This window comes from Nocardia sp. CWNU-33, from assembly GCF_046764895.1.
GTDB lineage: Bacteria > Actinomycetota > Actinomycetes > Mycobacteriales > Mycobacteriaceae > Nocardia.
This window is the reverse complement of record NZ_JBKOQN010000005.1, coordinates 1-229,415: the sequence shown is the minus strand read 5'-3', so window position 1 is coordinate 229,415 and position 229,415 is coordinate 1. Positions and strand designations below refer to the sequence as shown.

Annotated in this window: 214 protein-coding genes, 2 tRNA genes, 1 other RNA gene and 4 pseudogenes (1 of these 221 running past the window's edge); 104 read left to right on the top strand and 117 right to left on the bottom strand. The window is 66.1% G+C overall.

Translation table 11 applies throughout. From position 1 onward, the window contains the following. Together ACLMAL_RS08845 and ACLMAL_RS08840 are read left to right on the top strand one after the other, a co-directional pair. Window positions 1–647, top strand: the 3' portion of a protein-coding gene (locus ACLMAL_RS08845; protein ID WP_328411314.1) for a lysophospholipid acyltransferase family protein. Its footprint begins 76 nt before the window's first position; 647 of the gene's 723 nt are visible here — the last part of the coding sequence; its start codon lies off the left edge, out of view; its stop codon occupies window positions 645–647. Between the two features lie 58 nt (window positions 648–705). Beyond that, entirely contained in the window at window positions 706–1,374 is a 669-nt protein-coding gene (locus tag ACLMAL_RS08840) for a phosphoribosylanthranilate isomerase (protein WP_411998622.1), read from the top strand. A 7-nt stretch (window positions 1,375–1,381) separates the two neighbouring features. On the opposite strand, the gene ACLMAL_RS08835 is transcribed toward ACLMAL_RS08840, so the two are convergent. After that, complete coding sequence (locus ACLMAL_RS08835; protein WP_411998621.1) at window positions 1,382–1,885, bottom strand: DUF4189 domain-containing protein; 504 nt, start codon at window positions 1,883–1,885, stop codon at window positions 1,382–1,384. A gap of 2,555 nt (window positions 1,886–4,440) precedes the next feature. On the opposite strand from ACLMAL_RS08835, the gene ACLMAL_RS08830 reads away from it, so the two are divergent. The 3 genes from ACLMAL_RS08830 to ACLMAL_RS08820 all read left to right on the top strand — a co-directional run bounded on the left by ACLMAL_RS08830 (window position 4,441) and on the right by ACLMAL_RS08820 (window position 8,017). Continuing rightward, the gene (locus ACLMAL_RS08830) at window positions 4,441–6,015 is read left to right on the top strand and encodes an alkaline phosphatase D family protein (protein ID WP_411998620.1); all 1,575 of its coding nucleotides are present in this window, start codon (window positions 4,441–4,443) and stop codon (window positions 6,013–6,015) included. A gap of 52 nt (window positions 6,016–6,067) precedes the next feature. Beyond that, a complete protein-coding gene (locus ACLMAL_RS08825) occupies window positions 6,068–7,345 on the top strand; it encodes an FAD-binding oxidoreductase (RefSeq protein WP_411998619.1) in 1,278 nt (425 codons plus the stop codon). A gap of 195 nt (window positions 7,346–7,540) precedes the next feature. Continuing rightward, window positions 7,541–8,017 carry a hypothetical protein gene (locus tag ACLMAL_RS08820; RefSeq protein WP_411998618.1) on the top strand — a complete coding sequence of 159 codons (477 nt, stop codon included), beginning with the start codon at window positions 7,541–7,543 and terminating at the stop codon, window positions 8,015–8,017. Window positions 8,018–8,139: 122 nt separating this feature from the next. Here the strand turns inward: ACLMAL_RS08820 and ACLMAL_RS08815 are convergent, their stop codons facing one another. Next, window positions 8,140–8,556 (bottom strand): cytochrome c oxidase subunit 4, encoded by a 417-nt coding sequence (locus tag ACLMAL_RS08815; RefSeq protein ID WP_328411303.1) that lies wholly within the window; start codon window positions 8,554–8,556, stop codon window positions 8,140–8,142. Between the two features lie 13 nt (window positions 8,557–8,569). Beyond that, a complete protein-coding gene (locus ACLMAL_RS08810) occupies window positions 8,570–9,556 on the bottom strand; it encodes a cytochrome c oxidase subunit II (RefSeq protein ID WP_328412868.1) in 987 nt (328 codons plus the stop codon). Window positions 9,557–10,026: 470 nt separating this feature from the next. On the opposite strand from ACLMAL_RS08810, the gene asnB reads away from it, so the two are divergent. Both asnB and ACLMAL_RS08800 read left to right on the top strand, forming a co-directional pair. Then, complete coding sequence (gene asnB, locus ACLMAL_RS08805; RefSeq protein ID WP_411998712.1) at window positions 10,027–11,970, top strand: asparagine synthase (glutamine-hydrolyzing); 1,944 nt, start codon at window positions 10,027–10,029, stop codon at window positions 11,968–11,970. Between the two features lie 124 nt (window positions 11,971–12,094). Further along, window positions 12,095–12,511 carry a CBS domain-containing protein gene (locus ACLMAL_RS08800; protein ID WP_411998617.1) on the top strand — a complete coding sequence of 139 codons (417 nt, stop codon included), beginning with the start codon at window positions 12,095–12,097 and terminating at the stop codon, window positions 12,509–12,511. 21 nt (window positions 12,512–12,532) lie between these two features. On the opposite strand, the gene ACLMAL_RS08795 is transcribed toward ACLMAL_RS08800, so the two are convergent. Together ACLMAL_RS08795 and ACLMAL_RS08790 are read right to left on the bottom strand one after the other, a co-directional pair. Then, complete coding sequence (locus tag ACLMAL_RS08795) at window positions 12,533–13,501, bottom strand: carbohydrate kinase family protein (protein ID WP_328411300.1); 969 nt, start codon at window positions 13,499–13,501, stop codon at window positions 12,533–12,535. A gap of 252 nt (window positions 13,502–13,753) precedes the next feature. Then, complete coding sequence (locus ACLMAL_RS08790; RefSeq protein ID WP_328411298.1) at window positions 13,754–14,104, bottom strand: HesB/IscA family protein; 351 nt, start codon at window positions 14,102–14,104, stop codon at window positions 13,754–13,756. Between the two features lie 218 nt (window positions 14,105–14,322). Here ACLMAL_RS08790 and ACLMAL_RS08785 point away from each other — a divergent pair, with 218 nt between their 5' ends. Next, window positions 14,323–14,994 (top strand): DUF3043 domain-containing protein, encoded by a 672-nt coding sequence (locus ACLMAL_RS08785; protein WP_411998616.1) that lies wholly within the window; start codon window positions 14,323–14,325, stop codon window positions 14,992–14,994. 103 nt (window positions 14,995–15,097) lie between these two features. Here ACLMAL_RS08785 and ACLMAL_RS08780 read toward each other — a convergent pair whose 3' ends face one another. Continuing rightward, window positions 15,098–15,259 (bottom strand): hypothetical protein, encoded by a 162-nt coding sequence (locus ACLMAL_RS08780; RefSeq protein WP_406237764.1) that lies wholly within the window; start codon window positions 15,257–15,259, stop codon window positions 15,098–15,100. 86 nt (window positions 15,260–15,345) lie between these two features. On the opposite strand from ACLMAL_RS08780, the gene ACLMAL_RS08775 reads away from it, so the two are divergent. The 5 genes from ACLMAL_RS08775 (at window position 15,346) to ACLMAL_RS08755 (ending at window position 19,923) form a co-directional block, all read left to right on the top strand. Continuing rightward, a complete protein-coding gene (locus ACLMAL_RS08775; protein ID WP_411998615.1) occupies window positions 15,346–16,332 on the top strand; it encodes a helix-turn-helix domain-containing protein in 987 nt (328 codons plus the stop codon). Window positions 16,333–16,444: 112 nt separating this feature from the next. After that, entirely contained in the window at window positions 16,445–17,017 is a 573-nt protein-coding gene (locus ACLMAL_RS08770; protein ID WP_411998614.1) for a bifunctional adenosylcobinamide kinase/adenosylcobinamide-phosphate guanylyltransferase, read from the top strand. A 90-nt stretch (window positions 17,018–17,107) separates the two neighbouring features. Continuing rightward, window positions 17,108–18,319: a nicotinate-nucleotide--dimethylbenzimidazole phosphoribosyltransferase gene (gene cobT / locus ACLMAL_RS08765; RefSeq protein WP_411998613.1), complete on the top strand. Its 1,212-nt coding sequence runs from the start codon at window positions 17,108–17,110 to the stop codon at window positions 18,317–18,319. Window positions 18,320–18,350: 31 nt separating this feature from the next. After that, window positions 18,351–19,100, top strand: a complete 750-nt coding sequence (locus ACLMAL_RS08760; RefSeq protein ID WP_411998612.1) for an adenosylcobinamide-GDP ribazoletransferase — start codon at window positions 18,351–18,353, stop codon at window positions 19,098–19,100. A gap of 109 nt (window positions 19,101–19,209) precedes the next feature. Further along, on the top strand, window positions 19,210–19,923 hold the full coding sequence (locus ACLMAL_RS08755; RefSeq protein ID WP_411998611.1) for an MBL fold metallo-hydrolase: 714 nt from the start codon (window positions 19,210–19,212) through the stop codon (window positions 19,921–19,923). 397 nt (window positions 19,924–20,320) lie between these two features. Here ACLMAL_RS08755 and ACLMAL_RS08750 read toward each other — a convergent pair whose 3' ends face one another. From ACLMAL_RS08750 to ACLMAL_RS08740, 3 genes are all read right to left on the bottom strand, one after another. Then, entirely contained in the window at window positions 20,321–21,421 is a 1,101-nt protein-coding gene (locus tag ACLMAL_RS08750) for a branched-chain amino acid aminotransferase (RefSeq protein WP_328411283.1), read from the bottom strand. A gap of 355 nt (window positions 21,422–21,776) precedes the next feature. Then, the gene (gene gcvT, locus ACLMAL_RS08745; protein WP_411998610.1) at window positions 21,777–22,877 is read right to left on the bottom strand and encodes a glycine cleavage system aminomethyltransferase GcvT; all 1,101 of its coding nucleotides are present in this window, start codon (window positions 22,875–22,877) and stop codon (window positions 21,777–21,779) included. 66 nt (window positions 22,878–22,943) lie between these two features. Beyond that, window positions 22,944–23,555, bottom strand: a complete 612-nt coding sequence (locus tag ACLMAL_RS08740; RefSeq protein WP_411998609.1) for a GNAT family N-acetyltransferase — start codon at window positions 23,553–23,555, stop codon at window positions 22,944–22,946. A gap of 110 nt (window positions 23,556–23,665) precedes the next feature. Here ACLMAL_RS08740 and ACLMAL_RS08735 point away from each other — a divergent pair, with 110 nt between their 5' ends. Further along, window positions 23,666–24,475, top strand: a complete 810-nt coding sequence (locus ACLMAL_RS08735) for a TetR/AcrR family transcriptional regulator (RefSeq protein ID WP_411998608.1) — start codon at window positions 23,666–23,668, stop codon at window positions 24,473–24,475. A 9-nt stretch (window positions 24,476–24,484) separates the two neighbouring features. Beyond that, window positions 24,485–25,996, top strand: coding sequence for a leucyl aminopeptidase (locus tag ACLMAL_RS08730; RefSeq protein ID WP_328411278.1), 1,512 nt, complete (start codon window positions 24,485–24,487; stop codon window positions 25,994–25,996). A 108-nt stretch (window positions 25,997–26,104) separates the two neighbouring features. Here the strand turns inward: ACLMAL_RS08730 and ACLMAL_RS08725 are convergent, their stop codons facing one another. Further along, the gene (locus ACLMAL_RS08725) at window positions 26,105–26,467 is read right to left on the bottom strand and encodes an oxidoreductase (protein ID WP_411998607.1); all 363 of its coding nucleotides are present in this window, start codon (window positions 26,465–26,467) and stop codon (window positions 26,105–26,107) included. Between the two features lie 259 nt (window positions 26,468–26,726). Between ACLMAL_RS08725 and sucB the strand changes: the two genes are divergently transcribed. The 5 genes from sucB to lipA all read left to right on the top strand — a co-directional run bounded on the left by sucB (window position 26,727) and on the right by lipA (window position 31,925). Further along, on the top strand, window positions 26,727–28,502 hold the full coding sequence (sucB, locus tag ACLMAL_RS08720) for a 2-oxoglutarate dehydrogenase, E2 component, dihydrolipoamide succinyltransferase (RefSeq protein ID WP_411998606.1): 1,776 nt from the start codon (window positions 26,727–26,729) through the stop codon (window positions 28,500–28,502). Window positions 28,503–28,526: 24 nt separating this feature from the next. Beyond that, a complete protein-coding gene (locus ACLMAL_RS08715) occupies window positions 28,527–29,435 on the top strand; it encodes a TIGR01777 family oxidoreductase (protein WP_411998605.1) in 909 nt (302 codons plus the stop codon). Next, window positions 29,432–29,965 carry an N-acetyltransferase family protein gene (locus ACLMAL_RS08710; RefSeq protein ID WP_411998604.1) on the top strand — a complete coding sequence of 178 codons (534 nt, stop codon included), beginning with the start codon at window positions 29,432–29,434 and terminating at the stop codon, window positions 29,963–29,965. The genes ACLMAL_RS08715 and ACLMAL_RS08710 overlap by 4 nt, the downstream gene beginning before the upstream one ends. A 152-nt stretch (window positions 29,966–30,117) precedes the next feature. Beyond that, entirely contained in the window at window positions 30,118–30,852 is a 735-nt protein-coding gene (gene lipB / locus ACLMAL_RS08705) for a lipoyl(octanoyl) transferase LipB (protein ID WP_411998603.1), read from the top strand. A 56-nt stretch (window positions 30,853–30,908) separates the two neighbouring features. Next, on the top strand, window positions 30,909–31,925 hold the full coding sequence (lipA, locus tag ACLMAL_RS08700) for a lipoyl synthase (protein WP_406237735.1): 1,017 nt from the start codon (window positions 30,909–30,911) through the stop codon (window positions 31,923–31,925). A gap of 518 nt (window positions 31,926–32,443) precedes the next feature. On the opposite strand, the gene ACLMAL_RS08695 is transcribed toward lipA, so the two are convergent. Further along, window positions 32,444–32,878 carry an ester cyclase gene (locus ACLMAL_RS08695; RefSeq protein ID WP_411998602.1) on the bottom strand — a complete coding sequence of 145 codons (435 nt, stop codon included), beginning with the start codon at window positions 32,876–32,878 and terminating at the stop codon, window positions 32,444–32,446. Between the two features lie 455 nt (window positions 32,879–33,333). On the opposite strand from ACLMAL_RS08695, the gene ACLMAL_RS08690 reads away from it, so the two are divergent. Continuing rightward, window positions 33,334–35,538, top strand: coding sequence for an elongation factor G-like protein EF-G2 (locus ACLMAL_RS08690; protein ID WP_411998601.1), 2,205 nt, complete (start codon window positions 33,334–33,336; stop codon window positions 35,536–35,538). A gap of 163 nt (window positions 35,539–35,701) precedes the next feature. Here ACLMAL_RS08690 and ACLMAL_RS08685 read toward each other — a convergent pair whose 3' ends face one another. Then, window positions 35,702–37,492, bottom strand: coding sequence for a hypothetical protein (locus ACLMAL_RS08685; protein ID WP_411998600.1), 1,791 nt, complete (start codon window positions 37,490–37,492; stop codon window positions 35,702–35,704). Between the two features lie 570 nt (window positions 37,493–38,062). On the opposite strand from ACLMAL_RS08685, the gene ACLMAL_RS08680 reads away from it, so the two are divergent. Next, window positions 38,063–38,806, top strand: a complete 744-nt coding sequence (locus ACLMAL_RS08680; RefSeq protein WP_328411261.1) for a DUF4191 domain-containing protein — start codon at window positions 38,063–38,065, stop codon at window positions 38,804–38,806. 73 nt (window positions 38,807–38,879) lie between these two features. Here ACLMAL_RS08680 and ACLMAL_RS08675 read toward each other — a convergent pair whose 3' ends face one another. Continuing rightward, the gene (locus tag ACLMAL_RS08675; protein WP_411998599.1) at window positions 38,880–39,260 is read right to left on the bottom strand and encodes a YrdB family protein; all 381 of its coding nucleotides are present in this window, start codon (window positions 39,258–39,260) and stop codon (window positions 38,880–38,882) included. A gap of 132 nt (window positions 39,261–39,392) precedes the next feature. Further along, the gene (locus ACLMAL_RS08670) at window positions 39,393–39,848 is read right to left on the bottom strand and encodes an RDD family protein (RefSeq protein WP_411998598.1); all 456 of its coding nucleotides are present in this window, start codon (window positions 39,846–39,848) and stop codon (window positions 39,393–39,395) included. Window positions 39,849–40,099: 251 nt separating this feature from the next. Between ACLMAL_RS08670 and glnA (ACLMAL_RS08665) the strand changes: the two genes are divergently transcribed. Beyond that, a complete protein-coding gene (gene glnA, locus ACLMAL_RS08665) occupies window positions 40,100–41,536 on the top strand; it encodes a type I glutamate--ammonia ligase (RefSeq protein ID WP_328411257.1) in 1,437 nt (478 codons plus the stop codon). A gap of 255 nt (window positions 41,537–41,791) precedes the next feature. Here the strand turns inward: glnA (ACLMAL_RS08665) and ACLMAL_RS08660 are convergent, their stop codons facing one another. Then, window positions 41,792–42,187, bottom strand: a complete 396-nt coding sequence (locus tag ACLMAL_RS08660) for a hypothetical protein (protein WP_411998597.1) — start codon at window positions 42,185–42,187, stop codon at window positions 41,792–41,794. A gap of 276 nt (window positions 42,188–42,463) precedes the next feature. Between ACLMAL_RS08660 and ACLMAL_RS08655 the strand changes: the two genes are divergently transcribed. Beyond that, a complete protein-coding gene (locus ACLMAL_RS08655; RefSeq protein ID WP_411998596.1) occupies window positions 42,464–43,351 on the top strand; it encodes a tyrosine-protein phosphatase in 888 nt (295 codons plus the stop codon). Window positions 43,352–43,569: 218 nt separating this feature from the next. Here the strand turns inward: ACLMAL_RS08655 and ACLMAL_RS08650 are convergent, their stop codons facing one another. Both ACLMAL_RS08650 and ACLMAL_RS08645 read right to left on the bottom strand, forming a co-directional pair. Next, entirely contained in the window at window positions 43,570–44,031 is a 462-nt protein-coding gene (locus ACLMAL_RS08650; RefSeq protein ID WP_411998595.1) for a DoxX family protein, read from the bottom strand. Between the two features lie 110 nt (window positions 44,032–44,141). Then, window positions 44,142–44,984 carry a sigma-70 family RNA polymerase sigma factor gene (locus tag ACLMAL_RS08645; protein WP_411998594.1) on the bottom strand — a complete coding sequence of 281 codons (843 nt, stop codon included), beginning with the start codon at window positions 44,982–44,984 and terminating at the stop codon, window positions 44,142–44,144. An 89-nt stretch (window positions 44,985–45,073) separates the two neighbouring features. Between ACLMAL_RS08645 and ACLMAL_RS08640 the strand changes: the two genes are divergently transcribed. The 5 genes from ACLMAL_RS08640 (at window position 45,074) to ACLMAL_RS08620 (ending at window position 49,864) form a co-directional block, all read left to right on the top strand. After that, window positions 45,074–45,415, top strand: coding sequence for a VOC family protein (locus ACLMAL_RS08640; RefSeq protein WP_411998593.1), 342 nt, complete (start codon window positions 45,074–45,076; stop codon window positions 45,413–45,415). Window positions 45,416–45,480: 65 nt separating this feature from the next. Then, complete coding sequence (locus tag ACLMAL_RS08635; protein WP_411998592.1) at window positions 45,481–47,145, top strand: CocE/NonD family hydrolase; 1,665 nt, start codon at window positions 45,481–45,483, stop codon at window positions 47,143–47,145. Then, window positions 47,142–48,542, top strand: coding sequence for a M20/M25/M40 family metallo-hydrolase (locus ACLMAL_RS08630; protein ID WP_411998591.1), 1,401 nt, complete (start codon window positions 47,142–47,144; stop codon window positions 48,540–48,542). Before ACLMAL_RS08635 ends, ACLMAL_RS08630 begins: the two co-directional genes overlap by 4 nt. After that, window positions 48,539–49,390, top strand: a complete 852-nt coding sequence (locus ACLMAL_RS08625) for an alpha/beta hydrolase (protein WP_328411220.1) — start codon at window positions 48,539–48,541, stop codon at window positions 49,388–49,390. The genes ACLMAL_RS08630 and ACLMAL_RS08625 overlap by 4 nt, the downstream gene beginning before the upstream one ends. Before the next feature lie 9 nt (window positions 49,391–49,399). Beyond that, window positions 49,400–49,864 (top strand): 6,7-dimethyl-8-ribityllumazine synthase, encoded by a 465-nt coding sequence (locus tag ACLMAL_RS08620; protein WP_411998590.1) that lies wholly within the window; start codon window positions 49,400–49,402, stop codon window positions 49,862–49,864. A 14-nt stretch (window positions 49,865–49,878) separates the two neighbouring features. Here the strand turns inward: ACLMAL_RS08620 and ACLMAL_RS08615 are convergent, their stop codons facing one another. After that, complete coding sequence (locus tag ACLMAL_RS08615; protein ID WP_411998589.1) at window positions 49,879–50,433, bottom strand: hypothetical protein; 555 nt, start codon at window positions 50,431–50,433, stop codon at window positions 49,879–49,881. Between the two features lie 15 nt (window positions 50,434–50,448). On the opposite strand from ACLMAL_RS08615, the gene ACLMAL_RS08610 reads away from it, so the two are divergent. Beyond that, on the top strand, window positions 50,449–50,871 hold the full coding sequence (locus ACLMAL_RS08610) for a hypothetical protein (RefSeq protein ID WP_411998588.1): 423 nt from the start codon (window positions 50,449–50,451) through the stop codon (window positions 50,869–50,871). Window positions 50,872–50,925: 54 nt separating this feature from the next. Here the strand turns inward: ACLMAL_RS08610 and ACLMAL_RS08605 are convergent, their stop codons facing one another. After that, the gene (locus ACLMAL_RS08605) at window positions 50,926–51,870 is read right to left on the bottom strand and encodes an endonuclease/exonuclease/phosphatase family protein (protein ID WP_411998587.1); all 945 of its coding nucleotides are present in this window, start codon (window positions 51,868–51,870) and stop codon (window positions 50,926–50,928) included. 58 nt (window positions 51,871–51,928) lie between these two features. Between ACLMAL_RS08605 and ACLMAL_RS08600 the strand changes: the two genes are divergently transcribed. Then, window positions 51,929–52,234 (top strand): hypothetical protein, encoded by a 306-nt coding sequence (locus ACLMAL_RS08600; RefSeq protein ID WP_411998586.1) that lies wholly within the window; start codon window positions 51,929–51,931, stop codon window positions 52,232–52,234. A gap of 78 nt (window positions 52,235–52,312) precedes the next feature. Here ACLMAL_RS08600 and ACLMAL_RS08595 read toward each other — a convergent pair whose 3' ends face one another. Together ACLMAL_RS08595 and ACLMAL_RS08590 are read right to left on the bottom strand one after the other, a co-directional pair. Then, entirely contained in the window at window positions 52,313–52,960 is a 648-nt protein-coding gene (locus ACLMAL_RS08595) for a cysteine hydrolase (RefSeq protein ID WP_328411213.1), read from the bottom strand. A 7-nt stretch (window positions 52,961–52,967) separates the two neighbouring features. Then, window positions 52,968–53,294 carry a hypothetical protein gene (locus tag ACLMAL_RS08590; protein WP_328411211.1) on the bottom strand — a complete coding sequence of 109 codons (327 nt, stop codon included), beginning with the start codon at window positions 53,292–53,294 and terminating at the stop codon, window positions 52,968–52,970. Window positions 53,295–53,414: 120 nt separating this feature from the next. On the opposite strand from ACLMAL_RS08590, the gene ACLMAL_RS08585 reads away from it, so the two are divergent. Next, entirely contained in the window at window positions 53,415–53,753 is a 339-nt protein-coding gene (locus ACLMAL_RS08585) for a helix-turn-helix domain-containing protein (RefSeq protein WP_328411209.1), read from the top strand. 25 nt (window positions 53,754–53,778) lie between these two features. On the opposite strand, the gene ACLMAL_RS08580 is transcribed toward ACLMAL_RS08585, so the two are convergent. From ACLMAL_RS08580 to ACLMAL_RS08570, 3 genes are all read right to left on the bottom strand, one after another. Beyond that, complete coding sequence (locus ACLMAL_RS08580) at window positions 53,779–56,790, bottom strand: bifunctional [glutamine synthetase] adenylyltransferase/[glutamine synthetase]-adenylyl-L-tyrosine phosphorylase (protein ID WP_411998585.1); 3,012 nt, start codon at window positions 56,788–56,790, stop codon at window positions 53,779–53,781. 93 nt (window positions 56,791–56,883) lie between these two features. Beyond that, on the bottom strand, window positions 56,884–58,221 hold the full coding sequence (glnA, locus tag ACLMAL_RS08575) for a type I glutamate--ammonia ligase (RefSeq protein ID WP_328411205.1): 1,338 nt from the start codon (window positions 58,219–58,221) through the stop codon (window positions 56,884–56,886). 146 nt (window positions 58,222–58,367) lie between these two features. Continuing rightward, a complete protein-coding gene (locus tag ACLMAL_RS08570; protein ID WP_411998584.1) occupies window positions 58,368–59,894 on the bottom strand; it encodes an alpha/beta hydrolase in 1,527 nt (508 codons plus the stop codon). Window positions 59,895–60,087: 193 nt separating this feature from the next. Between ACLMAL_RS08570 and panB the strand changes: the two genes are divergently transcribed. The 5 genes from panB (at window position 60,088) to ACLMAL_RS08545 (ending at window position 64,298) form a co-directional block, all read left to right on the top strand. Then, window positions 60,088–60,945, top strand: a complete 858-nt coding sequence (panB, locus tag ACLMAL_RS08565) for a 3-methyl-2-oxobutanoate hydroxymethyltransferase (RefSeq protein ID WP_411998583.1) — start codon at window positions 60,088–60,090, stop codon at window positions 60,943–60,945. Between the two features lie 13 nt (window positions 60,946–60,958). Next, complete coding sequence (locus tag ACLMAL_RS08560; RefSeq protein ID WP_411998582.1) at window positions 60,959–61,819, top strand: phosphotransferase; 861 nt, start codon at window positions 60,959–60,961, stop codon at window positions 61,817–61,819. A 114-nt stretch (window positions 61,820–61,933) separates the two neighbouring features. After that, on the top strand, window positions 61,934–62,380 hold the full coding sequence (locus tag ACLMAL_RS08555; RefSeq protein WP_411998581.1) for a hypothetical protein: 447 nt from the start codon (window positions 61,934–61,936) through the stop codon (window positions 62,378–62,380). After that, window positions 62,380–63,342, top strand: a complete 963-nt coding sequence (gene pip / locus ACLMAL_RS08550; protein ID WP_411998580.1) for a prolyl aminopeptidase — start codon at window positions 62,380–62,382, stop codon at window positions 63,340–63,342. Before ACLMAL_RS08555 ends, pip begins: the two co-directional genes overlap by 1 nt. 2 nt (window positions 63,343–63,344) lie before the next feature. Beyond that, window positions 63,345–64,298 carry a CHAD domain-containing protein gene (locus tag ACLMAL_RS08545; RefSeq protein WP_411998579.1) on the top strand — a complete coding sequence of 318 codons (954 nt, stop codon included), beginning with the start codon at window positions 63,345–63,347 and terminating at the stop codon, window positions 64,296–64,298. Window positions 64,299–64,390: 92 nt separating this feature from the next. On the opposite strand, the gene ACLMAL_RS08540 is transcribed toward ACLMAL_RS08545, so the two are convergent. Further along, window positions 64,391–65,983: an RNB domain-containing ribonuclease gene (locus tag ACLMAL_RS08540; protein WP_411998578.1), complete on the bottom strand. Its 1,593-nt coding sequence runs from the start codon at window positions 65,981–65,983 to the stop codon at window positions 64,391–64,393. Between the two features lie 14 nt (window positions 65,984–65,997). Beyond that, entirely contained in the window at window positions 65,998–66,456 is a 459-nt protein-coding gene (locus ACLMAL_RS08535) for a hypothetical protein (RefSeq protein WP_411998577.1), read from the bottom strand. Between the two features lie 300 nt (window positions 66,457–66,756). Between ACLMAL_RS08535 and ACLMAL_RS08530 the strand changes: the two genes are divergently transcribed. After that, window positions 66,757–67,140, top strand: a complete 384-nt coding sequence (locus ACLMAL_RS08530; RefSeq protein ID WP_406237674.1) for a hypothetical protein — start codon at window positions 66,757–66,759, stop codon at window positions 67,138–67,140. Between the two features lie 189 nt (window positions 67,141–67,329). Here the strand turns inward: ACLMAL_RS08530 and ACLMAL_RS08525 are convergent, their stop codons facing one another. Then, complete coding sequence (locus ACLMAL_RS08525; protein WP_328411187.1) at window positions 67,330–68,148, bottom strand: slipin family protein; 819 nt, start codon at window positions 68,146–68,148, stop codon at window positions 67,330–67,332. Between the two features lie 78 nt (window positions 68,149–68,226). Continuing rightward, an RNA gene (rnpB, locus tag ACLMAL_RS08520) (RNase P RNA component class A) lies at window positions 68,227–68,635 on the bottom strand. Window positions 68,636–68,711: 76 nt separating this feature from the next. On the opposite strand from rnpB, the gene ACLMAL_RS08515 reads away from it, so the two are divergent. Together ACLMAL_RS08515 and ACLMAL_RS08510 are read left to right on the top strand one after the other, a co-directional pair. Beyond that, window positions 68,712–69,599, top strand: coding sequence for an alpha/beta hydrolase (locus ACLMAL_RS08515; protein ID WP_411998576.1), 888 nt, complete (start codon window positions 68,712–68,714; stop codon window positions 69,597–69,599). 174 nt (window positions 69,600–69,773) lie between these two features. After that, window positions 69,774–70,292: a TrmH family RNA methyltransferase gene (locus ACLMAL_RS08510; protein ID WP_411998575.1), complete on the top strand. Its 519-nt coding sequence runs from the start codon at window positions 69,774–69,776 to the stop codon at window positions 70,290–70,292. A 132-nt stretch (window positions 70,293–70,424) separates the two neighbouring features. Here the strand turns inward: ACLMAL_RS08510 and ACLMAL_RS08505 are convergent, their stop codons facing one another. Continuing rightward, on the bottom strand, window positions 70,425–71,564 hold the full coding sequence (locus ACLMAL_RS08505) for a helix-turn-helix domain-containing protein (protein WP_411998574.1): 1,140 nt from the start codon (window positions 71,562–71,564) through the stop codon (window positions 70,425–70,427). Window positions 71,565–72,052: 488 nt separating this feature from the next. On the opposite strand from ACLMAL_RS08505, the gene ACLMAL_RS08500 reads away from it, so the two are divergent. From ACLMAL_RS08500 to ACLMAL_RS08485, 4 genes are all read left to right on the top strand, one after another. Continuing rightward, complete coding sequence (locus tag ACLMAL_RS08500) at window positions 72,053–72,349, top strand: hypothetical protein (protein WP_411998573.1); 297 nt, start codon at window positions 72,053–72,055, stop codon at window positions 72,347–72,349. Window positions 72,350–72,354: 5 nt separating this feature from the next. Beyond that, window positions 72,355–72,621 carry a hypothetical protein gene (locus ACLMAL_RS08495; RefSeq protein ID WP_411998572.1) on the top strand — a complete coding sequence of 89 codons (267 nt, stop codon included), beginning with the start codon at window positions 72,355–72,357 and terminating at the stop codon, window positions 72,619–72,621. 665 nt (window positions 72,622–73,286) lie between these two features. Further along, window positions 73,287–73,586, top strand: coding sequence for a hypothetical protein (locus ACLMAL_RS08490; protein ID WP_411998571.1), 300 nt, complete (start codon window positions 73,287–73,289; stop codon window positions 73,584–73,586). 225 nt (window positions 73,587–73,811) lie between these two features. Next, window positions 73,812–74,408 (top strand): NUDIX hydrolase, encoded by a 597-nt coding sequence (locus ACLMAL_RS08485; protein ID WP_411998570.1) that lies wholly within the window; start codon window positions 73,812–73,814, stop codon window positions 74,406–74,408. Window positions 74,409–74,543: 135 nt separating this feature from the next. Here ACLMAL_RS08485 and ACLMAL_RS08480 read toward each other — a convergent pair whose 3' ends face one another. Next, window positions 74,544–75,320, bottom strand: coding sequence for an NAD(P)H-dependent oxidoreductase (locus ACLMAL_RS08480; protein ID WP_411998711.1), 777 nt, complete (start codon window positions 75,318–75,320; stop codon window positions 74,544–74,546). A gap of 129 nt (window positions 75,321–75,449) precedes the next feature. Here ACLMAL_RS08480 and ACLMAL_RS08475 point away from each other — a divergent pair, with 129 nt between their 5' ends. Then, on the top strand, window positions 75,450–76,310 hold the full coding sequence (locus ACLMAL_RS08475) for a helix-turn-helix transcriptional regulator (protein ID WP_411998569.1): 861 nt from the start codon (window positions 75,450–75,452) through the stop codon (window positions 76,308–76,310). 54 nt (window positions 76,311–76,364) lie between these two features. Here ACLMAL_RS08475 and ACLMAL_RS08470 read toward each other — a convergent pair whose 3' ends face one another. After that, window positions 76,365–76,793: a hypothetical protein gene (locus ACLMAL_RS08470; protein ID WP_411998568.1), complete on the bottom strand. Its 429-nt coding sequence runs from the start codon at window positions 76,791–76,793 to the stop codon at window positions 76,365–76,367. A 159-nt stretch (window positions 76,794–76,952) separates the two neighbouring features. On the opposite strand from ACLMAL_RS08470, the gene ACLMAL_RS08465 reads away from it, so the two are divergent. Beyond that, the gene (locus tag ACLMAL_RS08465) at window positions 76,953–77,858 is read left to right on the top strand and encodes a helix-turn-helix domain-containing protein (protein ID WP_411998567.1); all 906 of its coding nucleotides are present in this window, start codon (window positions 76,953–76,955) and stop codon (window positions 77,856–77,858) included. On the opposite strand, the gene ACLMAL_RS08460 is transcribed toward ACLMAL_RS08465, so the two are convergent. From ACLMAL_RS08460 to ACLMAL_RS08435, 6 genes are all read right to left on the bottom strand, one after another. After that, complete coding sequence (locus tag ACLMAL_RS08460) at window positions 77,772–78,470, bottom strand: trypsin-like serine protease (protein WP_411998566.1); 699 nt, start codon at window positions 78,468–78,470, stop codon at window positions 77,772–77,774. The genes ACLMAL_RS08465 and ACLMAL_RS08460 overlap by 87 nt on opposite strands. A gap of 368 nt (window positions 78,471–78,838) precedes the next feature. Further along, window positions 78,839–86,074, bottom strand: coding sequence for an amino acid adenylation domain-containing protein (locus tag ACLMAL_RS08455; protein WP_411998565.1), 7,236 nt, complete (start codon window positions 86,072–86,074; stop codon window positions 78,839–78,841). 148 nt (window positions 86,075–86,222) lie between these two features. Continuing rightward, the gene (locus tag ACLMAL_RS08450) at window positions 86,223–88,700 is read right to left on the bottom strand and encodes an FAD-dependent monooxygenase (protein WP_411998564.1); all 2,478 of its coding nucleotides are present in this window, start codon (window positions 88,698–88,700) and stop codon (window positions 86,223–86,225) included. A 314-nt stretch (window positions 88,701–89,014) separates the two neighbouring features. Continuing rightward, window positions 89,015–90,301 carry a bifunctional RNase H/acid phosphatase gene (locus ACLMAL_RS08445; protein ID WP_411998563.1) on the bottom strand — a complete coding sequence of 429 codons (1,287 nt, stop codon included), beginning with the start codon at window positions 90,299–90,301 and terminating at the stop codon, window positions 89,015–89,017. Between the two features lie 70 nt (window positions 90,302–90,371). Then, entirely contained in the window at window positions 90,372–91,109 is a 738-nt protein-coding gene (locus tag ACLMAL_RS08440; protein ID WP_411998562.1) for a zinc ribbon domain-containing protein, read from the bottom strand. 470 nt (window positions 91,110–91,579) lie between these two features. Next, window positions 91,580–92,224 carry a hypothetical protein gene (locus ACLMAL_RS08435; RefSeq protein WP_411998561.1) on the bottom strand — a complete coding sequence of 215 codons (645 nt, stop codon included), beginning with the start codon at window positions 92,222–92,224 and terminating at the stop codon, window positions 91,580–91,582. Window positions 92,225–92,553: 329 nt separating this feature from the next. Between ACLMAL_RS08435 and ACLMAL_RS08430 the strand changes: the two genes are divergently transcribed. Further along, window positions 92,554–93,129, top strand: a complete 576-nt coding sequence (locus tag ACLMAL_RS08430) for a hypothetical protein (RefSeq protein WP_411998560.1) — start codon at window positions 92,554–92,556, stop codon at window positions 93,127–93,129. Window positions 93,130–93,483: 354 nt separating this feature from the next. Here the strand turns inward: ACLMAL_RS08430 and ACLMAL_RS08425 are convergent, their stop codons facing one another. Together ACLMAL_RS08425 and cobC are read right to left on the bottom strand one after the other, a co-directional pair. Next, window positions 93,484–94,608, bottom strand: a complete 1,125-nt coding sequence (locus ACLMAL_RS08425; protein WP_411998559.1) for a Nif3-like dinuclear metal center hexameric protein — start codon at window positions 94,606–94,608, stop codon at window positions 93,484–93,486. Between the two features lie 421 nt (window positions 94,609–95,029). Beyond that, window positions 95,030–96,067 (bottom strand): Rv2231c family pyridoxal phosphate-dependent protein CobC, encoded by a 1,038-nt coding sequence (gene cobC, locus ACLMAL_RS08420; protein WP_411998558.1) that lies wholly within the window; start codon window positions 96,065–96,067, stop codon window positions 95,030–95,032. 44 nt (window positions 96,068–96,111) lie between these two features. On the opposite strand from cobC, the pseudogene ACLMAL_RS08415 reads away from it, so the two are divergent. Both ACLMAL_RS08415 and ACLMAL_RS08410 read left to right on the top strand, forming a co-directional pair. After that, a pseudogene (locus tag ACLMAL_RS08415) lies at window positions 96,112–96,573 on the top strand (low molecular weight protein-tyrosine-phosphatase); the annotation flags it as partial. Window positions 96,574–96,869: 296 nt separating this feature from the next. Next, window positions 96,870–97,727, top strand: coding sequence for an SURF1 family protein (locus ACLMAL_RS08410; RefSeq protein ID WP_411998557.1), 858 nt, complete (start codon window positions 96,870–96,872; stop codon window positions 97,725–97,727). A gap of 228 nt (window positions 97,728–97,955) precedes the next feature. Here ACLMAL_RS08410 and ACLMAL_RS08405 read toward each other — a convergent pair whose 3' ends face one another. Beyond that, complete coding sequence (locus tag ACLMAL_RS08405; RefSeq protein ID WP_411998556.1) at window positions 97,956–98,879, bottom strand: cobalamin biosynthesis protein; 924 nt, start codon at window positions 98,877–98,879, stop codon at window positions 97,956–97,958. A 467-nt stretch (window positions 98,880–99,346) separates the two neighbouring features. On the opposite strand from ACLMAL_RS08405, the gene sigJ reads away from it, so the two are divergent. Beyond that, a complete protein-coding gene (sigJ, locus tag ACLMAL_RS08400) occupies window positions 99,347–100,324 on the top strand; it encodes an RNA polymerase sigma factor SigJ (RefSeq protein WP_411998555.1) in 978 nt (325 codons plus the stop codon). Window positions 100,325–100,478: 154 nt separating this feature from the next. Here the strand turns inward: sigJ and ald are convergent, their stop codons facing one another. Next, window positions 100,479–101,594 (bottom strand): alanine dehydrogenase, encoded by a 1,116-nt coding sequence (gene ald, locus ACLMAL_RS08395; protein WP_411998554.1) that lies wholly within the window; start codon window positions 101,592–101,594, stop codon window positions 100,479–100,481. A gap of 378 nt (window positions 101,595–101,972) precedes the next feature. Then, window positions 101,973–102,740 (bottom strand): MBL fold metallo-hydrolase, encoded by a 768-nt coding sequence (locus tag ACLMAL_RS08390; protein WP_411998553.1) that lies wholly within the window; start codon window positions 102,738–102,740, stop codon window positions 101,973–101,975. 71 nt (window positions 102,741–102,811) lie between these two features. Between ACLMAL_RS08390 and ACLMAL_RS08385 the strand changes: the two genes are divergently transcribed. The 4 genes from ACLMAL_RS08385 (at window position 102,812) to ACLMAL_RS08370 (ending at window position 106,010) form a co-directional block, all read left to right on the top strand. After that, window positions 102,812–103,804 (top strand): GlxA family transcriptional regulator, encoded by a 993-nt coding sequence (locus ACLMAL_RS08385; protein ID WP_411998552.1) that lies wholly within the window; start codon window positions 102,812–102,814, stop codon window positions 103,802–103,804. Between the two features lie 244 nt (window positions 103,805–104,048). Then, window positions 104,049–104,564, top strand: a complete 516-nt coding sequence (locus tag ACLMAL_RS08380; RefSeq protein ID WP_328411138.1) for a gamma carbonic anhydrase family protein — start codon at window positions 104,049–104,051, stop codon at window positions 104,562–104,564. Between the two features lie 165 nt (window positions 104,565–104,729). Then, a complete protein-coding gene (locus ACLMAL_RS08375; RefSeq protein WP_411998551.1) occupies window positions 104,730–104,915 on the top strand; it encodes a hypothetical protein in 186 nt (61 codons plus the stop codon). Window positions 104,916–105,386: 471 nt separating this feature from the next. Beyond that, window positions 105,387–106,010 (top strand): TetR/AcrR family transcriptional regulator, encoded by a 624-nt coding sequence (locus ACLMAL_RS08370; protein WP_411998550.1) that lies wholly within the window; start codon window positions 105,387–105,389, stop codon window positions 106,008–106,010. A 1,314-nt stretch (window positions 106,011–107,324) separates the two neighbouring features. On the opposite strand, the pseudogene ACLMAL_RS08365 reads toward ACLMAL_RS08370, so the two are convergent. Then, a pseudogene (locus ACLMAL_RS08365) lies at window positions 107,325–107,942 on the bottom strand (Eco57I restriction-modification methylase domain-containing protein); the annotation flags it as partial. Window positions 107,943–108,089: 147 nt separating this feature from the next. Here ACLMAL_RS08365 and ACLMAL_RS08360 point away from each other — a divergent pair. Then, window positions 108,090–108,779, top strand: a complete 690-nt coding sequence (locus tag ACLMAL_RS08360) for a nitroreductase (RefSeq protein WP_411998549.1) — start codon at window positions 108,090–108,092, stop codon at window positions 108,777–108,779. A gap of 185 nt (window positions 108,780–108,964) precedes the next feature. Here ACLMAL_RS08360 and ACLMAL_RS08355 read toward each other — a convergent pair whose 3' ends face one another. The 7 genes from ACLMAL_RS08355 to aceE form a co-directional block, all read right to left on the bottom strand. Further along, window positions 108,965–109,450 (bottom strand): winged helix-turn-helix transcriptional regulator, encoded by a 486-nt coding sequence (locus ACLMAL_RS08355; RefSeq protein ID WP_411998548.1) that lies wholly within the window; start codon window positions 109,448–109,450, stop codon window positions 108,965–108,967. Between the two features lie 134 nt (window positions 109,451–109,584). Continuing rightward, a complete protein-coding gene (locus ACLMAL_RS08350) occupies window positions 109,585–111,018 on the bottom strand; it encodes an acyl-CoA carboxylase subunit beta (RefSeq protein ID WP_328411128.1) in 1,434 nt (477 codons plus the stop codon). Window positions 111,019–111,142: 124 nt separating this feature from the next. Beyond that, complete coding sequence (locus tag ACLMAL_RS08345) at window positions 111,143–112,393, bottom strand: KasA/KasB family beta-ketoacyl-ACP synthase (RefSeq protein ID WP_411998547.1); 1,251 nt, start codon at window positions 112,391–112,393, stop codon at window positions 111,143–111,145. Between the two features lie 10 nt (window positions 112,394–112,403). Beyond that, window positions 112,404–112,706 carry a meromycolate extension acyl carrier protein AcpM gene (gene acpM / locus ACLMAL_RS08340; RefSeq protein WP_327114205.1) on the bottom strand — a complete coding sequence of 101 codons (303 nt, stop codon included), beginning with the start codon at window positions 112,704–112,706 and terminating at the stop codon, window positions 112,404–112,406. A 123-nt stretch (window positions 112,707–112,829) separates the two neighbouring features. After that, window positions 112,830–113,744, bottom strand: a complete 915-nt coding sequence (locus ACLMAL_RS08335; RefSeq protein ID WP_411998546.1) for an ACP S-malonyltransferase — start codon at window positions 113,742–113,744, stop codon at window positions 112,830–112,832. A gap of 128 nt (window positions 113,745–113,872) precedes the next feature. Continuing rightward, a complete protein-coding gene (locus tag ACLMAL_RS08330; RefSeq protein ID WP_411998545.1) occupies window positions 113,873–115,207 on the bottom strand; it encodes a PucR family transcriptional regulator in 1,335 nt (444 codons plus the stop codon). A gap of 11 nt (window positions 115,208–115,218) precedes the next feature. Continuing rightward, complete coding sequence (aceE, locus tag ACLMAL_RS08325; protein ID WP_328412853.1) at window positions 115,219–118,017, bottom strand: pyruvate dehydrogenase (acetyl-transferring), homodimeric type; 2,799 nt, start codon at window positions 118,015–118,017, stop codon at window positions 115,219–115,221. Window positions 118,018–118,356: 339 nt separating this feature from the next. Between aceE and ACLMAL_RS08320 the strand changes: the two genes are divergently transcribed. The 4 genes from ACLMAL_RS08320 to ACLMAL_RS08305 all read left to right on the top strand — a co-directional run bounded on the left by ACLMAL_RS08320 (window position 118,357) and on the right by ACLMAL_RS08305 (window position 120,130). Further along, complete coding sequence (locus ACLMAL_RS08320) at window positions 118,357–118,914, top strand: hypothetical protein (protein ID WP_411998544.1); 558 nt, start codon at window positions 118,357–118,359, stop codon at window positions 118,912–118,914. 137 nt (window positions 118,915–119,051) lie between these two features. After that, the gene (locus tag ACLMAL_RS08315) at window positions 119,052–119,474 is read left to right on the top strand and encodes a DUF3052 domain-containing protein (RefSeq protein ID WP_328412851.1); all 423 of its coding nucleotides are present in this window, start codon (window positions 119,052–119,054) and stop codon (window positions 119,472–119,474) included. A gap of 75 nt (window positions 119,475–119,549) precedes the next feature. Next, the gene (locus ACLMAL_RS08310) at window positions 119,550–120,029 is read left to right on the top strand and encodes a peroxiredoxin (RefSeq protein ID WP_411998543.1); all 480 of its coding nucleotides are present in this window, start codon (window positions 119,550–119,552) and stop codon (window positions 120,027–120,029) included. A 29-nt stretch (window positions 120,030–120,058) separates the two neighbouring features. Next, window positions 120,059–120,130: transfer RNA gene (locus tag ACLMAL_RS08305), tRNA-Val, on the top strand. A gap of 445 nt (window positions 120,131–120,575) precedes the next feature. On the opposite strand, the gene ACLMAL_RS08300 is transcribed toward ACLMAL_RS08305, so the two are convergent. The 6 genes from ACLMAL_RS08300 to ACLMAL_RS08275 all read right to left on the bottom strand — a co-directional run bounded on the left by ACLMAL_RS08300 (window position 120,576) and on the right by ACLMAL_RS08275 (window position 127,433). Next, window positions 120,576–121,172, bottom strand: a complete 597-nt coding sequence (locus ACLMAL_RS08300; protein WP_328411118.1) for a cupin domain-containing protein — start codon at window positions 121,170–121,172, stop codon at window positions 120,576–120,578. After that, window positions 121,162–122,277 (bottom strand): 4Fe-4S binding protein, encoded by a 1,116-nt coding sequence (locus tag ACLMAL_RS08295; RefSeq protein ID WP_411998542.1) that lies wholly within the window; start codon window positions 122,275–122,277, stop codon window positions 121,162–121,164. Before ACLMAL_RS08295 ends, ACLMAL_RS08300 begins: the two co-directional genes overlap by 11 nt. Further along, entirely contained in the window at window positions 122,274–123,248 is a 975-nt protein-coding gene (locus tag ACLMAL_RS08290) for a 4Fe-4S binding protein (protein ID WP_411998541.1), read from the bottom strand. Before ACLMAL_RS08290 ends, ACLMAL_RS08295 begins: the two co-directional genes overlap by 4 nt. A gap of 406 nt (window positions 123,249–123,654) precedes the next feature. Further along, complete coding sequence (locus tag ACLMAL_RS08285) at window positions 123,655–125,457, bottom strand: serine/threonine-protein kinase PknD (protein WP_411998540.1); 1,803 nt, start codon at window positions 125,455–125,457, stop codon at window positions 123,655–123,657. Between the two features lie 260 nt (window positions 125,458–125,717). Further along, on the bottom strand, window positions 125,718–127,001 hold the full coding sequence (locus ACLMAL_RS08280) for an RNA polymerase sigma factor (protein WP_411998539.1): 1,284 nt from the start codon (window positions 126,999–127,001) through the stop codon (window positions 125,718–125,720). 12 nt (window positions 127,002–127,013) lie between these two features. Continuing rightward, a complete protein-coding gene (locus ACLMAL_RS08275; RefSeq protein WP_328412849.1) occupies window positions 127,014–127,433 on the bottom strand; it encodes a YciI family protein in 420 nt (139 codons plus the stop codon). 510 nt (window positions 127,434–127,943) lie between these two features. Between ACLMAL_RS08275 and ACLMAL_RS08270 the strand changes: the two genes are divergently transcribed. The 3 genes from ACLMAL_RS08270 to ACLMAL_RS08260 all read left to right on the top strand — a co-directional run bounded on the left by ACLMAL_RS08270 (window position 127,944) and on the right by ACLMAL_RS08260 (window position 131,225). After that, on the top strand, window positions 127,944–128,825 hold the full coding sequence (locus tag ACLMAL_RS08270; RefSeq protein WP_411998538.1) for an alpha/beta fold hydrolase: 882 nt from the start codon (window positions 127,944–127,946) through the stop codon (window positions 128,823–128,825). Between the two features lie 140 nt (window positions 128,826–128,965). Then, a complete protein-coding gene (locus ACLMAL_RS08265) occupies window positions 128,966–129,958 on the top strand; it encodes a GlxA family transcriptional regulator (RefSeq protein WP_411998537.1) in 993 nt (330 codons plus the stop codon). Between the two features lie 226 nt (window positions 129,959–130,184). Beyond that, window positions 130,185–131,225, top strand: a complete 1,041-nt coding sequence (locus ACLMAL_RS08260) for a LysR family transcriptional regulator (RefSeq protein WP_411998536.1) — start codon at window positions 130,185–130,187, stop codon at window positions 131,223–131,225. A 10-nt stretch (window positions 131,226–131,235) separates the two neighbouring features. Here ACLMAL_RS08260 and ACLMAL_RS08255 read toward each other — a convergent pair whose 3' ends face one another. The 8 genes from ACLMAL_RS08255 to ACLMAL_RS08220 form a co-directional block, all read right to left on the bottom strand. Further along, entirely contained in the window at window positions 131,236–132,357 is a 1,122-nt protein-coding gene (locus tag ACLMAL_RS08255) for a HoxN/HupN/NixA family nickel/cobalt transporter (protein WP_411998535.1), read from the bottom strand. A 16-nt stretch (window positions 132,358–132,373) separates the two neighbouring features. Further along, entirely contained in the window at window positions 132,374–133,156 is a 783-nt protein-coding gene (locus ACLMAL_RS08250; protein WP_406237601.1) for an alpha/beta fold hydrolase, read from the bottom strand. Window positions 133,157–133,208: 52 nt separating this feature from the next. Beyond that, a complete protein-coding gene (locus ACLMAL_RS08245; RefSeq protein ID WP_411998534.1) occupies window positions 133,209–134,150 on the bottom strand; it encodes an NADP-dependent oxidoreductase in 942 nt (313 codons plus the stop codon). 47 nt (window positions 134,151–134,197) lie between these two features. Next, window positions 134,198–134,647 carry a DUF2871 domain-containing protein gene (locus ACLMAL_RS08240; protein WP_406237598.1) on the bottom strand — a complete coding sequence of 150 codons (450 nt, stop codon included), beginning with the start codon at window positions 134,645–134,647 and terminating at the stop codon, window positions 134,198–134,200. A gap of 70 nt (window positions 134,648–134,717) precedes the next feature. Beyond that, window positions 134,718–135,212 carry a cupin domain-containing protein gene (locus ACLMAL_RS08235; RefSeq protein ID WP_411998533.1) on the bottom strand — a complete coding sequence of 165 codons (495 nt, stop codon included), beginning with the start codon at window positions 135,210–135,212 and terminating at the stop codon, window positions 134,718–134,720. A gap of 32 nt (window positions 135,213–135,244) precedes the next feature. Beyond that, window positions 135,245–135,754, bottom strand: a complete 510-nt coding sequence (locus tag ACLMAL_RS08230) for a DUF1772 domain-containing protein (protein WP_411998532.1) — start codon at window positions 135,752–135,754, stop codon at window positions 135,245–135,247. Further along, on the bottom strand, window positions 135,751–136,197 hold the full coding sequence (locus tag ACLMAL_RS08225; RefSeq protein WP_411998531.1) for a DUF4267 domain-containing protein: 447 nt from the start codon (window positions 136,195–136,197) through the stop codon (window positions 135,751–135,753). The genes ACLMAL_RS08230 and ACLMAL_RS08225 overlap by 4 nt, the downstream gene beginning before the upstream one ends. A gap of 63 nt (window positions 136,198–136,260) precedes the next feature. Next, entirely contained in the window at window positions 136,261–136,407 is a 147-nt protein-coding gene (locus tag ACLMAL_RS08220) for a hypothetical protein (RefSeq protein ID WP_411998530.1), read from the bottom strand. A gap of 240 nt (window positions 136,408–136,647) precedes the next feature. On the opposite strand from ACLMAL_RS08220, the gene ACLMAL_RS08215 reads away from it, so the two are divergent. Beyond that, window positions 136,648–137,625 carry a LysR family transcriptional regulator gene (locus ACLMAL_RS08215; protein ID WP_411998529.1) on the top strand — a complete coding sequence of 326 codons (978 nt, stop codon included), beginning with the start codon at window positions 136,648–136,650 and terminating at the stop codon, window positions 137,623–137,625. A gap of 240 nt (window positions 137,626–137,865) precedes the next feature. On the opposite strand, the gene ACLMAL_RS08210 is transcribed toward ACLMAL_RS08215, so the two are convergent. Beyond that, window positions 137,866–138,039 (bottom strand): hypothetical protein, encoded by a 174-nt coding sequence (locus ACLMAL_RS08210; protein WP_411998528.1) that lies wholly within the window; start codon window positions 138,037–138,039, stop codon window positions 137,866–137,868. A gap of 150 nt (window positions 138,040–138,189) precedes the next feature. Here ACLMAL_RS08210 and ACLMAL_RS08205 point away from each other — a divergent pair, with 150 nt between their 5' ends. From ACLMAL_RS08205 to ACLMAL_RS08195, 3 genes are all read left to right on the top strand, one after another. After that, window positions 138,190–139,389, top strand: coding sequence for an NAD(P)/FAD-dependent oxidoreductase (locus tag ACLMAL_RS08205; protein WP_411998527.1), 1,200 nt, complete (start codon window positions 138,190–138,192; stop codon window positions 139,387–139,389). Window positions 139,390–139,677: 288 nt separating this feature from the next. Then, entirely contained in the window at window positions 139,678–140,574 is an 897-nt protein-coding gene (locus ACLMAL_RS08200; RefSeq protein ID WP_411998526.1) for an RNA polymerase sigma-70 factor, read from the top strand. A gap of 90 nt (window positions 140,575–140,664) precedes the next feature. Next, the gene (locus tag ACLMAL_RS08195; protein ID WP_411998525.1) at window positions 140,665–141,588 is read left to right on the top strand and encodes a glycoside hydrolase; all 924 of its coding nucleotides are present in this window, start codon (window positions 140,665–140,667) and stop codon (window positions 141,586–141,588) included. Between the two features lie 64 nt (window positions 141,589–141,652). Here ACLMAL_RS08195 and ACLMAL_RS08190 read toward each other — a convergent pair whose 3' ends face one another. Both ACLMAL_RS08190 and ACLMAL_RS08185 read right to left on the bottom strand, forming a co-directional pair. Continuing rightward, the gene (locus ACLMAL_RS08190) at window positions 141,653–142,186 is read right to left on the bottom strand and encodes a DUF3145 domain-containing protein (RefSeq protein WP_328411077.1); all 534 of its coding nucleotides are present in this window, start codon (window positions 142,184–142,186) and stop codon (window positions 141,653–141,655) included. 122 nt (window positions 142,187–142,308) lie between these two features. After that, window positions 142,309–143,139 (bottom strand): serine hydrolase domain-containing protein, encoded by an 831-nt coding sequence (locus ACLMAL_RS08185; RefSeq protein WP_411998524.1) that lies wholly within the window; start codon window positions 143,137–143,139, stop codon window positions 142,309–142,311. A 138-nt stretch (window positions 143,140–143,277) separates the two neighbouring features. Between ACLMAL_RS08185 and ACLMAL_RS08180 the strand changes: the two genes are divergently transcribed. Together ACLMAL_RS08180 and ACLMAL_RS08175 are read left to right on the top strand one after the other, a co-directional pair. Next, window positions 143,278–144,471: a serine hydrolase domain-containing protein gene (locus ACLMAL_RS08180; protein WP_411998523.1), complete on the top strand. Its 1,194-nt coding sequence runs from the start codon at window positions 143,278–143,280 to the stop codon at window positions 144,469–144,471. A 33-nt stretch (window positions 144,472–144,504) separates the two neighbouring features. Continuing rightward, a complete protein-coding gene (locus ACLMAL_RS08175; RefSeq protein ID WP_411998522.1) occupies window positions 144,505–144,642 on the top strand; it encodes a hypothetical protein in 138 nt (45 codons plus the stop codon). A 12-nt stretch (window positions 144,643–144,654) separates the two neighbouring features. Here ACLMAL_RS08175 and ACLMAL_RS08170 read toward each other — a convergent pair whose 3' ends face one another. The 3 genes from ACLMAL_RS08170 to ACLMAL_RS08160 form a co-directional block, all read right to left on the bottom strand. Continuing rightward, complete coding sequence (locus tag ACLMAL_RS08170) at window positions 144,655–145,785, bottom strand: NDMA-dependent alcohol dehydrogenase (RefSeq protein ID WP_328411070.1); 1,131 nt, start codon at window positions 145,783–145,785, stop codon at window positions 144,655–144,657. Between the two features lie 174 nt (window positions 145,786–145,959). Next, the gene (locus ACLMAL_RS08165; protein WP_411998521.1) at window positions 145,960–146,544 is read right to left on the bottom strand and encodes a DinB family protein; all 585 of its coding nucleotides are present in this window, start codon (window positions 146,542–146,544) and stop codon (window positions 145,960–145,962) included. Window positions 146,545–146,690: 146 nt separating this feature from the next. Further along, window positions 146,691–147,755: a phosphotransferase family protein gene (locus ACLMAL_RS08160; RefSeq protein ID WP_411998520.1), complete on the bottom strand. Its 1,065-nt coding sequence runs from the start codon at window positions 147,753–147,755 to the stop codon at window positions 146,691–146,693. Between the two features lie 80 nt (window positions 147,756–147,835). On the opposite strand from ACLMAL_RS08160, the gene pabB reads away from it, so the two are divergent. Then, on the top strand, window positions 147,836–150,034 hold the full coding sequence (gene pabB / locus ACLMAL_RS08155; RefSeq protein ID WP_411998519.1) for an aminodeoxychorismate synthase component I: 2,199 nt from the start codon (window positions 147,836–147,838) through the stop codon (window positions 150,032–150,034). Window positions 150,035–150,201: 167 nt separating this feature from the next. Here pabB and ACLMAL_RS08150 read toward each other — a convergent pair whose 3' ends face one another. Continuing rightward, window positions 150,202–150,693 (bottom strand): hypothetical protein, encoded by a 492-nt coding sequence (locus ACLMAL_RS08150; RefSeq protein ID WP_411998518.1) that lies wholly within the window; start codon window positions 150,691–150,693, stop codon window positions 150,202–150,204. 242 nt (window positions 150,694–150,935) lie between these two features. On the opposite strand from ACLMAL_RS08150, the gene ACLMAL_RS08145 reads away from it, so the two are divergent. Continuing rightward, entirely contained in the window at window positions 150,936–152,864 is a 1,929-nt protein-coding gene (locus tag ACLMAL_RS08145) for a TerD family protein (protein WP_411998517.1), read from the top strand. A gap of 42 nt (window positions 152,865–152,906) precedes the next feature. Here the strand turns inward: ACLMAL_RS08145 and ACLMAL_RS08140 are convergent, their stop codons facing one another. Continuing rightward, on the bottom strand, window positions 152,907–153,626 hold the full coding sequence (locus tag ACLMAL_RS08140; RefSeq protein ID WP_411998516.1) for a TetR/AcrR family transcriptional regulator: 720 nt from the start codon (window positions 153,624–153,626) through the stop codon (window positions 152,907–152,909). 8 nt (window positions 153,627–153,634) lie between these two features. Then, window positions 153,635–154,864 carry a cytochrome P450 gene (locus tag ACLMAL_RS08135; RefSeq protein ID WP_328411056.1) on the bottom strand — a complete coding sequence of 410 codons (1,230 nt, stop codon included), beginning with the start codon at window positions 154,862–154,864 and terminating at the stop codon, window positions 153,635–153,637. Window positions 154,865–155,099: 235 nt separating this feature from the next. On the opposite strand from ACLMAL_RS08135, the gene ACLMAL_RS08130 reads away from it, so the two are divergent. Then, entirely contained in the window at window positions 155,100–155,543 is a 444-nt protein-coding gene (locus ACLMAL_RS08130) for a group II truncated hemoglobin (protein WP_411998515.1), read from the top strand. Between the two features lie 4 nt (window positions 155,544–155,547). Here the strand turns inward: ACLMAL_RS08130 and ACLMAL_RS08125 are convergent, their stop codons facing one another. The 4 genes from ACLMAL_RS08125 to ACLMAL_RS08110 all read right to left on the bottom strand — a co-directional run bounded on the left by ACLMAL_RS08125 (window position 155,548) and on the right by ACLMAL_RS08110 (window position 158,984). Then, on the bottom strand, window positions 155,548–156,390 hold the full coding sequence (locus ACLMAL_RS08125) for a hypothetical protein (RefSeq protein ID WP_411998514.1): 843 nt from the start codon (window positions 156,388–156,390) through the stop codon (window positions 155,548–155,550). A gap of 8 nt (window positions 156,391–156,398) precedes the next feature. Beyond that, window positions 156,399–157,826, bottom strand: a complete 1,428-nt coding sequence (locus ACLMAL_RS08120; protein ID WP_411998513.1) for a DUF1254 domain-containing protein — start codon at window positions 157,824–157,826, stop codon at window positions 156,399–156,401. Between the two features lie 87 nt (window positions 157,827–157,913). Continuing rightward, the gene (locus ACLMAL_RS08115) at window positions 157,914–158,648 is read right to left on the bottom strand and encodes a TetR/AcrR family transcriptional regulator (protein ID WP_411998512.1); all 735 of its coding nucleotides are present in this window, start codon (window positions 158,646–158,648) and stop codon (window positions 157,914–157,916) included. A 42-nt stretch (window positions 158,649–158,690) separates the two neighbouring features. Beyond that, window positions 158,691–158,984, bottom strand: coding sequence for a hypothetical protein (locus ACLMAL_RS08110; protein WP_411998511.1), 294 nt, complete (start codon window positions 158,982–158,984; stop codon window positions 158,691–158,693). 282 nt (window positions 158,985–159,266) lie between these two features. On the opposite strand from ACLMAL_RS08110, the gene ACLMAL_RS08105 reads away from it, so the two are divergent. After that, complete coding sequence (locus tag ACLMAL_RS08105; protein WP_328412847.1) at window positions 159,267–159,542, top strand: hypothetical protein; 276 nt, start codon at window positions 159,267–159,269, stop codon at window positions 159,540–159,542. Window positions 159,543–159,584: 42 nt separating this feature from the next. Here ACLMAL_RS08105 and ACLMAL_RS08100 read toward each other — a convergent pair whose 3' ends face one another. From ACLMAL_RS08100 to ACLMAL_RS08085, 4 genes are all read right to left on the bottom strand, one after another. After that, entirely contained in the window at window positions 159,585–160,967 is a 1,383-nt protein-coding gene (locus ACLMAL_RS08100) for a vWA domain-containing protein (protein ID WP_411998510.1), read from the bottom strand. Window positions 160,968–161,010: 43 nt separating this feature from the next. After that, the gene (locus tag ACLMAL_RS08095; protein WP_411998509.1) at window positions 161,011–161,925 is read right to left on the bottom strand and encodes an esterase/lipase family protein; all 915 of its coding nucleotides are present in this window, start codon (window positions 161,923–161,925) and stop codon (window positions 161,011–161,013) included. 236 nt (window positions 161,926–162,161) lie between these two features. Beyond that, the gene (locus ACLMAL_RS08090) at window positions 162,162–162,842 is read right to left on the bottom strand and encodes a hypothetical protein (RefSeq protein ID WP_411998508.1); all 681 of its coding nucleotides are present in this window, start codon (window positions 162,840–162,842) and stop codon (window positions 162,162–162,164) included. 93 nt (window positions 162,843–162,935) lie between these two features. Continuing rightward, window positions 162,936–163,298, bottom strand: a complete 363-nt coding sequence (locus tag ACLMAL_RS08085) for a DUF1304 domain-containing protein (RefSeq protein ID WP_328411040.1) — start codon at window positions 163,296–163,298, stop codon at window positions 162,936–162,938. A 509-nt stretch (window positions 163,299–163,807) separates the two neighbouring features. Between ACLMAL_RS08085 and ACLMAL_RS08080 the strand changes: the two genes are divergently transcribed. Further along, window positions 163,808–164,563, top strand: coding sequence for a Mut7-C RNAse domain-containing protein (locus ACLMAL_RS08080; protein ID WP_411998507.1), 756 nt, complete (start codon window positions 163,808–163,810; stop codon window positions 164,561–164,563). A 19-nt stretch (window positions 164,564–164,582) separates the two neighbouring features. Here ACLMAL_RS08080 and ACLMAL_RS08075 read toward each other — a convergent pair. The 3 genes and pseudogenes from ACLMAL_RS08075 to ACLMAL_RS08065 form a co-directional block, all read right to left on the bottom strand. Further along, window positions 164,583–164,686: pseudogene (locus tag ACLMAL_RS08075) on the bottom strand (IS5/IS1182 family transposase); the annotation flags it as partial. Window positions 164,687–164,723: 37 nt separating this feature from the next. After that, the gene (locus tag ACLMAL_RS08070; protein ID WP_411998506.1) at window positions 164,724–164,924 is read right to left on the bottom strand and encodes a DUF6186 family protein; all 201 of its coding nucleotides are present in this window, start codon (window positions 164,922–164,924) and stop codon (window positions 164,724–164,726) included. Next, window positions 164,921–165,334, bottom strand: a complete 414-nt coding sequence (locus ACLMAL_RS08065; RefSeq protein ID WP_411998505.1) for a hypothetical protein — start codon at window positions 165,332–165,334, stop codon at window positions 164,921–164,923. Before ACLMAL_RS08065 ends, ACLMAL_RS08070 begins: the two co-directional genes overlap by 4 nt. Window positions 165,335–165,628: 294 nt before the next feature. Here ACLMAL_RS08065 and ligD point away from each other — a divergent pair, with 294 nt between their 5' ends. Then, window positions 165,629–166,585: a non-homologous end-joining DNA ligase gene (gene ligD, locus ACLMAL_RS08060; RefSeq protein WP_411998504.1), complete on the top strand. Its 957-nt coding sequence runs from the start codon at window positions 165,629–165,631 to the stop codon at window positions 166,583–166,585. Window positions 166,586–166,773: 188 nt separating this feature from the next. On the opposite strand, the gene ACLMAL_RS08055 is transcribed toward ligD, so the two are convergent. The 4 genes from ACLMAL_RS08055 to ACLMAL_RS08040 all read right to left on the bottom strand — a co-directional run bounded on the left by ACLMAL_RS08055 (window position 166,774) and on the right by ACLMAL_RS08040 (window position 170,790). After that, window positions 166,774–167,967, bottom strand: a complete 1,194-nt coding sequence (locus tag ACLMAL_RS08055; protein ID WP_411998503.1) for an erythromycin esterase family protein — start codon at window positions 167,965–167,967, stop codon at window positions 166,774–166,776. Between the two features lie 425 nt (window positions 167,968–168,392). Next, complete coding sequence (locus ACLMAL_RS08050; protein WP_411998502.1) at window positions 168,393–168,740, bottom strand: hypothetical protein; 348 nt, start codon at window positions 168,738–168,740, stop codon at window positions 168,393–168,395. Window positions 168,741–168,963: 223 nt separating this feature from the next. After that, window positions 168,964–169,524 (bottom strand): hypothetical protein, encoded by a 561-nt coding sequence (locus tag ACLMAL_RS08045; RefSeq protein ID WP_411998501.1) that lies wholly within the window; start codon window positions 169,522–169,524, stop codon window positions 168,964–168,966. A gap of 3 nt (window positions 169,525–169,527) precedes the next feature. Then, window positions 169,528–170,790, bottom strand: a complete 1,263-nt coding sequence (locus ACLMAL_RS08040; RefSeq protein WP_411998500.1) for a hypothetical protein — start codon at window positions 170,788–170,790, stop codon at window positions 169,528–169,530. Between the two features lie 131 nt (window positions 170,791–170,921). Here ACLMAL_RS08040 and ACLMAL_RS08035 point away from each other — a divergent pair, with 131 nt between their 5' ends. Next, window positions 170,922–171,767 carry a YbaB/EbfC family nucleoid-associated protein gene (locus ACLMAL_RS08035; RefSeq protein WP_411998499.1) on the top strand — a complete coding sequence of 282 codons (846 nt, stop codon included), beginning with the start codon at window positions 170,922–170,924 and terminating at the stop codon, window positions 171,765–171,767. A 568-nt stretch (window positions 171,768–172,335) separates the two neighbouring features. Here ACLMAL_RS08035 and ACLMAL_RS08030 read toward each other — a convergent pair. Continuing rightward, complete coding sequence (locus ACLMAL_RS08030; protein ID WP_411998498.1) at window positions 172,336–172,866, bottom strand: hypothetical protein; 531 nt, start codon at window positions 172,864–172,866, stop codon at window positions 172,336–172,338. A gap of 210 nt (window positions 172,867–173,076) precedes the next feature. Here ACLMAL_RS08030 and ACLMAL_RS08025 point away from each other — a divergent pair, with 210 nt between their 5' ends. Beyond that, the gene (locus ACLMAL_RS08025) at window positions 173,077–173,274 is read left to right on the top strand and encodes a hypothetical protein (protein ID WP_411998497.1); all 198 of its coding nucleotides are present in this window, start codon (window positions 173,077–173,079) and stop codon (window positions 173,272–173,274) included. 3 nt (window positions 173,275–173,277) lie between these two features. Next, window positions 173,278–173,565 carry a BolA/IbaG family iron-sulfur metabolism protein gene (locus ACLMAL_RS08020; protein ID WP_411998496.1) on the top strand — a complete coding sequence of 96 codons (288 nt, stop codon included), beginning with the start codon at window positions 173,278–173,280 and terminating at the stop codon, window positions 173,563–173,565. A gap of 285 nt (window positions 173,566–173,850) precedes the next feature. Here the strand turns inward: ACLMAL_RS08020 and ACLMAL_RS08015 are convergent, their stop codons facing one another. Next, window positions 173,851–174,225: a hypothetical protein gene (locus ACLMAL_RS08015; RefSeq protein WP_411998495.1), complete on the bottom strand. Its 375-nt coding sequence runs from the start codon at window positions 174,223–174,225 to the stop codon at window positions 173,851–173,853. A gap of 1,105 nt (window positions 174,226–175,330) precedes the next feature. On the opposite strand from ACLMAL_RS08015, the gene ACLMAL_RS08010 reads away from it, so the two are divergent. Together ACLMAL_RS08010 and ACLMAL_RS08005 are read left to right on the top strand one after the other, a co-directional pair. Next, window positions 175,331–175,741 (top strand): hypothetical protein, encoded by a 411-nt coding sequence (locus tag ACLMAL_RS08010; RefSeq protein WP_411998494.1) that lies wholly within the window; start codon window positions 175,331–175,333, stop codon window positions 175,739–175,741. Beyond that, window positions 175,738–179,442 carry an AAA domain-containing protein gene (locus tag ACLMAL_RS08005; RefSeq protein WP_411998493.1) on the top strand — a complete coding sequence of 1,235 codons (3,705 nt, stop codon included), beginning with the start codon at window positions 175,738–175,740 and terminating at the stop codon, window positions 179,440–179,442. The genes ACLMAL_RS08010 and ACLMAL_RS08005 overlap by 4 nt, the downstream gene beginning before the upstream one ends. A 12-nt stretch (window positions 179,443–179,454) precedes the next feature. Here the strand turns inward: ACLMAL_RS08005 and ACLMAL_RS08000 are convergent, their stop codons facing one another. The 6 genes from ACLMAL_RS08000 to ACLMAL_RS07975 all read right to left on the bottom strand — a co-directional run bounded on the left by ACLMAL_RS08000 (window position 179,455) and on the right by ACLMAL_RS07975 (window position 185,917). Then, a complete protein-coding gene (locus tag ACLMAL_RS08000; protein ID WP_411998492.1) occupies window positions 179,455–181,314 on the bottom strand; it encodes a hypothetical protein in 1,860 nt (619 codons plus the stop codon). After that, window positions 181,311–182,027 carry a protein phosphatase 2C domain-containing protein gene (locus ACLMAL_RS07995; RefSeq protein ID WP_411998491.1) on the bottom strand — a complete coding sequence of 239 codons (717 nt, stop codon included), beginning with the start codon at window positions 182,025–182,027 and terminating at the stop codon, window positions 181,311–181,313. The genes ACLMAL_RS08000 and ACLMAL_RS07995 overlap by 4 nt, the downstream gene beginning before the upstream one ends. Continuing rightward, window positions 182,027–182,929, bottom strand: a complete 903-nt coding sequence (locus ACLMAL_RS07990) for a VWA domain-containing protein (protein WP_411998490.1) — start codon at window positions 182,927–182,929, stop codon at window positions 182,027–182,029. The genes ACLMAL_RS07995 and ACLMAL_RS07990 overlap by 1 nt, the downstream gene beginning before the upstream one ends. A gap of 962 nt (window positions 182,930–183,891) precedes the next feature. Next, on the bottom strand, window positions 183,892–185,238 hold the full coding sequence (locus tag ACLMAL_RS07985; protein ID WP_411998489.1) for a phosphomannomutase/phosphoglucomutase: 1,347 nt from the start codon (window positions 185,236–185,238) through the stop codon (window positions 183,892–183,894). Further along, on the bottom strand, window positions 185,238–185,519 hold the full coding sequence (locus ACLMAL_RS07980; protein ID WP_411998488.1) for a hypothetical protein: 282 nt from the start codon (window positions 185,517–185,519) through the stop codon (window positions 185,238–185,240). The genes ACLMAL_RS07985 and ACLMAL_RS07980 overlap by 1 nt, the downstream gene beginning before the upstream one ends. Next, complete coding sequence (locus tag ACLMAL_RS07975) at window positions 185,507–185,917, bottom strand: transposase (RefSeq protein ID WP_411998487.1); 411 nt, start codon at window positions 185,915–185,917, stop codon at window positions 185,507–185,509. The genes ACLMAL_RS07980 and ACLMAL_RS07975 overlap by 13 nt, the downstream gene beginning before the upstream one ends. A 41-nt stretch (window positions 185,918–185,958) precedes the next feature. Here ACLMAL_RS07975 and xerC point away from each other — a divergent pair, with 41 nt between their 5' ends. Continuing rightward, on the top strand, window positions 185,959–186,699 hold the full coding sequence (gene xerC, locus ACLMAL_RS07970; RefSeq protein WP_411998486.1) for a tyrosine recombinase XerC: 741 nt from the start codon (window positions 185,959–185,961) through the stop codon (window positions 186,697–186,699). 64 nt (window positions 186,700–186,763) lie between these two features. Here xerC and ACLMAL_RS07965 read toward each other — a convergent pair. Further along, window positions 186,764–186,837 (bottom strand) — tRNA-Ile (locus ACLMAL_RS07965). 120 nt (window positions 186,838–186,957) lie between these two features. Here ACLMAL_RS07965 and ACLMAL_RS07960 point away from each other — a divergent pair. Further along, on the top strand, window positions 186,958–187,389 hold the full coding sequence (locus tag ACLMAL_RS07960; RefSeq protein WP_411998485.1) for a nitroreductase family deazaflavin-dependent oxidoreductase: 432 nt from the start codon (window positions 186,958–186,960) through the stop codon (window positions 187,387–187,389). Between the two features lie 6 nt (window positions 187,390–187,395). On the opposite strand, the gene ACLMAL_RS07955 is transcribed toward ACLMAL_RS07960, so the two are convergent. Both ACLMAL_RS07955 and ACLMAL_RS07950 read right to left on the bottom strand, forming a co-directional pair. Beyond that, the gene (locus ACLMAL_RS07955) at window positions 187,396–187,545 is read right to left on the bottom strand and encodes a hypothetical protein (RefSeq protein ID WP_411998484.1); all 150 of its coding nucleotides are present in this window, start codon (window positions 187,543–187,545) and stop codon (window positions 187,396–187,398) included. Window positions 187,546–187,765: 220 nt separating this feature from the next. After that, window positions 187,766–188,806, bottom strand: coding sequence for a zinc-binding dehydrogenase (locus ACLMAL_RS07950; protein ID WP_411998483.1), 1,041 nt, complete (start codon window positions 188,804–188,806; stop codon window positions 187,766–187,768). A 696-nt stretch (window positions 188,807–189,502) separates the two neighbouring features. Between ACLMAL_RS07950 and ACLMAL_RS07945 the strand changes: the two genes are divergently transcribed. Then, window positions 189,503–190,030: a hypothetical protein gene (locus tag ACLMAL_RS07945; RefSeq protein ID WP_411998710.1), complete on the top strand. Its 528-nt coding sequence runs from the start codon at window positions 189,503–189,505 to the stop codon at window positions 190,028–190,030. 3 nt (window positions 190,031–190,033) lie between these two features. Here ACLMAL_RS07945 and ACLMAL_RS07940 read toward each other — a convergent pair whose 3' ends face one another. The 3 genes from ACLMAL_RS07940 to ACLMAL_RS07930 all read right to left on the bottom strand — a co-directional run bounded on the left by ACLMAL_RS07940 (window position 190,034) and on the right by ACLMAL_RS07930 (window position 193,980). Continuing rightward, on the bottom strand, window positions 190,034–191,809 hold the full coding sequence (locus ACLMAL_RS07940) for an SDR family oxidoreductase (protein WP_411998482.1): 1,776 nt from the start codon (window positions 191,807–191,809) through the stop codon (window positions 190,034–190,036). Between the two features lie 97 nt (window positions 191,810–191,906). Next, the gene (locus ACLMAL_RS07935; RefSeq protein ID WP_411998709.1) at window positions 191,907–193,004 is read right to left on the bottom strand and encodes a PDR/VanB family oxidoreductase; all 1,098 of its coding nucleotides are present in this window, start codon (window positions 193,002–193,004) and stop codon (window positions 191,907–191,909) included. A 73-nt stretch (window positions 193,005–193,077) separates the two neighbouring features. After that, a complete protein-coding gene (locus ACLMAL_RS07930) occupies window positions 193,078–193,980 on the bottom strand; it encodes a metal-dependent hydrolase (protein WP_411998481.1) in 903 nt (300 codons plus the stop codon). A gap of 224 nt (window positions 193,981–194,204) precedes the next feature. Here ACLMAL_RS07930 and ACLMAL_RS07925 point away from each other — a divergent pair, with 224 nt between their 5' ends. Then, window positions 194,205–195,602 carry a WS/DGAT/MGAT family O-acyltransferase gene (locus ACLMAL_RS07925; protein ID WP_411998480.1) on the top strand — a complete coding sequence of 466 codons (1,398 nt, stop codon included), beginning with the start codon at window positions 194,205–194,207 and terminating at the stop codon, window positions 195,600–195,602. A gap of 186 nt (window positions 195,603–195,788) precedes the next feature. Here ACLMAL_RS07925 and ACLMAL_RS07920 read toward each other — a convergent pair whose 3' ends face one another. Beyond that, window positions 195,789–196,724 carry an alpha/beta fold hydrolase gene (locus ACLMAL_RS07920; RefSeq protein WP_411998479.1) on the bottom strand — a complete coding sequence of 312 codons (936 nt, stop codon included), beginning with the start codon at window positions 196,722–196,724 and terminating at the stop codon, window positions 195,789–195,791. Between the two features lie 99 nt (window positions 196,725–196,823). Then, window positions 196,824–197,282, bottom strand: coding sequence for a MaoC family dehydratase (locus ACLMAL_RS07915; RefSeq protein ID WP_411998478.1), 459 nt, complete (start codon window positions 197,280–197,282; stop codon window positions 196,824–196,826). Window positions 197,283–197,437: 155 nt separating this feature from the next. Between ACLMAL_RS07915 and ACLMAL_RS07910 the strand changes: the two genes are divergently transcribed. From ACLMAL_RS07910 to ACLMAL_RS07890, 5 genes are all read left to right on the top strand, one after another. Continuing rightward, window positions 197,438–198,178, top strand: a complete 741-nt coding sequence (locus ACLMAL_RS07910; RefSeq protein WP_411998477.1) for a glucose 1-dehydrogenase — start codon at window positions 197,438–197,440, stop codon at window positions 198,176–198,178. A gap of 141 nt (window positions 198,179–198,319) precedes the next feature. Further along, window positions 198,320–198,724, top strand: coding sequence for a hypothetical protein (locus ACLMAL_RS07905; RefSeq protein WP_411998476.1), 405 nt, complete (start codon window positions 198,320–198,322; stop codon window positions 198,722–198,724). A gap of 15 nt (window positions 198,725–198,739) precedes the next feature. Continuing rightward, window positions 198,740–199,375: an MspA family porin gene (locus ACLMAL_RS07900; RefSeq protein ID WP_411998475.1), complete on the top strand. Its 636-nt coding sequence runs from the start codon at window positions 198,740–198,742 to the stop codon at window positions 199,373–199,375. Next, entirely contained in the window at window positions 199,366–199,695 is a 330-nt protein-coding gene (locus ACLMAL_RS07895) for a hypothetical protein (RefSeq protein WP_328410934.1), read from the top strand. The genes ACLMAL_RS07900 and ACLMAL_RS07895 overlap by 10 nt, the downstream gene beginning before the upstream one ends. A gap of 125 nt (window positions 199,696–199,820) precedes the next feature. Next, entirely contained in the window at window positions 199,821–201,179 is a 1,359-nt protein-coding gene (locus tag ACLMAL_RS07890; RefSeq protein WP_411998474.1) for a DUF2252 domain-containing protein, read from the top strand. Between the two features lie 8 nt (window positions 201,180–201,187). On the opposite strand, the gene ACLMAL_RS07885 is transcribed toward ACLMAL_RS07890, so the two are convergent. From ACLMAL_RS07885 to ACLMAL_RS07870, 4 genes are all read right to left on the bottom strand, one after another. Further along, the gene (locus ACLMAL_RS07885; protein WP_406237473.1) at window positions 201,188–201,868 is read right to left on the bottom strand and encodes a TetR/AcrR family transcriptional regulator; all 681 of its coding nucleotides are present in this window, start codon (window positions 201,866–201,868) and stop codon (window positions 201,188–201,190) included. Then, a complete protein-coding gene (locus tag ACLMAL_RS07880; RefSeq protein WP_411998473.1) occupies window positions 201,865–204,120 on the bottom strand; it encodes an MMPL family transporter in 2,256 nt (751 codons plus the stop codon). Before ACLMAL_RS07880 ends, ACLMAL_RS07885 begins: the two co-directional genes overlap by 4 nt. A gap of 149 nt (window positions 204,121–204,269) precedes the next feature. Next, a complete protein-coding gene (locus ACLMAL_RS07875; protein ID WP_411998472.1) occupies window positions 204,270–205,298 on the bottom strand; it encodes a hypothetical protein in 1,029 nt (342 codons plus the stop codon). Window positions 205,299–205,818: 520 nt separating this feature from the next. After that, entirely contained in the window at window positions 205,819–206,064 is a 246-nt protein-coding gene (locus tag ACLMAL_RS07870; protein WP_411998708.1) for a nuclear transport factor 2 family protein, read from the bottom strand. A gap of 90 nt (window positions 206,065–206,154) precedes the next feature. On the opposite strand from ACLMAL_RS07870, the gene ACLMAL_RS07865 reads away from it, so the two are divergent. Then, entirely contained in the window at window positions 206,155–207,705 is a 1,551-nt protein-coding gene (locus ACLMAL_RS07865) for an AMP-binding protein (protein WP_411998471.1), read from the top strand. An 85-nt stretch (window positions 207,706–207,790) separates the two neighbouring features. On the opposite strand, the gene ACLMAL_RS07860 is transcribed toward ACLMAL_RS07865, so the two are convergent. Continuing rightward, a complete protein-coding gene (locus ACLMAL_RS07860; protein WP_411998470.1) occupies window positions 207,791–208,414 on the bottom strand; it encodes a LysE/ArgO family amino acid transporter in 624 nt (207 codons plus the stop codon). Between the two features lie 71 nt (window positions 208,415–208,485). Between ACLMAL_RS07860 and ACLMAL_RS07855 the strand changes: the two genes are divergently transcribed. Continuing rightward, on the top strand, window positions 208,486–209,379 hold the full coding sequence (locus ACLMAL_RS07855) for a LysR family transcriptional regulator ArgP (RefSeq protein ID WP_411998469.1): 894 nt from the start codon (window positions 208,486–208,488) through the stop codon (window positions 209,377–209,379). A 29-nt stretch (window positions 209,380–209,408) separates the two neighbouring features. Here ACLMAL_RS07855 and ACLMAL_RS07850 read toward each other — a convergent pair whose 3' ends face one another. From ACLMAL_RS07850 to ACLMAL_RS07840, 3 genes are all read right to left on the bottom strand, one after another. Continuing rightward, on the bottom strand, window positions 209,409–210,167 hold the full coding sequence (locus ACLMAL_RS07850) for an N-acetylmuramoyl-L-alanine amidase (RefSeq protein WP_411998707.1): 759 nt from the start codon (window positions 210,165–210,167) through the stop codon (window positions 209,409–209,411). Window positions 210,168–210,518: 351 nt separating this feature from the next. After that, a complete protein-coding gene (locus ACLMAL_RS07845; protein WP_411998468.1) occupies window positions 210,519–211,394 on the bottom strand; it encodes a hypothetical protein in 876 nt (291 codons plus the stop codon). Next, window positions 211,391–211,747 carry a hypothetical protein gene (locus ACLMAL_RS07840; protein ID WP_411998467.1) on the bottom strand — a complete coding sequence of 119 codons (357 nt, stop codon included), beginning with the start codon at window positions 211,745–211,747 and terminating at the stop codon, window positions 211,391–211,393. Before ACLMAL_RS07840 ends, ACLMAL_RS07845 begins: the two co-directional genes overlap by 4 nt. Window positions 211,748–211,817: 70 nt before the next feature. On the opposite strand from ACLMAL_RS07840, the gene ACLMAL_RS07835 reads away from it, so the two are divergent. From ACLMAL_RS07835 to ACLMAL_RS07825, 3 genes are all read left to right on the top strand, one after another. Further along, window positions 211,818–215,348 (top strand): CHAT domain-containing protein, encoded by a 3,531-nt coding sequence (locus ACLMAL_RS07835; protein ID WP_411998466.1) that lies wholly within the window; start codon window positions 211,818–211,820, stop codon window positions 215,346–215,348. A 316-nt stretch (window positions 215,349–215,664) separates the two neighbouring features. Beyond that, on the top strand, window positions 215,665–216,468 hold the full coding sequence (locus ACLMAL_RS07830) for a HEAT repeat domain-containing protein (protein WP_411998465.1): 804 nt from the start codon (window positions 215,665–215,667) through the stop codon (window positions 216,466–216,468). 394 nt (window positions 216,469–216,862) lie between these two features. Beyond that, window positions 216,863–217,456 (top strand): HD domain-containing protein, encoded by a 594-nt coding sequence (locus ACLMAL_RS07825; RefSeq protein ID WP_411998464.1) that lies wholly within the window; start codon window positions 216,863–216,865, stop codon window positions 217,454–217,456. Window positions 217,457–218,418: 962 nt separating this feature from the next. On the opposite strand, the gene ACLMAL_RS07820 is transcribed toward ACLMAL_RS07825, so the two are convergent. Next, on the bottom strand, window positions 218,419–218,601 hold the full coding sequence (locus ACLMAL_RS07820; RefSeq protein ID WP_411998463.1) for a hypothetical protein: 183 nt from the start codon (window positions 218,599–218,601) through the stop codon (window positions 218,419–218,421). Window positions 218,602–219,015: 414 nt separating this feature from the next. Between ACLMAL_RS07820 and ACLMAL_RS07815 the strand changes: the two genes are divergently transcribed. Together ACLMAL_RS07815 and ACLMAL_RS07810 are read left to right on the top strand one after the other, a co-directional pair. Next, on the top strand, window positions 219,016–219,270 hold the full coding sequence (locus ACLMAL_RS07815; RefSeq protein ID WP_411998462.1) for a hypothetical protein: 255 nt from the start codon (window positions 219,016–219,018) through the stop codon (window positions 219,268–219,270). After that, window positions 219,267–219,545: a hypothetical protein gene (locus tag ACLMAL_RS07810; protein WP_411998461.1), complete on the top strand. Its 279-nt coding sequence runs from the start codon at window positions 219,267–219,269 to the stop codon at window positions 219,543–219,545. Before ACLMAL_RS07815 ends, ACLMAL_RS07810 begins: the two co-directional genes overlap by 4 nt. A gap of 210 nt (window positions 219,546–219,755) precedes the next feature. On the opposite strand, the gene ACLMAL_RS07805 is transcribed toward ACLMAL_RS07810, so the two are convergent. Next, window positions 219,756–220,337: a hypothetical protein gene (locus ACLMAL_RS07805; protein ID WP_411998718.1), complete on the bottom strand. Its 582-nt coding sequence runs from the start codon at window positions 220,335–220,337 to the stop codon at window positions 219,756–219,758. A gap of 162 nt (window positions 220,338–220,499) precedes the next feature. On the opposite strand from ACLMAL_RS07805, the pseudogene ACLMAL_RS07800 reads away from it, so the two are divergent. The 3 genes and pseudogenes from ACLMAL_RS07800 to ACLMAL_RS07790 all read left to right on the top strand — a co-directional run. Further along, window positions 220,500–220,783 (top strand): annotated as a pseudogene (locus ACLMAL_RS07800) (ATP-binding protein); the annotation flags it as partial. A gap of 138 nt (window positions 220,784–220,921) precedes the next feature. Next, entirely contained in the window at window positions 220,922–221,749 is an 828-nt protein-coding gene (locus ACLMAL_RS07795) for a PIG-L deacetylase family protein (RefSeq protein WP_411998460.1), read from the top strand. A 332-nt stretch (window positions 221,750–222,081) separates the two neighbouring features. Next, the gene (locus ACLMAL_RS07790; RefSeq protein WP_411998459.1) at window positions 222,082–222,798 is read left to right on the top strand and encodes a PP2C family protein-serine/threonine phosphatase; all 717 of its coding nucleotides are present in this window, start codon (window positions 222,082–222,084) and stop codon (window positions 222,796–222,798) included. 125 nt (window positions 222,799–222,923) lie between these two features. Here the strand turns inward: ACLMAL_RS07790 and ACLMAL_RS07785 are convergent, their stop codons facing one another. After that, window positions 222,924–223,301, bottom strand: a complete 378-nt coding sequence (locus ACLMAL_RS07785) for a PPOX class F420-dependent oxidoreductase (protein ID WP_411998706.1) — start codon at window positions 223,299–223,301, stop codon at window positions 222,924–222,926. Then, window positions 223,301–223,891 carry a dihydrofolate reductase family protein gene (locus ACLMAL_RS07780; protein WP_411998458.1) on the bottom strand — a complete coding sequence of 197 codons (591 nt, stop codon included), beginning with the start codon at window positions 223,889–223,891 and terminating at the stop codon, window positions 223,301–223,303. Before ACLMAL_RS07780 ends, ACLMAL_RS07785 begins: the two co-directional genes overlap by 1 nt. Window positions 223,892–223,981: 90 nt before the next feature. On the opposite strand from ACLMAL_RS07780, the gene ACLMAL_RS07775 reads away from it, so the two are divergent. From ACLMAL_RS07775 to ACLMAL_RS07760, 4 genes are all read left to right on the top strand, one after another. Further along, complete coding sequence (locus tag ACLMAL_RS07775; protein WP_411998457.1) at window positions 223,982–224,434, top strand: winged helix-turn-helix transcriptional regulator; 453 nt, start codon at window positions 223,982–223,984, stop codon at window positions 224,432–224,434. Window positions 224,435–224,634: 200 nt separating this feature from the next. Next, window positions 224,635–224,757 carry a hypothetical protein gene (locus tag ACLMAL_RS07770; protein ID WP_411998456.1) on the top strand — a complete coding sequence of 41 codons (123 nt, stop codon included), beginning with the start codon at window positions 224,635–224,637 and terminating at the stop codon, window positions 224,755–224,757. Next, entirely contained in the window at window positions 224,754–225,767 is a 1,014-nt protein-coding gene (locus tag ACLMAL_RS07765) for a BtrH N-terminal domain-containing protein (RefSeq protein ID WP_411998455.1), read from the top strand. The genes ACLMAL_RS07770 and ACLMAL_RS07765 overlap by 4 nt, the downstream gene beginning before the upstream one ends. A 327-nt stretch (window positions 225,768–226,094) precedes the next feature. Continuing rightward, window positions 226,095–227,126 (top strand): SDR family NAD(P)-dependent oxidoreductase, encoded by a 1,032-nt coding sequence (locus ACLMAL_RS07760; RefSeq protein WP_411998454.1) that lies wholly within the window; start codon window positions 226,095–226,097, stop codon window positions 227,124–227,126. On the opposite strand, the gene ACLMAL_RS07755 is transcribed toward ACLMAL_RS07760, so the two are convergent. Next, on the bottom strand, window positions 227,091–227,606 hold the full coding sequence (locus tag ACLMAL_RS07755) for a hypothetical protein (protein WP_411998453.1): 516 nt from the start codon (window positions 227,604–227,606) through the stop codon (window positions 227,091–227,093). The genes ACLMAL_RS07760 and ACLMAL_RS07755 overlap by 36 nt on opposite strands. A gap of 760 nt (window positions 227,607–228,366) precedes the next feature. On the opposite strand from ACLMAL_RS07755, the gene ACLMAL_RS07750 reads away from it, so the two are divergent. Together ACLMAL_RS07750 and ACLMAL_RS07745 are read left to right on the top strand one after the other, a co-directional pair. Continuing rightward, window positions 228,367–229,170, top strand: coding sequence for a class I SAM-dependent methyltransferase (locus tag ACLMAL_RS07750; protein WP_411998452.1), 804 nt, complete (start codon window positions 228,367–228,369; stop codon window positions 229,168–229,170). A gap of 50 nt (window positions 229,171–229,220) precedes the next feature. Beyond that, a partial coding sequence (locus tag ACLMAL_RS07745; RefSeq protein WP_411998451.1) for a hypothetical protein occupies window positions 229,221–229,415 on the top strand: 195 nt, incomplete at its 3' end.

Genomic DNA, 229,415 nt, shown 5'->3' with positions numbered 1-229,415 from the left:
TAGAGAACATTCCGACGGACGGTCCGGCAATCATGGCGGGTAATCACCTCTCCTTTGCGGACTGGCTGTTCGCGCCGCTGCTGAGTCCGCGGCGAATCAACTATCTGGCCAAGGCCGAGTACTTCAATACCCCGGGCATCAAGGGCGCCTTCCAGAAGTGGTTCTTCACCACCTCCGGTCAGTTCCCCATCGACCGCACCGGTGCCGACGCCGCCGAGGACGCCCTCAACGCGGCGCGCAAGCTGCTCGATCAGGGCCGCCTCGTCGGCCTGTACCCCGAAGGCACCCGCTCCCCCGACGGCCGCCTGTACAAGGGCAAGACCGGCCTGGCGCGGCTCGCCCTCGAGACCGGCGTCCCCGTCATCCCGGTTGCCGTCATCGGCACCGACGAGGTCAGCCCGCCCGGACCGTTCCGCTGGCGTCGCCGCAAGGTCACCGTCAAATTCGGTACCCCGATCGACTTCTCGCGCTACGAAGGCATGGGCGGCAACCGCTTCGTCGAACGCGCTGTCACCGACGAGGTCATGTACGAGCTCATGCAGCTCGGCGGCCAAGAGTACGTCGATGTGTACGCGGCCAGCCTCAAGAAGGGCGTGCCCTCCGGGCCGCGCGAAGCCGCCCGCATTCCGGAATCGGCCGCCAGCTGATCTATTTCGTCCGGCCGGGAGCGCACGAGTCTGCGCTCCCGGCCGTTATCGTCTATCCGTGACGGTGCGCGCGAAGATCTGCGGGATCAGGTCCGAAGCCGATCTGCGCATTGCGCTGGCGGCCGGGGCCGATGCCGTCGGATTCATCTCGGGTGTCACCCATATCAGCGAAGACGCGCTCGATGCCGAGCTGGCCGCCGAATTCTCCCGTGTGGTACCGCCCTTCGTCACTCGCGTGCTGGTGACCCATCTGGAAGCGGCGGACGCGATTCTGGAGCTGGCCGAGCGGGTCGGCGTCGACGCGATTCAAGTCCACGGCCTGGTATCGGATGACACCCTCCGTGCGGTGCGCGCGAACGCCCGCGGGCGCAAGATCATCAAGGCGATCCATGTGGTCGGGCCGGATGTGGTCGATGCCGCGCTGCGGGCGGCATCAAATTGTGATGCCGTACTGCTGGATTCGCGCACCGAAGACCGGCTCGGCGGCACCGGACGGACCCATGATTGGTCGGTGAGTACGGCCGTGGTGACGGCGCTGCGCGGTCTCGGCCGCCCGGTGATCCTCGCGGGCGGACTCGGACCGCACAATATTGTCGAGGCGATAGCGCGAGTCGATCCCTTCGCGGTGGACGTCAATAGTGGAGTCGAAACAGCCACGGGCGATAAGAATCCCGATGCCTGCGCGGCGTTCGTGACAGCGGCACACCGGACCGGTCACACCGGATAGCAGCCGGCTATTCCAGAGCGCATTTCGTCCAGAGGCTGAAAGGCCCGGAAATGCCGTAGACAGTTTCGGCGTTGCTGATCGCTTTGCTTTCGGCCTCGGCAATGGTGTCGCCCCGTTCGGAACCCCAGCCGTCGGTTTGGCCGATGACGAGGCTGATGCAGCCGTTGTGCGACCAGCGGGCGGGTGGGCAGCCGGTGCCGCACGCTGCCTCGGCCTCCTGCGCCGCGGCCTCGCCGCTGACCTGGCTGCGGACCCACGACACCTTGTCGGTCTGCGCGTTGTAGGTGGCGGCGATCCAGCGATCATCGGCGTTCGGGACGGGCGCGGTGGTAGCCGCCGCGGTCGCGGGAGCAACCGGTTTGTCCGAGGTGGGGACGGCCGGTGTGGTGCGCTGCGTGGTGGTCTGGTTCTCGCTGGTGCCCGTGGCCTTGATGTCGGCTTGCTCGTTGTACTCGCGCACCCCGATGATCGCGGTGATCGCGAGCACCCCGACCAGTATCGAACCGAACACCACTACAAACCCTGTGGCGCCATCGTTTTCGTCGAGCAGCTCATCCGGTTCGTCCAGTTGCTCCGCCCGCGCGGACCGCCGAACCGGAACCTGCTCGGACTCGTCCGGATACGGCTGCCGAGACGCCCGCTGCCCATCAGGAGGCGGCCGCCTCGGCGCGCGCACTGGTCCATTCGGATATGGCGCGGCCGGCGACTGCTCCGTAGGCGGGCGCAGCGCTCCCGGCCGGTACGGCCCTGCGTCCGGAGACGAAGGATCACTCGACGGCGGTCTAGGCGACCGCACGGACCCGGGCGGGTGCGGCTGCCGAAGAGCCGAGGGCCCGGCAAGAGCCTGCTCCCCGGGTCGACGCGGCGGAGAATTCGGGAACGACTCATCCAGCGAGTGCTCGCCACCCGGATGCTCGATCCCCATCGGGTGCTGCCCACGGGGCGGCGAGTACCCCATTGGAGGCTGCCGCCTGGATGGATGCACCCACTCATCCTCGAACTCATTCACCCGGGAGTACGAGTCATTCGACGAGTGCTCGCTGGACGGACGCGCTGTCCCCGCTGGCCGGGACCGCCCGGAAGGCAAGTAACCCGACGAAGGCTGCCGCCGGGCAGGACGCCCGGGCTCATTCGAGTACAACTCATCCGAAGCGTGCCCGCCGACGCGCCGCTCGACCTCTGGTAGGTGTGGCCCGGCAGGAGGCGAAGGCTCGACTGGAGGCCATTGCCTCGGTGGATGGGCAGGCCCCGGTAGGTGCGGACGTCCGGACGGCGACTGCGCGCCAGGTGGTTGTCCGGAACCGGAGGGGTAGGGCGGGCGGGACCGAGGCGACTGTTCGGCGTGCGGTTGTTCGCTCGGCGGACGGACGGATCCCGGTGGCGACGGCCGCCCGGTCGGAGATGAAGGATCAGTCGGACGCTGTGGTCTCGACGGGCGAACGGACTCGGGTGAGTTCGGCGCGGACTGCTCACGCGGCCGGTGCACGGGCTCGGAGTGGTAAGGCTGTCCTGGCCGGCCCGGCTCATCCCTGGACGGACCCGTCGGATACGACTGCCGCAATGCCTGCTGTCCGGGCGGGGACTGCCTCGGTCCGCGGACCGGCTCGGCGGGATGCGGCGGTTCGGCAGCCGGCCGGCGGGCCGGTGGATAGGCGGATCCTGGCGCGTACCGCTGCCCGGATGGGGGCGGATAGGGCTGCTCAGGGTTGCGCCCGTGCGGGGATGACATCCGTCCCCCCAATCGTTCTCGTCCGAATAATCCAGCGGCCCCACCCTATCCGTCGAGCGCTCGACCTGCGAGGGTCACAAACCACCACAGGCCATGTGAAGCGCGGATCCGACAACCGTGGTGCATGACTTGCAGTTCCGATGGCGGCTCGATGATCTCGGTCACAGGATTCGGTGGCGTCGGCTTGCCGAGCACCGGATGTGACAACCACTCGATATGCGGCGACTCCTCGGTGCACAATCGGCGACTATCCGGTGGCTGGGCAGGCGGGGACGGTGTTCGTGGTCCCGTCGCAACGCCACATCTACGCGTATCCGATGACGACCCTCGCGGTAATTCGCGCCACGACCGTGCTCGCCCAACTCGCCGTGCTCGGCTACACCCAACACCCGTGGCCGGTCAGCCGGGACGTGTACTGGTGGCGTCGCGACGGCATCGACCTCGCCGCCTCTGTCCAGCACGATGCCGATGAGCTGTGCATCTATCCGTCCGAGACTTCCTCACCGCACTGGACGAGCTCCCCGCCTGACCGCGCACCGGGCCGCCACGAGAATCCGAGCGGCAGTCCGAGATCGAGTGCGGGGAAACGCAAGCAGCTCGCTGTACTACAGCAGTATCCGGGCCGGATTGCAGGCGATGGCCGAAAGATATGCGCAATGATGTTCGGCTCGGACGCGCCCCCGCGCGCAACAACGCGAGGACTCCGGTCTACTCGTCGCGGCAGCGACAATGTGCAGGAGACTGCCGCCCGCACGGTACGACTCCCGCTCCGCGGCAACGGGATCCGGGCCGCGATCCGACAGCGCCGATGCGACGCCCCGACTTCCTCGTTCGGGGCGTCGCGTCGGCCGCAGACTTCGGGCAACCGCCCGACGCCGCGTAAGAGGTTACGCCGCAACCATTTCGGCGGCAGAGGAACCCGCCCAAATTGGGCTTTATGTGGCGGTCGCATGCGCGGATAGAAGCGGTTCGGAGTGCGATCGGACGCCGAGACTTCGGCCGCAGCGCGTTCGCCGCTACACCCCGCGCCGTCCCGGTAGCCCTGATGGAAGTCGGCGATTTCGGTTCCGGCCCAGTGGATTCCACGCACCGTTTGCCACCGGCGGAACCAGTCAAGATCCCAGAGCGTGTGGTTGCGGTGGGCCACCCGTTCCGATCCCATCAGGTGATGGCATCGAGGTGGGCGATGGCCGGATGGCACCAGCGCTCGCCGACGAACCCATATCGGGCAACCTGTCCATTCGTGGCCGCTTGCCGTGTGAACATTGTGCAAGGCCGGGTCAACCCGACAACAGCCGTTCACCCGCCGTTGAGCTCATTGCGCAAAGGTTGCTCCCATGATTCTCGGTGGTTCGGACTTCGGCGTCTCCCGACGCACCCTGCTGCGTGCCGCTGCTCTCGGTCTCATCGCGACCCCCGCGGTGGCCGCCTGTTCGTCGAACGACGGTCCCACGCTGATCCGCAACCGCCCGAATCTCACCCACGGCGTCGCGGTCGGCGATCCGCGCACCGACGGTGCGCTGATCTGGGCGCGTTCGGATCAGCCCGCGAAGCTGATCGTGGAGACCGCGGCCACCGAATCCTTCACCGACGCCAAGCGCTTCACCGGTCCGCTGCTGACGCCGGACTCCGACGGCACTGGCCGCGTGCGCGTCAACGGCCTGCCCGCGGGTCAGCAGGTGCACTACCGGGTGACCCTCGAAGGCGAGGACGGCGCGCGCTCCGAGCTGATCACCGGTGTCTTCCGCACAGTCCCCACCGGCGCTTCCGATATCAAGCTGCAGTGGTCGGGCGATGTCGTCGGCCAGGGCTACGGCATCAACCCCGACCTCGGCGGCATGCAGATCTTCTCCGTTATGGCCGCGCGTGACCCGCACCTGTTCATCCACTCCGGCGACTCCATCTACGCCGACGGCCCACTGCAGGAATCGGTGACGCTGCCCGATGGCCGGATCTGGCGCAATGTGGTGACGGAGGCGAAAAGCGCTGTCGCCCAAACCCTCGACCAGTTCCGCGGCAACTTCGCCTACAACCTGACCGACCAGAACTACCGTCGCTTCAACAGCTCGGTCGCCCAGGTGGTGCAGTGGGACGACCACGAAACGGTCAACAACTGGTACCCAGGCGGCCTGGTCGCGGCATCCAAGGGCTACGCCGAGCGCAGCATGGACACCCTTGCGACCCGCTCCTGGCAGGCCTTTCACGAGTGGATGCCGTTGGAGCCGAAGGATGCGGTGGACGGACGCCTCTACCGCAAGATCTCCTACGGCCCGCTGCTGGAGGTCTTCGTGCTGGACATGCGGACCTACAAGGACACCAACGACATCGACAACGGACCCAGCGGACGCATCTTCGGTCCCGCACAAACGACATGGCTGATCGAAGGGCTACGCGATTCCAAGGCCACCTGGAAGCTCATCGCCAACGATCTGCCGCTCGGCGTGATCGTCAAGGACGGCGAACAGAAGGACACCACCGCCTACGAAGGCCCGGCCAACGGCGATCCCGGCGCACCGTCGGGCCGCGAAACCGAGATCGCCCGAGTGCTCTCGGCGATCAAGGCGAACAAGGTGGGTGGTGTCGTCTGGCTGACCGCCGACGTGCACTACACCGCGGCCCACCGCTATTCCCCCGAACGCGCCACGTTCACCGACTTCGACGAGTTCTGGGAATTCGTCTCCGGACCGCTGAACGCCGGCGCATTCGGCCCGAATCCGCTGGACGCGACCTTCGGTCCGGAAGCGGTCTTCGTGCATGCCCCACCGGTCCAGAACGCCGCGCCGCTCGACGGCGCCTTCCAACATTTCGGTGAGGTCCTGATCGATGGCAAGTCAAGGGAACTGACGGTCAATTTGTGCGATGCGACCGGATCCGTGCTGTTCAGCCAGCGACTTTCCCCGCAGGATGGATAAGTGACGACTTCGGGCGAGCAAGGGAGGCCGCGCTGTGGTTAGCTTTCGTGCCATGAGCACGCCGCACACTGTCGCCGCCGAAGAATATCTACCCCGTGACACTGCGGATGTCGTTCGCACTGTACGAGATTCGCGCAGCCGCGCCGATCGGCTCATGGTGCGCGGCGGCGAGCCGTTCGACGACGGGCTCTCGCTGCCCGATCAGCGCACGGTGCTCTCGCTGCGGCAGATGAATGCGGTGCTCGATATCAATCTCGGCAGGCGCACGGTGCGGGTACAGGCCGGCGCCAAACTGTCCGATATCGACCGCAGACTCGGCGCGCACGGCCTCGGCCTGCCGATCGTCGGCGACCACCGCGACATCACCGCGGGCGGTTTCGCGTCGGTCGGCGGCGTGAGCACGGCCTCGCACAAGTACGGCATGTTCATCGACCAGATCGTCGATCTGGAGTACGTCGACACCGACGGTCGCATCGGCACCTGCGGACGCAACCATCACACCGAGCGCTTCCACCGGATCCTCGGCGCGGGCGGACGAGCGGGCATCATCACCGCGCTCACCCTCGACGCGATCGACATCGACAAGGACCACACCTGGCTGACCACCCATGCCGGCCGGTTCCTGGACTTCGACTCCTTCGTCGAACACGCCTATGCCGAAGTCGCTCGTCCCGGCAACGCGGCACTGCAAGTGGGTCGCTGGGTCGACACCGCGCCGCTGAAGGTGTCGCGGCCGGTCGGCACCGGGCATGTGCAGTTGGGTACGGTGCGCTTCGGCCAGTGGTCGAGCCTCTACCCCACCACGCCGACCCGATCGCTGCGGGCGCGGCGTGAGGTCGGCACCAAGACCAGAAAGTCATTGGGCGTCATCGCCTCTGCCGCGGGCGGGCGCGCAGGCGCCCCGGTGCGCAACGCCGCGGCGGGCGCGTTGATGTTCGCCCCGAAGGTGCTGACGCTGCGCGATGCGGAATACCTCGCCGATACAGTGATCAGCTCGTCCGAACGCGGACCCGCCTACCGAGTGGCCATTTTCGCGCCGCTGTCGAGCTACACCTCGGTGTTCTATCGGCTGCATGATCTGTTCGCGGGTCACCGGGAGCGGACCGGATGCTTCACCGTCATCTCCGCGATGACCTACGGCGTGCGCTCGAAGTACCTGCAATCGGAGGCTGCGGCGCACAATCTGCCCGCGGAGGACCACGGCCTCATCACCTTCACCTGCCGTTTGCGGCCCTCGGCGCTGCCCTCGGAACTGTTGCGCGACATCGTGTCCGGAATCGATGAGATCTGCCACTCCGAACAAGCCCTGCGCTACGACTCCACAGATTAGAGTCCTGTTGCGCCGCACATAGTGGCCGGCCGATAGCTTGTCGCTGCCGGCGGGCACGGGCGGTCGACTCCGACCTGTCGGCGGGGTGTCGATGCACTAGTTCAGCTCTCTCCTGTGAAGGTGCTGTTCGGATGCTCGAATTCGTCCGGCGGCGAACTATTTCGGCCCGCTACAGCTGACGTTGGCCTGCCCGCCATGCTTGACTCCGGCTCCGGGCAGGCGATCAATGTGGGTCCATGGAGCCCGAATACCGGCGCCGCACCGAACTTCGCGCCCTACGCCGGCTCACAGGCCGCGTGGACCACTTTCGGGCAATGTATGGAGGCCGAGCTGTCGCCGCGCGGCATCCAGGTCCCCTCGGTGCACTATCCCGCGCACCGCGCGGACAACGCCGTGACGATCGCGCACTGCAGCGAGGATCCCGCCCGCGAGCCTGCGGCGGCGGCCCGCTGGATCGACACCGCCATCCGCACCCACCCGGCCCGCCTCGAGCCCCGCTTCGCCAGCACCCTCCGCGGCCTCGCTCCACCCACCGCCTCATACACGCCTTCGGCATCTGAGATCCCCGCCCTGAGGGTCTGTCCGGCGATGAGGGACGGGCAGCCGAACGCAAAAGCGCCCCATCGGATCCGCCAATCCGATGGGGCGCTTCGTTCTGAACAAGGCAACTGATCTCGCGAGCACATGGGTACTCACCGGGCACCGACCAACTCACCAACCAGGTGACCGCCGGCCGCCGACGCCACTGTCGCGGCACCCAGATCCGGCCTGAATACGCGCCAGAGGCGGACCAGTCAGTGCTTCTCTGGGCCGAGGTAGTACTCGAACACCAGACCAGCGGCGGCGCCGAGGATGCACACCACGCCGATGGCGATCAGCCAGAGCTGGAAGAACGCGAAGCCCAGTGCGGTGATGGAGCCCGCGGCGGCCAGGGTGATGGGCCAGAAGCTGCCGGGCGAGAAGAAGCCCAGGTCGCCTGCACCGTCCACGATCTCGGCATCCTCGTAGTCCTCCGGACGCAGGTCGAGGCGACGCGCGACGAAGCGGAAGTAGGTGCCGATGATCAGCGACAGGCCGGCTGTCAGCACGGTGGCGGTGGTGCCCGCCCACTCGACGCCGGTACGCGACTGCCCGGTGAAGTAGCCGTACACGATTGCCACGATGACGAAGAACACCGTGAGCAGCTCGAAAATCCGCGCTTCGATCTTCATGTCAGATCAGTCCTCACTTGCTGTCGGCCGCGGCCGCGCTCTTGGTCGTGCGGTCGGTGTTGAACGGCCTCGTGGAGGTGGCGACCGGAGATTCACCGATGGACTCGAGCGCCTCGGCGTTGGTCTTGCCTGTCTTGCGCGACTCGATGTACTTGGCGAACTTCTCCGGCGACACGGCACGGACCTCGAAGTTCATCATCGAGTGGAAGGTGCCGCACATCTCGGCGCACCGGCCGACGAACGCGCCTTCCTTCTCGATCTTGGTGATCTGGAAGACGTTATCCGAATGGTTTTCCTTCGGGTTCGGCATCACGTCGCGCTTGAACAGGAACTCCGGCACCCAGAAGGCGTGCACCACGTCGGCGGCGGCCAGCTGGAATTCGATGATCTTGCCGGTCGGCAGCACCAGAATCGGAACCTCTGTGCTGGACCCGACGGTCTCGATCTTGTCGTAGTGCAGGTAGGACAGGATGTCGTTCTCCGGCTTGCCGTGCACAGGGCCCGGCTGCGGGTGACCGTCCTTGGTCCGCTCCTTGTACTCCTCGAGCTGCTCCTGGTTGGCGGCCTCACGCGTGGTGTCGATGCCGTCGAACGTGAAGCCGTTCTTGAGGTCGACATTGCGGTAACCGAACTTCCAGTTCCACTGGAACGCGGTCACGTCGACGGTGACGTCGGGGTTGTCGACCTTCTCGTGCACGTAGTTCTGCACGACGACGGTGAAGTAGAACAGCACCGCGATGATGACGAACGGGATCGCGGTGTAGGTCAACTCCAGCGGCACGTTGTAACCGGTCTGGCGCGGGAACTCCGGGGAGTCCTTCTTCTTGCGGTGGAAGGTGATGGTCCAGAAGGTCAGACCCCACACCAGCACGCCCATCACCAATGCGGCGATGACGGACCAGGTCCACAGCTCACGCATCCGAGTGGCCTGCGGCGTGATGCCCGAGGGCCAGCCGAACCGCAGCCAAACATTGTCGATCGAGCAGCCCGAGACGAGCATCGCGGTGATGCCCAACGACACCGCCAGCCCGGCCCGCCGAAGGATCCGGCCCTGCCGACCCCTCGCGGGTCGTGCCCCGATCTCTTCGCTCGCCTTGTGCGCCACGCTCACGCCTTCCTGGTCGCCACACATTCCGACATTGCACCGCCGAGGGTGCGATCGCCTCGGCGCTACGTTCTAAGCACGTTTCAGGCCGTTCGGACGCGGGCGTCGCTTGCACGCACGCACCACCTGAGAATGGCCTGAGTACTACGCAGCGTAGACCAAACCGGCGTCCGCTTTGTCGTCGGGTCGCATTCGACACTCCGCCGATACCAAATGACGTGGCCACGGGCGCACGACGCACGGATTCCGCGCGTGCGGCATACTCGGACACTGTATTTCGATCGCCGCGTCCTCCTCCCCTGGGCGCGGTGCCGTCATGGATCAGGGCACGCGCCCCGACCGCAGGAAATGAGGTTGCCGACCCCGTGTGTGGACTGCTCGGATTTCTGACATCTGACGTCGCAGCACCGGACACCGTGGAGCAGGTGTACAACGCCCTGCATTGCGTCCGCCACCGCGGCCCCGACGAGCGTGGCACCTGGCACGACGACCACCTGATCTTCGGTTTCAACCGCCTGTCGATCATCGACATCGAGCACTCGCACCAGCCGCTGCGCTGGGGTCCGCCGGAGAACAGGCAGCGCTATGCGCTGACCTTCAACGGCGAGATCTACAACTACCTGGAGCTGCGCGCGGAGCTGGCCGAGGCGCACGCGGCCGAGTTTCCCGACGGCAAGATCTTCGACACCGAGGGCGACAGCGAGGCGATCGTCGCGGCGTTCCACTACTGGGGCCCTGAATCGGTGCGGCGGCTGCGCGGCATGTTCGCCTTCGCGATCTGGGACACCGAGACCCAGGAGCTGTTCTTGGCGCGCGACCCGTTCGGCATCAAGCCGCTGTTCCTTGCCACCGGCCCCGGCGGCACCGCATTCGGCAGCGAGAAGAAGAGCCTGCTCGAACTGCTGCCCGCACTCGGCCTGACCGACGCGCTCGACCCGCGCGCGCTGGAGCACTACACGGTGCTGCAGTACGTGCCGGAGCCCGAGACGCTGCACGCCGACATCCGCAGGCTCGAATCCGGCAGCCACGCCACCCTGCGCCAGGGCGAGGCGCCGACGGTGACCCGGTACTTCACGCCGAAATTCCAGGTGCGTCCCTTCGCGCCCGGCTCGGCGGCTGCCCGCTACCGGGAGATCGCCGAGGCCATGGAGGACTCGGTCGCCAAGCACATGCGCGCGGATGTCACCGTCGGCTCGTTCCTGTCCGGCGGCATCGACTCCACCGCGGTCGCGGCGCTTGCCATGCGGCACAACCCGAAGCTGATCACCTTCACCAGCTGCTTCGAGCGCGAGGGCTACTCCGAGGCGGATGTGGCCGCGGAGACCGCCGAGGCGATCGGCGCGCGGCATGTCATCAAGACCGTCTCTCCCGCCGAGTTCGCGGCAGCGATCCCCGAAATCGTCTGGTACCTGGACGATCCGGTCGCCGATCCGGCGCTGGTTCCGCTGTACTTCGTGGCTAAAGAGGCCCGCAAGCACGTCAAGGTGGTGCTGTCCGGCGAGGGCGCCGACGAGCTGTTCGGCGGCTACACCATCTACCGGGAGCCGTTGTCGCTGAAGCCTTTCGAGCGGCTGCCCGGCGGGCTGCGCAAGCTCGCCGGCAAGCTGTCGGACCGAATCCCCGAGGGCACCAGGGGCAAGAGCCTGCTGCACCGCGGCTCGCTCACCCTCGAAGAGCGCTACTACGGCAATGCGCGCAGCTTCAGCGACGCGCAGCTGCGGTCGGTACTGCGCGATTTCCGGCCCGAATGGACCCATCAGGACGTCACGGCCCCGATCTACGCGCAGTCGCGCGGCTGGGACCCGGTGGCGCGCATGCAGCATCTGGACCTGTTCACGTGGCTGCGTGGCGACATCCTGGTCAAGGCCGACAAGATGACCATGGCCAACTCGCTGGAGTTGCGAGTGCCATTCCTGGACGTCGAGGTGCTGAAGGTCGCGGAGGGGGTGCCCTACGAGCAGAAGATCACCGACGAGACCACCAAATACGCGCTGCGCCGAGCACTCGAGGGCATCGTGCCCCCACATGTGCTGCACCGCGCCAAGCTCGGTTTCCCGGTCCCGCTGCGGCATTGGCTGCGCGGCGCGGAGCTCTACGACTGGGCACAGCAGACCATCGCGGAATCGCAGACCGATCACCTGCTCGACAAGGGCGCCATCAAAGGCATGCTCGACGACCACCGCACCGGCCGTATCGACCACAGTCGCAGGCTGTGGACGTTGCTGGTGTTCATGATCTGGCACGGCATCTTCGTCGAGAACCGCATCACGCCCGATATCCAGGAGCCTGTCTACCCGGTCTCGCTGTAACCCTTCGCACCTGACCGGCCGGAAGCCCGGCGTTCGCTCGAACGCCTATACAGCCTGCCCGAGCAGGGAGAGAATGAATTTGCTCAGGGTGAGCGGGCAGGCCGGGTAGTCAGGAGATGCCGTCGTGACCACTGCCAGAGACATCATGAAGTCAGGGGCTCAGTGGGTCTCCAAGGAGCAGACCGTGGAGAACGCCGCGCGCATTATGGCCAGGCGCGATGTCGATGCGCTGGTGGTCGGTGACGACAACGACCGCATGTGCGGCGTCATCGGCTACCGCGACATCGTCCTCAGGTGTGTCGCCGAGGGGCTGCCGGCGGCCAGGACCACAGTGGGCGATCTGTGTTCGGGCACCCCCCGCTGGGTTACCTCCGATGCGGACCTCACGAAGGTGCTCGACGAGATGAACAGTCACCACATCAAGCACCTCCCGGTGATCGAGGATCGGCGGTTGATCGGCACGATCGGCGAAACCGACCTGGTCGATCACTTGGACGTCGCCCAACTCGGCGAATTCACCCGGGCCCACGCCGGAACGTGACCCGGGTGAGCCGGGACCGGCCTACAGCAGGGGCTTGATTTCGTCGGCGGCTTCGAGGCCGTACGCCTTGGTGAGGCGCTCCAGGGCATCGTCCTTGTTCAGTGTCCACTCCTGGGTGCCCATGGTCTCCAGGACGAGGACGGCGATCAGCGAGCCGAGCTGGGCGCTGCGCTCCAGGCTCAGGCCCCCGGTGTGGCCGGTAAGGAAGCCGGCACGGAAGGCGTCACCGACGCCGGTCGGCTCGACCTTGTTCGTCTCCGGGACCACGGATACCCGCACCTCGGTGCCGTCGCGGTCGACGATCTGCACGCCGTTCGAGCCGAGCGTGGTGACGCGGATGCCGACATGGCGCGCGACCTCTTCCTCGCTGAGCCCGGTCTTCTGCAGCAGCAGCGCCCACTCGTACTTGTTGGTGAAAAGATAAGCGGCGCCGTCGATCAGCTGGATGGCCTGATCACCGTCGAGGCGGGCCAGCTGCTGGGACGGATCAGCGGCGAACGGGATGCCGAGCTCACGACACTGCTGGGTGTGCCGCAGCATGGCGTCGGGATCATTGGCGCCGATGAGCACCAGCTCCAGCTCGTGTTCCTCGGCGAGGTCGCCGATATTGATGTCGCGGGCCTCGCTCATCGCGCCCGGGTAGAAAGACGCGATCTGCGCCATATCGTCGTCGGTGGTGCAGACGAACCGCGCCGTGTGCGCCCGGTCGGAGATCTTCACGCCGCTGCAGTCGACACCGTTGGCTTCCAGCCAGGCGCGGTACTCGGCAAAATCGGCGCCGACGGCGCCGACCAGCAGCGGCGTCCGGTTCAGCAGGCCCATGGCGTAGGCGATATTGCCCGCGACCCCACCACGGCGGATCTGCAGATCATCGACGAGGAAGCTCAGCGACACATGGTCGAGTTGGTCGGCCAACAGCGCGTCGGCGAACCGTCCGGGGAAACGCATCAGGTGGTCGGTGGCAATCGATGCCGATACTGCGATAGTCACGAGGCTCGCGGTCCTTAGCTGTCGACAGGAAGACACGCCGAGGTAGAACACCCGGCGACAAATTCACCGTATCAACAACAACATCCGTCGAACATCAACAGCCGCCCGGGTGTCAAGGGGGATTGCTTCGACGGCGGTGGCTCAACTCCCCACAATCGACGGCGGGCCCGCCACGCGAGTCCGGCGGCACCGATGGTGCGCCGGGATGCGGGCGAGCCCAGCCGCGTCAGCGGGAGAAGCCGTTCTCCGTCCTCAGTTGAACGAATCGCCGCAGGCGCACGAGCCGGTGGCGTTCGGGTTGTCGATCGTGAAGCCCTGCTTCTCGATGGTGTCGACGAAATCGATCGAGGCACCCTGCACGTAGGGGGCGCTCATCCGGTCAACCGCCAGCGTGACGCCGCCGAAGTCCGCGACGAGGTCACCGTCGAGCGAGCGGTCGTCGAAGAAGAGCTGGTAGCGCAGGCCGGCACAACCACCGGGCTGCACCGCGATGCGCAGTGCCAGGTCGTCGCGACCCTCCTGGTCGAGCAGCGCCTTCGCCTTCAGGGCGGCTGCTTCGGTCAGCGTCGCACCGTGAGTTTCGGTCTCGTTCTGCACAGTCATGAACTCTCCTAGGGACAGCTGTGTTCAACCCGTGAACAGCACACGGCTCGTGGCTGTCAACACCGTTCCGCAGGCTGCTATTCCCTATCTTGCCATCATCGCCCGCGGACGGAGCACACGACTGTCGGGTGTGAGCGGCGGCACGCCGGCCACCCCTCGCACGCTCGCGGAACCGACCGCATTTCCTGCCGAGTACCGCATCGAATAGCCTGGTCGCTGTGAAATTGTTCCGTCGCGGCGAGTCCAGCACCACCGACGAGAGCGCCGCAGTGACGGCGGGCTCGAACGGCGGCTCGGCCGCGGGCTCCACCCGGACGGCGGCCCCGGCCACCGAGGGCAAGGGCCGTCCCACTCCGAAACGTCGTGACGCGCAAGGCAAGCGCCGCGGTCCGGTCGCTCCCGCACCACTCACCGCGAAGGAGGCCCGCGCCCGGCGCAAGGCCACTCGCGGCAGCAGGGAAGACCGCAAAGCGGCCTCCTCCGAGCGGCGTCTCGCCGCCCAGGAGCGGCGCGCCAGGATGCTCGCAGGCGAGGACAAATACCTCCTGCCACGCGATCAAGGCCCGGTGCGCGCGTTCGTCCGTGACATCGTCGACGGCAGGCGCAACCTCGTCGGCCTGTTCATGCCGATGGCGTTGGTGCTGATCCTGTCGATGTTCGTCGCGCCCGCGCTGCAGACCATCGTCACCCTGGCAATGCTGGTCATGATGGCATTCATGATCGCAGAGGGCTTCCTGCTCGGCCGGACCGTGAACAACCGGGTTCGCGAGCGGTTCCCCGACAGCACCGACACCGGCTACCGGCTCGGCTGGTATGCCTTCGTGCGCGCGTCCCAGATCCGCAAGATGCGGGCGCCGAAGCCGCGGGTCACCCCGGGCGATGCCGTATAGATCCAGACAGCACACAGCAGACCGGCCCGACGCCTACAGCGTCGGGCCGGTCTGCTTTCTACTGTCGGTAGCCCGGGCGCCGGCTTCGGGTTTTCGCCCGGTTTCATCGGTGGTGCGACATCCGACCGAACATCGCCGACAGTTCGGCCTGTTGACGCTGAACGTCACGGTCGACGATGTTCGACGATCCGAAGTGGCCGCAACCTTGCGCGATGACGACTGCGAAACCGACGATGAGGGCGAGGACAACGAGGAAAGTAATCATGGCAGTAATTTTGCGCTCGCCCACTTTCGGCCGAAAGTGGCTGTACTGACATTGTTCGTAAAGATTCAGCCAGTTACACTGAATCCATGTTGTCCAAGGTCGCCGTTGTCACCACCGGCCCCCTCGCCATGTTCGAATTCGGGGTCGTCTGTGAGGTTTTCGGCCTGGACCGAACCGCCGACGGACTGCCTGCCTTCGACTTCCGCGTGTGCGGCGCCGAACCGGGCAAGCCTTTGCACTCCACCACGCCCGGCGTCACCGTCACGCCGGAGTACGGATTGGCGGAACTGGGCGGAGCCGACCTCGTGGCGATTCCCGCATTCCACGCCTCCCTGCTCGGCCCCGGACTCGATCCGCGCATCGTCGAAAGCGTCCGGGCGGCCGCCGACTCGGGGGCGATCATTCTCACGGTCTGCTCGGGCGTGTTCCTCGCCGGTGCGGCCGGACTCCTCGACGGCCGCAAGTGCACCACGCACTGGCGCTATGTGGACCAACTCGCCGAAATGTTCCCCGAGACCACCGTCGACCCGGACGTCCTGTTCGTCGACGAGGGCAACCTGATCACCAGCGCGGGCACCGCCGCGGGCATCGACGCTTGCCTGCACCTGGTGCGCAGAGAGATCGGCAGCGCCGCCGCCAACGGCATCGCGCGGCGCATGGTGGTGCCGCCGCAACGCGACGGAGGGCAACGCCAGTTCATCGAGCGCCCCGTTGCCGCGTGCACTTCCGACAGCCTCAGCGCCACGCTGCAATGGATGAGCGAGAACCTCGAACTCCAGCACACCATCGACAATCTCGCCGGTCGCTCGGTGATGTCGACGAGAACCTTCGCCCGCCGCTTCGCCGCCGAGACCGGAACCACCCCGGTGAAATGGCTGACCAACCAGCGCGTCCTCTACGCCAAGCACCTCCTGGAAGACACCGACGACGGCCTGGAAAACATCGCCGCTCAAGCCGGCTTCGGCTCCGGCGCCCTCCTACGTCACCACTTCCAACGCATCGTCGGCATCGCCCCCACCGAGTACCGCCGCCGCTTCGGTGGACATCCGACTGGTGAAGCAGACAGCGCGTAATCGCCCTTCCACGCTCGGCGTCGGTCTGTTATCGGGCGCGCCGGTCGCAGCGCCCGGCCGATCAGCCGGGCAGACCAGGCCCGATGCGGTCGGCGTTGATACGGTTGCGCACGTGTCGGACAGCTCACCCACTCCCAGGCGCGTGCGCCGCACCCGCAGGACATTGGTCCTGGGCGGTGCCCGGTCCGGCAAATCCGCGTTCGCGGAAGGGCTGGCGGCCGACCCGGGGCCGGTGCGTTATCTCGCCACGGCGGTCCTCGATCCCGCCGATCTCGACTTCGCCGAACGCATCGCTCGGCATCGCGACCGCAGGCCGGCCGACTGGACGGTTGTCGAAAGTGCCGATCCCACAGCGGTTCTCACCGATTCGGTGAGCGCTGCCGCGGCCGGCGCGACCTTGATCGACGACGTCGGCACCTGGCTCACCGCACGCATCGACGCCCGTGCCGCCTGGGAATCCCCACGCGGCACCATCGCCCCCGACACCGACGCATTCGTCGGAGCGGTCGAGGCCTATGCGCACCGACTGGTGATCGTCAGCCCCGAGGTCGGGATGGGCGTCATCCCCGCCACCCGATCCGGCCGCCTGTTCCGCGACGAAATCGGCACCCTCAACCAGCGCCTCGCCGCCATCTGCGACGAAGTCTTCTTGGTCGTCGCGGGCCTGCCCATCCACCTCAAATAGTGGGAACCGGGCGATGTGCGCGGCGGTATCCGGGGCGGGCAGTATGAGGCGGCGTAGGAACGAACTGCTCTGACCCCGAAAGGCTCGACAGTGACACACGGATTCGAACCGGTTGCGGCGCCCGACGCGCAGATTCGGGCGGCAGCGCAGCAGCGGCAGGCGCAGCTGACCAAACCCGGTGGTGCGCTGGGACGGCTCGAGGAACTGGGCAACTGGGTGGCGGCATGTCAGGGCGTGTGCCCGCCGAAGCAGTTCGAGCGGGCCCGCGTTGTGGTGTTCGCGGGCGATCACGGTGTCGCGCGGCACGGAGTGTCGGCGTATCCGAGCGAGGTGACCGCGCAGATGGTCGCCAATTTCCGGAGCGGCGGCGCCGCGGTGAACGCGCTGGCCGCGGTGGCGGGCGCGACCGTCCGGGTGGCCGATATCTCCGTCGACACCGACACCGATCCGCAGATCGGCAAGCACAAGGTGCGCCGATCCAGCGGGGCCATCGACCGCGAGGACGCGCTCAGCACCGAGGAAGTACAGGCGGCCCTCTCGGCAGGCATCGCGATCGCCGACGAGGAAATCGACGCGGGCGCAGACCTGCTCATCGCCGGCGACATGGGAATCGGCAATACCACGCCCGCGACCGTGCTCATCGCGACCCTCACCGACACCGAACCGGTTGCCGCGGTCGGGCGCGGCACCGGCGTCGACGATGACGGCTGGGCGCGCAAGGTCGCCGCGATTCGTGATGCCATGCGCCGCGCCCGCCCCATCGCCAAAGATCCCGTCGAACTACTGCGCGTTGCCGCAGGCGCCGATTTCGCCGCCATGGCAGGCTTTCTGGCCCAGGCGGCCGCCCGCCGCACTCCCGTCCTCCTCGACGGCGTGGTCGTCACCGCCGCCGCACTGGTCGCCGAAGACCTGGCCGCGGGCGCCAGCGCCTGGTGGCTTGCAGGCCATCGCTCCACCGAACCCGCCCACACCCTGGCTCTCACCCGATTGCGCCTCGAACCACTACTCGACCTGAACATGCGCCTCGGCGAAGGCTCCGGTGCACTGACTGCCCTCCCCATCCTGCGCGCCGCCGTCGCCACCCTCGCCGACATGGCAACGTTCGCCGAAGCGGGCGTCAGCACGGCCGGACCGGCGGCGGAGGACAGCGTGTCCGGCGCGAATGCGGACGCGAACGCCGACGATGAGGGGGGATCCTCGGGCACAGCAGGGCCGTCCAGCACATCCGACAGCAGTACGGGCGTCTCCGCCGACGGCACGGTGCACGAATCACCGGACACGAAGCCGGATCTGACGAAATGAACGGCCGGCAACCGCGGCTGGGTCGGTGCGTATGAACGAGTTGCGGCTGGCGGTTTCCTGGCTGACGGTGGTGCCGGTCCGAGGGCCGGACACCGTGGACCGTGCGACGGCCGGGCAGGCAATTGCGTTGGCGCCGTTGGTCGGTGGCGTGCTCGGCGCCGCGGCCGCCGGGCTGTTGTGGGTGCTGATCTGGGCGGGGGTGGCCGCGCCGCTGGCCGGGCTGCTCGTGGTCGCGGCGTTGGCGCTGCTCACCCGTGGCATGCACCTGGACGGCCTCGCCGACACCATGGACGGACTGGGCAGTTACGGACCGCCCGAACGCGCAAGGCAGATCATGAAATCCGGCGGCGTCGGGCCCTTCGGAGTCGCGGCCGTCGTGTTTTCCATTGGCATCCAGGCATTTTCATTCGCTGCGCTGGCCCAGGCCGAGCGCTGGTTTGCGGTGATTCTCGCGGTGGTCGTCGGCCGGATCGTGGTGGTGCTCGCGTGCAGGCAGGGCATCGACGCCGCACCCGACGCCGGATTCGGGGCCCTCGTCGCGGGAACCCAATCCAAGCTCATCGTCGTAGTGTGGGCAGCAGCCGCGATCACCGCAGGTCTGTCGGTCGTCCCCCACCATCGGTGGCTCGGCCCACTCGTCGTCTTCCTCACACTGACCGTCTCGGCCCTGCTGGTCGGACACTGTGTCCGCCGATTCGGCGGCCTCTCCGGCGACATCCTCGGTGCCACCCTGGAGATCTCGGTCGCCCTGACCGCGGCAGCCCTCGCATTCCGCGCTTGACCGCTCGCGTTGGACCAAGGGCCGGGTGTCGGACAATACAGTCTGGGTCACTGGAATTTTTCCGGCCGCGCCGGAGGAATCGTCTGGGCCGGGCAATAAGGTGTGCGGTATGTCTTCCGAGCGCCTGTATTTTCGTCAGTTGTTGTCCGGGCGGGACTTCGCCGTCGGTGATCCGATCGCGACGCAGATGCGGAATTTCGCATATCTGATCGGCGATCGCGAGACCGGGGAATGCCTGGTGGTTGATCCGGCGTATGCGGCGGGCGACCTGGTCGACATCGTCGAAGGCGACGGGCTGCGAATGACCGGCGTGCTCGCCACCCACCACCACCCCGACCACGTGGGCGGCACCATGCTCGGATTCACCCTGCGCGGCGTGCGCGAGCTGCTCGAAAAGACGAGTGTCCCAGTGCATGTCAATGCCGAGGAACTGTCCTGGGTCGCCAACGTCACCGGCATTGCGCCCAGCGAGCTCACCGGCCACCAGCACGGCGACAAGGTCACCGTCGGCGCCTTCGACATCGAACTCTTGCACACCCCCGGCCACACTCCCGGCAGCCAGTGCTTCCTGTTCGACGACCGCCTCATCGCAGGCGACACCCTCTTCGTCGACGGCTGCGGCCGCACCGACTTCCCCGGCGGCGACTCGGACGAAATGTTCCGCAGCCTGCGCTACCTCGCCGACCTCCCCGGCAACCCCATCGTCTACCCGGGCCACTGGTACTCCCAAGAACCCTCGGCCCCCCTCGCGTCGGTCAAAGACACCAACTACGTCATGCGCCCCAAAACCCTCGACGAATGGCACATGTTCATGCCCAGCTGACCTCAGACCTCGAGCGGCACACGGTCGCGACGACGCGAGCACCATGGTGCGCCACCCACAGACCAGTGCTCGCGACCAACGGGACATGGCTGCGGTAGACAGCGGGAGACAGTTCCGTCATGTCCTTTTTCATCGGCAGAGGGCAGGAAGGAAGCCCGGTGAACGGTGAGGGGCGCATGGACGCGGCACACCGCGTGTGGCAACCGCCATGGTGTGCCACTCACCGACCTCACCACGGGAAGCGGGGACAATGCGGCCCGCAAGTGACCAGCGGACTCCGCTGTCGCCGAGACATGGCGCCGCTGATTTCCGCTGCGGCACGGAGGCCACAGAGGCGGAGATGGTGGGGCGCCGCGATGGGGCCGTCCTGGGTTGCGGACCCGGGTGGGTCCGCGGGTTACATGCCGCGCATCCAGCCGTGGATGTCGGCGAAGGTGCCGCGTTGGATGCCGGTGAGGGTGTCGCGCAGGGCCATGGTGACCTCGCCGGGTTCGCCTCCGCCGATGGCGAATTCGTCGTCGGCGGAGCGGACCCAGCCGACAGGGGTGATCACGGCGGCGGTGCCGCAGGCGAAAACCTCGGTGATCTCACCGGATTCGGCGCCCTTACGCCATTCCTCGACCGAGACCTTGCGCTCCTCGACCGGGTAGCCCGCGTCGGCGGCCAGGGTGAGCAGGGAGTCGCGAGTGATGCCCGGCAGCAGCGAACCGGACAGTTCCGGGGTCACCAGGCGCGCGTCCGAGCCGGAGCCGAAGACGAAGAACAGGTTGTTGGTGCCCATCTCCTCGACGTAGCGGCGTTCGCAGGCGTCCAGCCAGACCACCTGGTCGCAGCCCTTTTCGGAGGCCTGTGCCTGGGCGAGCAGCGAGGCTGCGTAGTTGCCCGCGACTTTGGCCTCACCGGTTCCGCCGGGCGCGGCGCGCACGTATTCGGTGGACAGCCACACCCGCACCGGCTTGACGCCGCGTGGGAAGTACGCGCCCGCAGGCGAACCGAGCAGCAGGTACTTGTAGGCCGTCGCGGGCTTCACACCGAGACCTGCCTCGGTGGCAAACATGAACGGGCGCAGGTAGAGCGACTCCTCGCCGCCCGCCGCGGGCACCCAGCCGCCGTCGAGCTCCAGCAGCTGCCGTACCGATTCGATGAACAGCTCCTCCGGCAACTCCGCCATCGCCATGCGGCGCGCGGACTTGCGGAACCGTGCGGCGTTCGCGTCGATGCGGAAACAGGAGATGCTGCCGTCGTTCTGACGGTAGGCCTTCAAACCCTCGAAGATGGCTTGGCCGTAGTGGAACACCATCGTCGCCGGGTCCAGGGGTAGTGGCCCGTACGGCTCGATGCGGGCGTTGCCCCAGCCTTCGGCCTCGGTGTAGTCGATCGACACCATGTGGTCGGTGAAGAAGCGCCCGAACCCGGGTGCCGCGAGGATCTCCTGTACCCGCTGCGCCGGGGTGAGCGCGGGATGCGGAACACGGGTGAACTGTGCGGCAACGGTCATGAGCCTGATCCTATCGGGCGCCGATTCCCCGGTGTACGCCTGCTCCGCAAGCCTGCACAGACATCCCGTTTTCGGCTCGATCACATAGCAACTTGTCACCCGACACGCCGTGCACCAGGTGTGCGAACGCCCGATCCTGCCGCAATGCGTCCCGGCAGCCCCACCCCGGACAACGCACATCCGAACCACCCGATCCGGCCCCGGCGCGCGTCGAGCAGGAGCCGGCGGGCCGATCATCCGGCCTGCGCTTGCGCAGTACGGACACAGGTGACGCGCTGGTTTCGACGATGGCTCGCGCGGACCTCGACATACCGGGCGCCGCGTATGCGACGACCCGATCGCCGCCCACGCGGACCTACTTGGTGTTGGTTTCGACGAAGGGCGGGCGGACGATTTCGCAGCGGAGCCGACGGCCGCGGACGTCGACCTCTACCTCGGTGCCGGGCTGCAGGTCGGCTTCGGTGTCGAGGAGCGCGAGGGCAATGCCGATCTTCAAGGTGGGTGAGAAGGTGCCCGAGGTGGTTTCGCCGACCGGTTCGCCGTCGCGCAGCACCGTCTGGCCCTGGCGCAGCACGCCGCGGTCGAGTGCCTTCAGGCCCAACAGGATTCGGCATGGGCCCGCCGACTTCTCCTGCTCCAGTGCGGTTTTGCCCCAGAACTCGGGCTTTTTCCAGCCGACGGCCCAGCCGGTGCGCGCCTGTACCGGCGAGATCTCCAGTGACAGTTCGTGTCCGTGCAGCGGATAACCCATTTCGGTGCGCAGGGTGTCGCGGGCGCCGAGACCGGCGGGCTGACCGTCGGCGGCACGCACCTGCTCGACGAGAGCACGGAACAGCGGCTCGGCATCGGGCCAGCGGGGCAGCAGTTCGAAGCCGTGCTCGCCGGTGTAGCCGGTGCGGCACACCCGAACCGGTCGACCATCCCACTCGGCGTCGGCGTAGGCCATGTACTCCATGTCGGTGGGCAACCCGAGCGCGGCGAGCACCTCGGTCGAACGCGGTCCCTGCACCGCGAACACCCCATATTCGCGATGCTCGTCGGTCACCGTGATGCCTTCGGGCGCCACCTTCTGCAGCTCGGCGACCACCGCGGCGGTGTTGGCGGCGTTGGGGACGAGGAAGATCTCGTCATCGCTGACGTAGTAGGCGATCAGATCGTCGATCACACCGCCGTCGGGCGCACAGCACAGGGTGTACTGCGCCTTGCCCGGACGGATCCGGCCGAGGTCGTTGGTGAGCGCCGAATTCACGAACTCGGCAGCGCCTGCACCGCGCACGGTCGCCTTGCCGAGGTGGCTGACATCGAACAATCCGACCGTCGTGCGGACGGCCTGATGCTCGGCAACCGTGCCCGCATACGACACCGGCATTTCCCACCCGCCGAACGGCGCGAAACTCGCCCCGAGCTCGACGTGAACACCATGGATCGGGCCTTGCAGCAGGTTCGTATCGGTCACCACGGGAGCTTAACCCCGGCGGATTCGCCCTCCGGCCCGTACCTGCTGTTGATCCGGGTTGCGTCGTCAGCCTCGAAACCACATCGGGATCAACGTCGGTCCACCCTCGGGCAGCGTGTGCGTCACGCTGTCACGCACGAAACCGCAGCGGGTGTACAGACGGGCCGAACGTTCGGTACTGGCTTCCAGGAATGCCGGGACGCCCGCATCGGAGGCGGCTTTCAACCGGTCGCCGAGGATCGCGGCGCCTGCGCCTTTGCCGCGGTGCTGTGGCACCGTGAGGATCACCTGGAGATAGCGGTGCGGGAACTCTCGGGGATGTTCGCTTGCGAGCAGTTCCATCACGGTGGCTGCGCGCTGCAGCGGGCGCAGGTCGGGCAGAGCGCCGGCGCGTTCCCTGGCTTCGGTGGCTTCGGACTCGAATCGTGACACCGACGTGACAGCCTGCCATACCGACACCGCCCATATCTCGTCGTCGAGCCCCGCGGTCCACACCTCGTCCTCGCGCAATGCGCTGTCGATCAGGGCAGGCACGTAGCCGGCCTGGAACTGCTCGACCGAATACCCTTCCAGCACCCATGCACTCACCGCCTCGTCCACGCTGCCCGCGGCGAAGGCCTCGATCAGCGCATCGCGCCGGGCGACATCGCCGCGCCGGACCGTCAACGTTGTTTCCATCTGTTGTCCTCACGCTCGGAACAGTGTGTGCTTTTGCCAAGGTATGGACAGCACATGGGTTTTGCTAGCATTTCGTCACACTGATTCGTGTGTCGAAATGGGGAAACGTGATGAGGTGTGCGACCTGCGGCGGGCAACTCCTGCAGCCGATGAAGGGTCGCCGCCGCCGCTATTGCTCGCGGTCGTGTCAGGCCCGCGCCTACCGGTCACGCCGCGATGCGGTGATCGCGCCGCGGCGCATCGTGCGGCCCGCCCGCCTCACCACCGTCGGCATCGTCCGCGCCGCCGTCGAGGTAGCCGACAATGACGGCATCGATGGGCTCTCGATGCGTCGTTTGGCAGGCGACCTCGGTATCGCGACAGCGAGCCTGTACCGCCACTTTCCCGACCGTGAGGCACTGCTTGCCGCGATGGCCGAACTTGTGCTCGCCGAAATCCCGCCACCCCCGGCACATTCGACGGACTGGCGGGCCCGGCTCACGCACGAGGCACGCGAAGAGTGGCGGCTCTACCGCAGGCACCCGTGGATGCTGACGGTCCTCGCGCGCACCCGCCCACCACTGGGGCCCGCCCTGTTCGACATCGTGGAACGCACCCTCTCGGCCCTGGATCACCCAGGTCTGCCGCCCGAGCAGATGCTCGCGATCTATCTGTCGGTCTCCGGTCTGGTCCAGGGCCTCGCACTGCTGTGGAGCTCCGAGCGGGCAGACCGGATCGGCGGTGTGGAACCACGCGCCTGGTCGGATGCACTGCGCGGCGAGCTCCCGGAACTCCTGGACCCCACCACCCGACCAGTGCTGCACCGACTCTTCACCAACGCTCCCACCGGCCTGGATCTCAATTTCGACGCCCTGCTGGAGACCGGACTCGAATTGCTGCTCGACGGCGTCGCGATGCGCCACCTGCCGCTCACCCAATAGCCTGGGCCCATGACCGCTGTTGCAGATCGTTCACTAGGACCGGAATTGGCTCGCACACAAACCGTCGGGCCCGACACCGATGTGCTCGTCATCGGATTGACCTCCTCGGAGAACGGCCCGGCGATCGCGCCCGATGACCTGTTCAGTGACGTGCTCGACGCCGACATCCGCGCGGAGTTGCTGGACCAGCTCGGGGCGGTCGGCGCGAAGGGCAAGGCCGAGGAATTGTCCAGGGTGCCCGCGCCCGCCGGGCTGGACGGGGTGACCAGCGTGCTCGCGGTCGGCCTCGGCGCGCCCGACAAGGTCGACGCCGAGCAGATCCGCCGCTCGGCCGGTGTCGCGGCGCGTGCGCTGTCGGGGACCGAGCTGGTGGCGACCACCCTGTCGGGCCTCGACCTCGGCGCCGCCGCCGAGGGCTTCTACCTCGGCGCGTACGCATTCACGCCGTTCAAGTCGGGCAAGTCCGCGCCGAAGCCCGACGAGCGCCCGGTGGCCAGGGTCGAACTGCTGGTGCCGGAGCCGGAATTCGGCGAGGCGGCGCTGATCAAGGCGCAACTGGTCGCCGAGGCCGTCGCCACCGCCCGGGATTTCGTCAACACCCCGCCGAGCCATCTCTTCCCCGCCGAATTCGCCGCGCGTGCGCAGGTATTGGCCGAGGCGGCCGGGCTCGAGGTCGAGGTGCTCGACGAACAGGCCTTGGAGGCAGGGGGTTTCGGTGGCGTGCTCGGCGTCGGCAAGGGTTCATCGCGCCCGCCGCGCCTGGTCCGGATCACCTACGCGGGCGGTCCCAAGAAGGTCGCGCTGATCGGTAAGGGCATTACCTTCGACACCGGCGGCATCTCCATCAAGCCCGCGCAGAACATGGAGAACATGACCTCGGACATGGCGGGCGCCGCCGCGGTCGTCGCCACCACACTCCTGGCCGCCCGCCTCGGTCTGCCGGTCACCGTCACCGCAACCGTCCCGATGGCCGAGAACATGCCGTCGGCGACCGCACAGCGCCCCGGCGATGTGCTCACCCAGTACGGCGGCACCACCGTCGAGGTGATCAATACCGATGCCGAGGGCCGTCTCATCCTCGCCGACGCGATCGTGCGGGCCGGCGAGGACGAACCCGACTACCTCATCGACGTGGCGACCCTGACCGGCGCCCAGATGGTCGCGCTCGGCACCAGGACCCCCGGCGTGATGGGTACCGACGAGTTCCGTGACCGGGTCGCGAAGATCTCCCGCGAGGTCGGCGAAAACGGCTGGGCCATGCCGCTTCCCACGGAACTGCGCGCGGACCTGAACTCCAAGATCGCCGACCTGGCCAATGTCGCGCCGCACCGCTGGGGCGGCATGCTTTCGGCAGCGCTGTTCCTCAAGGAGTTCGTGCCCGAGGGCGTGCAGTGGGCGCACCTGGATGTCGCGGGCCCGGCTTACAACACCGGCGGCCCGTTCGGCTACATCGGCAAGGGCGGCACCGGTGTCCCGGTTCGCACCCTCATCGCCGTGATCGAGGACATCGCCGCCGAGTAGTCATCCCGACGCCGTCCGAAGGTCGCCCGATCCGCCACAATCCGGCACCGGGCGACCTTCGACCGGGCCATGCGGGTGAACATATTGAACGAAACTGCGGGCCGGAACCTACAGATCGCGCAGATCCCGCTCCATCGCGCGCTGTCGCTCGAAGCGCTTCCTGGCGTCGTAATCGCGCATCCGTTGCGGATAGCCGGTTTTGCGCACGTCGTAGACCGGGATGTGCAAATCTCCGGCAAGCCGCTGCGCTCCGCGCTCGCCGACCACCCGACGGGTCCATTCCCCATCAACGGCAATAAGCACGACAGTGACGTCGGTCACTGTGGTTTTCGGTTCGATGTACCCCTCGACCCCGGTGTGGGTGCGCACCCACTGAGCCAGATAGCGGGCATCGTCACTGTGCGAGGAACCCGCACGTAGAACGCCGCTGCCCCGGGCTGCGGCACCACGAAAACGATTCAGCAAACCCACCGCAGTCGACCTCCTGTCCGACACCGGGAATCGTTCGTCACCGGTCTTCCCATCTTGCCAGCTCTGTGCAGTTCGCTGCCCTGTGCTACGTGCGAAGCGGACGGGTGCAAGGATGGAACGCGGTACAAGAACCACACGGATCTCCGGTGCCACGCACAATGATCGGTGGCTTTCGAACATTCATCGCAACCCGCGATGCGTGCTCGCAGAGAGATCAACTGTTGTAGAACCCGTCGAGCAGTCAGAGGAGTCAACGGACATGGCCTTCTCCGTCCAGATGCCGGCTCTTGGTGAGAGCGTCACCGAGGGAACGGTGACAAGGTGGCTGAAGCAGGAAGGAGACACGGTCGAGGTCGACGAGCCACTGCTCGAGGTCTCCACCGACAAGGTCGACACCGAGATCCCGTCGCCAACCGCGGGCGTGTTGTCGAAGATCGTCGCCCAAGAAGATGATGTGGTCGAGGTCGGCGGTGAACTCGGCGTGATCAGCGAAGCCGGTGAAGCCCCCGCGCCCGCCGCAGCTCCTGCCCCCGAAGCCGCGCAAGCACCCGCACCGGCACCAGCTCCCGCGCCCGAACCGGCTCCCACGCCGGTCGCCGCAGCGGCACCCGCACCTGCGGCACCTGCCGCGCCCGCGGCGGCCGCCGGATCGGGTACCCCGGTCAAGATGCCGGAACTCGGCGAATCGGTCACCGAGGGCACCGTCACCCGCTGGCTGAAGGCCGTCGGTGACCAGATCGCCGTCGACGAGCCGCTGCTCGAGGTCTCCACCGACAAGGTGGACACCGAGATCCCGTCGCCCGTCGCAGGCACCCTGCTGGAGATCACCGCGCAGGAAGACGACGTTGTCGCGGTCGGTGGACAGCTCGGCGTCGTCGGCACCGGGTCTCCGGCCGCCGCAGCCCCGGCTGCACCGGCACCTGCACCGGCTCCGGCACCTGCACCCGCCCCGGCACCGGCTCCTCCGGCTCCGGCACCCGCGCCTGCTCCCGCAGCCGCCGCTCCGGCACCCGCACCTGCGGCACCCAAGCCCGCTCCGGTTCCGGCCGCTGTGGCCGCAGCGCCGGCCGCGGACTCCTCCGGCAACGGCGCAACCCCGTATGTCACTCCCCTGGTCCGCAAGCTGGCCGAGGAGAACGCCGTCGACCTGACGGCACTGACCGGTTCCGGGGTCGGCGGACGCATCCGCAAGCAGGATGTGCTCGCCGCCGCAGAAGCCAAGAAGGCACCGGCCGCCGCACCGTCGGCGCCCGCACCGGCCGTCAAGGCGCCCGCACCCGCACCGGCCGCGGCGCAGTCACAGCTCGCGCACCTGCGTGGCACTGTGCAGAAGGCCAGCCGCATCCGGCAGATCACCGCGACCAAGACCAGGGAATCGCTGCAGACCACCGCGCAGCTGACCCAGGTGCACGAGGCGGACGTCACCAAGATCGCCGCGCTGCGCAGCCTCGCGAAGGCGTCGTTCAAGGAGCGTGAGGGCGTCAACCTGACGTTCCTGCCGTTCTTCGCCAAGGCGGTCGTCGAGGCGCTCGGCGTGCACCCGAACGTCAACGCCAGCTACGACGAGGGCACCAAGGAGATCACCTACCACGCTTCGGTGCACCTCGGCATTGCCGTCGACACCGAGCAGGGTCTGCTCTCCCCGGTGATCCACAACGCGAGCGACCTGTCGCTGGCCGGGCTGGCGCGTGCCATCGCGGACATCGCCAACCGCGCGCGCAACGGCGGCCTCAAGCCCGACGAGTTGGCCGGTGGCACCTTCACCATCACCAATATCGGCAGCCAGGGCGCACTGTTCGACACCCCGATCCTGGTGCCGCCGCAGGCGGGCATGCTCGGCACGGGTGCCATCGTCAAGCGCCCTGTGGTCGTCACCGACGAGACGGGCAACGAATCCATCGGCGTCCGTTCGATGTGCTATCTGCCGCTCACCTACGATCACCGCCTCATCGATGGCGCCGACGCGGGTCGGTTCCTGACCACGATCCGGCACCGGCTCGAGGAAGCGGCGTTCGAAGCTGATCTCGGCCTGTAATTCGGGAAGGTCGGACTGTCAGGCATGAAGGTGGTGATCGCCGGTTCGTCCGGACTGATCGGGACGGCGCTCGTCGTGGCACTTCGCCGCGACGGGCATGACGTCGCCCGCCTCGTCAGGCGTCCGGCCGCGGCCCCGGACGAGTACGTGTGGGATCCCGCTCGCGCCGAATTGGACGAGCGGGCCCTGCGCGGCGCGGACGCGGTGGTCAACCTGTGCGGCGCGAGCATCGGGCGCCGGCGCTGGAACGGCAGTTACAAGCAGGAACTGCGCGACAGCCGAATCACTCCGACTGATGTGCTCGCCAACGCTGTCGCCGCAGCAGGCGTTCCGGTGCTGGTCAACGGCAGCGGCGTGCACTACTACGGCGGCGAGACCGGCGACCGCGTCGTCGACGAAACCTCGCCCGTCGGTGCGGGTTTCCTCGCCACCCTGTGCCGCGATTGGGAGGCCGCGACCGAACCCGCCACCGCCGCAGGCGTGCGCACGGTGTTACTGCGTAGTGCCGTGGTGTTGTCGCACAGTGGCGGCATGCTCGGCATGCTGCAGCCGCTGTATTCGCTCGGCCTCGGCGGCCGACTCGGCAACGGCAGGCAGTACACGCCGTGGATCTCGTTGGACGACGAGATCGGCGCAATCATCTTCGCGCTCACCGACGACACGATCTCCGGTCCGATCAACGCGGTCGGACCGGCGCCGGTCACCAACGCCGAATTCAACCGCGCGCTCGGCCGGGCACTGCACCGTCCGACCCCCATGGTGGTGCCCTCGTTCGCGCTGCGCGCGCTGATCGGTGAGTTCGCGCAGGAGGCGATCCTGCACGGACCACGAGCCATCCCCACCGCACTCGAGGAAGCGGGCTATCCGTTCCAGCACCACACCATCGGCGCCGCGCTCGCGGCGACGTTGGGTCGCGAGGGAGATGAGCGATGACCGAACTGCAAGCGCGACCGGTGCTGGTTGTCCGCGACGCACACGAAGGCGATCTGCCGTCGGTGTTGGAGATCCACAACGCGAATATCGCCACCTCCACGGCCATTTGGGACGAGGAGCAGGTCGGCCTCGACGAGCGGCAAGCCTGGTTCCGGACCCGCACCGCCGCCGGAATGCCGATTCTCGTTGCCGACATCGACGGCGAAGTCGCCGGTTATGCCAGCTACGGCCCGTGGCGGCCCAAGTCCGGCTACCGGTTCTCGGTGGAGAACTCGGTGTACGTCGCAGACCGATTCCAGCGGCGCGGGGTCGCCACCGCACTGCTCACCGAGTTGGTCGCGCGGGCGCGGGCCAGCGGCACCGTGCACGCGATGATCGCCGCGATCGAATCGAGCAACACCGGGTCGATCTCATTGCACGAACGCTTCGACTTCCACACCGTCGGCAAACTCCCGCAGGTGGGCTGGAAGTTCGAGCGCTGGATGGACCTGACGCTGATGCAATTGACGTTGCCTATCGACCCGCACTAGCGGCCTGCCAACCCCGAGCTATCGACCCGAGCGGCGTCCAGCCGTCTCGGGCAGCTGCCGTGCGAGAGCCGGTGATCGAGCCGGTTACCGTGTGGCATCCCCCACACCACATCGGTAGAACCTGTGATCCAGCTGAGCGTACCGTCGAGGACGTGAACGACACGCGCACCACGTGGTCCGCCAGATTCGACACGACCCCGATCGTGGTCAAGGATCTCGGACTCATCGACTACCACAGTGCCTGGGACCTGCAGCGCAACATCGCCGCCGAGCGGGCCGACGGCGTCGGAAACGATCACCTGCTGCTGCTCGAGCACCCGTCGGTGTACACGGCGGGCCGGCGCACCGAGGCCGAGGATCTGCCGATCGACGGCAGCCCGGTGGTCGAGGTCGATCGCGGCGGCAAGATCACCTGGCACGGGCCGGGCCAGCTCGTCGGCTATCCGATCGTGCGGCTCGCGGAACCGGTGGACGTGGTGCAGTACGTGCGCAGGCTGGAAGAGGCGCTGATCACTGTGTGCACCCAACTCGGCCTGACCTGCGGCCGCATCGAGGGCCGATCGGGTGTATGGCTGCCCGCGACCGAGTTCTTCGCCGAACGCAAGATCGCCGCCATCGGTGTGCGTGTGCAGCGTGGCGTTGCCCTGCACGGCATTTCGCTGAACTGCAATTCCGCGCTCGACGGCTTCCAGGCGATCGTGCCGTGCGGCATCCGTGACGCGGGCGTCACCACGCTGACCCGCGAGCTCGGCCGCGAAGTGACGGTGGCCGAGGTCAAGCCCGCGGTCACCGACGCCATCATCCGCGCGCTCGACGGCGAACTTCCGGTGACCGCGCACGACATCGTGCGCGTCACACCGCAGCCCGCACCGGGCGTCGGCGCGTGACCGCGGTGACCGATGGCGCGGCGGCGGGGGAAAACACCGGGCGTAGCATCGGTTCGGTGACCTCAGCTTCAGCACCAGCAGGACGCAAACTGCTACGCATCGAGGCGCGCAACGCGGAGACCCCGATCGAGCGCAAACCTCAATGGATTCGCACCAAGGCCAAGATGGGCCCGGAATACACCGAACTCAAGGGACTGGTCAAACGCGAGGGCCTGCACACGGTGTGCGAGGAAGCGGGCTGTCCCAACATCTTCGAGTGCTGGGAAGATCGCGAAGCCACCTTCCTCATCGGCGGCGAGCAGTGCACGAGGCGCTGCGACTTCTGCCAGATCGACACCGGCAAGCCGGCCGCACTCGACCGCGACGAGCCCCGCCGGGTCGCCGAGAGCGTGCAGGCGATGGGTCTGCGCTATTCGACCATCACCGGCGTCGCCCGCGACGACCTGGAAGACGGCGGCGCGTGGCTCTACGCCGAAACCGTCCGCGCCATCAAGCAACTCAACCCGAACACCGGCGTCGAACTGCTCATCCCCGACTTCAACGCCGATCCCGATCAGCTGGCCGAGGTGTTCTCCTCGCGCCCCGAGGTGCTCGCGCACAACCTGGAAACCGTGCCGCGCATCTTCAAGCGGATCCGCCCCGCCTTCCGCTATGAGCGTTCGCTCTCGGTGCTGACCGCGGCGCGCGAAGCGGGCCTCGTCACCAAGTCCAACCTGATCCTCGGTATGGGCGAGACCCCGGAAGAGGTCACCCAGGCGATGCGCGATCTGCACGAGGCGGGCTGCGACATCCTCACCATCACCCAGTATCTGCGCCCGTCCCCCCGGCACCACCCGGTCGACCGCTGGGTGAAGCCCGAGGAATTCGTCGACCACTCGAAGATGGCCGAGGAAATCGGCTTCGCGGGTGTCATGGCGGGCCCCCTGGTGCGCTCCTCTTACCGCGCAGGGCGCCTCTACACCCAGGCGATGACCCACCACGGCCGTGAAATCCCCACCGCCATGGCCCATCTCGCCAAGGAAGGCACCGCCTCCCAGGAAGCTAGCGCGGTCCTCGCGCGCTTCGGCAGCTAACGTCAACAGCAACCCAGGTCCCCGCACACCTCGAGGTGTGCGGGGACCTGTGTGTGTGGCGCAACGAGCGATCTTGCCCCACACATCTCGCTCGACGGCCATCCTCGTCGACGGCCTGCAACGCACCGCCCGGATAGATCCCGAATCCGATCGACTCGAAATGATCACGCCGCCACTCGATCTCGGTCCTTACGCACATGCCGCCACACCTCCGCAGTGGGCTCCACTAACGCCCGGCCGCATGTCGCCTATATTCGGCGCCGACAAATTCCAGGCCCGCGTCGATGAAGCTCGGGCAGTATTCGATGCAGCCGTGCGCGAACACTCCGAGAAAGAAAGGTGTCGCGCCCCGTGCCACTGCACGACACCAGTGCTCGGTGAGTCGCAGTCTCGGTGATGCCCGGACATGGGCGGAGGACGCCCGCAGACCATCGACAGACTCGTTGAGGTCGCCTACGCGCGAATCGTCGATGTTCTCGCGGGCCTCACTGCGATACAGTGCGCATCCACGGTGCGAGTCAGGTTGTTGCAGAGTGCGCCGACTGGACGACGCCGAGCTGCTGCATCATCCCGAGCGTATCCCAGCATTCCCAGCCTTCGACGATCTTGCCGTCCTGGAAGCGATTGATTGTGATTCCCTGAACGACCGCTGATTTGCCTGTCGCGGGCATGCCCATCATCTCGCCGTCGTTGGTTCCTGTCCCCGTCCATCGGGTAGTGACGAAGTCGCCTTCGGCGATCTGTTCATTGACCAAGAACCGTTGATCCGAGAATGCGGCGAGATACATCTGCGCGAGCCGTTTGACGCCTTCGGGGCCATGGACATCGGCGAACGGGTTCTGTGGATCGTGGTCGATGTAGTCGGCCGCAATTACCTCGTCGAATACATCGAGGTCTCGCGTGTTCCATGCATCGAAGACCCGCTTGGCGGCGGCCTTGTTCTGCTCTGACATGGCGCTTCCTTTCGATTGATGATGCCGAACTGGCGGGGGCGGCCGTAGTCGCTACAGCCAAATCGCGGTGCCCGGCGCTGAGTGTGGTGTGGAGCGCGGCCGCGATGCCGACAGTGGGTCCAGGCGCCGCGACCCAGTATGTGGACGCTGTCATCACGGCGGATGCCCGTCCGAATGTGGTCGGCAGGCATCCAGCTACCCGCCAATCACAAACCCTGAAGCCGGCGTATCGCAATCATTGTGCGCCTCTTTCGTACGCGAGGTAAGGGGGCAACGGAGACCGCTGCGGGCCTGTCCCACACTGTCAGGCATACACGGGCCACCGTCGCGGTGCACCGGGCGACGCGAGTATCGAGCGCGCCGATCCGACCGGATCTCGCGAAGCGTGGACGCGGCGCGACCGGTGGTGGGAAGCTCGATGTACGGCAGGTGTCGGCGAGGAAGCGAGACACACAGTGGACAAGGCGAGTGCAGCTGCCGGGGGCAACGGCAGAGTGGTGAGCGCGGGGCGGCCGGAGGACATCCGGAATGTGGTGCTGGTCGGACACAGCGGGTCGGGGAAAACGACTCTGGTCGAGGCGTTGGCGCTGACGACCGGGGCGGTGAACCGGGCGGGGCGGGTCGAGGACGGCACCTCGCTGTCGGATTACGACGAGATCGAGCATCGTCAGCATCGGTCGGTGCAGTTGTCGGTGGTGCCGATCTCCTGGGCGGGGATCAAGATCAATCTGGTGGACACGCCCGGCTATGCCGATTTCGTCGGTGAGCTGCGTGCGGGCCTGCGGGCGGCGGACGCGGCGCTGTTCGTCGTTTCCGCGGCGGAGGGTGCCGAGGCGGTCAGTGGTGCGACCCGCGCGCTGTGGGAGGAATGCGCAGCGGTCGGGATGCCGCGCGCGATCGTGATCACCCACCTGGACACCGCACGCGCCGATTTCGACGAGATGACCGAGACCTGTCGCACCGTTCTCGGTGACGGTTCGTCGGAAAACATTCTGCCGCTGCATCTTCCGGTGTACGGGCCGAAAAGCCTCGACGGTCATCGACCGGTCACGGGGCTGGTCGAGCTGCTGCCGCACTGCGTGGTCGACTACTCCTCCGGTGAATGCACGCAGATCGAACCCTCCGTCGATCAGGTGACGGCGTTGGAGGAAGCGCGCAACCGCCTCATCGAGGGCATCATCGCCGAGAGCGAGGACGAATCGCTCATGGAGCGCTACCTCGGCGGCGAGGAGATCGATCTCGCCACGCTCGTCACCGACCTCGAACGCGCGGTCGCCCGCGGCAGCTTCCATCCCGTGCTGTTCGGCGCGCAAGCGCCGGAGGGCGCGAAACAAGGCCTCGGCACCGTCGAACTGCTCGACCTGATCACCGGCGGCTTCCCGACTCCTGCGGAGCACACCGTCTCCGCGATCACCACCACCAATGGCGCCGCGCGACAGCCGCTGCACTGCGACCCGGCGGGCGTGCTGGCCGCCGAGGTGATCCGGACGGCATCGGACCCCTACGTCGGCCGGGTGTCACTGGTCCGGGTCTTCTCCGGCACCCTGCACGCCGACGACACCGTGCACGTATGCGGTCACGGGCACGAGGACCGCGGCCACGAGAACCACGATGTGGACGAACGGATCGGCGGGGTCACCGCACCGTTCGGCAAACAACAGCGCCCGCTCGGGCAGGCGATCGCGGGCGACATCGCCTACGTCACCAAACTCACCAGCGCCGAGACCGGCGACACCCTGTCCGGCACTGCGGCGCCGCTGCTCATCGAACCGTGGCCGATGCCGGATCCGCTGCTCCCCATTGCCATTCGGGCCCGCAGCAAGGCCGATGAGGACAAGCTCTCCTCCGGCCTCGCGCGCTTGGTCGCCGAGGATCCCGCGGTGCGGTTGGAGCAGAACGGCGACACCCACCAGATCGTGCTGTGGTGCCTCGGCGAGGCGCACCGCGATGTCGCGCTGGAGCGGTTGCGCACCCGATTCGGGGTTCAGGTCGACGTTATCGATCACCAGGTCGCGCTGCGGGAGACGTTCGCGGGCAAGGCAACCGCGCGCGGCAGGCACGTCAAACAGTCCGGCGGCCACGGGCAATACGCCGTCTGCGAGATCGAGGTGGAGCCACTGCCCGGCGGGTCCGGCATCGAGTTCGTCGACAAGGTGGTCGGCGGCGTCGTTCCGCGCCAATTCATTCCGTCGGTGGAGAAGGGCATCCGTGCGCAGGCGCTGCGCGGTGTGGCGGCAGGTTATCCCCTTACCGATGTGCGGGTCACGCTCTTCGACGGCAAGGCGCACTCGGTCGATTCCTCCGATGCTGCCTTCCAAACCGCGGGTGCGCTCGCCCTGCGCGAGGCCGCGACCGCGGCGGGCATCGCGCTGCTCGAACCGCTCGACGAGGTCTGGGTCGTCGTCTCCGACGACTACGTCGGCCCGGTCCTCACCGATTTGTCCAGCCGCCGCGGTCGTGTCCTTGGCACCGAACCGCACGGCATCGGCCGCACCCGCATCCACGCCGAGGTCCCCGAACTCGAACTCAGCCGCTACGCCATCGACCTGCGTTCCCTCTCACACGGCACGGGTGACTTCAGCCGCACCTACACCCGGCACGAGCAAATGCCCCAGTCGATTGCCACCGCTGTCCGTGGGCAGGCCACGGTCCGGACCTAGCCGACACCGCTGCGACTTTCTCCCTGCGGCCATCCGTCGTGTGCTTCGGCCACGCGCTCAGGTTTGCAATCAGCCGATCTCCGTCGACGGGCCACCAACAGCAGACTCAACGGCCCCACCGAGTCCGACCACGATGCTCGCCTGCTCGACTCGGGTGGCAGCGTCAACATTCTGGTGGGTACGGAAAGCACAGCGGCGGCATGAGCATAGGTGCTGGTTCCGCCGTTTCAGCGACAGGTCCGGGCGGTACGGCGGCCTCGGTGGTCGGTGTGGGCTGGTGCGGCACTACTGCGTCCTGGTGCGACGACGAGCAAGCGGCGGCCAGCAACCACAGCGCGACAAAGGCGCCCACGATGACAGCCACCGCCGCCAGCTGCTGCGGAAGATGCCGGTTGACCTGCACAGGGCCGGTGGCCTGGGCTGGGAGAAGCTGACGGATGGACAGCGCAGGTCGAGTCGCCCGAGCTGGGAAAAGCTGACGAATGGACAGCGCGGGTCGAAGCGATGGCATGCGGAGCCGACGGTCGTTGACGACCGGCTTGGTTCGGCCCGGCAACAGTCTCGGTGCGGTTTGTGACGGTAACCAGCTCTCGGCGGGTGGCTGCGCGCTGACCGGGCGCGACAGCATGTCGTCATAGTCCTCGTCGTAGTCGTAGTCGTAGTCGTCGTAGCTATCGGCATCGGCATCGGCATCGATCCACGACGACCATTGGCCGGTGAAGGACGACTCCGGACCGTCGGACTCCGCAGGCTCCACATCACCCGCATCGTCTTCGGTCTCGTACTGCCGGCCCCGGTATGGTGCCGGGGTTCGGTACGACTGCGCCGGATCCACATCGAGATCGTGGATGGTCGACGACACCTGATGATCTGCATGGAAAGTGCTCGGCGACGGCGGCTCGACCTCGGAATCGGGCACGATCAACAGCGACTGACCATCCAGAAACGACGATCTCCCTGACGGCTCCATCTCGGTGTCAGGTGTGATCCATGGTGGCGGGACCACCGCGGGCGCCCCTCGTTGCTGCCCGCTCGAGTCCGGAGCACGTCGCCCCTCCACGGTCGACCACGCGCCGGGTGCGTCTGTGACGAGTTGCGTGTCCGTGCAGCTTGCGGCGGTAGCACTCGCACCGGAATGCGACATCGACGCCGCCCCGGCGGCGTCGGATACATCGTCGGTCCGGCGATGATCCACGCGGGCGGACAGGGAGCGGCGCGGGCTCTGATCATCCAGTGGTCGCACAGGAGGCCCGAACCGCGTTACCTGTTCCGACTCGTCCGGTTGCACCCGCAGGAGAGTCGCCGCCTGCGGCGACTCCGATTGGTCCGACGCAGGCATCGACTGATCTTCGTCCGGCGGGCAGTCGAGTTCGGCCGAACGCACCGAGCCGGATGGGGCCGCGGCCACTGCGGGCAGCGACGAGGTCGGCGAGTGATCCAGATCGGTCGGGCACGGCGGCCCGCTCGAACCCGCACGCGGGCGTGTCTGCGACGGAAAGCCCTCCGCGACCAGGTCTTCGCGGGTGACCAGATCGGACATGTGCAAGTCACCGAGCAACGCGTGCACGTCCTCGGCGGACCAGATCAGCCGTCGGTTCGCGGTGCGGATGAACCAAGCACGCAGCTGACCGGGAGTCGACCCCAACACCACCGGGAATTCGTCGTGCGGCGATTCGACATTCGACGTGATCCCTGCTTCCGCGGGCGGGACCACGACCATCAGCCCGTCGACATGGCGCCCACGAACCAGTTCTTTCAGCCTGGAGACAGCATTCGTCATCTGATCGAACAGGCTGCTGTCGTCAGGCACCTGGATCCGATCACCCTCGAACCTGGGCTGTCGCCCATCGGCCCACACCGGCAAGCCACCGGTGGCGGCTACCGGAACAGCCGCTTTCGCTCCGATCACGACCACTGCCTGCGGCGTGATCACCACCAGATCGGTTTCTGTCACATGGTCCGCGCGGCCAGGCCCTGGGATAGAACACCCAGGAATCGCCAGTCCCACAATGATGCGATGCCCGGTCCAGGTCCGCATCCAGTCGAGCACTCGCTGCTCGGATCCCGGTATCGCCGTTCGCTCGTTGATGACCCGCATCGATGGCCACCCTTCATCGCGTCCACGCTATCGACCGCTCAAAGATATTCGATGCGAGGGCCAGTTGGAAATCCGAAAGGCACTGCAAGAGCAGGGCATTGGCGGCACAAGGGCGGTCGTACGCCAGCGCGTCGGACGAATTCGATCACTGCCTGCCCGCCGCCGTTCAGGCGCGGATCTGAAACGACCTTCGTGTATCGATTCGAACCCGGTGGACTGTTCGCCCGATCCTCGCCTCGGTGGCCGCCGCGGCCACGGTAGCGAAGGCGCTACCGTGTGCGTCGCCGTATTGCACGAGCAAGGCCTGGTGGTCGAGCGTGTGTGATCGTGATCATCTCGTATCGGCGAGCAGGCCGCATCGCGATCACTCGAACCACGCCCGTCCCGCCGCCGACCGGGCTATACGCAGCCACTATCCTGAGAGACATGGCAGTAGGCAAGGGCGGCACCCCGTCGAAGGAAGCGAAGGCCGCGGCGAAAGCGGCGCGCAAGCAGCAGTCGAAAGAACGCCGCCAGCAGTTGTGGCAGGCGTTCCAGATGCAGCGCAAGGAAGACAAGCTGCTGCTGCCCTTGATGATCGGCGCCGTGGTCGGCATCACGGCCGTATTCGTGGTGGTCGGCCTGATCTTCGGATTGCAGTGGTTCCTGCTGCCGCTCGGCCTGCTGCTCGGTGTGCTCGTGGCGTTCATCATCTTCGGGCGGCGCGTACAGAAAAACGTCTACGCCAAGGCCGAGGGCCAGGCGGGCGCCGGGGCGTGGGTGCTGGAGAACCTGCAGGGCAAGTGGCGGGTCAGCAACGGCATCGCGGCGACCACCCAGCTGGACGCCGTGCACCGGGTGATCGGCCTGCCCGGGGTGATCCTGATCGGCGAGGGTTCCCCGCAGCGGTTGAAATCGCTGATTGCGCAGGAGAAGAAGCGCACCGCGCGACTTATCGGCGATACCCCGATCTACGACATCATCATCGGTAACGACGAGGGCCAGGTATCGCTGAAGGAGCTGCAGCGCCACCTCACCAAGCTGCCCCGCAATATCGACGTCAAGCGCATGGACCTCATCGAGGGCAGGCTCAGCGCCCTCAACGCGCGCAGCGGCCCGGCTCTGCCGAAGGGCCCGATGCCCGCGGGCGCCAAGATGCGCGGCGTGCAGCGCAGCATCCGCAGGCGCTGACCAAGCGCGGTAAGAATTTCGAAAGGCCCGCGTCCCGGGAATCCGGACGCGGGCCTTCGGTTGTCCGGTGCCGTTACGCCGACTTTCCCCTGGTGAGCAGCCAAGTGATCCGGTCGTAGGCGAGCAGGTGATAGACCACGAGCGCCGCCCCCGACACCAGTGCCCAGCGCGGCAGCCCCGCGGCCCACAGGAGGGCGGCTCCGCCGAACAGCACGGCAACCTCGACCGCGAGGCGGACCGGACCGGCCACCGCGACCGGCGCCGCACCGCTTCGGCTCGGGTCGCCGGGAACGGCGAACGTGCCCCACAGCGCGGCGGCCACGATCGGCAGCGCCACCACCAGGATGAACCGCCAGGGCGATTCGAAGACCCGCCAGCCATACACCCCGAAGGAAGCGATTGCGGTGAGTTCGAACAGTAAGCGAACGGCGAGCAACGCCGGATTCAATGACACCCGCGGAGCTTACCGACGCGGGGTCACCATTGCCCGGCCGTTTTCGGACATCTGCAGTCCACAGCGAATGATGCAGCCTCTCGATCGCCTCGCGGTCTCGAACCCGCGTTTGGGCCGTAACGTGACGCCGCGTCAGCGCGCGCGGGCGACTGCGGTCCCGGTGGCCCGGTCGTGCATGCCGCGACCGTCGGCGTCGGTGAACAGCGCGGGCACCACGAATACCAGCAGCGCCTGCCGAGCCAGCGCACGCACGAAACCGACACCTACCGGCGCATCGACCCGGATCACCCGCAGCCGAAGGAAGTACTGCCCTGGTGTGTAACCGAACAACGTGACCGCACCCACACCGATCACGAACCAGATCAACAGGGTGAGGCTCGAGGCCGAGCCGCCGCGCACGATCAACAGCGAGATCCCGAGCGCGATCATCCAGTCCACGAACAGGGCGGCGATACGGCGTCCCATGCCTGGCAACGACCCGGAACCCGACTGCGGCAGACCGAGGTATTGACCGGGGAACTCAGGGGTTGCCGGGTCATCCGGGTCCGTCGGGGGTCCCGAGAGCCACGATCCGGTGCTGCGTGCCATACCCCCACAATAAGCGCGCCCAACCGGCCGTCTGGCACCGCATAAGCAGAGTTCAGGTCGGTGGGTGTTGCCAGGGATGGGAGGATTACCATGCTGTTCGAGCCCGGGTGGTCAGCGCCACCTGGCCAGCCGCACGTGTAACACTGGCGAAACACAGCCTTGACTGCCGGGAAACACCGCATCCATAGCGTCTGGTCGCGACGAACCCATGCAATCGACACGGGCTGGGAACCGATCCGTAAGGAGTACAAGTGACGTTCAGCACGGCCGACGAGGTCATCAAATTCCTCGCTGACGAGGAAGTCGAGTATGTCGACATCCGCTTCAGCGATCTTCCTGGTGTACAACAGCACTTCTCGATCCCCGCGAAGGCGTTCACCACCGACCTCGCAGAGGAAGGGCTCGCGTTCGACGGCTCCTCCGTCCGTGGCTTCCAGTCGATCGACGAGTCGGACATGCTCCTACTCCCCGACTTCAGCACCGCGCGACTGGACCCGTTCCGCGCCGCGAAAACCCTGAACCTCAACTTCTTCGTGCACGACCCGTTCACCCGCGAGGCCTACAGCCGCGACCCGCGCAACATCGCGCGCAAGGCCGAGGAGTACCTGCGTTCGACCGGTATCGCCGACACCGCCTACTTCGGCGCCGAGGCGGAGTTCTACATCTTCGACTCGGTGCGCTACGAATCGGGGATGAACGGCGCGTTCTACGAGATCGACTCGATCTCGGGTTCGTGGAACACCGGCGCGGAGTTCAACCCGGACGGCACCCGCAACCGCGGTTACAAGGTTCGCAACAAGGGCGGTTACTTCCCGGTCGCTCCGTACGACCACTACGTCGACCTGCGCGACAAGATCTCGACCAACCTGCAGGAAGCGGGCTTCGAGCTGGAGCGCGGCCACCACGAGGTCGGCACCGCCGGTCAGGCCGAGATCAACTACAAGTTCGGCACCCTGCTTTCGGCCGCCGACGACCTGCAGCTGTTCAAGTACATCGTGAAGAACACCGCATGGCAGGAAGGCAAGACCGTCACCTTCATGCCGAAGCCGCTCTTCGGTGACAACGGCTCGGGCATGCACGTGCACCAGTCGCTGTGGAAGGACGGCAAGCCGCTGTTCCACGACGAGGCCGGTTACGCGGGTCTGTCGGATCTGGCGCGTCACTACATCGGGGGCATCCTGCACCATGCCCCGTCGCTGCTGGCGTTCACCAACCCGACCGTGAACTCCTACCACCGTCTGGTTCCCGGCTACGAGGCCCCCATCAACCTGGTGTACTCGCAGCGCAACCGCTCGGCTGCCGTGCGTATCCCGGTCACCGGCAACAACCCGAAGGCCAAGCGCATCGAGTTCCGCGCGCCGGACTCCTCGGGCAACCCGTACCTGGCCTTCGCCGCCATGATGATGGCGGGCCTGGACGGCATCAAGCGCAAGCTCGAGCCGATGGCCCCGGTCGACAAGGACCTCTACGAGCTCCCGCCGGAGGAGGCCAAGAACATCCCCCAGGCCCCCACCAGCCTGGCGTCGGTCATCGACAAGCTCGAGCAGGACCACGACTACCTCACCGAAGGCAACGTCTTCACCGAGGACCTGATCGAGACCTGGATCTCCATCAAGCGCGAGCAGGAAATCGCCCCGGTGAACCTCCGCCCGCACCCGTACGAGTTCGAGCTCTACTTCGACGTGTAAGCCTGACCAGGGCCTTTACGCCTGATTCGGGCTCTCGGTAGCAGCAGCAGAATTAGAGTCCACCCGTTGGGCGATCACTCCGGCGATCGCCTGGCGGGTGGATTTGTCTGTTTCCGGCCACAGATGGCCGTAGGTGTCGAGCGTGGTTTTCGCGTTCACGTGCCGTGTTCGCGCTTCACGACTTTGATGTTCGCGCCGCTCGCGATGAGCATCGACGCGAGGCAGTCAGAGACACCTGAGTCCTCAGATGCTCTTTCAGATCTGGTAGGGGTAGATAGCGACACTGTTCACTTCGACGCTGATCTCCACCCAGGCGCCGTCGGTGCTGGCGGAGATTGGTGATGCAAGATCGAACAGAATCAGTGAGTCGCCCATCTGAAGGTACGCAGCGCCGTCCTCGGTCAGCTGGAGCCGCCCGCGCATGACTACTCCGTCGCCTTCCTGCCGGAGTCCCGCCTCGGCAAGTGGGACTGACTGCGTGTTCTGCCCCCAGAAGATGTCGTCATCGATGGTCCACTCAATGAAGTGGTGGCCATCGGCTTCTTGCGGATCACCGCGCCAGAGCACCTCGGCGACTCCGACGGGCGTGTGAACCCGAACTTTCATCGGCCACTGTGGGGCCTGCGGCACCTTCTCCGTGCGCACCAGCATGCCCGCATCATCCAGGACGCCACCCACGCCGCTGAGGGCGGCCTCGCGTCACGAGATCTGCAGTGAGATCTTAGCTGTGGCCTGCAGCTGTCGGGTACGCAGAAATGAAGGAAATTCCGCGTTCATGCACTGAATCTTCCTGCGGCATGGTGAATCCCGTTGAATGGAACTGGAATCCTGTTGAACAGGAAGAGAATCCCGATGACCGGGGCAGTGGCGGCGAAAGCGGAGAGAACAGCTGCAGACACCTCGGCCTTGGTCCTACTGTCCCGCGCCATGAAGATTTCTGTTATTTCTTTCATTACCGCCGCCCTTGCGACATTCGCACTTACCGCGACCGGTTCGCCGCCTACCGCGATTGCCGATCCCACCGTCGAGGCGGCGGCGCGGATCGAGTTGCAGGGGGCGGTGAATGTTCGTGATATCGGCGGATATCGGACCTATGACGGGGCTAAGGTCAAGTCCGGCAAGGCTATTCGAGCCGATTCATTGGACAAGCTGACAGCTGCGGATGTACAGAAGCTGGGCAGTCTGAACCTGAAGGCAGCCATCGATCTGCGGACGCCCGCGGAGGTCCAGTTCTCGGGGCCCGACAAGCTGCCCGCAGGTGTGCAACAGATCTCGCGGCCGATCGATGACACCGGGCTGTTCCAGCAGATGCTGCAGGCGATTCAGTCTCGCGATCCGCAGCGGCAGGAGGAATTGCTCGGCAACGGACGGGCCGAGGAGATCATGGCGGGCGTGTATCGGAGCTTCTTCAATACCGATTCGCTGGCCAAATTCGGGCAGACGATCAAGGATCTCGCGGCAACCGACAAGGCCACGCTCTATCACTGCACCGCGGGCAAGGATCGAACCGGCTGGGTCACCTACGTGGTCCTGCGGGCGGTCGGCGTGCCGGAACAGACTGCGCGCCAGGACTATTTGCTGTCGAATCAGTTCCGGGCCGCGGCCGACGCGAAGCTGCGCGAGGATGTGAAACGAGCAGGTCTGATGCAGAACCCCGATCTGCTGATTCCGTTGCAAGAAGTCCGTGCCGCCTATCTGGAAACGGCAGTCGACAAACTGGAAGCGGATTATGGAGACTTCGGGAAGTTCCTGACCCAGGGCCTCGGCCTCGACGGCGGGACCATCCTGCAACTGCGCAAGAACCTCGTCGGCTGATATTCATGGAATTCGTTCGGGTCCATCTGTTTCGGCGGATGGGCCCGAACGGCTGTGTCAGCGTCTCGTTCGGACCGAGCGCGGTGAGATTGAGAGCACCCAGCGCCGCGGTCCACCCCATGGCGCGCAATTCCGCCGGCTGCCACCGACCGGGCACAAGAGAATGGCCCGCTGTTCTACTGAACGGCGGGCCGTTTTCGCGCGCGGACGCGGTCTTGTTACGCGACCGCGGGCATCCGTCCAGTCGCCACTGTCCGCGCGACCTTTGCCTGCGGCTCGGCAACCCGGCCGGATCCACGGAAGACCGGTACCGCGAGCTTGCGACTCGCGGGCCGCAGCCCCCACGACGCCACTGCGCACAACGCGAAGAAGCCGGTGTAGAACAGGTGGTTCGCGCCGGAGCCGTGCGCAATGTGCGAGGCGAACGCTCCGGTCAGATCGAAGAATGTGCCCGCGTACGCCCATTCCTTCACCAGCGGGAATCGCGGCGCGGCAATTGTCAAGGCACCGAGCACTTTCCACACACCCAGAATGGTCATGACGTAGGTCGGGTAACCCAGCTCGGTCATGCCGCTCGCGGTGTCGGCACGGTGCACCAGGTCGGCGACACCACCCGACGCCAGAATGAAGACCGTCACCGCGGTCGTGGTCCGGTATCCGATCGATCGTGCATTGCTCATGACGGCTCTCCTGGCCTCGCTCCTCCGGCGCGAGTGGGTGCTGCGCCGTCACACCCCTGACCGTTCGCACAGCCCAGATGTGACAGCGCAGGTCACAGCCGAGTCCAGCCCTACTGGACTTCGAGTTCCATCAGTCCGAGCGTCTCCGCATCGGCCAGCAGGTCGATCGCGACGATCCGGCCATCGGACACGGTGAAGTCGAAGACCACCCGCGGTGTCCCGCCCACGGCCCACACCGCGCCCGCGCGGCCGTCGATGAGCGCCAGACGCGCCGCCTTGGCCCGGCCGGAGAAGGTTTCGGCCACCGCGCCCGCACCGAGCGCCCCCACCGCACCCGTCGCTATGGCGGCGGCATCCACGCGCAGCACCACATCCGGGTCGAGCAGCGTCAGCAACCTCTCGAACTCGCCGCTGCGCGACGCCGCCAGAAACGCGTCGACAACCTCACGCTGCCGATCGCGGTCGACAGTCGCCCGCGCACCCTGGACCCGCCGCCGCGCCCGGCTCGCCAATTGTCGTGCCGCCGCCGGACTCTTGCCGACGATCGGGGCGATCTCATCGAACGGCACCGCGAACATGTCGTGCAGGACAAAGGACAACCGCTCCGAGGGCGCCAGCGTGTCGAGCACCACCAGCAACGCCAGTCCGATCGAATCACCGAGCACCGCTTGCTGTTCCGGACCGTCGGCGGACGGCAGCGGCTCGAGGTCGTCGAGTGGGTCCTCGCGCCGCGTCTTGCGGGACTGGAGCATGTTCAGGCAGACCCGCGCCACCACAGTGGTCAGCCAGCCACCCAGATTATCGATCTCGTCGGCGTCCGAACGACTCAGCCGCAGCCACGCTTCCTGGAGCGCATCGTCGGCTTCGCTTCCGGAGCCGAGCATCCGGTACGCCACCGCGAGCAGGTGCGTCCGATGCTCTTCGAAGCGCTCGGCAAGAAAACTCTCGTCCATGTCACATTCTCCCGATTCGGTCGGTCAAGTAGACGAGCCGGAGCGAACACCGGGGAAATCCGCTGGCAAGCGAACACAAGGAGTCGATCATGACCGCAGGACTGCAGACCATCGTGTACCCCGTCACCGACCTCGTCAAGGCGAAGAGCTTGTTCAATGCGCTGTTCGGCGCGGAGCCGATCGCCGACACTGCGTACTACGTCGGCTACCGCGTGGCAGGCCAGGACATCGGCCTCGACCCGAACGGCGCGCAGAAGGGCATGACGGGACCGATCGGCTACTGGCACGTCGAGGACATCCACAAGCACCTCGCGGCCCTGGTCGAGGCGGGTGCCGAGGCGGGGCAGGAGCCCACGGATGTAGGGAGCGGGAAGCTGATCGCCACGGTCACCGATGCCGACGGCAATGTCCTCGGCCTGCTGCAGCCGTGATCGGGTGACCGACACCCCGCTTCCGGGGGCTGGACAGCCGCCCCGGAGCGGTCGATAGTGCTCAGGTGAATGTGGGTGCTGCGTTGTCGCGGGTGTTGGTCGGGGTGCTGCTGCTACTCGGGGTGGTGGCGCCGGTGTCGGCCGCCGATCCGGCCGCGTTGCCGTTCACGTGGTCGCAGAGCTATATCACCGCGCCGGACGGCACCCGGTTGCACGCGGACATCATGCGCCCCCGCGGGATCTCGCAGGACACGCGAACTCCGGTGGTGCTCACCGTGAGCCCGTATCGTTCGCACCTGGCCTATCTGAGCATCCCGCACCTGGCGGACGGTCCTTCGATCGACTTCCTCCCTGTCGACATGTTCCTGCGGGCCGGTTACACCTACGTGATCGTCGATCTGCGCGGGTTCGGCGGGTCGTCGGGATGCCCGGATTACGGTGGGCCGGGGGAACGTTCGGATGTCACCAGCGCGGTGGAGTGGGCGGCGAGCCAGCCGTGGTCGACCGGCAAGGTCGGCATGGTCGGCGTCTCCTATGAGGGGTGGACCGCGATGATGGGTCTCGCCGGCAAGCCGAAGGGCCTTGCGGCGGTGGGCTCGTTCGCGTCTGCGGTCGATCCGTACACCTACCTGTACATGCAGGGCGTGTCGTGGAAGTTCAGCGGTAAGCCGGTCATCGACAGAGGTATCCGCCCGGCCGACCAGGTGGGCCTGGAACACCTGCTCATCGCCTCCACTCCGGGTCGGTGGGACGACTCCCCCGAATATCAAGCCAACGCCGTGCAGATGTCGCCGCAGTGCTACGCGCAGTACGCCGCGAACACCGCCGACCACAATGTGAACTCCGAGTTCTGGCGCGACCGCAATCTGGTCGACAAGTTGCGCGGTAACACGATTCCGCTATTTCTCGCCCAAGGGTTCCTCGACTACAACACCAGGGCCTACCGCGTGTTCGATGTGTGGGATGCGCTCGGCCCCGGCGAGCACCGGGCCTGGTTCGGCCAGTGGAGTCACAGCGATTGCCACGAGAAGTGCGGCACCCCGAATTTCGACGCCGAACTGCTCGCGTTCTTCGACAGGCATGTCGCGGGCCGCGACGTAGAGGTACCGGGTCCGCGCGTCAGGGTCGGTCAGTACGACGGGGGTTGGCGCTCGGAATCCGCGTGGCCGCCGAAGGACATGCGACGGATCTCGGTCGATCTGCGGCCCGGCGTCTACACCGACCGCGGCATTGTTCCCGGGCCCGATCGAGAGATCTGGTCGGTCTCCGAACCGCTCGCCCAGGACCAGCACCTGGCCGGCGCGCCAACGGCGTCGTTGCGGCTGGTCGGTCCGCCGACGGCCACTGTCACGGTCGAGCTGTACGACATTGCCCCGGACGGGCGCGCCACCATCATCACCCGCGGCATCGCGCCGGTGTCGGAGACCGCCGAGGTCAGGATGTTGGCCCAGGATTGGCCGCTGTCCGCGGGCCACCGAATCGGGGCGATGATCACCGATGTCATCGACGATGTGTGGTCGCACACCCCGGCGAACACCGCGGTCACCGTGACGGCGGCCCGGCTCGATCTGCCACTGCTCGGTGCGCCTCGCCAACCCGACCTGACGGGCGGGGTCAGCGAGGCCCTGGTCAAATGGCGCGCCGAGAAGACGATCACGCTCGGCCCCGGTCTGTTGAACAATGCAACGGTGCCCATGAATCTGCCGCCGTACGAGACCGGTGATCGATGACCGAAGATGCCGCGTCTATCAACCCGACCGCGGTCGATGCGCTGGTCGCCGAGCGATTGGCGCAAGCACTGCGTTGCGTGACGGTGTCCGCTGAAGAACCCGCTGCCGACGACCCGGAGTTCACCCGACTGGGCAAGCATCTGGAGCGGTCCTTCCCGCTCGTGCACGACGAGCTCGAGCTGGAGCGGTTCGGCCACAGCAGGCTCTACCGGTGGGCGGGTACGGCACCGGACACCGTGGCGGCGATCCTGCTCGCCCATCAGGACGTGGTGCCCGTCGACGACCCGGCGCGCTGGACTCATCCACCGTTCGCGGGCGTTGTCGACGACGAGTTCATCTGGGGCCGCGGCGCCATCGACGACAAGAGCCGCCTGATGGCCATCTTGGAGGCCGTCGAAGCCGCGCTCGCGGCGGGCATCCGGCCCGAACACACCGTATATCTGGCCTTCGGGCACGACGAGGAGGTGTTCGGCGACCAGGGCGCGGTGCGGATGGCGCAGCGGCTGCGTGACGCGGGTGTGCGCGCGGACCTGCTGCTCGACGAGGGCGGCGTGATCACCGATGGCGTTGCCGACGGCGTGGATCGTCCGGTCGCCTCGATCATGTTGGGCGAGAAGGGCTATGCCACCATCCGGTTGTCGGTGTCGGAGGTAGGCGGGCATTCGTCCATGCCGGGCCGCCAGACCGCGGTCGGCCGCATCGCCCGCGCGGTGAGCCGCGTCCAGGACCATCCGATGCCGTTGCGCCTGATTCCGTTGGTGTCCGACATGCTGGCCAGGCTGCGGCATGTCATGCCCGATTCCCGACGCCGCCTGCTCGGCCTCGCCGGGTTGGCCACGCCGTTGATCACCCGGGTGATGGCGGCGACGCCGCAGACCGAGGCGCTGGTGCGCACCACCACCGCGCCCACGGTGATCAGCGGCGGCGTGAAGGCCAATGTGCTGCCGCAACAGGCCGAGGCCCTGGTGAATTTCCGTATCCTGCCCGGTGATTCGGTCGCGTCGGTGCTCGAACACTGCCGGAAGGTGGTGCGTGACGCGGGGGTCCGCATCGATCTGGTCGGCATGACCTCGGAGCCGACCAGGCCTGCCCGACCCGGCGCGGGGTTCGAACTGATTGCCCGACTGGCCGAGGACGTGGTGCCCGGCATCGCGGTGACCACCGGCATCGTCCCCGGCGCCACCGACGCCAGGCACTACAACGATCTCGCCACCGCGCGCTGTAATTTCGCACCCATTGTGCTGACCAGGGCCGACCTCGCGACGATCCATGGAACCGACGAACGCATCTCGCTGGTGAACTACGCTCGGCTCATCGAGTTCAATCGGCGGCTGATCGACCATTTCGCACACGTGTCGACCACCGCGCCGCCGCAGACGTCAGGAGCCGACGTATGACATCCGACAGCCTCGAGTCCGCCACCGGTGAATTCGAAGGACGCGGCAGCCGGGTCGCGTGGCGAGCCTGGTTGCCCGACACCGTCACGCAGGCCGTGATCGTGCTCGTGCACGGGGTCGCCGAACACTCCGGCCGCTACGCGCATGTCGGAAAGCGGCTCGCGGCCTCCGGTTTCGCCGTCTACGCGCTCGACCACATCGGGCACGGCAAGTCCGCGGGCAGCAATGCGAACATCGGCTCGATGGACGGCTCCGCCGACAATGTCGCCTTCATGCTCGACCTCGCCGGGCGCGAACATCCCGACCTACCGCGCTTCCTGATCGGCCATTCGATGGGCAGCCTTATCGTGCTGCACCTGGCCACCCGCGCACCGATCGATGTCGCGGGCATCGTGCTGTCGGCACCACCACTGGACATCCCGATCGGCAATCCGCTGCAGCGTCTGCTCGCACCGGTGTTGTCCCGGCTGACGCCGAATCTCGGTGTGCTGAAGCTGGATTCGTCGATGATCAGCCGTGACCCCGAGGTGATCCGGGCCTATGACAATGATCCGCTGGTGTTCCGAGGCAAACTCCCCGCCCGCACCGGCACCGAGATCCTGACCACGACGACCCTGGTCAAGGGGCGGTTGGACAAGCTCACCGTGCCGCTGCTGGTGCTGCACGGCACTGCGGACGCCATCGCCGCGCCGTCCAGCTCCACCCTCATCGAGGACGGCGCGGGTTCGAAGGATCTCACGGTGATCCGCTATGACGGGCTGTATCACGAAATCTTCAACGAGCCCGAGCAGGACAAGGTGCTCGGCGATGTCGTGGACTGGCTGGAAGCGCACGTTACCGGGAAGTAGGATCCGACTATGGGCACTAGCACCGGATCCGTCGCGTTCATTCGCGCCATGTGGCACAGCTCGATCGTCGGCAAGGCGTACGAGGGCTTCGCCGCCGAGTACGCCGACCTCGGCTTCGATCCCGCCACCATCGACGTCTTCGAGGTCCCCGGCGCGTTCGAGATCCCGCTGCACGCCAAGCGCTTGGCACAGAGCGGCAAGTACGCGGCGATCGTGGCGGCGGCGCTGGTCGTCGACGGCGGCATCTACCGGCACGATTTCGTTGCCTCCGCGGTAATCGACGGGCTGATGCGGGTGCAGCTCGACACCGACGTGCCGGTCTTCTCGGTGGTGCTCACCCCACACCACTTCCACGAGCACAGCGAGCACGTCACCTACTTCACCGAGCATTTCGTGACGAAGGGAGCCGAGGCCGCTCGCGCGATGGCGAACACCCTCAGCTCCCTGCGTGCGCTGCCTGCCGCTGCACAGTGACCTCTCGATAGGACCTACCTGTAGTGCGTCAGGCAGGCGGACTCACCATCGAGGACGCCCATCCGGAACGCTTCCAGCCGCTGGAAGCCGCCTGCCACCACCTTGCCGTCCACGTCGGCGGCGACCAAGCCGTCGGCCAGCAGACCGGAGACCGCCTCGTCGAGGTCGTTGGCCGACAGGTGCGGATCGCTGCTCGGTTCGCTCAGCTTGGTTGTCACCACGCCGGTCAGGCATGCGGTGCGCAGTCCGGCCGTGCTGGCGCCGGTCAGCGTGAGCTTGCGATCCTGTTGCACCGCAAGGACATAGCGAGAGATGAACATCGCGAAGGCGTTGTAGTCGCCGTCCACGACCGCCGAGAGCGGTTCGCCTGCCCCCGTCATCGGCCCGCCGCGCGCGGCGAGAGCGGACACATCGGTGCCGATCTTCCCGGAGCTCGGGCAATAGGACACCGGTTCGGTGGTGGTGACCTTCGAGCAGGTGCGCACCACGCCCGCGTAGTCGAATTGGGGCGGCTTCGGCAGCAGGAAGATCTTGCCGAGCGCCTGACCGAGGCTGGTCAGCGAATCCACGTCGACCGGAAGCTGATGGTTCTCTTCGTCCTGCTCGAAGGACTTCGGCAGATTCCCGCGACGCTTGTTGATCTCACCCTTATTGATCTTTCGGCGATGGTGTTGAGAGCAAGCTTGTCGATGGCTCCTCCGTCGCCGTTCACCGCGGTCAGTGGCGCGTCCGGCACACCGACGCGCGGTCCGTTCGGTCCCGAGGAAGAGGCCGACCCGGCCAGCTCCCATGGGTTGTCGGCGCTGCTCGCCGCAATATCCGGGCCGCCTACCGTGTCGCTCCCGCATCCGGTCAGCGCGACGCCGACCACCATCAGCACGGCGACCGCCCCGAAACGCAGCCGTGTTGTCTTCATCAGGTTCCTCCCCGAATCCCGGGGACTCGTCTCCGAGCCCGCCCTCCGGCCGGTGTCGCAGACGCACGGCCATCGAGCGTTCATATGGTAATCGCCGCAGGCGCGCGGTGTGTATACCTCGCGCGGGCGAAAACGCAACGCACCGTTATCCGTTCAGCCGGATCGTGGCAATCATGGCCCGGTGGTCGGAGCCCGGCATGGTGAGTGTGTGCACCTCGTCGGCGGCCGCGTCGGCGACCAGGACGTGGTCGATGCCGATCACCGGGCCCCACTGGTAATCGGTCGGATAAGTGGGCAGCGGGCCCGCGCCTGCCTGCTCGGCGGCTGCGGCGAAGCGCCCGCGCAGTAGATCGCGAAAGGCCGAATGATCGCGCGTCGCATTGAGATCCGCGCCGACGATCGCCGGACCCTGCTGTGCGTCGAGGATGTCGCGGATGCTGTGCAGCTCCGAACTCCATGCGGGAAAGTCCACCGTCGGCGGAATCGGATGGAACGCGAACACCGCGACCGCTCCGGCCTGCGGATGATCCATCGTCGCCGACACCTGGTTGAGCACGAAACCGACGTATTTCTTGTTGTCGCGCAACGGGTATCGGCTGTAGATCCCGGTGCCGCCCGCAGCGGAGGTCGGCTCGAGGTACTGATACGGCAGTGCCTGCGCGAGTCCCGCCGCGGCGAGCCGCGCGACCATGTCCGCGGTCAACTCCTCGGCGGTCAGCACATCGACCCGATTGTCGCGCACCGCCCGCACCACGGTTGCGGCATCGGCCGCGCCGAGCATCAGATTCGACTGCATCACCACGACTTCCGGCCCACTGGCCGCTCGGCCGTCCGGCACGAAGATCGGCAGCTGGGTCCACGCCACCGTGGCAACGAGGACCCCCGCAACAGCGGCACTGCGCCAGCCGCGCGCGATCAAGAACAGCACCAGCCCGACGACGGCCCCGATCATCAGATACGACGCGCCGGAAGCGACGAGCACAACCGCCCGCCGCTGCCATGTTCCGAAATACAGAGCGACCCCGACGACCCCCGCCGCCACCGCGCACCACCCCACGCCGAGTAGCGCCCGATCCATCCATGTACGCATGCCTCGAACCCTACGCACGCTCGGTGCGGGCACGGTGTCGACCTTGTGGAGGTTTTGTGTGGAGAATGCAGCTGTGTACGTCGAAGAATTCGTCGCCTCCGGTGCCATGACGACCGAAACCGCCGAAGACCTCGCGGCGCTCGCGGGGCGCTACACCACGCGAATCACGGTGAGCAGCAATGGTCACACTGTCCAGACCCTCGTCCTGCCATACTGTTGGACCGACCTACGAATAGTGGCCGGCTCCATTATCTCGGTTACCGCCGACAGCGGTTACCGCCCGCCCGACTTCGAAGACCGCCGCGCCCTCCGCGATTTCGTCTCCCGCTTCCGGTCGCCGACCTCGGGCACAGCGCAGCGATAGCCCTCGTGCCACGACGCCGCCGTGCTGAGCGACCACAGATGGCCGATCCAGCACGGCGGCGTCTCGCCCTGCCCGGCGTCAATCGCGAGGTCGACTCAATGCCGCCGTGAGTGTGGCGGTGTCGGTGCTGAGCGAGCCTCCGGCGAATTCGAGTGTCGCGTGCGAACGTTCGGCGGCGTCGGGGTGTCCCGCACCGCAGGCGTCGGTGACGACGACCGGGAAGTAACCCAGGTCCAGGCTGTGCCGGACGGTAGGTTCGATGCCGACCTCCATGGCGATGCCGGCAATCGCGTAGGTGTCGATTCCACAGTCGCGCAACGCGATATCCAGCGGCGTCGCGGCGAAGGCGGACATGGTGATCTTGTCGAAGACCATCTCGTCGGGGCCGGGGGTGAGCTCCGGCACGAGCTGGAATTGGGGCGAGCCCTGCGGGAAGCTGGAACGCACTTCGGCCGGATCGTCCAGCCGCTGCCATGCCATCGCCATACGCAACTGGGATACGCCCGCCACCGCCGACGGCAGCGACATGTGCCGGGTATAGAACACCCGGAACCCGTTGGCCCGCGCCGCATCTCGCAGCTGCACGCAGGTCTGGACGATCTTGTCGCCGTCCGGAATCTGGCTGACGATGCCGACCTGCATGTCGTAGATGATCAACGCCATGCGACGGGGGTCGCAGGCATCGTCGAGGGTGTGCGGGATGTCGAGACCGAATGCGTGTCTCATGACGGACTCAGTTCGTCCGGTCGTAGGGCTCGGCGACGTCGACCTTCGGGTCCATCAGTGCCTCGAGCGGCAGCGGCGCCTGCACCGGAACGTAGGTCCATTCCAGGTAGCCCGCCTTGGTCAGCGGGAAGTCGGCGACGTACTTCTGTGCCTCCTCGACGCTGTCGACCTCGAACACGATGACCACGCCCGGCTCGTCGGCACGCGCGTAGTTCTCCCGCACGATGCCCGCCTTCCACAGCCGCCACACATTGGCGACTTCTTCGGGCAGGTACGGGTTGATGGTCTCCATCGTCACACCGGGCTTGAAACGGTCGAAAACGATGACCTTCATAGGATTTGGACTCCATGTCTGTAGTAGCTGATGCGGCGAGCCGCGGTGACGACATCCATGAAAGCCGGATGATTACAGTGTTACAAGAACGCACTTTTTAGTGAGTACCGGAGGCGAGAGATGGGTGTGCAGAAGCGCTACAACTGTGCGGTGGAGGTGACCGTCGACCTGATCGGCGGCAAATGGAAGCCGGTGATTCTCGCCCAGCTCAAGAAAGGTGTACACCGCTACGGCGAGCTGCGCCGATTGATGCCTTCCACCAGTGAGAAAATGCTGATCCAGCAGCTGCGGGAGCTCGAGGCCGACAATCTGGTCGAGCGCACCGTCTTCGACACCGTCCCGCCCCAGGTCGAGTACCGCTTGACCGAAGAAGGCTGGAGCCTGGTGCCCGTGTTGACGGCGCTGTACGAGTGGGGCCGCAAGCGCGCCGATCGCGTGCACATCGAACTGCCCGGCTGAGCGAACCGTTCCCGCCGCCGCGGAACTACCCGCCGAACACCCGCTCCGCGACGGCCTTGGCGCGGCGCGTGACCCGCATGTAATTGTCCAGGAATTCACTGCCATCATCGTTCGGCCAACCCGCGACCCGCGCGACGGCCGATAGTAGGCGGCCCGGGCCGGGCAGCTGATCGGCAGGCTTGCCGCGTACCAGGACAAGGGCGTTGCGCGCCTTCGTCGCGGTGAGCCAGGCATCGCGCAGCAGCGCCACATCCTCGGCGTCGAGCAGCTTGGTCTGCTCGATGACCTCGAGCGATTGCAGCGTAGAGGTGTTGTGCAGACCGAGCACATCATGGGCGTAGCGCAGCTGCATCAGCTGCACTGTCCATTCGATATCGGCCAGTCCACCGCGGCCGAGCTTGGTGTGGGTGGCCGGGTTGGCACCGCGCGGCAGCCGCTCGGAATCCACCCGCGCCTTGATCCGCCGGATCTCGCGCACCGACTCCGCGGACACCCCGCCATCGGGATAGCGCACCTTGTCGATGATGTGCAGGAACCGCACCCCGAGCGCCTCGTCACCCGCCACCTGGTGCGCGCGCAGCAGCGCCTGCACCTCCCACGGCTGCGCCCACTGCTCGTAGTAGGCGGCGTAGGCGGCCAAGGTGCGCACCAGCGCACCGTTGCGGCCCTCCGGCCGCAGCCCGGCATCCACCTGCAGCGGCGGATCGGTGCTCGGCGCGCCGAGCATCCGCTGCACCCGCTCTGCGATACCGATCGCCCACTTCACGGCCTTGGTCTCGTCCTGGCCCGGACGCGGATCGCAGACGAACAGCACATCGGCGTCGGAGCCGTAGCCCAGTTCCATACCGCCGAGCCTGCCCATACCGATCACCGCGAAATCGGCGGGTGCGGGCTCGCCGAGTTCGGCCTCGCTGGCCCGAATCACCGCGCGCAGCGCGGCTTCCAGCACCGCGACCCACACCGAGGACAGCGCGCGGCACACCTGCGGCACGTCGAGCATGCCGAGCAGGTCCGCCGATGCCACCCGGGCCAGTTCGTGCCGCCGCAGCGAACGCGCCGCGGCCACCGCCCGTTTCGGATCGTCGTAACGTGCTGCCGCCGTGAGGATTCCGCGTGCGACGTCTTCCGGTTGCGGACTGAGCAGCAGCGGACCACCAGGACCGTCGGCGTACATCCGAATCGTGTCCGGCGCATTGATCAGCAGATCGGGCAGATACTCCGACGAACCGAGCACGATCATCAGCCGTTGCGCGATCGCCCCTTCGTCGCGCAACTCGCGCAGGAACCAGATCTGATCGTCGAGACCCTCCGACACCCGCCGGTAGGCCAGCAGTCCGGAATCGGGATTCGGTGTGTCACCGAGCCATTCGAGCAGAGTCGGCAGCAGCAGCGCCTGGATGCGGCCCTTGCGCGAGACCCCGCCGGTCAGTGCCTTCAGGTGTCCGAGCGCATGTTCGGGCGCCACGTAACCCAGTGCGGCCAACTGTCGAATCGCCGCGTCCGGACTCAACCGCAGCGCATCGGGATCGAGTTTGACCACCGATTCGAGCAGCGGGCGGTAGAAGAGTTTGGCGTGTAATCGCCGCACCCGCACCGAATTACGCCGAATTTCGTTGCCGAGCACGCCGACCGCATCCTGCCTGCCGTCGGGCCGGATATGCGCGGCGCGCGCCAGCCAGCGCATGCCTTCCTCGTCATCGGCGGCGGGCAGGGTGTGCGTTCGCTTGAGTCGCTGCAGTTGCAGGCGATGCTCGAGCAACCGCAGGAATTCGTAGGAGGCGTTGAGATTGGCCGCGTCGTCGCGACCGACATAGCCGCCCGCGGCCAGTGCCGTCAACGCCTCGACGGTGCCCTGCACATGCAGCGTTTCATCCACTCGGCCGTGCACCAATTGCAGGAGCTGCACAGCGAATTCGACGTCGCGCAGACTGCCGCGCCCGAGCTTCAGCTCACGTTCGCGCAGATCGGCGGGCACCAGATCCTCCACCCGACGCCGCATTGCCTGCACGTCGGCCACGAAATCCGGCCGCTCCGACGCGGTCCAGACCATCGGCATCAGTGCGGCGCGATACTGCTCCCCCAGCTCCAGGTCGCCGGTCATCGGCCTGGCCTTGAGCAATGCCTGGAACTCCCAGGTCCGCGCCCACCGCTTGTAGTACGCGATATGCGACTCCAGCGTGCGCACCAAGGCACCGGCCTTGCCCTCCGGCCGCAACGCCGCATCGACCTCGAAGAAGGCCGCGCTGCCCACGCTCATCAGCTCGGCCGCCAGCCGGGTCGCGGTGGCGTCGGCGGGCTCGGCGACGAACACCACATCGACGTCACTGACGTAATTCAGTTCGCGCGCACCGCTTTTGCCCATGGCAATGACCGCGAGTCGCACCGGCACCGGTCCTTCTTTACACACCCGCGCCACCGCTACCGACAGCGCAGCGGTCAGCGCGGCGTCGGCCAGGTCGGTGAGATGGCGACCGACAACCTGATACGGCAAGACCGGTTCGTTCTCCACCGTCGCGGCGAGATCGAGCGCGGCGAGGACCATCAGCTGATCGCGATACCGCTTGCGCAGCAAGGCAATCGCCTCCGGACCGGAGATGGCGGCCCGGTACAGCGCGGCGGTGGCCTCAGGGCTTTCGACAGGCACAGCTTCGACCGAAGCAAGCAGATCCGCGATCAGTTCCTCGCGATGCGGCAACTTGTCGCGCCGCAGGATCCGCCATGACGCCGGATCGGCGACCAGGTGATCGGCGAACGCACTCGACGAACCGATCAACGCGAACAGCCTGCCGCGCAACGAAGTGTCGGCACGCAACTGCGAATCCAGTTCTACCCAGCCCGCACCCAGCGCCGCGCGCAACCGAATCAGTGTCAGCAACGCCAGATCGGCATCCGGCGATCGCGACAGGGCCCACAGCACCGGAATGCTGTCGACGTTATCCCACGCCAACTCTCGCAAGGACTGGGCGGCGGTCGGCTCGAGCAATCCGAGCCGACCGACACCGGGAACAGCTGAACGAGCAGTCGGCGGCCGTACCATATGTCCAACTTAGTTCGCCGCCCATGTCTTTCCACACGGGAGGGCGGAACGACATGCAAACGTAGCCGTTATCGGCCTATTCGCGACACCGGGTCACAAACCGAGGTATTCCTTCAGCTCGAACGGCGTCACCTGGCTGCGGTAGTCCGCCCATTCCCTGCGCTTGTTGCGCAGGAAGAAGTCGAACACGTGCTCGCCGAGCGTCTCGGCAACCAGTTCGGAGCGCTCCATCGCCCGCAGTGCCTCGTCCAGAGTGCCGGGCAGTTCACGGAAACCCATCGCGCGCCGCTCGGCGGCGGTGAGTGACCAGACGTCGTCCTCGGCCTCCGGAGGCAGCGTGTAGCCCTTCTCGATACCCCGCAGACCGGCGGCGAGCAGCACCGCGAAGGTCAGGTACGGGTTGCATGCCGAATCTGGGCTGCGGATCTCGACGCGACGCGAGGAGGACTTGTTCGGGGTATACATCGGGACGCGCACCAGCGCCGAGCGGTTGGACCGGCCCCACGAGGCGGCGGTCGGCGCCTCGCCGCCGTGGATGAGCCGCTTATAGGAGTTCACCCATTGGTTGGTGATCGCGCTGATCTCCGGTGCATGCTCGAGGATGCCCGCGATGAACGCCCGCGCGGTCTCCGACAGGTTGATCGGGTCGTCGGGATCGTGGAAGGCGTTCGCCTCGCCCTCGAACAGGCTCATATGCGTGTGCATCGCCGAGCCCGGGTACTGAGCGAAGGGCTTGGGCATGAACGTCGCGCGCACGCCCTCGTCGATGGCCACTTCCTTGATCAGGTAACGGAAGGTCATCACGTTGTCGGCCATGGACAGCGCGTCGGCGTAGCGCAGGTCGATCTCCTGCTGACCCGGCGCGCCCTCGTGGTGGCTGAACTCGACCGAGATGCCCATCGACTCGAGCGCATCGATCGCGTGCCTGCGGAAGTTCGGCGCCGAATCGTGCACGGCCTGGTCGAAGAAGCCGCCGGTGTCGGCGGGGCGGGGCTCTGCGCCCTGCGGTCCGTTCTCCAGCAGGAAGAACTCGATCTCCGGGTGCACGTAGCAGCTGAAGCCGACGTCACCGGCCTTGTTGAGCTGACGGCGCAGTACGTGGCGCGGGTCGGCCCAGGACGGCGAACCGTCCGGCATGGTGATGTCGCAGAACATCCGCGCCGAATGCTGGTGGCCCTTGCTGGTGGACCACGGTAGGACCTGGAAGGTGGACGGATCCGGGCGGGCGACCATGTCCGCTTCCGAGACCCGCGCGAAGCCTTCGATGGCAGAGCCGTCGAAGCCGATGCCCTCCTCGAAGGCGCCTTCCAGCTCGGCCGGCGCGATGGCGACGGACTTCAGATAACCCAGCACGTCGGTGAACCAGAGACGCACGAAGCGGATATCCCGCTCTTCGAGCGTCCGCAGCACGAATTCCTTCTGGCGATCCATGAACGCGAGCGTAAGCACCTGGCGTTAAATCCGTGTTACATACACGCTGAGGGATTGCAATTCGGCGAGTTGGAACAGATCGCACTATCGGTTCGCAGCACCTGTGAGCGCCCGGTGGCGGGCCGGATCCACCCGCCCGCACGAGGTCAGCAGGTGAGTCCTTGCTCCGGAACGGTCAGCTCGGTGAGGTAGGCGATGACCGCATCATCGAGGCAGGCGTCGCCTGCGACGAGGGCCGCGGTGTGCCTGGTGCCGCGGAAGGTGATCAGTGCTGAGCCCAGCTGCGCGGCGAGGTCGACACCGGCCTGGTAGGGCGTCGCCGGATCCTCCGTCGTCGACACCACGACCGTCTTCGGCAGTCCGGTCACCGAGATCTTGTGCGGTTCACTCGTGTTCGGCACCGGCCAGGCGTTGCACACCTCGAGCGGCGCAGCCCCGGTGCCGCGGCCGTCGTCGAGGAACGGTGCCGCCTTGCGGTACTCGGTGTCCTGCTTGCCCGTGATCGCGGGATCGGCGATGCGCGGATCATCGACACAGCGGATCGCGTTGAACGCGTCCTGGGTGTTGTTGTAGGTGCCGTCGTCGCGGCGGCCGTCGTAGATGTCGGCGAGCTGGAGCAACGTGTCGCCGCGGCCGTCGCGCAATTCCGAAAGGCCGAGGGTGAGCACACGCCAGAATTCATCGGTGTAGAGCGCCTGCTGCACGCCGGTGATCGCATCGCTGTAGCTGAGCCCACGCGGGTCGGTGGTCGCGGCGGGCTTGTCGCGCAACGGGTTCACCAGGGCCCGGAACCGTGCAACGGACTGCGCCGGGTCGGTGCCGAGCGGGCAGTCCGGCTCCTTGGCACAGTCGGCGCTGTAGCCGTCGAATGCCTTCTGGAAGCCGGCAGCCTGCCGCAACGACTCCTGCACGGGGTCTGCCGCGGAGTCGACCGCGCCGTCGAGCACCAGCGCCCGCACGTTGGCGGGGAACTTCTCGGCATAGGCCGAGCCGAGCTTGGTGCCGTAGGAGTAGCCGAGATAGGTGAGCTTGTGGTCGCCGAGCACGGCGCGGATCACATCCATGTCCTGCACCACCTCGCGGGTGCCGACGTGAGCGAGTAGCTCCGCCCCGGTGCGGTCGACGCAGTGGCCCGCGTATTGGCGGTTCTCGTCCTCCGAGTCGGCGATGCCTTCCGGGGTGTTGTCCGTCGGCCGCTCGGCGCGCTCGGAATCGGACTCCTGCGGGGTCAGGCAGGCGACGGCAGGCAACGAGGAACCGACCCCGCGTGGGTCGAAGCCGACCCGATCGAAGCGCTCGGCGAGCGGCGTCTTGCCCGCGATGCTCGCCATCGACAGGCCCGACACCCCCGGGCCACCCGGGTTCAGCAGCAGCGAACCGATGCGTTTGCCGCTCGCCTCCAGCCGTGACAGCGCTATCTGGGCGGTCGGGCCGTCCGGCTTCTCGTAATCGATCGGCACTGTGATGCGTGTGCACTGTGTCTTCGGTGCGAGGTTGTCCTCGGGGTCGCCGAAGCCCTCGCAACCACCCCACTGCGGCACCTGCGAATAGAACTTCTCCAACCCGGCGGGCGGCGCGGGTAATGGCGCCTTCGGCTCGTCCTTCTCGACGGTGCATCCTGCCGCCACCATCGCCAGCACCGCTCCAACGAGCACACCACGCCAACTCCGCATCCACGCCATAGTGAAATCCTGGCAGGGCCGCCGCCGCGCCGGTGCGGCGCACTGGAAACCGCCGCGTCGGTGGTGTGACCAATCGCACCGGTCACAGGCCTTAATACGATCGTTGCGTCGGTGCAGACTGGACTCGTCAGACAAACCCGGGGACCCGCATGGGCCTCGAGGAGACACGACGAAAGGGACGATGATGTCCGTGTCCGATTCGGAAACCCCCGCGTACGGCGCAGCACCGACCGCAACCAAGGCGGCGAAACGCAAGACGCGGGTGCATCACCTGCAGCAGATGAAGGCCGAGGGTGAGCGCTGGTCGATGCTCACCGCCTACGACTATTCCTCGGCGCGTTTGTTCGAAGAGGCCGGTATTCCGGTGCTGTTGGTCGGCGACTCCGCCGCGAACGTGGTGTACGGCTATGACACCACCGTGCCGATCACCGTCGACGAGCTGATCCCGCTGGTGCGTGGTGTCGTCCGCGGCGCACCGCACGCACTCGTCGTCGCCGATCTACCATTCGGCACCTACGAGTCCTCGCCGCAGCAGGCGCTGGCCACCGCGACCCGGTTCATGAAGGAGGGTCAGGCGCACGCAGTGAAGCTGGAGGGCGGCGAGCGAGTGGCCGAACAGATCGCACTGATCACCTCGGCGGGCATTCCGGTGATGGCGCACATCGGCTTCACGCCGCAGAGCGTCAACACCCTCGGCGGCTTCCGGGTGCAAGGGCGTGGCGACGCCGCCGAGCAGCTGGTCGCCGACGCCATCGCGGTCCAGGAGGCCGGCGCGTTCGCCGTGGTGATGGAGATGGTGCCGGCCGAACTCGCCGGTCAGGTCACCCGGAAGCTGACCATTCCGACCGTCGGCATCGGCGCAGGCGCCGAGTGCGACGCACAAGTGCTGGTGTGGCAGGACATGGCCGGCTACACCAGTGGCAAGACCGCAAGGTTCGTCAAGCGCTTCGGCAATGTCGGTGACGAACTGCGTACTGCCGCAGCCGCTTACGCCGACGAGGTGCGTCGCGGCACCTTCCCCGGCCCCGAGCACAGCTTCTGATAGGGGACCAACGATGAACGGCCGAGCAGTGCACGCCCCGGTGGCGCTGCTCGGCCAACCGCTGGAACCGATGCTGGAGTGGGCCGCCGAAATACTCGATGCACGCAACGTGGAAATCACCGGTCCACCCACGCAGACACGGCGACGCGCGTGGTCGTTGATCGCCAGTATCCCGACCGACGCGGGTCCGATGTGGCTGAAGGCCAACGCGCGCGCCTTCGCACACGAGGGTCCGCTGCTGCACCGACTGGCGGCGCTTCGTCCCGGCAGTGTGCTCGAACCCCTTGCCGTGCAACCCGATCACGGATGGCTGCTCAGTAGCCACGGCGGCGACATCGCCACCGACAGCGAGGCCGAATGGACCGGCCTCATCGAACGCTACGTAGATCTGCAGCAGTCGCTCACGACCCACATCGAGGACCTACGGGACACAGGAACGCCGTATCTGCCGCCTACGCAACTGATCACGATCTACCGGCACTACGAGCCACGGGTGCCAGGGCTCGGCGCCGCGATCGAGGAATCGGCCGCAGCGCTCGAAGAATTCGGCAGGCTCAGCATCGAGCACAACGACCTGCACCCCGGCAATGTGTTCGCCGCGGCCACCCCGGGAACCGGGATGCTCTTCGACTGGGGCGATGCGGTGATCACCCACCCTTTCCTGTCCGAGCGGATGCTGAACGGCCCACATCGCAAGCAATACTTCGAGTGTTGGCGCCGCGACAGCCCGATCTCCGATGCGGAAATCATCCTGGCCGAACGACTCGCCCCCCTGGTGTCGCTCAACCCGTGGCGCACCATCGACATCTCTCGACCGCGATTCGCCAGGGTGGTGCAGCAACTGCTGGACGGACTGCAGGCCGGTTTTCGTTAGCCCGAATCCGGTGCGATCCGGCGTGCCGCCGCAGTCCGATGGATTCGCACGGGCCCGAAGGCGCAAACAATGGCAGACTCGATGCGGACAATGTCGACACGAGCAGAGGTACCGATGCCGCAGCCCCGTTGGATTTCACGCAGCACACTCCTGGTGGCCGGAGTTTTCGCCGCTGCCGCGCTGACCGCCTGCGGAACGAGTACAGAACCGGCTCCGACCGGCAGCTCGGCATCGACCACCGGATCCGCGACCAGCGCGCCCAATGGCACGGCCGCTCCCAAGCCGACCACTCCGCCGGTCTCCGATGCGTCGGCGACCCAGCTGTGCGACATGCTCCGTCCGGAGCTGGTGAACTTCCGAATCCAGGGCGGGACACTCGGCCGCATCGGCCTCAACGCGCTGGTGCACGAGTGGGCGCTGCGCAACGGCGGCATCAATAGCCAGGTGCTCGCCGACAAAGCCATCATCGACCGGACCACCATCAAGGCCTGCCCCGACGTGCGCCAGCAGACGATCGAGGCGCTGGGGCTGTCCGATCTCGCGTCCGGACTCGCCTTCTGATGCGAACCCTGTACCCGCCGATCGAGCCGTACGAGACCGGCATGCTCGACGTCGGAGCAGGGCAGTCGGTGTATTGGGAGGTCAGCGGTAATCCGGACGGCAAACCGGCGGTGTTCCTGCACGGCGGACCGGGTGGCGGCACCGCCCCGTATCACCGTCAGTTCTTCGATCCGGCCGTCTATCGCATCGTGCTGTTGGACCAGCGCGGCTGCGGCCGCTCCACGCCGCATATCGCCGATGGCGCGAGCCTGGAGACCAACACCACGCCGCATCTGATCGCCGACATCGAAGCGCTGCGAACCCATCTCGGCATCGAGCGGTGGCAGGTGTTCGGCGGCTCGTGGGGTTCGACATTGGCGCTGGCCTACGCGCAACAGCACCCGGAACGGGTAACCGAACTGGTGCTGCGCGGGATCTTTCTGCTGCGCCGCAAGGAAATCGACTGGTACTACAACGGCTCCGCAGGCTACGTCTACCCGGACGAGTGGGAGAAGTTCCTCGCCCCGGTGCCGGCGGCCGAACGCGGCAACGACCTCGTCGAGGTCTATCACCGACTGCTGCACTCCCCCGACGAGCAGGTCGCCCTTGCCGCGGCAGTCGCCTGGTCGACCTGGGAGGGCGCAACGAGTTCGCTACGGCCCCAACCGGACCGGGTTGCCGAAACGGCCGAAGCGCGCTTCGCGCTCGCCTTCGCCCGGATCGAGAACCACTACTTCATGCACGGCGGGTTCCTCGAGGAGGGACAGCTGTTGCGCGATCTCGACAAGATCGCGCACATCCCGGCCGTCATCGTGCAGGGCCGCCACGACATCGTCTGCCCTGCCGTCAGCGCCTGGGATCTGCACCGCGCCTGGCCCGGCTCGCAGCTGCACATCGTGGACGATGCCGGACACGCCGCCAATGAGCCGGGCATCACCCATCATCTCGTCGAGGCAACCGACGGATTCGCGAAAGTGAGCTGAAGATGGTCAGCGCCGGAAACGCCCTCGTCGCGGCACTCAGCGACGACGTGGACCGGCTGTTGGCCGCTGAACCGGAAGTCCGTGCGGACACTCACGATTCGGTGCACCAGATGCGGGTCGCGACGCGACGACTGCGCAGCGTGCTGCGTTCCTATCGCAGCCTGTTCGAGCAGGCGCCCGCCGCTGCGATGGGTGACGAACTCAAGTGGCTGGCCGGGTTGCTGGGTGTCGCACGGGATGCCGAGGTGCGCGCCGAGCGGTTCACCGCTTTGTTGGCCGAGCACGCCGGGCCCGAATCCGGCACGGTCGCAAGCGATTCGGGTGCCGCTCCCGAATCGTCGGCGACGACAGCAGGGCAGCCCGACAGTGCCGAACCCACCGCCGCCGACATCGTTGCCGTCACCACCGAGTTGGTCGGCGCAGAGCAAGCGAAATATGCGCGCGCACATGCCGAGATCCTCGCGGAGCTCGACGACCACCGGTATCGCAAACTGCGCGATGAATTGTCCGCCTGGCGTACCGATCCCCCGCTCGACCCCACCGAGGCCGCCCGGCCCGCGGCCGACGCCTTCGAGCGGGTCCTGCGGCGGGACCGCAAACGACTGCGCCGGCTGGTATTCGCCGAACCTGCCGTACCGCCCGCCGAACGAGTTGAGCTGCTGCACGATATCCGCAAGAGCGCCAAGCGCTTACGGTATTCGTGCGAAGGCGCCGCGGAGACGCTCGGCGCTGCCGCAGCCGATCTGGGCAGCAGTGCGAAACGTCTGCAAACCGTCCTCGGTGACCACCGCGATGCCGTCGAGTCCCGCGAAGCCATCCTCGCCCGCGCCGCCGAATCCCCCGTTCGAGGTCGGGTCGCCGCGCTCTACGAAATCCTGGCCGACGCAGAGGAAATCGAGGCAGGCATGGCCCTCGCCCGCTACCCGATCGCCGCCGCGTTCGTCTCGGGCGGCTGACACCGGACCTGTCGGGTTCCCCGCACACCTGGCCCGGATCGACCGCGCTCGCTCGGTGCTCGGAGTCGTTCGGCGTACTTCGCGGTTCCGGTTCAGACCGGGAAGGCGAAGCTGATCTTGCGAGTGGCCGGGTCCGCGGAAACCAACCGAACGCGCACGGCCGCACCTTCCGGTGGTGAGCCGACACAGGGTCCCGCGACCGGCGGGTCGGCGATGAACACCTCGGCGGGACGGCTGCCGTTGGCTTCACGGATCACCACCGCGTCGAACTCCGCACCGCTGCGCTCGGCGAGCAGGGTCGCCTCGGTCAGGTCGATGCACGCACGTTCCACCTTGTTCGCGAGGGCGTCGCTGCGCCGCATCGACTCGGCGGTGGGTGACAGGCCGTCTCGAACCCATTGCGGTACTTCGGTTCCCGCACACAGGGCAAGACAGATCTCGGTGGCGAACCGGTCGGCGAGTCGACGCAGCGGCGCGGTCACATGCGCGTACGGTGCGCCGATCGCGCTGTGCTGCAGGTTATTCGGCTGGTCGGCCGACTGCCTGGTGTTCGCCCCGGAGTTGGACCGCCTGCTGTTCGACTGTTCGGCCCTCGGCCCCGCAGCGGGCTCGACCTCCCCTTGTGCTGGGCTCGGCGGCACGCCGTTCGAAGGTGCTGCGGCAGACCCGGCAGATCCGTCTGCGACGGCCCCGTCCAGCACGGTGTACGCGGCCCCGCGGAGCAGCCCGGTGGCCTCCGACATGAGCACAAGGGCAGCGGGCGTGTTCGGGTCGAGTCCGGCCAGCATGCGTCCGACCGACTCCTGGGCAGGCCAGGCGATCCCCAAGGCCGCGGCGGTCCTGCGTATCGATGTGATCGCCGAGTCGGGCGGCGGCGGCATAGTGCGCAGCAGTGCGATGCGTTCACCCGACGGAGTCGTCCTGTCGAGCATGATCCTGGCCGCACACATCCCGGTCAGCAGCGACACCTGCTCGTTCCAGTCGTCAGCGGCGGTGCGCGGCTCCAGCACCAGTCGCCAATGCCCGTCGGCCTTGTCGTCGCTGATCACGCTCTGTGCGGGCAAGCGCAGTCCGATCGCGCCGCGGGCGAGCCCCGCCTCGATGCGCCGCGTGCCGAATTCCGGCAGGGCCGCGATCGAGGGGTGCAGGCGACCTGCGTCGGCGTCGGCTTGCACACTCGCGTAGTCGAGCCTGGCTCGGGACCGAATGAGCGCGCGCACCACCGAGCACCGCTGTGGTTCGGCGTTCTCGTCCAGTTCGATGGTCCACAGCGCGGCGGGCCTGGTCTGCTCGGGCAGCAGGCTCGCGGCATTCTCGGAGAGCACCGGCGGATGCAGTGGCACGGTGCTGTCCGGCAGATAGAAGGTCTGGCCCCGAGCGACGGCCTCGGTGTCGAGCGCACCGCCCGGCACGATCACAGCGCCGACATCGGCGATGGCGTAGTGCAGTGTGAAGCCGGAATCGGTGCGGTCCAGGTGCAGTGCCTGGTCGAGATCCATCGCACCCGGCGGGTCGATCGTCACGAAGGGGATATCGGTGCGATCGATGCGGTTGCCCGCGAACGCGTCGACCGCGTCGCGGGCTTCCGTGGAGGCCTCGGCGGGATACGCCGAGGCCAATCCGAATTCGGAACGGATGGCGCCGAAATCAACCGGCGCCGACACGATCCGTTGGTGAAGTTCCACGCTGTCGGTGGGCTCTACTGCAGCGCCAGCATGGTGCCGTTCAATTCATTCAACGGGCCGTACATGGTGAAAGTCACCCGACCGTTGGGAACACTCGACGACACTCCGGCCGCCGCGTCGAGCGCCTGGCCGAACGACGCCGCCGACGGATGCGGCAGGCCGGCGATCGCCCTCCCGATATGACTCTGGTGCACCCAGGCCGTGTCGGCGGGGCTGAGGTCCACCTGGACCCCGCCCGCCAACGGGGTCACCGCGACCGCACTAGCGGACCCGGCGCCAAACACTGCGAAAACCGATGCAGCCCCGGCGATCAAAGCGCCGGCGACCAGTGAACGAACTACCCGCATAGAGTTGAGACCTGCTTCCGCGATCGAAGAATGTACGGCCCGCTGCTGCCCGGCAACGGGCCTTGCCAACGGCGACCACTCTATGACGTCGCTCACGTTATTAGCCAGTTCCGGACGAATCGCCATGCCGGACACGCCGAGCCGCCGCCCATCGCGGCCGACTGCTAGGGTTGCCGGGCGTAGCGGGGGTTCGATATTCCCGCACATTTCGAAGTATCCGTACGTCGACAATTGGGAGTTACGCACTCATGTCATCGCTGCTTTTCGACTACCTGATGCCACTGCTCGGCCCGGAACAGGCCGCGTACTGGGCTCAGGTCTTCACAATCTCGCCGGCCTGACCTCACCGTCTCCCGCACGGCTTCGTCGCCTCCCGTTAACCACATGGGAGGCGACGTTCGTCAAGTGCCGCTAGCATCCCGCTCCGTGCAAAGAACCTCCGCCGCTATCGCGGCCAGCGCCACCCTCTTCACCCTGCTTCTCGCAGGCTGCAACGACGACACAGCAGGCAGCGCCGCCTCTTCGACCACGGCGAGCGCCGGATCGTCCGCCGCGGCCGGCGACGCCCCCGACAACATCAAAGCGGGCACCTTTGTGGTGAGCTTCCGCACCGCCTTCCCCAAACTCGCCGACGGCAAAGACAACAACAAGATTCGCGACGTCCTCGTCGAAACCTGCAAAGACGTCAAGGACGGCAAGTCGGAGGACGCCGTTGTGCAGAACATCATCAAGCACACCAAGACCGGATCGGTCGAGGCGAGCAAGGAAGAGGCGCAGGCCATCTATCAGATGGCCAAACTGCTCTGCTGAACTATTTGTTCCAGGGCAGATAATTCGGCAGGTACTTCAATACGTAGCCCACCGTGATCATGACGATGATGGCGATCAAAGGGATAAGCACGGACATCGGTCCGGTCCTTTACGTTGTGCTACCGATGGAGGGATCGTGCCGCACACCATCGAGGCGCGCGGTACCTGTATCGGTATACGCCTCCGGTGTTACGTATGAGTTCCGTCCTGGCCCGCCGCGGGTGTGTCGTCCTGACGTTGCGCCGGTGGGCTACTGCGCTCGAGAAAGCGCAGCAGCTCCACCGGGAACGGCAGCACCAGCGTCGAGTTCTTCTCCGCCGCGACCTGGACAACAGTTTCCAGAAGCCGCAGTTGCAATGCCGCGGGATGTTCCGACATCTGGGCGCCCGCCTGGGCCAGCATCTGCGCCGCCTGCAACTCGCCCTCCGCCGAGATGACCCTGGCCCGGCGTTCCCGCTCCGCTTCCGCCTGCCGCGACATCGAGCGCTTCAGCGCATCCGGCAGCGCCACATCCTTGATTTCCACCCGGTCGATGTGCACGCCCCACGCCAGGGCCGGACTGTCGATCATGAGCTCGAGCCCCTTGTTCAGCTGCTCCCGATTCGAGAGCAGATCGTCGAGTTCGCTCTTGCCGATGATCGAGCGCAGCGAGGTCTGGGCTACCTGGCCGACCGCGAACAGATAGTTCTGCACCTCGATGACGGCGGCGACGGGGTCGATCACCCGGAAATACACCACCGCGTCCACCCGCACCGTCACGTTGTCGCGCGTGATGCCGTCCTGCGCGGGCACCGGCATGGTGATGATCTGGATGGAGACCTTGCGCATCCGATCGATGAACGGAATCAACATGCGCAGCCCGGGATCCCGCGTCCCCGCGACCCGACCGAACCGGAAAACCAGCCCCTTCTCGTACTGGGTGACGATCCGCGCACTCATGGCGGTCAGGACACCGCCGACGACCGCTCCTATACCGAAAATGCTGCCGATGAGGGTAAGAATGTCCATAACTGCACCGCCAAGGCGAATCGTCTGCCACGCCGGAACCCGGTCTCGCGGCTCACTTCCATCATGGCACCGTGCGGGCGGACGAGTTGGCCTGTAAGCCGGATCCTGTCCCCGGTTCACACCGGGTGACGACCATCCATCTGGACACACCGTTGCCGGGTGCCTCGAGCGGTCCACCCGCAGGCTCGGGCGAGCAGCCCTCGAACACCTGCGCAGCCGCACCGCACGCGATGCGACCTTCGACCTTGCTCCGGGCGGGGTTTACCGAGCCGCCCCGGTCACCCGGGGCGCTGGTGCGCTCTTACCGCACCGTTTCACCCTCACCGACGCTCGCGCATCGGCGGTCTGTTTTCTGTGGCACTGTCCCGCGGGTCACCCCGGGTTGCCGTTAGCAACCGCCCTGCTCTGTGGAGTCCGGACTTTCCTCGGCGATGGGCGGCGGCACAGCTGTGCCCGTTCCCATCGCCGCGGTCGCCCGGCCAACTCGTCCGCGGCGTCCAGGGTACGTTGTTCCCGGGCCTGACCTCGCAGCTGGTCGGAGCAGAACAGTACGGTGGGGTGCCATGGAACGTGTCGAGGTCAGTTTTCCTTCGGGTAGCGAGCATTGCGCCGCCTGGCTGTATCCACCCGACGGCGTCCCCAAGCCCCGCCCGCTGGTGATCATGGGGCACGGTCTGGGGGCCAATCGAGAAATGGGATTGGACAGGTACGCGCGCCGGTTCGCCGCCGCGGGAATGGCCGTGCTGGTGTTCGACTACCGGCATTTCGGCGCCAGCCAGGGTTCACCACGCCAGCTACTACACATCGCCCGCCAGCGCGAAGACTGGCGGGCGGCCATTGCCTATGCGCGCACGCTGCGCGGTATCGATGCGACCCGAATTGCCCTGTGGGGCACCTCTTTCGGCGGCGGCCATGTGCTGTCGGTGGCGCCCGACGACGACTACATCGCGGCCGTCGTGGCGCAGGTCCCCTTCACCAGCGGCCTGGCCTCGGCCTTGGCGAAGGGCCCGACCAGCCTGACCAAGGTAGCCACCATCGCCGCCACCGACCTGCTCGTCGGATCGCTGCGCCGCAAGCCGGTGCGCATCCGACTCGCGGGCCGCAAGCGCGCCGCCGCACTGATGAGTGCGCCGGATGTGCTGGAGGGTTTCGGCAGGCTCGCCGACGAAAGTGAAAGCTACGAACCGAAAGTCGCGGCCCGGGTCGCACTGTCGACGCTGTTCGACTCCCCCGGCCGCCGAGCCAAGTCGCTGAAGATGCCGGTCATGTACATCGTCGCCGACAACGACTCGATCGCCCCGATCAAACCGACGCTGCGCGCCGCGGAACGCACCAAGCACGCCGTCGTGAAGCGTTATCCGATAGGGCATTTCGACGTCTACTTCGACGACCACTTCGAGCTGGCGGTCTACGACCAGACGGAATTCCTGGTCTCGGTGCTGCGTCCGTGACCGAGCCCGGTGTCGGGGCTTTGCCGGTGGTCTCGACGTCGGTATGCTGGAGCGGTACGGTTCGGCCGGTTCGTCGGCCACCACCAACGATGGCCCAGATGCGCCGCGAAGCATCCTCACGATGAATCTCGTTGTCTCCCCCGCACTCCCAGGGAAGGACCTTCCCGTCCTTCATTGACCGCCGCGCGGGTCCGGACCCGCCCCGAACTCCGTCGCCAACGCAGGCGGCGGGCGCACGGCTGCTGGAACCACCTGCTCATCGCGCCGCTGTGGCCGATGCACGGCGTCAACCTCGGCACCCTGCTGCGCACCTGCGATGCGGTCGGCGCATGCCTGGCGGTGCCGCGGCGACCGTGGGTACCGGATGCGCTCGCCCAGGGCAACACCCTGCGCCACCGGCAGTGTGTGCACTGGATCGACGGTCGCGTGGAACGGTGGCTGGATCGCCAACGCACCGGCGGTTCCGCAATCGTCGGCGTCGAGCTCACCGACGAGTCCATCCGCCTGGCCGACCTCCCCGCCGCCCGCAAGCGCACCGTCATCGTGCTCGGTCACGAAAGCAGCGGTATACCGCCTGAGGGACTCGAACTTCTCGATGTCGCCGTCGAAATACCGATGGTCGGGACCGGCCACAGCCTCAATGTGGCGGTCGCGGGGTCACTGGTGCTCTACAAGTTGGCCGGACTGTGCTGATGACGATCAGACACTACGGGCGCGGCACCCGAACACCGCCGCGGCGGTGCTGTCCGCCTACTCGATTGTCGAGTTTTACATCCCACTCCAACAGTGAGTATTGCCACTGAAGGTGTGACCGAGACGCACTCCCTACCCGCGTGCGGAGGCCGTTGCGGGGTCAGCGATCTCGTCCATGAGCATTCGTAGCGTGAGCGAATGCTTCTCTGGCGGTAACGCATCCAGTGCGGCCCGTGCCAGCTTCACACCCTCAGTGCGGTCGCCGTCGCGAACCAGCATCAGCCCTTGGTGCATGTCCAGGTGCGTGCGGAACCGAGGCAGCGACTCCGGCAGATCCGCCCTCGCCGCGTCCTGGGCCGCCACCGCGACCCGTTCCTCGCCGAGGCGGGCAGCCAGCAGGGAAAGAAAGACGTTCACCCGCCACCAAGGGACCGCGTAGTCGCTCGCCTGATCGTCGGACCCTGAGCGGTCGAATTCCCTACGGCCCGTGTCGATCAGCCCACGTGCCGTCGCCGTGTCGCCCTGGAGTGCAGCGGCATGGGCCTTGCCCCAGAGCGCGTTCAATCGGCCCAAACCAGGGCGGTCACTGATAGCCAACGCCTGGTCGGCGAATCGGTGCGCTACCGGCAGTGCTGCACCCTCGTAGCCCAATGCGATCGCCGCACGTCCACGGACCCATACCCGGATATCCGCGTCTTCCGATCTGTCGGCCGCTGCTGCGGCCATCGAATACCAGTTGATCGCCTTGCGCCCGTCGCTGCCGGGAAAGGTCTTGGCGTACAACGTCATCAGACGCGCAGCGATGGACCACATCCGGGGCGAGTCCAACTGCTGTTGAAGCACGATCATGTCCGCCGCCAAACGTCGTTGTATCTCAGCACCCCCCGCGCTCATGTAGTCCCGGCCGTAGGTGACGAGTCGGTCTTCCCACTCCTCGATACCCGGCCGCGCCGGGTTCAAGCGAGCCGAGAACCCTTGCGCCAAGAGGTCGGACGCCACCACGGGCGCTACGGACGTGGCAGCTAGGTGACTGAGGAACTCGCGACGGTTCACGTTCGCCTCCAACAGCTCAGGGGGGCAATCCAGTACCGCCGCAAGATGACGCAGCCAAAACGCAGAGGGCTCGGTGGCGCTGGACTCCCAACGCCGGGAAATGTACTCACGGCTGATGTTGGCACCAGATGCCTTGCACAGTTCATCGGCCAGTCTTCCCTGCGACCAGCCCTTAGCCAAGCGAAGTTGGCGGATCAGGTCGCCGGTCCCGCTGCTCATACTTCGATCATTCCCCGCCCGCAGCCAGGACGAAAGCGATACGTCCTGGCGTGGCACGGATGCCACCCCTGATGCCACTACCCGGCGGTCGCTTCTGCTGACGAAATCGGAGCAGGACGTGATGCCACTGTCGTTGCCACTTCAACGCAGGTGGCGCTCCGCGACATGGTTGTAGTCGGTACCCGGCGCCAGGTTGAACCGACTGCCGTCGTAGTCCCTGACGTCGGTGCCCCAACATCCGCAGCAATTAGGGGACAGACCATGACTGCGAGAGAACTGCCGCACCGAAGCCCGACCGTCGGCCCTAACCAGCATGACGTACGAGGATGGCGATCACTGCCAATGGAAGTGACCGAGCGCTTTGCCGTTGCTGTTCAGGAGTGGGCCGATCAGACCGCGCCCACAGAATCGTCCCGGTGCTGGGGTGAAGAACCAACCCCCAGCATCGGGCACACGAACGGCGAGATGGCGTGCTGAACCGAGACCGGATGCGTACCACCGAATCACCAGACGGCCGGAAGGTCGCAACGTGGCGGCTCACGCGTCGCGACTGCCAGGTGATCAACATCCAGAACCGCGCGGATGCGTCACCCGCCTACCGATGGCCCAGTGGGGAGGAACTGCCCGCCGCTACGCCAGGACTGGTGATACTCGATGGCCCGCCGAACCTGTGGGAGGCCCGAGACGCTTTCCCCGGGCACGGCGATCTCTGGAACGCGCTGCGTTCGGATTTCTGGGCTGCCTTGCTGTGCATGACTGACCTGCCAAACCCGCTGGGGTCGTAGTCGTGATGTCCGAGGATGAGAAGCGTCGGCGCGGCAAACTCGAGCCGTGGCTACAGAAGCAGCTCACAGTCTTCCATCAGGAGACCGCCGCGAAACTCGAGCTAGCTCCCGACAACACAGCCCCCATCTATCGGCGTCTGTCGGACGGCGAGACGTGGAGGCTAGACGACTGGTGGGTCTCGAACACAGACGCTGAGTGGGACGAGTTCGACCTTCGAGGGAATTCGACCAGGGTCGAGCCGACCAGCGTTGTAGATACCGAGGAACCGTGAACAGGGCTCATCGGGCAAGGGCACCGCCCAGTCGAATTATCCACTGGAACAACGTTATTCGACACCGACTGGTCTGCTTATCAAGACCGGCGAGCACCTACCGGCATCCCTGGGCACCGACGCCACCCAGGTTTGTCCCAACCACGGACACCGTCCGATCGAAGCCTGAATTCATTGGGGGAATCATGCGAAAACCGTTCACATCCCTACTCATTAGCCTGCTGGCCTTCGGTGCTCTGGTGAGCGGCCACACCGCGCACGCCAGTCCAAGCCGACCATTGGTCGCCGAGGCGCGAAAGCCCCTTTGCGACAATGATTTCGTCTTCTCCAAGCCGACGATCGTGCGACCCGAGATCCACGGTGACGGATGGGCGAAGTGTGACCGTCCCGCCGATGGCGGCGACCCCGCCCTGACCCACACTTACTACCTGAGCTTGCAGCGGCGTAACACCTCAGGCGAATGGGAGTTCGTCGGGCAACACGTACAGACCAGCCTCGTGCCGTGGGCGCGGCAGACCTACACCGCCACCGCGCCGTGTGTGCCCGGATTCTGGCGGATGTTACTCCCAGGTGAAGGGTACGATCCAGGGCAGGGAATTCGGCCCCATCGAGACCATCTCCCAGGAACGGGTTGTCGCAGCTGACGAATGCGGATAGGGGACGACATGGGTTTACCGAACGGACGACGCTACGCCGACTACGACGGCCCGGTTAGCGTGCGCGATCAGGTCATCGGCATGGTGCGAGCACTCACACGCCCACGACCCCGGCGGCGGCTGCATCCGGACGACACAGGAGAAGGCTACGTATTGAACCGCGAAATGGGTTGGTGGACAGTGCGCCCTGTCACCGGCTCCGGCTCGCGCCGGTGGATCAGCAAACCGAAGTACGCCACTCACTCCATTCCCGGCAACGATCGTGAAGCGGCGCTTACGTGGATGGGCACGCTGCTCGGCCTGTACTGAGATGGTGAGCCACCACGAGAGCCTCCGGCACCAAGAAAGGTGCCGGAGGCTATTCAGCGCTCGAGGGCTGTTACATGTTCGATGACGGCTCGGCTGAACCAAGGCCTTCCGTTGCGAACCATCAGGAGTGCGTCAACCAGCAGGACTCCAGCGAGAAGGCCCGGCTGTACTCGTGACCAATGGACCGGCAGTCGGTGTCGGCACCCCGCACTACAGTTGCCTGCCATGAACCCCGCGACCGCCGTCGTCGCCGAGATCGTGCGTGCGATCACACCATTCGACACCCTCGAGCGACAGCACATCGCCGAGACGCTGGCCTGGCTCGAATCGACCGATGACGTATTCCGTCGGGTCAAACCCGATACGCCCCCGCGTCATCTGGTCTCCTATGTCGTCCTGGTGGATCCGGAGGCCCGCGCCGTCTTCCTCGGACGCCACCTCCTCGCGGACCTGTGGTTGCCCACCGGCGGCCACATCGCCCCGGGCGAACACCCACTCGACGCCGCGGGCCGCGAGGCCGCCGAAGAACTGGGCATCCCCGCCGAATTCACGGTCACCGGAACCGAACCGCTGTTCCTCACCGTGACCACCACCGTCGGAACCCACAGCGGACACCAGGACGTCAGCCTCTGGTATCTCATCCGAGGCGACCGCTCCCGCGAATATGCCCTGGACCCCAGAGAATTCAGCGAGGGCCGCTGGTGGGACATCGACACCTTCGCCATCCCCGACCCCGACCCGCACTTCCCGCGATTCCTCGCGAAACTCGAATCAGCACTGCACGCTTCGCCAACTCAGCGACTTGCGGGTGACGTGCCGTGATCGCCGTGGCGCACTGCCGAGGATGACTCCGAGCAGTCCACAGTGGTCGTGATAACCACGGACCAGCAGCGCGGCGATCAAGAGACGGGCTTCGGCGCCGGGCACTTGCTTATTTCGAGGAGTGGACCACGATCGTCATCCGCGGTCCGGGCCAGCGATGTGCAGAGCGAATCCGCTGGTGCCGGGAGATTCTCGACCCGGTATCAGCTCCGAACCGTCCTGGTATGTCAGGCCGGTGTAGTCGCCGCCGGACTCCGCGCGGTACGGGATCGGTTCGGCGGTGAAGGCGGTCGCGAGTCGTTGCCGGTAACGTTCGGCGATCTCGGTGTAGCGCTGGTCGTCCAGGTGGACGGCACTGTGCTCGACGAACGGCGGCAGCACATCGAACCCGGTGAAGGACAGCACACCGTGGTTGATCGGGAACAGCAGGTCGTCGATGGGACCATTGACTCCCCGCTCGGTGTAGTGCCCAATCCTGCCGCCTGCGGTGGTGGCGACCATGGCACGTTTACCGGCGAACGGGCCCGCACCATAACGCGGCACCTTCGCGCCGTACGCGAAGTCGTAGGTGAACACTCGGTCGATCCATCCCTTGAGGATCGCGGGCATGGTGAACCACCACAGCGGGAACTGCAGGATGACCAGGTCGGCGTCGAGCAACTTTTGTTGTTCGACGCGGATGTCCTCACTAAGCCGGCCGGATCGGTAGGCCTCGCCGGAGGCATGCATGAAATCCGGACCGGTGATGTCGTCGAAGTCTGTGTAGTCGGCCGCTGCCTGCCATTTCATGGCGTACAGGTCGGTGACCACGACATCGTGGCCGTCCGCGCGCAGGACGTTGACGGCGAGGTCCTTCAGGGAGCCGGTCAACGAGTTCGGGTCAGGGTGTGCGTAGACGATCAGTACGTTCATGCCACCGATCCTGCGTCCGATGTCGGGCATCGACCAGAGACTGCTTGTCCGCCGGACTAGGGTTCCTGGGACTGGCAGGACCACCATCGTCACGAGCGGCCCGAGTGGCCCATGCGCATACTGGGATGCATGGATGATCTCGGCGACCTCGGCACGTTCCTACAGTTGCGTCGAGCGAACGTGCCGCCGGAATCGGTCGGCGTCACCATCGGTGGCCGCCGGCGGGTGGCCGGTTTGCGACGCGAGGAGCTGGCGCAACTGGCCGGCGTGAGCGTCGATTACTACACCCGGCTCGAGCAGGGCCGAGCGACACAACCGTCGGAGCAGGTGTTGGATGCACTGTCGCGGGCGCTGCAACTCGACGACGTGGCCCGCGCGCACCTGCACAACCTCGCCAAACAGCGCAACCGTCGGCCGCAGCCGACCAGCTATCCGGCCACGATTCGGCCGCAACTGCGTCAACTCCTCGACACGATGTCGGAATATCCAGCGATGATCCTCAACCACCGCATCGACGTGCTGGCGTACAACCGGCTGGCCGGTCTGCTGTACTGGGATCTGGACCAGGTGCCGGTCGACGACCGCAATCTGGCCAGGATGATCTTTCTCGACGCCGACCGCTTCGACCTGTACGCCGATCGATCGTCGTGCACCGCCGCCACAGTGGCCCACCTGCGCCACGCTGCCGGTGAGTTTCCCGATGACCCGGAGCTGGCCGCGCTCATCGGTGAGCTGTCCATCGGCAGCCGCCGGTTCAGCGAACTGTGGGCCGCCGCCGATGTCAGCGTCCGCGGTCACGGATCGCAACGCTTTCGACATCCGATGATCGGTGTGATCACGTTGCATCAGGAGCGCTTCACGCTGCCGGACGGTTCCGGCCAGGAGCTGATCACTTTGGCTCCCGAATCGGACAGCATCGATGAGGACAATCTTCGATTGCTCGCCAACCTGGGCGTCGACGACATCGGCGCACCGCAATCGCGGCCCTGAGCCGATCGGCTCGATCCGATCGACCGGATTTCGGCGTGGCGTATCGGGCTCGCCTCATCGGCCCACCCGGCGCAGGCCGGCGTACTCGAGGCAGGCGAACACCGCGACAACGATTGCTCCGATCAGCATGAACGCGACACCGAGCCCGGTCAGGTCGATCAGACCCGAGAACGCCAGCGCCACCATGCCCACCGCGGACAGCGCGTTGACGGTCACGACAGCGGTGGCCTGTCGCGGCGAAATATCCGGATAGCCCGCGATCAACAGCAGCGCGAGCGCGCCACCGAGCATCGCGATGCCGAACGGGATCGACCACGTCGTCGGCAGCCCGAGCGGATCACGCAACGCGACTGCTGCGGCGAGCATGACCACCCCGAACCCCCCTGTACTCCAGCCGTCCACCCGCAGCGCGGAGCGCAGATAGTCGGCGCCTGCCCGTGTTCCGGAAAGGGCGGGCGTGACGGCGAGGCTTGGCGTGCTCATGTCCATCTCCTGTGATCGTTTCCCTGCGAGCCGGTCGGCTCCTGGAACCCACCATGCGGACCTGAGGTGAAGGTCTCAATAACCTCGGAGGTCATGGAATGCCGAAACGCCGGTGATTAGCCTGGTCACGTGGTTGGCACGCGGACGGCAGAAAATCTGATGGAGACCCCTTCACGGGTCGGTGGCCTGTTGCGGGACTGGAGGCAGCGGCGCAGACTCAGCCAGCTCGATCTGGCGCTGGCAGCCGACACCTCGTCCCGGCATCTGTCCTATGTGGAGACCGGCAGGTCCAAGCCGAGCCGGGCGATGGTGCTGCGGTTGTGCGAAGCCCTGGATGTGCCGCTGCGGGAACGCAACATCCTGTTGCTCGCCGCCGACTACGCACCCGCCTACCAGGAGAGCAGCCTCGACGACGCCGGGCTCGCCGCAGTGCGCTCGGCGCTGGACACGATGCTCGCCGCGCACGAGCCGTACCCGGCGGTGGTGGTGGATCGGCTGTGGAATGTGGTCACCGGCAACGCGGCCATGGGCGTCATGATGCATGGCATTCCGGAAGAGTTGCTGCTACCGCAGCCCAATGTCTATCGCCTGGTCCTGCATCCGGACGGGCTGTCGGCGCGGCTGGCCAACCTGACCCAGGTCCGCGAGCTGTTCCTGGATCGGCTGGCCCGGCAGGCAAGTGCGAGCGGTGACCCACAGTTGCGCGCGCTCTACGACGAGGTCGCCGCCTACCCGCGGCTGCCGGACCCACCGAGTGAACCGAACGATGATGTGGTGCAACCGAGTCCGTTCGAGGTGCCACTGCGCATCCGGACGCCGTTCGGCGAGATGCGCATGTTCAGCACCATGGCCACCTTCGGCGCACCCGCCGATGTCACGCTCTCGGAGCTCGCTATCGAATTGTTCTATCCCCTCGACGAATTCACCGCCGCGGCCCTGCGTGGGCTCGCGGCGGCGACGTCGCCCTCCGAATCCGGTTCAGAACGGCCGGAATCCGGCCCCCACGCCACCGGTGGCGTTCACGGCCTCCAGAATCTGATCGATCGGCGCGAAGAAAGCCGGTGAGTGCAAGGGGTTGCCCGCGCCGACGCACGGCACGTTGAAGCCGATGCCGCCGAGGCCGGTCAGTCGGCCCTGGTTCATGCCGACCAGTCGATCGCCGACGGTCACCGGACCACCGGAATCGCCAGGCTTCGAGCAGGATTGATTGATGGTGGAGCCCTCCAGCCCGCCCCACACCACACCACAGTCGGATCCGCTGGTGCGCCCGCTGGTGCAGACGGTGGTGCCTGGTCCGGGCGCCGCACCGAGCCCGGAAATAGTGGTCGGCCCAACTGTGCGCACCGGGGTAACCAGGGCCGGATCGAATTGCAAGACCGCGAAGTCCAGCCCCTCACCATTGTCCGAGTAGGCCACTACGCCGATCACACCGGCATCCAGCGTCTTCTCGGCGGCCAGGCGCGCGCCGGCCGAAGCGCAGTGACCGGCGGTCAGGCCGACCAACCGATTCGCGCTGTCATAACCGATGGCGGTCAGCGAGCACGCCGAATTGTTGTCGAACACCAGGCCGGAACTGCCGCCGAGCACCGCATTCCCGGCTGCCTGCGCGGTGCTCACACCGACGAGACCGACGCCCGCGATGACAACCGCAACGGCCGCCATCCACTTGAACTTCACGCTCAGTACTCTCCTTCTCGAAACCCACAGGCCGACATCGGAATCGGCCACACGACAGCCCACCCTGCACATGCTGGAGTACCGCCCCGACAGTTCTGCGGCCATCGCTGGCAGGGCGAGCACCGATGACCGGTTTGTCCTCTAGCTACCTCAACATCACGGGGCCGGACCCGATCCGCAGCAGGGTGTGCGCCGCGCCGCATCGTCAGGCCGCGGCGATCCTGCCACAGTGAACCCTAGTCGGATCGAAATGTCGTCCCCTACCGCACTTTTCATGAGAGAGAAGACACCCGATGCGGGACCCGGCCACCGACACCCGAGGTCATGCCTTGCGCGCATGACCCCTGGCCGGGCGGTCGGAACGGTGCTCACGCGTCGAGCATCTGCGCGCCGAGCTCCTGATCCAGGCGGGAATCAGCTGTCGACATCGCCGCGTCCAAGTGCATGGCGACCACACCGATGTGCGGCTCGGCCATCATCTGCAGGTGGTCACCCGGCACCGCCACCTGGGTGAAGCGGCGTCCTGCGTACCGCTTCCAGCCGTTGTCCGCGCTGTCGAACATGCTGCCGACTGTCCGATGTGCCACATCGACGCCGGGCGGCAGTCCCTCGCTGGCCCGCAACAGTGTGAAGTCGCGGTCGTAGGGCTCGAGCTTGTATCCCAGCAGCGCGGTGTAATTGGCGTGGAACACGTCGTAAAGCCTGCGAATGGCCTGCGGGGAGCTGTCGGCGGGCAGAATCCCCGATCTGATCGTCTCGGCGAGCACCGCGTCGAACAGTTCGTCGGTGCCGTGCACCTCGGGCTCGAAATCGACCAGTGCGACCTGGTTTCCGCGCGCGTACCAGAGCAGTTCGAGGAAGAACCAGCGGATCAGCTGCTCCTGCGCAACCGGCGCACGCCTGTCTTGCTGCCGCAATGCGAGCGTGTCGAGCAGCGTCACACTGGCGACCTCGTGTTCGGGCAGCCGCCGCGCCATCTCCAGCGCGACATTGCCGCCGAAGGACCAACCCGCAAGGTGATAAGGGCCTTCCGGATGGACCCGACGGATGGCCTCCAGATAGGACTGCGCCATCGCCGGGATGGACGTCTCGGGTGTGCTGCCCGAGTCGGCACCTGCCGCCTGCAATCCGTACACCGGACGGTCCGGGCCGAGGTAGCGGGCAAGTGCCAAATAGCACAGCACATTTCCGCCGATAGGGTGCACAAGGAACAGCGGCGTCTTGGCGCCGCCACTGATCGGCACCACCGGGTCGAAGGTGCGGTGGGTGTTCCCGGCTCGGATGAGTGCAGCCAGCTCGCCCGCGGTCGGTGCGCCGATGAACGTATCGAGGGGCACCTCCACGCCCCAGCGCCGCGACAATCCCATCACCACACGCATGGCCCCGATAGAGGTGCCGCCGGAGGCGAAGAAGTCGTCATCGAGCCCGATCGAGCGCAGCCCGGCGTATTCGGCGAGCAGCTCCACGGCCGACCGCTCGTATTCGTCGGCCGGTTCTCGCTGGGCGGCAGCCGAATCGGGGGCATTCTCGACGATCACGCGCAGGGCGTTGTCGTCGCGCTTGCCGCTCGGCGTACGGGGCAGTTCGTCGAGCCAGATGAACCGCGACGGCACCATGTGGGCGGGCAGCACCGCACGCAGATCGTGGCGCAGTGCGGCCATATCGGTCTGGTCGGCCGCACCGACCAGGAAGGCGATCAGCGCACCGTCGATACCGCCGAAGCCGCGGGCGACCACAGCCGCCTCGGTAATGGCGGGAAATTCCTCGAATCCGAGAATGCACAGCTCGACCTCGGCGGGTTCGACCCGGAAGCCGCGGATCTTCACCTGACTGTCGCTGCGGCCCAGATACACGATGTCCCCGGAGGACAACCGCACGCCGAGATCGCCGGTCCGGTACACGATCGCGCCGCCGTGGGTGGCCACGAACCGCTGCGCGGTCAGGCCCGGCCTACCGTGGTAGCCGCTGGCGATCGAACGACCGCCCAGATAGATTTCGCCGATCACCCCGTCGGGCACCGATCGCAGCGCACCATCGAGCAGTTCCGCGGTATCGCCGTCGACCGCTCGGCCGATCGCGGGCAGCGCGGGGAAATCATCGGCAGGCCCGAGCAGCGCGTACTTGGTGGCCACGTGGGATTCGGTGGGGCCGTATTGGTTTTCCAGCAGCAGGCCGGGCACCACCTTGCACAGGGCGCGGATCTCGTCGGTGATGCGCAGTTGCTCACCGGAGGACACGAGGGCCTTCAGGCTGGTCGGGAACGTGCGCTTAGCGACGACGGCCTCCGCGAACGCCTGCAGCGCGACATAGGGCAGAAACAGCCGCTCGATGCCCTCCTCGACAACAAGATTCAGCAGTTCCTCGACATTCGACCGCAGATCCACCGAGCTCACCCGCAGCGCCGAGCCCGCGGCGAGGGTGGTGAAGATTTCCTGGAACGAGACATCGAAACTCAACGGCGCCAATTGCAGGGTGCTGGCCAGACCCATCCCCGACGGTGTGCGGTTCTGCCATTCCACCAACGTGGTCAGGCCACGGTGCGGCATGGCGACGCCCTTGGGCTCCCCGGTGGAGCCGGAGGTGAACAGCACATAGGCCACCGCATCCGGCGACACGTAATCCGGTACCACCCGTGCCACACCGGTGACGTCGCCGGTGTCGAACAGCGCGGCAGTATCGAGCACCAGGGCGGTGTCGTCGACGATGCAGGCGTATTCCGCGTCGGCGATCACGCGATGCGGGCGGGCCCGGTCGATCATCAGGTTCAGCCGAGCCCCCGGATAGCTGACATCGAGCGGCACGCAAGTCGCCCCGATCCTGGTGAGGGCGAGCACGAGCACCACGAGCTCCGGGCGTCGGCCCATCATGATGCCGATCCGGTTGCCGGGCGCTATCCCGAAACCGCTGAGCCGCTGCACGAGTCGATCGCAGTGCTCGATCAGCTCGGCATAGGTCACCGTGTGGTCGTCGCCGATCAGCGCGATCGCGTCGGGGTTGAGCGCGGCGGCATCGGCGACGAGGGTGCCGACATCGCGGGCGGTGGCCGGGCCGGAGCCCCGATCGATCGCCGAATCCGGTTCACCGACAATGCCTGCCAGCATCCGCAGTTGGGTCAGCGCGACGGTTTCGCACTGGTCCTTGGTCAGGGTGTGATCGCCGTTGACCCGCACCCACATGCGGCCGTCGCGCGGATCGGTCGCCACCGTAACCAGTAGCTGGAAGTTGGTCTCCTCGCGAACATCGAAGTCGCGCAACCGGACGCCATCGATGCCTGCGATCGGCGCGAACACGTGGTAGTTGACGAAGTTGAACGCCGTCTCGAAAGCGGGCCCGCCGTCGGCCAGGATGGACCGCAGCGGGTAGTGCCGGTGCGGATAGGCCTCCCGCTCCCGGCGCGCGACCTGCTCGACCGCCTCCCACCAGGTGCCCGCGCACGCGTCCAGCCGTATCGGCAGCGTGTTGAGAAACAGTCCCGCAATGCGTTCGGCCCCGGCCCGATCCGGACGGCCGTGACTGACGACGCCCGTGGTGACATCGGAACGGCCGGTGACCGTGCGCAACGCAAGGCAGTGCGCGGCCAAATAGACCGCTTTTTCCGGCACCTGGTTCCGGATGGCGAACGCGGTCACCCGTTCGGCGAGCCTGCGCGGCACCAACGCCTGCGCCTGCGGTGGTGCCGTGACGGCGGCCTGGTGGACGCCCAGCGCCGTCAATGCGGTCGGCGACGCGTCTGCCAAAGCGGTGCGCCAGTACTCGCGCGCCGAATCATCGTGAATGGCAGCCTGTTCGGCCTGTGCGTACTCGGCGAGAACGGTCGAAGAGTGCGGGCGGTCGTCGAGGACGGACTCGACGAGCCCGAGGCGATGCAGATAGTCCAGCAGTAGTTCGAGCACCGAGGTCGCAACGCTCCAGCCGTCGAGGATCGCGTGGTGGAAGCTGAGTACCAGGTCGACGGTCTGCCCGGTGTCTGCGCCCGGCCGGAGGAAAACGCGCACGACATGCAGTGGGGCACGGGCGATGTCGTACTGCGCGTGCCTGCGCTCCTGCAAGTAGGACTCGACCCGCTCATCGGCGAGCGTGGAGTCGATGCCGGTGAGATCGACAATCTCCAGCTCGTAGTCGATGGCGGTGTGCACCACCTGCAGCGGGATCGAGTACCTGCTCAGGTCGAACGAGGACCGCAGCGCGGGCTGCCGCGCCACCAGCCGATCGAAGGCGACCCGGAATTCCGCCGCGTCCCACGGCAGCTCGAACCGGTAGCGGAACACGTCCTTGTAGCTGACCGAATCGGCGCGCTCGATACTGTGGAAGAGCATGCCGAGTTGTAATGCGGTGGCGGGGAATGCGTCCTCGGCCTGATACAGCGCGGCCCGGTCGATCAGCGGCACCGTCTCGAAGGCCGCGGCGATCCGAATCCGCGTGCCCTCCTGGCCGTCGGTGACGATCCCGGCCAGCTCGGCGATGGTCGGATTCTCGTAGAACCCGTCGACATCGAAGTACAGGCCGGCCCGCTCGGCGGCGGTGCGCACCGACAGCGCGAGGATGGAGTCACCGCCGTGAGTGAAGAAGTTATCGTGCACGCCGATCGAGTCGACGCCGAGCACAGAGCGCCAGACCTGCACCAGCTCGGCCTCGACGGCGGTGCGCGGCTCGGCGCGGTGTCCGACGCCCGTGAGCTCGGTGGCGGACTCCTCGAGCAGCGCGCGTCGATCCAGTTTTCCGTTGCGGGTCAGGGGAATCCGATCCACCCGCACCAGGCGCGTCGGAATCATGTAGCGCGGCAGTCGAGCGGCGAGCAGATCGGCGATCTCGTCGCCGGTGATCTCGTCGCCGACGAAGTATCCGACGAGCTGCACACCGTTGGTGTCGGACCGCTCGTCGACAACGGCGACCGCCCGCACACCAGTGCAGCCGAGGATCGCGTTCTCGACCTCGCCGAGGGTCACCCGGTTGCCGCGGACCTTCACCTGATCGTCGTAGCGGCCCAGGTATTCGAGGGTGCCGTCGGGCAGCCAGCGGGCCAGGTCGCCGGTGCGATAACGGCGACGGCCCGGCACCGTGCGGTCGTCGACGAAGGCCGCCGCGGTGAGTTCGGGGCGGCCCCGATAGCCGCGGGCCACACCGACGCCCGCGATATTCAGTTCGCCGGGCACCCCGACGGGCAGTCGTCGGCCCGCCTCGTCGAGCACCAGCAGATCGATATTGTCGATCGGGTGGCCGATGGGCACCACGGCGAGCGAATCATCGTCCGGGCAGTCGAAATACGAGACGTCGACGGTGGCCTCGGTCGGGCCGTACAAATTCACCAGTTGCGGCGGGGTCGTCCGCGCCGCCGCGTATAGCGCGTGAAAGCGGCGCAGCAGGGCCGGCGCCAGCGCCTCACCGCTGCAGAAGACCCGGCGCAGCGTCGCGAGGCGCGGCAGGATTGTGCGATCGGCCTCAAGTTCGTCGACGAAGGCGGCCAGCATGGACGGCACGAAGTGGATGACCGTCACCGAGTTCGTCTCGATGGCATCGACGATGCGGCGCGGGTCCCGTTCGCCGCCAGCCGCCAGCAGCGCGACGCGCGCGCCCGCGATGGCCCACCAGAACAACTCCCACACCGACACATCGAAGGTCACCGGAGTCTTCTGCAGGATGACGTCGCCTGCGGCCAACGGGTAACGACGCTGCATCCAGGTCAGCCGGTTGACCACCGAGCGATGTTCGATCATCACGCCCTTCGGCTCGCCGGTGGAGCCCGAGGTGTAGATGAGGTAGCTCAGATCGGCCGGGTGCGAGATGTTTTCGACGGCCTGACGTGCGGGCGGCGTGTTCGCCACCGATACCCGGGCGACACCGAGCCCGGCGTACACCGAGGCGTGCTCGGGGCCGGCGACCACGAACCTGGCGCCGCAGTCGGCGAGCACCGTTTCGATGCGCGCCGCCGGATAGTCCGGATCGAGCGGAACATAGGCGCAGCCCGCACGCAGAATGCCGAGCACCGAGATCAGCAGGTCCGTCGATCGTGGCAACACCACCGGGATGCACTCGTTGCCCGCGGCGCCCAGCTCGCGCAGCCTGGCGGCGAAACCATCCACGCGACGGGACAATTCGGCGTAGGTGAGCGGCTTGTCGCCGGAATCCGCGGCAGGCACCAGCGCAACGCGGTTCGGGTTGCCGACGGCCTGTTCGGTGAACAACCGGTCGAGAGTGGTGTACGGGAAATCGGTGCGCGGACCCGTTTCGAAGGCGGCTATTGCCGCGGCCTCCTGCACGGACAGCATCGGCAGCGCGCCCACCGGCATCTCCGGATGGTCCAGTGCCGCGGTGATCATTTCCCCCACACTGCGCAGCGCGGATTCGACCGGGAAGGTCTCGGTGAAAACGTCCGTGTCGTAGAACAACTGGAGATTGATCGATCCGTCTCTGCCGTCCTCGGCGACGACGATGGTGAGCGCGTCCGACACCGTGCCGGGATTGAGCACCGTCCACTTCGAGATGAGGTCGTGGACGTAATCCGCGTCGGGCAGCTTGGTGAAGGAGTACTGGACGTCATATAGCGGTGGCGCCGACGGATCGCTGTTCAACGCACGCGCCAGATCGCCGTAGGGAAACCGCTGATGCTTCTTCAGACCACGGATCTGCTGGGTGACCTCCGCCGCAACCTGCGCCAACGGCACGTTCCGGTCTACGCGTACCGGCAGCGGGACGACATTCGCGCGATGGCCCTGGGTACGGAAGGTCTCGGCCGAGTGCCGGTTGAGCATCGGGCAGCCGATGACCACCTGGTCGGTGCGGTGGATCGCCGTCAGATAGGCCGCCACCGCAGCGGTCGTATAGGCGAAGACGGTGAAGCCGGTCGCCCGGATGCGGTCGAGGAAGTCGCCGGGAATCATCGTGCTGTAGTGCCCGCGCACGACTTTCGGCCGCTCCGACCGGCCGGTGAAGAGGGCGGGTTCGATCCCGTCCAGCGCGGTGAGCAGCGCGTCGCGATCCCTTGTGTACTGCTCGGACTCGCGGTAGGCCCGGTCGTCCTCGGCGATCGCCCGATACGTGGTCACCGAGCGATCGGTGTGCTCGGTGGGCGACTCGGGCTTCGCCAGCTCCGCCAGCGGCACGCCGTCGGACTTGGTGTAGCTGTCGTTGAGCAGCGCGATCAGTGGATTCAGCCCGTAGCCATCGGCCAGCGCGTGATGCACCGAGATGAACATCCAGAACCGGTCCGGCCGGTCCACCACCGCGGCGAGCCGCGCGGGCCGACCGGGCAGCTCCGGGTCGGCGACCGCACGCCACAGCCACTCCTGTGCCGCGGCAACCGGATTCGGCGCATCGGTGAGATCGAACACCTCGACCTCGGGAATGTCGTCGCACACCCACTGGCGGAATTCGCCATCCTCGAAGGAGAACCGCAGCCGCAGCGCGTCGTCACTCATCAGCGCGCGCTCCCAGCACGCCTGCAGCCTGGCGATCTCCAGCGGTTCATCCATGCGGAAGCTGTAGGTCTGCTGCGCGACCGGATCCGGTGCCAGCCGGAAGGCCAAGCCGAGTACATCGCGCTGATACGCGCTGACCGGCCAGGCCTCGTCGGGTCTCTCGGGGGTTGCGCTGGTTTCCGACGTCACAGTCACTCCTATCGCGACAGTCGCGGCACCGGCCGTGCGCAGATCTGCCTAGGCTGTTGCCACAGTTATCCAGTTTTGGATACCGATAAGCACCGGCATCGACTTCGATGCCGGGCGTCTCGATTGTTTTCGGGGCGAACGCCGCCGGTCAGAGAACGGCCAGCAGCGCGCCTACGCTTTCGTCGGCGAGGCGCTCGGCCCGCTCGCGGGATACCGCGGGCTCGACATAGCCCACGTTGAAGGACAATTCGCCGTGCGTGGCGTTGGCGGTGGCCATGATGAACCCGCTCACCGACATGCCCGAGACGAATTGGGCGCCCGACAGCTGCCAGGATCCGATCTTGTCCGGGAAGGGATAGTTGCCGAGGTAGGTCATGCACAGATGGCCGGGACCGCGGGTGTCCATCAACTTCACCGTGGCGGCGCTGGCGGCCACCGATTTCGGTGCCGCGACCTTCAGGAGATTCAGCGCCGCAAGGTGATCGCGGCGCCGCATCCGCGTGCCGTACGCACGCTCGATCTCGGTGGCGATCTGCCAGAGCGAAGACCACGGCGCGTACTCGGCCGGGGTCGCGATCATGCCCTGATAGGTGCCGACCTCGGTGTCGGCGACGACGCCGTCGAGGTGCGCACGGAAGTTCACCGAACTGCCTACGGTGTACCAGGCTTCCTTCGTGGTGCCTGCTTCGCGGGCCGCGGCGACCAGCAACGCCGCCGACAATGCGGCCTGCAGGCCGACGCCGTTGCGCGCGCAGCCTGCGCTCAGCGCGTCGAGCTGGTCGCCGTTGAGGCTGCGATGCACGACGCGGCTGCGTCGTAGCGCAGGCGGTGCCAGTTCGGTCGGCTCCAGCCGCCGCGGGCGGCGCAGCTGCGATTTCTGGTCGCGCAGTAGCGATCCGATGGTCCGCCCGATGCCGCTGCCACCCTGGAATCGGGCCGGGAACAGGTCTTCCGGGCCTGGCCGGATCGGGGCGGGAGCCAGCTCGGCGCCCTCACCCGAGGCAACCTGGAGCACCTGCTTGGCCACCGACATCGCGCTCTCGCCGTCGGCGATCGCGTAGTGCAGGGTGACGATCAAGTCGCTGATCTGGCCGTCCGGCGTGCTGATCAGCACGGCGCGCGCGAGCGGTCCCTGGCGCCAATCGAACGGCTCGCGCAACTCGATATCATCGACCTCGGCCAGCCAGCGTTGCGGCTCGTCGGACTCGACGACCCGCAGCGGGATCGGCCGATTGGCCACGGGCGCGAATCGCGGTGCGGTGCCGTCGGGTTCGGCCGCAACCGCGACGCGCAGCAGCGGATGTCGGCGCTGTACTTCGTCGAGGCCGGTCCTGACCTGCTCTGCGGTGATGGACCCGTGCACCCGCACCCGGGCCAGGATGTGCAGCGGGGCAAGCTGATCGGCGATCCAATGCCACCGCTCCATCGGGGACAGCCGGCGCGGCAGCCGCGCGGTCGGCCCGTCCAGTGGCGGGAACGACAGCGGCTTCGCCGTCTCACGCAGGAAGAATTCGGTGGGCGCGTGCCGGAAGTAGGCGTCGCGCACCTTGATCAGCCTCGGGTCCGTTGTCTGCTCGATCTTCCCGAGATTCGACGACCCGTTGACGAGCATGGCGGTCCTTGCCGCACGCAGCTGTTCATAACGACGCAGTCCCGCAACGGGATCCAGTGAAGTCTTCAAGGTGTGCGCGAGCACCACCGCATCCTCGATGGACGCGTTGGCCCCCTGGCCGAGGCTGGGCAGCATGGGGTGGGCGGCGTCGCCGAGCAGGGTGACTCGGCCCCGGCCCCACTGCTCGAGCACCGGGCGGTCCTGGGCAGGCACCGCGAGAATGCCGGATTCGTCGGTCTGTTCGAGGCAGGCCCGCACCTCAGGAGCCCAATCGGCGTAGAGCCGCAGCAGCTCCTGTTTACCGCCTTGCCAGTCGGCGGCCTCGGCGGCGGGCATGGTCTTGGTGCCCCACCAGTAGACGCGGCCGTGACCGATATCGTGGATGCCGAAACGCATGCCCGTGCCCCAGTAATGGGCCGAGAAGCCGCGCGGTACCGCGGGGTGCTCGAAAGGGATGCAGGCCAGCCAGCACACGAAGTTGCCGGGGCGGGGCTCAGCGCGGCCATGCAACTGTGCGCGCACGGCGGAGTGGATGCCGTCGGCGCCGATCAGCAGGTCGCCCTCGGCGATGCGGCCGTCGGCGAATTCGACGCGCACGTGCTCGCCGTCGTCGATGAAGCGGGTTGCCTGTGCGCCGACGTGAGTCGGTGTGTCGCCGACCGCGCGCAACAGCACGTCGTGCAGGTCGCTGCGATGCAGAGCAATGCTCGGAGAGCCGAGTCTGGCGTCCTGGCGGTGGACGGGAAGTACACGCAAGGGAGTGCCGTCTGGATAGCAGAACCGGAACGTCTCGACCTTGCCGCCGCGTTCGAGCAGCTCGTCCTCGATGCCGAGGCCGAGCGTGCGCAGCGCGCTGAATCCATTGGCCGACACCGAAAGTCCGAAGCCCTGGGCGCGCAGCTCGGGCGCGGCCTCGTACAGCTCGACCCCGAACCCCGCATGTCGCAATGCGACCGCAGTGGTGAGTCCCCCGATTCCAGCTCCCAGAACGACAACTTTGATCGGACTACTCATCGAACCTGCACTCTCATCGAACACTCAACGACCCAGGGGTGCCTCCTGTTTCGAAGCGGCCGGCGAGCCACATCGCTCGTCGGTCGTCATCCCCCCTCGGGCGGCGCTGTTCGATGACGGATCGTCCTCGGGAAACGCAGTCGGAGCGGGATGCCCTGTGCCAGACCGCCCCGAAGCCTACCCCGATCGCCGTGTCTGAAACGAGATCGAGTGAGATTCACCGCAAGGACTCGGTTCGACAGGCTAATTCCGTTGAGATGCGCAATAATTCACGCTTTCCGAGGGCGCCGCCGTTGGTCGTATGCTCGAGACAGTCACAGATATGACGTGTCATTGACCAGGCGCACCGACGATCCACCGTCAGGATAGAACTCGGCGATCGACAGCGACGCCAGGTCCAAATGCAGGCGATACAGCAGCGAAGGACCGACGCCGAGCGCCAGCTGCAGCAGCGTCTTGATCGGGGTCACATGACTGACCACCACCAGGTTCGCGCCGGGATACAGCGCGACCAGATCACGCCGTGCCGCCTCCACCCGCTCGCGCACCTGATCGAAGCTCTCCCCGCCTGGGGCGGGCACCGAAGGGTCACCCAGCCAGCGCGCGTGCAGCTGTGGATCACGCTGCGCCGCCTCCAGGAACGTCAGGCCCTCCCAGTCGCCGAAGTCGGTCTCGATCAGGCCGTCGAGGACATGCACCGGGACATTCAGCGCGCTCGCCGCGGCCTCGGCGGTCTGGCGGGCCCGGCCGAGCGGGGAGCACACGACGGCCGCAATATTGCCCTTGGCGGCGAGCATCTTGGCGGCGCGCGCGGCCTGCTCGCGACCGAGTTCGGTGAGCGGCGGATTGCCGCGGCCCGAATACCTGCGCTGGATGGAAAGTTCGGTTTGGCCGTGGCGCAGCAGCAGCAGGCGGGTCGGGCGGCCGGTAGCGCCGGTCCAGCCCGGGGCGGGCGTCGTTTGCGCACCGATCGGTGCCGCATCCTCGGAATCTGCCACCGCGCCCTGCGCATTCGCGCCGGTTTCCGGCGTAGCCCGTGCGTCCCTGACCTCGTCGACCCAGCTGGGCAGATCGCGCTCGACGCCGAGGGGAGATCCCTGAGCGGGCGCACCACGCGATGTGGTGCTGCTCCGATCGCCGCCTGCGGGCGCGTGCCCGGCATCGAGCGCGGTACGCACCTCGCCGACCAGCGAGGCGTCATCCATCGCCTCGTTGGCCAGTCGATCCGCATGCGAATTCTCCGCGCGCGGAATCCAGGTGAAACTCACCCGATCGAAACCCGCGACCAGCCTGCGCGCCCGGTCGGCCAGCGGAATCATGGCCGCGTGCTTGACCTTCCAGCGCCCCGACATCTGCTCGACGACCAGCTTCGAGTCCATCCGCACCGCCACCACACGCGCGCCGAGCTCGGCGGCCGCCGCCAAACCGGCAATGAGGCCACGGTATTCGGCGACATTGTTGGTCGCGACACCGATGTACTCACGGCGCTCGGCGAGAACACTCGCATGATCAGCGTCGAAAACGACCGCGCCGTAACCGGCAGGCCCCGGATTGCCACGGGAACCACCGTCGGCTTCGACGATCACCTCGAGCTGGGCCATCATTCCCCTCGTTGAACTCGACCTGCCACGGTCACGGTCCGAGCACGCGCCGAAACGCGGGCTCGAAAACTCACAGGCCCGATTCCTTGGTGCGCACCATCACCGCGCCGCATTCCGGGCAACGCACGATCGCGTCGGGCGCGGCCTTCGCGATGCGCGCGATCTCACCGCGGTCCAGCTCGATCCGGCAGGCCCCACACCGGCGAGCTTGCAGCAGCGCCGCGCCGACACCATGCTGGGTGCGCTGACGGTCGTAGATGCTCAGCAGATCAGCAGGGAACAACCCGACAAGACCCGACCGATCGCCCTCGCAACGGCCTTGCGCCACATCGAGATCCGCGAGTGCCTCGTCCCGCAGCCGCTGTGCGTCGGCCAGATCCTGCTCGGTCTTGTCCAGGCGCGCACCCGCATGCTCGTGGTCGGCGGCGGACGCCTCGCGGCGCTCCATCACCTCGAGCAGCTCGTCCTCCAGCACCGACCGACGCCGCTCCAAACTGCCCAGCTCATGCTGGATCTCCGAAAGCTGCTTGGCACCCACCGAACCAGCGGTCAGCATCCCCTTGTCGCGCTCCTCACGCTTGCGAACCGCCTCGACCTCACCCTCCAGCTTGCGGATATCGCGATCGAGATCGTCCAACACGATCTCCACGGCCACCGCGGCATCCTTGTGGGCATTGCGCTCCACCTCCAGCCGCACCACCTCCTGCTGCTCGGGCAGCACGGTGCGCCGATGCGCAATCCGCGTCAGTTCGGCGTCGACAGCGGCGAGCTGCAGCAGCTTGGCCTGGATCGGGGGTTCGACATTCAACGCGAACAAACTCCTGGACGCTATGGACGGATGGGAGGCACCGCGCGCCGGTACGACGGCGAACACCAGTGCTCAACCGTACCTCGGACGGCTGGTGGATCAGGTCCGAGGCCACGTCAGCGGGTGTTGGGGTGTGATGCAGGGGCCATATCCCGGGGACGGGGTCATGAAACCAGGCCGACAAGACGCCACCACGCAATGGCTGTCCATCCCCGCCGGGAACCAGGCCCGCACCCAGCCTTCAGACGACCCCGAGTCCGAGACGCCGGAGCCCGGTGGCCCGCCCGGACAACCCGCAGAGCACCGATCCAGCGGGCACCCGGCCACCCCGCGTGCCACACCGACCATCAGTTCCGCCGCACCGGTGCTCCTGCCCGGATACCTCCCCGCGCGAGCAGGACATGGCGGCGGCAAACCGCGACCAGCCCCGCGATCATGTCCCGTTCGTGCCGCGGGAACGGGGTTGGGGGCTAACGGCCTGGTGAGCGGGCTTTGATGGCGTCTCTGGAGATGAAGACGTCGAATTCGCCGGGTGTCCCGATGACGGCGTTGCCGTAGGCGGAGCGGACGAAAGGTTCGGTCCACCAGCGGCCTTTCCGCATATCTGCGAAGAAGTCCTGGTCGTCGCCGTTGACGAAGATCTGGTTCTGGCTGGTTGCGATGCCGTCGAGACGCTGGCCGTACAACCGGGTCACCTTGTATCCGGAGTGGAAGCCGAGCGCATTCACCCACGGCTCCAGCTCGACGATATTGGCCTGCAAGACCCACAGGTCGCCCTCGACCTGGTACTTGTCGTGCTTCTCGCCGTGTTCGTCGTCGCCGTACAGCGTGAGCTCCACCTCAAGTCGATGTTCCTGTCCCGCAACGGGACTCACCATCACATGGGCGGCCTTGACCTCGCCGCTCAGGCCCAGATACGTCTGGATCAGCGTCGCCACCCACAGCAGCACCACCGCGACGAGCAAGAGGCACAGGCCCGCCGCGCCCCGGCCGAGCAGAACCCGTAATCCGACCCTGCGCACCATCACCAACGCCGATATCAATAGTGCTAGCGCAACAAGGATCAGCAGCATCAGCCCGATCTGCACGATCCCCAGGTCTACCGGGAAATCCATGCGGTCGTTATACCCGTTTGCGCCCAACCGATTCGCCCGAACAGCCGACACTCCAGAGACACGCCGAATACGCCCGCATTAGGATCGCCGAGGGGGGCCTTCAGAGCATCCAGAGCGAGAGACCGCCTTACCGCACCACGAGGGAGCCTGATGTCCGAGACACTCGCACGAGAGCCGGACGCCCTCGGCGCGCTGTCCGTGCGGACGCAGGTCGAGGACAGTGCGAATCAACGCGGAGGACACGAGTGACAGTGCACGACTCAGGTACTGCCGCACCACGTTTCCCGATGCGGTCGCGGAAGCACCAGCAAGACATTTCGCTCCCGGTCATGCCCGATCCGGACGAGAGCATGCCGCCGAACGGTGCGCCGCTCCATCTCATCCTGCGGGAGCAGCTGCCGAGAGTGTGCAGCGAGCACGGCCGTCCTGCGGCGCAACTGCGGACCGCTCAGATCCCCTTCGTGGACCGTAGGGGCGGGGCCGAGCGCCTCACGTCGGCTCGGTTCCTGCTTCGCATCTTCTCTCGCATCGGATCGCGAGACCCGTTCAATGTCGACCCGCACATCGTGCTGCACGGCGACTGGCCGGCCTGTCCGGCATGCCTGCGCCGTGCCCGCCAATTCGTGCGGATCGGTCAATTCCTATCGGCCGCAGCGGCAATCACCGTTGTCGCCCTCGTCCTCGCGCTTCTGCAGGGTGTACGAGGGCTGGTCGTACCGCTGGTATTTGCAGTCTTCCCCGGCTGGTTTCCGGTGGGTCTGCTGTTGATCAGGGGCGCATTCGAACGCGCGGAGATCTTTGCCCATGCGCGGATGACGCCCGATAGATCACACGTCGTGATCACCGCTCATCCCGACTTCGTCAATGCCGTCCACCTCGAGCACCCGACGACCGCGACTGAATAAGGGCGCTACCCGGTCACTTCGCACGACTCGATCGACGATCCGCATGCACCGCCGCGTTCGCCTCTTCGGCACTCGGCCGGCGCAATCGCCGGGTAGGACCGCTGTCACCATCGCGACCGGCCTCGCCGCGGCCGCGTCTACGCTCTCGGCTCGGTGCCGGCTACCAGGTGCGGATGACCTCGCGCGAGTCGGCTCGTTATGAGTCGCGCTCCCTGCTCCGCGCGTGCCGATCAGTCCGGTTCGGTAATGAAACCGGAGTGCCCAAAACTGCGCACCGCTGGTCGACAGGTATAGGCGCAACAGTTTCGAGAATCCAGCCTGCCGCACAACCCACGGACCTCGGTCGGGGCGACATCAGGCGGTGGCGCACACCGTCCACGGGTCGGTACGCATCGTCGATACCCGGGTTTCGAGATCCGGCAACGCGGCGCGCACCACCGCCTCGGCTTGCGCACACCAGGGGAATTCGGTGGCCCAGTGGGCCGCATCCACGAGGGCGGGGCCGCCTCTGCGCAGGTGTTCGTCGACCGGGTGGTGGCGCAGGTCGGAGGTGACGTAGGCGTCTACGCCCAGGCGTGCTGCGGTGTTCAGGTAGGAGTCGCCCGCGCCGCCGCAGACGGCGACCGTGTGGATCATGCGGTCGGGGTCGCCTGCGGCGCGGACACCCCAGACGGTGGCAGGTAGAGCGGCCGCGACCCGAGCGGTGAAGGCGCGCAACGATTCCGGCTCCGGCAGCATGCCGACCCGGCCGATACCGAGCCCGGAAGGCAGCGGCGCACGCTCGCTGACGTGATAGGCGGGGTCCTCATAAGGATGCGCGGCGCGCAGTGCCGCAAGAATCGCGGCGCGGGCGGCGGGCGGCGCGATCACCTCGACGCGGTCTTCCTCGACCTGCTGCAGCTCACCGAGCGAACCGACCGCCGGATTCGCCCCCGCCACCGGCCGGAACTGACCGATCCCCGGCACCCGCAGCGCACAGTCCCGGTAGGAGTCGTTGCCACCCGCACCTGCGGCGAACAATGCCGCGAGCACCGCATCGGTATGCGAGCGCGGCACCTGCACCACCCAGTCGTCCACGGCGGTGTCCGGTTTCGCGTCCAGTGGGCCGGTGACGGTCAGGCCGATCGCCGAAGCCAGCGCATCGGAGACGCCCGGATCGGCAGAGTCGGCGTTGGTGTGCGCGCTGAACAACGCACAGCCGGACCGGATCAGGCGATGCAGCAACGCACCTTTCGGGGTGTCGGCGGCAACGGTGTCCACACCACGCAGTAGCAACGGATGGTGCACCACCAAAGCCTGTGCCCGCCAATCGATCGCCTCATCGATAACCGCGGCCGTCGCGTCGACAGCGAACAGCACCCGGGTCACCTCGTCGGCAGGGTCTCCACACACCAACCCGACCGAGTCCCACGACTCGGCCAGCTTCGGCGGATACGCCGAATCGAGTACTCCGATCACGTCCGCCAGCGTCGCCACCATCCGCCTTCCTCCAGTTCGCTCATGCCACAATCACTCCCGGCCCAGGCACAGCGGGCCGCAAGATTTCCGACCGCGGCTCACCTATTCGATCCACTGTCACGTGTGGTTTGCGCCGACCGCCACAATCCTTCGGCGGCAGTAGAGGTGGCCGCGCCGGCGGTGAGATTCCGGCCTCGGCATGCTCCCTGCCCTGGCCGCGACCCAGACCTGCGACTCCGGGCTGGTGATCGCGATGTGACGGTTGGACCGACCTGACGGCCACCTGCCCCATCGAATCTCGCTACCCGAGCCCCGCACCTCGCCGACCGGTCACTGCCCGCAACGCAGCCATTCGAACCCGCCACCATGCTCGTGGGCCCTCGTCCTCTGGCGCCGCAATCCACTGCGGCGGGCGAGAATTCGTGACCGGGTTCGGCCGCCATCACCAGCCCGCCGCGCGGATTCCGGCGATCAGCCGACCCACCTCTTCGGTGCCACGCACTGCGACACGAAGATAGTCGGGACCGAGGCCGGGGAAAGTGTCGGCGCGGCGGACTGCGATCCCCTGGTCCGCCAGATGCTTTCGCAGCAACTCGCCGTCCGCGACGTGCAGCAGCAGAAACGGCCCGGCGGCGGGTGTGTGGACCTCGATGCCCGCTGCCGTCAGCCGTTCGATCATCAATTCTCGTTCGACCACGAGTGCCCGAGCCCGGTTTTGTGCCTGGGCGACCGCAAACGGCGCGGCGGTGGCGGTGATGGCCTCGAGCTGCAGGGTGCCGAGCGGCCAGTGCGGGCGGCCGTGATTCAGCCGGGCGAGCAGTTCTGGTGCGCCGAGGAAGTAGCCACAACGCAGGCCCGCCAACGCCCAGGTCTTGGTGAGGCTGCGCAGTACGAGGACATCGGATGCGGCGGAGCTCGCCAGCGATTCGGTCTCTCTCGGCACCGCGTCGGCGAAGGCTTCGTCGACCACAATGGTCCGGCCGGGCCTGTGCAAGGCGCGGATCACTTCGGCGGGATGCAGCACCGAGGTCGGATTGGTCGGATTGCCGAGGACCACCAGGTCCGCCGCTTCGGGCACCGCGGCCGGGTTCAGCAGATACGGCGGCTCGAGCAGGACCCGGGTGACCGGCACGCCCGCGTCACGCAACGCCAGCTCGGGCTCGGTGAACGAGGGATGGATCACCGCGGCAAGTCCGGGCGCGAGCCGGGGCAGCATGGCGAAGCCCTCGGCCGCGCCCGCCAGCAACAACACTTGCTCCGGCGGGCGACCGTGGCGCAGCGCCACCGCCGACCTTGCCGCGAGATCCTCGGCAGCGCTCGGATAGCGGCCCAGCGAGTCCAGCCGTGCGGCCAACCGGCGGCGCAGCCAGTCCGGCGGCGCGCTGCCCTGCACGTTCACCGCGAAATCGAACATGCCCGGGCGCGCGTCCACGTCGCCGTGGTGGCGCAGTTTCGCATGATCGACGCTGTCCTCGGGCACAAGAAAACACCCTACGTGGCGGCCCGCAGGCAGCACCGGCCAGAATGGCTGTCGTGGCTGAGCTGCACGTGTCGTTCGTCTGTACCGGAAACATCTGCCGATCGCCGATGGCGGAGAAGATGTTCGCGGGGCATCTGTACCGCGCTGGTCTTGCCGACCAGGTGCGGGTCAGCAGCGCGGGCACCACCGCATGGCATGTCGGCGACGACGCCGATCCGCGCACCACCGCGACATTGCGCAGGCACGGCTACCCGACCGGTCACGTCGCGGCCGTTTTCGGCGACGAGCACCGCGACGCCGACCTGCTGATCGCCCTCGACACCGGCCACGAACGCGAGCTCGCCCGCCTGGGCGTGCCCTCCGACCGACGCAGACTCCTGCGCAGCTTCGACCCCGCCGCCGACGGTCCGAATGTCCCCGACCCGTACTACGGCAGCACGGCCGACTTCGAACTCGTTCGTGACCAGATCGAGGCGGCCATCCCCGGCCTGCTGGATTGGGTCCGCACGGCGCTCGACACCCGCACCGCGGCCAACGGACCGGAAGCGGGGAAAGCAGGGCTCGACGCCAGCGATGAACCGGCGCTCGATGCCGCACCCGACATCGGCAATGCTGCGGACGAACCGGACACCGCACGCGAGCCGGCACCAGACGCCGGCAACGCGGTGGACGAACCAGAACCCACACGCGAACCGGCTCCCGACGCCACACCTGTGCCGCCCCTTCGGCACGCCGACGCCCGCGCCGCCGTCGAGCCGACCGCTATCCGATACGCCGCGCAACCGGTCACCGACAGACGCTCATGATCCGCAGACTGACGTTTCTCCTACGCCCCAGCTGGCTGATTCTCGCCGTGCTGGTGGCCGCTTTCGCCTACCTCTGCTTCACGGTGCTCGCGCCGTGGCAACTGGGCAAGAACACCGCCACGTCGCATCGCAATCAGCTCATCGCCGACTCGGTGGATGCCGCACCGATCGACATCACCGCTGTCCTCGACAGCAAGGACACCGACTCACCCGCCGAGTGGCGACGGGTGACCGCAACAGGCACCTATCTCCCCGATTCGACGGTGTTGGTCCGGCTGCGCCACCTCGACGGCGCCCCCGCCTACGCTGTGCTGTCGACCTTCCGGCTCGACGGCGCCAGGATCCTGCTCGTCGACCGCGGCCTCGTCGCCGCCGTCGACGGCACCCGCCCACCCCAGATCCCCGACCCACCCGCCGGATCGCAGCACATCGAGGCCAGGGTGCGCATGTCCGAGGGCGTCACCCCCGGCAAAGACCCGTCCGTCCAAGACGGCTACCGCCAGGTCTACTCGATCGACACCACCCAGGAAACAACCGTCCTGCAGCAGCCACTGACCGCCATCCCCACCGGCGAACGGGGCGGCTATCTCCAACTCGACGAGAACCAGCCCGGCGCCTTCACCCCCACCCCCCTCCCCCAACTCGACGCGGGCCCATACCTCTCCTACGGCCTCCAATGGCTGGCCTTCGGCATCATGGCCCCCCTCGGCCTCGGCTACTTCGTCTACGCCGAAATCCGCGAACGCCGCAAAGAAAAGGCCACCACCACCGCACCGCCCACCGAAACGCCCACCCCCACAACAGCTCCCACCAAGGAACAACGCCTGGCCGATCGCTACGGCGGCAACCGCTAACCATCAGACTCCCGACGAACGAGACATCGCTGCGGCCAACACCGAGCGCCACCTCTGTCATATCCCGTTCGTCACCCAATTCCGGGCCGGTGGCGACTGGCCGGGCATGGACATTGCCCAGCAGGTAGCGCAGGAAAATCTTCGGAGTCGGTCGCGGTGCGCACCCACATGGTGGTGGGGAACATCCGCGGGTTGCGGAAACCGTGTGCCGCTCGGTGCGGAGATCGGTCAGCGGGGAGGGCGCAGGAATGACCAGAGGGCGGTGGTGAGGACAGCGCCGAGTTGGACGGCTTCCGACATCCGGACGGCGCGGCGGAGGTCCGCTACCGCGGGGGGTGGGCCTTCGCCGAGGATGGGACGCAGTTCGGTGCCGTAGCGGTATTGGGTGCGGCCGCCGAGGCGGACGCCCAGTGCGCCTGCCATCGATGCTTCGACGACGCCCGCGTTGGGGCTGGGGTGTTTGGCGGCGTCGTGGTGCCAGGCGCGCAGTGCGGCGGCGGGGCGGCCACCGACCACGGGGGACAGTGCCGCGGTGAGCAGGCCGGTGAGGCGGGCGGGCAGCAGGTTTGCCAGGTCGTCGGTCCGGGCGGCGGCCCAGCCGAAACGTTCGTAGCGATCGTTGTGGTAGCCGATCATGGCGTCGAGGGTGTTGATCGCGCGGTAGCCGAGCAGGCCGGGCACCCCGGCGACCGCGCCCCACACCAGCGGTGCCACCGCCGCGTCGGAGGTGTTCTCGGCAATGGATTCCACTGCGGCGCGGGCCAATCCGTCCGCGTCGAGCACCTCGGGATCCCGCCCGCACAGCGAGGGCAGCAACGCCCGTGCGGCGGGCAGATCGCCGGATTCGAGGCAGTCGGCCATCTGTCTTCCGGCCCGCGCCAGACTGCGGCCGCCGAGCACCGTCCACGTGGCCAGCGCGGTGGCAACAAGCCCACCACGCCGAGCACCGACACCGACCGCGACAATCGCGCCCACCGACAGCACCTCGTGCAGCACTCCGGCCGACCGCCGATCGGCATAGGTCACCGCTTCGAGCGCGCTTGCCGCCGAACCGAACCCGGCCACCGGATGCCACCGCCGCGGATCACCGAACGCGCGGTCGAGCGCGAACCCGAGCAGCAGCCCAGCAGCGGTCGAGGTCCCCGTGTGCACCCGGCGAGGTTAGCCGGTACCGGCCACGCGTCAACGGCCACACCGTCGAACCGCACCACGCCGCATGGCACAGCCCACCCGACCCGAACCCGGCACCACCGGTACTAACCGTTCGAACGCTCCGGATTCCCACTCGATTCAACGGCCCGTTCGACTCCGGCAACCGCAGCTGCGTGGGTGGGTTACTTGCCGAACAGTGCGATATAACGAGGATCCTGCGCAGGGCCGCCGCTGGACGACCCGCCCGGCCAGATCACCCTCACACCTCGGATACCGCACAATCCTCGGTTGCGACCACCGAACAGGGACCGCGGGTGGGCCCACCTCACCGCAGCGCACTCCCCGCAACCTGCGTGTCCGCACGGCGTGTCGTCGTGTGTCACACTCTGCTGCCCTGAGTCGTCATCCTGATGACTCCCCCATAGACTCGCCCCCGACAGGGGCCGCACGACCGAACGGCGAGACCAGTGACTTCCGATCAGCCCTCCGCATCCGAGCCCATCGACCAGGCCGAGTTGGCCAGGCAGTTCGAGGAGCAGCGGCCGTATTTGCGCCGGCTCGCCTACAGCAATCTCGGCAGCCTCACCGACGCCGACGACGTGGTGCAGGAGGCGTGGCTGCGACTGCAGCGCCAGCACGAGTCGGGCAAGGCGGGCGAGATCGACAACCTGCGGGCCTGGCTGACCACGGTGACCGGCCGGCTGGCGTTGGACTACCTCGGCTCGGCCAGGGTGCGCCGCGAGCAATACGTCGGCGAATGGCTTCCCGAGCCCGAGGTGACGAGCTGGGATGATCCCGCCGACCGCATCACCCAGGACGAGCGGGTCACCACGGCCCTGCTGGTGGTCCTCGAATCCCTGTCCCCCGCCGAACGCACCGCGTTCGTCCTACAGGATGTGTTCGGTATGACCGGCCCCGAGGTCGCCGATGTGGTCGGGCGCACGCCGGCGGCGGTTCGTCAGCTCGCCTCGCGCGCACGCAAGCGCATCGAGGACGGGACGCCGCGTTTTCCCGCGTCGCCGGACGAGCAGGAGAAGGTGGTCTCGGCGTTCGCGGTGGCGTGGCGGTCCGGTGACCTGAGCGCCTTGCTCGGCGTGCTGGATTCCGAGGTCAGCCTCACCGCCGATGGCGGCGGCAAGGTGCCCGCGATCCGGCAGCCGGTGCACGGTGCCGAGCTGGTCGCGAAACTGCTGCTCGGCTGGTACCACGCACCATCGGCGGCAGGCGCGTGGGGCCGTGCGGTCCTGGTCAACGGTCAGCCCGGCCTTGTCGTCTTCGACGGCACCCACACCGGCGTCTTCGCGTTCACCGTCGACGCGGGCCGCATCGTCGCCATCGACGTGGTCCGCAACCCGGATAAGCTGCACGACCTGCCGACCACCGGCGCCCCCGACTGGTACCTCGGTCAAAACCCCGACGAGGCCGGTTCTGCCGGCACCGAATAGCCACCGCCAACGGGCGGTTTCCCGCCAGGGAAGCCGCCCGTTCACCTGTCCGAAGACCGTCTTCCCACAGCCGGTTTCGTCGACATCCGGGCCGCACCTACTGCCTCGTCGAGCCGGGGTCTCTGTGCGCGGCAGCGATGTCCACATGGTCGGATCAGCCGGCCGAGCCCACAGGCTTCAATACCGGGTATCCGTGTGCGGCAGCGACTTCCGCCGAGAGCAGATGTCCCGCGTCGGCGGTCAGGCCGCGCGCCAGGTCGGGGTGTTCGGCGCAGGCTCGAGGCCAGCCGTGGTCGGCGATGGCGCGCACATAGGGCAGTGTCGCGTTGGTGAGCGCGACGGTCGCGGTGTGCGGGACCGCGCCCGGCATATTGGCCACGCAGTAGAACAGTGAATCGGCCACGCGGAAAGTGGGATTCGCGTGTGTCGTCGGACGGGAGCTGGTGAAGCAGCCGCCCTGGTCGATGGCGATGTCCACCAGCACCGAGCCGGGGCGCATGCCCGCGACCAGCTCGTCGGAGACCAATTTCGGTGTCCGCGTGCCCGGCACCAGCACCGAGCCGATGACCAGATCCGCCGCAAGCACCGCCTGCGCAATCGCGACCGTGTTCGATGCGAGAGTGGTTATGCGCCCGTCGAATTGGGCGTCCAGCTCGCGTAGCCGGACCAAATTAGTATCGAGCACAGTCACTTTTGCGCCCATACCGGCGGCGACCGCGGCCGAATTGCTTCCCGCGACGCCCCCACCGAGCACCACCACGTCCGCCGGTCGCACCCCCGGCACGCCGCCGAGCAGTAGCCCGGCGCCGCCGAGCGGCGCCATCAGATGATACGCGCCGACCTGAGGGCCGAGCTTCCCCGCGACCTCGCTCATCGGCGCGAGCAGTGGCAACGAGCCATCGGCCGCACGCACCATCTCATAGGCGATGGCGGTGCTGCCCGAGCGCAGAATCGCATCGGTGCATTCGCGGGACGCGGCCAGATGCAGGTAGGTGAACAGCACCTGTTCCGGCCGCATCCGCGCATACTCCGGCGCGATCGGCTCCTTCACCTTCAGCACCAGCTCGGCCTCCCACCACAGCTGGTCGGCGTCGGGCACCGTCCGCACCCCGGCCGCGGCATAGTCGGAATCGGCGAACCCCGACCCCACCCCCGCGCCTGCCTCGATCAACACCTCGTGTCCGTGCCGCACCAGCTCCCCGGCTCCCGCCGGCGTCAGCGCCACCCGAAACTCCTGCTCCTTGACCTCCCGCGGTACTCCGATCCTCATACCGCCATCGTGGACCACACATCCTCCCGATGCCACGAACGCCGCGCGGTCGACCCCGGCGAACCTCCGACCTCCACGAGCGGCACCCTCGTGCGCACTCGCGTTCTGCCGCAACCAGGTGCCGCTACCGAAGGCTATTGCGGTTCGGGACGTGAAAGTTGGGTGAGGTGGCCGCTACCCCGATGCCGCGTAAGGCACAGCGGTGCTCACATCGCGATCATCCGACCGGGCTCGGACGAACAGCCGACCCAGCAATCAGAACTGCGGCAACCTCGAGGCACCACGTGAGCAGAGCCGCGCTCCACGCTCCGACGAAGAGTCGACCCTGCGATCAAAGCTGTGGTGGCCTCGAGGCCGTGCGTTCGGACAGGGCCGCGTTCAAACCGTGAATATCCGGCCGGGCTGCGGGATGCGGAGTTGGTCGGCGCGGCCGCCGTAGGCGAAGACACGGGCGAGGTGGTCGAGGGATTCGGTGAAGTGGCCCCACCCTTCGGCGTGCACCGGGATGATGGCCGCGTCGCCGAGGTGTTCGGCGGCTTGGAGGGCGGTGCGGGCATTGAGGGTGACGTCGGTGTCGCCGAAACGGCCGACGTTGGCGGCGCCCACATTCAGAATGGCGATGTCGATGCGACCGATGCGCTGGACAATCTGCTCGACGAAAGCGACCGACGCGTTGTCACCGGAGACATACACCGTCGGCAGACCCTCGGCCTGCAGCACGAAACCGGTGACGACACCGCTGAACGGTTCGCACCCCTCGGGTCCATGCAGCGCGGGAACCGCGGTCACCCGGACTTCGCCGACCGTCACGGTCTCCCAGTTCGCCAGTCCTCGAACGCCGTTCACGCGGCCGGCCGCATCCGGCGTGGACAGCACGGTCTCGACGGTGGCAAGGAACTCGCGACCGGAATTGTCGAGGTTGTCGGCGTGCTGGTCATGCGAGAGCAGCACCACGTCCACGGATCCGACCTGCTCGAGCGGCACCGCGGGACCGGTGAGCTTGTGCAGGGTGATCGGGCCCTGGTAGTCACCCGGCGCATCGAAGGTGGGGTCGGTCAGCCAGGTCAGACCTGCGTACCGGAAGCGCAGGGTCGGCCCGCCGATGTGCAGGGCCTCGAGGGTGGTGCGTTCGATCGTTTCGCTCATGACGTCGATATTTGCCGATACGTTGCCTCGAAACCAGTGGCCCGAGTGCCATCTACCGCTAAAATCGGGCCATGCATTCTGTCGCGGTTCTGGCCTTCGAGAACGTCAGCCCGTTCCATCTCTCGGTACCGTCCCTGGTATTCGGACGCGTCGGCGCGGACGGCCGCGCACCGTACCGAGTCGACGTATGTGCCGAGCGCCCAGGCGCTCTGAGCACGCCGGCCGGATTCGACATCGACGTCAAGCACGGCCTCGAGGTCTTGGAGCGGGCCGACACCGTGGTGATTCCCAGCTGGCCGCGCGGCGCCGCGATATCCGATGACCTGCGCACGGCACTGCACGGCGCGCACGCACGCGGTGCGCGGATCGTCGGCCTGTGCCTCGGCTCCTGGGCGGTGGCCGCAAGCGGCCTCGCCGATGGACGCGAGGTGACCACGCACTGGTCGGCTGCCGCCGATCTGGCCCGCGCCTACCCCGCGGTCCTGGTGCGCGCCGACCGACTGTGGTCGGATCTCGGCGACCTCGTCACCTCCGCCGGGGTCGCCGCCGCGCTCGACTGCTGCCTGCACCTGGTGCGCACCGATTTCGGCAGCCGCGAAGCGGCCCAACTGGCCAGAGCATTGGTCACCGCACCGCACCGCAGTGGCTCACAGGCCCAATACATCCCGATTGCCGTACCCGATGCTACCGACGACGATCCCATCGAACACGCAATGGTCTGGGCCCGAACACATCTCGGCGATCCGATCGATCTGGACGGCTGGGCTGCCGTCGCGCTGATGTCTCGGCGCACCTTCACCCGACATTTCCGCGACCGTACCGGAAGCAGCCCGCAGCAGTGGCTGCTGCACCAGCGCGCCGACCGCGCTCGACTGCTACTGGAATCCACCGCCGACACCATGGATCGCATCGCCGCCGAAGCCGGGTTCGGCACTGCCGTCAGCCTGCGCCATCACTTCCATCGCATCCTGGGCACCAGTCCCGCCGCCCACCGCGCCATGTTCCACTCCGCCGCGGCGGACATTCCGCGCACCGGCGCGAGTCTCGATCGCAGTGCGGGCTGACGGGCACATCGGCCCCAGCTTGTCCTGCCCGCGACAGGTGGGTTTACCTCGGTTCTCATTGCTTCCCGCACGCGCCCTCGCGTCGAATACGGCACTTCGAGCAGCCACCGTGCGAGCGACCCGCAATCCAGCCGAGCGAACATTCGGCACCGACAGCCCGACGCGGATCGTCGACGCACACGCTCCGGCCCGGCGAACTCGGGGCGCTGCGCAGCTGCCGCGGCGGCGTAGCTACGTTTTGCGCATGAGGATTCAGGTGGGCGAGTTTGCGCCGGAGGTCGACGACAGTGCGTGGATCGCACCCAATGCGACCGTGATCGGGCGCGTGCAGCTCGCGGCCGAGGTGAGCGTTTGGTACAGCGCGGTGGTGCGTGCCGACCTGGAGGCGATCAGCATCGGCGCCCGCACCAACATTCAGGACGGCTGCGTGCTGCATGCCGATCCCGGTTTTCCACTGACAGTGGGTACGGGAGTTTCGGTGGGGCACAACGCGATTCTGCACGGCTGCACGATCGGCGACGATGTGCTGGTCGGCATGGGTGCGACGGTGCTCAATGGCGCGGTGATCGGCGCGGGCTGCCTGATCGCCGCCAACGCGCTCATTCCCGAGGGCGCCCACATTCCGCCGGGCTCGCTGGTGGCAGGCGTGCCGGGCAAGGTCCGCCGTGAACTCAGCGCAGCCGAGCAGGATGGCCTGCGGCTCGGTGCCGCTGTGTACCTTCACAACACGGTCGATCACCGCGACGCGAAGATCCTGTGAGACAGCGCACACTCATCAAATGTCCACTAGGAATGGCTGATAACATTTTGCCAGCGTGCCCGGCGTCCCGGGATCCGCTGCCGACACAGCCGACGTGCGGCTTGTAGCGCAGAGTCGATCCCATCGGGACGGCGGGCGCGGAGCGTGCGGGCAGGAGGTATCACGGTGGCGTACGGACAGACGAGTATGCACCGGCCGAAGGGGCGGCTCAGCGTGGCCGACATCGCGGCCCAACCGGGCGGAATCGAGGCGCTACAGCGCCGAGTTCACGAATTACGTTCCAGTGGCGTCGATTTCGCGGCCAATGCGATCGAACAAGAGATGGCGGCGCTGGACCTACCGCACCCGTGATGTCCGATCACCGCCGCGTCGTTCAGATGCTGCGGTGATCATCTTCATTGCAGTCTCGCGCTGGAGGCCGAAATACCTGGTCCGGCAACAGTTCACGACACGAGCCAATATTTGAAGCAGCGCCGCCACCGCGAGATATCCAGTCCGACAAAGACTTTCCGCCTGACAAATGCGGAATCTTCGCCGACTGCGCAGTCAGCGTTGTGCGCACGACCCCCGCCGCCGGCGATGCCGGACACCGGCCGCGCCGCCCGCGTGCCGGTGGCGAGCACTCCGCTCGATGGACAGCTCCGACGGCGCTTGGGCAACATCGATCACGACTCAGTGAGATGATTCATACGCGTTTCACTCACGCTTTCGCGAATCCTCGGCCAATCCGCCGCAACCCGGTGAAATAATGAACATCCATCATCCGCACCGTCGCGGCGCCGCGCACTCTTCGGCGCCCGCGCCGAATCGACTGGAGACCCGATGCCCACCGTCCCGCCCATGCTCCAGCGCATCCTTGACAACCCGGTCAAGGACGGCGAGAAGCTACTGGAGAGCGCGCTGTCGGCATTCCTGGACTTCGGGATCAAGCGCACCAGCATGGGCGAGATCGCCCGCCGCGCCGGCATCAGCCCAGCTACCCTCTATCGCCGCTTCGAATCGAAGAACGAACTGGTCGAAGCGGTGAGTGTGCGAGAGGCACAGCGCTTCGTCACCGAGATCGATGAGCGGGTGCGCACCGTCGCCGGCAGTGACAACCAACTGGTGGAGATCTTCGCCGCGTTCATCAGCGCGATCGCCGGCAACGAACTGCTGCGCAGGCTGCTGCGCACCGAACCCGACCTCATCCTGCCGCGGCTCACCACGGAGGCCGCACCGATCATTGCCGTCGGCCGCACCTACCTCGCCGTGAAGCTGCGGGAATTACGGACCGACGACGGCTCCGATGATTTCGACGCCGACCTGGTCGCCGAGATCATGGCCCGGCTCGCCCTCTCGCTGGCCCTGACCCCCGACGGGCTCATTCCGCTCGACGATGTCGAGGCCGGACGTGACTTCGCCCGCCGGATCCTGCTGCCGATGGTCGGGGTCCGCACCACAGCCTGACCGCAGCCCGAACGCCGCGGCCACCCGCTCGTTCAACTCACGCACCGACTCGGCATCGGGTACCCGCCCGTCGTCGACGAATTCGGTGACCAACTCGACGACCCCGCCCGAGCGCGCCGGGTCCGGCAACGGCAGCCGCGACACGTACTGGGTAATCCACCGCCGCCGACCCGAGTACAGTCGATTCCCGCATACCGCATCGTAGAAGTGCAGGCCGAGCGCCGAATTCGCCACACCCATCAGCAGATACGCCAGCTGCTCCGCGTCACCGTGCATTCCGATGTCCGCCAGTGACATCCAATAACAATCCCCATTCACCACCGCCCCCGACCGATCAAGAGCAAACCGCGGCCGCTCGCTGATATCGGGAAACACCACCTTCGGCACCCGCCACAAATGCGGGCGCTGCGGCACCCAGATCTCGAACCACTCACGCCCACCGTCCGTCACATATTTCCGACCGGCCAGTATTTCCTCATAGGTCCGCAAATACGCTGCGGCACCGGGAAATTCGCTCAGGTCGACCGGGATGCGCCGCGACCGAGTCGTGTCATAGGGATACAACACACGAGTGCCACGACCGCCGGAGACCCGCCACGGCCGGAGGTCATGATGAGTGATCAAGTCGAACAACAACTCCGACTCCGGACACGGCTCCACCTCCTCCCACCGATCCGAAATGAACACCCGATCCGCCGTCGTCTTGATCCCCACCCGAATCCGCGCTATCTCCCCGAATGTCCGCCAGGTCCCGACCCCCACTTGGCCCAACCAGTCGTCCAATCCCGGCCGCGACATCCGCCATGCCCGCCCCGCCGCAGCGGTCCACCCAGAACCACGCAACTCACGACTGACGAATTGCCCGTCGACCCCGCACACCCCCACCACCCGAGCAACATCCGAGTCCCCCGGCACCGAATTCCCGGCACCATTCGCACCGCCGCCGACTACGGCTCCACCGTCACCGATACTGCCGGCGCCGTCCTCGGCACCGGTCCGAGCGCCAGTAACAGCAGCGGTCCGGGGAGCACCGCTCACCTCCGCGTCGGTGTCGACCGATAACGAGGCGACGACTCCCCGATCATCGGAGCCGAACTCGCCGGTCGCCAGCGTGCCCACTGCTACCGCGAAGATACGACCGTTATGTGCGACGAAACGGCCCCGATCCTCGGTCAATGCTTCGAATAGCTCTGTGCCGCTAACAGTTTCGCATGCGGGGACCTCATAGGCCGATACATAGCGGCAGGTTTCGCGGCGCGCAGTGCGCGTAGCGATCGTGACGGCGGGCAGCACGGCGGCCTCGAAAAGCTTGGTGTCGCCGAGGTCGTACAGCTCGATCGGAGCCAACTCCGACAGCAGCAATCCTCGAATGTTCGCGCCGGCCTTGGTGGTGAGAAAGCGGTTGGCGCACAACAATCCGAGTACCCCACCCGAGCACAGCAAGCGCGGTGCAATCGCGACGAACGGATGGGTGAGATCGATTCGGCCCCGCAACCCGAACTGCTTGCTCAGCAACTGCGCTGTCGCACCACCCAGCTGCTGGGTGCGCACATACGGCGGATTGGTGATGATGGCGTCGAAGCAGGCATCCGTAATGTCCTCGGACACTGTGAGAAAGTCGCCGACATGCCAGTCGACAACGACCCCCGCGGTGCAGGCCCGCTCGCGCGCCACCGTCAGCGCCTCGCTGTCGAGGTCGTAGCCGACCAACTCCACCCGCACCTCCGGCAGCCGGATAGCGGCCTCCCGTTGTAGCGCCAGCAGCAGCTCGCCGTCCCCGCAGGCCGGATCGAGTACCCGGAGTGCAGCAGAATTCCGTGGTCGCGGCATATGTTCGAGTAGCCGCTGCGCCAGAAATCGCGCCAGCGCAGGCGGGGTGTAGTGCCTGCCGTGCCGTTTGCGATCCCGCGCAGCGGCGGTCTCGGAACCCATGTCAGGGATTGTGCCCGGTCCAGCCCGCGGCAATGCGGGCAATGCGACGCATACGCCGAAACAGTGCGACACAGCGGTTCCGAAACGAGACTTCGAGTGCTACGTTCAGTCTCAAAATGAGACTGAACGAAGTGAGGTTCGAAGCCCATGGCGCCGACCGATGACCCCGACCAGTTCGCCGTGCTGTCCCGAATACTCGACGACCGGTGGACCTGTAGGCAGTTCCAGTCGCAACCGGTGGCACGGGAGACGATCGAGTCGCTGCTGCGGCTGGCACAGCGCACCCCCTCGTGGTGCAACACCCAGCCATGGCAGGTCGCGGTGACCGCGGGAGCCGGCACCGATCGGTTCCGCAAAGAACTGCTCGCACATATCGAAAAGTCGACGCCCGAGCCGGATTTCGCATTTCCCGGGCAGTACACCGGGGCCTATCGGGATCGCAGACGCGAATGTGGCCTGCAGCTCTACGACAGTGTCGGGATCACCAAGGGCGACCACGAGGCGACGATGCGGCAGGCGCTGCGCAACTTCGAACTCTTCGACGCACCGCACGTCGCGATCATCACCTCCGAGGCCGATCTCGGCGTCTACGGCGCCGTCGACTGCGGCCTCTATATCGGCAACTTCCTCCTCGGTGCACACAGTCTCGGACTCGCCGCCGCTCCGCAGGCCGCGCTCGCGTCCTACGCACCGTTCCTGCGCGAGTACTTCGGCATCCCGGATAGTCGGCGAGTAGTCGCAGGCATCTCGTTCGGGTATCCCGACAAGGACCACCCGATCAACTCCTTCCGCACGATGCGCGAAGACCCCCAACACGTTGTGGTCTGGGTGGACTGAGAAAGTTACGGCCACTGGCGCCGCGCAGAGTCACCGGTTCGTCGGCGGTGGAGTCACGGGACGGATATGCGATACGCCGAGCGCAGCCTGAGCGGCGTCGCGATACGCCGACTGATTTCCCGCACCAGGAATGCGTGCATCCGAATCCAGCAATGAGAAGCTCGCGCACGCGGGCGCAGCCCGAGCTATCGAGCCGAACTGTGCGCCCCCGCCGACGCTGCGGTAACCCCGAGGGCCGGCCCCGGCAATGGCGTCACGTCGCGAGCGGTGAGTTCGTTCCCACACACATCGCATTCGAGCTTCACATGCGCCTCGCCGGTGCACTCGCGATGCCGATACTCCACCGGCGGACCGCCGGGCGCCATATGGGTGTCGCCCCAATCCCGGATCGCCATGAGGATCGGATAGATGTCGTGCCCCTTCGGCGTGAGGCGGTACTCCTCATGAGCCCCCTCGGCCGCCTTCTGTTTCACCAGGATCCCGTGCTCGATCAGCCGATCGAGCCGATCCTGCAACCGACTGCGGGAGATACCGAGCGTGCTCTGAAAGGCATTGAACCGCCGGACACCCGAGAACGAATACTTCAGGATCAGCAGGGTCCAGCGGTCGCCGAAGATCACCAGCGGGCGCGTAATCGAACACGGCACCTCGGCAAGTTCCTCGTAACGCACCCCCCGATGCTACTCAGCGAAACCGGCCTTCGGATCGGCATCCGCCGCTTCCGTCGACGGTCCGGCAGCAGGGCCGAGCAACAAAGAATGGGCTCCGGGAAATCCCGGAGCCCATTCTCGATCAGAACATCACCTCACAGCGGAATGTTCTTGTGATGACTCTTGCGAGCCGGCGCTGCGGCCAGCGCGGCGGCGATGATGCTGCGCGTCTTCGCCGGGTCGATGACCTGGTCGACGACACCGATCGCGATGGCACGCTCGACACCACCGGCAATCTGCTCGTGCTCGACGGTGAGACGCTCGTGCAGTGCCTCACGCTCGTCCTCCGGCGCCGCTGCCAGCGCCTTCTTGTGCAGGATGCCGACCGCGGCCTTGGCGCCCATCACGGCGACCTCGGAGCCCGGCCATGCATACACCGCGGTCGCGCCCAGCGAGCGGGCGTTCATCGCGATGTAGGCGCCACCGTAGATTTTCCTGGTGACCAGCGTGACGCGTGGCACCCGAGCCTCGGCGAACGCGTGCAGCAGCTTCGCGCCGCGGCGCACCACGCCTTCCCACTCCATACTGACGCCGGGCAGGTAGCCGGGGACGTCGGTGACCACGACCAGCGGGATACCGAAGGCATCGCACAGCCGCACGAAACGCGCGGCCTTCTCGGCGCTTTCGGAGTTCAGGCAGCCACCGAGCCGAATCGGGTTGTTGGCGAGCACACCGACCGTACGACCGGCGAGCCGGCCGAGACCGGTGACGATGCTGCGGGCGTAGCCACCCTGCAGCTCCTCGAACGACGACTCACCGTCGACGTTGTCGAGCAGCTCGTGGATGATCGGCTTGACGTCGTAGGCGCGCTTGGCCGATTCCGGCATCATCGCCTTCAGGTCGACGTCACCGTGTTCGGCGGCGACCAGGTCGAATTCGCCCTGCTCGGCGAACATCGACACCAGCCTGCGACCCCGATGCAGCGCATCGGCCTCGTCATTGGCGACGATGTGGGTGACACCGGACTTCTTGCCGTGGGTCTCCGGGCCACCGAGGGTGGCCATGTCGACCTGCTCACCGGTGACGCTGCGGACCACGTCGGGACCGGTCACGAAGACTCGTCCCTCGGGTGCCATGATCACGATGTCGGTCAGCGCGGGGCCGTAGGCGGCGCCACCGGCCGCGAAGCCGAGGACCACCGAGATCTGCGGAACCAGGCCGGACGCCCGGACCATTGCCTCGAAGACCAGGCCCACGGCGTGCAGCGCCTCGACGCCCTCGGCGAGCCGAGCGCCGCCGGAGTGCCAGATGCCGACAATCGGAATGGCGGAATCGATGGCGGTGTCGATCGCATCGACGATGTGCTTGCAACCTTCCACGCCCATCGCGCCGCCCATGACGGTGGCGTCGGAGCAGTAGGCGACAGTGCGGACACCGTCGACCTCGCCGATTGCGGCGAGCACACCGGACTTGTCCCGCGGATGCAGCGGAAGGACCGTACCCGGGTCGAAGAAGCGCTGCAACCGACCCAGCGGGTCACGCGGATCGATCGCTGTTTCGGGCTGAAACGCGGGGGCCACTATCGTCATCGCGTTTACTCCTCACCTCTGTGAAGTACGCCGCTGCCGCGGCTGCGTATGTCGAACCACGGTGGGGTCGACCAAATTCAGTTGGCCGACCCCACCGGGATCGTTGTGCAGTCGATGCGGGCGGCTATGCCCGACCGAAGGCGAGCGCGACATTGTGCCCACCGAAACCGAATGAGTTGTTGATCGCGTATTCGATCTCCTGGCGGCGAGCCTCGCCATGAACCACATCCAGATCAATCTCCGGATCCTGGTTCTCCAGGTTCAGCGTCGGCGGAACAATCCCATCCCGGATGCTGAGAACGGTGAGCACCGACTCGAGAGCACCCACGGCGCCGATCGAGTGACCGAGTGCTGATTTCGGCGCATACACCGACGCATGGTTACCCACCGCCAGATTGATCGCCCGCGCCTCGGCGGTATCGCCGATCGGAGTAGCGGTGGCATGCGCGTTGACGTGGGTGATGTCCTTCTTCGACAACCCGGCGGTCTGCATCGCCCGACTCATCGCCCGCGCCGCGCCGCTGCCATCGGGGGCAGGCGCAACAAGGTGATAGCCATCAGAGGTGATACCAGCACCCAGCAGACGAGCATGGATCGTCGCGCCACGCGCCTTGGCGTGCTCCTCGGTCTCCACGACCATCAGCGCACCGGCCTCACCGAAGACGAACCCGTCCCGATCCTTGTCGAACGGACGCGACGCGCCCTTCGGATCATCGTTACGCGTACTCATCGCGCGCATCATCGTGAACGCCGCGATCGGCACAGCATCGATGTATCCCTCGACGCCGCCGGTGACGACGATATCGGCGTCACCCATCACGATCATGCGCCACGCGTTGGCAATAGCCTCGGAGCCGGAGGAGCATGCCGAGACCGGAGTGACCACTCCTGCCCTGGCCTTCAATTCGAGACCAACAACAGCCGACGGACCATTCGGCATGACCATCTGAACCGCTAGCGGCGAAATCTTGCGATAGCCACCGTTCTTCAGCTTGTCGACCGAATCGATGAGGGCGTCACCGCCACCCATGCCGGTACCGATGGCCACACCCAGGCGTTCCGGGTCGACTTCCGGGCTGCCCGCGTTGCGCCAGACTTCGCGACCGAGAACGGTCGCGAGCTGCTCGACGTAGGCCATGCGCCGACATTCGACTCGGGTCAGCAGGGTCTCGGGCCGGACCTTCAGGTGACCGCCGATGCGGACCGGAAGGTCGTATTCCTCGACGAAGGAATCCTCGAGAACGTCGATACCGCTCTCGCCGTTGAGGAGTCCCTTCCACGTCGCATCGACGTCACCAGCGATCGACGTGGTCGCCGCCATGCTCGTGACGACGACGTTGGGGAAGTTCCCGTTCAAGGTGGAAGGAGTGGTCACAGTGTCGGCCCTACTCGGCGTTGTCGAACTTGGCCTTGAGCTCCGCGGCGGCATCCGAGTTCTCCGCCTCGAGCTTCTGGATGTAGGCGACTGCGTCGCCGACCGTCTTCAGGCTGGCCAGATCCTCGTCGGGGATCTTGACGCCGTACTTGTCCTCGGTCTGCACTGCGATCTCGACCATGGACAGCGAGTCGATGTCCAGGTCATCGACGAAGGACTTCTCGATCGTCACCTCAGAGGGTTCGATACCCGTTACCTCTTCGATGATCTTGCCGAGTTCCTCGACGATTTGTTCCTGGGTCAGAGCGGCCACTTCGTGGCTCCCTTCTTGATTTCTTTGTAGGGCTTCTACTGTTTTTTTCGGTTCGAGTCAGCCGATGGTTACCGTCTGCTCGGTCACGATCGTGCGTTTTTATTGCACGTCCGCGGGGGAAAGCTAGCCGGAGGTGGTGAGCCCGGCCAACGCGGGGAGGTCTTCGGGGGTCTTCAGGGCCAGCGTGGGCGTGCCCTTCAGTTCCCGTTTTGCAATACCGACGAGTGTGCCCGCCGGCGGCAACTCCGCCACTGCCGAAACACCAGCTTTCCTGGTCGTTTCGGTGCACAGATCCCAACGGACAGGTCGGGTGACCTGCGCCGCGAGCTTAGTGATGGCGTCCGCTCCCGAGGCGACCGGCTTGCCGTCGAAGTTCGACAGTAGGGTCCGGGTCGGCTCGTTCGGGGTGATCTGACTTATGGCTTCCGTCACAGCATCCTGGGCCGGGCCCATGAAAGCGGTGTGGAAAGCCCCCGCGACGGGCAGCGCACGCACCCGCGCCTTCTCAGGTGGGTTTGCGGCGAGTTCTGCCAAGGCGTCCAGTCGACCCGCGGCGACGATCTGGCCCACCGCGTTCCGGTTGGCCGGAACGAGGTCGAGCTCCGCGAGCCGTGCGAGCACGGCAGCCTCATCGCCACCGAGCACCGCGGACATACCGGTCGGCTCCAGCGCGCACGCCTTGGCCATCTCCGCACCGCGGATAGCTGCCAGGGTGACCGCCTCGTCGGGGGTGATGACCCCGGCGACCGCGGCTGCGGCAAGTTCGCCGACCGAGTGTCCGGCGACGATGCTATCTGCCGGAAGGGAACTCGGGTCGATTTCCGCGAAGGCAAGCAGTGCAGCGGCGACAACGAGCGGTTGGGTAATGGCAGTGTCGGTGATCTCCTCGGCCGTCGCGGTGGTACCGAGACGAATCAGATCCAGGCCGGCGGCCTTGGACCAGAGGGCGAGTCGATCTGTCGCGCCGGGAAGGTCGAGCCAAGGCGCGAGCATGCCAGGTGTCTGGGACCCCTGTCCAGGGGCGAACAACGCGATCACATCTCTAAGAAAACACTGTGAGGCAGGCCGCAGGAGATGTCGACGCGAATGAAGCTTGCGGTGGCCTTTTGTGGGACTCCCACAAAAGGCCACGTGGGTTGTGCCGATCGACCGGCTCCCACGATCCGTTACAAGCCCTCGTGACCCATGACGAGGTGAGTTGCCTCTGGGGTGGATGTTGATGATTCGTTACGGGTTCGTGTCAAACGACCCACTGTGGATGCGATCCGGAGCACATAGGCGTCCCGCGGATTCATCGGATCTCGTCCGGTGACCTCGGCAATCCGTTTGAGGCGATAGCGAACGGTATTTGGATGAACGTACAGCTGACGGGCACACGTCTCGACAGCGCCACCGCAATCCAGATAGGCATCGAGAGTGTCCGCCAGCGACGAACCCGCCGCGGCCAACGGTAGGACAACATACTCGTTCAACGCGTCTATCGCACCTCGATCGCCGAGCAATGCGCGTTCGGGCAACAATTCCGTTGCGTGCACTGGTCGAGGCGCACCCCGCCAGCCCACCACGGCCTCCATGCCTGCCAGGGCTTCCACCGCACTCGCATGCGCGGCACCAAGGGTTCGGGTGGTCGGGCCGATCACCACCGGCCCGTCGGAGAACACCTCGGCGAGCAGGTCCGCAAGGAACGGCGATATATAAGAGCTTTCACCGAGATTGCCACTGACCACCATCACCAACCGCGAGCCCTGGACAACGGCCAGCGCCGCACGACCATGCCGTGCGGCGATGGTGTGCACCGACCCGACCATGCCGACACCCTGATCTCCCGGCGGAGTCCCGACCAGCACGGTCGCGGGCGCGGTGGCGTCCCAGTTCAGTGTCGCGGCCCGCGACAGCATGTCCGGGCCGGTATCGCCGCGCACGACGGCGTCGACGACCAGCGCCTCGAGGCGGGTGTCCCACGCGCCGCGGGATTCCGCGGCGCTCGCGTATACCGAGGCGGCGGCGAACCCGAGCTCACGCCCGTACCGCAACACCGCCTCGGTGAGCGCGACGAGCTGCCGGTCGTTGCGCGCGAGCGCAGGCAGCCACTGTTCGAAGAACTCCATGGCCACGCGGACCATGTCCACGGTCTGGCGCAGCGTCAGCCGCCGCGCCAGATCCTGTGGAATCACTTGGAAGGCATCCAGACTGAACCTGATGTCGCTGTCGGGATCCTGCAGCCACTCCAGGAAGTTCACCACCGCGGTCTGCACCAGCATCTGGACGCCGGCGCGCTGCGCGGCATCCAGATCGGCGAAGAACGGCAACCGATCCTGCATCGACCCCACCGCCTCGGTGGAGAGTCGACCGGAGAACTGCTTCACACGTTTGAGCAACGTGTCGGGTAGCGGATCTCGGGTTTGCCGGTTCGGGGATAGCGCGCCGGTCGGCAGATACACCTCGTGCTCGGAGGAGCCTTCGGAGATCCGTCGCGGCCGCGGCGGTTTACGGTCCACCATCCAATCGTCCGCTACTCGCCGTCTCCGTCGCCGCTTGCCACCGACTTCGGCGCGGCGTCCACATCATCGATGCGGTATTTCGCCGCCGCTTCGGTCAGCTTGGCGGCATCGATCTTCCCAGCTCGGACGAGTCCGGCCAGCGCCGCGACCACGATGGACTGCGCGTCCACATTGAACACACGGCGCGCGGCAGGCCTGGTGTCGGAGAAACCGAAACCATCGGTGCCGAGGGTGGTGAAGTCACCGGGCACCCACTGCCGAACCTGATCCGGCACCGCACGCATCCAGTCCGTCGCGGCGATGATCGGACCCTCGGCCGCCGAGAGCGCCTGCGTGACGTACGGGACACCGACATCGGTGCCCGGGTTGCGCAGCTTCGCGATTTCCTTGCCGAGCGCCTCCTTGCGGAGTTCGCCCCACGACGTCACCGACCAGACATCGGCCTGAACACCCCACTCCTCGGCGAGCAGCGCCTGCGCACGCAAACCGTCCGGCACGGTGACGCCGGAGACGAGGATCTGGGCGCGCACATCGCCCGCCGCACCACGTTTGTACAGGTAAATACCCTTGAGCAGACCCGGGATATCGAGGTCGTCGGGCTCCGCGGGCTGCTGGTAGGGCTCGTTGTACAGGGTGATGTAGTAGAAGATGTCTTCGCCGCCGAAGCCGCCGTTCGGCTGCCCGCCGTGCGAAACGGCGCCCGGCACCGCGCCCGGCCCGGCCTGCGGCGTCCCGCCGCCGTACATCCGGCGCAGGCCGTCGCGCACGATATGCGCGAGCTCGAACGAGAACGCGGGATCGTAGGTGACAACGGCCGGATTGGTCGAGGCCAACAGCAGCGAGTGGCCGTCGTTGTGCTGCAGACCCTCACCGGTCAACGTGGTTCGCCCGGCGGTTGCTCCGAGCACGAAGCCACGCGCCAATTGGTCCGCCGCCGCCCACAGACTGTCGCCGGTGCGCTGGAAGCCGAACATCGAGTAGAAGATGTACAGCGGGATCATCGGCTCGCCGTGGGTCGCGTACGAGGTGCCCGCCGCAGTGAACGACGCGGTCGATCCGGCCTCGTTGATGCCCTCGTGCAAGATCTGCCCGACTGAGCTCTCTTTGTAGGCAAGCATCAATTCCGCGTCGACCGATGTGTACAACTGGCCGTTGCGGTTGTAGATCTTCAACGAAGGGAACCACGAGTCCATACCGAAGGTGCGGGCCTCGTCGGGGATAATCGGCACGATTCGCTTGCCGATCTCCTTGTCCCGCAACAGCTCCTTCATGAGCCGAACCAGCGCCATCGTGGTAGCCACGTTCTGCTTGCCGGAACCCTTGCGGACCGACTTGTACGCCTCGTCGCCAGGAAGTTGCAGTGGCTTTGCCGCAGTGCGCCGCTCGGGCAGGAAGCCACCGAGCGCCTTGCGCCGGTCCAGCATGTACTGGATCTCGCGCGCCTCCATGCCCGGGTGGTAGTACGGGGGCAGGTACGGATCCTTCTCCAGCTCGGCGTCGCTGATCGGAATCCGCTGCAGGTCACGGAAATCCTTGAGGTCCTGCAGGGTCAGCTTCTTCATCTGGTGGGTGGCGTTGCGGCCCTCGAAGTGCTTGCCGAGGGTGTAGCCCTTGATGGTCTTGGCCAGGATCACCGTCGGCTGGCCCTTGTGCGCCATCGCGGCGGCATAGGCGGCATAGACCTTGCGGTAGTCGTGACCGCCGCGCTTGAGGTTCCAGATGCTTTCGTCGGACATGTCCTGGACCAGCGCCTTCGTCCGCGGGTCGCGGCCGAAGAAGTGATCGCGGACGTAGGCGCCGTCGTTGGCCTTGTAGGTCTGGAAGTCGCCGTCGGGCGTGGTGTTCATCAGGTTCACCAGCGCACCGTCGCGGTCGGCGCCGAGCAGCGCGTCCCACTCACGGCCCCAGACCACCTTGATGACGTTCCAGCCCGCGCCGCGGAAGAACGACTCGAGTTCCTGAATGATCTTGCCGTTGCCGCGCACCGGCCCGTCGAGGCGCTGCAGGTTGCAGTTGACGACGAAGGTCAGATTGTCCAGGCCCTCCATGGCCGCGACCTGCGCGAGGCCGCGCGACTCCGGCTCGTCCATCTCGCCGTCGCCGAGGAACGCCCACACATGCTGATCGGAGGTGTCCTTGATGCCGCGATCGTTCAGGTAGTGATTGAACCGCGCCTGGTAGATGGCGTTCATCGGGCCGAGACCCATGGACACCGTCGGGAACTCCCAGAAGTCGTTCAGCAACCGGGGATGCGGGTACGACGGCAGGCCGTGGCCCGGTCCGCCGTGGCTGTATTCCTGCCGGAAGCCGTCCATCCGATCGGTGCTGAGCCTGCCCTCGAGGAAGGCGCGGGCGTAGATGCCCGGGGAGGCGTGGCCCTGGATAAAGATCGAGTCGCCGCCGCCGGGATGGTCCTTGCCGCGGAAGAAGTGGTTGAAGCCGACCTCGTAGAGCGCCGCCGAGGACGCGTAGGTCGAAATATGGCCGCCGACACCGATTCCCGGGCGTTGCGCGCGATGCACCATGATCGCTGCATTCCAGCGGATCCAGGCACGGTAGCGCCGCTCCACCTCTTCGTCGCCGGGGAACCACGGCTCGTTCTCGGTGGGAATCGTGTTGACATAGTCGGTCGAGGTCAAGGCGGGGATGGCGACCCGACGCTCACCGGCGCGTTCCAACAGCCGGAGCATCAGATAACGCGCGCGGCCCGGACCTTCCCGGTCGAGCATCTCATCGAACGATTCGAGCCATTCGGAGGTCTCCTCCGGGTCGATGTCCGGTAGGTAGGACGCCACCCCTTCGCGGATCACCCGGACACGGCCGCCTGCCGGCGCGGCAGGCGATCCGTGCGGATCGCGGCCTAGGACAGGGGCGGTCTCGGAGTTCGGCACAGCGGATTTCGCTGCAGCGGAAGAGTGGATCAGGTCGGTCAAATCTGCTCCTCGTACAGGGGGTGGACATGTGATGGCGTCGGTTTCCCCGGGCAGGCCACGCATGGTTGGCGGACCGCCCGCTTCACGAAAGTTTCGGGCGCACCTCCATCCTTGCGGATGATGTGTCCCAGGTCATCATGTCAGCAGCAAATCCAGTACCGTTCTGCAGGGAACGTGAGTCGAGACCGCCGTAGTACAACCGAAGCGGGGAGGACGATGAAGGTGCTGGACCCACGCGGGTTCGGATTGGTGTGCGCGACCTTGGCGGTCGTGGCCGGATTGACGATCGCGGGATGCGCGAATCGGGTAGATGGAGTTGCGAATCCGAACGCTGCAGACCTAGCGGCATACAAGACCGCAGCGGCCTCCTCTTCGGCCGCAGCCACCTCCTCGCGCAAGGCTGCGGCGCAAACGCAGGCGATCAACGACAACTGCGGGCAATTCCCCAGCACCACCAGTGTCGGCGTCTCGAAGTACAACGACTTCATCAACGCACACGACTCTAACGCGCCCGACTACGCGAGCAGGCGCGATACCGCCGCATCGACCCTCGACGAGGCCGCCGAACGGGTCGAGTCCGGAGTGAGCACCGCGGGCGACTCGCTGCCGTCGGACCTTGCCGCAAAGTTCACCGAATACGTCGCCGCCGCACGGCTACTTGCCTCCGAGAGCCGCAAGATGACCTACACCGCACCGGTTGGACCGCTCAACGACGCGAGCAGACGGGTCAACGACGCACGCAACGCCGTCCGCGAGGCTTGCCCGAAACGCTGAATCGGACAGGAAAACCGGCTCGCAACGATCTTGTCACACGACATTCGACGAGTATTTCGTCCGATCAGCTTGCGCTCGAGCCGATAACCATGTTCGCTTGCAACTACCTATTGTCTGGAGTTGAGGAGGACACCACCGTGGTCGCCGCGGCGGACGCGCAGAACTACGCTCAGAAGCTTGGCATTATTCACGGCATGGTTGTCCAGGAACTGGGCTGGGACGAGGACACCAACGACGACCTGCGAGCCGAGATCGAAGAAACCATCGGCAGCGAGCTGCTCGACGATGACTCCGATGAGGTCATGGACGTCGTGTTGCTGTGGTGGCGCGACGGTGACGGGGATCTAGTGGATGCCTTGATGGAAGTCACCGGGCAGTTGTCGGACGACGGATTCGTCTGGGTACTCACCCCGAAGACCGGAAATTCGGGGCACGTCGATCCCAGCGAGATCGCCGAATCCGCACCGCCCGCGGGCTTCACGCAAACCTCGGCAATCAGTCTCGGGGATTGGGCAGGCAGCCGCCTGGTGCAGCCGAAAGCGCCCTCGAAGCAGCGCTGACCGGTCTTTCGCTATGGTTTCGCCGGGCGGCCTTCGTGCCGCCCGGCGCAAGCCCGACTCGATGGAGGATTCCCGATGCCGCTTGAGGTTGGCCCACTCGAGGTCGGCTCTGTCGCGCCGGATTTCACGCTGAAGGACCAGAACAACCAGCAAGTCACACTGTCGGACTTCCGCGGCAAGAAGAATGTGCTCATCGTCTTCTACCCGCTGGCCTTCACCGGGATCTGCCAGGGCGAGCTGTGCAAGGTCCGCGACGAGCTACCGAAATTCCAGAACGACGACGCCGAGATCCTCGCGATCTCCGTCGGCCCCCCACCCACCCACAAGATCTGGGCGGCCGAGCAGGGTTATGTCTTCCCTCTGCTGTCCGACTTCTGGCCACATGGCGCCGTAGCCCAGAACTACGGCGTCTTCAACGAGAAGTCCGGCTACTCCAACCGCGGCACCTTCGTCGTCGACAAGGACGGAATCATCCGATTCGCCGAAATGAACGGCCCCGGAGAGCCCCGTGACCAGGCGGCTTGGGAGAAAGCGCTCGCCGCGCTAGATTCATAATCCGTTGCCGCCGGATCTCCGGCGAGCACGGGCGTATAGCTCAGCGGTAGAGCACTGGTTTTACACACCAGCGGTCGGGGGTTCGATCCCCTCTGCGCCCACAGACGAACAGCAAGATAGACCCCACTGCCGTGGGGCAACGTACGCTCATCTGATTAGTGGCATGGCGCATACGTGGGGCAGGCAGTCCGGCTCCGGATATAAGCGCACATGCGGCTGCCGTGCGATGGCAGAGCGAGACCCTGGGATCGCGTGTTGCTCAGCTACGGCATGCGAGGTGGCAACTCCAGGTACCCGGAGCGCAGCTATGGAACTGGACCGACCCACGGCGATGGTGGCAGAAGTCCGGCGACTCGTTCGCTGGGCCTCCGGGCCTCGGGTCGATGCCTTGTTGATCACCATCCGACCACACTGTGCACGGAATACGCCAGGAAGAACTTCCGCGTGCGTCCACACCCGCAATGATGATCAGTGCGGTTTGTGTACGCACACGCATGGTTGTGAACCGATCAGCTTGCGGCCGAACCGCGCCACGACAACCGCCGGTCAACCGAAGATGTGGGCGCGTAAGCCCGCTGCCGGGGCATGACCTCGATGCTTTGCGAAACGGGTGGCAGCGGGCAGCAGGATCCGCCGCTGCACCCCGAGCGGAATTCCCGCCGCGAATGTCACCGAACCCGGTGTCCCCAGCATCATCAGCAGATGCGGCAGGTGAAGTTCCTGCTGCGAGTTCACCTTTCCGTCCCGCAGCGCCTGCCCGAGGGTTCTGGCGAACGACAGTAACCACACCGGTCCCGGCGTGTAGAGGCTGCGGACGACGATGGGCGCGTCGGTATCGTTGTACGGATCGGTGTGGGGCACACCGGGTTCGATGATCATGTCGTCGCCGGGCGACAGCGTGCGGGTACGCCCGCCATTCCGATAGCGGGCCTGCGCGCCGGCGAGCAGGAACGAACGCTGGACGACGCCGGTGTGGACGTGCGCTGGCGCGCGTCCGGTTCCCGGCGGCAGTACCCGGGTCATGCCCAGATACTGCCGTCCGGCGACGAAGAACCAGGGATGAATCTCGAGCCGCGCGCCGCCCCCGCCGGCATAGATCTCGAAGATCGGCAGATCTCGCCGCAGGTCGCCGTCACTGGTCATGACGCTCCGGCACCGGATCGATCTCGGGTTCCGGCACCGTCATCCGGCGGGGATGACGAACCGTCTTGTGCGGAAACCTGGACTGGACGTGTGACTCGGCGGCCGAGCCGGTGTCGACGTAGACGTACTCCGGTTTCCGCATCAGGGGCGCCACCACGTCGCGAGCGTGACCGTCCGGGTCGGTGAGGAAGTTGCCGAGCACGTCGGTACCAGCCGGGCACACCGCGACACAGTATCCGGCGCGGAACTGTGGTTGGAACGACAGACTCTGCCACACGGACAAGGTCTCGCTGGGTGTTACCCGCCGCCGATAGTCGGCCGCGTCCGCGCTGTCCACCACCTCCTCGACCCAGCCGGCGAAGTTGGACAGCTCGTGATGATTGTTGTGGGTGTAGCAGGCGTCGAAATCGAATCCCCCGTCAGCATGGATCGCGCCGACCGGGCAGGTGGTCACGCACAACCCGCAGTCGATGCACGGATTCGACGGGACCGGTTGCGAGTACCGGGAGACCGGCCGGTCGATCAGAATCGTGCCCAGCACGATGAAGGTCCCGAATTTCGGGTGAATGACGTTGCGGTGCAACCCCATCTGTCCCAGCCCGGCGGCCACCGCCACCAGCTTGTGCGAGACCACCCAGCTCCGGTTGGGGAATCGGTGGATCTCGGCCGGGAATCCGGATGCCGGATACAGCGCGCGCACGCCGCGGCGCTGCAGTTCCAGGCAGATGTGCCGGGCGGCTTCGTGCGCCAACTCCTGGGTGGTGGCGACATCGCGGTTGGCGGCGCTTGTCGATCTGCTCTGCAGGTTGTCGCGACTGGTTCGCAGGCAGAATCCGATCAGGGTGCAGGTGCCCGGCAGTGCCTCGAGGACGTAGTCACGTTCGCCCTCGAGGCCGGGCGTTGCCAGTGCCGTGAATCCGACGTCGTCGACGCCCGCGGCCAGGCATATCTCGCGCAGCCAGTCGGCGTCGAGGTCCGCGGGCTCACCGGCGGGCGCCTGCTCGGCTCGGGCCCGCGCGGCCGCGACGGTCGGATGCGGCCGCTCGCGCGAGCCCCGCTCGACCGGGACGTGCAGCGGATTCCACAACCGCTCGGCGTCGTTCATTTCGGCTCCGGCGCTGCGTCGATGCCATCGGGCGGCATGATCCCGGTATCCACGTGGCGCACCGTCTTCTGCTTGTACATCTTGCGCGCGTGGGCTTCCGCGTTCGATCCGGCGCTGACGTAGACGTTCTCGGGTTTGCGCTGTACCGGGCGCAGCACCAGCTGCAGGTGGCCCTTGCGGTCGGCCAGATACGGCCCGATCACGTCCTCACCGGCCGGGCACACCGCGACGCAGTAGCCGGAACGATACTGGCGGCGTGACTGCATGGTGGTTTCGCCCGGGCTCATGCGCTGGTCGTAATCGTCGGCGTCGGTGCTGTCGGCCATGGTTTCAACCCAGTCGGCGAAGTTGTTCACGAACTGGTTGTAGGTGTGGGTGTAGCAACTGTTGAAGTCGAAACTGCCGTCGGTGTGTATCGCGCCCACCGGGCACGCGGCCACGCACAGATTGCAGCCCAGGCACGGATTCCAGTCCAGCGGCCGGGAATACGGTGCGATCCGCGCGTCGGTCAGCACGGTGCCGAGCCCGATGAAGCTGCCGAACTTCGGATGGATCACGCAGCGATGAATTCCCATGTGGCCCAACCCCGCAGCCACCGCCACCGGCTTGTGCGACACCGTCCAGCCGCGGCTCGGCAGTCGGTGCGCTTCGACGGGAAACGTCACCGACGGGTACATGGCGCGAAATCCACGGTCCTGCAACCCGATACTGATCTTGTGGCCGATCCGATCGAGCACCGGTATCGCGGTGTCGATCTCGGTATTGACCATGCTGGCCGCCCGGCTGCGAAAGTTGTCCCGCGCCAGCCGCACACACACCGCGATCAGCGAGCGGGTGCTCGGAAGCGCTTCGCGCACATAGTCGACCTCCCCCTCCAGGCCAGGCGTGTCCAGTGCCACGAAGCCGACGTCGTCAGCTCCGGCGTCCAGGCACACCTGCCGCAGTTCGGCCGCATCCAATATTCCGGTCATGTCGTACCTCCCAGAGATACAGACACCGTCTGGCACGAAAAATCATCGGTGGGAGCCGAGATCATCGGTGGAGCTCTCGACCGACGGCGCGCATCGGCTCATCCGGTTTGCCGATGGCAGGCGCTGCGTCGAATCGTCGAGCAGCACCGCCATGCGGTAGGGCCAGCGAATCCCAGCGCCGTTTGTAGGTGAATTCCTACGCCGCCCAGTGGTCTCCTAGTACTCCAGCCCGACTTCGTGATCGCTGGTGTTGGTCGGCTGGCTGACGGTGGGTGGTGACTGCGTGATCATGTCGTCGGCGTACGGATCAATTCACGCCTCTACCAGCAGGTTAGCAGCATTTGAGTGGCGTGCTTTTCGCCGCGAATTGGCGACGATTCTTGGCACCGGACAGCGGAACAGGGGTTCAGCCGACCAGGAGTTTCACCACCGGATTGAGGCCCAGGTCGGTGACGTATACGTTGCCCGCCGTGTCGACCGCCACACCCTGGGGATTCTTCAGGCCGGTGAACGGCAGCGGGGTCGGCGTCGACGCGCCCGCCGCCAACCTCACCACCCATTTGCTACCCCAGTCGACGATGTACAAGTCTCCCGCCGCGTCGACCGCCATACCCTGGGGATCTTTGAGCCCGGCGAACGGCAACGGGGTCGGCGCCGACGCGCCCACCGCCAACCTCAGCACCCGCTCGGTACTCAATTCGGTGACGTATACGTTGCCCGCAGCGTCGACCGCCACCCCCTGGGGATCTTGGAGCCCCGTGAACGGCAGCGTCGTCGGCGCCGACGCGCCCACCGCCAACCTCAGCACCCGATCATTACCCCGGTCGCCGACGTACACGTTGCCCGCAGCGTCGACCGCCACACCCTGGGGATCTTTGAGCCCGGTGAACGGCAGCGGGGTCGGCGTCGACGCGCCCGCCGCCAATTTCACCACCCGATCGTTACTCGTGTCGGTGACGTAAACGTTGCCCGCAGTGTCGACCGCCACACCCTGGGGATTATTCAGGCCGGTGAACGGCAGCGGGATCGGCGCCGACGCGCCCGCCGCCAATTTCACCACCCGATCGTTACCCATGTCGCTGACGTATACGTTGCCCGCCGTGTCGACAGCCACATCGGTGGGCAGGCTGACGCCGGTAAACGGCAGCGGAGTCTGTGACGAGTAGCCCGAGCCGATAGGTGCGGGCGAGTTGCCACCGCCGCCTGATTCCCGTTGGACACCGATGACGACAGCTACGGCGGCCACCACCGTAACCGCGACCGCAGCAGCGAGCAGCCAGGCGGCCTTGGGCGACAATCTGATTCGCCGCCCATGACGCGCGGCCACGCCCTCGGTGGTGCTGACCGCGGAATCGCCCACCGCGGCGGAGGCCGCCGCGGCCAGCTCGCGCACGGTCTGGTAACGATCGTCGGGGTTTTTGGCCATTCCCTTGGCGATGACCGCATCGAACGCAGTCGGTACATCGGGTGTAGTGGTGCTGGGACGCGGCGGCGGGGTGTGCAGGTGATGGGCCATCACACCCTGTATCCCCATTGCGCTCGCAAACGGCGGCCGGCCGGTCAGGCACTCATACAGCACGCACGTCAACGCGTACACGTCCACTCGGGCATCGGCCTTGACGTCCGAGCTGATCTCCTCCGGCGCCATGTAGGCGACGGTGCCGATGGTCTCGCCGATCGTGGTCATCGTACGGTCGTCGGCGGCGTGGGCGATCCCGAAGTCGATCAGGGAGGCGAACTCATCGGCCCCTAGCAGGATGTTGGTGGGTTTGACATCGCGGTGGACCAGCCCGGCGTCGTGGGCCGCCTGCAGCGCGCCGGCCACCTGTGCGATGATCGCCACTGCCCGCCGCGGCGACAAGGCCCCTTCTTCCGTGATCACCTTGCGCAGGTCGGTGCCCTCGATCAAGCGCATATTCAGGTAGAGCCGACCGTCGATGTCGCCGAAGTCGTGGATGGGGATCACATGCGGCTCGGTCAACTGCGCCACCGCCCGGCACTCCCGGCGGAACCGCTCGCGCAGCTGCTCGTCATCGGCGAAGCGCTCGGGCAACACCTTGAGCGCCACCACCCGGTTGGTCAGCGAATCTTGCGCCCGCCACACCTGGCCCATGCCGCCCTGCCCCAGCAGCGACAGAAGCCGATAGCGTCCGAACGCCTCCGCTGGCCCCCAAGTGGCGTCCCCGCCACTCACTGCCGTGTCATCCATTGTGCCGTCCTGTGACCACCCGACTGGCAAACGGTGTACTTGCTTGCATTCCAACCCCCGCCCGAGCGGGTAGCCCCACACTAGTTGATTCGGCCAGGCCAGACAGTCGAAAGTCTGCGCAATCGTCGGCGCGCGAATTTCCCAGCCATGCTCGTGCCGGCAAGTACGCGGCCGGACACTGCCCCGCCACCGGTGCGAGTGTGCGGATCGTGCCCAGAAATCCGTCAGCAAACCTGTCGCAAGTTCAGCGTACCTCTGAGCTATACGACCAACTTCGTGAGCTTTTTCGCGAGCAAGGCGCGTTCCCGTTCGTTTCCGCAGAGTCGGATGGCGAGTTCGAGTTCGGCACGTGCCTCGCCGCTGCGGCCCAATCGCGTGAGCAGCTCGCCGCGAACGCTCGGCAACAGGTGCGAATTCGCCAGGGCTGCGGAGGTTTTGAGCTCGTCGACAATGCGGAGGGCGGCCGAGGGGCCCTGTGCCATAGACACCGCGACCGCGCGATTGAGGTCGACCACCGGGGAGGGGGCAAGGCGGCCCAGGGCCTCGTATAGGAGCACGATGCGGTCCCAGTCGGTGGTGTCGACGGATGCGGCGACGGCATGGCATTCGGCGATCGCGGCCTGCAGGCCGTAAGTGCCGAGGCCGCGGCCGACCCGGGTAGCCCGGTCCAGGGCGGCGCGCCCACGGCGAATCGCCGCGCGGTCCCAGCGGCGGCGGTTCTGGTGCTCCAGCAGAATCGGCTGCCCGTCGAAGTCGGCGCGGGCCGGGAAGCGTGCGGCGGTGAGCTCGAGCAGCGCCAGCAGCCCGTGCACCTCGGGTTCGGCCGGCATCAACCGGGCCAGCACCCGGGCCAGCCGCTGCGCCTCACCGGCCAGATCGAATCGGATCAGATCCTCACCCGAGGTGGCGGAGGATCCTTCGGTGAAGATCACGTAGATGACGCTGAGCACCGACCCGAGGCGTTCATTGCGCTCCTGCGCGGACGGCACGGCGAACGGAACGCGAGCCGCTGCAAGAGTTTTCTTCGCCCGCGTGATCCGGGCCTGCACGGTGGCCGTAGGCGCCAGAAACGCCTTGGCGATCTCGTCGCTGGCCAGGCCGCCGACCACCCGCAGCGTGAGCGCGATCCGGGCCTCGCGCGAAAGCACGGGATGGCACGCGATGAAGATGAGCGCGAGCACGTCATCGTCGACCTGATCGGGATCCCACGGTGTCTGCGCACTCGTGGATTCCGCGGGCGGGCCACCGGCGGCGACCCCGCCCTCGCCCAGATCGCGGGCGAGGGCGGAGTACCGGTCATCGAGCGCGGCACGTCGGCGAAACGCGTCGATAGCCCGTCGCCGCCCGACGGTGAGCAGCCACCCGGCCGGATTACGCGGCACGCCATCCCGTGGCCAGTTCACCAGCGCCTCGGCCAATGCCTCCTGCGCAAGGTCCTCGGCCAGCGCGAAATCTCCGGTGTAGCGCGCGAGCGCCCCGACAATCCGCGCGGACTCGATCCGCCACACGGCGGCAACGGCCTCACGACCCGTGGAATCGGCCATTCGCTCAGCGACTCACAACTGTCCGGTGGCTTCGCGCCATGCTCGTTCCTTCTGAATCCATTCGTTGTCCTGCGGGAATTCGTCGATCGTGGTGACCCGGCGAATTTCGGTCTTGAATCCCGGCCCGAACGACGGGGCCCGCCTGGCCCATTCGATGGCCTCCTCCTTGGAGGCCACATTCAGAATGTAGAACCCGCCGAAGAGCTCCTTGGTCTCCCCGTACGGCCCGTCCGTGACGACCGGCGGCTCCGACGAATAGTCCACCACCACGCCCTCTTCCGGCCCGACCAGCCCTTCGGCCGCGACCAGCACCCCGGCCCGGATCATCTCGTCGTTGTACCGCCCGACGGTCTCGAGCAGCTTCTCGAAGTCGACGCCCTCCATGGCCGCATTGCCCTCATCGGTGGCCCGCCAGATCAGCATGTACTTCACTGTCATCCTCCCTTTCCGGGTCGCCTACCGACCCTCTCACTCCAAGGTCGAACAGCGAACGCGACAGATCGACACGGCCCCGAAAGAATTTTCGCGGCTGGGCGGGTTTTACGACTGCTCACCCGCGTGATCATCCGTCATGGACCGGATGGACCGACCCGAACCCAAGACTTGCCAAGACAGGCAGATACAGGCTGGAGACAGTGGTACCGACTGGACGTGATATGCCTCTGACCTGGACGGGATGTACGGGGCAGTACCTGCTACCGACTCTCGCCCAGTCGGGCGTACCTCTGGGCGGTGCGGGCCCGAGTTCACGAAAGCAGAGACGCCCGGTCGAAACCGCGGTCAGTGACTGTCGTTTCCGCGGTGACACCGGTCAGGATCTGACGAAATCGGCCGTCCGGCTGACCCGTCCGGCCTTCGGCATCGCTCACGCCGATTTCCGGGCGTTCAATTCCAACAGGTCGCAGTCGCGGCCACCGGATGATCCGCTGGAAGGAAACGACAATGACCGAGTATGTGACGCTCGAACACGGGCAGCTCGCCTGCGATGTGGTCGGTGACGGACCGCTCGTGGTGCTGTCACATGGCATGGGCACCGTGCGGCACGACTTCCGCCACCTCGTCGGCCCCCTGGCCGCCGCGGGCTACCGGGTGGTCAACGTGGACATGCGCGGGCACGGCGAATCGAGCCTCGACTGGCCGTCGGTGACCGGAAAAGCCGCCATCAGCCGCACCGATGTAGCGCAGGACCTGCTGGGCGTCATCCGGCACTTCGGCGGCCCGGCGGTGATCGTCGGGCACTCGCTGTCGGGCGGCTCGGCAACGATCGCCGCGGCGCAGGCCCCGGACCTGGTGACCGCGATCGTCGAGATCGGGCCCTTCACCCTCACCCAGAGCATGCACGCCGGAGCCCTGCTCACCAGCCGCCGATACCGCCGCGGCGTGGTCCGCCTCGCCCTCACCTCGATGATGAATTCGCTGCCCTGGTGGCGGCGATATCTGGACATCGCCTATCCGACCAAGCCTGCCGACTACGACCGCTACCTCGCCGGCCTCGAGAACATCCTGCGGCAGCCCGAGCGCTGGGCGGAATTCATGAAAACCGGACAGACCACCCCCGCGGACGCGCACGCACGGTTGACGGACGTCCGCTGCCCCGCGCTGGTGATCATGGGTTCGGCGGACCCGGATTTCGCCGATCCCGAGGCCGAGGCAAACGCGATCGTGGCCGCTATGCCGGACGGTGTGGGCCGGGTCGTGATGGTCGACAACGGTGGGCACTATCCACACGCCCAGTTCTCGGATCGTGTTGCCGCAGTGCTCATCCCGTTCCTCGATCAGCACGCGGTGCGCGGCAAGAGCGCCGGGGCCGGGCGCGTCGGCTGATGTGGCCGCCCGGGCGGGCCTCCCGACTCCCACTGTGCGCGGCGATATTCCCGCTGCATGCGGCGATGTGGGAGCCCGACTGCCGTCACGGTCACGCACTGATCGTGGCGGCCACCTGTCCCGACTGCGATGATGGCGGCATGCCCGCGCCGCGCACCATCGTTTTCGTCGCCTACGAGGGCATGCAGCTGGTCGAATTGGCCGGACCGATGGATGTTTTCGGGTTCGTCAATGCGATCGGCGAGAAGATGGTGTACCGGCTCGTCACAGCCTCGCCGCAGGGCCGGTCGATCAAGACCGACGGTGGTCTGACCATTGGGGTCGAACATTCGCTGCACGACCTGGCCGCCTCCGCCGACGAGATCGACACCCTTTTGGTCGTCGGCGGCTGGATCTCCGGGCCAGTGTCTGCGGAAGTGGTCCGCGAATTACCCGCCCTGGCCCGCAAATCCCGCCGAGTGACCTCGGTGTGCTCTGGCGCGCTGCTGCTCGCCGCCGCCGGTCTGCTCGACGGCTACCGAGCCACCACCCACTGGGGTACGACCGATCGACTGGCCCGCACCTACCCTCGCGTCACCGTCGAGCCCGACCGCATCTACGTCCACGATCGCAACCGCTGGACCTCCGCGGGCGTCGCCGCAGGCATCGACCTCGCCCTGGCCCTCGTCGAGGACGATCACGGCCGCGAAATGGCCCAGCAGATCGCCCGCGCCTTCGTCGTCTTCACCCGCCGCTCCGGCGGCCAAGCCCAATTCAGCGCCCAACTGCGCGCCCAGCCAGCCCGCACCCCTGCCATCCGCGCCGTCCAGCAGTGGCTCCCCGACCATCTCGACGACGACCTGGCAGTCGCTACTCTGGCTGAGCGCGCCGGCATGAGCGAACGCAATTTCGCCCGCGCCTTCCGAGCCGAAACCGGCAGCACCCCAGCCGCATTCGTAGAAGACCTCCGCATCGAAGCGGCCCGCCGCCTCCTGGAATCCACCGAACTCACCATCACCGCGATCGCCCGCGCGGTCGGCTACCGCCACGGTGAAACCCTCCACCGAGTCTTCACCCGCCGCCTCTCCACCACCCCCGAGCGCTACCGCCAGCACTTCGCCACCGGCGCAAGCCTCGCCGAAGACCGCCCATGAGCCCGATGCACAACAGCTGATCCTTCGGCGACCCGTCGCACTCCTCGTCGAGTTGTCCTAGCGCTTACTGCGGTGTCTCCCTGAGACGACGGCTGCCGGGTAGCGCGACGATAGCCGTGCTCGAATGCCGACCATCTCAACGGCGTCCGGTTCAGCGCCTGGAACCCGGAATCGTGCAACTGGATCATTACCGAGAGCGGGCTATCGAATAAGCATCTGACATGCGATGATCGGATACCCAAGTTTCCGATCGCACTCGAGGAGTCCCACGATCGAGCGCTACGAGATCGAAACGTTCCTGACATTGGCCGAGGAGTTGCACTTCCGACGGACCTCCGAACGGCTTGGGCTGTCGACGGGGCGGGTCAGCCAGACGATCAAGAAGTTGGAGCGTCGCGTCGGCGTGCCACTGTTCGACCGCACCAGCCGCCAAGTCGTTCTCACCGCTACCGGACGACGACTCCGTGATGACCTGCGGCCTGCCTACCAAAGCGTCCAACTGGCGATCCTGCGGGCAATCGAATTCGGTCGTGGAATCACGGGCACACTCCGCGTCGGGTACTCCACACCATGGGTAGCCGACCTGCTCGGTCTCGCCGCCGAAGCCTTCCAGCGTCGCAATCCCGACTGCGAGATCAAAGTCCACGAAATACAGCTCGGAAATCCGCTCGGCCCGCTCCGATCGGGCGACCTCGACCTACAGATCAGCGAATTCCCCATCGACGAGCCGGACCTCACGGTCGGCCCCGTAATCTTCTCCGAACCACGTGCGCTCATGGTTCCGGCGCAGCATCCGTTCGCACGTCGGGACACCGTGTCGCTGGAGGATCTCGCGGACGCCCCGCTGGTGTCCATCCACGGCGACATCCCTGCGTATTGGCTGGACTTCCACCTCCCCACACACACCCCGTCAGGCCGGCCGATCCCGCAGGGACCGACCGCCACCTACTGGACGGAAGTACCTTCCCACGTCGCGGCGGGCCGCGGCGTCTCCCCCGTGGCTATGCGAGGTCTTCGGTACCACGCTCGCCCGGGCATCACATTCGTTCCGTTCCATGACGCTGCGCCCATCGAATACGGCCTGATCTGGCCGACGACCGGGGACTCCGCCCTGGTGTGCGCATTCATTCAGACGCTACTCGAGATAGCTGCGGCGCAACGTATCGACGCGCTGGTCCCTACTCGCAGCGCGAGCAATCGAGTCGACGATACGTGCGGCGTGCACTGCCTCCGTGACGTCGGACATTCGGCCGAACCGGTCGCCTGATACTCCCCCATCAGTCGGCCTGCTCTTGTTTGCGCCCGGACCATTTTTCTTCGATACGGCCATAGCGCCAGACAAGCAGCGCCACCGCCCAGGTCAGGACGAACAGGCCAACGATGACGAACCCGACGCTGTTGAGGTTCAGGCCGCCGATCCAATCCCAGAGCCCGCCGCTCCATCCGAGTTGGTCCGCGAGCAGGCCGAGCAGTTCGATAGTCCCGATGATCAAGGCAACTGCCACCGACAGGACGGTGATGGTGATGTTGTAGTAGACCTTGCGAACAGGTTCGGACAACGCCCACTCGTAAGCGAAGTTCATGAACGAGCCGTCGATGGTGTCGAACAGGCTCATTCCTGCGGCGAAAAGGATTGGCAGACACAGGATTGCATACCAAGGCAGTCCGGCGGCGGCGCTGGTGCCCGCCAGGACCAGGAGCGCGACCTCGGTGGCGGTGTCGAAGCCTAGGCCGAACAGCACTCCGACCGGGTACATCTGCCACGGTTTGGTAATCGATTTCATCAACCTGCCGAAGAACCGGTTCATGAATCCGCGTTTTTCGAGCTGTTCTTCGAGTGCCGCTTCGTCATAGCCGCCTGCGCGCATCGCGCGAAACACTCGCAGGATTCCGACCAGGACCGTGAGGTTGATGATCGCGATGAGGTAGAGGAAGGCGCCCGACACGGTAGTGCCGATCAAGCCGGTGTAGTGGTGCAGCACCGACGAGTCGTCCTGTACCGGGCCGACGATTGCCTTCACTCCGACAGCGAGCAGCAGCGCCAACGCGAACACGACGGTGGAGTGGCCGAGAGCGAAGAACAACCCGACCGACAATGGCCGCTGCCCGTCGTTCATCAGTTTGCGGGTCGTATTGTCGATTGCCGAGATGTGGTCGGCGTCGAAGGCGTGTCGCAGACCGAGGGTGTAGGCGGTCACGCCGACACCGATGCCGAGTGTCTGGTCGCCGAGATCGAAGTGTTGCGGGGCAACGAACGTCACCAAGGTGCCCCAGCCGATCACGTGTAAGGCCGCGATCAGTGCCACCATCGCGGCGACGCGGATCCATTCGCGTCGAGTCAGCGAGGCGCGAATTGTGATGCAGCGAGACGCTTTTCGGTCGATTGCCGGGGCCGCCATGGCATGTTCCTTTCGGTCAATGCGCCGGACTGGGCTCGGCGGCCCGGCGGATCGGTTGCAGGGTCGGCGCGGGTTCGATGGTCAGGAAGTCGGCGATCAGCGGGTAGACCTGGGCCGGTTTCTCCACCACAAGCAGGTGCGAGGCGCGGGGCACGACGGCCAATTCGGAGTCCGGAATCGCGCGGTAGAGCGCGATGGTGTGTTCGAGTGTCACCGCGTCGTCGTCTGCGGTGATCACCAGGGTGGGGCTGGCGATGTGCGTCAGTTGCTGCTCGGTCAAGGTCGGCTCCTCGGCCATCATCCGCAGCAGTTTGTCCACTACGACCGGGAAGTGCTCCTCGCCGTCGGGGGACACCTCGCCGTATCTCGGTCCGAGCCGCTGCACCAATCCACCGGTCATGAACCCGTTCAGCAAGCCTGGTGTCATGCCGTCATAGTGGAAATTGCCGCTGATCAACACCAGTCTGCGCACGAGGTCGGGTCTGCGGATCGCGACCAGCATCGCCACGATCGCGCCGTCGCTGTAGCCGACCAGGTGGGCCGAGGCGCCGACCACCTGATCCAGGAACGCGATGGTGTCCGACGCCATCAGGTCGTAGGAGATCGGGCCGGGAAGGTCGGGCGTCCGGCCGTGCCCTCGGCGATCCGCTGTGAATACCCGCAATCGGTCGGTGAGCATGGCAACCGCGGGTCCGAAGGAGCGCGAGTCGACAAAACCACCGTGCAACAGCAGCACCGGCTCGCCGTCTCCATGAACGTCGTACCAGGTGCGAACGTCGCCGTGCTGGAAGTAGGGCATTGCGTCCTTCGTATCGTGCGAGTCGGGTTTCGAGGTTCGCGTTGGTGTGCGGTCAATCGACGGTGAGGACGATCTTTCCCGCTATGCGTCCACTGTGGCTGAGTTCGTGTGCCTCGGCGGCAAGTTCGAGGGGCAAGACCGTATCGATCTGTGGACGCAGACGGCCGGTTTCGACCAGCGCGGCGATCTCCAGCATTCCGGCCCGGTCGGCTTCGACGATCATGAATGCGGCGCGCAGGCCGAGCGGGCGCGCCTCGTCGGCCAGATAGGACTCGGACGGCGCGGCCAGGGAGACGAGCAGACCGCCGGCGCACAGGGTCGTCAGGGAACGCGGACCGTACTCGCCACCGATCGTGTCGAGGACAACGTCGATGTCGCGGGCGACGGTGCTGAAGTCGACCTGGACGTAGTCGATGACCTCGTCGGCGCCGAGTCCGCGCACGAAGTCGTGTTTGACGGAGCGGGCGGTGCCGATCACGTGGGCGCCACGCGCCTTCGCGATCTGAACGGCCAGGTGTCCGACACCGCCCGCCGCGGCGTGGATCAGCACCCGCTGGCCGGGCCGGACGTCGGCGGTGTCCACCAGCGCCTGCCACGCGGTGAGCGCGGCCAGGGGCAAAGCGGCGGCCTCGGTATGCGATATTCGCGACGGCTTGCGAACCAGGTGCCGTGCGGGGGATGTCACGTACTGCGCGTAGGTGCCCGCCGGTTGTGGGTGCCGTGGCAGACCGAACACCTCATCACCTGGCGCGAAGATGGTGACGCCAGGTCCGACGGCTTCGACGACGCCGGATACGTCCCAGCCCAGCCTGACCGGTGTCTGCCCGCCCGCGAGTCCGCCGCTGGCTCGATGCCACGAGTCGGTCGGGTTGACCCCGATCGCGCACACTCGAACGAGCACCTCGGCGGGCCCGGGCTCGGGCCGCCGCACCTCGATGACCTTCAAGACCTCAGGTCCACCGAAGGTGTCCTGCGCGATAGCGCGCATGTTCATTTTCTCCATTTCCCCATAGCGGGTCGCCGAGGGCGGCGGTTGGTCGATCAGACGGGCAGATTGTGCTGCTGCGGTGCGAGATCGGGTTGCGCTGTACTGGTGGGGATCTGCTTGCCGAGGTTGATGAAGAACAGAATCAGACCGATGGTGAGCACGATGTGTCCGAGCCCGGCAAGGCCGGAGATCGCGGCGCTGGTCTCGGCGCCGACGACGGTTTGGATACCGTGGGTGGTCATTATCGCGACGGTCAGTGCGAGACCCGCGTTGTAGACCCAGAAGAACCAGTCGAACAATTTGCTGGTGCTCAGGGTGAACGCTTTCTCCAATGCCAGCACGATGAGATGGAACAGCATCCCGAGGGCGAGCAGGTGGGTGTGCACCAGACCGAGTTGGGAGTTGCCGGTGAAATCGTGCAACTTGGTGAACTCGCGGTAGAACAAGCCGCTGATCACACCGATGATCATGTAGGTGTGCGCCGCGTAGTAGATCTTCTTCAAGATGGCCTTCGTTGAGTCAGGGTTTCCGGGTGGCGGGCCGCCCGCGTGCGATCGGCCCGCCCTTTGTCGTTCAGGATCTGGCGTCGTTCCAGGTCGTGCTGTTGCCGAAGTAGGTGTCATAGATCTCTTGGACATCCAGCAGGGTTTCGGGCGGAACCTTCCCGTAGGCGATGCGCTCGAGGTGCCGGAAATACTCGAACCGTTCGACCCCGGGGGTGATGATGATGAGAATGTCGGCGTCGTGTCCCGGCGCCGCGGCGAATGCGTGCGCGAGGCCGGGCGGCACGACGACCACATCGCCGCGTTCGGCGGTCACCACCTGGTCGCCGGACAGCACCTGAGCTGTGCCGTCGAGCATGTAGAACAGCTCCGCCGAGCGCGAATGATGGTGCGGGCCCGCGCCATTCGCGCCATCCCGCAGCGTGACCCGATGCGTGGACAGTGCGCCGCCGGTCGAGCTGCTGTCGGCAAGCAGGCGGATGGTAACGGGGGCCTGGCCGATTACTTCGGCGTCGTCGGAACGCACGATGGTGGACTCGGCGAATTCCGGCACGTTCAGTGACATGTGGGTGACTCCTTCGACAAATGGTTCTCGGTTCAGGCTGCTCGGTCGGCGGTACGCCGGAAACGCAACAGTGCCAATGCGAAGCCGCCGAGCGCACCGACGTTCACGATCGCGCGGGCGATGTTCCAGGCCACCCACGGTCCCTCGAACTGCGCACGCACCGCGGCCAGATCGGCGATCTGAGCCGGGTCACCCGCAGCAGCCAACTTGTCGTTGAGCGGAACGTTCGCGCCGCTGGTGATCCCGAACATCACCACGTAGCAGACGAACCCGGCGATGGCCCAGTACCGAACCGCCGGATCATCCGACCGCCAGTTCGTCACCACAGCGGCCAACCCCGCAACCAGCCCACCCATGAACAAGGTCATGAACAACGGGTTCACAATGACCACGTTGATGTTCTGCATGACCTCGACGAAGGCGGTATCGCTGCTGCGGCGCAAGCCGGGCATCACGGAGTAGGCGAACCCGGCGAACAGCCCTGCCGTCAGACCGGCCGACACCGTTGCCAGGACCAGCGTGGCCGCTCGGGCCGTCCTCACTGTGCGGCCCCGGCACCGATAAGCCGTGCGGCGGTTGCCTTTTCGCGGCCGGTCCGCAGCACGCGCTGCTCACGGAGCAATAGGCCACCGGTAAGCGCGACCAGCACCGCGGTGAGGCCGTGCACGCTCAGAGCGGTCGAGGTCGACCCGTGGTAGCGCAGCACCGTCAGCATGTCGGCGAACGGGGTCAGCGCGATCACCAGCGTGACCAGGCCCAGCGCGAACCGCTGTCGAGCGGCAAGCAGGGCGAGGATGATCAGTCCCTCCGTGATATCGCGAATGCCCTTGATATTCAAGAAGGCGACCGCGTCACCGTGTGGCCACTCGGGGAGCCCGAATTGCGGGGCCATGGACGCCGGCGTGACCACATAGCTGATGCCGACGTAGATGATGAACGCGGCGCCGATCAGCGAAAGGGTGGTGGCGATGCGGGAGAGATTCAACTTTGGTGCTCCAGAATGTCGATCGTCGAGCTGGCGATGCCGGGGTTGGGGTGCGCCCCAACGTCATTGAGCGCTGTCCTGCCAGATCCCGGTGGCGGCCGCTGTATCGGCGTAGTCGGTGAAGTCGCGCGGTAGCCGTCGATCCACATCCCGGCTTCCGGTCTTGCCTGTGTCACCGAGCACAAGGACGCTTTTGGTTTTCTCGGACATCACTTCTCGTCTCTCATCCCACTGGAAAACTGCGTCTCCAAGAATTCGGGAAGAGAGTCCCGGGAACAACAGCCCGTTGCCTAACAACCGTTTAGAACGACTCAACGATCCGTTCAGCGGTCTCGTTCGGGTGACCTCGGCAAAGGTCGCCCGGACGATCAGGAACAAATCCCGCGTCTCGGCGGTAGTTAGTAGGGCCCTCGAGTTGGCGGGCCTGAGCACGAGCGAGACGGAGTAGCGGTGGAACGGTATGAGATCGAGGCCTTCCTGGCGCTGGCCGACGAGCTGCACTTCGGTAAGACCGCGCAGCGGCTACAGGTGTCGACCGGACGGGTCAGCCAGACGATCCAGGGGATAGAGCGCCGCGTCGGCGCTCCGCTGTTCGAACGCACCAGCCGCCGCGTGGCGCTGACCCCGGTCGGCAAGCAGTTCCTCGACGACCTGCGCCCCGGCCACGACCTGATCCAACTGGCAGTCGAGCGCGCGACCGCCGCGGGCCGGGGTGTAACCGGCGTGCTCGAGGTCGGCTTTGTCGGCGCGGGGGCAAGCACCTTCGTGCTGGAGGCCGCCGACAGGTTCACCGCCACCCACCCAGGCACCGACGTCCGAATCCGGGAACTGCCCCTCTTCGAGGGTTCGGCAGCCCTGCGCGCTGATCTGGTCGAGATGGTGCTCATGTTTCATCCCGTAGATGGGCCCGACCTCGGCATCGGCCCGGTACTGCGGAGCTTGCCTCGGCTGCTTGCCCTCCCGAGCGGGCACCCGTTGGCTGCGCGCGACTCTGTATCTCTGAACGATTTGGCCGACATTACGCTGATCGGAGCGCCCGACTCGACGCCGTCGGTCGTGGCCGACGATCGAGTGCCGAAGCGGACACCCGACGGCAGATTGATCCGGTACGGCAAGACTGCCAACACCTTTCAGGAGGCGATCAGTCTGGTCGGGGGAGGCGAGGGCGCGTTCGTGGTGGGCGACGAAGGTTCCTGCTACCGCGCCCACCCGCGCATCACCTACCTGCCCATCGATGACGCACCGCCGCTGGAAGGCCGCCTCATCTGGCGCGAATCCCGGGAGAACGCCCGGATCCGAGCGTTCAACGAGGCGGCAGTGACGACGAGCAGAAGCGACTGCCGCGGGCCACAATCGGCGCAAATGGCCAGCGCCTGCATCGCCGCCGCGGCCCGGCACCCGAAAGGCCAACTGCGCCAACGCCGGTAGACCTCAACGGCAACGGGGGCACCTGACCACCCCAAGCCACCTCGATGACGTCCTATTACTGGTGGCCGAGGTCGCCGAGCCTGGACACCTCTGCACTTTCACCGTCCCGATGCCCGGAATCGAGGCTTGTTGGACGCCGGAGTGGTTCGTCGACCTCGACGGCCGCGTCGGCATCATCGTGTCGCTGTTACTCGAGACCGCGACGGCGTTCTTACTTCTCCGGCGCATCCAACGGGTGCATCAATCTTGGCTGCCGCGCTCGGGGTGTGCGTCGTTTTCCTTGATCGCGGCCTCGACCAAAACCCTTGCGGCCCAGGTGACGGCCTCTTGTTCGGCCTGCGGGTCCAGGCCGCGCACGTCGTGCAAAGCGATTTGGGCCTCCCAGCCGACGAGGATGGTCAGGGTCGAGATCAAGCGCTGGTACGACTGTTCGTTCAGGGTGTTCCGCAGCGGTTGACAGGCGGGCCGAACCCACCCCCGTGGAGTGACCTGCCTCACGCTCTGTCACAACGATCCAGCACGCGGTGTCTTGTGCCCGAACCCCTTGGAAACGAAGGAGACACCATGACCGAGAACATCGATGTGGTCGTGATCGGCGGAGGGTACGCCGGCGTCATGGCGGCCAACCGCCTCACGCAGCGCGACGACGTGACGGTGACCCTGATCAACCCGCGCCCGAGTTTCGTCGAGCGTATCCGCCTGCACCAACTGGTGGGCGGGTCCAACGACGCGGTCGTCGACTACCGAAAAGTCCTGGCCGAGGGCATCCGGCTGACGGTCGACACCGTGACACGGATCGACGCGGCCGAGCGCAGCGTGGAATTGGCGGGCGGCGGCACGGTCGACTACGACTACCTGATCTACGCAGCGGGCAGCGGCAGCGCCGACCCCAGCGTGCCCGGAGCGGCGGAGTTCGCCTATCCGATCGCCAGCCTGGAACAGGCGCAGCGGCTGCGGCGGGTCCTCGACGCCGCGCAAGCAACGGCCGCGGTGACGGTTGTCGGCGCGGGTCCGAGCGGTATCGAGACCGCTGCCGAGCTGGCGGAACAGGGCCGCGCGGTGACCCTGATCTGCGGCGAGGTACTCGGACCGTACCTGCATCCTCGGGGTCGACTTTCGGTTGCCAAGCGGCTGACCGAACTCGGCGTGACCGTGCTCGAAGGCCCCGACGCAGAGGTGACCGGTGTGACTCGCGATGCCGTAAAGCTCAGTGGCGGCCACACGCTGCGGAGCGCGGTAACCATCTGGACCGCCGGATTCGGAGTGCCGGACCTGGCCACCCGTAGTGGGCTGAGCACCGACAGCGTGGGCCGCCTGCTCACCGACGAGACATTGACGAGCGTGGACGACGCGCGCATCATCGCGGCCGGGGATTCGGCGGCACCGTCGGACCTGCCGTTCCGGATGGGCTGCCAGTCCGCAGTTCAGCTGGGCCCGCAGGCCGCCGAGACAGTCCTGCGCCGAATCGCGGGTGAGCAGCCCGCGACCATCGACGTAGGGTTCGCCGGTCAATGCATCAGCCTCGGTCGCCGCGCCGGCATCTTCCAGTTCTCCAGCAAGGATGACACCGCCAAGAAGTCCTACCTCGGCGGCTGGCCGGGCGCGAAGCTCAAGGAGCTCGTTTGCTGGAGCACTGTCTGGCAGCTGACGTACGAGGCACGCAAGCCCGGTGCGCGCACCTGGTGGGCCAAGGACGACAAGCGCCGGCAACAGCTGCAGGCCAAGCACGAGAAAGCGCTGACCACCGCTGAACTGGCAGCCTGACCCAAGTATCTGTTGGCCGATCCGGTCGATGACAGACGGATCCATACCGCATGCGTGTGGCGGTGCCCCGATTGCAGGACACCGCCACCCGACATGCATTGATCGACAGGCCTCTGAGCAGCGGACCCATCGTCCACTCGGCGTGTCACAGCCGCGCGCCGAGTGTCCACTCTCGATCGCACCAATCGGGTGGGTCGGATCGAATGGCTATCAACGAAAGGACCATGCTGTGGATGCATGCTTGAAAGCCTTCGGCCACCAGGACCGCCCGCGGAGGATGAGCGCGAGATGAGCGACCACACCACCGACCCGGCGACCGAGACTTTCGTCGCCTACCGAAACCTGCTCTTCACCGTCGCCTACGAGATGCTCGGATCGGCGGCCGACGCCGAAGACGTCCTCCAGGAAACCTGGCTGCGCTGGGTGAAGGTCGATCTGGGACAGGTGAGCGACCAGCGCGCCTACCTGGTCCGGATCACCACCCGCCAGTCGCTCAACCGGCTGCGCACCATGAACCGCCGCAAGGAGTCCTACGTCGGCCCGTGGCTGCCCGAGCCGATGCTCACTGCACCGGACGCGTCCCAGGAGGCTGAGCTCGCCGAGAGCATGTCGATGGCGTTGATGCTCGTCCTCGAGACACTGTCGCCGACCGAGCGCGCCGTCTTCGTACTGCGCGAGGTCTTCGACATCGGCTACGACGAGATCGCGGCCGCCGTCGACAAAACCTCCGCGGCCGTCCGCCAGATCGCGCACCGCGCCCGCCAGCACGTCGATGCCCGCCGCCCGCGCTCGGTGGTCTCCCCGAGCCAGACCCGGGCGGCTCTGGAGTCGTTCCAGCGCGCGCTCGAAACCGGGAACCCACAGAGCCTCCTCGACGTGCTCGCCCCCGAGGTCGTCCTGATGAGCGACGGCGGCGGCATCAAGCGAGCTGCGCTGCGGCCGGTCATCGGCGCCGAGAAGGTGGCACGCTACATCATCGGCGGCACCGGCAAGTTCGGAGCCACGCTCACCATCGACACCACCGTCGTCAACGGCAACCCGGCACTGCTCGTACACCTGGACGGCGAGCTCGACGGCATCATGGCGATCCGCGTCGAGGACGCCCGCATCACCGGCCTCTACTACGTACGCAACCCGGAGAAGCTGACCCGCATCGAATCCGAGACCCCGCTCACCCTGCGATGAATACCGGTGGCGGAATAGCCATCTGGGACAGGAATATCGCAGGCGGCGTGTCTGCGGCTCCAGGACGACCCGGCCTGAATAATTCGGACGATGACGTTGGGAAGGGTCTGTCGGAGGTCGGTGCTGGCGCTGGCGGCCGGTCTGCCGTTGGCTGCGCTGGCGGTGGGGCGCGCCGCGGGAGGCGCGACTTCGGTGCGGTACACGATGTCCGCATTCACCAACAGCAGCGAAACCGATTTGTATGTCTACGAATCCACCGATGCGACCGCATTCCAATTGCTGCGCGGCTCGGCCTATCGGCCGCCGAGCGGAGTAATGCGTGACCCGAGCATCTTCCGGAATGTCGACGGCGACTACTACCTCGCCTACACCGCGTCCGGCGACGGTCAGAAAATCGGATTCGCGCGCAGCAGCGATCGAGTCACCTGGACACACCTCTTCGACTTCACGGTCCCGATGCTCGGTGTGGAGGCATGCTGGGCACCCGAGTGGTTCGTCGATGTCGACGGCCGCATCAGTATCATCGTGTCGCTGACCAACGGGCGCCGTTTCACGCCGTATCTGATGACGGCCACCGATGCATCGATGCGGTCGTGGAGTGTGCTGACACCGATGGCAGGGCTGGCACCACCCAACCCGTTCGACACCGCCGCGATCGGCTACATCGACACCACCGTGGTCGCACACGGCGGCAAGTACTTCGCGTTCACCAAGAATGAGACCACCAAGTACATCGAGCTCGCCGTCGCCCTTAATGCGGCGGGCCCGTATGTCTTTGTCGCGACGGGCAATTGGGCAGGCTGGGGCACCCCACGCGAAGGTCAGTCGCTCATCCAGCTGCCCGCCGGCGGCTGGCGTATCTATTTCGACGCCTACACCGAAGACAAATACTTCTACAGCGACAGCCACGATGGTTTCCGCACCTGGACCGCGCCCCGCGAACTCCCCGGCCTCTCTGGAACCATCCGCCACGTCACCGTCTTCCCGGAGAACCTGCCAGCATCCGAAACCTGACTACGGTTCAAAACCCCACCAGAAGATCAGTTGTCTTCGCAAACACCTACAGAGAAAACCCGATCTACCCCACATCCCGGCGGAGCCAGGTGACTTCGGCGCCGGATTCGATGCCGTAACGGTAAATCTCCAGGTCCTCGTCCCATGCGGTGCCCAGGGCTCGGTCGATTTCGGCGGCGAGGTCGTAGCCTGCGTACTTGCCGAGTTCGCGGGAGGCTTGCAGGAGGGCGCGCAGGCGCATCTCACCGAGGGTGACATCGCCGTTGGCGCTCGTGGAACCGTGCCAGAGACCGAGGTTGGGCACGAAGCTGTAGCGCTCACCGTCGACGCCGTCGCTGGGGTCTTCGGTGACCTCGAAGCGCAGCACCGGCCAGGACCGCAAGGATTGGGCTATCCGGGCCGCTGTGCCTACCGGCCCGACCCAGTCACTGGTTGCGCGCAATTGGCCGTCGGCGGGCTGCGCGGTCCAGCGCAGTTTCGCCGGAGCGGCCAGGGCCGAGGTGAGTGCCCACTCGATGTGTGGGCACAGCGCGGCAGGCGACGAGTGGATGTAGACCACACCCGCCGTCGCGTCCGCGAACTGACTCGATGCGCGCACCACTAACACCTCCAGCTTCGACGAGGGACGTCTTCCCCAACGACCCGTCGAATCCGGCGTTGCCTGAGTGTACTGGAGTGCCCGGAGTTACACGTGTTACTTCGGAACCATGTTCCGTGGCGTTACTCAGGTGCCTCATTTCGTGCAAACGTCGACTCCGCGATCACCGCATCGGAGAAGACCGGCCAAACCTCCCGCGCCCAGTCGCCGAAATTCTCGTCGGTCAACGCGATACTCGCCACCCCTATTTTCGGATCGACCCACAGAAATGTGCCGGACTGCCCGAAATGGCCATAGGTACCAGGCGAATTACCGCCACCGGTCCAGTGCGGCGATTTGTTGTCACGGATCTCGAAACCGAGCCCCCAGTCGTTCGGCCGCTGCGAACCGTAACCGGGCAGCACACCGTTGAGTCCCGGAAATTGGACCGACGTCGCTTCGGCGTGCGTCTGCGCGGAGATCAACTGCGGATTCAGCAACTCCGCGGCGAAGCGCGTCAGGTCGGCGACAGTGGAGCGGCCCGCGTGTCCGGCGGGGCCGGTCAGCACCGAGGCGGTCATGCCGAGCGGTTCGAAGACCGCGTCGTGCAGATATTCGGGGAACCCGATCCCGGTCTGCTCGGCGACGAATGCGGCAAGCACCTCGAAGCCGACACTCGAGTAGATCCGCCGAGTCCCCGGCGCGGCCAGCACATCGGTTGTATCGAAGGCGAAACCGGAGGTGTGCGCCAGCAGATGTCGCACCGTCGATCCCGGTGGGCCCGCGGGCTGGTCGAGCTCGATCGCGCCCTCCTCCACCGCGACGAGCACCGCATAGGCGACCAACGGTTTGGTCACTGATGCGAGCGGAAACACTCGCTCGACATCGCCCGCGGTCGTCGCGCCCGCGCTGGTGACGACACCTGCCCCCGCGTGCCGAACCGGCCAGTCCCTGATCTGCTCGAGTGAACGCACCAGGCGAGCGTACGAGACACCCGACAGGCCGGGGTAAGCGGACACTTCCACCGATTCCGCGACGTCTCCGGATACTCGACCGGGTCCGCGCCGACCGACACCCACAGACTCCGGTACCGCCGGTACCATCTACGAACCATGAGCGCACAGCCCACTATCCACGGCGAGGTGGAGTCCGGTTTCGGACCTGTCGCCGACGCATTTCGCCGCAACTTCTCCCAGCACGGCGAAATCGGCGCCGCGGTAGCCGTCTACGCGGGTGATCGCCCGGTCGTCGATCTGTGGGCGGGTCATCGCGACCGGCGCCGGAGGCTGCCGTGGGAGCGGGACACTATCGTCCCGGTGTTCTCCTCGACGAAGGGCATGGCCGGATTCGTGATCGCCGCGTTGGTGTCGCGTGGCCTGCTCGATTACAAGGAGCGGGTCGCGACGTACTGGCCGGAGTTCGCGGTCAACGGCAAGGACGCCCTCACCGTCCGGCAACTGATCGACCATCAGGCGGGCCTGTCCGGTCTGGACACCGTGGTCCGCCTCCCCCAGCTCGCCGACCTCGATGGGCTGGCCACCATCCTCGCCGCGCAGAAACCTGCATGGCGTCCCGGCACCCGGCACGGCTATCACGCCATCACCCTCGGCCTCTATCAAGGCGAACTGGTGCGCCGCGTTGATCCCGCACGTCGCTCGCTGGGTCGGTTCTTCGCCGAGGAGATCGCGAAACCGCTCGGACTCGACTTCTTCATCGGCCTGCCCGCCGAACAGAGCATGGATCGCATCGCGACCCTCGCCGCCACCGGGGGCATGGACATCCTGCGCTACGAGCGCGACATCCCCATGCGGATCGGCGCCGAATTATTCGCCAAGCGCGGGTTTTCCTATGCGGCGCTGAACAATCCGCGGGTGGGCGCGCCGGCAAGGGCGGCTCGGCGCGAATTCCTCGAGGTCGAGATGCCCGGCTCCAATGGTGTCGGTAACGCCAGGTCGCTGGCCATGGCGTACGGCGCTGCCGCGGGCCGCACCGGAGCACTGCCGATCGACAACGACGTGCTCGACCGCCTCGCCGCCGCGGACACGGCCGATGATGTGCCCGCCGAGGATCTGGTGCTGCACACCAAGAGTCGCTACCACCTCGGTTTCCGTAAGTCGCGCGGCTCGTTCAGCTTCGGCTCCGACAAGCGGGCCTACGGCACAACCGGCCTCGGCGGCTCGTTCGGATTCGCTGATCCGGCAACCAGTCTCGGCTTCGGCTACTCGATGAACCGCCTCGGTCTCGCGGTACTCGACGATGTCCGCAGCCGCAATCTGCGCGCGGCGCTGCTGCGCTGTTACCCCTGACCACCTCACGCGGTGCTCGCTGCCACTACGCAGATGGCGGACGGCGATGCCGCGTTCGAACGCGAGGTCGATCCGTACCGGGCCGGCAAGGGTACGGTGAAATTCCCGCTCGGCAAGCCGATTCCGTACGACCTCGTCGCACGAATCGCCGCCATGCTCGCCGAGCGGTGACCGCCGCGACTGTTACCAGTCGGCCTCGGTGTACTTGATGATGCCGCGAATGTTCTTGCCGTCCAGCATGTCCTGGTAGCCCTGGTTGATCTCCTCCAGGGAGTAACTGCGGGTCACCATGTCGTCCAGGTTGAGCTGGCCCGCCTTGTACAGCGACAGCAGGTGCGGTGCGTCCTGGCGGGCATTGCCGCCACCGAAGATGCAGCCTTTCACCGTCTTCTGCAGCATGGACAGCAGGAAGGTGTTCATCTTGACATCGCCGGCGTCCATCCGGCCCATCGAGGTGATCACCAGGGTGCCGGCCTTGGCCGTCAGGATCAGGCCCTCTTCGACGTAGTCGCCGTGCATTTCCCCCATGGTGAGGATGACCTTCTGCGCCATCCGGCCCTCGGTGGCCTCGATCAACGGCATGATCGCGGCGGCCATGCTCTCGTAGGTGTGCGTGGCGCCGAACTTCTGCGCCTGCTCGCGCTTCCACGGGTTCGGGTCGATCGCAACGACTTTGGAGGCGCCGGAGAGCACCGCGCCCTGCAGGGCGCTCATGCCGACACCGCCGATGCCGGCAATCACCACGGTCTCGCCCGGCTTGACCTCGGCGACATGCGTGGAGGACCCGAAGCCGGTCGGCACACCACAGCCGACGAGGCAGGCGACCTCGAACGGGATGGTCGGGTCGATCTTCACCACCGAGGTGTGGTGCACCGTCATGTACGGCGCGAAGGTGCCGAGCAGGCACATCGGGATGACATTCTCACCGCGCGCCTGGATTCGATAGGTGCCGTCGCTGATCGCCTGACCCATCAGCAGCCCGGCGCCCAGGTCGCACAGCGCCATATTGCCACTCACGCACGCCGGACAGCGGCCGCAGGCCGGGATGAACGACAGGATCACGTGGTCGCCGACCTGCAGGTCGGCGGGACAGTTGGGCCCGAGCTTGGTGATCACGCCCGCGCCTTCGTGGCCGCCCATCACGGGGTAGGCGGGCATCGGGGTCGCACCGGTCACGATGTGGTGGTCCGAGTGGCACATTCCGGCGGTTTCCATCCGGATCTGGACCTCACCGGCGACCGGGTCACCGACCTCGATCTCCTCCACCGACCACGGCTGGTCGATCCCCCACAGGATCGCGCCTTTCGTCTTCATTCGTGTAGACCTCTCGCATGCACGGGCTTCTATGTGACTGCACCCACACTACGAGAAAACTGGAACGCGTTCTAGTACCGGGTCGAAAATTCGTCGGTACGGATCAGCCGAACTCCCGAACCGGTTCCAATTCCCGCCGCCCCCAGACCTGCTCGCTTCAGATCCTGCCCGATTTCAGCCGCGCACGTCGTGAACATGGTGAATCACGTCATGCAGGAAATAGCCCCCGAGAGTCTCCACGGTGAAGGTCGAGCCATCGCTGCGCCGCACCTGGAATCCACGGTCGGAGGCAGGCACCGATTCGAGCGCGCGCGCCACCTTGTCGGCGGCTTCGGCCAGCTCGGCGGCCACGATGGCCGGGTCCTGCTCGCTATACCGGTCGGCGATCGCCGTTTCGTCCTGGTCCCAGTTCGAGAACACCGGCACCCCGTCGGCAGCCTCCGCGGCATCGAGCCCCTGCGCATCGAAGGCGGGCACCCTAGGGTCGACCGCATCGACACGGGCCGCGACTGCGGTCCGATAGCCGAAGATTCGGCACACGTCGCGCACATGGGCGGCGTACTCCAGCGCCGACCACGTTCCCTCGTCCGGGCGGGTAACCGCGTCCGGCAGCGCCAACCTCGCCGTCAACCGACGGGCATACTCTCGCGCCAGCCCGGGGATCGTGTCGTACGGCGTCGCGGCCGCGTCGAATCCACATTCCGGACAAGACCGTTCGAGGACCCCGGTCCAGTTCTTCACGTCAGGCACGATTGGCATGCGGCCCACCCTATTGCTGGCTGAATATCATCGGCCACACAAATACAGCCACATTCCCGCAAGATTCCGACAACCAACGACCCGGAGATCCCCCGAGCGAATGGCAGCCCCGGATACACCGACAGCCGCCATTCGGCTCCGCCGGACTACTCCATCAAGCTTTGCGCACGCTCGAAGAGCTCGAGGGTGATGGCGTGCAGGAAGTCGCCGACCTGCTTGGGCGCCTTGCCCGCGAAAGCGCGGGCATGGGTGCCTTCCAGCACGATGCCGAGCTTGAAACAGGCCAGCACCGTGTACCACGGAACCACGCTGAGATCACGGTCGGAGAACTTGCCGTAGTGCGCGATCATCTCCTCTGGGGTCGGCAGCCCGCCGACCGCGCCGAGCTTGCCGACCAGCGCCGCACCCGCGGTGCCCGGCACCGGACGGGTCGCGATCTGCCAGCCGAGGTCCAGCAGCGGATCGCCGATGGTGGACATCTCCCAGTCCACCATCGCCGCCACCTCGGGGCCGTCGAAGGAGAACATCATGTTCGCCAGGTGGCAGTCGCCGTGCAGGATGCCGGGAGTCCACTGCGCGGGACGATTGCGATCGAGCCACTCGCCGACCTGCCGCACACCCGGGATCTCCGGGCCGGGGTAACCCTCGTTGGACGAATAGGACTCGAGTTCACCGAGCCAGCGCGGCACCTGCCGTTCCAGGAAGCCGTCGGGTTTGCCGTAGTCGGCGAGTCCGAGCGCCTGATAGTCGAGCGCCCCGAGCCGCGCGATGGCCTCCACCGCCGACAGACCCATCTGCCGCCGAATGTCCGGATCTCCCGCGTGCAACTCGGGCAGCTCGTTTTGCGGGTTGAATCCGGTGATCGGCTCCATCAGATAGAAGACCGCGCCGAGGACCGTTTCGTCGGGGCAGGCGGCGATCACTCGCGGCGCGCGCACATCGGCGCCGTCGAGCGCCCCCAGCAGCCTCGCCTCGCGCCGGATCACCTCATTGCTCTTGGCACGCAGATGCTTGGGGCCGCGGCGCAATACGTAGTCCCGGCCACCCCTGGCGAAGCGCAGCATGATGTTCTGCGTCCCGCCGCCGAGGGGAATCACCCCCTCGAACTCGCCACCAAGCAGACCCTGCTCATCCATCCACTTCCCGACCACGGTGAAGTCGACAACGTCACGATCCACGTCGACCGGCTGCGCAACAGACATGTTCGACATTGTGCCTCATCGGTTCGCTCCAACTGAAGGCAGTTGACAACAGTTCGCCCTTCCCGGCTGCGCGTAGGGTTCCAGACACCATGCACACGTTGTTGATCGACAATTACGACTCGTTCACCTATAACCTGTATCAGCTGATCAGCGAAGTGAACGGCGTAGAACCGACGGTGGTGCGCAACGACGAGGTCGACGATCTCGCGCGGCTGGATCTCGCCCGTTTCGACAACATTGTCATCTCCCCAGGCCCTGGCCGACCCGACGTCGCCCGCGATGTCGGCATCTCGGCAGCAGTGATCCGCGAGACGGAGCTGCCCTTGCTCGGGGTGTGCCTCGGGCACCAAGGGATCGTGGTCGCGGCCGGCGGTGTGGTCGCGGGCGCACCCGTGGCCCGGCACGGCTATCTCGACCACATCGAACACAACGGCAGCGATCTGTTCGCCGGACTCCCCCTCGGCTTCACCGCCGTGCGCTACCACTCGCTGTGCGCCCAACGTCCGCTTCCCGACAGCCTGGAAATCACGGCGGTCGCCGCCGACGGGGTGATCATGGGCGTCCGTCACCGCAGTAGACCGCAATGGGGCGTGCAGTTCCATCCCGAATCGATAGCCAGCGAGCACGGCGCGGCGCTACTGCGCAACTTCGCCGAACTCACCACGGCCCAGCCGGTGGCACCGCATGTGCACCGGTTCGTGGCAGGCAGATCGGGGACCGGGCGGCCCTCGACCATCGGACAGTCCGGATCCATCACCAGGGTGCGCGAGCAACACGCTTCCGGCGCAATGGGATTCGTCCGAGCAGCCGAGCGGTTCACGCCCGCGATCGAGCGAGGAACCCGGCTCGGCTACGGCGAACCCGTACCTCCCCGGCAGATCGAACACAGCGTCATCGAACGAGCCATCGATTCCGAGGCTGCTTTCCTTCGGCTGTATGCCGACTCGCCGACCGCATTCTGGCTCGACAGCGAGCACGTCGAACCCGGCCTGGACCGGTTCTCCTTCCTCGGCGATGCGGGCGGCCCGCTGGCCGAGGTAGTTCGCTATCGGGTCGGCGAGGGCGCGGTCACCGTCGAGTCCTCCGATGGAGGCCGATACCGCGCCCCCGGCACGATCCTCGATTATCTCGCCGCCGAGACCCGGCGGAGATTTGTCGAACTGCCCGATCTGCCTTTCGATTTCGCAGGCGGCTATGTCGGGTACCTCGGTTACGAAGTGAAGGCCGAGTGCGGAGCCGAGGCGGCACACCGTGCGCCGACGCCGGACGCGCAGTGGGTCTTCGCCGATCGGATCGTCGTCGTCGACCATGTGGGTGGGCGCACCCATTTGCTCGCGCTCACCGATCCCGCGCCGGAGGCGCTGCGCGCGAGCGCGGACTGGCTGCGTGATACTCGTGAGATCCTGGAATCCCTTCCCACATGGGCAAATCCACCGATGCTCGAGGTGTTCTCCGACACCGCCGCCGTGGCGCCGCTGTTCACCAGGGGCCGCGATCGCTACCTGGCGGACATCGCCGTCTGCCAGGACCGATTGCACGCAGGCGAGTCCTACGAAATCTGCCTCACCGACAACGCGACCTTCGCCGCCGCCGAATCCGACGGCCTCGACTTCTACCGCCGCCTGCGCCGCTGCAATCCCGCGCCCTATGCCGCATACCTGCGCTTCGACGACCTCGAAATCGCATGCTCCTCACCGGAACGCTTCCTCAAGGTCGATCGGGCACGCACCGTGGAGAGCAAGCCGATCAAAGGCACCGCGCCCCGAGGCAGCACTCCCGCCGAGGACGAGCGGCTACGCCGCGAGCTGGCCGACAGCCCGAAGACCCGCGCCGAGAACCTGATGATCGTCGACCTGCTGCGCAACGACCTCGGACGGGTGTGCCAGATCGGCAGCGTGCACGTCCCGAAGCTGATGGCCACCGAGACGTATTCGACCATGCACCAACTGGTCTCGACCGTCCGCGGCACGCTGCGCCCGAACATCGATGCCGTCGACTGCTTGCGCGCGTGTTTCCCCGGCGGCTCGATGACCGGCGCTCCCAAGAAGCGCACCATGGAAATCATCGACGAACTGGAAACCGAAGCGCGCGGCGTCTACTCGGGCACCATCGGCTTCCTCGGTCTGGCAGGCACCGCCGACCTCAATATCGTCATTCGCACCGCCGTCCGCCACAACGGTCTGTGGCGCATCGGCGCGGGCGGCGCCATCGTCCTCGACTCCGACCCCGAGGACGAGTACCACGAAACGCTCCTGAAGGCGGCCGCCACCTACCGGGCCGCGCGATAGGCAGCATCGGCTTGGAATCCGCACCCGATGTCATAGCAGCCGCTTTTCGGGCTCCGCGCCGGTTGCAGGCAACTGCTGCGGGCGTGAACGTCGACAGTTGACGCATGTTCACGACCCAACTCCTCACCCACCAGCCGGCCACGGGATCACTCGAACGGCCGGCCGGGTTACTTCTTTCGACCGCGCGACCGCGGTGGTTCGGGCTCGACCGGCGGCTCCGGAACCCGTCCGGCGAATCGGCCGAGGATCGAGACGCCCGGTAACCGGGACAGGGCGGTGAAGAGGTCTTCGCCGAGCCCGATCATCGCCTCGAGCCTCGGCAGCAGTCGGTCGTAGGCCGCGAATGCCGGATCCGCGAGTGCCAGGGTGCGGTCGAGACGGTCGATGGTGGAGTTGAGGCGGTCGACAGCGGTCGAGAGATTCTCGATCAGGTCGGGCAATTGAGCCGCCAACTGTGCCGACGCCGGTGGCAGCCGCACTGCGGCGTCGAATGCCTGCCCTGCCGTCAGCTGAGCCGCGTCCAGCGCCGCGCCTGCCGCCGACTGGGCCGCCGCCGCCGCGGACTGAGCGGCGGCCAGGATGTCGCCCGCACTCGGCACACGCGGACCCGACGCTTTCGGAGGCGTCGTTCTACGGCCTCGCCCTTTTGGGGTGCTCATGACACCACTGTGCCGTACCGGATAGCCGATCGACCGGAAGCCGTACCGGTCAGTCTGTGACCGGTACCGGACAAGGCCGTCGCGGCGTGCTCGGGTACTGCCCGCGCTCCACCGAATGAATCCATGTGGATCGGACGGCGCATGCCCGACCTGCTTTCGCTGACTCCGCTACGCCTCGCACCGCCGAGCATCGACCTCGCGGAATTCGGCGTGTCGGACCCGCGTGGCATAGTTCCAGCACGATGGAACTCAGCAAAGGCGCCAACGCACCGGTACCGACATCCCTTCTTGCCGTGGTTGTTTCATGGCGGTCGGACCATGTCGTCGATGCGCATGCGCTGTTGCTGAGCGACTCGGGCTCGGTACGGACCGATCGCGATCTCGTGTTCTTCAACGCGCCACGGCATGTCTCGCAGGCGGTGACACTCGACCAGGAACCCGCGCCGGGCACGGCCCGGCTGAGCGTCTCGCTGCCGCGCACCGAATCCGACGTGCAGCGAATCGTCATCGCGGGCTCGGTCGACGAAGGCACCTTCGGCGACATCATCGGTTTGACGCTCACCGTCCACGCCGCCGACGGCCCGGTGACGCAGTTCGAGGTCACCGACACCGACTCGGTGGCCGCAATGATGTTCGGTGAGTTCTACCGCAGGGATGGTCAGTGGCGGTTCCGCGCCATCGGACAGGGGTGGGCGAGTGGGTTGGCGGGGCTCGTCACCGAATTCGGTGTCAGCGTCGACGATGCGGCCGAGCGGACCCCGGCGCGCCCGCAAGCCGCCCGGTCCGCGAACCCGTTCGGCAGGACACACCCTCCGACGACACCCCGACTGGTGGGCGCCGCCGGCGGGAACCGGTCGGCGGCAACCGCTCCCCGATCGGTGGCCCCGCTCGACCGGGCTCGCGCGGCGGAGCGTGAGTCCCGATCCATCGAACACGCGCAGGGTGCCCGCGTGCCCGCGCGCGCCGACTCGTTCGATGACGCCGGACTACCCACAAGCACCGACCGGTCGAGCGACCCGTCGGACGGAAGTCGAGCAGCGGCGCCATCCCGGCCGGTCGACCTCGAGCGCCACCACGGATCGGTCGAACAAGCGCCACCGCCGCCCCCGAATCCACAACGCGCCGACTGGCATTCGGACCCGGAAGACTCCGCCCGGATGCGCTGGTGGGACGGGAACGAATGGACCGGGGCCACCTACCCGCGCAGGCAACTGGGTCCGCGCGACTGCGCTCGGTGCGCCAATCCGTTGCGCCGCAAGCTATTCGGCGGTCTCGCGCCGTGCCAGGTCTGTGCGGTCGAGATCGAGGAATTCCTCACCCACTGGCACACCCAGGCCTGGCGGGTGCTCACGACGTCGGGGCCACGCGGCGACGACTGGGCCGCATTGTGGGCGTCGCTGCGATATCAGCGCATCGACGAGAGCGCGGGTCGCGAGGCCCTGCGCGATGCCGCACTCAGCTATGTGGAGCGGCTGGTCACCTTTGCCTTCACCGACGGCGAGGTGGAGCTCGCCGAGTTCGAGGCGTTCGAGCATGCTATCGCGGAGCTGGCGCTGAGCGGGCCACTGATCGAAGACCTGCACAGGCGAATGCATCGCGGCCGCACGCTGTCTCGGCTGCGGGCGGGCGATCTGCCGATGATCCGAACTCCGGGACTGCACCTCGATCCGGAGGAGAAAGTGCACCTCGATCTGCCCGCGGTCCATGTCCGGCAGTTGGCACGTGGCCCGAAACTCACCGACGGCCGACTGATCGGCAGCAATAAGAAGCTCCGGTTCGTCGGGGCCGACACCGGCATCGAACTGCCGTGGGCGCGAGTCGTTTCCGTGCACCGGGAACAGAACATGGTTGTGCTCGCCGCCACCTCGGCACGCGGCGGCGCGACCTTCGAAGTCGCCGACCCCGACTATGTCGCCGCGGCTTTGGAAGGCGCGCTGCGGGTGGCCAAAAGACTGATCCTGACCCCGGGCCAACGTGACACCCGCAGCATCCCGCAGGAGGTCAAAGCCGAAGTGTGGCAACGTGATGGCGGCAAATGCGTGGAATGCGGCGACGGCCACTACCTCGAGTTCGACCACATCATCCCGCTCAGCCGTGGCGGCGCGACGAGCGCGTCGAACCTCCAAATCCTGTGCCGCGCCTGCAATCGCACCAAGGGCGCCCGCATCTGACCTCCGCAGGCACACACTGGACCGCAACCGTCCGGCGATTGCCTAGTCGGCGATCAATCCGGCGGTCCGCCCCAGTTCCGCCAGCATCGTGTCGAACAGGATCTCGGGGTTGGACAGCGGGATCGGGTAATTGCCGAAGACTTCGAGGGTGACGTGGCCGTAGAGGCGTGCCCAGATCTGAATCATCAGATAGGTCACCCCGAGGTCCAGCTTTTCGGCAGGGAACTTCTGGCCTGCTTCCGACATCGCGGCGAGCAGCTCGGTCTGAAAGCCGACGAGATCCTCGCGCAGGTCCACGGGAATCACATCGGTCGGCGGCGTCACGACGTCGTAGGTCGCGAGCAGGCGGCCCGCGGCGGCCAGAAATATACGGCCGAACGGTTCGTCGAAGCGCCGCATCACGCCCGAGCGGCCCGCGCCGGGCGAGGCGAACACCAGGGTGAACTCCCTGGTGTGCGCAAGCGCCCAGCGCCGGAAACCCTTGCAGATGGCGAAGAACTGCACCGCGCCGTCATCGGGCAGGGTGTCGATCTCGGCCGACAGCTCGGCCGCGAGATCCGCGCAGAACTCCAGGCGCAGGCTCTCCAGCAGATCGTCGAGCGACCGGTAGTAGCGGTACAGCGCAGGGGCGGTGATCCCGAGTTCTCGTGCGATGGCCCGCAACGTGACCGCCTCCGGCCCCTGCTCGACCAGCAGCGCACGGGCCACCCGCCGGATGTCTCCGTCGGAGACCACCGGCGCGCGGCCACGCGGTTTACTCATACTGAGATTCAAGCGTATTCGACTTCCCAGCGCTTGATGCCGTTGAGCCAGCCCGAGCGCAGCCGCACCGGGTCGGACACCTGGCGCAGGTTCGGCATGACGTCGGCGATGGCGTTGAACATCAGGTCGATCTCCAACCGGGCCAGATTCGCACCGACGCAGTAGTGGGTGCCGGTGCCGCCGAAGCCGACGTGCGGGTTCGGGTTGCGCAGCACGTCGAAGGTGAACGGGTCCGCGAAACCCTCCTCGTCGAAATTGGCCGAGCCGTAGAACAATCCGACCCGCTGCCCCTTCTTGATCTCCTGGCCGCCGATCTCGGTGTCCTGCGTCGCGGTACGTTGGAACGCGGTCACGGGGGTGGCCCAGCGCACGATCTCGTCGGGCGCGGTCCGCGGCCGCTGCTGCTTGTAGAGCTCCCACTGGTCCGGATTGTCGACGAATGCCTTCATGCCGTGGGTGATCGAGTTGCGGGTGGTCTCGTTCCCCGCCACCGAAAGCAGGATGACGAAGAACGCGAACTCGTCGGAGCCCAGGTTCTCGCCGTTGATATCGGCACTGATCAGCTGGGTGACAATGTCGTCGGCCGGGCACTTACGCCGCTCTTCGGCCATGTTCCAGGCGTAGCCCATCACTTCGGCGGTGGCGGTGTGATGGTTGCCGTCGAACTCCGGATCGTCGTAGGAGATCATCTGGTTGGTCCAGTCGAAGAGCTTCTTGCGGTCGTCCTGTGGGACGCCGATGAGCTCGGCGATGGCCTGTAGCGGCAGCTCGCACGCAATCTGCTCGACGAAGTCACCGCGGCCGGACTTCTTGGCGTCGTGCACGATCTTGGCCGCCCGCTCGGTGAGTGCGGCGCGCAGGCTCTCGACCGCGCGTGGGGTGAAGCCTTTGGAGATGATGCGGCGGATCTTGGTGTGCTGCGGCGGATCGAGGTTCAGCATCAGCATGTTGCCGAGCATGTCGATCTGCTCGCGCGTGGTTTCCTCGTTGAACCGGATGATCGCCGTGTTCTCATGTGAGGAGAACACCTCCGGATTCTTCGAGATCTCCTTGATGTGGTCGAGCTTGGACACCACCCAGTAGCCGCCGTCGTCGAAGCCGCTGGCCCGGTCGGACTGGGCGCACCACCACACCGGGGCGGTGCGGCGCAGCTCGGCGAATTCCTGGATGGGCAGACGGTTGGCGAGCAGGTCGGGGTCGGTGAAGTCGAATCCTGCGGGAATCGAGGGCGTGGTCACGGCTATCTCCTACCGGTCTGGGCTGCAGACCTCACAACGTTGTGTGGAACACGTTCCATAGGAGATAGAACCACAGCACACCCTCTTGTGAACAGCGTTTACTAAAACCTGTTTACTTTTCTTTGAGTGCGCTCGGGAACCCTGACAGTTCGCGCGAAACAGTGCACGGTGACTGCGACCAAGGCTGTAATGGGGATGACAGATTCGCTCGATGCTCCTTTCGGAGGCTCTCACCATGACCAGCCTGTACGAGCACGCCGGCGGCGACGAGGCACTGCACCGCGTCGAAGAGGCGTTCTACGAGAAAGTTCTCGCCGATCCGGTGTTGAAAACCCAGTTCACCGAACGGCTCCCCGGCCATGTCGACCACCTCACCTGGTTCACCTCCGAATCCTTCGGTGGCCCAGCCCGTTTCACCGAGCAACTGGGATTCGACTACATCATCGCCGTGCACCGCGGCCTGGCCATCACCGACGAGCAGCGCCAGCGGTTCGCCGAACTGTATATCGAGGCGTTCGAGGAGGCAGGCCTGCTCGACAACGAAGCCTTCCGGGCCGCCGTGCGCTCGCACGCCGAGTTCGGTGCGCAAGTGGCACAACAGAACTCACACGCCGAGACCGACGAGCAACTGCACCCGATCCGGGCGGTGCCCCGATGGACCTGGGAGGGTGACGACTGAACCGTCAGCCCCGCGGGATCCGCCGGGCTATCAGATCGATCATCATCTGTGCCAGCGCACCGGTGACATCGGCGGTCTGTTCGTCCGGGGTGCCGTGGGTGTGGGCGGCCACGGCGAAACCCTGCCCGAACGAGGCCGAGGCCACCTCCTGCGGCCCGGAATCAGACCAGCCCCACTTGGTTCCGATGACACCGGGCAACCTGCCGGTGCCCCAATCCTGGGCGGTGCCGTCGGAGGCTGTGGAGTCGGCCGCCGCCATCCAGCCGAAGATCGGCGACTCGGGATCGGTGCGTTGCTTGATGTGCAGGAAGGTGGCCACGTCCGCAGTGCTGGTGTACGACATGCCCCAATTGGCGCCCGCCTTGGTCGCGGTGAGCCGGTATTCCGCGGCGACGGCGTCGATCGCCTGCGGATACTTGGCTGCCAGCAGCTCGGCCGCGCCGTCGTCCGAATCACGGATCATGCGCTCGGCGAGCGTCCGATCCGACGGCGAGCCGTCGCCGTGTCGCAGCGCGTAGTCGACGATGTAGAGCTTGACCATCGACAGCCCGGTGCGGATCTCGTGCTCGTTGGCCGTGCCCCACTCGATACCGGGAATAATCGACCGGAATGAAATCGCGGTGCGCGAGGGAACCGCACCGGGGTCGGTGGTGTCCAGCGCGCGGCCGAGCACCGCGGCCGCGACATCGACCCAGTCGGCCACGGTCGAACTCGCGGCAGCGCCGGACGCATCGCCGGCAGGGGTGCGCGACGGCGCATCGGGGAAATCGGCGGCAGCGCCGGGTGCCGCGAGCGCAAGAAGCGCCCCCGTTGTGAGGACCGAGAAGACTACAGCCCGGCAGCCCATCGCCGCTCCTACGGCGCCACGTTGAGCACGGGTGGCTTCCACTGTCCATCGAGCGCAATAGGTTTCGGCACGTACAGACGCATCGTCAGCGAGAACTGGCCCGCCTCCGGTATCGGCAGCCAATTCCCGGTGGGCACCCGAGCGCCGGGGTCGCTGTGCTGGATCGCGAGATCCAGTGAGCCGTCGGCATTGTAGACAACTGGCACCTGGTGGCCGATCGCGTAGATATTCGCCGGGTTGGGTACCAGGAAGCCGTCCGCACCATAGGCGGTCAGCGACCAGAACGCCTCGACCGGCGGCAGCTGGCCCGACGGGAAATGCAGCCGGAAGTTCGCGGGCACGCCGTTGAGGTCGGCGCTGCCGAAGATGGTCGGATAGATCGCGTCCTCGGGCAGGTTGGCGCCCAAGCCGTGCCATGCGACGTTGGCGCGCAACATGTAGTTGGTGCCATAAGTGCCGATATCGCGGTCGAATACCCACCCGTTCTGGTTCACCGCGCTCGGGTCGGCGCTTGCGGGGATCACTTGCTTCGCTCGGTCCGCGGCGGCGGTCAGATCCTCGGCGGAAATACCGGTGACACTGCCGCCCGGCCGGATCCCGATGGCCGCGAAGCGGTTCATCGCGAGCTGATCTTCGGCCAGCGGCGGATTCACCGCCATCACCGCGCACAACCGTTTGAAGAAAGTGCTCGCGTCCATCTCGACAACCTGTTTCGGTGGATTCGCGGATTCCCGCGTCGGCATCGTGGCAGACGGGGGCGCGGCTTTGCCCTCGATCCAGTCGGCGAGCCGAACGAGTTTCAGTTGCTGCTGAATAGCCTGCACGGCGGGGATGTCGTCGCTGCCGTTGACCTGAATCCGGCTGACCAACCACACCGTCGGTGTCGGCACGGACAACTGCGTCACACCCTCGGGTAGGCTCCCCGCCCACTGCGGTCCAGTAATGGCATAGGTGTAGGGCGGCGCGGGCGCATTCGGCTTCACCTGCGGTCGAACGCTACTCGAGTTGTGCACGGTATTGGTCCAGGCATCCATCAGCTGCATCAGCCAGAATCGGCCGGGCTCGACAGCAGGCACCTGCAGCACCATGGGCTCGGTGGATACATCGAGCCATGCGGCGGAGTACAGCGTGTCCAGATTCGATCGAACAACATCGTGCTGCTCGGACGTCGGCAGCCCGGCGGCGTGCTGGAAGGTGTTCACCGGGGTGATCTTTTCGGCCGCGACCCTGGTCACGTCCATCAGCACCAGGGGGTAGCCGAAGATATAGGCGTCCGTGGCGATCGTCTTCGGCTCTTCCGGCATCAGAGTCACGCTGGTCGAGGAGCTCTTCTCCGACGTACTGCAGGCCGCGAGGGTGGCACTCGCCATGGTTGCAGCGGCCACGCCGAACATGGTCCGACGCGAGAGCTGTGCGAGTGAACGCTCGTCGCCCATGGTCTTTCTCCCTACTCCCCGATCGAGCCGGACACTTTCGAGAGATCCAGGCGGAAGTATAGCCACATATTTGCCGGACCTGCGGTTTTAGCGCGCAACGTCCGCGATACGGGCCATCAGCGCGAGCAGCATGGTCGTCAGAACGTCGACCAGATCGGCAATCGGCGGACGTGGATCGTCCAGGCTCCATTGATGCACGGTGGCATTGACCGCGCCGATGAAGGCGGTGGTCACCATCCGCAGGCCGCCGGAGGGCAGCTCCGCCACCATGGCGGCACCCGCCAGCTCGGCCAGTACCTGGCCCCATTCCCGGCGCACCAGCAGCCGATGCGCTTCGACCTCGGCGCCGACCCCCACGATCTCCACGAAAGCCAGCTTCGCCCGCCGAGTATCGGTCGCCATGGCGGACACATACGCGGTCACCGCCGCGACGATGATCGCGGACAGATCTGCCGATCCCACCGACGCGACCGCGGTGCGCACCGCCGCGCGCGCGTCCTGCTGGATGTCGTCGTACACGGCGACCAGCAGTTCCTCGCGGCTCGCATACTCCTCGTAGAACTGCCTGCGCGACAGTCCCGCAACAGCACAGATATCGGTGACCGAGCTCTTCGCGTAGGTCCTTTCGGCGAAGACCGACAACGCCGCCTCCGCGAACCGCGCGCGGCGCTGCGCTCGACGCTGCGCCACCGGCAGGCCGCCGTAGCTGCGATTCGACTCCACCACGCTCATCACCAACAACCGTAACGGCGCTGTCGGACGCCGTCCGCCGACAACCGCGCCGGGCTGCGCGAAGGCGAGGAAGCCGCCTGACCGGAGCATGCCACCCCCGAGCCGCCTGCAGTTGCTGACCGGATGCCCGGCTCAGGCGCCGATGACAGCGTTCATGATCGTGCCCGCGCTGGTGGCGACAACACCGCCGATCATGGCTCCGGCCACCATCTTCGGTGATTCCAGGCCGCCGCCGGACCACTTCTCCCAGGCGAAGTGGCCACCGGCGTAAATGATGCTGAGGACCCCGGACAGGGTGGCGAACCAGGTGATGTACCGCACCAGCTGCATGATCTTGTCCGAGAGGGGCGGCGCTTCGGGGGTCGGGTTACCGACCTGCGCCAGTGTGGCGAAAGCGTCTGCAACCGACATCAGGATGGTGCTCACGGTCTGCTCTTCCGGTCGACAGTTGTTCGGACACCGGCGAATTCGTCTCGCTCCAGGACCAGCCCCCACAGTGGCAGCATCACCCCCATCGGCGAGATCACCGGTTCGCGGCGGCCACCGTTCGACCACACGCGCTACCCATCATCGGCATCGGCATCGGCATCCGCAAGGTGTCGCGCGATGCACTATTGCCTCGGCGTGCCTGCGCCACTTCGGATTAACCGATACCATCCCTGTGAGCGAAATCCATCCTGTCCCACATCCAGAATGAGCAGCACCACGATGATCCTGGCCGCCGTTTACGACACCTGGGCACAGATCGGCAATCCGACCCCAGAAGCCCCGCCCATCTCGGACAAGTTCCTCCAACTGGTCCGCTACCTGACCTGGTTCGTACTCTTGGCCGGTGTCTGCGCCATCATCTACGCGGGCGGCCGTTTCGCCTGGGAGAAGTGGTCCGGCGGCGGCCTGGAATCACCGAAGATGGTGGCCGGAGCCATGATCGGCGGTGTTGTCGCCACCAGCGCGGGCACCATCATGAACGCGGTCATCGGCTGACGCACGGCCGCGCCGCCATCGGGTAGTGGCTGCGCAGGCGAATCAATGCAGGATTCCTGCGGTTTTCGCCGCGCGGATCCAGTCCGGGAATTCGCCGAGCAGCCGCCCGTACAACTGGGCGTCGTCGACCTGGTCAATGTCGTCGAGGGCGAAAAAGCCTGCATTGTCGACAAGCCGGTCGGGCATCTCGTCGAGCGAGCGCAGCAGACCGTAGTTGGCCTTGCCGAGACCGACGAACTGCCAAAAGGCAGGCAGGCGTGAGGCTTCCCGCATGAGTGCGGCGATCTCGCGTTTCTTGGCGAAGCCGCCGTCGGTGAAGAACAGCACCAGCGTCGGTGGATCTTCGGGTCGCAGCGACGCCATGATGTCGCGCATGATCGGCAACTCGTCGTTGCGGCCGCCCATCGCATCGTAGCTGATTCCGGCGTGCGTGCCGGACAGATGCAGGAACGTCTGCGCCCACTGCTCGCTGTGCTCGACCGTGATGTCGGGCAGCTTCGCGAACGACAACGCATAGAGATACGCCTCCAGCGTCCCATCGTGATCGAGCTGTGTGGCCACCGGAATCATCCGCTGCACCACCCGGTGCACCACTTGTTGCCGATACTGCCGAATCATGCTGCCGGTCTTGTCGATGACCAGCACCACGCGCGCGCGAACCCCGAAGGCGTTCTTGGTGATCAACACCTTCGCCACTTCTCGTTTGCGCATGTCCAGCCGGCCGCGCTTCTCGAACGACAGCTTCTCCTCACCGGGCACGGTGCGCACATCGAGGGCGTTGGGCGCCGCAGTCCCTGGCTGCGTCGGGGGTGCGGACACGATCGCTGCGGCGCCATCGCCCGCTCTGCTGGAGACCGCAGGCACACGTGTCGCATCAGGCGCGGACTGCACCTCGAGCGCCGGCAGTCCCATCGCCGCCGGGGGCGGCTCGTCGTCCACGCTAACGCCGTGGTCGACGACCAAAGCCGCAAATCCGCCTGCATAGCCCTGCCCGACGGCCCGAACCTTCCATTCGGCATTGCGTCGGTACAACTCGAGTGCGACGACCACCGACTCGGTGCTGAGACCATCGATCACGTACTCGTACAACATGTTTCCGCTGTCATCACCGACGACAGCAACCGGCGGCGCACCCTGCCCGAAAGTAGCCGTCGAATCTTCCAGGGTGATCACCGCCCGGATCTGCGCGACATCCGCAGGGACATCGGCGAAGGAAACCGCCAGCGACGCAGGCATTCCCGGCCGTAACTCGACACCGGGCGCGCTCGGCTGATTGAAGAACACGAAGTCGGCGTCGGAGCGCACCCGGCCGGACTCGGTCACCAGCAGCCCCGAAACGTCGGCCGCCGCGGCGAGCCGAACCGACACCACGGCCGTCGCCACTGCGAGCGACCCGTTCTGCCCCTTGACGAGCACCGTGCCCACCGATTCTCCTACCAGTAGTGACCGACCCGCCCGTGTCGCGCGATTACGAGTAGAGCTGCTCGACAACCCATTTCGCGGTGTCCGGGCTCGACCGAACGGTCGAGTGGTCGACAGCGGGGCTACCGGGGAACAGGTCTTCGTAGAAGACGTTGGTGACACCCGGTTCGGTGATGAACGAGCACACTCCAGGCGGTGTCGCGACCCCGTCGTTCTTCGTCGCCAGCACCGAGTACCGAACGCCCGGCTGCACCAGCGGTCCGTCCATGACGGCCTTGTAGACCTCGGAGGCCGGAGTCAGCTGCAGCGCATTGGCCATGCTCGGCATCAACGTCGACAGCACCGGCACCAGGAACGGCAGCGCCGTCACGAGTTGCACCGGCGTAATCGGCAAGTCCTTCAACCCGTACTGCGCAAGGAAACCGACGCCGTCGCAACCACGAGCTTCCGGAGTCAGCAGCACCATATTCGGCACCTCCGCAGCGCCCCCGAGCACCTTGACGAAGTAGTTCGCGACGAACGTGCCCGCCGAGTGCGCGACGATATCGACCCTGGCCGCCCCCGTGGTCGCCTTGACCTTCGCGACGAACTGCGCGAGCTGCCGAGCCGCGCTGGGCATGTCGCCCGCCCATCGCTTTCCGTCGACGATTCCGCCCTGGAAAACCAGCGCGCAGGCCCCTTCGTGGCGCAGCGCCGAAACCATCGGCCCCCATTGTGCCGCGGTGTCCGCCGTGCCACCGTCCGCACCCGGCAGCACTATTACCGGATTCGGTCGGGCACTGCTGGGCAGGCAGTCGATCGCCGGTTCGATCACCGTCCCCGCGGACACGGCCGGCGCGGCCGAGCCGCTGCCGGGGGCGGCCACCGCCGGTGCCGCTGCCATCGTGAGCGCCCCGGCGAGCAGGACCCCCACCATCCCCGCCCGCGCCGGAGCAATCCACTTCTGACGCCTGAAAATCATGTCCTGCAAAGCCTTTCGACATGTCGGCCGCCAACGCCGGCGCCAACCGAACCGGCCCCGACAACAGGCGCGAACCAACCGAACTCCGAGTCCCGACCAAGTCCCTTCGCCCACATGCCAACAGCTCCCACTTCAGATGTCAACACCACTCCCGCAACCCCGCTGTAGGAACAGGACCTGGCTGCGCGGCCACTCACCCGTTCGCCTCTGCCAGCGCCCGTTCGCCGGAAAGGATGTCAGGCGACGAATTCGCGGTCGCCGTAGCGGAGGGAGTCGGGGGTCCAGGTGCCGCCGATGCCGGTGACGAACTGCTGCGTGAGGGTCAGGTCGGTGAGGTCGGCGACCAGGATGAGGGTGCCTCGGTCGGTGATGGAGCCGCCGACGAGGTGGTCCCTTGCGGTCGGGTCGGCGACCAAGGCGTCGCGGAATCGGTCTACATCGACACCGGCAACCTCGATGGTGAACGCGTCGATTTCCGGTGCGCTCGGCGCCAAATGCTGGAAGGTCAGCACCGATTCCTGATGGAAGCGGGTGCACACCTGATCGGCGATGCGATGCAGATCGGCGGCGTCGACACAGGCCAGGTGGAACTCGCGCGAGCGCTCGTAGGTCGCCTGCTGTCGCTCTTCGGACCAGAAGACGCCGCTGACCAGTGTGGAACCCACGGGAAGGCCGATGTTCTGCACCGCGATCCCGTCGACCGCGAGTTCGAACCCATCCAGCCGCGTGCGCAGCCGCTGATCATCGGGATCGGTGATGGTTGCGGTGTTGTCGGTCGCGAATAGTTCCGCGGTGGGCCGCAGGGGATTTCCCGCAGCACAGGCGGTCGGCGTCGCCTGCGCCGCCTCTGCTCCCCCGATCAGGCCTGACGCGACGGACAATGCCGCAACCGCGGCCATGACCCGTGAGGTGATCATCCCGATCCTTTCCGGTCCTGAGTGACCATCCGAACCAGCACAACATGTTTCGACGACCATCGGATCGAATCGGGCATCACATGCCCGGCCCGGTCAGCCCGCGATGAGCACCGCGGTCAGCGCAGCAGCCCCAGGCACCGCCTGCGCGAACAAGATCCGAGGATTCGCCGTCACCGCGCCGTACACCCCGGCGATCACCACGCACGCCAGGAAGAACACCTGCACCCGGAAACCCGTCGGGTCCGCCGCGATCAACCCCCACACCAACCCCGCCGCCAGAAACCCGTTGTAAAGCCCCTGATTAGCAGCCAAAGGCGCAGTCGCCTTCGCCATCTCGGCATCGAACCCGGACAACTCCCGCCCGGGCTTCCTCTCCCACAAAAACATCTCCAGCACCAGGATGTACGCGTGCAACACGGCCACCAAGCCGACCAGGATGTTCGCGATAATCGCCATTGCTCGAACAGTACTCACCCGAGTGCCACATCGGCCGACGAAACGCTCGCCGGCCGAAGCCGATGCCATTGCCCCTTCTGGGGTCGGCGCCGCCGGGACCACGGCTGAACCGCTACCCGCCGGCGCCGACTATCCGAGATCCGCCTCTCGGTGATCGCAGAGACGGTACGAGCTGAAGGGCAGCTCATAACTGCTGCATCGACCGCTACGGACGCCTCCGTCGATTCCCATCGAAATGCGCCGATACACCAGCAAATCGAACATAGCGAGCCAGAATCCGATACACAGCACCGTTGCAGCAAATTAGGGGCTGTGATACACGTTACTGACGGTAACGGCTGAGGTCGAGCGGCTATCAATGCGTAACCCAGGAGCAGATCCGACCAAAGGTACGAACTACTCCCATTGCCGGCGACCACGATGCAGGGGCAGTGGACTCCGCTATCCATTCGAACTGGGATTGCGCGCCGGTCTGATCCGGACTGCGAACCCGGGACGACAATGGTCGTATGACCGCCAGTGTCGAACTGCGCGTATACGCCGAACTGAACGACTTCCTGCACCCGCAGGCGCGGTATGCGACGCAGCTGCGACCGATCCGTCCGCACCAGACCGTGAAAGACATCGTCGAGGCAGTCGGTATTCCGCACCCCGAGGTCGACCTGATGCTGGTGAACGGTGAATCCGTCGACTTCGGCCACCACCCGCAGCCGGGCGATCGGCTCGTCGCCTACCCGATGTTCGAGACCCTGGACATCGGACCGCTGACGCGAGTGCGTCCCCGCCCGCTCCGCGATCCACGTTTCGTCGTCGACGTCAACCTCGGCGGGCTCGCACGGCTCATGCGATTGATGGGACTCGACACCCGCTACGAGTGGACCGCCGACGACACTGCGCTGGCCGAGACAGCCGCCTCCGAGCATCGGGTCTTGCTCACCCGTGACCGCGGACTTCTCGAGCGACGCAACGTGACCCACGGTGTGTTCGTGCGTTCGGATCGGCCGTTCGAGCAGATCGTCGAGGTGATCCGTCGGCTCGACCTGGCCGATCGGCTGGCACCATTCAGCCGCTGCCTGCGTTGCGGCGGAATTGTCACCGCGGTGGCCAAGCAGGACATCATCGATCGGCTCGAACCACTCACCCGCCGCTACTACGACACCTTCCGGCGCTGCCCGGATTGCGGCCGGATCTACTGGGAGGGTTCGCATCAGCAACGGCTGAACGACCTCGTTACCCGGATCCGAGCCGCGATCAGGCCGGCGTAGACCGTGTCTCACGTCGCTGATCGGACAGCACATGGATCTTCGATCCGGCTTCACCGCGGTCGACCGGGCTCGGCCCGGGTCATGGCGTCCCCTTTCGTTCGCTCACACCGACGCCGCGTCGATCACCACCTGGGACCAATCCACATCGTCACGGTTGCCCCTACCGCGCAAGAAAATGCCAACCGGCCCATGCCCACACGAGCACAGCGGCAATCCTCACCACCCGAGTGCGCGTGAGGTACGCGATCGTTTCACCCACGGGCGCGACCAGATCCCGGCGCACATGCGTGACCACGACCACGCCGAGCGTGACCACCAACACCAGCACGAACCCGACGATGACGATCACCCGATCGCTCATCTCGACACCAGCCACCAGCCGGCACCCAGCCACACCAGCCATCCAGCGAACCGCAGAGGCCACTGCTCGAGTGCCGGATCCAGCAGCGTCGACAATGTCGGGTGTACGTCGCTCGGCCGCGTCCAATTCGATTGCCGCGCAAAGGCATACACCTCCCACACCGACGCCGTGACCAGCAGCGTCGACCACACGGCCACTCCGCGCCGCAGCTGGGTGGTGCGTGGAATCTGCACGGGCCGCACACGGAAGGCCAGCACCGAAACCACGACCACCGGCACCACCACCAGCACGGTTGCCGACCAACTGAACGGTCGGGTGGCGGCCCCACCCGCCGCCAGCACAGCACCGACAGCCAGCAGCGGCGTCCGCCGCCGAAATGGTCGCGCCGAGACCGCCGGTTCCCCTGTCACATGGGCAGAATAAGTCCCTGAGCACCGGATTCGGGCATGTATTGCTTTGTAGATCCGGCACACTGCAGCTCTACCCACCCCAGCGCCCGAAAGTCCGCACCATCGGGACAAGTCGGCTGCGTGTCGACCACACTGGGCAACGGTCTCGTCGACCCGAAGTACGTCGAGCGAAGGCCCAAGCGTCCGGTCAGCGGCATGTACACCGAAAAAGGCCACCGCCCCGACCACCGAGTGACATGGGTGCATTCTCGAACGCCGGCCCGGAAGGCAGATTGCTGGAGATACGCTGATTGTATGGTGTCAGTGCCAGCGCCGATGCTGGCCGTCGAAGGGCAACCACCGGACACGGCTGGCTGGGCCATCGAGATGAAATGGGACGGCGCCCGCGCAATCGCTCTCTGTGAGAGCGGCCAGTGCCGCTTGTACAACAGGAATCGTCATGACGTCACCGACTCCTACCCAGAGCTGGCCTTTGCGCTCGCCACCCTGTCCGGCAGTCGGCAGCTTGTTGTAGACGGCGAGATCGTCGCGCAAACCACCTCCGGCACACCGTCATCCGGTTTGCTACAAGCGCGTATGCACGTCACTCGCCCCACCAACGAACTGATTCGCACGGTGCCAGTCCAGCTTTATCTCTTCGACCTATTGTCTGCCAACGGCGAGTCGACGATGGCGATGCCGTACCTCGCACGCCGCCGCCGACTGGACGACCTCGAACTATCCGGACCTCTGGTCACGGTGCCACCGTTCTGGGTGGACCTGGAGGCCGCCCGGCTGATGGCGATGGCTCGTGAGCATCACCGCGAAGGCATCATCTCCAAGCAGACCACCTCCATCTACCAGTCTGGGCGCCGATCACCGGCCTGGATCAAATCCCTATTCTGGAAGACCACCGAAGCCGTCATCGCCGGATGGATGCCAGGCACCAGGATGACGGCGGCAACATTCGGATCACTCGTCCTCGGCGCCTACGACAACGCCGGCCGGCTCATCTACATCGGCAACGTCGGGACGGGATTCACCATGGCCACCCGCCGCCAACTGCGCACTGAGCTCGACTCGTTGACACAACCGAACAGCCCGTTCGACATCCAGCCACCCCCGGCCGGCATTGGTGCTGCACACTGGGTCCGGCCCCGACTGGTCGGTGATGTCGAATACCGAGAGTTCACCGGTGACGGGCTACGCCACCCCAGCTGGCGCGGCCTCCGAACTGACAAGGATCCCGAGCAGATCCGTCTACCACTTTGACGTCATGCATTACCGAGCCATGCGCTTCAACTGTCGACGCGCCCCGCGCCGACTTCGACTTCGACTTCGGCGCAAGCGTCGCCGCATATGCCTGCGGAGCTCCCTACACGGTGGCCGTCCATCGGAGCCGACGACACCCGATCGCCACCTGGACCGTTGCCGGCCAGTCGGCGCTGAACGCTGAGGGGCTAGCTCGGCGGGGCGTCCTTGACGAACACGATCCCGTCATTGCTAGCCACGTGAGCCGGGTCCAGTGGGGAGTAGCCGAACCAGGGGGACACGCGGGGAGCGGGCGTCACGTCGCCGAGGATAGCGGCCAGTCGGCGGACGTCGACGACATATCGGTCCTCCGGGAGCGCGTACAGGAGCCCTTCGATGGTGTCCGGGGGTGGGGTCTCCACACCGTGGTGGTGGATCGTGCCGAGGGCCGTGGCCAGGAAGGCGTACCCCTCGCCCAGCTGGGCGCTGACGATCGCCCCGGCGCTCCACCATTCCAGCGGCAGGCCGCCCATCTGCATCCTGCTCTTGTCCCGCTGGAGATGCCCGTTGTGGGCGTGCACCAGCGCCGGGCCCCGCTCGGCGATGGCGAGCAGGTTGGCGGCCATCATCGAATCCCGCAGCGCGCAGAGCCGCGTCATGCGGCTCGGTGACGTGTCGGCCATCCAGAAGTGGTACCGCAGCAGCCCGGTGGCGGTACGACCGTACATGCGTGCCCGGTCCCAGTCGTCCGCCGCGATCAGGTGTGGCATCTGGGTGTCGAGCAGGGCTACCAGGTCGTCGGCGAGCAGCCGCAGCTGTTTGGCCTCGGGCGTTTGCCCCACGGACTGGGACGGGTCCATCATCGCGGTGGGATTGGTCCACCGGTCGTCGACGCCGAGCAGGCGGTCGAGCGTTTCCGCGGTGCAGGGAAGCAGATCGGCGTCAACCCAGGCGGTGAGGTAGGCGTGGAGTGCGGTGAGGGCCTGCCGAGGGCTCGCGGCTCCGGTCATCTCCAGCGGGCCGTCGAAACCGGCGAAACGCAGCCGCTCCGACACGGGCCGGCCGTCGTTGTACGCACGCATCCAGCGCACAAGCTCACGGTTGGCCGCGGACGCGCCCCACCCGTGGCTGAACCCGCGCTCCATGACCTCGTCGAGGATGCCGGTACCCGAGGTGATGTAGTCATCCACGACCAGTCCCATCATGCAGTCGCTCTCGATCGTGATCGTCCGGTAGCCCTCCTGCTCGACGAGTTGCCGGAAGAGATCGTTTCGCAGGTCGAGCAGAACGTCCTCGCCGTGGGTGGGCTCACCTAAGGCAAGCAGCCGCGGCCGGCGCGGGAGCAACCCCATGACGGTGGCAGCGTCGACGACATGAGCGGCGTCTTTGATAACAGCAGTCATACCATTAACGGTATCGTTGAACCAACGGTTGATACTTGCCGTCGGTATCGGCAGATCGATGATGCGAAACCCTCAAAGCAGCGGACGACTCACGCCGGTTGCCCCGACGCGCAGCCGCTGTCCGAGGAGTCGGACGGCATCCTGTCCCGAACGTCCGCTCGGCGGTCCCGGCTGACGCCTGAATCTGTTCCCGCCGTGGGTGATCCACCCAGTCACCCACGGCGGGCGAAGAGCCCGGCACCGCCTCGCCGGTGCTGGATTTCAGCGAATGTGCTCCAAGACAAGGCTCGTCGGGGTATCGGCCTTGCAGTGGCCGTCGGGGTTTCCGTCAGCAGCTGCGCTTCGCCCCGTCAGGTGACGACTTTCCCGACAACGCCGACCACAGCCGCGACTACCACCCACGACCCGGCCACCATATATATCAGTCAGTGAGGCAGGTGCTGTAGCGCGGCGGATGCGACCGTCTGTGCCACGGCGGGGTTTCTGCTGAGCACCCTGATGATCGGCACGAGGCGCGCGCTGCGGCGGTTCTCCACCCCCGAGAACTCCTCTCCGACAACGATATCGATGAACGTGCCGTCGCCACGCTCGTACTCGAAACCGGTGTACCGGTCGAAGCTCTTTTGCCGTGCCTCTGCGGGAATCGTTGCACGCTCACGGTATTGGAGGTCGATCGTGAGGCGGGCACCGTCCACCGCCAGGATGCACTCGTCGGCGCCCGTCTGGCGCTCCCACGCCGCCGTGGCGATCAACAGCGCACCGACCAGCGCCACCCGACGATGCACGGAACGAATCTCCTTCGGTTGATCGAATGCCGCGTCACGGTATCAGCAATCCAAGATCACCGACGTCTCGACGAGAACGGCAGAGTAGTCGCGGGTGGGTGGATTGTGTTGGCCGACAAGGGGTATCACGGTGTCGATAAACCTCACCGCTCACCGCGATCACCGACTTCACCATCGCCCGCTGGATCAACCCGACCCCGCTGACGCTCGCCTATTCCTCGAAAATACAGCAGAGCATCAGGAGCCGATTGATACGGGCATCGTGCACAGAAAAGTAGTTGGTCCCCGCCCGGCCGAAGGGCTTGACCATATCGAAGCCAGGGCTTGAATCGCTGCGAAAATGAACATCCACCTTGGCGATCATGGTTGCGAGACCAGCGAGTGGGACAAAATCCAATCCGCGCCGACTCATAAACTTCGCGCTGGCGCCGACTTCTTTCCCGACAAGTGTACCCAACCCATCCTGGCACAATTCTCGGATACGACCTAGGCTACCCAAACGGGTCTTCCGGGAATCGACATATCCGACACTTCTACCGTCCGCGTCGTATGCGGAGCGGGAATTGATTGAACCGGCCCGATAGTCGAGATTCGGCCCGGTATACACACCCAGGTCGCAATCCAGATCATCACCCCAGACCAATGATGACAACTTGTCGCGTCGGTGAATTCGAGCCACGGGCCTACCAGATCCGGGCACCAAGACGTCAAAAGTGGTGTCGCGGACTCCAAGTCTGGCGACCACTTTGAACTCGGAAATATTTTCCAGCACCTTCTACCCCGTCGCCGAAGGCAGCATCGTCATCCGGCCGACGCCGAGCAGCGGCATCCACGCAGCGTTCTTTTCGAACGCAAACCCGCACTGTTCGACATCCTGGACCACGCTGCCGATACTTACGCTAGTGGTTAAGCCCTCGATGGAATGCTTCGCTTCATCCCAAATCTTTGCGGCTTCCGTCTCGATCAATTGATAAGTCTGGTATATCGTCGCCACGATACCGACCACCAACTTGACTTTCTCGTATATCTTGACCATTCGCCAGGCAGTCCATGCTGCGGCCACAATATCGGCGAGCGGGTCTTCAGGGCCTCCGCCGACGGCGATGATTGCCGCGTCGCCGGCAATCATTTTCAGAGCTTCTTCAGCCAGCGCCTTGATGGCGGTACTGATGGCGCGATCGATCGCGGATACGACGACCCTCACCAGATTTACAATTGCCTCATAACCTGCTTTATAAGCATTTGCAACCACCTTTGCTCCATCCCCTATGCCACCGATGCCACTAGTCCAGCGGAACATGTACGAGTCGAATGCCTTGCCCGTCTCGCCTTGCCATTCACCACCTAGCTTCCAGGATCCTTTGCGCAATGTCGCCGCGACGGTGTAGCACGCGTCACCCAGCGTGTCATATGCGTCGTGCAGATACATGAGACGATCCCAATCGCCGGCCAAGGGCTTGAACAGTTTATCTATGAGACTGTCCCCGGTCACCATCTTATACGCCTTGTCCGCGATCCACAGATGATTACCACCCATTACCGCTGACCATTTTCCACCGATGCCCTTAGCCTTGAGTGGACTACGGTACTCCACCAGATGCCCGAGCATGCCCTGGTTGATCGAGTCCGGCTTCTCGGGTGCCTTCAGCGTGACACTCTCGTCATTGAAGTTGCCTAGTGACGACGCTCCCGGTATCGCGGAGATATCCGGAAAAGAAGAGATGTCATCGGGAAAAAGCTTCGCAATATCAGCGGCTCTGGCTCTATCCTGGGCGCCGAATCGGTCGTCGACAATGGTGATCTTCCCTTGGATTGTCCCCATACCGGCCTGGCATTGTTTCAGTTTTTCCGCGAAGAAATCCGCAGGCTCATGCACATGTGGCTTCAAGAGCGATAAGAGGCCATCCAAGCCTTCGGATTCCGTGCACTCCTTGCCGGCCCAGTCGATCATCGGCGCGAAGTGCTCGGCCTGTTCGGCCAGCAATGTGTTGAAGGCCGTGAAGTCCTCGGTCGGCGGCACGTTCAGTACATCGGCCACGTAGCCTCTCCCAATCTTGTTGCAGGACAAAACATGCTATACGACCGCGCCCAATCCCCAAGGGCAGTGCGCAAGACTCCACAGGCCGCAGCTACCATCGACGGCAACAGATACGGGTGCGGGAGTGTGACGTGGACGAGTTCAACCCCCAGGCTCTGCTGGCCGAGATCGATCGGCGGGAGGCCGAACTGGAAGAGGCAAACAGACAACTGTCCTCTATCTCCGCCACAGCACAATCCCAGGACGGCTTGGTCGAAGTCGTGGTCAGTGCGACCGGAGCGGTGAAGACAGTGCGCCTCGCTCCAGAAGTCTTTCGCCGTAGCAGTCCGCAATACCTCGCTGGCTCGCTGGTAGCGGCCATCCAGCAAGCCACCCGCAATGTAGCTCCGTCCAGAAAACAGGCGACGGCGCCGAGCGACGCGATCCGCAGAGACTTCTCGGACCTGGCGAAGGCGAACCCGGAACTGTCGCCCGCAACCCTGATTCCTGCACCACGTCCTGACGCCCTTCGTGCGGAGGTCGGCGGCCACGGGACTTCGAACGACCGGACGATCCGAGCAACGGTGAATTCGATGGGAATCGTTACCGCCATTGATATTTCGCCGAGCGTCTTTCGTGGAAGCACCGTCATGCGGTTGGAGACTGCGATCGTTCAGGCGACGCAAAGAGCGGCGCGTGCACTGTTCGAATCCCGATCCGATGCACTGGAGCCAGACCTTCGAGAATCCGAGACGGCGCCACAGGCCCCCGATCTGGATGCGCTCTACCCGGTTCCCGCCGCAGTCGAACCTCCTGCGCCCCCGACACATACGTTCACGCCCGAACCACCACAGCCCCGGCCCGCTCCTGCGGGTCCCACTGACCACGTCATTCCAGGAACACGCAAGCCTAATCGGGATGCGCTATACACCCCGCATGATCTAGACGACGAGGACGACTACTACCAGCACCACCGAAAGAGCGGGTGGTTGGTCTGACCACCGAGAAGGGGTTTCTGGGCCTGGACCGTCATCGTCACCGCCCCCGCTCGATCTGCTCGTGGCCCGGATTCTAGATATTGGTCTACTGCGGGTTCTGGCGGATCCGCAACGACACGGTCTGGAACCGCCGTGTCACACGTGCCCGCCAAGAACTGAACGACCAGGCCGCCACATAGCGGTAGCGATCTTCAGCCTTTGAACAAGTGCCCCACTCGGTTTCCAAGTGGGGCACCGGTCCGACAACACTCCCTACCGCCGACCTGACCGCCGAAATCAATTGAGATGTGAACCCTCATCGGCAACCAGAGCGGCGACCTGCCTGCTCGTTTTCTTACCTCGCCCCAAAGGGAAGGGGTCGCCGTAGTACTCGCCGAAAATCGGGCGGATATCGGAGTGACCGCTATCGGTCGTGACGCCGGGTCCAAAGAGGCCCCGCCGATAGATCACCCGTACCAGGAGATATGCCGAACTTCGTTGGATTCTCGGCGATTACTACCGGAACCCCGATTTCTCGCAGATGCTCCTCAACCCCTGCCCAGTTGGCCGCTATTTCACCTGCCCATGATCACGGCTGGCCGGCGGCGAACGCCTGTACGGCTTCGAGGAACTCCGGGCCGCCCAGGACGTATCCGCCAACGGTTCCACCGATCAGCGCACCCACGGGGATGCTGATCCCCCATATCAGAGGCATACACGCCCCGAGGAGACCGCCCACGAGGGCACCGCCGACGACGCCAGGCAGGTTCTTGTTGATCTGCTCTTTGAGCCGATCGTAGGAGCTGATGTCGTTCAGTTGCGCAATATCTTCCGCCGTCGGGGTCGGTGTCACCGCCGCTCCGTCGCCGGACCCGAGCACCACCGTACCGTTCTGCGCGATCTCGAACTTGCCATTCTCGACGGTGGGGATAGTGACCTTGTCGACTGGCGAAACGGTGATCTGGTAATTGATTCCGTGATCCACACCGGAAGTCGTGTCCCCCGCACTCACCGCAGTCGGCTGCTCCGTTACGGCCAACTCTGCATGGGCGGTTGCCGCACTGATACCCACGGCCGAGATGGCCATAAAAACGGCAGCAGTGATTTTCTCGAACTTCATTCTTCGAATCCCTCCACTCAACTGCCCCTGATGGGCGGACCGAGTCAGACCTTAGGCGGTAAGGACTTCGGCTCCGTCAGGCTGGCCGGAGGACGCGCTGTAGCGTCACGCCAGACCCCTTAATGTGAACTATGTTAGCGAACATTGTTCACATTCCGGCTCGGGCGGTGTCAACTATGTTCGCGAACAGAGTTGTGGCATCCTGACGGCATGACCGAGGAAGCCGACCACGGCGCCGCGATCCGCGCCGCGCGGGAGCACTACAACAAGGCGCGCGCGGAACTCTTCGCGAAGATCCGCGCCGCCCTACTGGACGACGTCGGCCCGTCCGCCATCGCCCGCGACAGCGGATTCACCCGCGAGTACGTCGCCAAGATCCGTGACGGCAAAGGCCCGAAGGGCGTATAGACGGTGAGCACCAGCGAATCCCAGTGGCCCGACCACGGTCTATGTCTCAGCGAGTTCGAAGCGAAGCTTCGAACCAGGTTGTCGCTCCAGGAAGTGCAGGTCTCGGGCACTCCCAACCAGTTCGTTGTGATTGCGGTCGGCGAGGTGTTCGCGGGCATGAGCCGCGTGCAACGCCAGCTGGCGGTGCAGACAGCGCTGGCGGAGTACATCTCCGATGGAGATGTTTGCGCTGTAGCGGTACAGGCTTACTCACCGACCGAGTGGGCGGAGGTCAGCTCGCCACCATCGTGAATCGTCGATTCTCACGCGCAGTCCCATCAGCGCCCCGCGAACCGACTCGGACTCCGGCGGTTCCCTGGTCCACCGATTCTTCCGGCAGAAACACAAAAACCCGCTGGTCAGCGGGTGTTTGTGGGGCGGGTTGGGCTCGAACCCACGACCAATGGATTATGAGATCAAAAACTGCGAACAGTGTTCTGACCTGGCAATATACTGGTCAGCCGCGACCTAAAAGCAAAATACATTGCTGTCGTCGCGCGGCCTATTGATCTTGATTGCTTGGCCGGTGGCACAGATTCAATCTGCCGGAGGGACGAAGACAGCTTCAGTCCGGAGGGACGAAGACAGCTTCAGTAAGGAAACACTGAATGTTGAGCTAACCGTGCCCATCGCGTCACCGTGTGAGGATCGCCACTCCACCCCCGACAAGGGGGTCCCCATGGGTTTGGCCTCGATCACGCCGACGACCTTCTTGTCGACGTAGAGCAGATAGTCGGCGCGGCCGTGTCCCCGTGCCATGACGGCCTCGCGCACGGCGACCCCCTGCGCGGCGAACAGATTGAGCTCACACCGGTCCTGCACCACCCAGCCTGCGGCGACGAGCTGGGAGTCGATCAGCACCCGGGCACGCTGTTCCGCGGCTAGACGCTGGTCCGCGGGATTGTCACTCATACCTGTTGAAGATATAGGAGGACAACGACATCCAAGCGTGATCGAACCTCGGCAGCCGATGATTCCCGGATGGCCTGGCATTGGTGTAGCGAGCCAACCGCCCGTACGGGGCAGGTCATCGTCCGGCAGCGAGTGCCACGCCATCTCCAATTTCTTAGATCCGGATTCCCGCAGGCTCGCACCAAATGTCTCAATCCCAGATAGCCGATGCTGAATCGCGTCCGCCTCCAGCCTGCATCGCGCTCGAGCAGCGCGGCGGTCGAGGGCACGGCCTGAATTGGATTACGTGGCCAGCTTCCGGCCACCGCTCGTGTCATGACCCTCCATCTATCAGTCCAGAATCCCGAGAAGTTCTTCGGCAGCGGCCGCAGAGGCATTCGGCACGTCGGGCGCTGCCACGGCGCAGACCGCGATCCGGGGTGGACGCGCACGCACGGATGGAATCGTCGGCGCGGGCACACGGACAATCTTCGTTCTCGTTGCACGGGGCACTGGTCTCGTTCATCGGCTTCCTATCGCGCTGGTCGACCCGTCTCGCGCGGCAGCACGATAGCGGGAGGGCCGGAAGACGGAGCGGGTCGTGAGCCCGCTGCCACATATCCTTCTCGATGCAAGTGACCGCCATAGGAGACGGAAATCCCTCGCAGACAACAGGTTTTGTAGACCCTGCAGGACCTAGTAGCAGCTCGGCACGGCGTCAGCTTCTGCATCTATCGTGCACGAACTGGTATCGAGTGTCGCAGCGCGGCGTAGTGGTGCCCGGGTCGGGTTGCGGTCGAATGCCTCCGGTGAAAAGAGACGGCCTCATAGCCAGCGTCTCGGCGCAACAACAGCTCCACATACGCGCCGCGGAGTCATGGCATCGTCAGGAACTCCGGGTTGGCCAAGACTTACGGACGAGCCCATCCTTCGGCGTGGGCATGGCGGTCATTGCCAGGGAGGGCGTTGGCGATCTTCAAAGTGGGGTCGTCGTACGTTCGCGGCTCCGGCACTCGCCAGCAATCGCCACTCCACGACCTTGATTCCTGCAAGTACTCGCGGTAACACGAAATACGTTGGGCAGCAATGCATAATGAAATGCAACACCGACGGAGGAGGGGGCCCGATGGACCGCGACGACTGGCGGATCACGGTTCAGGTCGGAGGTGACACGCTCCGCCGGGAGCGCCTCACGCGAGACCTACGCCAGCGGCTGTGCGCGACCGACGGGATCGATGCGGGCTTTGTCGAACATCCCCCATCACGAACCGACGGGCACAAAGGGGTGTCCGACCCCGAACTCATGCTGTGGGCCGGCGTCGGCGTAGCGTCGGTGAATGCCGCCGCTCGGGTGTTGATCGCCGCGATCACGCAGTGGTGCGGGCAGGACCGGCACAAGAAGGTGCAACTCGAGTTCAACGGCAACTCGGTCGTGTTGACAGGCAAGCCCGATGATCGTCAGATCCACCTTGTGGAGTTGTTCTCCGAGCAGATCACGAAAGCCCCGGACGATCGCCCGGAGGACTCGGATCAGTGACGAGACTTCCCCGCCGTAGAGCGCTGCTGATCGGTAACGAGACCTACGCCGACCATCGTTTTGAGCCGCTTCCATCGGTTCAGACCGACATCTGGCAGTTGGAGCAGGTGCTGTCGCATAACCAGATCGGCGGGTTCTGGCCGGTAATCCGGCGCGCGGATCTCACCGCCGAGCAGATGTGCGCCGAGATCGCTGAGTTCTTCGACGGATGCGAGGAGAATGAGCTTGCCCTGCTGTATGTATCCGGCCACGGTGACCGACTTGTTCAATCCAGTGGGGAGTTTCACTTCATAGCGACCGACACCGATTACGACAGAATTGCGGATACGGCGGTCGGCTCCGGATTCGTCAACGACCACTTGGAGTTGTGCGCCGCGCCGCAGAAGATCGTGATGATCGACAGCTGTCTCAGCGGCGGATTCGCACTCGGATTCCGCACAGCCGAGCCGGAGCTTCCGGAGCCCGCGGCGAAGGGACGGGCCGAGACCAGTGGTCATTCCCCGTTGGAAAGTCGCGGCGTGTATGTGCTGTCGTCGTCACGGGCGGGCGAGCTATCACGTGCTGGCACGGGCACCCCGGATGGTCCTGAGCCGTCGGCGTTCACCGGCGTGGTGGTCGAGGCATTGCGCACCGGCAAGGTCGGCAAGGACGGCACGGGTCAGGTTTCGGTCCAGGACTTGTTCGAGTACACAAACCGGTATATGCGTGCCCATACATCGCAGGTACCGGTGCTGTCTGCCAACGGCGTGGACGATCGGATCATCCTGGCTTCGTGCCCGCAAGGCCCCGCCCCCGCTCTGGCTCCCCTGTCAGCGCGGCCCGCTCAGTCGGCGCTGACCGCGAAAGCCGCCAGTTCACTACAACCGTCGTGGTCGAACGTGCTGGACTATTACCGACGATGCCTGCAGACGGACCAGTATCAGATACCGTGGCTTTCGGTCGATGACGATGGAACCTCTTACGTTTGTTTGTCGGGTGTCGAACGCATCCTCTGCGGGGACGTCGATGCCGATCACCGCATCGCCGTGCCGAGCGAAGCCGCCGACCTGGTGACCAAGGCCGCCCAAGCCGACGACGAATTGTGGGCTGGTTACCCCGCGATGGTGGTCAAGCCGCGCGATAGGCGAAGAACCGCCCTCCCGCATCGCTTCGCGCCGTTGCTGATTCGCCGCGTCGAGCTGATAGAGGTCGACGGTGAACGTCGGCTGCAACCCACCGGTGACATCCTCGCCCATCCGGCTCTCGCGGAGGAACGTCTGGGTGAGGAAGAGGCCGCCATGTTCAATGAGACCTATCGTCCCGGCTGGCATGCCCGACAGCACGATCGCATGGGGATCGAAGCACGAAAGATCGCCGACGAGTTCGACCTCGGGTGCGTCCAAGAGCCTCGTCCGGATCAGCTTTTCGATCACATCGATGTGGATACCCCGCAAGACGGTGGGCGCAATGCTGCGATCCTGTTCCGTGTCGCAAGTAGTCCAGGCGCGACCGGCAAGTTGTTGAAGGACTTCGCCGACATCGAAACCCGATGTGACGCCATCCGCGGTACCGCGCTCGCCGCGCTGTCCCCGAATCCGGCGGAGCGCACCGAGCCTGCCCTGGAATGCGACCCCGCGACGGTCCGGGTGGTGACTCCGCTGTCGTGTAACGAGGCCCAGGACGCGGTGATCCGCTCGGCCATGACTCGGCGCCTCACCGTCGCGACAGGTCCGCCGGGAACCGGCAAGAGCCAGCTGGTCGCAAACCTGGTTGCGACCGCCGTCGCCAACGGGCAGTCGGTGCTGGTGGCCTCCACCAATAACAAAGCGGTGGACGAGGTGTTCAAGCGCTGCCGCGACGTTGTCCCGAGCAGTGTCATCCGGACCGGGAACGTCGACAGTCGCAGCCTGGAAACACAAGGGCTGGAGGAACTGAAGAATACCCCGACACCCGGAACAAACGTCGAGACCGCAGCGATGCACCTGCACAGCGCGAACGAATCCCTGCGCGAATGGCGGGATGTGTTGGCACACAAGGCAACCTGCGAACGCACACTTTTACAAGCCGGACAGGACCGAGAGAAGTATGCCGCCGATCTCGGCTCGACGGCGCCTGAGCTCATCGAACACCTGTCTCATGTGCACCCGCGCACCGTGGCAACCCGGGCGTCCAAGGCCGAGCATGCTCGATTCTTCGGTGAGCTGCGTCGGAAATGGCTGCTGAAGCGCTGGGACATCAGTATCGATACTCAGCTCACCGCCGATATTTGCGCAGCGCTCGCTGGCTTCGGTAACGCCGAAGACACGTGGCTCAGTTGTCGCACGGATCTGTCGAAACTGCCGAACGATGCCGATCTTTCGGCAAACTTCATCGATAGCGAATCGGCAGTGCGCTCGGAGTCGAAATCGCTGTTCTCAGCGACCGTGCGCGCACTGGCCTACGGAGGCAGACCGCGCATCGCCGAACTGCTCCGAAATCTCCGCACCCGTGACGAGTGGAAGACCACCCGCGCTGCATTGCCATCTATTCGTGCGTGGGCGGTGACAACTCTTTCCGCACGCCGCTTCCCGCCCGATCCGGCATTGTTCGATCTCGTGGTGGTGGACGAGGCCAGCCAGTGCGCCATCCCACATGTGCTACCGCTGCTATTCCGCGCCCGCCGAGCACTGATCATCGGCGACCCGATGCAGCTCGAACACATCGCCGATATCACCACCGACGACGAAGCCAGGGCACGCAACGGCGCGGGCATCGACTCGACGTGGGTCGAACACCACCGGCTCTCGTATCGACGACACTCCACATTCCGCGCTGCGGAACGGGCCATCGGCCGAACGCTACTGCTGGACGAGCACTTCCGATGCCATCCACGCATCGCGACAGTGGCCAACGACCTGTTCTACGACGACAAGCTGACCGTCATGACCGATGTGCGCGGGCGACCGGCACTGCCCCGCCCGGCGGTCATCTGGGTAAAGACGGACGGGCGCGCCGAGCACCCCCGGTCCAACCGATCCTGGATAAATACGGCGGAAGTCGCGAAAGTGCGTGAATGCGTTGCCTTCTTGTTCGAATCCGGCGGACTGTCGGCGACCGCCACGGTCGGTGTCGTCACGCCGTTCAGGGCTCAGACAGACACGATCCAGGCCGCGATCGGCAGAGACTACCCCGACGTCGAGGTCGGTACCGTCCACACATTCCAGGGTGGCGAACGCGACGTCATGATCTTCTCACTCGTCGCCGGCCGCACCATGCCCAAACGCTCCATCAATCGGATCGACAACCAGCTCAACCTGTGGAACGTCGCCATCACACGCGCTCGATCACATCTGATCGTCGTTGGTGACAAGAGCCTCTGGCAGGAACGCCGAGTCGCCGGTGCCCTGCTCGAGGCGGCCGAACCCACGGGCGAGTACGGGCAAACGATCGGGGCGGCCCCAGATCCGTTGCTACACCGCCTGTTCCAATTGCTTGATGGACCGACCGCGAAAGCCGTACTGGGAGAGGTCATCTGCGGCTATCGCACCGACGTGGTTGTCAACAGCGACGACGGCGGCAAGGCCGCCTATGTGCTGGATCGCGGTCCGGTGCCAGACGCCGATCCGGCTCGACACCTACGACTGATGCTGCGCAGCGCGCAGCTACGCCATGATCCGGACAACGGAATCACCGCGGTAAGACAACCTGCGTGGACACTGTTCGACACCCCGAGGCCGACCTGATGATGCTACCGCCTAGGCCAGTAACGCAAGGGCGAGACCAGCGACAACCGCGATCAACATGATCAGGATGAACACGCGACGCCGGTTCCCTCGAATTGGCGGACGAGCCGATGCCGTGGGTGGTTGCGATAGCCGGAACGCGAAGTAGTCCCGCCGGTATTGCGGCGGAACCGGGGGAGGCTGATTCGCGATCGGCGGCATGGAGGTTCCTGGGGACCTGACCGGCGGGATATTTTCCCGTGGGTTGCGTGACCGGCCTGGCGGCGGGCGATTCTCGGCTGGCGGCGTTTGCGACGGAGCGGACCGATTTGCCTGCGGAGCGGCAGGTGGCGAAGAGGGCGCCCAGTCTCGATACCGCCTGTCCAGCAGCGTATTACGGGCAAATTCACGGTCGACTTCTCGTTGTGGTTTTGAAGCAGGCTGCGCAGGTGGAGAAGTCGAAGGCGTTGCCGGAACCGATGTTCCGTCTCTGCCAACTTGCGGTGACTGGACGGAATCCGCTGTGACCGGCGGTAACTCACATAGTTCGTCCTCCGCCGGCCGACGCTGCGATTCGCGCAGATACTCGTCGAACTGCGCATCATCGAGTATCTGCAGGAACTGGGCATGCTCGAGAACAATCTGCGGTGTCCACATCTTCGCCGAGTATTTGCCCAAATACCGGGTGACAACGCCCTCGACTGCGACCCGCTTGCCCTTCAATGCGAGATAGTCGCCGTACTGCCCGCTCCGTCCGAATTTGTCGTACAGGCCATCAGCAACCTCATCGAAACCGACGATTGTGAAATCGCCCTGTTGCCAGACGCCAAGATTGATGAGCGCTATCGATCCATCTTGCAGCAACTTCGTCGACACGACCGTTCCGAACACAGTGACAACCGCGCCCTCGAGGGACCGAATTTCCTCCGCGTCAGCACCGGCAACGACCAGTCCTGCGTCGGCTTGACGAGGTCCGATGGTTACCGCGACTGGCGCTCCGCGTAGCGCACCGCCGATATCCGTGTACCCCGATGTACAGGCGTCCCGGAACCTGCGCACACGATCGCCCAACTCATCGATGCGCAGTAGCTCCGCGAACACCTGGGAGTTCTCGGGATCGGCGAAGTCCGTGGCTTTGAACAGTAGGTTCTCACCGGTTCCGCCGAATGTGTCCCACAAATGCGGCTGCCGGGCCAGAGCCGACAGCGACAAGTCGATCGCCTCGGCAGCAAACAGGTCCAGTACCGGATCGTAATGCCTACCGCGGTCGGGATGCTGGTAGTTGCGGTGACCTTGTTCGATCGAGCCGAGTTCGGCGAGTTCCGGAAGATACATCCCGTCGTAGTCGACCAGCCAGATCCCTAGATCGGGCCGGACCAGTATATTCCCGTGCTGTAAATCCCCGTGGGCTACATTGTTCCGCTGCAACGTGTTGACCGCGGAACGAATCGCGGCCTGGACGGTCTCCAGCTCGCCGTGGTCGGGATGTACGGTATCAACCCAGTCTGCGAGCCATACTCCTAGCGATGTCCCCTCGACCCAACGCATCCGCACGGTCGGGAATGTATTGCTGCCCACAATGATTCCATCGGACTGGTACTGCACGGGCACCAAGAAGTCCAGAAGTGGGTTGGCCATGATGAATTCGCCGATGCGGCGGTAACGCTGCGGTAGTTGCCGGTCGCCGCGATCATTCTTGTGGAAACACCGTACCGCCCACCGCTGTCCACCGTTGCGGATCTCGAACGTCGCCGCGAAACCGCCCGAGGCGATTTTCGGCATGCCGAACCGGTCCTCTCGCGGTGCGCCGGTGGACAATTCGGGATCGTGAGCGAAAGCGATGTGCGGATTCTGCACGGCCAGTTGATATTGCAGCAGGGAGGGCAGTCTCACAGCGCCACCACGCAGATCGTCGTGTCGTCATTGTCCAGGCCGCGGCGCAGGCGAGCGTCCGCGACCCATTCGCTGAATGCATCATTAGATTCGACGCGGCACTCGTCGATGTCGAGCTTTTCACTCATCTCGTAGTGACGCAGGAAATACTTCGCGAGTGCGTCGGTGGCAAGGATGAGGACATCGCCTGGCTGGTATCGACTTTCACACCGCCACAACGCAGTACGGAAGGTCTCGTCCCCGGCTGTCGCCTTTACTAGTGGAGGATAGGACCCGAACTGTCGCCAGTCCTCGAGTGGCCCCGCACTCAGCAGTTCACCACGGCGAACATGCAGGACACAGGAATCCCCCACCGCCGTCGCGACATAGCATCCGTGCAGCACGTCGATCTCCACCCCCACGAACGCAGCCGCAGCAGGACGACAGTCCAGCTTCATCGTCGCATGCCACGGTAACCCTGGACGGTAGACCGCACTACGCCATTGCTCGCGCAGCCTAGCGAGTTCTCGGGCTTCGAACACACCCACTGATGTGGGCCAAGTCCGTACGAACGCCGCCACAAGGATCTCCGCCCACACCTCCGGCCGCGCGGCATCTGTCGCTCCATCGGCAACCGCGAACCGATACCGCCCGGCGGCAGCGCGATCCTCGTTCTCGTCGTCATCACGGCCGTCTTTGGCAACCGACCCCAACAAGGCCGAGATCACCGCCATCAAGCATTCTCTCCGTCTGGGCCATCATCGTCCGACTCGTCGTCGCGACCCTCGGTCAGCTCCCCGAGACCAGTTGGCGTGACCGAGCGGGTACCGATATCGAGAAAGTCGATCACGGTCGCCGCATCCGCGTTGTACAGGAACCCACGCGCACCTGGCTGCACGGCATAGCCCATCGCGGAGGCCGCGTCGAGCAGCGACGGCGGCAGCTCACTCGACAGCTCGTACAGCATCGCCGCATTCGGATCAGTCAACCCTCCAGCAGAATTCGGGAACCGCACCGGTTGACTCGGCGTCCCGGACAGATGCAGGTTGAACACCAGCACCTGGCCGTCATCTGTACCCAGCTCGCGAATACGGTTCACGACATCGCGCGGCTCACCGTCGGTGCTCATGCCGTCAGTTACATTTATGACGATCGGCGGAAAGCTCTCCGGATGCGCGGCACACCACGACTCGACCACCGGCTCGATCGCAGTGAAGGCCGCCACCATCGGAGTCGCGCCGTTCGCCGCCGGGTCCACCCAAATCGGCATCTGCTGCTGTACCGAAACCACCCCGCCAGCGCCATCAGGCACCCGCCGCGTCACCGTGTCCACCCGCAGCGGGTTATCCGCCACCTGTTCAACAGACACAACAAGATGACCAGCATCACTTCCGTGCAGGACCGGCCCCACCTCGCTCCCGTAACCGAGAACACCGAGCTCGAAGTAGCCGTACACCCGCTCATCACCGCGGCTGCACAACAACACCGCATTGCCCAGCAGGTTGTTGACCGCAGCAGCGAGCGCCGCCGACTTGGACTGCCCCGTCTCCGCCCAGAGCTCCAGCATCGAGTACGACTGATCGATCGCAAGCAACAGCAGCGCCGGTTGTTTCCGGTTGATCTCTGCCGAATACATTCAGAACCTTCTCTCCCCAAACTGACCGGTTCCACCCACCCCGAGCACCTTGTGGATGGCTCGATACCTCCCCGCCAGCAGTACGGGTGACGATGAGGCACTCCACGCAGAGTACGTGCCATGACCAATGTTTGGACAGCGACTATCCGAAACTGCGTTCAGTACAACGCTATTAGTCGAGCGATATTCGACACTGATTGATGCTGAACAGGTTTCATCGCCGGTCGCACCAGATAGAACATCGATCGCTGCGCCAACCATCCGAGACCGTCCACACTGAGAGGTAAACCCTGATCACTGCTCTCGGAGCTATGCGTCCCAGACGGTCGGAGGTAATCCGAACAGTAGGCAGCGCCTGGAAGCTACCGGGCTGAAGTCTCGACGTTGGTCGACGCCATGCTCCTGCGGTCGCCCGGAGCCAGGTGGCCACAGGAGTAAACAGTCAGCTGTATGGGGATCGAGGAACGGTCGCCGCGACCTTCAGCGTTCGCGGTCGGCCCGGACGTAGGGAGGGAAGCGCTACGAGACTCGGGCGCTCGCTCTGTCCGCTGGATTGGCCGCCTCCGGCGTGGGGGGTCATTGCACGCCCGAACATGTAAGTGGTCAACTCGTTGACCGAAAGGCCGAAGGCCCGAGCGATCTCACGTGTCTGCATGCCTTCGGAGCAAAGCGCGTTGATCACCTTGCTCATTACTTGGGATTGTTCGTGGGTCAGCGTAGAGCCTGGTTCCGCGGTACGGAAACCGCGCTGGCTCAGTTCGACACCATCCGATCGATACATCCAATCCGTCAGCAACTCGAGAGCGTGCAGGCGATGAGCGAGGGCCATCACGGCGACTCTCCACTGGGTCTTTGCCCGGACAATCTGATCGGCGGTTGCTGCGCGCAAACCCGCTGCGTACACGCTGTCACGGGGCATCAACTCCCGCAAGAGGGTCTGATTCATAGGCCGCGAGTGGTCATCACTGCCGTACGAGTGCCAAGACGTCGTCGCGGATTCGAGCCATGGTCGCGGCGTCAGATGCTTCGACGTTGAGCCGCAACAGTGGCTCGGTGTTGGACGGCCGTAGATTGAACCACGCGCCGTCGTCGAGCTGCACGGTGAGTCCGTCGAGCCGATCGGTTTGTGCGCCGTTGAAATGCTGCTCGATCTGGTTCAGTGTTGTTGGTACGTCGGCCACTTCAGAGTTGATCTCACCGGAGGCGACGTATCGGCTGTACTCGGAGACCAGCTCGGACAGCGGCTTGTCTGTCGTGCCGAGCGCTGCGAGCACATGCAGCGCTGCGAGCATTCCAGTGTCCGCTCGCCAGAAGTCGCGAAAGTAGTAGTGCCCGGAATGCTCGCCGCCGAACACCGCGTCACGCTCGGCCATGAGGCTCTTCATGAAGGTGTGGCCGACGCGCGTACGTGCGGGCGTGCCACCGTGCTCAGTGACGATCTCTGGTACCGCGCGGGAAGTGATGACGTTGTAGACGATCGCCGAGCCGGGAGCTTTCGCCAGTTCTCGGGTCGCGATCAGCGCGACGATCACCGAAGGGGCGACAGGAGAGCCGGTTTCGTCGACGACGAAACAGCGGTCGGCGTCGCCGTCGAACGCCAGGCCGATGTCCGCGCCGCTGGACCGGACTTCGGCTTGGAGATCGACGAGGTTGGCTGGGTCGAGTGGGTTTGCTTCGTGGTTGGGGAAGGTGCCGTCGAGTTCGAAGTACATCGGAACAATGTCGACCGGCAGGCCGTCGAAGACGCGCGGCACCATATGGCCGCCCATACCGTTGGCAGCGTCGATCGCGATCTTGAGTCGCCGGATGCCCGACAGGTCCACAAGTTCGCGAAGGTAGGCCGCGTAGCCGTTGACCAGGTCCGGGCGCGTGGTGACCGCGCCTGCGAGTCCGTCGTAGGCGGGAATGCCCTCCTGGATCATTCGGCGTATCTCACCGAGGCCGGTGTCCATGCCGACTGGAGTGGCGCCAGGGCGGCAGAGCTTGATGCCGTTGTAGCGGGCGGGATTGTGGCTGGCCGTGATCATCGCGCCCGCAACGTCCAGGTGCCCGGCTGCGTAGTACACCAGATCCGTACTGCCGAGGCCGACGTTGATCACGTTCTGGCCCTGGCTGACAACACCTTCGGAGAAGGCCGCTGCGAACGGCTGCGACGACGGCCGCATGTCGTGCACGATGGCGACGGTGGTACCGACCAGTCGCGCGAAGGCTGCGCCGACCTGTCGGACGAAGTCGTCGTCGAGGTCGGTACCGACGAGGCCACGGACGTCGTAGGCTTTGATGATCTTGGACAGATCCCGGTCAGGCATCAGTTCCCCTCGTAGTGGTCGGTTGGAGTGAAGGCCACCCCGAGCGCTCCGGACGTGAACACCATCACACGGACCGGTAATCCAGCAACAGCAACCCGTACGCGGCCGATCGCATCCCATGGGACCAGCGCGAACAGGCAACCGCCATGGCCGGACCCGCTCAGCTTGGCACCGTAAGCGCCGGAGGCCAAGCAGCGCTCGACGCATTCCTCGATGAGCGGCGTTGAGCTGTGGACACAATCGCGGAGCAAACGGTGCGCCTCACTGATCAGGGCGCCCACTTCGGCGTAGTCGGGGTCATCGGCGCGAAGGAGTGCGTCGATTCCAGCAACAATCCAGGGGGCCCGCTCTGCGTAGTGGTGGATTCCGGCCTCACCAGTTCGGAAGCGGTCGCGAACACGATGTCCTTGGCCTGCTCGGCGACCTTCGCTCGCAGCCGCACCAATTCCGTGCGCTCATCGGCTGAAAGTGGCTGGCCACCACTATCATCCGGAGCCCGACCACCGGTCTGGCCGGCCGCGGCCATACGGCGGCGTTCTTCGCGCACCCACTTGTGCAGCAGGTTCTCGTGCACGTCCAGCTCACGGGCGATCTCCCGCACCGGCCGACCGGAATCGATCACTCGATGCGCCGCTTCCACCCGATATTCAGGCGAATACGATCGACGCGGACGAGGCATGGCGAACATCCTTCCAGGGACCATCGGTCCCGCTATCTCAGATGTCCACTACTTCAGGGGAACCCCACCGTTACGGCGCCAGTCCCGGAAACATCGTCAAACTCCTCGCGCCCATCATCGTCGAGGACAAACCCGTAGTCGCGTGGTCGGTCGAGGAGGTTCAGCGCATCCGCATGGGCCTGCGCGACGACGAACTCGCCAGCGTCAATGGGATCGCCGACCTGGTAGACCTCCTACTCGCCACCGGCTGCCGCATCGGCGAAGCCATGGCCTTGAAGTGGAAGCACTTCGACCTCGATGCTGCCAAGCCGACCGTCTTCGTCGAGGACACCGTCGTCCGGCTGCGTGGTGGCGGGATGATCATCCAGCCCCACCCCAAGGGAGGTCCGAACGGGAAACGGCGTCTTGTCCTGCCCGGCTGGGCGGTGGCACGGCTGCAAGCCCGACGCGCGCTTCTCCCCAACGATCCAGACGACCTCGTGTTCCCGTCTGCACGCGGCACACTGCGCGACCCACGCAATGTGCGCAAGCAGCTCCTGCGGGCACTGAACCGCATCGGTGTCACCGACATCCCCACGAACCCGCACGCCGCCCGCAAGACCGTGGGAACACAGTTGTCGGAGGACGAGGACGGTGGCCAATCCGACGTCGCCGTCGCGGCAGCGCAGCTGGGCAACACCGAGGCAGTCACCCGACGGCACTACATCGAACGAACCCACCAAGGCCCTGACGCCCGGGATCGGTTCGACGCGTTTCAGCTCCCGGACGAAAATGGAGAGTAAATGGAGACCTGGCCATTCCAGGCCAGGTCTCCAGCACCCATCCACCCTGCTCATCAGGGTTTTGTGGGGCGGGTGGGGCTCGAACCCACGACCAATGGATTATGAGTCCACGGCTCTAACCGACTGAGCTACCGCCCCTCTTCTGCGGGTGTCCCGCAGGCGTGGGGGATGCTACCGGGTGCGGCGTGGCTTGCACCAGTCGGATACCCAGGAGTGGTTAGGGTGGGGCGTCAACACCACCATTTGGAGGGTCGGGCCGTGGCCAGTGTGTTCGAGAATGTGCTGAAGGTTCATCAGTGGGTTTATGAGAACAGTGGCGGGGTGGTGGGGCATCGGGTGTTGTTCGGGAATCCGACCTTGTTGTTGCGGACAGTGGGGCGCAAGACGGGGCAGGAGCGGACGTCGGCGCTGACGTACGGGCGGGACGGGGATGACTATCTGGTGACCGCGTCGAATGGTGGGTCGCCGCGGCCACCAGGGTGGTTGACGAATCTGAAGGCGAAGCCGGAATGCGAAATTCAGGTCGGGCGACGGAAGATGAAGGTTGTTGCACGGCCGACGTTGCCGGATGATCCGGATTATGCGCGGCGGTGGGAGATCGTGGACAAGGTGAATCAGGGGCGGTACACCGCGTATCAGAAGTTGACCAAGCGGCCGATCGCGGTCGTGGTGCTGACCCCGGTCGGCTGAGCGCCCTCAGTCGTCCTCGCTGTCATCCCAGTCTTCGTCGGAATCGCCGCTGTCCCAACGACCGTCGTCCTCCGGTAGCCTGCTGGCGAACTGCACGACCGCGGTGACGAGGGCCAGCACCGCGACAACAACGACAACGACAATCAGAGTTTGCACGCAGGCACATTAGCGCCCAGTCGGCCGGTCTGCAGCCAGTCTGACGACCAGTTGTTCACTGCCGCAGCTACTTTGCGAGTCTGCCTGTCGGCTCACACAATGAAATACCGCCGTCCGCTGTGCGATGTACCAGCCGACGATCGAACCAGCCTGCCCTTGTAAAGAACCGACTGGGCCTGAAGCACAGACCAGCTGTCGCCCAGGCTCCGCCGGTCCCAGCTCACACCGTCAGCAGGGTGCGCCCCACCGTGGCGCGAGAGGCGATTGCGGTGTGCGCACGACCGGCCTCCTCCAACGGAAAGGTCTGGCCGATAACCACTTCCACGTTGCCCGCCACCACCGCGGACTGGGCGCGCTGTGCTAGCGCGTGCCAATCGGTGCTGTCACCGGTGATGTCGAACAGCCCGAGCGCGCTGATGCTGCGGGCCGCAGCATCGGCCTGATCCACCTCGGCGAATCCACCTGCGGCAGCGCCGTATCCGATGAATCGACCACCATCGGCGGCAGCTTGGACGGCGGCCCCACCCAAAGCGCCACCCGCACCGTCCAATACGACGTTCACACCAGTCCCACCGGTCGCGGCACGAGCGGCGGCCTGCCAATCGGGCTCGGAGTAATCGACGACGACCTCCGCACCGAGCCGAGTGGCCAGCTCCAGCTTCGCGGCACCGCGCGCCGCAGCGATCACGTGTGCGCCTGCGGCGCGGGCGAATTGGATCAGCAGGGTGCCCAAGCCGCCACCCGCCGCGGTGATCAACACCCACTCCCCGGGCTTGATCTCTGCCCTGTCGAATACCGCGAGGGCCGTCTTGCCGTCGTGGGCCAGCGCGACCGCCTGCAGCACGCTCAGGCCGTCGGCTACGGCGACCAGAGTGTCCGCCTTGGCGAGTGCCTTTTCGGCGTATCCCCCGATCGGCCGCCCACCGCCGATGCCACTGGCCGCGGTGGCCGTGGCTACCCGCTTCCCGAGCCAGGATTCCTCGACGCCCGCACCGACCGCCGAGACCACCCCGCCGATGGCGCCGCCCGGCACATATGGCGGTTCCAGCTCGAAGAATTCGGTGCCCCAACCGCTGCGCAACTGTGTGTCGAGGAACATCACGTCGGCGGCCGAGACGTCGACGACCACCTCACCCGGCCCGGCCACCGGTTCCGGTACCTCACGCACCGCGAGTACTTCCGGTCCACCGAATTCTGTTGCCTGCACGGCCCGCATGACATCCTCCATCGTTTCTTGCTCGATCGGTTCGTGAACGAGCATGAAACCTGAAGCACTGTTCAGGTCAAGCCGACGACTGCCGATTACTCTTCGAGCAGAATCACCCGACGGCGGGGTCGACACCGGCCACGACTCCGAGCCGCTCACTGCTGCCACGCTTCTCGATTGCCGAGAGTGCGCGTCGAGCGTCGCACGGACGCGCCGTCACGCCGACGCTGAACTGTCAGGCCGCAGCAGTTCCGGCGGCCGCCGGAATCGGTCAGGAACCGCCGCCACAGCTGCTGCCCCCGCCCCCGCAACTGCTGCCGCCACTGCAGCTACTTCCGCCGCCGCCGCAGCTACTTCCACCGCTACAGCTGCTGCCGCCACTACAACTACTTCCGCCACCGCAGCCCCCGCCGGAATCACTGCCACCGCCCGAGCCCCCGGCCATCCACGGCGAACCACGCCCGGGACGCCGGCGGCGCGGTGGCGGCGTACTGGACGCCTTGACGATTACCAGGATGACGACCGCGATTATGCCGCCGACCCCAGCCACCAAAACAAACAAAACGACGAGCGCGAGGCCGATCGACGACACCATACGGAAATGGTATCGGCCCGCACCGTCCACGTGCACGGATCGGAGCCCGATTATTTCACCGGCGAGCAGCGGTTGTGCGCTGTCCTGCCGATGGTTTCCGCACCACCAAGATCGCGGCGGAATACGAAAGAGCCGTACAGTGAATTGTGGTCCTCTTGCGCCTCCGAAACCGACTACGGCGTCGAATCGATCTCCACGAAGTCGACAGCACCGTGGCCGCGCTCGAATTGCCCGAGGCCGTCTTCAAGACCAGCCCGTGGCAGCCACGCGACCTGGTGGAAACCGGCCTGCGGCAGTGGTTGCGCTGCTGTGGTGCCGCGATGCGCGACGGCCAGGTGATCGGAATGCCGTCGCACGCCGTCGACGAGGCATGGCACGGGTTCATTCTCTGCACCGAGCGCTACGCCGCGTTCTGCGCTACCGCCTACGGGCGGTTTCTGCACCACTATCCGGACGGCGTTGGGCCACCGGAGAATTCGCCGAAGAAGTCCTCGCACGGCACGATGGCGGAACAACTCGGACGCACCGTGGTCGCCTGGTCCATGGTCGCCGCGCCCGGCGAAACCTGCGTGCTCTGGGACCTCGACGCCAAGGTCGGCGTCGACCATCCGTGGGGCATCGACGCCCGGCGAGTCGCGGCTATCGAAGCCGAACTCGGCCGAGCGTCGGAGTCATCCGGATGAGACTCAGGTGAGCTTCACCCGTGCGGCTACGAACCGGACGATCGCCGGAGCGAACTTGTTGAACTGGTACTGCAACCGCGCCTCCGGAGTGACCGGGACGATGCTGCGGTCGCGTTCCACGGCCCACACGATCTGCTCGGCGACCTTCTCCGGCCCGTAGCGCCGCATCCGGTAGAGCTTGTCGTACTGCTCCTGCTTGCGCTTCTCCTCATCGGCGCTGACACCCGAGAAGGTCGTGGTGACAACGATATTGGTGTGTACGACGCCTGGGCAGATGGTGTGCACGGAGATATTGTTCGCGGCCAACTCCGCGCGCAGGCAGTCGGAGAACATGAATACCGCCGACTTGCTCGTGGAGTACGCGCTGAACCCCTGCTGCGGGCTGTAGGCGGCCATGCTGGACAGGTTGACGATGTGCCCGCCGAGCCCACGCTCGGCCATGGCGGAGCCGAAGGCGCGGCAGCCGTTGACCACACCGCCCAGATTGATCCGCAGCACACGATCGAATTCCGCCGACGGGGTGTCGAAGAAGCCGCCCGCCTGGCCGATTCCGGCATTGTTGATCAGGATGTCCGGCACACCGTGCGCCGCGAGCACGGCCGCCGCATGTGCCGTCATGTCCGACTCGTTCGACACGTCCAGCTCATAGGCGTGCGCAACGCCGTGTTCGGCGCCGATCAGCTCCGCGGTTTCCTTGGCGGCCACCAGGTTGATGTCCGACAGCACGATCTCGGCGCCGAGCCGGGCGAAGGCGAGCGCGGTCTCGCGGCCGATGCCGCTGCCGCCGCCGGTGATGACAACCAGCTGGTCCTCGAAGGGCCGCTTGCTGCGGCCGACCTCGGCGCGACGCAGCCCGCGCGGCACCGATCCGCCGTTGAGCGTATCGATGAGCTCGGTGGTCGCGGTGGCGAGCAGCTCGGGGTGCGAGAACGGCATCCAGTGCCCGGCCGGGATATCGCGCCGCCACAGCCTCGAGGTCCATTTGGGCTCGTCGTCGAAGCCCGCCGGCCGGACGGCGACATCACGACCTGCGACGATCAGCTGCACCGGGACCTCGGTATGCCGCTCGCGCGGGGCGAGCATGCGCTGCACGATATTGGCCCGGTAGATGAGCAGACCGTCGACGATGTCCTTGCGGAAGGTCGGTCCGAGTGTGATGTTCGAGGTCGGGGTCTCGTTCATGATCGAGACCACCCGCTGCCACCGCCGCTCGGTGCCGAGCAACCCGAAGGTCGCCCGCGGCAGTCCCGGTGTCATGAAGAAGAACGTGTACGCCGAGGAGAGCAGCTGACTGAACGGCTGCCAGACATTGCGCGGCGTCGGCCGGGAAAGCCTGTCGCGCATCCACTTTCCGATGTGATCGAGGTTGGGACCTGACACCGAGGTGAAGGATGCGACCCGCTCGGCCGCCTGCGGCTCACAGACCGCCTCCCACACCTGCACCGAACCCCAGTCGTGCGCGAGCACATGTACCGGCCGGTCGGGGCTGACCCCGTCGGCGACCGCGAAGAAGTCGGTCGCGAGGGCGTCCAGCCGGTAGTCCTCGGTGCGCCGGGTGCGGGTGGATCGACCGTGACCGCGGGTGTCGTAGGTGACGACGTGGAACCGTCCGGCGAGCAACGGCACGACCGCGTCCCAGAGATGATGGGTGTCCGGCCAACCATGTACGAGGACAATGGTTTCCGCGCTCGGATCGCCGTATTCGTATACCGCGATGTCGAATTCGCCGCTGCGGACGATGCGCTCGGTGACCGCCGAGCCGATGTCGGTCGTCGTCATTGCCGTGTCTCCTTGTTCCCCGGTTTCGTGCTCATGACCGCGGCGTGCTGTCGGCGGTCGGCCGGTCGCTTGCGGCCGCTGTGGCGCGGGTGCGCGCTCATAGGTCGAGCACCAATCGCCCGCCCTGCGACCGCGAGACGCAGACGAGCATGTCGCCCGCCGCGTGATCGGCCGCGGTCAGCACGGTTTCGCGATGATCGGGCGCACCGGAGAGCACCCGAACCTTGCAGGTGCGGCAGAAGCCCTGGCGGCACGAGTAGGGCCGGTCCGGACGGCTCTCCAGGATGGTGTCGAGCGCGGACCGGTCCGCCGCCACCTCGACGACCTCACCGGTAGCGGCGAATTCGATTTCGAAGGGTTGACCGTCCATGATCGGTGGCGGTGCGAATCGTTCGGAATGCAACTCCACGCCCGGCATTTCGCGCACCGCGTCGGTGACGACGGTGATCATCGGCACCGGGCCGCAACAATACACGGCGGTATCGGCGTCGACGCCCGCCAATAGCGTTGCGGCAGTGGGCAGCCCGTGTTCGTCGTCGGTGCGGATGGTGACACGATCACCGAATGTCTCGATCTCGTCGAGGAACGGGATGGTGTCACGGTTGCGGCCGGTATACACCATCGACCAGTCGATGCCGAGCCGCATTGCCAGTCGTGCCATCGGCAGGATCGGCGTGATCCCGATGCCGCCCGCAATGAAATGCAGGCGGGCGGCATATGATCCGTGGCCGGGCACCGCGAACGGAAACGCGTTGCGCGGCCCGCGCACCATGACGCGAGAACCGACCGGCAGCTCGTCGTGCACCTCGATCGAACCACCGCCGCCATTCGGAATACGGCGCACCGCAACCCGATAGGCACGGGTATCGGCCGGATCACCGCACAGTGAGTACTGGCGCAACCGCCCCGAGGGCAGTTCCAGATCCAGGTGCGCGCCGGGACGCCACGGCGGAAGTTCGCGACCGTCCGGCGCTTCCAATCGCAGGCTCACCACGTCCTGATCGTGCGCCTCGATCCGTCGGCCGGTCAGTACCAGCGTCAGACGGCGGTCGTCGATCCGCGGCGCGAGATCCTTGCGGTTGATCAGCGTGCTCCAACGCAGCCGCGCGGAGGCGACCACGTCGAGCACTCGAACTGCCCGGTCGCGATCGCGCTTGCCGAACAGGTCCGCCGGCAGTTGTCCCGGGGCAGGCAAGTAGCTCACAACGCCGCCCGACTCGTGCTCGACGCCACCGTTTCGTGACGCCCGGCAACCATGTTCCGCTCGCTCACGAGGCGATCGCACGGGCAGCGGGAGACTTGGCCAGATAGGCCACCGCTTGCGCGGTAGATCCGACCGATTCCGGGTTGTAGCCCGGCTTGAAGGTCGTCAACGCGCTCCACAGCAGCGACGGCACTCCGGGCAGCGCGCCTCGCCACATCGATCCGAAGACACGTGTGATCAACCGTGGGTAGCCGAGGTCGGGCAGCGCCGGATCCTGATACACCATGAATTTGGTCCCGCGGACCACCAGGGTGATGAAGATCGGGAACACCATCATCATCACCGCCGCACGCCGGAGGTAGCCCGCGTGGAAGTAGACCGCTACGTCGTGCGCGACATGCCGGTGTTCTACCTCTTCGGCACCATGCCAGCGGAAGAGATCCGCGACGCGCGGGTCGGCCTCGAACCTCTCCAGATCAGCATTGAGCACCCAGTCACCGAGGTAGGCGAAGAAGTGTTCCAAACACGCGATGACCGCGAGTCGTTCCACCATCACCTGACGCTGCGCGATACCCGCTACATCCTTCGGGCCCAGCGTCTTGCGGAACAGGAACTCGGCCTGGCGCACATACGGCCCGGGGTCGATGCCGTTGGCGGCGAGCACCTCGTGCAGCACCTTGTCGTGCGTTTCCGCGTGCATCGACTCCTGGCCGATGAAGCCCAACATGGCCTCGCGCAGCTTCTCGTCCTTCACGAATGGCAGCGCCTCGGTGTACGCGGCACAGAACATGCGCTCGCCCTCGGGCAGCAGCAGATTCAGCGCGTTGATCAGATGCGACGCGATCGGCTCGGCCGGCATCCAGTGCAGTGGCGTGTCGGCCCAGTCGAATTGCACATTGCGGGCATGCAGCGCGACCTCACCCGGATCGATGTCCGGCCGCCGCTCAGCCCGGCGAAGTAGCTTCATCGGTACTCCTTTTCCGCACGAGCCACACCGCTTCGTTGCACACCTTCCTGCGTGGCTGTAGCAACGATCATACACATACATGGAACCACGGGTAACACACAATGCGTGCCGGACATACCACGCCCACCAGCCGCATCGACCGACGTGACAATAGAGACCCCCACTGCGACTCACCTCCCTCCCGTTACCCGGAACGCTAGAACGCGTTCTAGTAGGGTTTTGCTATGGAGCGACTAACCGGATTGGATGCCAGCTTCCTGTACCTCGAGACCGGGACCCAGCACCTGCACGTCTGTGCACTGCTGATCCTCGATCCCACCGCAGGGAGCACGCACTACTCGTTCGACACATTCAAAGCAGAACTCGGCAGACGATTACCGCTGGTCCCACAGATGCGACGGCGCGTGCACGAGGTGCCTTTCAATCTCGACCATCCGGTCTGGGTGGAGGACCCGGATTTCGACCTGGACTACCACATTCGACGCATCGGCATTCCGAGCCCCGGCGGGCGCGAACAGCTGGCCGAACTGGTCGGCGATATCGCGAGCAGGCCGATGGATCGCAACCGTCCGCTGTGGCAGATGAACGTGGTCGAGGGCTTCGCAGGCGACAAGATCGCGGTGATCTGCAAGTACCACCACGCAGCCGTGGACGGCATCACCGGAGCCAACATGATGATGCACCTGTGCGATCTGGAACCCGGGGCAACGCGACCCGAACCGACCGAGCAATGGCAACCGGAGCCGAAGCCGAACGATTGGAAGCTGGCCGCCGAGGGGCTGATCAATTTTCCGAACAAGGCGGGCCTGGTCGGCATGGTGCCGAAGACTCTCGGCATGGTGGCCGGATTCGTACAGCGACGCCGAGAGAACAAGGCGGGCATGGCTTTACCGCTGACTGCACCGCGGACACCGTTCAATCGGGCGATCACCCCACATCGAGCGGTCGCGTTCACCGAGACGAAACTCGATGCCATCAAGGAGATCAAGACCGCCTTCGGGGTCAAGGTCAACGACGTGGTGCTGACCATCGTCGCCGGAGTGCTGCGCACCTATCTGGAGAAGCACGACGAGCTGCCCGACCGTTCGCTGATCGCCTCGGTGCCGGTCTCGACGCACGAAGACTCCCGCCACGACGCGGGCATCAACAAGGTCTCGACGCTGTTCTCGCGCCTCGGCACCGATATCGCCGATCCGGTGGAGCGCCTGCAGCAGGTGGCCGAGTTCAATCGCGGCGCCAAGGAGGAGTACAAGCTCATCGGCGCCGATTTCCTGCAGGACTGGTCGAAGTACGCCCCGCCGAACACTTTTCAGCTCGCCGCCCGCGTCTACTCGTCGCTGAAGTTGGCCGAACACCATCCTGTGGTGCACAACCTGGTGGTCTCCAATGTGCCGGGCCCGCCGATGCCGCTGTATTTCCTCGGCGTCCGCGTGGACGGCATGTATCCGTTCGGTCCGGTCTTCCACGGCGCCGGGCTCACGGTCACCGTCCTGTCCAACAACGATGATCTGGATTTCGGCTTCATCGCCTGCAAGGAACTGGTGCCCGACGTCGCGACGCTCGCCGACGCCGTACCCGACGTAGTCGACGAACTACTCGCCGCGGCACGCACCTTGCGCTGATCCACCACCGCCCTGTTCGCCATCGCCGCCGAACAGGGTCTGCCAACCAGGCTCACCGGGCATCGACGCCCGAGCCAACCGGCGACACCTCTCCCCGCGCCCGGCAGCCTGTAGCCCGCCGCCCGGCGCGAAATCGCCTTCCCGAAGCCCGCACGAGACCGATAGCCGTGCGCGGCCGGTGCGCAATCACTCCCCTGTCGCAGCCTTGCTCGAGGTCACTCGGGCGGCAACCGCGGCGCACGCGTCGAGTAGTACCGGCACGAAGCGGTCGGCCGCCAGCACGCACGACGCGTGGCCGCCCTTGACCAAATGAATGGTCGCACCGGGAATCATGGTTGCCATCTCCAGCTGGCGATAGACGGGAATCGCCCGGTCCCGGGTCGTGATGACAACAGCTGTCGGCATTTTCAGGCCGGCGAGCCATGGGGTCGAATCGAATCGACCGACCTCCGCGATGACCTGCGCAAGCGCCCATCCGCTCGTGCTGCGGAATTCCGCCAGCGCCCACCGTTCGAGTTTGCCGGGCGGCCAGGTGTGATCCGGCAGTTCCGGCAGCCGTTCGTGATACAGCTCGGCCCGCTGAAAGGCGTAGGGGCCGAACGCATCCGCGAGTGCACCGAAGGTTTGATGAAACGCACGCTCGCGCAACTTCTCCTGGAACCGATATGGCGTCGCACACAACACCAGACCGCTCACTCGATCCGGATGACGGTGCGCGGCAAGCAATCCGACGACTCCGCCGAGGGAGTATCCCGCGCAGATGGCGCGTTGCACACCCACTGCGTCGAGCACCGCGACGACATCGTCGGCGCAGTCCTGGACCGAGAACCGCGGTGAGCGAATGCCGCGGCCGTGCCAGCGCTGGTCGAACACGATCACCCGGAACCGCTCGGCAAGCGCGTCGAGCGCGGGAAACCAGGTGAGGTATCCGGTGCAGGCCGTCGCGTGCAGCAAAACCAGCGTCGGCGCACCCGCAGGCCCCGGTATGTCGACCACGTAGGTCCGCCCGCGCCCCGGCAAGTCCACCAATCGCCCACCCGGCACCTCGGCGATATCGGGCACCCGAGTGCGCCGCCCGAACCGTCGCATCGCCGTCGCCGCATCGCGGTTCGGGTTCGACATCGGGAGCCTCCTTCCGCACGGTTCACCGAACAGAATTAGAACGCGTTCCATATTGATGATGCCATAGGACCGCGCAGTGCTCCCGACGGAATCTCGGCTTCAGTCGAGGGCGCGGACGATGTATTCGGCGACGCATGCGGGCTTGTCGCCGCCCTCGCGTTCGATCGTCACCCGCACGACGGCCTGCAGACCGCCACGAACCTCCTCGACACTCACAATCCGGGCGCGGCCGCGGATGCGCGACCCCGCGGGCACCGGCGACGGGAACCGCACGGTGTTCAGGCCATAGTTGACTCGGGCCGCGGCGTCGGTGACGACCATCAGGTCGGCCATGATCGGCGGGAGCAGTGACAGCGTGAGATAACCGTGGGCAACGGTCGTCCCGAACGGGCCGGTCGCGGCACGCTCGGGGTCGACGTGGATCCATTGCCGATCCTCGGTCGCCTCGGCGAACGCGTCGATGCGGTCCTGGCCGATCTCGATCCAGCGGCTCACGCCGAGCTCTGCACCCGCGGCTTTCCGCAGCGATTCCATGGTGAAAGAGGTGGGCTCGCTCATACTCCGCACCCTACGTTCTACCCGGAATATCGGCCCGAGACACTGCGCGAGCGACCGTCGGTAGGCTCGTCGACGCAGCGCGATCGACACATTTCTGCAACGCGTTCCAGTAGGTTGACCGTGTTCGGCAACAGACGAGAAACGGAGGTGCCGCGATGGCGCGGTTGACCGGCAAGGTGGCATTGATCAGTGGCGGGGCGCGCGGCATGGGCGCCGCACACGCCAAGGCTCTGGTGGCCGAGGACGCGCGCGTGGTGTTGGGCGATCTCCTCGACGACGAAGGCGCCGCGCTGGCCAAGGAACTCGGCGACAACGCCGCCTACGTTCACCTCGATGTCCGCGAGCCGCAGCAGTGGCGCGACGCGGTCTCCGCAGCGGTCGACCGATTCGGCTCACTGAACGTTCTGGTGAACAACGCGGGCATCGTCAATGGCAACCTGCTGGTCGACTTCGAACTGTCCGAATGGCAGCGGATCGTCGACATCAATCTCACCGGCACCTTCCTCGGCATGCAGGCCGCCACCCCTGCCATGATCGAGGCGGGCGGTGGCTCGATGATCAATATCTCCTCCGTGGAGGGCATGCGCGGCAGCCCCGGCCTGCACGGCTACACCGCGACCAAGTTCGCCGTCCGCGGCCTGACCAAGTCCACCGCACTCGAATTGGCGCAATACGGAATTCGAGTCAACTCGGTGCATCCCGGCCTGATCCGCACCCCGATGACCGAGGGCATTCCCGCCGACTTCCTGCAGATCCCGATGGGCCGCGCCGCCGAACCCGCCGAGGTCTCCGCCCTGGTGACCTACCTGGCCAGCGACGAGTCGTCGTATTCGACGGGCGCCGAATTCGTGATCGACGGCGGCCTCACCGTCGGCGTCCCGCACAAGACCTTCTGAGTACCTGCGGCGCTACCACGCGTGAAAGCTGCTCGCCAGAGCGGCGATAAGCCGGTAGCGCCGCCAGAGCGATGCATGCGGTGGCGTTGCCCCATTTGCTTGATCGGCGAGGCCGACGATCCAGGCAATCCGGGCTCGGCAGTGCAACTCTACGATTCGCCACCGGAGTGGGGCGGCAACGTCCGAGCGCTGCTCGCGGTGAACGGCTCGGTCGAGCGCGATGGCAGCGCGGCGGGCGGCAATCCCCATGCACTGGTCGCCGACTACCGGACGTGCCGGTGGACCACCACCATTCGGGATACCACCCGCTTGGCAATCGGCATGCTCGAGGCATCGGAGTTCGCCTACCTCATCCATCGCGAACACGGCGCGAGCGCAATTGCACCGGGGCGCTATGTAATCCGCCGCCAACGCGAATACGGACGGGCGCAGCACTACTTGGTTGCCGAAAGACCGTCAAACCAGCCATTACCCAGCAATGGGGGGCATTCGTCCGATGCCGCGCTGCGGGGTCGAGCCCGTACTATAGCGCCGGACTGGGACTAGCGTTAAGGATTTTCATTGAAGGGCTCGACCATAGCGATGCTGAGCGTCGCTGCGGTAGCGGCATTCGGCATGACTGCCGCCACCGCCACCGCCGATCAACTAGCGGACAAATCCCGCTCCATCAGCACCGAAGACGGCTGGGATCTGCAGGTCAGCAAGACTGCGGAAGACGTTCAACACATCCCCAATCTGGCAGCAACGCCGTTTACCCGTGAGGGTTTCGTCAGCTTGTCGGCAGCCGCCGACATCAGCGGCGAAGGCCGGACCGCGGTGAATTCGGGGACGGTGCAGCTGGGATACCAGATCGGATGCCAGGCGGATGTGACAAATGGCCTGTCGATGGGACTCTCGGCCGCGATCGGCCCGAACGCGATGGTGACCATCGTCCCGCAACCCGGCCTCGCGGTCGGCGGCAGCGCACTCGTCCTGCCGAATATCTCGGCGACGATCAAGCCGGGCACCATCAGCAGCATCACGCTCGGCACGAAAACGCTTGCCGGAGCACATGGTTCGATCTCGGTCGACCAGGTGCAGATCAAGATCGATGCGTGTGCCGGTGCGGTCAGCCTGCGCTCCTTCGCGATCGTCTCGATATCCACGGCGACGGCCGACAATTCGGTCGCGGTCTACGGTGACCCGATATGGCTGTGATTCGATCGAGCGGGTGGCGCTCGTGGATCGTGCCTGCGGGGGCATCGGTCACGCTTGTTTTCGCCGCGGCGACCGCCGCTGCCGAACCGATCGTTCCGATCGGTCCGGCGGCGTGCAGCGAAAGTCAGGCCACCGCATGCGAAAACGCCGGTCCGCCGCCCGCGCGCGGCCCGGCGCCCCAGGCACCGCCGTTGCCGTTACACATGCTCGCACCCCCGCCCGCGAAGCCCGCGCCGAGCGGGAATACACCGGCCGGCGCCCTGGTTCCCCCCGCACCGGGCCCCGGTGGCAGCACACCGATCGTCCCCGCCCAGCAGTGAGCAGGCTCTGACACAGGTCACGCTGCGCCGTGCGTGTCCGGCGGTCCGGGCACGCACGGGGCTGCGACGCGCCAGCTGATTGCCGGATGGTTGTCGTAGCCGGACCGGCGGGCAAGACTGAGCGGATGGCGGACCACACCATCGCGATGACCGCGCAGGCCGCTGCGGACATGGGCCGTGCGACCCGGCGGCGGGTCCCCCGTTCCGCGCTCGGCAGCTGGGCGGCTGCCCCGGACCGCGCCGACCCGATTTCGGTGCTCGAGCGACAGGCCGCCACCCGGGTGCCAGAGCTGGTCCCCCTCCGCTACGCCCGGATGGCGGCAGCACAGTTTCCATTCCTGCGCGGCGCGCCGGCGATCATGGCCGCCGACCTCGCCGGCTCGCCGAATACCGGTCTGACCGTACAACTCTGCGGTGACGCGCACCTGTCCAATTTCGGGCTGTTCGCCTCGCCGGAACGCTCGCTCGTGTTCGACCTCAACGACTTCGACGAAACCCTGCCCGGCCCCTTCGAGTGGGACGTCAAACGGCTCGTCGCGAGCATCGCGGTGGCCGTGCGCGGCAACGGCGGCGACGACGCGGACGCGCGCCGGTCGGCCGAGGCCGCCGCCCGCTCCTATCGCGAGTCCATGAATCATCTGTCCGGTCTCGACGAGCTGAGCGTCTGGTATGAGCAGGTCGACGCCGAAGAGGTGGCGGCGCTGGTGACCAAACCCACGCACCGCAAGGGCGTCGAGAAGGTACTCGCCCAGGCCAAGTCCAATACCAGCCTGCAGGCACTCGGCAAACTGACCGAGGCCGGTCCCGACGGCATGCCGCGTATCCGAAACCGCCCACCGCTGCTCACACCGATCGAGCAGGTGGACTCGCTCGCGCTCGACCAGGTATTGGCCGACTACCGCCGGACGCTCGCCGAAGAGCGCCGGGTGCTGCTGGAACGACACCGCCTGCTGGACATCGCACGCAAAGTGGTCGGGGTGGGCAGCGTCGGAACCCGCTGCTTCATCGCGCTGCTGGCCGGCCGCCAGAGCGGCCATCCACTGTTCCTTCAGGTGAAGGAGGCCCAGGCCTCGGTGCTCGCACCGCACACCACACCCAGCAAGTTCCGCCACCATGGACACCGAGTCGTCAACGGACAGCGGCTGATCCAGGCCGCGAGCGATATCTTCCTCGGCTGGGCCACCGGATCCGACGAACGCCACTATTACGTGCGGCAGCTGCGGGATATGAAAGGCTCCGCGGTGATCGAGAATATGTCCCGGACAACGTTGCGCCAGTACTCGGCATTGTGCGGGCTCACCCTGGCCCGCGCCCACGCTCGCTCCGGCGAGCGCATTGCCATCGCCGCCTATCTCGGCGCCGGAGACGCCTTCGACCGTGCCATGGGTGAATTCGCGCTCGCCTACGCCGACCAGACGATCGCCGACCATCGAGCCCTCGTTGCGGCGATCGCGTCGGGGCGGGTGCCTGCGGCTGTCGACTGACCGTGCGCTCAGCGGTGTTGGCGCTGTTCGATCACCCACCGGCTGAGGTCTTCCGGTGTCGCGTCGTCGCCGAGCACGTTGTCGATCACGACGCGACCGGCGCAGGCCGCGCGCATCACTCGATCCGCGACGGCTTCCAGATCACCCCACGGCAGATACGGTTTGGCAATCAGCAGCGAGGCGATGCCGTGCGCGCTCGCCCACAGTTCCAGTACCACGGGGATGGGGTCGGCCGGTTCGAACAGTCCGGCGGCCATGCACTCGCTCACCGCGGCGGCGAAATGCGTAAAGGCGCCGCTGCCGAGCACCTGATCGACCGCACCTGCGGTCTGACCGGGGGTGGTGGCCAGCCGGTATTGCTCGGGGTGTTCGATGGCGAACCGGACGTAGGCCAGGCCCTGTTGACGCAGGCGTTCCATCGGTGAGGCCGCGGGGTCGCCTACGGCGCGCATCACCGCCTCGAGGTCCTCGAAGACCTGCGCGACCACCGCCTCGATGAGCTGATCCTTGTCCGCGAAATGCCGGTAGATCGAGGGCGCGCTGACACCCACCATTTTGCTGATTTCACGGATCGACACCGCTTCGACGCTGCCGGTGCGGGCCAGCAATTCCTTGGCGGCACTGAGGATTTCGGCACGCAGCTGCTGTCCGGAGCCGCGGGCCGAACGTTGTCTGCGCGCAAAGGTCATCGACGACCGGCCAGTGTGTGCTCGTCGGACGCGGGGACGGCGGGCTCTTCGCTCAACCCGATCTTGGCGTGCAGCCGAGCCAACGGAGCCGGCGCCCACCAGTTCGCAGTGCCCAGCAGCCGCATCAGCGCGGGCGCGAGCAGACCGCGGATCAGTGTCGCGTCCGCGAGCACCGTCAAAGTAAGCCCCAGGCCCATCATTTGGATGAACGACACCTTCGAGGTGACCATGGCGGCCATGATGATCGCCATCAACAACGCGGCGGCGGTGAAGATTCGCCCGGTGCGCGCGACGCCGATCGCGACCGCGCGCACGTTGTCGGCGGCGGTGCGTCCCGAAGCCAGCCATTCCTCGCGGATTCGGGATAACAGGAATACCTCATAGTCCATGGACATACCGAAGGCGAGGCAGAACATCAGGATCGGCATCGTCGGGACCAGATATCCCGTCGGGGAGCTGCCGAGCAGGTTCGACAGGTGCCCGTCCTGGAAGATCCAGACCATCGCGCCGAAGGCCGCTGTCAGCGAGAGTGTATTGAGGGCAAGCGCTTTCAGCGGCAGCAGCACACTTCCGGTGAACAGGAACAGGACGACGAAGGTGGCGAGCACGATCAACGCACCGGCCAGCGGGATCCGAGCGCCCAGTGCGTCGAGCGCGTCGACATTGGTCGCCGCGGCGCCGCCGAAGAGCGCGGGCACCGGACTCGGCACCGCGCGCAGCTGCGCCAGTTGGGTCTTGCCCGCCGCGGTGAACGGATCGACCGTCGTTGCGACAGTGAGGAATGCGCCGGTGTTGTTCGACATGGTCGGCGGGCCCGCCGACACCTTCATGCCGCCCGAGTACACACCGACACCGGAGAGCACACCGGCCACGCCCTCCACCTTCGACAATCCGGCGGCATAGTCGCCGAGCGCGGCGGGGCTGCCCTGGTAGCCGTCCAGCACGATGGTGGTGTTCGCGGCCACATCGGCGGCGAAGTCGTTGCGCAGTGCGTCACCGACCTCGCGGCTGGTCGCGGCGGCGTTGGCATTGAGCACCCGATCATCCGGGTAGCCGAATTTCACCGAAAGGAATGGGGACCCGACAGCGAGCAGCAGCACGATGATCGCGATGGCGACCGGTGCGGCATGGCGCATCACCCGGCTCACCGTCCGATACCAGAACGTCTCCTCCAGCGGGACATCGGCGCGTGGGGCTCGACCGAGCAGGCGTCCCAATGGCTTTCGGATATCGGCCGCGTTCACCCGCTCTCCGAGCAGTATCAGGACGGCGGGCAGGATCAGGATCGAGGCCGCCGCGGCCGCGGCGACGACCGCGACGCCCGCGTAGGCAAAGGATTTCAGGAAGTACAGGTTGAACACACCGAGCGCCGCCACCGACAGCGCGACGGTCAGCGCCGAGTAGAGCACCGTGCGCCCTGCGGTCTGCACCGCACGGACCACGGCCGCTTCCACCGCGAGGCCGTTGGCCAGTTCCTCGCGGTAGCGGCTCACGATGAACAGGCTGTAATCGATGGCGAGGGCGAGTCCGAGTGCGGTCGTCAAGTTCAGCGCGAAGATCGACACGTCGGTGAATACCGTCAGCGTGCGCAGGATCGCCAGCGTGGTGAGGATCGCGAAGATGCCGACGGCCAGCGGCAGCAACGCGGCGACCAGGCTGCCGAAGACGAGCACCAGCACGATGAACGACAGCGGGATCGCGACCCCCTCGGCGACCGCGAGATCGTGGGTGATCTGGGTGTTCACATCGTGATAGACGGAGCTGAGTCCGCCCTGATCGACGGTGACGCCGTCGGCGGTCCCGGTGAGCTGCTCGGCGATATCGCCCGCCACCTGTTGGGCCGCGGTCTCGTCGCCGGTGATGTACCCGAGTACCAGTGCGCTCTTGTTGTCCTTGCTGCGCAGCGCGGCGGCGAGCGGTTGTGGCGTGTTCCAGTAGGACTGGACGCCGATCACGTCACCGCGGGCGCGCAGGGAGTCGACCAGCCCGGCGCCCGTGGCCCGGGCCGCCGGGCTGTCGGCGCCCGCGTCGGTGCTGACCAGCAGGATGACATTGGGTTGGGCGCCGCCGAAATTGTCGGCGATCAGCTGCGCCACCCGCGTCGATTCGGCATCGCCAGAGGTGAAGCCGCCCGTCTTCATGTGCGAGGTCGCCGAGGCGCCGAACACCCCGCAGAGCACCGCGAGCAGCGCCGCGGCCAGCAAGATGGTGCGCGGGTGCCTGGTGGCCGCGTGCGCGATCCGAACGAGCATGAGCAACTCCCCTTGTTCGATTGCCCGTGGGTTTAACAGGGTTAGCGTAACGCCGTTAACACAGAACGAACAGAGCCGTCGGCAACCGTTCAGTGACCCCCGTCTCACTCGGTCCGATATGCCGGAATCGCCCATGCGCCGTCGACCGACTACCCGGACACCACACCCGTCGGCGTCTCCGCACCGACCGGCCGGATCAGGCAGGCCAGAAAGCGCGGCAGGCCGTGCGGCAGCCGAATGCAATAGAGCTCGACGCGCAGCCAGTCACGATCCACGGTCAGCAATCGCACCACTGCGCGCGCGTATTCGATGCGGTGCGCGGCCAGCTCGGCCATAACGGCGAGATAGCATTCCCTATCGTCAGGGTGGATGAGATGTGTTGTGGCCAAATTGAATTCATCGCGATCAGCCGGATCCATACCCTTCGAGGCGGGATGGTGCCGCCAGGCGATTGCGGCCAGTGGCGGCGTCAGCCATTCGATGATCTGCATGCTCTCGATATCGATCAATGCGGTGGTGCCGCCGAGCAGGGCGGCGGCTGCGTCATTGTGATAGGTCGGCAGCACAATGCCCGCCGCCCGTTCCGCCTCCACCTGCAACAACAGACCACGCAGCGCATGCGGTCCGTGGTAGCGGAAGAAGCCGAACACGCGGGTGGTCCGATCCTCTTCGGCGGTCAGCATCCGCATCGGGCCCTGCCATTCGACGCCCGGCCGCGGGTCGAGGGCCGCGGTGATCAGCCGGTCTCGTTCCTCACACTCGATGATCCGCGACAGGAACCACGCGCCGTGGAGCAACTCGTGACCGGCGGGAAGCACCGCGCCACCGGAACCGTGACTCATCAAGGTCCACTGCCTGTCGTCCCACACGAACACATCGATGCCCGGCGGATCTACCCGGTCAGCGGGCCGTGCACCCGCCCACAGCTGCACAGCCATCGGCTTCCCGTCCGGACCTGCCACCGGCACCGCCAGCACACCATGTAGCTCGCCGCGAATACGAACTTCACGTGCGCACTGCTCATTGGACTCGATCGCCTGCGCGAGAGCCGAGTTCGCCAAGACGGCGAGAGAACTCGGCCGGATCGCCCGCAGCAGCGACCGCTCGCGAGCCATGCCCTCCTCCGGCATGTACCGAATTCCCCGATCCGGCTCGGCGACGTCGATCAGATACCACATCCGGCCCACCCCTTCCCGTGCCCCGTCGGGCTGCGTGAACTCTCCTAGCTACCGCACCGCCGTATCGGCGGGATCAACGATCTCGAACGGGCAGGCTGTGCCGCCGGAGTGCGAGTCTAGTAGGACCGATGGGTGGCCGGTCGCCGCTTCGTCGGCCACATTCGATAGCTGTGCGGACCCGGACGCCGCTGGGCGCATACCTCGTCGTGAGCCGACATTCGATGAGGGCACTCGCAGCGGCGACGCACACACACGCTGGTGCATTCCGGACAGACGCGCCGTGCCGCGGCGGGTGTCCTTGTCCGGCACGGCAGGCACGCTGCGAACAGCGGACATCCTCCGCGAGTTCAGCGCGGACGCCTTCGATGTCTTCGCCCGCTCCGGCGATGCGGTGGCAGTGTGTCCGAATGCCGTTGCGCGCGAAGGAAATAGGGCCAGCAAAGGGGTGGCTCGGCACTCGTCGCCGCCGGCGATGTTGTCCCGACTCGTCGGCCAGGAGTCCGGGATCGGGGTGACCAGATCAGGACGGCAGGGTGCCTGTGGTCCAGACAGGTGCGGTTTCCACACGTGAGAATCGCCAGCCTTCGGGTGTGCGGACAGCGTCGAATCGGTAGGCCCCTCCCGATGAGAACAGGGGTTCCGGGGCCAGCCTGCCGTCCACGGTGGATGTCGGAACAATTGCGAGGACTGCATTCGCCCGAACCGCCGCGCGGTCGCCCGCCAAGTCGATCTGCACGTTGCTGATGTAGTGCCGAGCTCGCCGAATTCTTCGGCCTCACCCGGCCCGAATCCACCCCACGGCGGCACCGGTCGTGATCAGCTCGCCGCACCGAATCCGCATGGCAGACTGCGGTTTATGAACGATGCTCCGGCCGGTTCACCAATCCCCACTATCAGCTGTGGCGCCCGCACCAGGGAGCAGGCGGAATCACATCGGCGGGCCGGACAGCTCGCGGCAGCTCTCGCCGCCGCCGACCTCGCGCGCGGCGACCGCGTTGCGGTCATGCTGCGCAACGACATCGAGTTCCTCGAGGTCTCGCTGGCCATCGCGACGTGCGGGGCGAATCCCGTGCCCATCAACACTCGGTGGCAGGCCCGCGAGGTCGCGCATGTACTCGCCGACAGCGGAGCCCGTCTGATCATCGCGCATACCGAGTTCATCGGCATCGTCGAAGACGCCATTGCCCTGGCCGGCGTCGACCCGGTGGTCGTCGAGGTGGCCATGCCTGCCGAACTCCTCGACGAAGCCGGGCTCGACCGAATGCAGCTCACCCACCGGCACGCCACCCTGGAGGACTGGATCCGGGACCATCCGGAACCGCTCGGCCATCTCGACGGCGCCATCGCGGATTCGATGGGACTCATCTACACCTCCGGTACCACCGGAACACCGAAAGGTGTACTCCGCGAACGCATGACGCCACATCAACTGCTGTCCATAGCGGGCGGTACCGCGCAGCGCATGGGTCTCACCCCCGGCGGCCGAATGCTGGTGGCCGGACCGATGTATCACACCAGCCCCAACGCCGTCGCCGTGCTCGCGCTGCGCATGGGCGCCGACATCACGATCATGCCTCGCTGGCACGCCGAGCGGTTCCTGCAACTCGTCGACGAACACCGCATCACGCAGGCCAAGGTGGTGCCGACCATGCTGTCCAGGCTGCTTTCGCTGCCCACCGAGGTTCGCGACCGCTACGACATTTCCAGCCTCACCCATCTCATCCACTCCGCCGCACCGTGCCCACCGGCGGTGAAAAGGGCGGCGATCGACTGGTTCGGCGATGCTCTGATCGAGTTCTACGGCTGCACCGAGGCGGGCACCATCACCTGGATCAGCGCCGCGGAATGGCTGGCGCATCCCGGCAGCGTCGGCCGCGGTGTCGACGGGTCCGGTGTCGTGGTCGCCACCGACGACGGAACTGCGCTGCCCGCAGGCGAAATCGGGCAGGTGTTCGTCCACGGTGCGGACTACTGGCCCGACTTCACCTATCTCAACCGAACCGATGCCCCGGCGAGTGCGGTGCCCGGCTACCTCACCGTCGGTGACACCGGCTACCTCGACGACGCGGGCTATCTCTACCTGACCGGGCGTTCCAGCGAAATCATCATCTCCGGCGGTGTCAACATCTACCCTGCCGAAATCGAGGCCGCCATCATGGCCGACATCGATGTCGAAGACGTTGCGGTCTTCGGCATTCCGCACACCGGTGACCTCGGCGAGTCCGTCGCCGCCCATGTCGTCGCCCGGCCCGGCGCGACCGTCACCGAAGAGCGGGTGCGTGCCGGGCTGGCCGGACGGATCGCCGACTACAAAATCCCCGCCACGCTGCGCATCGTCGCCGCACTGCCGCGCGACGACTCCGGCAAGATCTACAAGCGGCAGCTACAGGAGCTGTATCCGGCCTGAACCCGCCGCGGTAACAGAACCCAGTACCCGCCAGGCGAGCAGCCGGACGACTTCTTCACTCGGCGCGCCATGGACCGAGCGCTGATCAACCGGTGAGCACCAACCCCAGGGCAAGACCGCACATCACCAACGCGATGACAGAATCCAGTACCCGCCAAGCGGCGGGACGGGCGAACAGCGGGCCGAGCAGCCGGGCGCCGTAGCCGAGTGCGGTGAACCAGATAATGCTGCCGAGCATCGCGCCGACCCCGAGGAACCAGCGGTCCGGGGTGGCGTAGGTGCTGGCGAAGGAACCGAGCAGCACCACGGTGTCCAGGTAGACATGCGGATTGAGCCAGGTCAGCGCCAGACAGGTAGCAATGGTGGCACCGAGGGCGACCGAGGCGCCGGTGGCTGCCGCGGCGAGCGCGCCGTTCGACAGCGCCCGGCGCGCCGCGAGCACACCGTATCCGGCCAGGAAGACCGCCCCGCCGTAGCGTGCGATCTCGACAACTGCGGGGACGGAGGTCACGACTATCCCGAAGCCGCCGATACCCGCGGCGATCAGCACCACATCCGACACCGCACACACCGTGACGACAGCCAGCACATGTTGCCCGCGCAGCCCTTGTCGCAGCACGAAAGCGTTCTGCGCGCCGATCGCCACGATGAGCGAGAGCCCGAAACCAAGACCTGAGAGCGCAGCCAGGGCTGCCGAGGAAGCCGTCACGTCCGCCGACGTTAGGCGGGCAATCGAGGCAAGACCAGCTAAAGATTCTCACGTACCTTTACGATTTCTTAATGGACCTCCAGCTCGACCAGCTCCGTGCCCTCAACGCGGCCGTCACCGAGGGCACCTTCGACGCCGCCGCGCGCAGCCTACGGGTCACCCCCTCGGCGATCAGCCAGCGGATCAAGGCACTGGAGGATGCGGCGGGTCGCATCCTGTTGCAGCGCACCAAGCCCGTGCGCGCCACCGAATCCGGATTGGCGGTGCTACGGCTGGCCAGGCAGATCGAACTGCTCGCCGGTGACACCGCCCGCGAATTGGGCGACACCGGCCAGGAGCCCAGTATCGCTCGGCCGATTCGGCTGCCGATCGCGGTCAACGCCGATTCGTTGGAGACCTGGGTGATGCCCGCGCTGAGCCGAGCATCGTCCGGCGTGTGTTTCGAGATCCACCGCGAAGACGAGGAACACACCACCCGGCTGCTGCGCGACGGGACGGTCATGGCGGCGATCACCGCCACCGCGGCGGCGGTGCAAGGCTGCAAGGTCGAACGGCTCGGCGCGATGCGCTACCGGCCGATGGCCAACTCCGACTTCGCCCGAACCTGGTTCGGTGACGGTGCCACCGCCAAGACCTACGCGGTGGCGCCGGTCGTCCTCTTCGACCGCAAGGACGACCTGCAGGACCGGCACATGCGACGACGCAGCAGGCAGCCCATCGACCCGCCCCGCCACTACATCCCCTCCTCGACCGGCTTCGGCGACGCCGTTCGCAGTGGGCTCGGCTGGGGCATGCTTCCTGACCTGCAAACCCAGGCGGATCAAGCCGCAGGCCGGTTGGTGCCCATCGACGGCGACTCCTATATCGATGTCCCGCTCTACTGGCAGCAGTGGAGGCTCGAGTCCCCCGCGCTGAGCAGCATCGCCACCGCTATCGCCGCAGCCGCCGACGCGCTACTGCGATAAGGCTTGCACTCCACCATGATTCATCGGCACTACCCGAGATAGGCGACGATCGCAGCCGCGATGGCATCGGCGAATTTCGCTCGCCCGTCAGGTGATTCGAGCAATGCCGCATCACCGGGATCACGCATGTTTCCACACTCCACCAGCGCCACCGGGCGTTCGGAGAAGTTGAGGCCCGCCAGGTCCGCGCGAGGGTTCAGCCCGTCGGAGCCGATGTAGGTCGAGGTGATGAATCCGAAACCGACCATGGTGTCGCGCAACGTCGTCGCCAGCCGAATCGACGGTTCACCTTGGGCTGGATTCAGCGGCGGCGAGGAGTACGCGACATGGAAACCGTGCGCGCCGGCGGCCGCGCCATCCGCGTGAATCGACACCACCGCCGCTGCCCCACTGCTGTTTCCGATGGCGGCACGTTCTCCGATGCACGGCCCGACACCGGCATCGTCGGGCCGCGTCATCACGACGCGGATACCGCGAGCGACGAGCGCGTCACGCACCAATGTCGCTACATCCCAATTGAACTCGTGCTCGGTATACCCGTCGTTCGCCGACGTCCCCGTCGTATTGCACGGTTTGGTCCTCCCCCGACCATCCGGGACCTGCTGATTGATCACCTCGGGATGCGCGCCATTGCCGCCGTTGTGACCAGGATCCAGTACCACGACACGGTCGTCGGCGATGGGGACTGTCGAGGCATCGGGCGAACCGGCAGCCGACTCCGGCGCTGCGCTGGTGGTCCGCTTGCTCGGGCGCGCAGTCGCCGAGTCGTGCGCGCATCCGACGAGCAGCACGCACCATACGCTGATCCCCGCAGCTACCTTCCAGTATCGATATCCCACGACGCCACAGTGCCACAAACCCACGCGCGGCGACCGGCCACCCGTGGTCCACGACGACTGTTGTGAGTTGTCGGTCCAGATTTCACCCCGCCGCTCGACATTTCACCTCTGCCAGTAAAGATTTCACCCGCGGCAATGGGTGCGAGTCGTCACCAGAGTGTCAGTGTGTGACGACACGCCGTAGCTGTCACCAGCGAGTTTCGTCGACCTGGGATCGGTGTCGTTTCTCCAGGCAATGGTTGACACCGAATGCAGGTCGGCGAACGGTTCGGCGAGCGGCCATGAGAACCGCTGCCCAAGCTAGCTAGGTCGTTTCTGCAGCACTTCGGTCAACTGCTCGCCGATCGCCGGTGTCAATCTGCCCGTTAGCTCGAACCCGAGCTGGTTGGCGACGTCGCGGGCGTACAAGTCGACCGAGGCCTCCACGAGGTCCGCGTATACCCCCACCGCACGGCGGATCCGACGGCGTGACACCAGCAACGCGCACACCCCCGACACGAGCGCCGGCCACCAGTACACACCGACTGCCAGATAGGCCAAGCCCCACACCGGGGTGCGGGCGGCGGAGGCACACCGTTCCTGGACCATCGTCACCTCGGTCCGCGCCGCGTCGGGCAGCACCAGCCACAGCCGCGGCCACGTCGTGGTCAGGTCGAGTCCCGTGCCACGGCTGACGCGATCGTCCACGGTCCGCAGCCGGTCGCCCGCCCACGTTGGGCATGCCGGTTCGATCTCGGAGATCGCGTCGCGCCGCAGCACAGCCCGACGCGCTTTGCTCTTGGCTCGCCGGTTCGATCGGTCGACCAGCACCGCCTTGACCGCGGCGTCCGCCTGCGCCGCCGCACGCCGCCAACGGCGGTGGCGCAGCGCGACGAACGGCCGGCCGGCACCCGTGCCTGTCGCTCCCCACGCGGCGATCACGACGCCGCCGAGCGCGGTCATCGCCAACCCCACCACGGCGGTCGCAGCGAGGAACGCCGCCGCGGCCCACACCAGCGCGGGCCCGGTCGACACCGCCGTCATCCGCGTCCGCAACAGGTTGAAATCGAGTGCGTGAGAGGGCCCGAGCACGACCGCCACAACCACAACGGCCACGAACACCGCGGCGGGCAGCGCGATCGCGGAAGCCCAGCGGGTAGCCAGGTTCTTGCCGAGCTCGGTGAGAAACGCGTTCACAGGTCGATCCTGGTCTCGCGGAACGGCCGCGCGGTGAGCCGGCAGAACGGACGTTCGTCGGTCGCGGCACGCGTACACGCACTCGTGGGGCACACCCATGCGGTGACCACGACGCCCCGCGCTCCCTTCCACGGCTCGAAGCCGCGGTGCGCCCGCGTCAGGTTGTCGATGCCGTGCCGGGCGAAGGCACTGTCAAGCAGGTCGAGGTCTGCTTCGGCCACTTCGCCCCGCTCGGCCGCCGCGATGATTCGGGCCAGCACGTTCGCGACGCCGTAGCGGGAAGCGCGTTCGGCCAGCGCCTCTCCAGCCTGCGCGCACAGGACTTCGACCCGCGGACCCGTCGTTGGTGCCATGCCGACTCCGAACCTCCTTCTCCGCCAACCAGATCACGCTACCGTGGACTGAAAGGGATTGGGGCTGCGCGTGTACGACGACGTCCGGTTGGTGGTCGAGAATTTCGAGTACACCGGCGACGTCGGCGCACTGCTCGCCGCCGGCCTGCCGCCACCGCAGCAGTGCCCTCGGCACCTGCTGCCGCACCTCGCCCAAGCACACTGGCACCGGTTCCAGGCGCAGAGCGGGTTCACCGGCCTGGTCGACCGGGAGATCGCGGCCGCCCTCGCCGACAGTCCGGGTGATCCCACGGTCGCGCGCGTCACCGCGATGCCGCAGTACCGGGCGCTGGACGAGGCACGCGAGGAGTTCCAGAACTATCAGGACCGCGAGTCGCTGGCGCTGTTCGCGAACGCCTACACGACGTTGATGAACGCGCTGGACGACGAGCGAATGATGGCCGCGCTCACCGCCGACCACGCCACGTTGCTGCTCATGCTCGACGAGCACGACGGTACGGACGCCTACCGCGAGATCGTCCTCAACGGGCTGAACTGGATGATCGCCCGCACACCCCGCGACGATCCGCAACGCGCCCGCAGGCTGGTCGACCGCGCCCGAGCACAGGTGAACGCAGGCAGGCGGCCGGGGAAGATCCTCGCCGACTACCGGGCCGCTGCCCAGCTGGCGCTGCGGGAACGCCCGGTCTGGCGCGACGTCGTGCTCGAGCTCGCCCAGTACCAGTTCGATCTCTACGCGGACGGTGGGGCGCCCATCCACCTGGCAGGTGCGCTGGTCGCATGCCGTGACCTCGCCGACGCGTTGGAGCGGGACTTCGGCAACACGGCTACGGTGCCCGAGCTCCGGCAGCTCGAGCAAGAGGTAAGCAGCGGGATCGGTCCCGAAATAGCGCGGTTCCTGCTGACATGCCATCGCGATCCCCGCGCTCTCCAGACGCAGTACGACCTGGTCGGGAGCCTGCAGCAGCAGCCGGTCACGCTTGATGTGCTCGTGCAGCGACGTGATCAGGCGTGGGTGCTCGCCATCGGGCTGCCGCTGGACCATGACGGCAGACTGGACGCGCTGCTGGACCTCTACCACACGCACAACGACCTCTGGGAGATCGGCGGCGACACCGATGCGATTGCGCTCGCCTACGACACGGTGACCGAAGCGCTACTCACCACGTCACCGGACGACGCAGGCCGTGCGGAGCTGCTGACGGCACTCGCCAACTCCGCGACGACCGCCGCCATGCGGACCGGCTCCCACGACGAGACAAAGCAGGCGGTCGACGCCGCCCGCACCGCGCTGGACCTGCCGACCGCAGACCATGGCCAGCGCGCACTCCGGCTCTCCACACTCGCGTCCGCGCTGATCATGCAGTTCCAAGTCGGCGGCAACCCCGCGGCGGGCCGGGAGGCCGTCACCGTCGCGGAGGAGGCCGTCGCGCTGACCCCAGCCGGCGACTCGAACCTCCCGTTGCGCTGGTCGACGCTGTCCAGGGCGGCCGAGAAGGTGGCCGAGGCCGGTGACCACGGCATGTTCACCAAAGCTGTCGAGGCGGGTGCGTCCGCTGTGGCCACCATCCCGACGGATGATGTACGCCGGATCGGCGTGCTCTACAACTACGCCGGTGCCGTGCAAACCCAGGCGGTCAACACGAACGTGACGGACGCGGAACCGTTCCGCGAGGCCGAACGCGCCTACCGGGCCGCACTCGCACTGGTGGGTCCCGATCACCCCGACGTTCCGCGGATCGAGAGCACCATCGCCGACGTGCTGTATCACCGGTACCGGCAGTGCGGCGACCTCGACGCGCTGGAGGACTCGCTCGAGCTCGCGGAGAAAGCCGTCGGTCAGACACCGCAGGCCCACCACTGGTGGCCGTTGCGGGCGATCGCACTCGCGCGCTCGGCGCGTGAGCTCGCCATGTTCGACGAGCCGCGTGCCGCCCAACTGCGCCAGCTTGCGATCACCCACTACCGGGCAGTCTCCGCGCACCCGGCCACCAGCGCACAGCACCAGATGATCTGTGAACAGGCCCAGGCCGCGATGCTCGCCGAGGCCGACCCGGCGACGTGGCTGGACGCGCAGGAACGCGTGATTGCCGCCATCCCCGCGACCGTCAGCCGGGCACTGTCGCGGTACCGCAGGCTGGAGGCCGTGCGGCAGCTGGACGGCCTCGCCGACCGGGTGGTGGACGCGGGGGTGCGGTCGGGCCAGCTCGACCGGGCGCTGGAGCTGGTCGAACAGTGCCGCGGCGTGCTGTTCGGCGACGCGTGGGGTATCCGCCGCGCCTGGGCACGACTGCGCGAGACACGGCCGCAGCTGGCCGAGGAGCTCAGCGAGGTCGAGCGCAAGCTGGCTGATGCCGACGCGTACGCCGACGTGAAGTTCCACATCGAGGTCGAGTTCGACGGCCGGACCTCCACCCGAGACTGGGACCCGCGACCACAGGCCGTCGAACAGATCCGGCAGCTCGCGGTGCGGCGGAACCGGCTGATCGCCGAGGCGCGAGCGGTGCCGGGGTTCGAGGATCTGCTGGCGCCGCCGAACCTCGAAGTCCTGCGCACGCGCACGGCCGGGCACACCGCGGTGGTCGTCAGCGCCGCGGGCACCGCGCTCGTGGTTCCCGCCGACTACTGGCAGCCCGTCAAGGCTGTGCCGCTACGGCAGATGACCGAGACCACCGCCCGCGCCCAGGTCAGGCGGCTACGAGCGGCCATCGCCGACGTGAAGGACCCGGCGTGCTCGTTCGACCGACGCGAGCAGGCCCAGCTGGACGTGCACGCCGTGCTGGAATGGCTGTGGGACACCACGGCCGGGCCGGTGCTGGACCGGGTCACGACGACGCGGCTGTGGTGGTGCCCGATCGGAATCACGGCCCAGCTGCCACTGCACGCGGCGGGCAGGCACCGCGACGGTGCGGGACAGACCGTGTTCGACCGGGTCGTCTCCTCGTACACGCCGTCGCTGACCGCGCTCGCCGACACGTTGACCACGCCTCGGCCGCACCACGCCCGCCACACCGCGCTCGTCGTCGGTGTCGGCGAGCGAAAAGGCGTGCCCGTGCTGCCGAGCGCCCGCGCCGAGGCCGAGGCAGTGGCGGGGCTGCTGCCCGGCTCCACTGTGCTCATCGACTCCGCCGCCGACCCGGAGGCCATCAAGCAGGGCCTGCACGAGCACGCGATCGCCCACTTCGCCTGTCATGGCCGGGCGGTCAGCTCGGCCAAGCACCCCGACCAGGGCGGACTGGTGCTCAGCGACGGGATGTTCGTGCCCTCGTTCATGCGCGACCTGCGCACCACCCAGGCACAGCTCGCGTTCCTGTCCGCGTGCGACACCGCGGGCCCCGACCCGGCACTGCTGGACGAGCCGCTGAACCTGGCGTCGGCGTTCCACCTCGCGGGCTTCCGCGGCGTCATCGGCACGCTGTGGCACACCGCGGACAGTACCGAGACCGCCGAGGCGGTCTACGCGGCGCTCACCGCGCACGGCACCCGTCCTGCCGACACGGCCGAGGCGGCCACCGCGCTCACCGAAACGTTGCGCCGCATGCGGAACGCCTATCCAGCCGTGCCGACCAGGTGGGCCGCCCACGTGCACGTCGGCGACTGAGTTACCCGCGGTGGTGGAACGCCTCGATCACCTCGGCCCCCAGCAGCCCCGCTCTCGAAGGTAGAGGTCGCCGTAGTCGGGCTAAATGGAATCCTCACCGCGCCAACGGCATACATTGCTGTCCGATGCCGGATGACGTGACACAGATCCAGCGCGGTGACCTGCAGTACGTCAGGTATGTGGCAGATCGTGACCGCTGGTTTCCTGTCAGACTGCCGACGCAAGTCACCGTCCAGGTTCACGTGCATCTCCGGCGGCGCCGACCACCCAAAACGTGGCCCGGAGGGACAAGACCATCGCCAGGTACCGTTGGGCGGTGAACCCAGCCGATGCGCGACGCCTCAAAGACGGCGATCTCGAGACCCGCGAGGAAAATCTGCGGCACCTGCTCGCGCGGGCCGCTGACGGCGACACATCCGCCAAGGAAACACTGTGCGCGCTCGTCCGCGACTATCCCGACTACCACCGATCGCTCTACAGCCGGGCGTTGAACCAGGCGGCGGTCTTCGGCGACGACACTCTGAAGGCACCGCTGCTCGCGTCACTCGCCGACACTCGGTACAACTGCCAGGCATGGGCCGCGATGGGCTGCGCGGCACTCGGCTTCCGCGACGCAGCTCCCGGCTTGGTCGCGATGCTCGACCACCCACAGCAGATGGCTCGAGAGCAAGCAGTGATCGCTCTGGGCACCCTCGGCGACGAATCGGTCGTCCCGGCGCTCACACCCCTGCTGCAGGACTCGATCGCAGGAACGCGCGAACGTGCCGCCGAAGCCCTCGGCATGATCGGCGGCGATGCAGCCCTGGCTGCCCTATGGGACGAACTCGACAACCGCCGCTACTACCGCATCGGCTACATCGCCAGCGCGCTGGCCAAATTCGCCCCGGACATCATCCCGAGGCTGTGCGAGGCGGCCGAGCGCGACGACCCGGACCAGCGATACTGGGCGGCTGTCGCGCTCGGTTCGACCGGCGACGATCGTGCCGTGCCGACGCTGGAACGGCTGATGGCCCACGACCGGGGCTCAACAGTCTTCGACGGCATGGTGAGCGTCGCCGCGAAGAAAGGCCTGCGCACGCTACGACGAATCCAAGCCGCAATCGCAGCCCGCGAATCCTGAAAGTGCAGCGGCCGCGCTGATGAACTCGACCCAACAGCCCTCGTCAACCCCGCTCGCAGCGGCAACAACACGACCCACGACGACCACTCCAGGCAGGTAAACACCAACAACCTGCGTAAGAGTTAGTGGCAGAAACCGCGTGTTTGCGTCAGACACGCTGGCAATGTGTCAGGTCAACTGGCGAAGGACAATCGCCTTTCTCGGTGCCGCCGGCCGGGTGGCTTCAGTCGTGAAAATTGGCGTCCGTTGATCGCGAATTTAGGCATCGGTCGAGCCGCTTGCGGCCCCGTTTCTGGTCGCGAATTTCGGCATCACTCGACCGGCGTATCGGTGGGTGTCGTAGCGTCCGTCCTGTCCCGATGGACATCCGGCTGCCGGGATTACCATGGCTCGGATGACTTCCGTTGTGCTGCGGCGAGCCCTGGCTGATTCCGGGCATCCGGCACTGAGGTCGTTGCCAGAACGAGTCGAGGTTCTCCTCGAGAACCTCGATGCCCCACCCCGGCTGGCTGCTCACCTGCGCGCAGTCCACGACGTGGCCTGGCAATTAGCCGACTGGGTTCAACAACACTACGGCGCGGTGCAGTTCGACCGGGAAGTCATGCTGTTGGGTGCGGCAATTCATGACATCGGAAAGACCATCCATCCCGATGAGCTGTCAGGCCCAGGGTCCGCCCACGAACAGGACGGATATGAACTTCTCCTGGCGCGGGGCTTCGATGACGATTCGGCTCGCTTCGCACGGACCCACGGGTCGTGGACCGACGCCGACGTCGGGCTGGAGGACCTGCTTGTCAGCCTCGCTGACAAGATCTGGAAGGCGAAGCGGGTTCCCGAGCTCGAACAGTTGGTGGTGCAGCGCCTCGCTGCCACCAGCGGTCAGCAGTCCTGGCAAGTGTTCATGGCACTCGACGATGAGCTTGATCGGATCGCCGCAGACGCCGACCAGAGGCTGGCCTTCCAAGCCAACTATCCGGTCGTCGCTTGACAATTCTTCGTCATCACTTCGCCCCAGTTCCCTTGCCACAATTCACCATTCAGCTCGGTTGAAGACAGCGTGCGTCAGTGCAACGTTCGAGTCGGCCCTTGGCGGCGCGGGTGTGGGCGAGTCGGTAGGAGTCGGTGCTGGTATGACGTGGCCGCCGAAGACGAGTCGGTCGACGATGGCCGTGGTTATCTCGACTCCGAATCGCGAATCGCTTTGTTGACATGGTGATTCGTGTCGTGGACAGGTGTCTTCGACAGGGCGGCAGTGAGGTCACTGTTTTGGGCATCGGCTTGGCATGCGGCGCGAAGCTGTCCGTAAGCGAGGGCCAGGGATTCTCGGAGTTGCTGGTTCTCTTTGCGCAGCTGGGTGATTGGGTATCGTCGAATCGCTCAAATCATTGAGTGATTTTGGCTAGTGACCGGTGGCCCCGTCTACGGATGAGTTTTGGCCCTACTCGGGGCCCTGAGCCACATGATCGCCTGCAATTTTTGGCCCCACTTGGCGGGCTCGGTGGAGGACTCGGTGTGGGTAGGATCCTCGGCGATGATGGGAGTTGGATGTCGGAGGTTGTGAACCTGACGGCGGTTGATTCTGCGGGGGTGCTCTGGCCGAGTCGTGCTTCGTCTGGGTGAGCCGGCGGTGGCGCGGGTGGAGTTGGTGGGTCAGGTCTCATTCGGATCGGTTGATGATGACTACCTGAGCTGCCTGCTCGCTGTCCGCGAGTATCTGGAGGAGCGGGGGCAGCTGTTGTGTTGTCAGGGCGCTCGGCCGGATGTGTGGCCGTCGGGAATGTTGCGGCAGTTCGAGAATGGTCGGCGGGCATACGTTCTTGACCATGATCGGTGTGGTGAGGAGCTCGAGGTAGTGGACATCTTCGCTCCGGCGCCGGCCGAGATGGTGGTGAGCGTGTTGGACAGGGCAAGGCCGTGTTCGCGTTTCGGAGACACGGTCGGGAGTGACTGTCACCGCCCCAGCGGATCGACCTCAATGCGGGAGCCGTCGGGGCGGGACTTGTAGAACCCCTTCGCCACTGCACGGCGTGCGGCTTCCCGGGCGGCTTCTTCTTGCGGGGCAAGGACCCGGAAGCCCAGTACCTCGATCCGGGGCCGCATCATCATGAAAGCCACCCACGTCGGAGGGCTCACGATGCCCGCACCACTGGGCCAGGCAGTCAAACACGACATGAGTCGACGCGGAGCCGGTATCGGTCCGATCCTGTCGCATCCACGATCGAACAGATGGACCTTCTTGATCCGACCCGACATACCCGACGATGTGCCGCTCTTCGCTGATCTGTTCCGCCACAACGTATCTGTCATCCGCGACGGCGGAACAGTGGCATTACCGTCACCGACCACACAATCCGGAGCCATCAGGCAATGGATCGAACCACCACATGACACCTTCCGCCCCTCCGGCCTTCTCGTCATCGAATCGGTTCGCGCATGCGTGGGACCGGGCCGAGTGCGGGCGGTGTCACATGCCTGACAACGACGGCAGGCCAGCGATCGCGTGGCCTGATCGCACCCGTATCGGCGACCCGACGAGGACGTGAACCGATGTGCGACATGATCCCTCATCTGCCGCCCGGCGAGATCGGCCCTCACGTGCGGGCGCTACTCGCGGTCTTCTACGAGGACACCGCCCACAAACTCGCGATCGCCCCCACCGACAGTCGGCCCATCGTCCACAGGTCCGACGGCACTCTCTGTGCGGTCGACGAGAACGGCTGGCCCGAGCTGCGCGACAACCTCGACAAGATCGAAGCGATCCCGGTACTTCCCACCAGCGTTCGAGACACGGAAACACCTTGAGCACCAACGCTTCCCCAATGCCGGACGAGGCGGATGTGCACCTGAGCGTGTTCCTGCATGGTGTGCGGCTGGACTTCGCCGCATGTGTGACTGCGGCCTTGCGAATCATCGAAGACCACCGAGCACGCCACTACGTCGATGCGGTGCACGTGATCCCCGGCGACACGACCGGGTTGGCACGGCTGCCCAATGAGCGGCTATTTCTGGAACCCTCAGCAACGACACTGAGTGGTTCGGCGGAAACACCGACCGGGGCAGCTGACGAATGGCGATGATGAACCGCTGAGCGACGCCGAGCACCGGTCCTACCGCCAGTCTCGAGTAGCCGAGGAACGTGCGGGTCACCGGCCGCACGGAACCTCGACTACGGTTGGGTTGCGCGGCTATCGCTCAGTTCGAAAACGTACGAATGAATCTGCCCCACCACTAACCGACCTCGATCCGCCGATCACGTAATCGCCTGACGCGCGGGATCGTTCCCTTCCTCAGTCCAGGTAGTCCTCTTCAAGGCGCTCCAACGCCCAGGCCCAATACGCCGACTCCGCCCACTCGTGGGCGCGGATCGCGGCGATCAGCTCCCGCGCGACCTCGTCCGAGTCGGGACCCTCCAGCTGCGCGGCGAGCCCCGCCATCAACGCGACCGCCCCGGCCGCCTCCCGCACCGAGGTGAACGCGACGCCCTGGTCGCCCTCGCCGTGGTCCCAGCCGCTGGGCGCGTAGACCTGGACCACGCCGGTCTCACCGTCCAGCATCAGGGTCATCTCACCGTAGAACTCGCCCAGACCATAGGCGTACTTCGCGGGCGGGGAGTCGTCGTCGGGGTAGCGGCGGCCGAACAGCTCGTCCGGGTCGGCCTCCCACATGCCCTTCTCCGGCAGGTTCGCCGAGTCGAACCACTCGCCGTCCAACGCCACCGCAGGAAACCCCACCTCGGTGAGGAAGGCCCGCGACTCGGCGTGCTCCAACCGCTCGGGCAGCTCGGCCGGACGCCACAGGGCACCGGCGCCGACCTGCGCGGCCAGCCACTCGAAGGTGGGGTCCGCCGCCTTGGTGATCTCGATTGTCATGGTGCCATTGAACATCGCGCCGACAAACCGAATCCGGTTCGGACCAGCTCTCCGCGGCGATGGACACGGAAACATCGTGAGCCCCAACGGTTCTCCGAGGCCGGACGAGGCGGATGTCCACCTGAGCGTGTTCCTGCACGGTGTGCGGCTGGATCTTGTCGCGAGCTGCTGTTCGAGGTTCTCACCGAGCGCGAGGAAAGAATTCTGTGGCGATCGCTTCCAACGAAGCCTTCTCCGGCTGGTCGAAGACCTTTTCCGAACCTCGGCTCTGCGCCGCGATCGTCGACCGGCTCACCTTCGGCGGGCAGATCATCGAAACCGGCACCGTCAGTTACCGTCTCGCCCGCACAGCCCGCAACCAAGCCGCCGGAACCACCACCCAACTGCCCTCACCGCAGCAGCCAGTCTTCGCTGCTGCTGAACAGACACTGGAAATCGTGCCTTGACCAGCATCCTATCCGCGAAATACGACACCGCAGCATCGGATGATGCCGGGCCGGCCACGCTGGCGGATCGGGTGCGGCGGATCGAAGGATTCGCCATTTGATCACGCTATCTGTCACCGTGGCCGCAATACTGACGTCATGGCGACAGTCGTGGCTCTGCATGCCCACCCAGACGACGAGATCATCCTGACCGGCGGCACCCTGGCGAAACTGGCCCACGCCGGCCACCGCACGGTCATCGTCGTCGCATCCGACGGACACATGGAACAGTTCGACGGTGCCGTCGCGCCGCGGCTGCGGGAATTGCAGGCCAGCGCCGACGTTCTCGGCGTGTCCAGGGTCGAACACCTCGGCTACGCGGACAGCGGACACGGTCCGATCTTGTATCCGAACCCGCCCGGACGAACAATGTTCGTCCGGGCGGACGTCGATGAGGCCGCTGAACGCTTGGCATCGATCCTCGTGGAAGAACGCCCGGATGTGCTGCTGAGCTATGACCGCAACGGTGGATACGGTCACCCCGATCATGTCCGGGTCCACGAAGTCGGCGCCCTGTCCGCGAAAACGGCCGGCGTCACACGGGTGCTGAACGCGACACTGCCTCGGGAGCTGTTCCTGGGGCTGACCGCTCCGGCCCGCTGGCTCGGCTATGACGCCACCGCGATCCGCAACGGTTACACCGCTCGCGCGGACATCACTCACCGGATCGACGTCGGAGCGTTCGCGGCACAACGGATGAGTGCACTGGCTGAGCACCGGTCCATCCTCGAAGGCCGTGGCCGTTTCGCCAGGATCGCCCGAGCCTTGCGCCGCATTCCCACACCGATTCAGGCACAGCTTTTCCGGTGGGAATGGTTTGCTGAGGAAGGACTCCGCCCCGCCGCGTCCGGCCCGCTCGATGACCTCTTCGCCCCCCGACCTCTGCGGCCGGCTGAGACCCAGCACACCAGCTCCGACCGAAGCTGACGATCTCGACCTGGCTGAGTGACGTCAAATTTCACCGATACTCTGCGGCCTGCACGAGCCGCGGTGACGCCAACATTCACCGACAAGTGGCGTCAGAATTCACCGTTACGGCCACCCCCGTGCGATTCTGCTGAATTTGTGTGCAAGACAATTGAATTGGCGGTTGCCGCGGCCCTCGACATAACGCCCGGTGCGATGAATCGCTGAGCGACGTCGAGTTCCGGAACGATCGGGCAACGTCCGAAAATGCCTTCGGGTGGGGTGGACTCACGCTCTGCGGGCGGCGACTTCCTCGCCTCACCTACGCCGACTCGATATGCCAGAATTCGCGGGTGCGCAGCCCCTTGATCGACGTTGCCGTGGGCAGCGATATCAGCAAACGCTATTCGGCGAACTTCGATGTCACCTACCTCCGTGAGCGACCGCTGCTGGCGGTGCTTGCCGACGGCATGGGAGATGGACCGGGCAGTGCGGCCGCGGGTCGGACCGCAGTCGATATCTTCGTCGACTACGTCATGCGTGCGCCGGAACCAACCCCGGACACGCTGCGGGCTGCGGTGGCGGCGGCTCATGACCAGGTGAGCCGAATCGGCCACGAATTGCAGAGTCTGGCCGGATGCACGCTGACTGCCATGGCCGCCGCGCCGCAGGGCTGCTGGCTCGTGCAGATCGGTGACTCCCGGGTGTACCGGTTGCGTACTGGGCTGCTCGAACTGCTGACGACCGACCACACGATGGCGTGGTTGGGGGCCGTGCACGGCTGGTACCCGTTCGACTCGGCGCACGCCGCGTCGGCGCGGTATCAGCTGACCCGTTACATCGGGCATGGGGGCGCACCTGAACCGGATGTGCTCAGCGTGACGATGAGACCGGGCGATCGATACCTGATGTGCACCGACGGCGTGTCCGATCAGGTCGACTACGACGACCTACGGACCTTCCTCGGTCGTGATACACGGCCACAGTCCGTCGTCAGCGACATTCTGGCTGCCAGCGATACGGCGGGCGGGAGCGACAACGCCACCGCCATCGTGATCCGCGTCGACTGAGCAGTGCCCTCTTAAGTAGCCGATGCCAGCGCCTACACCGAGTCGCATCCTGTCGATGATCTCGGCATCAGACCACAACCTCGAGTCGCCCCTGAAGCGAAATGCGCTCGAACCATCCCCGTTTCTCAGCTGATGCTTTGTTGGTCGGGCTCGATGAAAGCGACGACTCGAACCTCGGCGCGCGAGTAGGGGCCGCCGATGTATTTCGTCGAGATCCGGTCGATAATCGCCCATGCGGCGTCGCCCTCGAGCCACTCGACGACCCTGCCTCGGATGATAACCGGCTGAAATGGGTTGTCGGCCGGGGTCAGAGAGAGCGCGACCCGCGGGTCTCGCCGCAGGTTGCGAGCTTTGCGGGAGCCCGGCCCGGTGAGGATCGCGATGTGGTTACCGTGCGTGCCGATCCAGACCGGAACGGAGTGGGGAGCACCGTCGGGGAGGATGCTGGCAAGGTGGGCGAGCGGGGTGCCATCGAGCACCCGGCGGACGGCGGGGTCGAGGATCATCGCTGGACCTCGTAGTGCAGATGGGTGACACCCGGCGCCGGGACGGCTTCGACGAGACGCAGGTGCACGTGCTCGGGGAGCGACTGGAAGAAGGGCCGGCCGCCGCCGAGCAGGATCGGCACCTGGTGCAGGATCACCTCGTCGACGAGCCCGGCCTGCAACGCCGCGGTCACGACTCCGCCGCCCATCAGACCAATGTCCTTGTCTCCGGCCGCCTTCCGCGCCGCCGCGATTGCCTCCTCGATCCCGGTGACGAGGGTCTGCCGCTCGGTCATCTCCGGTGCGGGGCGGTGGCTGAGGACGAAGAGCCTGGCCGTCGGATGCGGTCCGCCGCCGCCGAAGTGCTCGGAGTCCTCGTAGGTATTGCGTCCCGCCACGACCGCACCTACTCGCCCGGCCAAGGCGTCGAAAACGCGGGCGCTCGGCTCGCTCAGTTCGAACATGTCGAACACCGCGCTGGATGTGTCCCCGTCGGTGTACCAGTCGAACAGTGTCGCCCCGTCGCCGAGTCCGCGCCCGGCACCGGGATCGCGACCGGTGATGTACCCGTCGACCGAGACTGCGTGGGCGCTGAAGACCTTGCTCATCGCCGTAATCCTTCCGAAGTTCCCTCAAGAGACTCCAAAACCGTAGCAGTCAAAGTTCCCTAAGGGAACCCCAATTGCTAGACTGCTGGCATGCAACGTACGAACTTCGGTGAGATGACCTGCTCGATCGCGCGCACCCTCGATGTCATCGGCGAGCCGTGGTCACCGTTGATCCTGCGCGACGTGTGGGTCGGGCTCACCCGGTTCGAGCAGATCCAGGCCGACCTCGGCATCTCACGCAAGGTGTTGACCGAGCGGTTGAACCACCTCGTCGAGCACGGCGTACTCGAGCGAAAGGCCTATGACCAGCGGCCACGGTACGAATACCACCTCACACAGAAGGGCACCGAACTCGTCGACATGCTCATGGTCATGGTCGGCTGGGCAGACAAGTGGCTCGCGGGTGCGGCCGGTCCGCCGGTGCTCTACCGCCATCACGCATGCGGTGAGATCAGCAGCGTCGACCTGCGCTGCGCTCACTGCGGCGAGCCGATGCACGCCGGCGACGTCGATCTCCTTCCAGGCCCCGGCGCAGCCGCGTGATCGAGAGAAGGCGCTTCGACTATCGGCAAGTCGATCCTCACCAAATTCGACATCGTCGCCGGCAGGCCCAGCCGCGGACTGCGCCCGTGCGCGCCCCGGCCGTCCCAAGCGATGACGACGGCGAAGAAGAGTAGGGCGGCCTCGAAGCCAATGGGTACAGCGTTGGACTCTCCCATCGGAGGAGGGTCCACCATGATGGCGTGCAAGACGAACTTCTCACCATCGGGCGTCTCGCTCGCGCCTATCCCGTCGAACCGACAGAGGCACCGCAAGAAGCACTGATGACTCGGCTGATCATCCCCGTCCAGGAGAGCACGGCATGACCACGGTAATGGACATCGATGCCCGCGATACGCAGCACTGCGAAACGACAGCTCTCGGGGTGCTGCTGCGGCACCAAGGACTCGATCTGTCCGAGCCCATGCTCTTCGGCCTCGGCTCCGGTCTGTCCTTCATCTACTGGGACAGCAAGAACATCGGCTTCCCCTTCCTCGGGGGACGGGTCAAGCCTTTCGACCTCACCAGAAACCTGGCCACCAGACTCGAGCTGGAACTCCTGGTCCAGGAGACCACCTCGCCCCGCAGAGCATGGGAGAACGTCGTGGCTCCCATCAATGCCGGTCAACCCGTCGGGCTGCAGCTCGACAGCTACTACCTGGACTACTTCGGTTCGAAGGTGCACTTCGGCGGTCATGTCGTGGCCATGTACGCCTATGACGACCACGACGCCTACCTGGTGGACACCGACCAGCAAGGCAGAGCGGTATCCACCAGCCTGACCAGCCTTGCTCAGGCCAGGGCCGCGCGCGGCCCGATGACCGCCAAGCATCGGTCCTTCACCCTCACCGCTCCGAGAAACCCGCCCTCCCCACAGGGCCAGATCATTCCCGCCATCACCGCATGCGCCGACGCATTCCTCAACCCGTCTATCGCCAACCTCGGTTACCGAGGCATCGAGAGGGCCGGCAAGCTGGTACGCACATGGCTCCAGCGCACTGACCACCCGCAGCGCGACCTGCCGCAGGCCGCCCTCTTGATGGAGAAGGCCGGCACCGGCGGCGCCCTGTTCCGCAACCTCTACCGCGACTTCCTCGCCGAATGCACCGAGCTACTCGACAGCAGCCACCTGCGCACCGGCCACTGGCTGTACACCGAGGCAGCCATTCTGTGGACAGAATCCGCAGCACTGATCACGAAAGCTGGCGAATCGGGCGATGAGCAGTACCTCGTGCAGGCAGGCACTATCCTCTGCGATCTTTCCCGAATAGAGCGCGAGGCAATGCAGGCGCTGAGCTGCCTGGGAAGTGCGACCCCGAGTACGAGCCAGCCCTGACGGTTTCCAAAACGACCACGGTGCAACAAACGTGCCGGAAATGGTTGGTGTTCAACAAGTCATTTCGGACATACAGTCGGCACGCGAACCCGACCTGCAATATGCCTGGTGGGTAGTCGCAACGCCGCGACTACCCACCCAGGAAACACCGGTGGGCGAGTTGCGTACCACTCATCGGTCCGGATCACGAAGGCCCAACGCCCGCCCATCCCGAATACCGGATAGGTGTCGATGGGCGCAGCGAAGCGGACCCTGCGAGCCGGCGCGCCGCTGCCATGTCAGTGCGGTGTGAGGGCGGTGCAAGAGCTTGGTGTGAGGGTCGATGGCATGACCTGGCAGAGCGGCCATCGTGCCGACGGGAAGACGTTTCTGGTGACCGGCGCCAACGCGGGCATGGGGTATTTCGCCGCAGAACAACTCGCGGCCAGCGGCGCCACCGTGGTGCTGGGCTGTCGCGACACCGTCAAGGCCGACCTGGCGGTGCAGGCGATCCGGGCACGTGTCGAGGGTGCTCGGCTGCGTCAGGTGCGCTTGGATCTGGCGGATCTGCGCTCTCTGCCTGCGACGGTGGATGCCCTCGGCGTCGACAGCTTGGACGCGGTCGTGCTCAATGCCGGGGTCATGCTGTCGGGTCCGGAACGCCGCGTGAGCGCTCAGGGGCACGAATTGATGTTCGCGACAAACCATCTCGGGCATTTCGCATTGATCGCTCACCTGGCGCCGATGCTGACAGCCGTCGCCGACAGCCGGGTGATCACCGTGGGTAGCTTCGTGGCCCGGACGGAGCGGCTCGATCTTGCCGATCTGCAGTCCGAGCACGACTATCGGCCCAAGTGTAGCTACGGGCGATCGAAACTGGCGCAGATGCTGTTCGGTTTCGAACTGGATCGCCGTTTGCGTGCGCGTGCCGCGAGCACCGCCAGCATTGTCGTCCACCCCGGCGGTGCCCTGGACACATTGACCCCGGCACGGCCACCGTTGTTCGCTCGCACCACCGCTCAACGCCTGCGCGGACTTCCCGCGAATGTTGTGCTGCACGGCAAACACGCGGGGGCCCACACCATCGTCCGCGCTGTTCTGGACACCGAGATCACGAGCGGGCAACTCTGGGGGCCACGAGTTTTCGGTCTCCGCGGACGACCACATCAAGAAACGCCCTACCCGCACATGACCGACCTCGACACCGCCGCCGGGCTATGGGCCGCCAGTTCGGCTCTCACGGCGTTAATCCTCTCGACCGTGCAACGAACGCACCGTAATGCCGCGTACCGCGCGGGCCGAGCATGCCCCTCGAGTCGGAGCTGCGGACCATCCGTCGGAGCGTCACAGTTCGGACCATGCGACCTCGAACCATGGTGAGGTTCGTCCAGCTAGCAGCTGGAGGTGGAAGTCGGGGCCTTCATGTGTCCGATCCTTTTCGGGATCGGTGAGTTGACTGATGGTGCAGATGTAGTCGCCGTTCGGGAGTTCGATACTGGACCCGTATATATCCTTGTCGTCGTCCACGGCGGAGTCCGCGAACTGGGCAGCCATGGTGACCGTGTCCAAATTGACGACGACCAGCTCACCGCGCGTCACGCTGATGGGGCCGGCGATTTGCCTGATGATCGGCAGCCGCGGATCTACCGGCGAATCCGAAAGGTCGATCCGCCATTGCTCCTCGCCGCCGGTTCCCCAGAGCAGCATCGTCCGCTGCCGCATCTCCGATTCGACGCGCTCGAACAGCATCTCCAAGGTCCAGTCTTCGCCCACGAACGACGTGTACGCGTGTGGGTCGACAAGACCGAGGAATCCCGAGTCATCGGTCATTTCGTCGATCCGATGCTGAAGCTGCGCCATGCGGTAGTCCTCCCCGGATTGATCACCGAACCCTACAGGCACAATGCTCGGTCGAACACCGAGCCCACTCCACCGGCGTCCGCGAAGAAGTCCGAACAGCATTCCCGGAAGTGGTCCGGCGCAAGGGAACTGACAACCCTGGCGTGCTGATCGGCAGCACCGAAGCCTACGGTGCGCAGCACAACCGCAACGACGATGCCAACTACCCACCCTGCAGCGATTTCGAGAGGCCTTCTCGTTCATCCACTTTGGGTAGATAGCGCTCAGCAACGCACTGTAATAGCCGCTGGGCGGGCGGTCTGCGCGGCGAGATCGATTGCGGCGCAGAATGTCCCATTGTGCCGAATTCAGTGCGGTAAGAGGCGTGTCCGAAATCAGGATATGAAGCGACGCCACCAGCCGCGGCGGCCTCGTTCGATGCTCGGGTCGTCGCTGCCCGGTCGAGCAGAGCCATGTCGCCCGTGTTGCCGACCATGCTTGGCCGCGGTCAAGTCCTGGGCCGCATACGGGGCGAGCGGACTCCAGGAGTGAACGGCGATGAGTTTCGCCGTGGTTTCCCGTCTGTATCCACACACCCGATCAACCGCACCGAGAGCCGGACGCTCGACGGCAACATCCAAGAGCTCATCTACCGGCCCACCCTCCATGTCCGAGTCCATCCATGCCCCCTCGAGCAGCCGAACCGGACCCGCGATCTCGGTGCACACATTCGCGCGGGCGTTGCCGCGCCTCGGCGCGGTGTGGCTGCCAAGATGGCTCCATGGTTGACCGTGGGAATCGCGTAGGACCGGACTCGAACAGAGTGTTCGACTACGACGCTGAGCTACGCCATTATCATCAGCGGCTGCGCGACGCCATCGACGTGGCACCCGACGACAACGTCCTCGACATCGGTTGCGGCGCCGGGCAGACCACCCGTGATGCCGCCAGGCTCGCGATCCGGGGCAGCGCACTCGGCGTTGACGCATCCTCGGTTATGGTGGCGCGTGCTCGCCGACTCGGCGCAGCCGAGGGACTCCACAATGTGCGATTCGAGCAGGCGGATGCACAGGTCCATCCGTTCCCACCGGCGCATTTCACTCTCGGGATCAGTCGGTTCGGCACGATGTTCTTCGCCGATCCGGTCGAGGCATTGACCAACATAGGGCGCTCGCTACTGCCCGGGGCGCGGCTGGTGCAACTGGTCTGGCAGGACAGTAGTCGACAAGAGTGGGTGGCCGCGATACACCGCGCACTCGTGGGTGGTGACCCGCCAGTCCCCATTGCGGGTGACGGCCCGTTCTCCCTGGCCGATCCGGCCACAGTGAACGGCATTCTCACCACGGCCGGGTTTACCGACGTACGCATCACTGACGTATGCGAGCCCGTCTATTACGGTGCGGACCCCGACGCCGCTGTTGACGCGGTGCTCGTGTTGCGCATGGCCAGCGATCTGCTCGCGCAGCTCGATGCCGACGAGGCCGAGCGGGCGCTCGAACGGCTGCGCCTGGTGATGGCCGCGCACAGCACAACCGGCGGCGTGTGGTTCGACTCGCGCGCCTGGCTGATAACGGCTCGCCGCTAGGCGAGGATCTCGATCGCGGCGATCTCCGGAAGGTCAGCTCAGGATGTGCGGTGGATGCTGGCGCGTACGGGTTGCACCACACGACCCTTACCCGAGTCGAACACACCTTCAGCGACGGCGTTACCCGCGCATACGCCGGTGTTTCGCCGACGCGGGTCCAGAGGGTACGAAGTCGGCGTGCGATGACGGGGCTTTCCGTTGCGGCATGGACGGCCGATCACCATCTGCCGACCGTGGTAACCGCT

Excerpts from the sequence above, each read along its gene's own strand:
- ACLMAL_RS08830 (WP_411998620.1), top strand. The coding sequence starts at position 4,441 with ATGATTCTCGGTGGTTCGGACTTCGGCGTCTCCCGACGCACCCTGCTG.
- ACLMAL_RS08825 (WP_411998619.1), top strand. The coding sequence starts at position 6,068 with ATGAGCACGCCGCACACTGTCGCCGCCGAAGAATATCTACCCCGTGAC.
- ACLMAL_RS08820 (WP_411998618.1), top strand. The coding sequence starts at position 7,541 with ATGCTTGACTCCGGCTCCGGGCAGGCGATCAATGTGGGTCCATGGAGC.
- ACLMAL_RS08815 (WP_328411303.1), bottom strand. The coding sequence starts at position 8,556 with ATGAAGATCGAAGCGCGGATTTTCGAGCTGCTCACGGTGTTCTTCGTC.
- ACLMAL_RS08810 (WP_328412868.1), bottom strand. The coding sequence starts at position 9,556 with ATGCTCGTCTCGGGCTGCTCGATCGACAATGTTTGGCTGCGGTTCGGC.
- ACLMAL_RS08790 (WP_328411298.1), bottom strand. The coding sequence starts at position 14,104 with ATGACTGTGCAGAACGAGACCGAAACTCACGGTGCGACGCTGACCGAA.
- ACLMAL_RS08780 (WP_406237764.1), bottom strand. The coding sequence starts at position 15,259 with ATGATTACTTTCCTCGTTGTCCTCGCCCTCATCGTCGGTTTCGCAGTC.
- ACLMAL_RS08775 (WP_411998615.1), top strand. The coding sequence starts at position 15,346 with ATGTTGTCCAAGGTCGCCGTTGTCACCACCGGCCCCCTCGCCATGTTC.
- ACLMAL_RS08760 (WP_411998612.1), top strand. The coding sequence starts at position 18,351 with ATGAACGAGTTGCGGCTGGCGGTTTCCTGGCTGACGGTGGTGCCGGTC.
- ACLMAL_RS08755 (WP_411998611.1), top strand. The coding sequence starts at position 19,210 with ATGTCTTCCGAGCGCCTGTATTTTCGTCAGTTGTTGTCCGGGCGGGAC.
- ACLMAL_RS08750 (WP_328411283.1), bottom strand. The coding sequence starts at position 21,421 with ATGACCGTTGCCGCACAGTTCACCCGTGTTCCGCATCCCGCGCTCACC.
- ACLMAL_RS08740 (WP_411998609.1), bottom strand. The coding sequence starts at position 23,555 with ATGGAAACAACGTTGACGGTCCGGCGCGGCGATGTCGCCCGGCGCGAT.
- ACLMAL_RS08735 (WP_411998608.1), top strand. The coding sequence starts at position 23,666 with ATGAGGTGTGCGACCTGCGGCGGGCAACTCCTGCAGCCGATGAAGGGT.
- ACLMAL_RS08730 (WP_328411278.1), top strand. The coding sequence starts at position 24,485 with ATGACCGCTGTTGCAGATCGTTCACTAGGACCGGAATTGGCTCGCACA.
- sucB (WP_411998606.1), top strand. The coding sequence starts at position 26,727 with ATGGCCTTCTCCGTCCAGATGCCGGCTCTTGGTGAGAGCGTCACCGAG.
- ACLMAL_RS08715 (WP_411998605.1), top strand. The coding sequence starts at position 28,527 with ATGAAGGTGGTGATCGCCGGTTCGTCCGGACTGATCGGGACGGCGCTC.
- ACLMAL_RS08710 (WP_411998604.1), top strand. The coding sequence starts at position 29,432 with ATGACCGAACTGCAAGCGCGACCGGTGCTGGTTGTCCGCGACGCACAC.
- ACLMAL_RS08695 (WP_411998602.1), bottom strand. The coding sequence starts at position 32,878 with ATGTCAGAGCAGAACAAGGCCGCCGCCAAGCGGGTCTTCGATGCATGG.
- ACLMAL_RS08680 (WP_328411261.1), top strand. The coding sequence starts at position 38,063 with ATGGCAGTAGGCAAGGGCGGCACCCCGTCGAAGGAAGCGAAGGCCGCG.
- ACLMAL_RS08670 (WP_411998598.1), bottom strand. The coding sequence starts at position 39,848 with ATGGCACGCAGCACCGGATCGTGGCTCTCGGGACCCCCGACGGACCCG.
- ACLMAL_RS08660 (WP_411998597.1), bottom strand. The coding sequence starts at position 42,187 with ATGCTGGTGCGCACGGAGAAGGTGCCGCAGGCCCCACAGTGGCCGATG.
- ACLMAL_RS08655 (WP_411998596.1), top strand. The coding sequence starts at position 42,464 with ATGAAGATTTCTGTTATTTCTTTCATTACCGCCGCCCTTGCGACATTC.
- ACLMAL_RS08650 (WP_411998595.1), bottom strand. The coding sequence starts at position 44,031 with ATGAGCAATGCACGATCGATCGGATACCGGACCACGACCGCGGTGACG.
- ACLMAL_RS08645 (WP_411998594.1), bottom strand. The coding sequence starts at position 44,984 with ATGGACGAGAGTTTTCTTGCCGAGCGCTTCGAAGAGCATCGGACGCAC.
- ACLMAL_RS08640 (WP_411998593.1), top strand. The coding sequence starts at position 45,074 with ATGACCGCAGGACTGCAGACCATCGTGTACCCCGTCACCGACCTCGTC.
- ACLMAL_RS08630 (WP_411998591.1), top strand. The coding sequence starts at position 47,142 with ATGACCGAAGATGCCGCGTCTATCAACCCGACCGCGGTCGATGCGCTG.
- ACLMAL_RS08625 (WP_328411220.1), top strand. The coding sequence starts at position 48,539 with ATGACATCCGACAGCCTCGAGTCCGCCACCGGTGAATTCGAAGGACGC.
- ACLMAL_RS08620 (WP_411998590.1), top strand. The coding sequence starts at position 49,400 with ATGGGCACTAGCACCGGATCCGTCGCGTTCATTCGCGCCATGTGGCAC.
- ACLMAL_RS08610 (WP_411998588.1), top strand. The coding sequence starts at position 50,449 with ATGGTTCTCTTCGTCCTGCTCGAAGGACTTCGGCAGATTCCCGCGACG.
- ACLMAL_RS08605 (WP_411998587.1), bottom strand. The coding sequence starts at position 51,870 with ATGCGTACATGGATGGATCGGGCGCTACTCGGCGTGGGGTGGTGCGCG.
- ACLMAL_RS08595 (WP_328411213.1), bottom strand. The coding sequence starts at position 52,960 with ATGAGACACGCATTCGGTCTCGACATCCCGCACACCCTCGACGATGCC.
- ACLMAL_RS08590 (WP_328411211.1), bottom strand. The coding sequence starts at position 53,294 with ATGAAGGTCATCGTTTTCGACCGTTTCAAGCCCGGTGTGACGATGGAG.
- ACLMAL_RS08585 (WP_328411209.1), top strand. The coding sequence starts at position 53,415 with ATGGGTGTGCAGAAGCGCTACAACTGTGCGGTGGAGGTGACCGTCGAC.
- ACLMAL_RS08580 (WP_411998585.1), bottom strand. The coding sequence starts at position 56,790 with ATGGTACGGCCGCCGACTGCTCGTTCAGCTGTTCCCGGTGTCGGTCGG.
- glnA (WP_328411205.1), bottom strand. The coding sequence starts at position 58,221 with ATGGATCGCCAGAAGGAATTCGTGCTGCGGACGCTCGAAGAGCGGGAT.
- ACLMAL_RS08570 (WP_411998584.1), bottom strand. The coding sequence starts at position 59,894 with ATGCGGAGTTGGCGTGGTGTGCTCGTTGGAGCGGTGCTGGCGATGGTG.
- panB (WP_411998583.1), top strand. The coding sequence starts at position 60,088 with ATGTCCGTGTCCGATTCGGAAACCCCCGCGTACGGCGCAGCACCGACC.
- ACLMAL_RS08560 (WP_411998582.1), top strand. The coding sequence starts at position 60,959 with ATGAACGGCCGAGCAGTGCACGCCCCGGTGGCGCTGCTCGGCCAACCG.
- ACLMAL_RS08555 (WP_411998581.1), top strand. The coding sequence starts at position 61,934 with ATGCCGCAGCCCCGTTGGATTTCACGCAGCACACTCCTGGTGGCCGGA.
- pip (WP_411998580.1), top strand. The coding sequence starts at position 62,380 with ATGCGAACCCTGTACCCGCCGATCGAGCCGTACGAGACCGGCATGCTC.
- ACLMAL_RS08545 (WP_411998579.1), top strand. The coding sequence starts at position 63,345 with ATGGTCAGCGCCGGAAACGCCCTCGTCGCGGCACTCAGCGACGACGTG.
- ACLMAL_RS08535 (WP_411998577.1), bottom strand. The coding sequence starts at position 66,456 with ATGGCGATTCGTCCGGAACTGGCTAATAACGTGAGCGACGTCATAGAG.
- ACLMAL_RS08525 (WP_328411187.1), bottom strand. The coding sequence starts at position 68,148 with ATGGACATTCTTACCCTCATCGGCAGCATTTTCGGTATAGGAGCGGTC.
- ACLMAL_RS08515 (WP_411998576.1), top strand. The coding sequence starts at position 68,712 with ATGGAACGTGTCGAGGTCAGTTTTCCTTCGGGTAGCGAGCATTGCGCC.
- ACLMAL_RS08505 (WP_411998574.1), bottom strand. The coding sequence starts at position 71,564 with ATGAGCAGCGGGACCGGCGACCTGATCCGCCAACTTCGCTTGGCTAAG.
- ACLMAL_RS08500 (WP_411998573.1), top strand. The coding sequence starts at position 72,053 with ATGCGTACCACCGAATCACCAGACGGCCGGAAGGTCGCAACGTGGCGG.
- ACLMAL_RS08495 (WP_411998572.1), top strand. The coding sequence starts at position 72,355 with ATGTCCGAGGATGAGAAGCGTCGGCGCGGCAAACTCGAGCCGTGGCTA.
- ACLMAL_RS08490 (WP_411998571.1), top strand. The coding sequence starts at position 73,287 with ATGGGTTTACCGAACGGACGACGCTACGCCGACTACGACGGCCCGGTT.
- ACLMAL_RS08485 (WP_411998570.1), top strand. The coding sequence starts at position 73,812 with ATGAACCCCGCGACCGCCGTCGTCGCCGAGATCGTGCGTGCGATCACA.
- ACLMAL_RS08480 (WP_411998711.1), bottom strand. The coding sequence starts at position 75,320 with ATGAACGTACTGATCGTCTACGCACACCCTGACCCGAACTCGTTGACC.
- ACLMAL_RS08475 (WP_411998569.1), top strand. The coding sequence starts at position 75,450 with ATGGATGATCTCGGCGACCTCGGCACGTTCCTACAGTTGCGTCGAGCG.
- ACLMAL_RS08470 (WP_411998568.1), bottom strand. The coding sequence starts at position 76,793 with ATGAGCACGCCAAGCCTCGCCGTCACGCCCGCCCTTTCCGGAACACGG.
- ACLMAL_RS08465 (WP_411998567.1), top strand. The coding sequence starts at position 76,953 with ATGGAGACCCCTTCACGGGTCGGTGGCCTGTTGCGGGACTGGAGGCAG.
- ACLMAL_RS08450 (WP_411998564.1), bottom strand. The coding sequence starts at position 88,700 with ATGAGTAGTCCGATCAAAGTTGTCGTTCTGGGAGCTGGAATCGGGGGA.
- ACLMAL_RS08445 (WP_411998563.1), bottom strand. The coding sequence starts at position 90,301 with ATGGCCCAGCTCGAGGTGATCGTCGAAGCCGACGGTGGTTCCCGTGGC.
- ACLMAL_RS08435 (WP_411998561.1), bottom strand. The coding sequence starts at position 92,224 with ATGGATTTCCCGGTAGACCTGGGGATCGTGCAGATCGGGCTGATGCTG.
- ACLMAL_RS08430 (WP_411998560.1), top strand. The coding sequence starts at position 92,554 with ATGCCCGATCCGGACGAGAGCATGCCGCCGAACGGTGCGCCGCTCCAT.
- ACLMAL_RS08425 (WP_411998559.1), bottom strand. The coding sequence starts at position 94,608 with ATGGTGGCGACGCTGGCGGACGTGATCGGAGTACTCGATTCGGCGTAT.
- ACLMAL_RS08410 (WP_411998557.1), top strand. The coding sequence starts at position 96,870 with ATGATCCGCAGACTGACGTTTCTCCTACGCCCCAGCTGGCTGATTCTC.
- ald (WP_411998554.1), bottom strand. The coding sequence starts at position 101,594 with ATGAGGATCGGAGTACCGCGGGAGGTCAAGGAGCAGGAGTTTCGGGTG.
- ACLMAL_RS08390 (WP_411998553.1), bottom strand. The coding sequence starts at position 102,740 with ATGAGCGAAACGATCGAACGCACCACCCTCGAGGCCCTGCACATCGGC.
- ACLMAL_RS08385 (WP_411998552.1), top strand. The coding sequence starts at position 102,812 with ATGCATTCTGTCGCGGTTCTGGCCTTCGAGAACGTCAGCCCGTTCCAT.
- ACLMAL_RS08380 (WP_328411138.1), top strand. The coding sequence starts at position 104,049 with ATGAGGATTCAGGTGGGCGAGTTTGCGCCGGAGGTCGACGACAGTGCG.
- ACLMAL_RS08370 (WP_411998550.1), top strand. The coding sequence starts at position 105,387 with ATGCCCACCGTCCCGCCCATGCTCCAGCGCATCCTTGACAACCCGGTC.
- ACLMAL_RS08360 (WP_411998549.1), top strand. The coding sequence starts at position 108,090 with ATGGCGCCGACCGATGACCCCGACCAGTTCGCCGTGCTGTCCCGAATA.
- ACLMAL_RS08350 (WP_328411128.1), bottom strand. The coding sequence starts at position 111,018 with ATGACGATAGTGGCCCCCGCGTTTCAGCCCGAAACAGCGATCGATCCG.
- ACLMAL_RS08330 (WP_411998545.1), bottom strand. The coding sequence starts at position 115,207 with ATGGTGGACCGTAAACCGCCGCGGCCGCGACGGATCTCCGAAGGCTCC.
- ACLMAL_RS08320 (WP_411998544.1), top strand. The coding sequence starts at position 118,357 with ATGAAGGTGCTGGACCCACGCGGGTTCGGATTGGTGTGCGCGACCTTG.
- ACLMAL_RS08310 (WP_411998543.1), top strand. The coding sequence starts at position 119,550 with ATGCCGCTTGAGGTTGGCCCACTCGAGGTCGGCTCTGTCGCGCCGGAT.
- ACLMAL_RS08300 (WP_328411118.1), bottom strand. The coding sequence starts at position 121,172 with ATGACCAGTGACGGCGACCTGCGGCGAGATCTGCCGATCTTCGAGATC.
- ACLMAL_RS08295 (WP_411998542.1), bottom strand. The coding sequence starts at position 122,277 with ATGAACGACGCCGAGCGGTTGTGGAATCCGCTGCACGTCCCGGTCGAG.
- ACLMAL_RS08290 (WP_411998541.1), bottom strand. The coding sequence starts at position 123,248 with ATGACCGGAATATTGGATGCGGCCGAACTGCGGCAGGTGTGCCTGGAC.
- ACLMAL_RS08285 (WP_411998540.1), bottom strand. The coding sequence starts at position 125,457 with ATGGATGACACGGCAGTGAGTGGCGGGGACGCCACTTGGGGGCCAGCG.
- ACLMAL_RS08280 (WP_411998539.1), bottom strand. The coding sequence starts at position 127,001 with ATGGCCGATTCCACGGGTCGTGAGGCCGTTGCCGCCGTGTGGCGGATC.
- ACLMAL_RS08270 (WP_411998538.1), top strand. The coding sequence starts at position 127,944 with ATGACCGAGTATGTGACGCTCGAACACGGGCAGCTCGCCTGCGATGTG.
- ACLMAL_RS08265 (WP_411998537.1), top strand. The coding sequence starts at position 128,966 with ATGCCCGCGCCGCGCACCATCGTTTTCGTCGCCTACGAGGGCATGCAG.
- ACLMAL_RS08260 (WP_411998536.1), top strand. The coding sequence starts at position 130,185 with ATGATCGGATACCCAAGTTTCCGATCGCACTCGAGGAGTCCCACGATC.
- ACLMAL_RS08255 (WP_411998535.1), bottom strand. The coding sequence starts at position 132,357 with ATGGCGGCCCCGGCAATCGACCGAAAAGCGTCTCGCTGCATCACAATT.
- ACLMAL_RS08250 (WP_406237601.1), bottom strand. The coding sequence starts at position 133,156 with ATGCCCTACTTCCAGCACGGCGACGTTCGCACCTGGTACGACGTTCAT.
- ACLMAL_RS08245 (WP_411998534.1), bottom strand. The coding sequence starts at position 134,150 with ATGAACATGCGCGCTATCGCGCAGGACACCTTCGGTGGACCTGAGGTC.
- ACLMAL_RS08235 (WP_411998533.1), bottom strand. The coding sequence starts at position 135,212 with ATGTCACTGAACGTGCCGGAATTCGCCGAGTCCACCATCGTGCGTTCC.
- ACLMAL_RS08220 (WP_411998530.1), bottom strand. The coding sequence starts at position 136,407 with ATGTCCGAGAAAACCAAAAGCGTCCTTGTGCTCGGTGACACAGGCAAG.
- ACLMAL_RS08205 (WP_411998527.1), top strand. The coding sequence starts at position 138,190 with ATGACCGAGAACATCGATGTGGTCGTGATCGGCGGAGGGTACGCCGGC.
- ACLMAL_RS08200 (WP_411998526.1), top strand. The coding sequence starts at position 139,678 with ATGAGCGACCACACCACCGACCCGGCGACCGAGACTTTCGTCGCCTAC.
- ACLMAL_RS08195 (WP_411998525.1), top strand. The coding sequence starts at position 140,665 with ATGACGTTGGGAAGGGTCTGTCGGAGGTCGGTGCTGGCGCTGGCGGCC.
- ACLMAL_RS08180 (WP_411998523.1), top strand. The coding sequence starts at position 143,278 with ATGAGCGCACAGCCCACTATCCACGGCGAGGTGGAGTCCGGTTTCGGA.
- ACLMAL_RS08175 (WP_411998522.1), top strand. The coding sequence starts at position 144,505 with ATGGCGGACGGCGATGCCGCGTTCGAACGCGAGGTCGATCCGTACCGG.
- ACLMAL_RS08170 (WP_328411070.1), bottom strand. The coding sequence starts at position 145,785 with ATGAAGACGAAAGGCGCGATCCTGTGGGGGATCGACCAGCCGTGGTCG.
- ACLMAL_RS08165 (WP_411998521.1), bottom strand. The coding sequence starts at position 146,544 with ATGCCAATCGTGCCTGACGTGAAGAACTGGACCGGGGTCCTCGAACGG.
- ACLMAL_RS08160 (WP_411998520.1), bottom strand. The coding sequence starts at position 147,755 with ATGTCGAACATGTCTGTTGCGCAGCCGGTCGACGTGGATCGTGACGTT.
- pabB (WP_411998519.1), top strand. The coding sequence starts at position 147,836 with ATGCACACGTTGTTGATCGACAATTACGACTCGTTCACCTATAACCTG.
- ACLMAL_RS08150 (WP_411998518.1), bottom strand. The coding sequence starts at position 150,693 with ATGAGCACCCCAAAAGGGCGAGGCCGTAGAACGACGCCTCCGAAAGCG.
- ACLMAL_RS08145 (WP_411998517.1), top strand. The coding sequence starts at position 150,936 with ATGGAACTCAGCAAAGGCGCCAACGCACCGGTACCGACATCCCTTCTT.
- ACLMAL_RS08140 (WP_411998516.1), bottom strand. The coding sequence starts at position 153,626 with ATGAGTAAACCGCGTGGCCGCGCGCCGGTGGTCTCCGACGGAGACATC.
- ACLMAL_RS08130 (WP_411998515.1), top strand. The coding sequence starts at position 155,100 with ATGACCAGCCTGTACGAGCACGCCGGCGGCGACGAGGCACTGCACCGC.
- ACLMAL_RS08125 (WP_411998514.1), bottom strand. The coding sequence starts at position 156,390 with ATGGGCTGCCGGGCTGTAGTCTTCTCGGTCCTCACAACGGGGGCGCTT.
- ACLMAL_RS08120 (WP_411998513.1), bottom strand. The coding sequence starts at position 157,826 with ATGGGCGACGAGCGTTCACTCGCACAGCTCTCGCGTCGGACCATGTTC.
- ACLMAL_RS08115 (WP_411998512.1), bottom strand. The coding sequence starts at position 158,648 with ATGCTCCGGTCAGGCGGCTTCCTCGCCTTCGCGCAGCCCGGCGCGGTT.
- ACLMAL_RS08105 (WP_328412847.1), top strand. The coding sequence starts at position 159,267 with ATGATCCTGGCCGCCGTTTACGACACCTGGGCACAGATCGGCAATCCG.
- ACLMAL_RS08095 (WP_411998509.1), bottom strand. The coding sequence starts at position 161,925 with ATGATTTTCAGGCGTCAGAAGTGGATTGCTCCGGCGCGGGCGGGGATG.
- ACLMAL_RS08090 (WP_411998508.1), bottom strand. The coding sequence starts at position 162,842 with ATGATCACCTCACGGGTCATGGCCGCGGTTGCGGCATTGTCCGTCGCG.
- ACLMAL_RS08085 (WP_328411040.1), bottom strand. The coding sequence starts at position 163,298 with ATGGCGATTATCGCGAACATCCTGGTCGGCTTGGTGGCCGTGTTGCAC.
- ACLMAL_RS08080 (WP_411998507.1), top strand. The coding sequence starts at position 163,808 with ATGACCGCCAGTGTCGAACTGCGCGTATACGCCGAACTGAACGACTTC.
- ACLMAL_RS08070 (WP_411998506.1), bottom strand. The coding sequence starts at position 164,924 with ATGAGCGATCGGGTGATCGTCATCGTCGGGTTCGTGCTGGTGTTGGTG.
- ligD (WP_411998504.1), top strand. The coding sequence starts at position 165,629 with ATGGTGTCAGTGCCAGCGCCGATGCTGGCCGTCGAAGGGCAACCACCG.
- ACLMAL_RS08055 (WP_411998503.1), bottom strand. The coding sequence starts at position 167,967 with ATGACTGCTGTTATCAAAGACGCCGCTCATGTCGTCGACGCTGCCACC.
- ACLMAL_RS08030 (WP_411998498.1), bottom strand. The coding sequence starts at position 172,866 with ATGAAGTTCGAGAAAATCACTGCTGCCGTTTTTATGGCCATCTCGGCC.
- ACLMAL_RS08025 (WP_411998497.1), top strand. The coding sequence starts at position 173,077 with ATGACCGAGGAAGCCGACCACGGCGCCGCGATCCGCGCCGCGCGGGAG.
- ACLMAL_RS08015 (WP_411998495.1), bottom strand. The coding sequence starts at position 174,225 with ATGAGTGACAATCCCGCGGACCAGCGTCTAGCCGCGGAACAGCGTGCC.
- ACLMAL_RS08010 (WP_411998494.1), top strand. The coding sequence starts at position 175,331 with ATGGACCGCGACGACTGGCGGATCACGGTTCAGGTCGGAGGTGACACG.
- ACLMAL_RS07995 (WP_411998491.1), bottom strand. The coding sequence starts at position 182,027 with ATGGCGGTGATCTCGGCCTTGTTGGGGTCGGTTGCCAAAGACGGCCGT.
- ACLMAL_RS07990 (WP_411998490.1), bottom strand. The coding sequence starts at position 182,929 with ATGTATTCGGCAGAGATCAACCGGAAACAACCGGCGCTGCTGTTGCTT.
- ACLMAL_RS07985 (WP_411998489.1), bottom strand. The coding sequence starts at position 185,238 with ATGCCTGACCGGGATCTGTCCAAGATCATCAAAGCCTACGACGTCCGT.
- ACLMAL_RS07975 (WP_411998487.1), bottom strand. The coding sequence starts at position 185,917 with ATGCCTCGTCCGCGTCGATCGTATTCGCCTGAATATCGGGTGGAAGCG.
- xerC (WP_411998486.1), top strand. The coding sequence starts at position 185,959 with ATGTCCACTACTTCAGGGGAACCCCACCGTTACGGCGCCAGTCCCGGA.
- ACLMAL_RS07950 (WP_411998483.1), bottom strand. The coding sequence starts at position 188,806 with ATGCTCGTTCACGAACCGATCGAGCAAGAAACGATGGAGGATGTCATG.
- ACLMAL_RS07940 (WP_411998482.1), bottom strand. The coding sequence starts at position 191,809 with ATGACGACGACCGACATCGGCTCGGCGGTCACCGAGCGCATCGTCCGC.
- ACLMAL_RS07930 (WP_411998481.1), bottom strand. The coding sequence starts at position 193,980 with ATGAAGCTACTTCGCCGGGCTGAGCGGCGGCCGGACATCGATCCGGGT.
- ACLMAL_RS07925 (WP_411998480.1), top strand. The coding sequence starts at position 194,205 with ATGGAGCGACTAACCGGATTGGATGCCAGCTTCCTGTACCTCGAGACC.
- ACLMAL_RS07920 (WP_411998479.1), bottom strand. The coding sequence starts at position 196,724 with ATGTCGAACCCGAACCGCGATGCGGCGACGGCGATGCGACGGTTCGGG.
- ACLMAL_RS07915 (WP_411998478.1), bottom strand. The coding sequence starts at position 197,282 with ATGAGCGAGCCCACCTCTTTCACCATGGAATCGCTGCGGAAAGCCGCG.
- ACLMAL_RS07910 (WP_411998477.1), top strand. The coding sequence starts at position 197,438 with ATGGCGCGGTTGACCGGCAAGGTGGCATTGATCAGTGGCGGGGCGCGC.
- ACLMAL_RS07895 (WP_328410934.1), top strand. The coding sequence starts at position 199,366 with ATGGCTGTGATTCGATCGAGCGGGTGGCGCTCGTGGATCGTGCCTGCG.
- ACLMAL_RS07890 (WP_411998474.1), top strand. The coding sequence starts at position 199,821 with ATGGCGGACCACACCATCGCGATGACCGCGCAGGCCGCTGCGGACATG.
- ACLMAL_RS07885 (WP_406237473.1), bottom strand. The coding sequence starts at position 201,868 with ATGACCTTTGCGCGCAGACAACGTTCGGCCCGCGGCTCCGGACAGCAG.
- ACLMAL_RS07880 (WP_411998473.1), bottom strand. The coding sequence starts at position 204,120 with ATGCTCGTTCGGATCGCGCACGCGGCCACCAGGCACCCGCGCACCATC.
- ACLMAL_RS07875 (WP_411998472.1), bottom strand. The coding sequence starts at position 205,298 with ATGTGGTATCTGATCGACGTCGCCGAGCCGGATCGGGGAATTCGGTAC.
- ACLMAL_RS07865 (WP_411998471.1), top strand. The coding sequence starts at position 206,155 with ATGAACGATGCTCCGGCCGGTTCACCAATCCCCACTATCAGCTGTGGC.
- ACLMAL_RS07855 (WP_411998469.1), top strand. The coding sequence starts at position 208,486 with ATGGACCTCCAGCTCGACCAGCTCCGTGCCCTCAACGCGGCCGTCACC.
- ACLMAL_RS07840 (WP_411998467.1), bottom strand. The coding sequence starts at position 211,747 with ATGGCACCAACGACGGGTCCGCGGGTCGAAGTCCTGTGCGCGCAGGCT.
- ACLMAL_RS07825 (WP_411998464.1), top strand. The coding sequence starts at position 216,863 with ATGACTTCCGTTGTGCTGCGGCGAGCCCTGGCTGATTCCGGGCATCCG.
- ACLMAL_RS07815 (WP_411998462.1), top strand. The coding sequence starts at position 219,016 with ATGTGCGACATGATCCCTCATCTGCCGCCCGGCGAGATCGGCCCTCAC.
- ACLMAL_RS07805 (WP_411998718.1), bottom strand. The coding sequence starts at position 220,337 with ATGACAATCGAGATCACCAAGGCGGCGGACCCCACCTTCGAGTGGCTG.
- ACLMAL_RS07795 (WP_411998460.1), top strand. The coding sequence starts at position 220,922 with ATGGCGACAGTCGTGGCTCTGCATGCCCACCCAGACGACGAGATCATC.
- ACLMAL_RS07780 (WP_411998458.1), bottom strand. The coding sequence starts at position 223,891 with ATGAGCAAGGTCTTCAGCGCCCACGCAGTCTCGGTCGACGGGTACATC.
- ACLMAL_RS07775 (WP_411998457.1), top strand. The coding sequence starts at position 223,982 with ATGCAACGTACGAACTTCGGTGAGATGACCTGCTCGATCGCGCGCACC.
- ACLMAL_RS07765 (WP_411998455.1), top strand. The coding sequence starts at position 224,754 with ATGACCACGGTAATGGACATCGATGCCCGCGATACGCAGCACTGCGAA.
- ACLMAL_RS07760 (WP_411998454.1), top strand. The coding sequence starts at position 226,095 with ATGACCTGGCAGAGCGGCCATCGTGCCGACGGGAAGACGTTTCTGGTG.
- ACLMAL_RS07755 (WP_411998453.1), bottom strand. The coding sequence starts at position 227,606 with ATGGCGCAGCTTCAGCATCGGATCGACGAAATGACCGATGACTCGGGA.
- ACLMAL_RS07750 (WP_411998452.1), top strand. The coding sequence starts at position 228,367 with ATGGTTGACCGTGGGAATCGCGTAGGACCGGACTCGAACAGAGTGTTC.